Source organism: Streptomyces sp. NPDC051907, assembly GCF_040681075.1.
Taxonomy (GTDB): Bacteria; Actinomycetota; Actinomycetes; order Streptomycetales; family Streptomycetaceae; genus Streptomyces.
The window spans coordinates 115,344-285,433 of sequence record NZ_JBFAYB010000001.1; the positions used below are offsets into that span (position 1 = coordinate 115,344).

Here is a 170,090-nt window from a genome sequence, read left to right on the forward strand (position 1 = left end):
ACGTCGAGGCGTTCGAGGGGCCGGGCAGGTGGCTTCGGCCGCCGTTGTAGTACGAGCGCGTCCACGACCGGTAGCGGTACAGCGTCCCCTCAGTGAGCTTCTGCGAGTCCGCGACGGTCTTGGTGAGCTTGGTGTTGTCCGCGACATAGCCGGTGGTCGGCGACTCCATGTCGGCGACGGCGCTCGACCAGGTTCCGTTGGACGCCTTCTTGTCCAAAGCCATCGCGACCCGCAGCTGCGCGTCCTTCTCGCCGCCCGCGGCGGTCTGGGCGGTAGCCGTCAGCGCCGGAGTGGTGTCGGACACGACAGCGGGATCCGATTCGCTCGTGTCGCACACCACGCCGGAGCCCGTCAGCAGACCGATGGCGGTGGGCTTGGCCGGCAGGCCGACGAAGTCCACGGCGAGGACCGCGTCGTTCTTGAACCGCTTCCACGCCGAGGGGTCGGACTCGTCGTTCGCCCGGATCTCCAGGGTGAGGCGGGAGAACTTGCCCGCCGCGAAGTCCCGCACCGTCGGAGTGAGGTTCTCGTTCGGCTCGTCCGGAAGGTTGTCGTGGAACTCGATCGGGGCATCCGGCGAGTCCGGGTCGCACAGCGAGCCGCGGCCCGCCGACACGTGCCGGTCGCCCATCCAGTCCAGTTCCTTGGGGCGGGACGACCAGGTGGTGGCGGAGGAGATGTTGTTCGTGCGGACGAGATCCACCCAGCGCGGGTCGCACTGGAACGCCCAGGGTTCCGTCACACGGAACGTGGCGTCGAGGACCTTCTTGCCCTTCAGGCTGGCCGGCGAGAACTCGAAGTACAGCCGCTGGACGTAGCCCGCACCGCAGTAGTAGCCGTTCCAGCTACCGCACTTGCCGGCGCCCATGCCCCGGCCGTCGTCGCCGTTGCCCCAGCCATAGGACTCGTACCCGTCCGAGCGCAGCAGTGTGCGCTCGGACTCTCCCCAGGTGACGGTCGGGTCGATGAACACAGGGAACGCGGCGGTGTCCGTGGCGGTCAGCATGTCGGCGTCCGGCACCACCGACAGAGTGCTCTCCGTCAGCTTGACGTCCATGCGGGTCACTTTGTCGCCCTGGCCCGGCTCGAGCCCCGAGCCGGACGCGGCCTTCTCGGATTCGTCCCCCGCGACCGGCGGCGCGTCGGCAGCCGCCGCCGCGGGGCGGGCCTTCTGGGTCTTGGGCGCCTGCAGGTCTGCCTTGCCCGCCGAGTTCCACATCTGCGCGGGCGGCGCGCGGAAGACGGTGTGTCCGTCGCCGTCCACCGCCGCGAGACTGCCGGCCGCGCCTTCGCGGACCGACAGACCCTTGGCCTTCAGACCGAAGTCGAGCTTCTTCAGCTCCGGCAGGGCCGCCGCGGCGCGGGACTTGACCACGAGGACGTGCTGGAAGCTCTCGGCCGTCGCGGTCACCTTCAAGTCGACGTCCGCGAGCACATCCCGGTACAGGGCGCTAGGGCCGTCGAGCTCCGGCGCCGGCAGCTTCCCCAGCCAGCTCAGCTCCAGCGAGCGTCCTCGCTCGGCGATCCGCACCAGCGGGTCCTTCTCGCCTCCGCCGGAGAACGTCATCTCCACGGCCGCGGCCTTCGGGCCGACGGAGCCGTCGGCCCGGCGTACCAGTTCCGGGTCGGGAGCCTGCCAGCCGCCGTCCGGCTTGGACACCCGGACCGGGACGGCCGACTCCTCCAGCGTGAAGGTGTAGCCGTCGGGGTTGGCGAACACCGTCGTCTGCTCCGACCGCTCCCCCGTGACCTCCACCCGCTGTCCCGATGCGACAGCCCGCGCCAGCGCCTCCTGCCCCTCTGACAACGGTGCGGAGTCCGCCGCCGGAGCAGCCGGCTGCACGGCCGCCGCCGGCAGCGTCAGCGCCGACAGCACGGCCACGAACGCAGTCGTGACCGCAGCTCCACGACGCATGCGGGCATGCGTCCGCAGACGCCCCCACGAAAACTCCACAGTCCCCACCCCAGAGTCATCAGATCTTCACAAGCGCGGGGTGAGTCAACGGTGCCTCGACTACGGGGTCAAGGAAGATTTCTGCGAATGACTGAAAAGTAGACGTCGTTCTGAGCAGCCGACATACAGGAACGCCCCAGCACGCGCACGCCCCCGCCCCAGCTCCCACCCCGCCGTACCGCGCGGGGCGGGCGCACACAAAGGCCGGTTCACGCCACCCAGTTCGGGTTCCCCCATCCGTCAGCGTCTCCCCGCCCACGAACAGGTTGTTCGAGTCCGCCGGGCGCTGTTGGGCGAGTCAGGCGCTGGGTGTTCGATATCGGGATGCCCAACGGTATGCATATGGGGGCGCCCCTCGTTCCACGTACACAATCGGCGCGAGCACGAACGCGCCATCGAGCGTGGCACTGAGAGGCACCCCCAGAGCTCGTCAGGACTCTCGTCCTGACCGACTCATCGGCCGTCTACCGCATCAGCACACCCGCCCCCTCCCCCGTCGCCTCCGTCGGGAGCGCGACCAGGCCCAGGTCCGCGCTCGCCGCGAGGAGGCGGTGGGCGGGGAGCATGCGCACCGTGTAGCCGAACGGGCCCGTGCGGTCCAGCGCGAGCGGGCCCTCGTAGACCCAGCGGCCCTCCAGGTCCGGGCCGCCCGCCGGCTTCAGGGGGAAGGTCTGGGCGTCGCGGATCGCGTCGCCGGCGTCGACCCGGCCCGCGACCGCCTGCACCTCCACGTCCTCCGGCTGGAGTCCGCCGAGGCCGACGCGGACCCGCAGGTCCAGGGTCGTGCCCAGTTCGGCCGTGCCGCCCGACGCCGGGGAGTGGTCCAGGGCCTCCACATGGTCGACGGCGACATGCGGCCAGGCCGAGCGCACCCGGGACTTCCAGTCGGCCAGCTCCCGCGCCGTCGCCGCGTCCAGCGAGCGATGCGCCTGGGCGGCGGGGGCGTACAGCCGCTCCACGTACTCCCGCACCATGCGTCCCGCGAGCACCTTCGGGCCCAGCGTGGCCAGCGTCCGGCGGACCATCTCGATCCAGCGGCCGGGCAGTCCGTCGCCGCCCCGGTCGTAGAAGCGCGGCGCCACCCGCTCCTCGATCAGCTCGTACAGCGCCGCCGCCTCCAGCTCGTCGCGACGGTCCTCGTCGGTGGCCGAGCCGTCGGCCGTCGGGATGGCCCAGCCGAAGTCGGGCTCGAACCACTCGTCCCACCAGCCGTCCAGGACGGACAGGTTGAGACAGCCGTTCAGCGCCGCCTTCATCCCGCTCGTCCCGCACGCCTCCAGCGGGCGCAGCGGATTGTTCAGCCAGACGTCGCAGCCCGGATAGAGCTTCTGCGCCATCGCCATGCCGTAGTCGGGCAGGAACACGATCCGGTGCCGCACCCGGGGGTCGTCGGCGAACCGCACCAGCTCCTGCACCAGGCGCTTGCCGCCGTCGTCCGCCGGATGCGCCTTGCCCGCCACGACGATCTGGACGGGCCTGGTCGGATGCAGCAGCATCTCCATCAGCCGGTCGCGGTCGCGCAGCATCAGCGTGAGCCGTTTGTACGAGGGGACCCTGCGGGCGAACCCGATGGTGAGCACGTCCGGGTCGAGCACCCCGTCGATCCAGCCCAGCTCGGCCGCGCCGGCGCCGCGCTGGCGCCAGGAGGCGTGCAGCCGGCCCCGGACCTCGTGGACCAGCTGCTCGCGCAGGGTGCGCCGCAGCTCCCAGACGTCGGCGTCGGGGATGTCGGCGACGGCGTCCCAGCGTTCGGAGCCGCCGACGGACAGGGCGTCCTCGGCGCGGGCCGCGCCGATCTGGCGGACGCCGAGCCGGTACACCTCGGGGGCCACCCAGGTCGGGGCGTGCACGCCGTTGGTGACGGAGGTGATCGGCACCTCCTCGGGGTCGAAGCCCGGCCACAGCCCGGCGAACATGCCGCGGCTGACCGCGCCGTGCAGCAGGGAGACGCCGTTGGCGCGCTGGGCGAGCCGCAGGCCCATCACCGCCATGTTGAAGAGGTTGGGCTCGCCGCCCGGGTAGGTCTCCATGCCGAGCCGGAGCACCCGGTCGACCGGGACGCCGGGCAGCTCGCCGCTCTCGCCGAAGTGGCGGGCGACCAGCTCGCGGTCGAAGCGGTCGATGCCGGCGGGCACCGGGGTGTGGGTGGTGAACACGGTCCCGGCCCGCACGGCCTCCAGGGCCGCGTCGAACTCCAGGCCGTGCTCGCCCAGTTCCCGGATGCGCTCCAGCCCCAGGAAGCCGGCGTGGCCCTCGTTGGTGTGGAACACCTCCGGCTCGGCGTGGCCGGTCACCCGGCAGTACGCGCGCACGGCGCGCACGCCTCCGATGCCCAGCAGCATCTCCTGGAGCAGCCGGTGCTCGCTGCCGCCGCCGTACAGCCGGTCGGTGACGTCGCGCTCGCCGGGGCCGTTCTCCTCGACGTCCGAGTCGAGCATCAAGAGCGGCACCCGGCCGACCTGCGCGACCCAGATGTGCGCGTGCAGACTGCGCCCGCCGGGCAGGGCGAGGCTGACCCGGCTGGGCGTTCCGTCGGGCTCCCGCAGCAGGCTGAGGGGCAGTTCGTTGGGGTCCAGCAGGGGATAGTGCTCCTGCTGCCAGCCCTCGCGGGAGAGGGACTGGCGGAAGTAGCCGTGGCGGTAGAGCAGCCCGACGCCGATCAGGGGCACGCCGAGGTCGCTCGCGGATTTGAGGTGGTCGCCGGCGAGGATGCCGAGACCGCCGGAGTACTGGGGAAGCGCGGCGGTGACGCCGAACTCCGGGGAGAAGTAGGCGACCGCGGCCGGGAAGCGGGGCTCGGCGGGGACGGCGTCCCCGTGGAGCCCGCTCTGCGCCTGGTACCACCTGCGTCCGTGCAGATAGTCGTCCAGGTCGTCGGCCACGGCGGTGAGTCTGCGCAGAAAGCGCCGGTCGCCCGCGAGCTCCTTCAGCCGGCCGGCGGACACGGCTCCGAGGAGCCGCACGGGATCGCGGCCCGCGGCCTGCCATCCCTCGGGGTCGACGGCCTGAAAGAGGTCACGGGTCTCGGTATGCCAGGACCAGCGCAGATTGCGCGCCAGATCGCTGAGCGGGCGGAGCGGTTCGGGGAGGACGGGGCGGACGGTGAATCGACGAATGGCCTTCACAGGTCCCACCTTCGCAGGGGATGTACGCATCCGAGGGGACGCACGACGGTGTGCGTCTCTCCGTCACCCACGACGGTAGTAGCAGCCCTGCCCTCCCAACCACGGCGCGCGGCCGTTCGGCGGGCGCTCGCCGGGGCACTCAGCGGGGCGAACGCACCGGCACGTCGTACGGCGACCCCAGGTTGACGGTCTTCGGGTCGAACGCCCCCTTCTCGGCGTACCATGCCGCGATCTCGGCGCGCTCCGCCGCCGGGATCACCTTCTCGACGTCGGCGAATCCGCCGGGGGCCCGCCGGTGGGCGATGTCGATGACGACCTCGGGGCCCAGGCGCCGGTTGGCCTGCTGGAGTTCGGTCATGGCGGGCCTGCGGTCGGCCTCGTAGACGGCGAGCGCCTCGGCCGGGTCGGGGTGCAGCGCCATCGCGTGGGCCAGCGCGCGGCCGTCGACGATGGACTGGGTCGCGCCGTTGGAGCCGATCGGGTACATGGCGTGGGCCGCGTCGCCGATCAGGGTCGTACGGCCGCAGGTCCAGCGCTCCAGCGGCTCGCGGTCGACCATGGGGTACTCGAACGCCGTGTCGGCGGCGGCGAGCACCTCCGGGACGCTGACGCCGTCGAACTCCCAGCCCTCGTAGTGGTGCAGGAACTTCGCCAGCGGGACCTCGCGGTTCCAGTCACCGCGCGTAGCGTCGGCGAGGGAGGCGGCGGGCATCGCGAGCGCCCAGTTCACCAGCACCTCGCCCGAGGCGTCCGGCTCCGTCATCGGGTAGACGACGGCCTTGCGCCGGTCGTCGCCCGCGACGAGCATGAACGTCCCGGCGCGGTCGGCGGCCATCCGGGAGACGCCGCGCCATACGAGCATGCCGTTCCACGGCGGCTCGCCCTCGCCGGGGTTGAGGGCCGCGCGGACCGCCGAGCGGATGCCGTCCGCGCCGATCAGGACGTCCGGCTCCAGCGACGCGTGACTGCGGCGCTCGCCGTCGCGGTGCTCCAGCTGCACCCGCGGGCGGCCGCCGGGCAGCGCCTCGACGCAGGTGACGCGTACGCCGCCGACCAGCGCGCCCGGGCCGAGCCGCCGGCGGACGGCGTCGGCGAGGGTCAGCTGGAGGTGGGCGCGGGGCACGGAGAGCTGCGGCCAGTGGTATCCGGCCCCCAGGCCCCGCGGCTCCCGGGAGATCAGGCCTCCGCCGCGGTGGTAGTAGCGCAGCTCGCGGGTGCACACGGCGCCCGCCTCGAGTCGGTCGAGCAGTCCGAGCGCGTCGAGTTCGCGCACCGCGTTGGGCATGATGTTCAGCCCGGCGCCGACGGGGTCGATCTCGCGGGCGGTCTCGACGACCGTGATCTTCTCGAAGCCGGCGCGGTGCAGGGCGAGCGCCGCGGTGAGGCCGGCGATTCCGCCGCCGGCGATCATGATGTGGCTCATGGGGACGGACTCCTCGGAGAGTCAGGCGGCGGGGGTGCTCCGCCGTTCGACGGACTGGCGCACGAGCGTCTCGTTGTCGCGGGTCAGGTCGAGCACCGAGCGCAGCAGTTCGACCGGGGCGCCGCCGCTGCCGACGTCGTACAGCCGCACCTCCTCGCTGTACGCCTTGCGGGCGATGGTCATATGGCGGGCGCGGAAGGTCTTGAGGACGCGCAGCACCCGGGCGAGCGCGTGCGCGGAGGCGGCCAGCGCGGCGGGCAGCCGGTCTACGGCCTCCCAGCTGACGGCCGCGGAGAGCTTGGAGACGGCGGAGACCGAGCCGCGGTGCGCGGCGTGGTAGGCGCGCCAGGACGGGAGGCTGTACTCGACGGACTCGTCGAGGAAGGCGTCGTAGCGCTCGTTGCCGCGGTCGCACTGCCACAGCGTCAGATCGACCAGCCAGAGCGGGACCTGGGCGGCGGCCGGGCCGAGGTAGTCGCGGCCGGCTATGGCGATCTCCTCGAAGTAGAAGCGCATCTCCTGCGCGAAGAAGACCGGGGAGACGTTGGCGACGGTGAAGTCGATGGAGTCGACCATGGACTGGACGTGCTGGGCGGTGCGGTCGAGCGCGAGGGCGAAGCCGGGGTCGTACGGCTCGAGGCGGGCGACCTCCGCGCAGGTGTCGAGGGAGGCGACCAGGCTGGGGAAGACCATGCGGACCGCGTCCTGGAGGCTGGCCTCCATCGCGTCGCCGGTGTACATGCGCTGGCGGGCGCCGACGGGGTTCCAGGTGGTGTAGTGGTGCACGGTGTCCCGCGGGACCATGTCGGTGCGGCGGCCCAGCTCCTGAAGGACCGGCAGGGCCTCGGGGGCGACGGCCAGGGGCTGGACGCCGTGGCGTTTGAGGGAGCCGAGGAGCATCCCGAGGTCGCGCATCGCCGCCAGCGCGTCGACCACTCCAAGCCCGGCGACCCGGTCGGGGCCGGGGACCAGGGCGCGCAGCGCGACGGTGAGCGCGGCCGTGTCGGCGGCGTCGTTCATCGCGGGGAGTGCGGCCAGCAGGACGTCGGCGCCGAGCGGATCCGCCGCGCGTATCTCGGCGATCCGGTAGCGCGGCTCGCTGTGCACATCGAGACCGGGCGCGACAAGGTCGTACAAGGTCAACGGAATGCCCCCCTCGGGCAACATGGGTTCACTGGTGGGATGCGGAGCGGCGGGCGTCGCGGATCCGCGGGACGCCTCGGCCGCCCCCGGTCACTCCACGGCGTCGGGCGTCCGGTCCTGGCGTGGCGGCGCCATGGCGGGCGCGGGCAGCCGCAGGGAGAGGAGTGCGGCCAGGGCGGCGAAGGCGGACCCGGCCAGCAGTGCGTTGCGGAAGCCGGCGGTCTGGGCGGCGGCGGTGGCGGTCGGCCCCGAGGCGGCTGCGGCGACGGCCACGAGGACGGCGAGGCCGAGCACCGAGCCGAACTGCTGGCTGGTGTTGATCAGTCCGGAGGCGAGGCCGGTCTCCTCGGGGGCGGCCTCGGCGGTCGCGGCCACGTTGGTGGTGATCATGACAATTGGGAGGGCGACGCCGAGGACCAGGCTGGGAGCGAGGACGGTGGAGAAGAAGGTTCCCTCGGCGGAGAGCGCGAGCGCCAGCCAGACCATGCCGGCGAACAGCAGCCCGAAGCCGAGCGTCATGGCGCTGCCCAGCCCGAGCCGGAAGATGAGGCGGCCGGTCTGCGGCGCGACGGCGACCACGACCAGCGACAGAGGCAGCAGGCCGAGGCCCCCGGTCAGCGGAGACTGGTCGAGGACCCTCTGGAGGTAGAGGCTGACCAGGAAGAACATCGGGAACAGCGCCATCTGGGCGAGTGCGCTGAGGATGTTGGCGTCGCGCAGGGCGGGCCGGCGCAGCACGGCGGGCGGCACCAGCGGGCGGGCGATCTTCGACTCCAGCAGCGCGAAGGCGGCGAGCAGCACGAGTCCGGCGCCGCCCGCGGCGAGGGTGCGCCCGGAGGTCCAGCCGGCCTCGCCGGCGCCGACGAGGGCGTACGCGACGAGGCCGAGGCCGCCGGTCGCGGTGAGCGCGCCGAAGAGGTCGAAGCCGCGTACGCCGTTGCCGCCGCCGCCCTTCAGCAGGCGCAGCGCTCCCCCGGCGAGCAGCAGCGCGCCGGCGACGTTGAGCCAGAACGTGGAGCGCCATCCGAGCAGATCGGTCAGCACACCGCCGAGGACGGTGCCGAGCACCCCGCCGAGCCCGCCCATGGCGGCGAACACGCCGAGCGCCTTGTGCCGTCCGGGGCCGTCCGGGAACAGGCCCAGCAGCAGGGCGAACGCCGCCGCCGCGGCGAGGGCCGCGCCCACGCCCTGCACCGCGCGGGCGGCGACCAGCAGTCCGGCGCCGTCGGCGACCGCGCCGGCCGCGGAGGCGGCGGCGAGCAGGCCGAGTCCGGTGAGGAACACCCGCCGGTGCCCGAAGAGATCGGCGGTACGGCCGCCGAGGAGGAGCAGCCCGCCGAAGGCGATGAGGTACGCGTTGGCGACCCAGGACAGCCCCGCGGAGCCGGAGCCGAGGTCCTCGCCGATGGACGGCAGGGCGACGTTGACGATGGCGGTGTCGAGGATCAGCAGCAGCTGAGTGGCGGCGAGCAGCGCGAGGGCGCGGGGCGGGGGTTCGGCTGGCGGCGGGGGCGAGGTGGTCGGTTGCTTGTCGGCGCGCGGCTGCTCGTCGACGCGCGGCCGGGGTACGGCCGCCGGCCGGGGCGCGGCGCCCGGCTGCTCGTCGGTGCCCGGCCGGTGCTTCGCCCCCGCCAGGGGCTCGGCATCTGCCCGGGGCTCAGCACCCGGCTGCCCCACCGCCCCCGCCCGGGGTTCGGCCGGCGGCCGGTGCTCCGTGCCCGGCTGGCGCTCGGCGCCCGGCTGCTTCTTGGCACCCGGCCGCCGTCGCTCAGCGCCCAGTTGCTTGTCGCCGCATGGCTGGGCTTCGGCCAGCGGCCGGTGCTCAGCCGACGGCCGCTTCTCCGCCCCCGCCCGGGGCTCGGTGCCCGGCTGGCCCTCCGCGCCCCGCCGTCGCTCGGCGCCCGGCGGCCGGTGCTCGGTGCCCAACTGCTTGTCGGTGCCCGGCCGGCACTCCGCCATGCCCGGCTGCCCATCCGCCCCCGCCCCCGCCCCCGCCCCGGGCACCACCCCCCGCTGCCCCTCCGCACCATCCCCGGACGACCTCCGCGGCCGGACCGTCGGCCGGACCCGCGTCGACGGCCGGTCGGGGGCGAAGGCGTCCCCCCGGTCCTCGGGCGAAGTCACTTGCCGGTCTCCAGGCCGTATCCGTCGAGACACGCCTGGGCCAGGCTCTCGCAGTTCTCCGCGCCGCCCGCCCAGGTCTGCATGGTCAGATACACGTGCGGGGCGCCGTGGTAGAAGCGCTCGTACTGCTCGTGGCGCGCGGCGAACTCCGAGCCGAGCGCGTCCCAGGCCAGTTTGAGGAGCTTGATCCGGTCCTCGGCCGACGCGCCCGGCGAGCGCAGGTACTTGCCGACGACCGGCCCGAGGTCGGGGTGGAGCAGGTCCTCGGCCGACGCGGGCAGCTGGATGATCGAGCCGCCCGCCAGCTGCTTGATCTCCTGGACGGCGCGCGGGTAGAGCTCGCCGGCCATGATGCGCTGGGCGAAGGAGATCTCCGTGCCGGGCGCGACGCCGCCGCGCCCGCCGTCGACCTGTTCGTACGACGCCTCGGCGCCCAGCACGAACGCCTTGGCCTGCGCGACCATGCCGAGCAGCCGCCCCACCGCCTGGGTGACGGGCGGCAGCTCGTAGGCGCCGGAGGTGCGGGTCATCAGGATGGCGAGGCCCGCGAGGAACTCCAGCTTCGTCCAGAAGCGGGTGGCCGCCTGGTGCACGAAGTGGAGGTAGGCCGGGGTCTGCCACCACATCGCGGCGGTCGCCTCGACGTTGCGGTAGGTCAGCACCCGCTCCCAGGGCACGAAGACGTCCTCGCAGACGAGCAGCGCGTCGTTCTCGTCGAAGCGGGAGGAGAGCGGGTTGTCGAAGACCCCGCGCGCCTGGGCCTCGTAGGAGGTGCGCGAGACGAACTTCAGCCCCGGCGTGTCCGTCGGGATCGAGAAGCACAGGGCGTGGTCGACGTCGTCGGCGGCGAGCGGCTCGATCGTGCCGACGATCACCTCGTCGGAGAAGACCGCGCCGGTGCCGATCATCTTGGCCCCGCGGACCACGATCCCGCCGTCCTTCTCCGTCACGACCCGTACGACGAGGTCGTCGTCGCCCGTGCCGGAGGCCGGGTTGGTGATGGTGAAGGAGCAGTAGAGATCGGATTCGGCCAGCCGGCGGTGGTACGCGACGGCGTTGGCCGCGCCGTCGAAGGAGTCGGTCGTGAAGATCTGCGGCACGGCGGCGAAGGCGGCCGCGCCGCCGGCCATGTAGTCGGGCGTACGGCCCAGGAACCCGAAGCTCGACTCCGCCCACACCTTGTAGGCCGCTCGCCGGGCCACCAGGTCCTCGTACGACCTGGGCACGGCGAACGCCCGGTGGACGCCCCCCGAGACGAGCACGTCGCGGTGCTCGGAATCGTGCGCGAGATCGTAGAGCCGGGCTATGGAAGCCGCGGTGTTGCGGAAGGCGGTATGGCTGGTCACGTCCTTGACGCGCTCGCCGTCGAGCCACACCTCGCGCCCGTCACGAAGGGCTTCGAGGTAATCCCGGCCAGACCTGGTCAACGTCTCTCCTCATACGGAATGTCCCCCGACACAGCGAGCCTCGCTCCAGCTGCGGACACAGGGCAATGAACGACCGTCCAGCGGTCATTAAGAACCGGCCAGTTCTATGCGGCCGACGGCCCTTTGGTGCGGTACTCGCCCGGCGTCATGCCGAACCACTTCCGAAAGGCCAGATGGAAGCCGACCGCGCTCTGGTACCCGACGCGCTCGGGCACGGCCGACTGCGGCAGCGAGGTCTCGGCCAGCAGCCGGGCCGCCTCCTGCATCCGCCGGCCCGTCAGATGCCGGGCGGGCGCCTCGCCGACCAGCTCCCGGAAGGCGGCGGTGAAGGCCGAGCGGGACATGCCGACCTCGCGGGCGAGCGACTCGATGGTCCACGGGTCGGCGAACCGGGTCGCGATGATCACCATCGCCTTGCTGATGCCGGGGTGGCGCAGCACCGGCAGCGAGGCGGGGTTGTCGGCGAGCTCCCGCAGCAGCGGGCGGAGCGCCAGCACCAGCGCCATCTCGAAGGCGCGCAGGGTGATGAGCCGGTCGCCGGGTCCCACGGGCCGGTCGGTGGTGGCGAGCAGCCGCAGCATGTCGCGGAGCAGCGGCTCCTTGTCGACCTGGGAGGCGTCCAGCACCAGGGCCCAGGGCAGCGCCTTGTACAGGTGGGTGGCTGCGCTCGCGTCGTAGTGCAGTCCCGCGCACAGCAGCCGGCTCACCGGGCCCCCGCCGTCGATCCGGATCTCGCCGGAGGTGCCGGGCACGCGTTCGGGCAGCACGGCGGCGAGCGCCACGCCGCGCCGGTCGGGACGGTCGGCGAGCCGGTGCGCGGTGCCGGTGGGGAAGAGCGCGAGATCCCCCTCGCACAGCTCCAGCGGCGTCTGTCCCTCTCCGGTGATCCAGCAGCCGCCCTGGGTGATGAAGTGCAGGACGGCGCAGCTCTGTTCCGCGTCGCCCTCGATGGCCCAGGGCGCGCTGACATGCCAGCGGCTGTCGAAGACACCGGTGAGGCGCAGGGGTTTGAGGAGTTCGCTGAGGAGATCGTCGCCTTCGACATCGTTGGGTCCCATTGGACGATCCTTCAACCTCCGCCCCGGTTTGTTAATTGATCGGCCGAAGCCGCCGCCGCGAGCCTGGAGGAGCCGTTCACGGCAGCAGCCTCACCCTATCGAAGGGCTCTTCAGACACATGTCCGATCACATTCCGATGCGCGTGGCGGTCGTGGGGGCGACCGGGTTCCAGGGCGGGGCTACGGCCCGGCTGCTGGCCGAGCGGAATCACCGCGTCCGCACACTGAGCCGCAAGACTCAGGCGGACCGTCCGGAGCTGCTGCCGGGCGTCTCCGTGGCCGGGGGCGACCTCGGCCGGCTGGAGGACGTGCAGCAGCTCTTCGAGGGGGCCACCCACGCCGCGGTGGTGCTGCCGCTGGTGTACGAGGCCGAGAAGGTCATGACGTACGCCCAGCACATCGCGAAGGCGGCCCGCGAGAGCAGGGTGCGCCGGCTGGTCTACAACGCCAACACCCGGGTGCCCTCGCGCACCACGAACGTGGCGGCCTTCGAGACCCGCAGGCTCGCCGAGACGGTGCTGCGCGAGGGGCTGGCGCAGAGCGACGTGGAGCTGGTGGTGGTGCGCCCGCCGGTGTACCTGGACAACCTGTTCAGCCCGTGGAACGGCCCGGCGCTGGTGAACGAGGGCGTGCTCGCCTATCCGCTGCCCGCCGACGCGCCGACCGCGTGGCTCTCCCACCACGATCTGGCGGAGGCGGTCTACGCGGCTCTGACGGTGGACGGGGTGGCCGGCCGCACGTTCGACATCGGCGGCGAGCAGTCCCTGACGGGCCGTGAGCTGGCGGCGGCTTTCAGCCAGGGCCTCGGCCGGGAGATCCGCTATGCGCCGCTGGAGCCGCTCGCCTTCGAGCGGGGGCTGGCCCAGATCCTCGGCGCGCCGACGGCCGCCGGGGTGGCGGGGATCTACCACTACATGGCGAGCGGCTATGAGCCCGCTCTGATGGCGGGCGACGGCGGCGAGTCGGCGGAGGCGCTGTCGCTGAAGCCGGCGCCCGTGGAGGAGTGGGCCGCCAGTCAGCCGTGGCAGATCTGGGCGGGTGAGCAGGCATGAGAAGGCGTACGCACCAGGGCGAGCGCCCGCGCGGCGCCGAGCCCAGCTGGGGCGGCTGAGCCCCCGGAGGCATAAGAGGCCACAGAGGCCCGCACAGCCCCGCACAGCCCCGCCGAGCAGCACCGAGCAGCACCGAGCAGCACCGAGACCCGCCGAACACCGCACTGAACTGCCGAGACCGGCCCCGTCACGACGACGGGGCCGGTCTCTCGTCGTCCCGGCAAGCACTTCTCCCCGTCCCGCGACTCTTGCGCGAGCTCCTACGTCCGAGTAGTTAACAAACCGCCGGATTGCCCACCCGAGGACCGGGGGAAGGCTCCCCCGGTACGCATGCGATCGCACGCTTCTCAAACAGAGTCTCCGCACATTCTTTCCGCCCACCCGAGTGAACGCGGACAGGAGCGGCCATGCCCACAGCACGCCAGTCGCAGACTGAGCAGCTACAAAGAACACCAAAACCACGTAAAAAGGCTCAACGGCCTCAATCCGTCCTGCCCGCACAGCCCTCAGGTGATCTCGTGAATCCGCTGATCGGTCGCATCCCCGTCCTGGACGTCCACCCTCAAGTCGACTGCGGCAGACGTCCCGCCAAGGCGGTGGTCGGCGAGACCTTCCAGGTCACCGCCACCGTCTTCCGCGAAGGCCATGACGCCGTGGCCGCCGAGGTCGTGCTGCGCGACCCCAGCGGCCGCCCCGGCCCGTACACCCCGATGCGCGAGCTCTCCCCGGGCAGCGACCGCTGGGGCGCTCGTGTCGCCCCGACCTCCGAGGGCCGCTGGACGTACGCCGTCGAGGCCTGGAGCGACCCGGTCGCCACCTGGCGGCACAGCGCGCAGATCAAGATCCCGGCCGGGATCGACACGGCGCTCGTCCTCGCCGAGGGCGCGGAGCTGTACGAGCGCGCCGCGGCCGGCGTCCCCAAGAACGACGGGCGCGAGGCCGTGCTCGCCGCGGTGGACGCGCTGCGCGACGCGAAGCGCCCGGCCGCCGCCCGGCTCGCCGCCGCGCTCGCGCCCGACGCCGCCGCCGCGCTCGCCCGCTGTCCGCTGCGCGAACTGGTCAGCTCCTCGGAGCCGTTGCCGCTGCTGGTGGAGCGCAAGCGCGCGCTGTTCGGCTCCTGGTACGAGCTCTTCCCGCGCTCCGAGGGCGCGGTCGTCGCCGAGGGCGAGCCGCCCGTGTCCGGCACCCTGCGCACCGCCGCCGAGCGGCTGCCCGCCATCGCCGCGATGGGCTTCGACGTCGTCTATCTGCCGCCCGTCCACCCGATCGGGACCACCCATCGCAAGGGCCCCGACAACAGCCTCTCCGCGGGCCCCGACGACGTCGGCGTCCCCTGGGCCATCGGCTCGCCCGACGGCGGCCACGACGCACTCCACCCCGGCCTCGGCACGCTCGACGACTTCGACCACTTCGTCACCGCGGCCCGCTCCCTGCGGATGGAGGTCGCGCTCGACTTCGCGCTCCAGTGCTCCCCCGACCACCCCTGGGTGAGCGAGCACCCCGAGTGGTTCCACCACCGCGTCGACGGCTCGATCGCCTACGCCGAGAACCCGCCGAAGAAGTACCAGGACATCTATCCGATCGCCTTCGACCGCGACATGCCGGGCCTGGTGGCCGAGACCGTACGCGTCCTGCGCTTCTGGATGGACCACGGTGTGCGCGTCTTCCGCGTCGACAACCCGCACACCAAGCCGGTCGTCTTCTGGGAGAAGGTGATCGCCGAGGTGAACGGCGCCGACCCGGACGTGATCTTCCTGGCCGAGGCGTTCACCCGGCCGGCCATGATGCACACCCTCGCGGCGGTCGGCTTCCAGCAGTCGTACACGTACTTCACCTGGCGCAACACCAAGCAGGAGCTCACGGAGTACCTCACCGAGCTCGCGGGCGCGTCCGCCGCCTGCATGCGGCCGAACTTCTTCGTGAACACGCCCGACATCCTGCACGCCTACCTCCAGAAGGGCGGCCGTCCCGCGTTCGAGGCGCGGGCGGTGCTCGCGGCGACCATGTCCCCGTCCTGGGGCGTCTACGCCGGGTACGAACTATGCGAGAACACCCCCCTGCGCGAGGGCAGCGAGGAGTACCTTCACTCGGAGAAGTACCAACTGCGCCCGCGTGACTGGGAGTCGGCCGAGCGTGAGGGGCGCACCATCGCGCCCCTGATCACCGCCCTCAACCGGATCAGGCGCCGCCATCCTGCCCTCCAGCAGCTGCGCGACGTCCGCTTCCACGACACGGACAACGACGCGGTGATCGCGTACTCCAAGACAGCGCAGGGCGCCGCGGGCTCGAACACCGTGATCGTGATCGTCAACCTCGACCCCCACCACACCCAGGAGGCGACGGTCTCGTTGGACATGCCGTACCTCGGCCTCGAATGGCACGAGAGCGCACCGGTGCGCGACGAGCTCACCGGCGAGACCTATCACTGGGGCAGGGCCAACTATGTGCGCCTCGAGCCGGGCGTCACGCCCGCGCACATCCTCGTTCTGCGACCGTCCCCGCCGATCGGAGGGTCACCCACATCATGATCGTCAATGAGCCCGTCCACGACACGTTCGAGGACACTCCCGCCAAGGACCGAGATCCCGACTGGTTCAAGCGGGCGGTCTTCTACGAAGTCCTGGTGCGGTCCTTCCAGGACAGCAACGGCGACGGCATCGGCGACCTCAAGGGCATCACCGCCAAACTCGACTATCTGCAGTGGCTGGGCGTCGACTGCCTGTGGCTGCCGCCGTTCTTCAAGTCCCCTCTGCGGGACGGCGGTTACGACGTGGCCGACTACACGGCCGTGCTGCCGGAGTTCGGCGATCTCGCCGACTTCGTCGAGTTCGTCGACGCCGCGCACCAGCGCGGCATGCGCGTGATCATCGACTTCGTGATGAACCACACGAGCGACCAGCATCCGTGGTTCCTCCAGTCCCGCAGCGATCCCGACGGACCGTACGGCGACTACTACGTCTGGGCCGACGACGACAAGCAGTTCCAGGACGCCCGGATCATCTTCGTCGACACCGAGACGTCCAACTGGACCTTCGACCCGGTGCGCAAGCAGTACTTCTTCCACCGGTTCTTCTCCCACCAGCCGGATCTCAACTACGAGAACCCGACGGTGCAGGAGGAGATCGTCTCGGCGCTGCGGTTCTGGCTGGACCTCGGCATCGACGGGTTCCGGCTGGACGCGGTGCCCTATCTGTACAAGGAGGAGGGCAGCAACTGCGAGAACCTCCCCGCCACCCACAGCTTCCTCAAGCGGGTGCGCAAGGAGATCGACGCGCACTACCCCGACACGGTGCTCCTCGCCGAGGCCAACCAGTGGCCGGAGGACGTCGTCGACTACTTCGGCGACTACGCGGCCGGCGGCGACGAGTGCCACATGGCGTTCCACTTCCCGGTGATGCCGCGCATCTTCATGGCGGTGCGGCGGGAGTCCCGCTACCCGGTCTCGGAAATCCTGGCCAAGACCCCGGCGATCCCGAAGAACTGCCAGTGGGGCATCTTCCTGCGCAACCACGACGAGCTGACGCTCGAGATGGTCACCGACGAAGAGCGCGACTACATGTACGCGGAGTACGCCAAGGACCCGCGGATGCGGGCCAACATCGGCATCCGCCGCCGTCTCGCCCCGCTGCTGGACAACGACCGCAACCAGATCGAGCTGTTCACCGCGCTGCTGCTGTCGCTGCCCGGCTCGCCGATTCTGTACTACGGCGACGAGATCGGGATGGGCGACAACATCTGGCTCGGCGACCGGGACGCCGTGCGCACCCCGATGCAGTGGACGCCCGACCGGAACGCCGGATTCTCCTCCAGCGACCCCGGCCGGCTCTATCTGCCCACCATCATGGATCCGGTCTACGGCTACCAGGTCACCAACGTCGAGGCGTCGATGTCCTCGCCGTCCTCGCTGCTGCACTGGACCCGGCGGATGATCGAGATCCGGAAGCAGAATCCCGCCTTCGGCCTCGGCTCGTACACGGAGCTGCCGTCGTCGAACCCCGCGGTGATCGCGTTCCTGCGCGAGTACAAGGACGATCTGGTGCTCTGTGTGAACAACTTCTCGCGGTTCGCACAGCCCACCGAACTCGATCTGCGGACCTTCAGCGGACGCCACCCGGTGGAGCTGATCGGCGGGGTGAAGTTCCCGGCCATCGGCCAGTGGCCGTACTTGCTGACGCTGGCGGGTCACGGCTTCTACTGGTTCCGGCTCAGGAGGGACGCCTCCGCGAGCTGACGCCGACGGCGCCGTGTCGATGGCGAGGCGCCTCCCGCGGGGCGGTTTCCACCGCCCCGCACAGGGCACTCTCCCCGTCATCCCCGCGCGCCGCCGGACAGCCACTGCTGTAATCCGGGACACTCTGCGCATTCAGCGTCATTGGAGTGCATCTCGGGGAAAGGACGCGATGCCATGTCGGAGGCTGCATCCACCCGGACCCCCCTCGCTCTTCTCCCGTCCCTCGCTCCGCTCCTGCACGAATGGCTCCCCAGACAACGCTGGTTCGCCGGCAAGGGCCGGCCGCTCACCGGCTTCTCCCTCGTCTCGGCGACCGAACTGCTGCCCCTCGACGGCCCCGGACCGGGCCTGCTCCACCTGCTCGTACGCGTGGCACAGCCCGGACTCGCCCCGCGCTCCGGACACGACTGCTACCAACTGCTCCTCGGCGTACGCCGGACGCTGCCGCCGCGGCTCGCGCCCGCGCTGATCGGCCATCTGACCCACGGCCCGCTCGCCGGCCGCACGCTCTACGAGGGGCTGCACGATCCGCGCCTGGCCGAGCTGATCCTGGAGCGGCTGCGCACGCCCGGCGCGCTCGGGCCGCTCCGCTTCGACCGGCTCGCCAAGGAGCCGGCCATCCCCGGCGGGCTCGTCGCCCGCCCGCTGGAGGCCGAGCAGTCCAACTCCTCCCTGGTGTACGGGGACCGGTACATCCTGAAGTTCTTCCGGCGCGTCCACGCGGGCCCCAACCCCGATCTGGAGCTGCCGCTGGCGCTGGCCAGGGCGGGCTGCGGGCGGGTGCCCGCGCCGGTCGCCTGGTACGAGGCGACCGTGCCCGAGCCGTTCACGCTGGGCGTGCTCCAGCCGTTCCTGAGCGGCTCCACGGACGGCTGGCTGCTGGCGCTGGACTCGCTGGCCGGCGGGCGCGGCTTCGCCGACGAGGCCCGCGCGCTGGGCCGGGTCACCGCCGAGGTCCACACGGCGCTGGCCGAGACGCTGCCCACGGTGACGCTCGGCCGGGCGCAGAGCGAGCAGCTGGCCGCCGCGATGGCCGAGCGGCTGGACGCGGCGGCGCAGGCGGTGCCCGCGCTGGTCCCGCACGCGAGCGCGCTGCGGGCCGCCTTCGACGCGATCGCCGCGCTCGGCAGGCGCGGCCGGGCCTGGCGGGCGCAGCGGGTGCACGGCGACCTGCATCTCGGACAGACGCTGCGCGGCTCCCGCGGGGACGGCCACTGGTCGGTGATCGACTTCGAGGGCGAGCCCGCGCGTCCCCTCGCCGAGCGCCGCCGACCGCAGCCGCCGGTGCGGGACGTCGCCGGAATGCTCCGCTCCTTCGACTACGCGGCCCGCACCCACCGCCCCTGGAACCCGGCGTGGGCGGACCGCTGCCGTACCGCGTACTGCGAGGGCTACACCGAGGTCTGCGGCGACGATCCGCGCGCGGAGCCCGAGCTGCTGCGCGCGTACGAGACGGACAAGGCCGTCTACGAGGTCGTGTACGAGGCCCGGCACCGGCCCGACTGGCTGCCGGTCCCGATGGCGGCGATCGAACGTCTGGCCGCTCTCAGCTGATCCCCCCACCGCCCAAGGAGGCCGCCCCGTGACCGCCCGCCCTACCCCCCGTGACTCCATCGATCCCGCGGCCAAGACCGGCGCCCGCACCAAGAAGCCGGCGGCCGCGCCCAAGCCGCGCGCCGGCGGCAGCCACGGCGTGCGGGCCGCGCTGCCGCTCGCGGACGGGGACCGGGAGCGGCTGCTCGCCGGCGCCCATCACGACCCGCACGCCGTGCTCGGCGCCCATCTGGTGCGCGGCGGCCTGGAGCTGCGCGTGCTGCGCCCCTTCGCGCGGGCGGTGACCGTGCTGGCCAAGGGGCTGCGGGCCGAGCTGCACGAGGACGGCGGCGGCTTCTTCTCCGGTGTGCTGCCGCTGCGCACGGTCCCGGAGTACCAGCTGCTCGTCGCGTACGACGGCGAGGAGGGCGAGGGGACGCACGAGATCGAGGTCCACGATCCGTACCGCTTCCTGCCCGCCCTCGGCGACCTCGATCTCCATCTGATCGGCGAGGGCCGCCACGAGGAGCTGTGGAAGGCGCTCGGCGCGCACCCGATGGTCCACCAGGGCGTCACGGGGACCCGGTTCACGCTCTGGGCGCCCAACGCGCGCGGGGTGCGCGTCGCCGGCGACTTCAACTACTGGGACGGCGTCGGCCACCCCATGCGCTCGCTCGGCTCGACGGGCGTGTGGGAGCTGTTCCTGCCGGGCGTCGGCGAGGGCGCGCTCTACAAGTTCGACGTCACCCGCCCCGACGGCAGCCACACCCTGCGCGCCGACCCGATGGCCCGGCGCACCGAGGTGCCGCCGGCCAACGCGTCGATCGTGACGGAGTCCCACCATGTGTGGCACGACGCGGACTGGATGGCCCGCCGGGGCGAGCTCCCGGTGCACGAGGCGCCGTTCTCCGTCTACGAGGTGCATCTGCCGTCCTGGCGCCCCGGCCTCAGCTACCGCCAGCTGGCGGCCCAACTGCCCACGTACGTGAAGGACTTGGGCTTCACCCATGTGGAGCTGATGCCGGTCGCCGAGCACCCCTTCGGCGGCTCCTGGGGCTACCAGGTCACCGGCTTCTACGCCCCGACCTCCCGGATGGGCACGCCCGACGACTTCCGCTTCCTGGTCGACGCCCTGCACCGGGCGGGCATCGGGGTGCTGGTGGACTGGGTGCCCGCGCACTTCCCGAAGGACGACTGGGCGCTCGCGGAGTTCGACGGCCGCCCGCTGTACGAGCACGAGGACCCGGCCCGGGCGGCGCACCCCGACTGGGGCACCCTCGAGTTCGACTACGGCCGCAAGGAGGTGCGCAACTTCCTCGTCGCCAACGCGGTGTACTGGTGCGAGGAGTTCCACATCGACGGGCTGCGGGTCGACGCGGTCGCCTCGATGCTCTACCTCGACTACTCCCGCGAGCAGGGCGAGTGGTCGCCGAACGAGAACGGCGGCCGGGAGAACCTGGACGCCGTCGCCTTCCTCCAGGAGATGAACGCCACCGTCTACCGGCGCTGCCCGGGCGTGGTCACCGTCGCCGAGGAGTCCACCGCCTGGGACGGCGTCACCCGCGCCACCCACCATGTGGGCCCGGGCGGCTTCGGCGGCCTCGGCTTCGGCCTGAAGTGGAACATGGGCTGGATGCACGACTCGCTGGAGTACGCGTCGCACGAGCCGGTGCACCGCAAGTTCCACCACAACGAGATGACCTTCTCGATGGTGTACGCCTACAGCGAGAACTATGTGCTGCCGATCTCGCACGACGAGGTGGTGCACGGCAAGCGGTCCCTGGTGAGCAAGATGCCCGGCGACTGGTGGCAGCAGCGGGCCAACCACCGCGCGTATCTGGGCTTCATGTGGGCCCACCCCGGCAAGCAGCTGCTGTTCATGGGGCAGGAGTTCGCGCAGGGCGCGGAGTGGTCGGAGGGCCACGGGCCGGACTGGTGGCTGCTCGACCCGTCGTACGCGGCGGAGCCGGACCACCGGGGCGTACGGGACCTGGTCCGCGAGCTGAACACGGTCTACGCGGCCACCCCGGCGCTGTGGCAGCGGGACACCGACCCGGGCGGCTTCGCCTGGGTGGACGGCGAGGCGGCGGAGGACAACGTCTTCGCGTTCCTGCGGTTCGACGCGCTGGGCGCGCCGCTGCTGGCGGTGAGCAACTTCTCGCCGGTGGTGCGCCATGAGTACCGGCTGGGCGTCCCGGAGTCGTCCACCGCGTGGGCGGAGGTGCTCAACACGGACGCGGCGCGCTTCGGCGGGGGCGACGTGCTGAACGAGGAGCCGCTGAAGCCGGAGTCGACTCCGGCGCACGGGCGGGCGACGAGCGTGCAGCTGACCCTGCCGCCGCTGGCGACGCTGTGGCTGCGGCCCGCGTGAGCGCGGGCCGCTGAGAACCCCTCCCCGAGGCGCCGCGGGCGCCGCGGACGCCGGCCGGTTCGAGCATGCCCGTCCGGCGTCTGGGGTTCCGCGTCCGCTCGCTCAGTCGCCTGGGGCCGTACGCACCACGCCCAGACGCTGGGTGGCGCGGGTGAGGGCGACGTAGAGGTCGTTCGGCGCCATCCGGTCGGGCTCGACGACCAGCACGGTGTCGAACTCGAGCCCCTTGGCCTCGCGCGGGTCGAGCAGGACGACCGGACGGGACAGGTCCACCGGGCCGCCGTCCCCGCGCAGGCTCCGCAGCCGGGGGTGCAGCTCGCGCGGGGCGATCACGGCGAGCCGCCCCTCGTCCGGCGTCTCGGCGGCGGCCAGCGCGGGGACCTCGCCCAGCGGCAGCGTGCGCTCCCACGGCGGCACGCCCGTCGAGCGGATGGAGCGCGGCGGCTCGAACCCCGGGTCCGTCGTCCGCCGCAGACCGGCCGCGTACTCCATGACCTCGGCGGGCGTGCGGTAGTTGACGCCGAGCCGGGCAAGCTCCCAGCGGTCGCCGACGTACGGCGCGAGGATCTCCTCCCACGACCCGCAGCCGGCCACGTCTCCCGTCTGCGCCGGATCGCCCACCAGGGTCATCGAACGGGTCGGGCAGCGCCGCATCAGCAGCCGCCACGCCATGGCGGACAGCTCCTGCGCCTCGTCGACGATGATGTGCCCGAACGCCCACGTCCGGTCGGCCGCGGCGCGGGCGGCGGCGCTGCGGTGGTCGGCCTCCTCGTGGCGATCGGCCATCCGCTCGGCGTCGATGATGTCGTGCGCGGCGAGGACTTCGGACTCCTCGTCCTCGAACTCGTACGTCTTGGAGCCCTCGGAGAGCTCCAGCACGCCCTGTGCGTAGGCGATCCGCTGCTGGCGGTCGGCCTCCTCGGCGGCGCGCTGCGCGCTGTCGTCGACGCCGAGGAGCTCGGCGGCCTCGTCGAGCAGGGGCACGTCGGCGGGGGTCCATGCCGCGGCTCGGTCTGCTCGTCTGATCGTCTGGGCGTCGGCGTCGTCGAGGTACCCGTCGGGCGCGGCGAGGAAGTCGCGGACGAGCTGCTGCGGGGTGAGCGCGGGCCAGAGCTCGTCGATGGCCGCGTGCACCTCGGCGCTGGCGGCGATCTCCTTGCCGAGCATGGCGGCGTCGTCGGGCCCGAGCAGGTTGGGCCCGCCGTAGGGGTCCGCGCCGAGCCGGTCGGTGAGCTGCGCGGTCAGCGCGTCCAGGATCCGGAAGGCGAAGAACGGGCGGGCGAGGTTGTGCGGCAGTCCGGTGGCGCGGGCCCGGTCGCGGGCGTCGTAGGCCATCTCGCGGTCGAGGAGCAGCACTCCGTGGTCGGGGTGGTCGATCTCCAGGGCGGGCCCCGGCAGGGCGCCGCACGCCTCGGGGTCGGTCCGCGGCGCGTGCTCGGGCAGCCGCTGCCGGTCGGTCACGACGCGGGCGAGCACCTCGGCCATGCCGGCTCGGCCCTTGACGGCCGCGGCGGCGGGGGTGTCGGTCCCGGTCGCGTGCACGCCCGGGAAGAGCTCGGACATCGTGGAGAGCAGCACGCCGGTCTCGCCGAGGGAGGGCAGCACCTCGCCGATGTACCCGAGGAAGGCGGGGTTCGGCCCGACGATCAGCACCGCGCGGCGGGCGAGCTGCTCGCGGTGGGCGTACAGCAGATACGCGGCCCGGTGCAGGGCGACCGCGGTCTTCCCGGTGCCGGGCCCGCCCTCGACGACGAGGACCCCGCGCCGCGGGGCGCGGATGACGCGGTCCTGCTCGGCCTGGATGGTCCGCACGATGTCGCCCATCCGCCCGGTGCGCGCGGCCCCGAGCGCGGCGAGCAGCACGGCGTCGGCGTCGTGGTCCTCGTATCCGGTGCGGGTGGCGTCGCCGAGGTCGAGGATCTCGTCGTGGAGCGCGGTGACGGCGCGTGCCTCGGTGGTGATGTGGCGACGGCGGCGCAGACCCATCGGCTCATAGCCGGTGGCGAGGTAAAAGGGGCGCGCGACGGGCGCACGCCAGTCGATGAGAAGGGGCGTGCGCTCCGCGTCGTCCTTGCGCATTCCGATACGCCCGATGTGATGCGTGGCGCCGTCTTCGAGGTCGATGCGACCGAAACAGAGACCGGAGTCGACGGCATTCAACGCGGCGACGTGCCCGGAGTGTTCCGCGACGCTCACATCACGCTCCACACGGGCCTGCAGACCAGTGCTGACCTGCCCGATCGTCGTCTGGACCGCGGCTTCGGCCTGCTCGCGGAGTGCGTCGAGGCGCTCGTAGAGCAGAGAGACGAATTGCTGTTCGTTCCGCAATTCCTCGGTTGACAATTCAGCTCCTGACGCGATATGGTGTCACCAGTGAACTTCTCTATGCCTTTAGTGCATGGGGGCATGGAAACATCCAATATAGCGTGTCGAATACCCCGGCCGTCAAATTCGACGCCGGGGTATTTCTCTGCGCGATCACCCGAGACGGCCCCGTCGGCAGGGGGTGGGGGTGGGTAGGGTGCTGGACCGTGACTGAGCCGGACTTCCTCCAGACGACCCGGGCCTCGTACGACACGGTGGCCGACGACTACGCCGAGCACGCACGCGACATGCTGGCGACCAGGCCGCTGGACCGGGGGATGCTCGACGCGTTCGCCGAGTCGGTGCTGGCCGACGGAGGAGGCCCGGTCGTCGACATCGGGTGCGGGCCGGGGCAGGTGGCGGCGCATCTGGCCGGTCGAGGTCTCTCCGTGTCCGGGATCGACCTCTCGCCGCAGATGATCGCGGCGGCTCGGCGGGACTACCCGGGGCTGCGGTTCGAGGTCGGGTCGATGACGGACCTGGACCTGCCCGACGGCGGCCTCGCCGGCGCCCTGGCCTGGTACTCGACCATCCACCTGCCGACGGAGCTGCTGCCCGGGGTCTTCGCCGAGTTCCACCGCGTGCTGGCGCCGGGCGGGCGTCTGCTCCTCGGCTTCCAGGTCGGCGACGAGCCGAGGCATCGTACGGAGGCGTACGGGAAGGCGCTGTCGCTCGTCTTCCACCGCCGCCGACCGGAGCGGGTCGCCGAGCTGCTGGCCGAGGCGGGGCTCGCCCTCCAGGCCCAGCTGGTGCGCGAGGCGCACGACGACGGCGTGGAGAAGACGCCCCAGGCCTTCCTGCTGGCGGTCAAGGGCGGCAAGCCCTGACGACCGGCGGGTTCAGACGACCGGCAACCCGCCCTGGCGGCCCCCTGCGCTCCGAATCCGCGCGCCGGCCCTCAGATCACGTCCTCCAGCTCCTGGAGGAGCCTGCGCTTGGGGCGGGCGCCGACCATCGACTTCACGGGCTCGCCGTCGCGGAACACCATCAGCGTCGGCATCGACAGGACGCCGTAGCGCACCGTCGTCGCGGGGTTGGCGTCCACATCGATCTGGACGACCCGTATCCGCTCCGACTCCTCGGTCGCGATCTGGGAGAGCACCGGGGCCAGTTGGCGGCAGGGGCCGCACCAGTCCGCCGTGAACTCCACCAGGACCGGGCGGTCCGCTCCCAGGACCGTCGTCTCGAAGTCCGCGTCCGTCGCCGACGGGACTCCCTGTGCCTTGGCCATCTCTCATCCTCCGAGTTCGCAACGTGGTTCCGGGCCGCCCGGCAGCTCCGCCTCGGCTCGGGCGAGCTCCGCCCCGACCTGGGCGCGGACCGACTGCAACTGCGCGATCAGCGAGTCCAGTTCGGTGAGCTTGGTGCGGTAGACGGCGAGCGAGGCGGGGCACGAGTCGCCCGCGGGATGGCCCGCGCGCAGACACTCGACGAAGGGGCGGGTGTCCTCCAGGTCGAACCCGAAGTCCTGAAGGGTCCGGATCTGGAGGAGCAGCCGGAGGTCGTCCTCGTCGTAGGCGCGGTAGCCGTTCACCGCGCGGCGGGCGGGCAGGAGCCCGCGGGACTCGTAGTAGCGCAGAGTCCGCGTCGTCACCCCGGCCCGCTCGGCCAGCTCCCCGATTCGCATGCCGCCGACGGTAGTCCTTGACGCCGACGTCAAGGCAACCGCACGAGGCGACGCCGGAGCCCGAGGCGCCAGGAGGCGCTCAGCCGTGCGTCGCCGGCAGCAGCGGCTTCCGCTCCAGCGGCGAGGTGAGCACGATAGACGTCGTCGTGCGCCCCAACGCCGACACCTGCTCCAGCACGTCCTCGAGATGGACCGTGTCCGTCACCGCGACCTTGAGGATCCAGCAGTCCTCGCCCACCACATGGTGCGCCTCGATCACCTCGGGCCGCGCCAGCAGCTCCAGCGTCCGCGGATGCCTGAGGTTGTAGCCGCCGTGCGGATTGACCCGGATGAACGCCTGGATGCCGTAGCCGAGCCGGGCGGCGCAGACATGGGCGCCGTAGCCGGTGATCGCGCCGCACGACTCGAGGCGGCGGACCCGCTCGGTCACCGCCGCCGGGCTCAGCCGGACCCGGCGGCCCAGCTCGCTCAACTTGATGCGGCCGTCGCTCTGGACGAGCTCCAGAATCTGCCGGTCCACGGCGTCGAAAGCACTCGCCGTCGTTTCGTTGGCAGCGGCGCGCAGATGCCGTGGTTCTTTCGGCGCGGCGGCTTGATCTCCCATGACTCCCCCTTCAGGACTGAGCCCGTCAACGTAACACTTGTCGTACGACACAAGGGAGTTCAGCGATGCACAGGGTGCGCGAGACAGCCGTCATCGGCGGGAACAGGTATTTCGGGAAGCGGCTGATAGACCGGCTGCTGCATTCCGGAGACCGCGTCACCGTCGTCAATCGCGGCTCCGCCGCGCCGCCCGCCGGGGCTGTGCATCTCATCGCCGACCGCGACGACGAGGACTCCCTCAGATCCGCCCTCGGATCGCGCACATTCGACGTCGTCTTCGACCAGGTCTGCTATACCCCGCGTCAGGCGGACATCGCCCGCCGGGTCTTCGCGGGGCGCACCGGGCGCTATGTGATGACGTCCACCGTCGAGGTGTACGAGTACGAGCACTCCGCCACCCCCGTACGCGAGGACGCCGTCGACCCGCGGACGGTCGTCGTCTCGCTGACCGCCCCCTGGGACGATCCGGACTTCCTGGAGCAGCACTACGGCGAGGGAAAGCGACAGGCCGAGGCGGTGTTCGCGCGGGATCCCGACTTTCCGTACGTCTCCGTGCGGGTCGCCCATGTGCTGGGCGGCGCCGACGACTTCACCGGGCGGGTCGACCACTACGCCGCCCGGATCCGGGCGGGCGAGCCCATCGCCGTGCCCGTGCTCAATCATCCCGCCGCCTATGTGCACGTCGAGGAGATCGCCGACTTCCTGGCATGGACGGGAGGTCAGGAGTTCACCGGCGCGGTGAACGCGAATTCCCACGGTCCGCTCACGACCGCGGACCTCTGCGACGAGATCGTCCGCCAGATCGGCGGAAAGGCCGAATACCAGCCCGTCGAGGTCGGCGAGACCTCGCCGTTCTCCTTCGTCCGGTCGTACGTCATGGACAACTCCCGTGCGACGGAGCTGGGTTTCCGTTTCCGGGATTCCTCGCAGTGGGTCTCCCAGGCGATCGCCGAAACACTCGGCGCAACCGCAGCCACAACCACGAACAAGGACGGACGGTAATGCGCTACCGCACTCTCGGCGACTTCCAGGTCAGCGCGATCGGGCTCGGCGCGATGCCGCTCTCCATCGAAGGGCGCCCCAGCGAGCAGCAGGCCCACGCGACCGTCCACGCCGCGCTCGACGCGGGCGTCACGCTGATCGACACGGCCGACTCGTACTACGCGCCCGACGGCGAGCCCGGCGCCGGCGAGCTTCTGGTCGCCCGCGCGCTGGCCGCGTACGGAGGGGCCGCGGACTCGGTGCTGGTCGCCACCAAGGGCGGGCGCGGGCGCACGCCCGACGGCGGCTGGACGGTCGACGGCGACCCGGGCCGGCTGAAGCAGGCCGCGAAGAACTCCCTCGCCCGTCTCGGCGTCCCGGCGATCGGGCTGTACCAGCTGCACAAGCCGGACCCGGCGGTCCCGTTCGCCGACTCGCTGGGGGCGCTGCGCGAACTCCTCGACGAGGGCGTGATCCAGTTCGCCGGGATCTCCAACGTCGACGCGGAGCAGATCCGGCTGGCGCGGCGGATGCTGGGCGAGAAGCTGGCCTCCGTGCAGAACCGCTACTCGCCCGAGGTCAGGGACAGCGAGGCGGAGCTGCGGCTCTGCGCGGAGCTGGGGGTGGCGTTCCTGCCGTGGAGTCCGCTGGGCGGGATCTCGCGCAGCTCGCTGGACGGCCCTTCCGCGCTCGGCGGAGACGACGGTGCGGACCGTCCGTACGCGGCCTTCCACCGGGTGGCCCGCGCTCACGGCGCCAGCCCGCAGCAGACCGCGCTGGCCTGGCTGCTGGCCAAGTCCCCGACGGTGATCCCGATCCCCGGGGCGAGCCGCCCGCAGAGCGCCGCGGGCTCGGCGGCGGCGGCCGACCTGGTGCTGAGCGAGACGGAGCTGGCGGAACTCGACGCGACGGGCTGAGCCGGAGACCGCCGGCTGGCGTTGAGGGTGGGTGACCTCGGGGCCGCTGGCCGACGTCGAGGCAGGCTGACCTCGGGGCTGCTGGCTCACCTCGAGACCGCTGGCTGGCCTCGAGACCGCCGGCTGGCCTCGAAGCCACTTGTCGTCCTCGGGGCCGCCGGCTGAGCTCGCCCCGGCCGGCGCCCGCCTCGACGGCGCCCGGCTGGCAGCCGGCCCCTCGCCTCGGCGACGATGCGTGCATGACGAACTCCGCGGCCTCCGACGGCGACCGGCGCTTCCTCGATCCCGGGGCGCCGCTGGCGGCGTACGCGGATCTCGTCCACGCCGTGTGCCCGCAGTGCGGCGGCCGGGCCGCGATCGTTCCCCGGCCCGGCCTGCCCGAGCTGCGCTACACGATCGAACTGCACTACCGGCCCCGGCGGCTGACGTGCGCGCTGTGCGGCGCGGTGCGCGAGTGGACGGCCGGGCGCAGGGACGGCGCTCTTGTCCCGGCGACGCTGGGCGGGCCCCACGACCCGTTCTTCGGACGGCCGCTATGGCTGCAGACGCCGTGCTGCGGCGAGGTGCTGTGGGCGTACAACGAGCGGCACCTCGACGCGCTCGGCGCGTACATCGCGGCGGGCCTCCGCGAGCGGACGGGCTGTTTGACGATGTGCATGCTCGACCGGCTGCCGGCCTGGATGAAGGCGGCCGGCCACCGGGCCGAGGTGCTCCGCGCGGTGGACAGGCTGCGCGCGCAGGCGGCGCGGACGGACCCGCGCCACCGGCCGGCCGTCGCGTCGGAGGGGCCGGCGGCCGTCCCCGCCCGTCCTGTGCGCGCCCTGTACTTCCGGGAGCCGTACTGACGCCTCCGGAGGCGCGCGTCGCAGGACCGAACTCATCTGCGGACAGGGGGTGTTCGCGGCGCCCTGGTCAGGACGTCGGCCGTGCACCGTTCAAGAAGTCAAGGGTGTAGAGCCATTGACGGCCGAGCTGTGTACATCTACAAAAATTGATTGAGAGCGCTCTCAAGACCCCCACGGCACCATCGCCCCCGGAGGTGTTCCTTGAGCACGAGCCGCACGAGCCGCACAAGCCGCATGAGCGGCGCCCAACCCGTACGTCCCATCAGACGCACTCCGCTAGTCGCCGCCGCCGTCGCCCTCGCCACCGCCCTCGCCGGGCTCCTCGCCGTCGGCGGCGCGGGCTCCGCGCGCGGCGACGTGCCGCCGACGCCCGGCTGGAGCCTCCAGTGGAGCGACGACTTCAGCGGGCCCGCCCGCTCCCTGCCCTCGTCCGCGAACTGGCAGATCGACACCGGCCACGGCTACCCCGGCGGCCCGGGCAACTGGGGCACCGGCGAGATACAGAACTACACCGCCGACCCCGACAACCTCAGCCACGACGGCAACGGCAACCTCCGCATCACCCCCCTCCGCGACGGCGCGGGCAACTGGACCTCCGGTCGCATCGAGACCCGCCGCGCCGACTTCAAGGCCCCCTCCGGCGGCGTCCTGCGCATCGAGGGCCGTATCCAGATGCCGAACGTCACCGGCCAGGAGGCCCTCGGCTACTGGCCCGCGTTCTGGGCCCTGGGCGCTCCCTACCGCGGCAACTACTGGAACTGGCCCGGCATCGGCGAGTTCGACGTGATGGAGAACGTCAACGGCATCAACTCCGTCTGGGGCGTGCTGCACTGCGGCGTCAACCCCGGCGGCCCGTGCAACGAGACCTCCGGCATCGGCGCCAGCCGCGCCTGCCCCGGGGCCAGCTGCCAGTCCGCGTTCCATACGTACCGCTTCGAGTGGGACCGCTCGACCGCGCCCAACGAACTGCGCTGGTACGTCGACGGCCAGCTGTTCCACAGCGTCAGCCAGAGCCGTTTCGACGCGGCGACCTGGGCGAATATGACCGACCACGCCGGCTACTTCATTCTGCTCAACGTCGCGATGGGCGGCGCGTTCCCCGACGCGCTGGCCGGGAAGACCCCGACTCCGGCGACCGTGCCCGGCAAGCCGATGCTGGTCGACTACGTCGCCGTCTGGACCAAGGGCGGCAGCGGTCCCACGGACCCGACCGACCCGCCCGGCCCCACCGACCCGCCGCCGTCCGGCTCCGCGCAGCTGTACCTCCGTACGGGAGGGGGCGCCGGCGACGCACAGTCCTCCGGCTCGTCGGCCACGCTCGCCTCGGCGGGCGGCGCGAACTACGACGGCGCGCCGCACAGTCCGCAGGTGTTCGTCTCGGGCCCGATCACCCGCAGGTGCAACGGCGGCTCGACGCAGTTCGACCTGCTCGTCGACGCCGGCTCGACGGTCGCCAACGGGCAGCAGGTCAGGGTGAGCTACGACCGGACGGGCGACGGGAGCTGGGACCGCACGGAGACGTACCAGTACTTCGCCACCGACCCCGTCCCCGGCTACGAGCACTACACCCAGGCCAGGGGCCTCAAGTCCGCCACCGGCTCGCTCGGCGACCTGAGCGGCGGCAAGGTGCGGATCGAGGTCTGGAACGCCATCGGCAACGGCGCCAGCACGGTCGGCGTCGGCAACCAGTCCCTCGTGCGCATCCCCTTCGGCTGAGCGGGGAGGACGCCATGCTCCGCAGACTCCTCGCGGGCGCGGCCGCCGTGCTCGTCCTGGCCGCCGCCGGGTGCACCGCCGACCGGCCGAGCCGCTCCACCGGCCATCAGGCCCACGCGTACACCTACACCGCGGCGCAGCAGGCCGCGATCGTCGCCCAGGCGGCGGCCCCGCTGCGCGGCAGCGAGTTCCGCGCCGACTGCTTCTCCAGCCACCGCAGGGGCGACGACCCGATCGTCTTCCCTGGCCAGGCCGGGCGCTCGCACATCCACGAGTTCTACGGGAACAGGACCGCGAACGCGTCGTCGACGCTGCAGTCGCTGGCCGCCGGAACCACCAACTGCACGCCCAAGACCGACCTCTCCTCCTACTGGACCCCCACCCTCTACCAGAACGGAGTCGCCGTGGCCCCCGAGCGGGTCACCGTCTACTACCAGGGCATCACCGACCACACCCGGGCCGTGGCCCATCCGCGCGGCCTGCGCTACGTCGTCGGCAACGCCCTGGCCGCCTCCCCCGACCAGAACCCCGCGGCACGCTGGTCGTGCGTCGGGCAGACCGCGTCCTCGCGGGACTTCCTGGCCTGCCCGCCGGGGACCAAGCTGGAGAACTACCTGGACTTCCCGACCTGCTGGGACGGGAAGAACCTGGACAGCGCCAACCATCGGGACCACATGGCGTACGCGACCGGCCAGAGCTGTCCCGCCACCCACCCCGTCGTGGTGCCGCGCCTCGAACTGCTCATCACCTGGCCGGTGCACGGCGGCGGGCTCACGCTCGCCGGCACCCGCGGCGGCGTCAACGTCACCGACGCGCCCGGCTACACCTTCCACGGCGACTTCTTCAACGCCTGGGACGACGGCGAGCTGAGGCGCCGGGTGAGGGACTGCGTCAACGCGGGCTACATCTGCGGGACGGACGGCCGTCCGATCCAGCAGTGAGGTCGTAGCGCGCCCGGTGGCCGGGGCGCCCGTCGCCCTTCGGGGCAGGGCGCCCCGGGCCACTGGGCGCGGTCGCGCCGCCTCACGCGGAGTTGGCCTTCACCAGCACCTCTCCGACAGCGGTACGGAAGTAGAGCACCGAGCGCCCCGAGCGCCGCCGCCCGGCCAGTCCCGCGTCCAGCAGGACCTTGAGGTGGCGGCCCACCGAGCCGAGGCCCTGGCCGGTGAGCGCCACCAGCTGCGTGGTGCTCTTGGGGGCGTCGAGCAGGGTGAGGACGACCGCCCGCGCCGGCCCCAGGAGCGCGCCCAGGGCCTCGGGCGCCGCCGCCTTGTCCGCCTCGGCGAGCGCGCCCTCGCAGGGGTAGACGACGGCGTAGCGGTGCGGGGCGTCCCAGGAGACCCAGCCCTGGTGGTGGGTGACGGGGACGAACATCAGCTGGGCGCCGGAGACTTCGCGCGGCGGGTTGTCGTACACGTTGATCTGGAGCCGGCTCTCGCCGAGCCAGCGCATCCCGGGGCGCAGGCCGTCCAGCGCCGCCGCCCAGCCGCCCTGGCCGAGCTGTCCCGTGCGCGCGACGACGTCGGCCTCCATGATCCGGCGGCGGCGCTCCCAGTCGGGCTGGACCGTGTGCGTCCACACCCATGCGAGCAGCTCCGCGGTCCGCTGCGGCAGGTCGCGGCGGTCCAGGGCGCGTGGGAGCGGGCCGCCCAGCGCGGTCTCCAGATCGGCGCGGGCGACGGACGGCGGGGTGCGCCGGACGCGTTCCAGCTCCTCGCCCCAGGCTGCCTCGCCCGCCGGGGTGGGGGTGAGGTAGTCGGCGATCCAGGTGGGGCCGAGTGCGGCGCCGACGAGCAGGTCGGTGACGGGGTCGTCCGCGAGCCGCTGCCGGTAGGCGGGTCGGTGGGCATCGAGCCAGGCGCGCTCGCCGGGGTGGTACGCCTCGCCCTTGTGCAGGGCCATCAGGGCCGCGGTGGCCTCCGCGAGAGGAGAGACGACGAATCGGCCGGCCGCGAGGGTGTCCGCGTTGACCTGCCACAAGCCCATGGTTTCGCCTCCCCGCGAAAGATTAACGGGCCTGCCGGACGGCCCCTGAGACTCCCCGCATGCGCACCTACCGGGAACTCGTCCGCGTGCCGGAGTTCGCTCCGCTCTTCGCCGCCTGCTCGACGCAGGTCGCCGCCACCACGGTGAGCGGCCTCGCTCTGGCCGTCCTCGTCTACTCCGCCACCGGCTCGCCGCTGCTCTCGGCGCTCAGCATGTTCGGCCCCTCGCTCGCCCAGGTGATCGGCGCGACGACGCTGCTCTCGGCGGCCGACCGGCTGCCGCCGCGGGCCGCGACGGCGGGCGTCGCGCTGACGTTCGCCGCCGGGACCGCCGCGCTGGCGGCGCCGGGGATGCCGCTGTGGGCGATGTTCGCGGTCCTGCTGACGATGGGTCTGGCGGGGTCGGTCGGCGGCGGAGTGCGGTACGGGCTGCTCACCGACGTCCTGCCCAAGGACGGCTATCTGCTGGGCCGTTCCGTGCTCAACATGGCGGTGGGCGTCACGCAGATCACCGGGTACGCGGTGGGCGGCGTGCTGGTCGGCGCCCTCTCGCCGCGCGGGGCGCTGCTCGCCGGCGCGGCCCTGCATCTGGCGGCCGCGGCCCTCGCCCGGTTCGGCCTGCGCCGGCGGCCGCCGCGCGCCGCGGGCCGGCCGTCGGTCGCCGAGACCTGGCGGAACAACGCGCTGCTGTTCTCCTCGAAGCCGCGCCGGCATGTGTACCTCGCCCTGTGGATCCCCAACGGCCTGATCGTCGGCTGCGAGTCGCTGTTCGTGCCGTACGCCCCCGAGCACGCGGGGCTGCTCTTCGCCTGCGCGGCGATGGGGATGCTCGCCGGAGACACCGTGATCGGCCGCTTCGTGCCGAAGGGGCGGCGGGCCCGGCTGGGGCCCGCGCTGCTTCTGCTGCTCGCCGTGCCCTATCTTCCCTTCGCCCTGGGTCCGGCGCTGCCGGTCGCGGCGGCGGCCGCGGCGCTGGCGTCCGTCGGCTTCGCGGCGAGCCTCGTCTTCCAGGAGCGCCTGCTCGCCCTGGCGCCGGGCGAGCTGAGCGGCCAGGCATTGGGGCTGCACTGTCGGGGATGCTCGCCTTGCAGGGGGTGTGCGCGGCGACGGCGGGCGGGATCGCCCAGTTCCTCTCGCCGGCGGCCGCGATGACGGTGATGGCGGCGCTGTCGGTGACCGTCACGCTGGCGCTGCTCCCGGGCCTGCGCGCCGAGCCCGCCTCCGCCGGGCGGTCACGCTCCGTACAGCCCGAACACTCCGTACAGCCCGTACAGCCCGAGCGGTCTCGGGTCGACGACGACGGCGCCCGGGCCTGAACGCAGCTCGCCCTCCTGCCCCGCCGAGCGGGGAGGAGGGCGAGCCGTCTCATGGACGAGCGATCGGACGATGGGTCGTCGGACGATGGGTCAGGCAGGCCGGCTGCGCGTCAGACCTTCACGCGGGCGTCGGCGTCGTTGTCGTCCCGCTGCTCGGGCACCGGCTGCCCCGCGAGGACCTTCGCGTCCGCGACGTCCCCGTCGTCGAAGGACGACCCGTGGCCGTCGTCGAGCAGGGTCTGCTCGTCGAAGGGGAACTTGCCCGCGAGGACCTGGTCGACCCGGGTCTTGTCGATCTCCTTCGTCCAGGTGCCGACGAGGACCGTGGCGACGGCGTTGCCCGCGAAGTTGGTCAGCGCGCGCGCCTCGCTCATGAAGCGGTCGATGCCGACGATCAGGCCCACGCCGTCGACCATCTCGGGCCGGTGCGACTGCAGTCCGCCGGCCAGCGTGGCCAGGCCCGCGCCGGTGACGCCGGCCGCGCCCTTGGAGGCGACGAAGAGGAAGAGCAGCAGCGGGATCTGCTCCCCGAGCGACATCGGGTTGCCCATCGCGTCGGCGATGAACAGCGAGGCCATGGTCATGTAGATCATGGTGCCGTCGAGGTTGAAGGAGTAGCCGGTCGGGACGGTGATGCCGACCACCGGCTTGCTCACGCCCAGGTGCTCCATCTTCGCGATGAGGCGCGGCAGCGCGGACTCGGAGGAGGAGGTGGACAGGATCAGCAGGAACTCACGGCTCAGGTACCTGAAGAGCGTGAAGATGTTGAGGCCCGCGACCAGGCGCAGCAGTGTGCCGAGCACGATGAAGATGAAGAGGAAGCACGTGACGTAGAAGCCCAGCATCAGCACCGCGAGGCTCTTGAGCGCGTCCAGTCCGGCCGATCCGGTGACCGCCGCGATGGCGCCGAACGCGCCGATGGGGGCGGCCCACATCACCATCGCCAGGATGCGGAAGACGAGCCGCTGGATGTGCTCGACGCCGCGCAGCACCGGCTGGCCCGCCTTGCCCATGGCCTGCAGCGCGAAGCCGGCGAGCAGGGCGATGAGCAGGGTCTGCAGGACCTCGCCCGCGGTGAAGGCGGAGACGATCGTCGTGGGGATGACCCCGAGCAGGAACTCGACCGTGTCCTTGGCCTCTTCCCCGACCTGTCCCTGACCGGCTTCCTTGACCGAGTCGGTCAGCTGGAGGCCGTCGCCCGGCTGCAGGACGTTGCCCACGACCAGGCCGATGGAGAGGGCGACCAGCGACATCACCAGGAAGTAGGCCAGTGCCACGCCGCCGACGGCGCCGACCTTCGCGGCTTTGCGCACGGAGCCGATGCCCAGCACGATCGTGCAGAAGATGATCGGCGAGATCATCATCTTGATCAGGTTCACGAAGCCGGTGCCCAGCGGCTTGAGCTCGGTGGCGAACTCGGGGGCGATCAGGCCCACCGCGATGCCGAGGGCCACCGCGACTATCACGGCGATGTAGAGGTAGTGCGTCCGGTCCCGCCTGCCTGTTTTCGTAGCCACGGGGTCCTCCTGTCTCAGTCACTCGTCCATGTCCCGATGGATGTGACGTGACTATTCAGGAGGCTGTGACGCCGGTCACCGTTGCGTGCGTTTCGTTCACATAAAGTCGGCCAGGCAGACTTGTTTCATGCGTATCCCCCGCCCTCGGAGCCTCGCCGGCCAGCTCTTCGCCATGCAGGTCGTGCTGGTGGCGGCGATCGTGGCGGGCTGGGGCCTGTTCACCTTCCTCACCGACCGCGCCCAGGCGGAGGACACCGCCCGCGCCCAGTCCAGGGCCACGGCGGCGTCCGCGGCGCGCTCACCCTCCGTGCTGGAGGCGATACGCTCCAGCGATCCCTCACCCCGGCTCCAGCCCTACGCCGAGGCGCTGCGCGAGGACGCGGGGGTGGACTTCGTGGTGATCATGGACCCCCGGGGGACCCGCTGGACGCACCCGGAGCCCGCCCAGATAGGCAAGACGTATCTGGGGCACATCGGCCCGGCGCTGAAGGGCCGGATCTACAGCGAGACGTACGAGGGCGTGCTCGGGCCCTCGGTGCGGACGGTGGTGCCGGTGTACGACGGCGAGCGGATCGTCGGCCTGGTCAGCTCGGGCATCACCATCGAGGAGATCACCGAGAAGGCGCGCAAGCAGCTCGCCGCCCTGCTGGGCGTGGCCGGGGCCGCGCTCGCGCTGGGCGGCGCGGGCACCTATGTCATCAACGCGCGGCTGCGCCGCCATACGCACGGGATGAACGCGACCGACCTCAGCCGGATGCACGACTACCACCAGGCCGCGCTGCACTCGGTGCGCGAGGGGCTGCTCATGCTCGACGGTCAGCGGCGGATCGCCCTGTTCAACGACGGCGCCCGCGAGCTCCTCGGCCTGCACGACGACGCGGTCGGCCGGTCGGTGGCCGAACTGGACCTGCCCGCCCCGCTGACGGGCGCGCTGCTGGCGTCGGAGCCCCGGGTCGACGAGGTGCATCTGACCGCGGACCGGGTCGTCGTCGTGAACACCCAGCCGGTCGTCGGCGGCGACAAGCGCGGCACCGTCGTCACCCTGCGCGACCACACCGAACTCCAGTCGCTCTCGGGCGAGTTGGACTCGGAGCGGGGCTTCACCCAGGCCCTGCGCTCGCAGGCCCACGAGGCGGCCAACCGGCTGCACACCGTCGTCTCGCTGATCGAGCTCGGCCGCGAGGACGAGGCGGTCGCCTTCGCCACGGCGGAGCTGGAGCTGGCGCAGGTGCTGACGGACCGGGTGGTGGCCGCGGTCGGCGAGCCGGTGCTGGCCGCTCTGCTGCTGGGCAAGGCGGCGCAGGCCAACGAGCGCGGCGTGGAGCTGGTGCTCACCGAGGACAGCCGTATCGACGACGGCGTGCTGCCGCCCTCGCTGCCGCCGCGCGACCTGGTGACGATCCTCGGCAACCTCGTCGACAACGCCGTCGACGCGGCGTCCGCCGTGCGGGCGGGCCCGGCGCGGCGCGCCCAGGTCACCGTCACCGCGCGCGCCGACGAGGACGAGCTGCTGCTGCGGGTCGCGGACACCGGCGCGGGCGTCGACCCGGCCGACGTCGAGGCGGTCTTCCGACGCGGCTGGTCCACGCAGGGCGCGGGCCGCGGGCTGGGACTCGCCCTGGTGCAGCAGGCGGTGCACCGCGGCCGCGGCGCCGTCGTACTCTCCCAGGGCCCGGACGGCGGCGCACAGTTCACGGTACGGCTGCCGCTGCACAGCGTGGAGGTACACGATGAGACCTGACCAGGACAGACGCAGGGCGGTGCGCCCATGAGCGATCCCATCAGAGTGCTCGTCGTCGAGGACGACCCGGTCGCCGCCGACGCGCACGCCCTCTACGTAGGGCGGGTCTCCGGGTTCACCGTGTCCGGGGTGGCCCACTCCCGCTCCGAGGCCGTGCGGCTGCTGGAGCGCACGGAGGTCGATCTGCTGCTGCTCGACCTGTATCTGCCGGACGGGCACGGCCTGCACCTCGTACGGTCGCTGCGCGCAGCCGGGCACCACGCCGACGTCATCGCCGTCACCTCGGCCCGCGATCTGGCGATCGTCCGCGAGGGCGTGTCCCTCGGGGTCGTGCAGTACGTCCTCAAGCCGTTCACGTTCGCCACGCTGCGGGACCGGCTCAACCGGTACGCCGAGTTCCGCGCCGCCGTCGGCGAGGCGAGCGGCCAGGACGAGGTGGACCGGGCCATCGCGGCGCTGCGCGCGCCGCAGCCCGCAGGCCTGCCCAAGGGGCTCAGCGGCCCGACGCTGGAGGCGGTCACGCGCTCGCTGCGCGAGTCGCCCGCGGGGCTGACGGCGACGGAGGCCGGGGCGGCCGTGGGCATCTCCCGGATCACCGCCCGCCGCTATCTGGAGCACCTGGTCACCGCCGGCCGGGCGGCGCGCAGCCCCCAGTACGGCCAGATCGGGCGGCCCGAGCTCCAGTACCGGTGGATTCCCGCCGTCCGCTAGCCGCGACCCCTGCAACAGCCTCCAACAGCCGCGCGAGCCCTTCAGCAACCTGCGATCCCTTCAACAGCCTTGCCCTGCACGGGCATTGGCCTGGAACCCGGTGCTGCCGCACATCCTGATCGCGCGCCGGCTCGGCGGCTGCCTCGGCCTGCGCGGCGCGGTCACGGGCTGACGGGCGGGGAGCACTCGTGCGCCTGTGCCGAGCGCTCGGCGAAGGCCTTGAGGGCGGCGCGCCCGGGCGCGACCTTGCCGTACTTCTCGCGCTCCTTCTCCGACTCGAACACGGAGCCCTGCAGCACGAACAGCGCGGGCTCCTCCCCCGGAGCGCACTCCGCGCTGAAGGTGAGCGCCTTTTCCTCTCCGCCGCCCTCGACGGAGTCGTGGTGCAGCCGGAAGCGCATGTCCTCGGCGTAGGGGCCGTAGTAGGCGTCCAGGACGAACTCCCCGCGCCAGCGGTCGCCCAGTTCGCACCGCTCACGCGGGGAGTCGCCGCGGGCGCTCTCCCAGGCGCGGGCGATCGACGGCTGGAGCCCGGGCACTCCGGCGCAGGTGCCCTTGGCGCGGGCGACGGGGACGGACTCGTCCTCCCCGGTCGGCAGCGGCACGGTCCGCAGCGGCTCGCCCAGGGACGCGTGGCAGCCCGAGCGTTCGGCGGCCTTCTCGGCGGTGGCGGTGGCGAGGCGGGCGACACGGAGCCGGTGCTCCGGGTTGTCGAGGGCGCCCGCCCGCACATCGGCGTCCAGCGCGACCAGGAGGTCGCTGCGGCTGTCCGGGCAGTCGAGCAGTACGGCGGCGGTGGCGGCGGACTGGTCTGCCTCGCCCGAGAGGAACCCGGTCCAGCCGCCGCCGAGCGGCACGGGCCGGGCGGACTGGGTGCCCCAGTACAGACTCCCCGCGCGCTGGCCGCGGGCGGTCTCCATCGTCGGCACGCCGTAGACGGCCACGTCGACGGAGCCCGCGAGCCGGGAGCCGTCGACGGGCGGCTCGCCGGTCCGCTGGATCACACACCGCACATACAGGGAGCTGTCCGCGTCCTCGCCCAGGCCGCCCTCGCTGTGGGCCCGGTCCCGTTTCTCGGAGATCGGCCCGTCGCCGAGCAGCGAGCGGGCCTCGTCGCCCGCGAGCATCCCGTCGCAGGCGTCGTCGAGCATCTGCTGCTCGGTCCAGCGGTCGAGCGTGCCGCCGAGCACGAGATACCCGGCCGCGATCAGGAGCAGTGCGCCCGCCGCAGCGGCGACCGTGCGCGCGTGCCCCTTCAACTGCGCTGTCACCGCGCGTCCTCCAGCATCTTGGCGCCGCGGCAGTGCGACGTGGCGGGCCAGCCGTCCGCCGCCGCGAGGTAGCGCTCCATAACGGTACGCGCGCCGGCGGACAGCGTGTCCACGTCGGCCTTGGAGAGCACGGCGCTCTTCTGTTCGTCGTAGACGAGTTCGGGGGTGAGGGCGACATGGTGGTAGACACGGCCGCCGTCACAGGTCGACTGGGCCCACAGGTCGAAGGTGTAGGGGTCCCCCGCTCCTATGACCGTTCTGCTGCCGTCGGCCGCGGTGTCGGGCCCGCCTTCGAGCGCGCGGCGGGCCCGGGACTGCTCGCGGCCCAGCACACCGGCCAGGCTCTTTGCACGCACCGCCGTGATCGCCAGCCGCCTCGGCGTGGCCTCGTCGTCCCGGCGGGCGGAGCAGCGGCCGCTCCAGTCGCTGTACGGCCGCGCGGCGGAGCGCGTCCAGCGTCCGGCGGCGAGCCCGAGCTCCTTGGGGTCGAGCCAGGCGCAGAGCGCCTTGGCCGGCTGGGGGGCGGGGGCGTCGACGGGCAGCCGAGGCGTGCCGCAGCGCTGACGTGAGGTGATCCAGTTCGCGTACGAGACCGCCGTACGGGCCGCCAGCATCCGGTCCTCCTCCGAGAGCCGCCCCTCGACGGGCAGACCCACGGCGACCTGGAGGTCCCTGGTCGCTCCCGTACGTCCCTTGAGCCCCTTGGGGCAGGAGACGAGCAGGGAGGCGACCGCCGACGTCCCGCCGCGGACCTCGCCGCGCTGCACGGTCCCCGTGGCGCTCGCCGGCAGCCGGAAGGGGAAGCGGCCCTCGCTCCCGCCGCCCCTCTCGTCTTCTACGGCGTAGCCGGCGATCTCGCTCGCGTCGTCGGCCGGCGTCTGGAACCGCCGCTCCCCCAGCGCCTCCGCCCGGACCCACACCCGCGCCGCGCCGCCCCAGCTCAGCCGGCAGTCCAGCAGCGCCCGGCTCTCCTGGTCGGGGTCGAGCAGGGTGCCGTACTCCTCCGCCGTGCCCGCCGCGTCCTCCGGCAGATGGCGCCGCAGCCGCTCCTGGGGCAGCAGCCCCTGGCAGGCTTCCTTCAACTGGGCCCGGTTCTGCGACAGTTGGTCACCGCGTGCGACGGAGCGGGCGACGGCGGCGCCGGCCGCCAGCACGACGAGGGCGAGGGACAGCACCGCCCAGCGCGTTCGTCCGCGCCGCCATATACCCTGCAGTAACCCACGCATACGTTCCCCTCCGCAGCCGAGACGGCCCGAACGTTACCAAAGGGTACGATCAGCTCGGATGTTCCTACGACACGTGGCGTTGGGTGAACGCACCGTAGTCGCCGGGGCTCTTGGACCCCTACGGTGTGCCCGTGCACCAAGCCCCTCCCCCGCCCTTCGACGCCCCCGCGGCCCGCCGCCTGCGCGAAGCCCTCGGCATGGCCACCGGCCATGTCGCCTACGGCCTGCGCGCGCAGTACGGACTCCAGATACCGCCGGAGACCGTCGCCGCCTGGGAGCGCGGGATCGTCGTCCCCAGCCAGCGCGAACTGACCGCGCTCGCGGGCGTCCTGTGGTGCGCGCCGAGCGAGCTCCTCACCCAGGCGACCACCCTGCGCGAGCACCGCGTCGCCCGCGGCCTCTCCGCCGAGGACCTGGCGCGGCGGGTGGGCCTGGACTCCTCCTCGTACCGGCGGATGGAGGACTCGGGCCGCTGGCGCGGCAACGAGCGGCAGACCGCCGCGCTCGCCGGCGCCCTGGAGCTCGGCCCGCGCGAGCTGCTCACCGCCACCGGGCGGGACGGCGACCTGGCGGGGCTGCTGCGGGACGCCGTGGGCGCGCGCTGGCAGGCCTATGTGCGCCCGGTGTCGAAGATGCTGCCGATGGACCGCGGGCATCTGGAGGACGTGCTCCAGCAGTTGCACACGGACTACCAGTCCCGGATGGTGGCCACGCTGAGCTGGGGCCCGTCGTCGGAGGACACCGGGGAGGCGGGCCGCGACTTCCTGGACCGGATCGTGGACCACTTCTGGGCGCTGGCGCGCGCGTAACGCCCCTGGCTGGTTCGCCGACGGCTGTCCGCCTACGGTCCCCCGCCGGCGCTGCTCTCGCTCGTGTCGCCCCCAGGGGCGTCGAACGAGAAGAGCTGTCCCTCGCCGTCCGGAGTGCAGGCCGTCTGGCGGACCTCCGTCCACGGCCTGCCGACCCCCGGCGGCACGCCGAGGCAGAGCCTCTTCTCCTGAAGCCGTATCCGGTAGCCCTTCACCGGCTTGCCCACGGGCTCGAGCCAGAAGGTCTCGGCCGGACCGCGTTTGCCGCACAGACCGTCCTCCAGCGATGCGTCGCCGCTCGCCGACGCCATCCGCGCGCCCATGCAGCCGGGGCCGAAGTCGGGGTGGTCCGACAGGATCCGCCAGGAGTCGCCCTCCCGTCGTTCCGGGCGTTCCAGACGCTCCAGCGAGTAGCGCGGGACGGCGGTGACCGAGCACGGGGCTTCGTAGACCTGCCCGCCGTCCTGGGCGGACCGCTCGGCCAGGCAGAGCCCGGTGCCCACGTCCCTGATCCGCACCTGCCCCGGCGCGGGCGCGACCACGGCGCCACGGCGGGCCTCGCCCCGGTCGTCGTCGTCCGCCAGCAGGACGACGGCCGTCACGGCGGCCGCGGTCGCGCCGAGCACGGCGGCCGCGGGCAGCACCAGACGAGCCGGCCAGCTCCTGCGGGGCGGGGCGGCCACGGGGTCCGCGGGCTCCGGGCCGGGGGCCCTGCCCCCCGGCGCCTGACTCTCCCGTGCCTGGCTATCCCGTGCCTGGCTCTCCGGCGCCGGGCGCTCTGGCGTCCGGTCGTCGTCCTCCGGGTCCGCCGCCTCCAGCGGGGCGCCGGGGCCCTCGTCGGACTGCCTCTCGCGCCGGGTGAGCTCCTTGCGGACCCGCAGCCAGGCGTCGACCGCGCCCGGATCACAGCCGCAGGCCCGTACGAAGGCCGCGACCAGCTCCTCGCGGGGCAGCGTGGCGCGGCTGAGCATATTGGCCACGGTCGAGCGCGGCAGGACGTCGCCGACGGCCTCGGCGCGGGACGACAGCTCGCGGTACGGCAGGCCCGACCAGTCCTTCAGCGCCTGGAGCCCGGCGACGAACTCGGCTGGAGTGTGCGCCTGTTCCGGATCCGGAGCGCCGTTCCCGGCGGGGCCCATCCGCTCTCCCTTCCGCTGATGTCACGCGCGCGGCACGCGCGGAGGACAGGGTCGGGACATGTCCCGGAGAGGAACAGCCTTGCGATTCAAGCCATCGAACTCAAGAGCGATCTGCGCCAACCGAGGCGGAAAGCGACACGGCCCAGAAGCACGGCCGGGAAGCACGGTCTAGAAGCACGGCCGGGAAGGACGGCCTAGAAGCACGGCCTAGAAGACCGACTCCGCCTCGTACATCCGGCTCTCGGCCACGGTCTTCAGCCGGACGACGGCCTCCGCCAGCGGGACCATCTTCACCTCCGTGCCGCGCAGCGCCGTCAGCATGCCGAACTCGCCGCGGTGCACCGCCTCCACCGCGTGCCAGCCGAAGCGCGTCGCGAGCACCCGGTCGTACGCCGTGGGCGTGCCGCCGCGCTGCACATGGCCCAGGATGACCGGCTTGGCCTCCTTGCCGAGCCGGTGCTCCAGCTCGGCGGCGAGGCGGTTGCCGATGCCCTGGAAGCGCTCGTGGCCGTACTGGTCGATCTCGCCCTTGCCGTAGTCCATGGAGCCCTCGGCCGGGTGCGCGCCCTCGGCGACGCAGATCACCGCGAACTTCTTGCCGCGCGAGAAGCGCTCCTCGACCATCTTGACCAGATCGCCGACCTCGAAGGGCCGCTCGGGCAGGCAGATGCCGTGCGCGCCGCCCGCCATGCCGGACTCCAGGGCGATCCAGCCCGCGTGCCGGCCCATCACCTCGACGACCATCACGCGCTGGTGCGACTCGGCGGTGGTCTTGAGCCGGTCGATGGCCTCGGTGGCGACGGTGACGGCGGTGTCGAAGCCGAAGGTGCGGTCGGTGGAGGAGATGTCGTTGTCGATGGTCTTCGGCACGCCGACCACGGGCATCCCGGCGTCCGCCAGCATGCGGGACGCGGTGAGCGTGCCCTCGCCGCCGATCGGGATCAGCGCGTCGAGGCCGTACTGCTTCGCCAACTCCGAGGCGTTCTCGGCGGCTTCGCGCAGCCGGCCGCGCTCCAGCCGGGCGGAGCCCAGGATGGTGCCGCCGCGGGCGAGGATGCCGCTGACCGCGTTGAGGTCGAGCGGGCGGTAGTGGCCGTCGAGGAGACCCTTGAAACCGTCCTCGAAGCCGATGACTTCGTCGCCGTGGCCCGTCAGGGCGCGGTGCACGACGGACCGGATCACTGCGTTCAGGCCCGGACAGTCGCCGCCTGCGGTGAGCACTCCGATGCGCATCGTGCCGTGTCTCCTGCTCGTCAGTGGTGCGTATGAGCCCAAGTTCGATTGTTCCACGGGCGCCGGGACCCGCGCGCCTCCGGCAGCCTCGCCGTACGGCGCCGGGACCCGGCTCGCAGCCCCCGACCAGACCCACAGCCCGACCCCCTGCCCGACCGCAGTCCAGCCGCAGACCGCCCCCGGTCCGGCGGGCGCTCTATCTAGCCGCAGAGGTATTGTCAAGAGGGCGATGCCGCGGCCAGCGGTTTTTTTGTCGTCACTACCTTTTGTACCTCTTGTACGAAACCTGAACGAATCCGCACGGCCCCGCGGACCCCCACGGGACCCACGGGACGCCGGGGGGATTCGTACGCGACAGCACGGAGACGGGAGAGCACGCGTGACGCGCAGCGTGTACGTGACCGGGATCGACCGCGGGGACGGCCGCCAGGTCGTCGAGCTGGGAGTCATGGAGCTCCTGACCCGCCAGGTGGACCGGGTGGGCGTCTTCCGCCCGCTGGTGCACGACGGGCCCGACCGGCTGTTCGACCTCCTGCGCGCCCGGTACCGGCTCTCCCAGGATCCCGCGTCGGCGTACGGCATGGACTACCACGAGGCCTCGGCCCTCCAGGCCGAGAAGGGCACCGACGAGCTGGTCTCGCGGATCGTCGACCGCTTCTTGCAGGTCGCGAGGGAGTACGAGGTCGTGCTGGTGCTCGGCACGGACTTCGCCGCCACCCAGCTCCCCGACGAGCTGGCGCTCAACGCGCGCCTCGCCAACGAGTTCGGCGCCTCGGTGATCCCGGTCGTCGGCGGCAAGGGCCAGTCCGCCGAGTCGGTGCGGGCCGAGGCGCGCAACGCCTACCGCGCGTACGAGGCGCTGGGCTGCAACATCCTCGCCCTGGTCGTCAACCGCGTCGCCCCCGAGGAGCGCGAGGAGATAGCCGAGCGCCTGGCGGCCCGCCTCCCGGCGCCCTGCTACGCGCTCCCCGACGAGCCGGCCCTCGCCGCGCCCACGGTCGCCCAGATCACCCACGCCCTGGGCGCCACGGTGCTGCTCGGCGACGACGCCGGCCTGGCCCGCGACGCGCTCGACTTCGTCTTCGGCGGCGCGATGCTGCCGAGCTTCCTGCCCGCGCTGACCCCCGGCTGCATGGTCGTCACCCCCGGCGACCGGGCCGACCTGGTCGTCGGCGCGCTCGCCGCGCACTCCGCGGGCACCCCGCCGATCGCCGGCGTGCTGCTGACCCTCAACGAGCGGCCGAGCGAGGGGATCCTCACCCTCGCCTCCCGCCTCGCGCCCGGCACGCCGGTGGTGTCCGTGGCCGGCAACAGCTTCCCCACCGCGGCCGAGCTCTTCGCGCTGGAAGGCAAGTTGAACGCCTCCACGCCCCGCAAGGCGGAGACCGCGCTCGGCCTCTTCGAGCGCCATGTGGACACCGGCGAGCTGCTGGCGCGGCTCGCGGTGGCCCGCAGCGGCCGGGTCACCCCGATGATGTTCGAGCACGAGCTGCTGGAGCAGGCGCGGACCGACCGCCGCCGGGTGGTGCTGCCGGAGGGGACCGAGGAGCGGGTGCTGCGCGCGGCCGATGTGCTGGTGCGCCGAGACGTCTGCGACCTGACCCTGCTCGGCGACACCGAGGTGATCCGCAAGAAGGCCGCCGACCTGGGCATCGACCTCAGCGGCGCCCAGCTGATCGACCCGGCGACCTCCGAGCTGCGCCAGCCGCTGGCCGAGCGGTACGCCGAGCTGCGCGCCCACAAGGGCGTGACGGTGGAGCTGGCGTACGACGTCGTCTCGGACGTGAACTACTTCGGCACGCTGATGGTCCAGGAGGGCCTGGCCGACGGCATGGTCTCGGGCTCGGTGCACTCCACGGCCGCGACCATCCGCCCCGCCTTCGAGATCATCAAGACGAAGCCGGAGGCGTCGATCGTCTCGTCCGTCTTCTTCATGTGCCTGGCCGACAAGGTGCTGGTGTACGGAGACTGCGCGGTCAACCCGGACCCGAACGCCGAGCAGCTCGCGGACATCGCGATCCAGTCGGCGGCTACGGCGGCCCGCTTCGGCGTGGAGCCGCGGATCGCGATGCTGTCGTACTCCACCGGAACCTCCGGCTCCGGCACGGACGTCGACAAGGTCCGCGAGGCGACGAAGCTGGTCCGTCAGGCCCGCCCGGACCTGAAGATCGAGGGCCCGATCCAGTACGACGCGGCGGTCGAGCCGTCCGTGGCGGCGACGAAGCTGCCGGGCTCCGAGGTGGCCGGCCAGGCGACGGTGCTGATCTTCCCGGACCTGAACACGGGCAACAACACCTACAAGGCCGTGCAGCGCTCGGCGGGCGCGGTGGCCGTGGGACCGGTGCTGCAGGGTCTGCGCAAGCCGGTGAACGACCTCTCGCGCGGCGCGCTGGTGAGCGACATCGTGAACACGGTCGCCATCACGGCGATCCAGTCGCAGCCGCAGCCGCAGAAGACGTCGCAGCAGTCGCAGCAGTCCCCGCAGTCGGAGTCGGAGTCGGAGTCCGCATGAACGCCCCCACCACCCCTCACACCCCTGACGCCTCTATGGAGAGCACCGCCGCAGTGAGCACGAACGCCACCCGAGTCCTCGTCCTCAACTCCGGCTCCTCGTCGGTGAAGTACCAGCTCCTGGACATGCGCGACAGCTCGCGGCTGGCCGTCGGCCTGGTCGAGCGGATCGGCGAGGAGACCTCGCGCATCGTGCACACCCCGCTGACCGGCGACGGCGCGCACAAGCGCGAGCGCACCGGCGCGATGGCCGACCACGAAGCGGCCCTGAAGGCGGTCGCCGAGGAGCTGGCCCACGACGGGCTCGGCCTCGACTCCCCCGAGCTCGCGGCGATCGGCCACCGGGTGGTCCACGGGGGCCTGCGCTTCTCCGCGCCGACCGTGATCACCGACGAGGTGCTCGCCGAGGTGGAGCGGCTGGTGCCGGTGGCGCCGCTGCACAACCCGGCGAACATCACCGGCATCCGCACGGCCCAGGCGCTCCGCCCCGACCTGCCGCAGGTCGCGGTCTTCGACACCGCCTTCCACACGACGATGCCGGAGGCGGCGGCGCGCTACGCGATCGACGTGGAGACGGCGGACGCCCACCGGATCCGCCGCTACGGCTTCCACGGCACCTCGCACGCGTACGTCTCCCGCAAGACGGCCGCGCTGCTGGGCAAGGACCCGTCCGAGGCGAACGTGATCGTGCTGCACCTGGGCAACGGCGCATCCGCCTCGGCGGTCGCGGGCGGCCGGTGCGTGGACACCTCGATGGGCCTGACCCCGCTGGAGGGCCTGGTCATGGGCACCCGCTCCGGGGACGTCGACCCGGCCGTCACGTTCCATCTCAAGCGGGTCGCGGGCATGTCGGTGGACGAGATCGACACGCTGCTCAACAAGAAGAGCGGCCTGGTGGGCCTGTGCGGCGACAACGACATGCGGGAGATCAACCGCCGGATCGAGGAGGGCGACGAGCGTGCGCGACTGGCGTTCGACGTCTACATTCACCGGCTGAAGAAATACATCGGGGCGTACTACGCCGTGCTCGGCCGGGTGGACGCGGTGGCGTTCACGGCCGGGGTGGGCGAGAACGCGGCGCCGGTGCGGGAGGCTGCCATCGCCGGCCTGGAGGAACTGGGGCTGGCGGTGGACGCCGACCTCAACGCCGTCCGGGGCGACGAGGCGCGGCTGATCTCGCCGGCGTACGCCCGGGTCGCGGTGGCCGTGGTCCCTACGGACGAGGAATTGGAGATCGCACAGCAGACTTTCGCTCTCGTCGCCGCCACGGCGCCCCGATTGCCCGGATCTGAGGCCCTCTCCTGAGCGGGAGGCCGCCCATTTGCACTTTCCACCAGACGGAATATTCCCCGGAGAAACAAACCGATAGGATCGCCTCATGCGCCGTTCCAAAATCGTCTGCACACTGGGCCCAGCCGTCGACTCCTACGAGCAGCTCAAAGCGCTCATCGAGGCCGGCATGAATGTGGCCCGATTCAACATGAGCCACGGGACCCACGCTGAGCACGAGGAGCGGTATCACCGACTGCGTAAAGCGGCCGAGGACACCGGCCGCGCCATCGGCGTGCTCGCGGACCTCCAGGGCCCCAAGATCCGTCTGGAGACTTTCGCCGAGGGACCGGTCGAACTGGTCCGCGGCGACGAGTTCACCATCACCACCGAGGACGTCCCCGGCGACAAGTCGATCTGCGGCACCACCTACAAGGGCCTGCCCGGCGACGTCTCCAAGGGCGACCAGATCCTGATCAACGACGGCAACGTCGAGCTGCGCGTCGTCGAGGTGGTGGGCCCGCAGGTCAAGACCATCGTCGTCGAGGGCGGCGTGATCTCCGACCACAAGGGCATCAACCTCCCCGGCGCGGCCGTCAACGTCCCGGCCCTGTCCGAGAAGGACGTCGACGACCTCCGCTTCGCGCTCCACATGGGCTGCGACCTGGTGGCGCTGTCCTTCGTACGGGACGCGAGCGACGTCAAGGACGTCCACAAGGTCATGGACCAGGAGGGCCGCCGGGTCCCGGTCATCGCCAAGGTGGAGAAGCCGCAGGCGGTCGCCAACATGCAGGACGTCGTGATGGCGTTCGACGGCGTGATGGTGGCCCGCGGCGACCTGGCCGTCGAGTACCCGCTCGAGCAGGTCCCGATGGTGCAGAAGCGGCTCATCGAGCTGTGCCGCCGCAACGCCAAGCCGGTGATCGTGGCGACCCAGATGATGGAGTCGATGATCACCAACTCCCGCCCGACGCGCGCCGAGGCGTCCGACGTCGCCAACGCGATCCTGGACGGCGCGGACGCGGTCATGCTCTCCGCGGAGTCCTCGGTCGGCGCGTACCCGATCGAGACGGTCAAGACGATGTCGAAGATCGTCGCGGCGGCCGAGGAGGAGCTGCTCTCCAAGGGCCTCCAGCCCCTGGTCCCGGGCAAGAAGCCGCGCACCCAGGGCGGCTCGGTGGCCCGCGCGGCCTGCGAGATCGCGGACTTCCTGGACGGCAAGGCGCTGGTGGCGTTCACCAAGTCCGGCGACACGGCCCGCCGCCTCTCGCGCTACCGCGTCTCCCAGCCGATCCTGGCCTTCACGACGGAGGCCTCGACCCGCAACCAGCTCTCGCTGAGCTGGGGCGTGGAGTCCTTCGTGGTCCCGCACGTGAACAACACGGACGCGATGGTGGACCTGGTGGACGCGGAGCTGCTGAAGCTCCAGCGCCACAGCGAGGGCGACACCATGATCATCACCGCGGGCTCGCCTCCCGGCATCCCGGGCACGACGAACATGGTGCGGGTACACCACCTGGGCGGTCAGTCGCCGGCCTGACGTCCGCGCATCCGTAGACGGCTGTGGGCCGTACCTCCCGAAGCGAGGGGTACGGCCCACAGGCCTTTGTCGGGCCTATCCGTCGGGCCGATCCGTCGGGCAGGAATCCGTATCCGTCGCCGGTCGCCTGGGAGGCGGCTGTCACGACGCCGAAGTCCACGGCGACCTTCGCGCCGTCGGCGGCCTGGGGCTCGTAGTCGTAGAGACGGCCGTGGGACGTGCGGCCGAACAGGGGAGCATCGGCGCATCCGACACCACTGCTGCCTGAGCTACGGCCTGGCCAGCCGACCGCCTGCCGCCCGGCGGCAACGGGCCGACGCAGGCGAGGAGTCGCGTCGACGACCGACCACAGCTCGACCACAGTAGACGCCGTCCCCTCAACTGGGAAGGTTCTATGGGGCTGTTGTGCAACCAGGTGCACATGTTCTCCATCGAGAGCGGTCGAACTCCCCCTTGTTGGGCTATATCCGGCTTGCAGGAGATGCCCCTTACCCGCGGTCACTTCTCCCTACAGAAGGATCTTCCGCAATCCATGACCCCCGTGTAATGATCGTGCTGCCTTCGGGGGGAAGGCGGGGGACGCGGCACGCAGAGCAGCCGCATCAGGGGGATTTCTCTTTCACGCACATCGACTTTGACGACCCGTCATGCGTATTCGGCGACTCCGATTCCGCATTTCCTTCCTGAGGCATGACCATTTGCCGCACAGAACAGGCTGAGAAGTGCGTAGAACATTTCTGCCGAAAAACAGACGCGCGAGACGCGCGGCTCTGACACGGGGGATGGCCGGCACCGCGCTGGTGACCGCGTCCACCGTTCTGATGGGCCTTGTGTACGCGGTCCCCGCTCAGGCGGACGAGCCCGGAGACCATCCAACTGACCCGTGGCTGCGAACCGTTCGCATCAGCCTGGGCCAGGAGGCCCGGCAGGACCGCTGCCAGACGGCGCGTGCCGTGCACTACGGCGGTCCGGAGATGAAGACCGTCGCGAACAAGGCCCTGTCGGGGAGCGACGCCGACGTCGACGCGGCGCTGAAGGACTGGAACTGGGGCCCGATCGGCCAGGCCCTGGACCGGGACAAGGAAGCCGGCGACAAGTACGGCGAAGCCTTCGGGATCCGCCACGACAAGCTCAACAAGGCGAATGAGCCCTACTCCGGCGCGAACTTCTTCGGCGGACGCGAGCACCAGGCCCCGGAGTTCGGCGAGGACATCCTCGCCTTCACCTTCGGCAAGCAGCGCCAGATCTACTACAAGTGGATCGACAACCCCAAGCCGCTGCCCGGCAAGGCCGCGCTGGACAAGGCCAAGGAAGTCTTCGACGCCTTCGACACCAAGGACGACTACTGGGCCAGCCAGTACAAGCCCTTCGCGGGCCATGAGCTGTTCGGCATCGGCGGCTCCACGCCGGGATCCGCCAACGACATCGCGACCTTCCTGCGCTTCGGAGGCTTCCCGACGAAGGCCCCGGAGCCCGACTCGCCGGAGTTCCGCGCCGAGGTCGAGCAGCTCAAGGTCGCCTGGGCGGTCTGCGACAGCGCCAACCCGATCGACCACTACCGCGCTCTGTCCGGTGTGGTGGTCGACGCTCACACCGAGTGGGAGGCGGAGTACGCCTCCCAGGCCAAGCAGCGCACCGAGATCGTCGCGGCGGAGATGGAGGCCTCCAAGCAGGCCCGCGCCGCCACCGAGGCGATGCTCGAGACGATCCGTCAGGCGTGGCTGGCCGACCAGATCCTGTACTTCCAGAAGTTCTGGGCCGCCAAGCCGAAGGACGACACCGCGCGCCCCAAGCCCGCCGTGTTCACCAAGGCCGCGGCTGACCTGACCGCGGCCCGAAACGCCGCCGCCGCCCAGGTCCCGATCGCCGACAAGGCGGTGGCCGCGGCGAAGGCGGCGGCCGACAAGGCCAACGCCTCGCAGAACGCCGCGTGGACCATCTCCGACGCGGCCAAGACCCCCCGTGGCCGCGGGCTGATGTACGCCCAGCAGTCGGTGCAGGTCGCCAAGGCGTCGTACGCGGCCTCGCAGGCGGCCGCGAAGACCGCGCTGACCGCGTCCAACGCGGCCAAGGCGACCGCCGCCGACAGCCAGGCCCTGCTCGCCCTCGCCAAGACCCAGTCGCATGCGCTGAACACAGAGTTCCGCAAGGCTGCGGCGCTGGAGGCGGCGGCTCAGGCCAAGTCGGCGGCTGCCGCGGCGGACGCACAGGCCAAGGAGGCCGCGGCCAACGCGACGAAGGCGAAGAACGCGCAGGCCACCGCGGAGAAGGCCGAGGAGACGGCGCGGGTCGCCGCCGCCACGGCCAAGACGGAGCGCGCCAAGGCCGAGAAGGAGAAGGCCACCGCGGCCGCCGAGGCCGCCATCGCGGCCAGCGAGCGCGCGAAGGCGCAGGAGGCCGAGGCACGGGCGCAGTCCGAGCGGACCGCGGCCGGGAACGCGCGCAGCGCGGCGGAGTCCGCGGGCTCCACGGCGAGCAGCAAGCGCCAGGAGGCCGAGGCCGCCGAGCACCGCGCCTATGTGGCACGGGACGCGGCCGTTGCGGCCGAGAAGAGGAAGAACGCCACCGACGCCAGGGCCAGGGCGCTCGAGGCCGCTGCCGCGGCTGCCGACGGATCGGACGCCGCCAAGGAGACCCGCCAGGCCGCGACCGAGGCCCGTGCGGCGGCCAACGACGCGACGGGGGCGGCCACTCGGGCCCGATCCGCGGCCAACGACGCCTCCACGGCGGCGGTGAACGCGCGTGCCGCGGCGACCCGTGCGCAGGGCGCGGCCTCGCGTTCGCGCTCCGCGGCGGACAACGCCTGGTCCGCGTACATGACCACCTACTCCGCCGCGCAGACCGCGCACGCGGCGGCTGCCGAGGCCATCGACGCCGCGGACGCCGCCCAGACCAACGCCAAGAACGCCGAGGCCGAGGCGAAGAAGGCCAAGGCAGCCTCGATCAAGGCCCGCGAGGAGTCGATCGCGGCGAAGGCCGAGGCCGCCAAGACCGCCGTCTGGGCTGCCAAGACCGCCGGATACGCCTTCGCCGCCGGTCAGGCCGCGGCGGGCGCCCGTGACGCGGCCAAGGCCGTCACCAAGGCCGCCAACGAGGCCATCTCCATCGGCACGCCGTACATGGAGTCCGACTCCTCGGCCGCTTTCGCGGTGCTGGTGGGGCAGACCTCCAAGACGATGGCCGAGCAGCAGGCGGCCGCCGCCACGGCCAAGGCGAAGGAGGCCGCGAAGGCGGCAGCCGACGCGAAGGCGCTGGCGGACAAGGCGGCCGGCGACGCCAAGATCGCGGCACAGGCCGCGGCCAACGCCGCGGCGGACGCCGCGAAGGCGCTTGCCTCAGCGGCGGCGGCCCGCACCTCCGCGGCCGAGGCCGAGAAGGCAGCCGAGGCGGCCAAGAAGGCGGACGCCAAGACCACGGCGTACAACGCGCAGGCCGGCGAGGACGCCTTCTACGCGGACTCCGCGGCGAGGGACGCCGAGGGCTCGGCCGCGGCGGCGAACCGCGACGCGACCGACGCCGAGAAGGACGCCGCCAGCGCCCGCTCCGCGGCCAGCGCCGCGGAGACCGACGCGAGCAGCGCCCGCAGCACCGCGACGCAGGCCGAGAAGGACGCCACGGCCGCGGAGACGGCGGCGAAGAACGCCGACAACGCCTCCAAGGACGCGGACGCCGCGGTCGCCCGCGCCGAGGAGGAGGCGCGCAAGCGCGCCGAGGCCGAGTACGCGCAGTGGGCCAAGTCCGGCGGCCAGAACGCCGGTCCGGACCTGACGGCCGACGAGGAGACGCTGCTGCGCGAACTCTGCGGCCAGCAGTGCGTGGACGAGTTCCGCGCCGCGAAGAAGATCGCGGCCGGGGACGTCATCGACTGGATCCAGGAGAACGGCGGCGCGATCCTCATCGAGCTGTTCGGCGTCGACAACATCATCAACTGTGTGTCGACCGGCGACCTCGAGAGCTGCCTGTGGGCCCTGGTGGACGTCGGCAGCGTCTTCGTCGGCTTCCTGAAGGCCCCGGCGGTCGCGAAGGCGATCTACCGCATCGTCAACGGCATCGACGCCTTCTACGACGCCGTCAAGAAGGCGGAGCGCACGCTCGAGCGCTACCGCAAGCTGGTCGAGAAGGCCAAGAAGGACAAGAAGACACCGAAGCCTCCGTGCAAGGGCAAGGGCGCCAAGGCTTCGGCGGCCAAGTCGGCGGCGTTCAAGCCGGCGGCCGGCGTCTCCGGCGTCTCCGGCGTCTCCGGCACGAGCCAGGCCGCGTTCTCCGCTGCCGCGTCCAGCGGCTGGATCGACCCGGTTCCGTGCGAAGGCGTCACCTTCGACGACCCGAAGCGTCCCAAGCTCGGCTCCGACGGGAAGTACTACGTCAAGAACGGGGACACGAATGTCGACATCTACCCGCCGGACGACCTCGGCCGGCGTATCACCGACATCGACCTCTTCGAGGACGGCGTACTTTGGGAGGACAAGACCGCTGTAGGAATCTACCTCCCGGACATCGACATCTGGATGGACAAGCACATCGGGCCGAAGTTCCGTAAGTACGTCCAGGCCCGGCAGCACATCGCGGGATACGAGAACGCCCCGATCGGCATGAAGTTCACCGACGCGAGCATCAACCCCGCGTTCCGCGGCCCGATCGAGAAGCGGGTCAACGAACTGAGAAAGGAATTCCCCAACGTGGACCTTCTGCTGGAGTGGCCCACGTGAGCCATGTGTTCGAGTGCGACGACGAGACCGTGTGGGACCCGTCCAACCAAGTGGGCGAGCTGTACCTGAGGATGCTCCGTGCCGCGGCCGAGGTCTTCGACACGCCGACCGGGCTGACCTCCCTCTCGGGAGACCACCACGTGATCGACCGCGCGGAGTACGGCCGGATGGTCCACGCGCTCTTGGCGGTTCGGGGAGAGTCGGGACACGTCTACCTCCGCCGGATGCTGGACGGAGTACTGCCGATCTGCATCGCTGTCTATGAGTGCATCGGCGGCGTCGTCACCCCCTCGACCGAGGACGAGCAGAAATACATGACCGAGGTCCGCACGATGGACCTCCCCATGGGCTTCTGATCGAGCGCAGCGACGACGGCACGACCTGAGGACGTGGCGGGCGCCTGAGGCGCCCGCCACATCTGTCGAATGCGACGGTCGTCGGGACGATCCAAGTGCGAGGGTATGGAACATGGAGGATATGAAAGAACTAGAGGCCCTGTTCGCCTCGCTGGCGGAAGCACCGGTCTGCGATCTCCAGGTTCCTGGCTTCATCGACCGGGACGGCGCCTATCCTTGCTTCCTCCCCATGGCCAACACGCTGTACTTCGTGCGGGAGATCGACTCCGTACGGATCGAGGTTATCGATTACGACGACCAGCTGACCATCCGTCTGGTCGCCGCGCCGGAGGCCCCCAAAGCGCTGGAGGGGGAGGACGAGGAGTTCGCCATGAGTTCCTACGGAGAGCTCTTCCTCGGCGACGAATACCGTTTATTCCGCATCACGAAGATCCGCTACGCGCTCAGCGGCAGGTCCGATCCATCCGAGGGAAAGGTCCGGTGCGTCGAGTTCGAGTTCGAGAATTCACGGCGGCTCTTCCTGGACCCCATGTATTTCTTCGGGATCCGCCTCCAGGGCGCCGGCGCCTACGACAGCTGGCTCGAGTTCAGCCGCAGTGACGAAGGGGCGATGGGGCCGATCCGGGATTTCGTCTGGTCACCATGACCTGAAGCGCTTCCTCGACGCGCTGAACATCGTCACGGGAGTCAGCGTCCGCGCGGCCGGCCCCTCCGTTCTAGGCGTCCGCGGGGCAGATGTGTCCGAGGTCCGCCGAGATCGCGTTGTGCAGCGTGGCGAGGTCGGGGGTGTCGGGGTCCGGGACGTGGAAAGTGAACTGGACGTCCACTGGGTACTCGCCGACGATCACGGTGAACTGACTTCTCAGCATGGGAAACTCCCTCAGCGTCCAGTCGGTCCCGGCCGAGGCGAGTATCTCTTTCAGGTCCGCGAACGTGGTGGTCGGCACGACGGTCCGCGTCTCTCCCGGCTGTCCGGTCGGCACGTCCACGGTCTCGGTCCAGGTGCTGAGGGCGACGTAACGGACCCTCCGACACCGGCAGACCTCCAGACGGACGTCCCCGTAGGCGAAGGTCCGGGGCCAGGACTTCTTTGGGTTGGGGAAGTAGTCGGCGTCCGCGGGCGGGCCGAGTACGTCGGCGATGGCGTCCAGCGAGGCTCCCGGCCTGAGGATGCCCACCCCGCGAGCCTTCGCGTAGTCCGTCAGCACATCCTTGATGTCCATGCCGGAAATGATCTCAGCCAACGCCGGCAGACACTCCGGCCCGTTGAGTGTGAACGACTGTGGGCCGCACCCCCGAAAGGGTGCGGCCCACAGCCTTGTGCGGCTCCCGGAAAAGTCAGCTCTTCCCGCCGGTGAAGTAGTTGTGCAGACCGGGCACCGTCAGCGTCCCGCCGAACTGGCCCGCCTGCGTCACCTTCACGTTCGTGAAGAACGCGAACGGAACGTTCAGCGGCGGAGGCGTCTCCGGGCTGAAGGTGATCGGGATGAGGCCGAAGAGGTTGCCCTTCAGCTCCTCCGTGTACATCGTCACCGTGCCGTTGCGGATCGTCGACGTCGAGCCCTTGTCCGCCTCGACGTGCGCCGTCGTGCCGTTCGGGCCGACCACCAGTTGGTGGAGGTCCTTGATGTCCACGCCCGTCGCAGTGAACTTCAGGGCCTTCTTGGTCTTCCCGCCGCCCGTCTTCACCTCGACGATGCCGTGGTAGTCCAGACCCGTCAGGGTGAGCTTCGAGCTCTCCAGCACCCACGGGTCGTCCGGGAGGTGCGGGATACCGGGCTCCAGGTCCGCTTCGGCCAGGGCCTTCGGGTCCGCGGTGGGGCACGGGAAGCGCGGCTTCGCGCCGTCCGGTACGGCCTCGTCCTTCGTGGGGTCGAGTCCCTTGGCAGCCTCGTCCAGCTCTTCCACCTCGGCGCCGGCCTTGTCGGCCGCTTCCTTGATGGCTTCCTTGGTCTTGTCCGCGGTCGCGTCCGCGGCCTTGTCCACCGTCTCCTCGACCTTGTCGGCCGGCTTGTCGGCGGAGTCCGCGGGCTTCGCCGAAGGCGTCTCGGCCTCGGCGGGCTTCGTCGGCTCCGAGGGAGTCGGCTCGGCCGTCTCGGTCTCGGTCGGCGTCGGGCTGGCCGACGGCGACTTGTCGGGGCCGTCGAACAGGTCCTTCAGCGCATCGCCCACACCCAGCGGGTCGAGCGGGTTCTTGGTCTCGCTCGGCGTCGGCGTCGGGTCCGGCTCCGGCTCCGCCGGCTTCTTCTCCTCCGCCGCCTGTCCGGCCGCCGAGGCGGGCGGGGTCGGGTCCGGCTTCGGCTCGTCCGCGCTGTCGCCCGTCGAGTCCGCCGAACCGCTCGGCGCCGGGTCGGGCTTCTCGGACGGCTTCTCCGACGGCGACTCGGAGGGCTTCGCCGACTCGGAGGGAGACGGCGACTCGGACTCCGCCGGCTCGTCCGAGCGGGTCACGCACGGGCCGGGCGCGAAGGGTATGTCCTTCTCGTCGGCGAGCGCGAGCTTGGGAGTGAGGCCCATGCCCACGAAGACGGCGGTGGGCATTGCGGCCAGGGCTATCGCCTTGCTGGCGGGCATCTGAAGCTTGGTCAGCAGCGACTTCCTGGGGGCCGCGTGGCGTGGCCCTCTTCTGACCTGTGCCCCGTCACCCCCCGCTGAGTTCAGCGGTGTGACATCACCCGGCACTGTTCCTCCCGCCGTTGGCTTCGATGGTTGTGTCGCGCGCGTCCGCGCCGACGCCGTCCCACTGCTCCGGTACGGGGCTGCCTTCCGGCTCCGACTCCGGCTCGGCCGTCTTGGCGGGCTGCGCCACGGGCTTGCCCGGCGCCCACGACAGGGCGAGCGCGCCGCCCAGGAGCGAGAACAGGAAGCCGATGATGAAGCCGCCGAGGTTCGCGACCGGGATGGAGATCAGCGCCAGCAGAATCGTGGCGACGCCGGCGAACACCCGCACGATGTGGTGGAACCACATCGTCAGCCCCAGCGTGACGAGCAGGACGCCGATGATGAGCGAGCCGGCGCCCGCCGTCGTCGACAAGGAGAGCGTCATGTGCCCGAGCTGGAACGTCGCGTACGGGAAGTAGGCGATCGGGATGCCGCCGAACACGGTGAACAGGCCCGCCCAGAACGGCCGGCTGCCCCGCCAGGCGCGGAAGCGCCGCCAGACGACGTGGAGGGTGTGCTCGTTCTGCCCCAAAGACTCGGCGCTCATGGAAAACAGCTCCCTGGAACTGGCGTTACTGTGTGGAGAGTTGGGCGGGCGGGCAGAGCTGTGTCAGCTGTCCCCACCCGCCCGGACGGAGCTACCGTCAGTAGCACTCGGCCTTGGGGCCGTCACCCTTGAGCAGCTTCATCTTCAGGCCGCCGAGAGAGAACGTGCCGGCCGTGGTCGCCCACGCCTTCTGCTTGACGCCGGTCAGCTCGGCCCTGTCAGCCTGCTGAGCGAAGCCGTTGGGAAGGATGGACGTGTCCTTGACCGCAGGACCCTTGCCGGCAGGCCCGGGGCCGCCCGCAGGGTTGTCCGTGTCCTTGGCAGCGACGCCGATGTCGATGTTCGTGAACTTGGCGTCGCCCTCGAGCTCGGACACATCGAGGTACAGGTTGGACGCCTGCACCTCCTTCTTGCCCTCGCCGGCCTTCAGCTGAAGGGTGATCTTCCCGACGAACGGCACGTCGGTGACGACCGACTGGCACATGTCCTTGATCGTGGCGTTCTTGAAGGTCGAGACCGCGACCGGGTGCGCGACCTTCTCGTCACCCTTGAGGTCCTTGTACCCCATGTCGACGCCGCCGTACTGGGCGAACCCATGGCCGTCGAGGTATCCCGCGGTGACCTTAAACTCCTGGCCGGACACAGCGAACGACGCGGCGAGCGCGCCCTGTGCCAGACCGATGCCTATCGCGGCCGTTGCGGCCACACTCGGCACCATGACAAGGGCGAACCGCTTCCATCTGGTTCCGCCACGAGCCACAGACTCCATGACTTTCCTCCTTCTCGGACGTACATCTCCGGTCCGGACGCGTGGGCCCGGCCTGGGATGGGAGAAGTGCTACGTCCTCGGGAAGGAGAGCGCCCGTACTTTCAGGCGCTTACCGCGTCCGAAACACCGGCGATCACCCCCGAGCGACAACCACTGGTCGCGCCTGACGCATATCACGCACAACCTGCCGGACAGGCCCTGCCGTTCAGCAGGAACCCCCCTGTCCGCGACCGGCGCACCTGACCGCCGGCCCACTCGGTGGGGACCCAAGCTCCCGCGGCACGACTGGTGGCCGGACTGGTGCGGTATTGGACCGAGCGTCGCCGATCGTGGTCCATTCCAGGCCGCTACACAAGGGGGTTCGTTACTCGCTAGTAACGGCCTGATAACCGCACCACTGCGAGGCGATGTCGGGTGGGCACGCAGGGTGGGGTCAGGGCGTGCGCTAGAAGGGGAGATTGCCGCTAATAAGCGGACAGAACACACGCGTTGATTTACTACGAGTAACAGCGCATCCGTTTGCCAAGTTTTGGTAAAGCGGTGCCGCACTTTGTCACTGTGTCGCCAAAACGGCGGCGACGTCACAGGACGTCGCCGCCGCAAATCGGCCAGAACGGCGCGTTCGTTACCGAAGAGTCAGAACAGCACGCGCGCCAGCGCCGAACGCGCCGCCGTCACCCTGGGATCGTCGGGTCCGACGACCTCGAAGAGCTCCAGCAGACGCACCCGCGCCGCGTCGCGGTCCTCGCCCGCCGTGCGCCGGACCGTCTCCACGAGCCGGCCGAACGCGTCCTCCACATGTCCGCCGACCAGGTCCAGGTCCGCGGCGGAGATCTGCGCCGGTACGTCGGCCGGCTTGTCGGCGGCCTCCTGGCGCACCTTCGCCGGGTCCATGCCCTGCACGCGGCTCAGCAGTTCGGCCTGGGCCAGGCCCAGCTTCGCCTCGGTGTTGCCCGGGTCGTCCGACAGGACGTTCTTGTACGCCTGGACCGCGCCGCCGAAGTCGCCCGCGTCCAGCGCCTGCACCGCCGCCTCCAGCAGCGCGTCGTACGGGCCCTCGGGCGCCGCCGGGGCCTGCTCCGCGCCGCCGGCCGCGTCCTGGTCGATCTTCAGGCCGGTCAGGCCGAAGCGCTCCTCGCCCACCCGGATCAGCTCGTCCAGGGTCTGGCGGATCTGCGCCTCCGGGGCCGCGCCCTGGAAGAGCGGCAGCGCCTGGCCGGCCACCACCGCGAAGACGGCCGGGATCCCCTGGATCCCGAACTGCTGCATCAACATCTGGTTGGCGTCGACGTCGATCTTGGCCAGCACGAAGCGGCCGTTGTACTCCTGCGCGAGTCGCTCCAGCAGCGGGCCCAGCTGCTTGCAGGGCTCACACCACTCGGCCCAGAAGTCGATGACGACCGGGACCTCGGCGGACTGCTGCAGGACACTGCTCTCGAAGGCCGCCTCATCGACGTCGATCACCAGGCTGGAGGGCGATACGGCTCCGCCGCCGCCCTGGCGCGCGGACTCGGCACGGGCCTGCTCCGCCTTCGCCTTGGCCTCGCCGGCCGCCTTCACCGCGGCGAGGTCGACGACGCCGCTCATGGACATGTTCCTAGGCTGCATGAGTACATCCTCCCCCTTCCGCGCGCGCATGTGAAAAGCGATGCTGAACTTCGGCGCAGGGTCCCCACCGTGCGCCTGTCTGCTCTGTGGTCGTCGCTCAGCCGTCATGGCTTTCGCTACAGGTCGTAGCGTAACTGTCCGCGCCGATCCGCGTACGGGCTTCTGCCGTGAACTGCCTCACAGCGGATGACCGCGGCAGATCGCCTACCGGCCGGTATGGTCGCCGTCATGCCCAGCGAGACCCAGTCCAAAGCAGCACGTACCGGTCGTACCGGACGACCGCGCAGCGTCGAGGCCGACGCCGCGATCCTCACGGCGACCCGTGACGCGCTCGTCGAGCTGGGCTGGTCGAAGCTGTCGATGGGGGACGTGGCCACCCGCGCCGGGGTCGCCAAGACGACCCTCTACCGCCGCTGGGCGAACAAGAACGAGCTCGTCGTGGACGCCGTCGCCGTCCTCTTCGACGAGCTCGAGCTGCCCGACCGCGGCAGCCTGCTCGCCGATGTGGAGGGCGTGGTGCTCCAGTTCGCCTCGCTCCTCGACCGGCCGGAGGCCAAGACCGCGCTGATGGCTGTGGTCGCCGAGTCGACGCGGGACGACGCGCTGCGCGGACGGATCCGCTCGGCGATCGTCGACCGGCAGAAGCGGCTGGTGCTGGAGGGACGCGAACGCGCCCAGGCCCGTGGCGAGCTGCCCTACGAGGCGGACCCCGGCGAGGCAGCCCGCAACACGGACCTGATCTTCGATGTGGTGGCGGGCGCGGTCGTGCACCGGGCGCTGGTGAGCGCGGAGCCGGTGGACGCGGAGTGGGCGCGCCGCTTCACGCTGCTGCTGGTGTCGGGGCTCGCGTCCCTTCAGGGCTGAAGCCGGTTCGGGGCGGGGGGCGATGCAGACTCGGCTGTCGGCAGTCGGCTGTCGGCTGTCGGCTGCGGGATCAGACCCGGTTGCCGGGTCGGTCCAGCTCCCGGCTGCCGGTTCAACCCGGTCGTCGGCTCAGACCGCTCAGACCCCGCTCAGACCTGGTAGCGGTCCGCCGCGAACAGGTGCAGATGGCGCTCGATCCAGTCCGACGTACGCTTCAGCCCCTCCTCCAGCGAGACCTCCGGCTTCCACGAGGCCCACGCGCGGGCCCGGGAGTTGTCCGAGAGCAGGCGCTCCACCTCGCTGCCCGCCGGGCGCAGCCGCGTCGGGTCGACGACCACCTCGGCGTCCCGCCCCGACGCCGTGATCAGCGCCTGCGCCAGGTCCCCGATCGCGATCTCGCGTCCCGTCCCGAGGTTGACGCTCTCGCCGATCGCCCGGTCGCACCCGGCGAGGGCCAGGAAGCCGCGCGCGGTGTCCGTGACATAGGTGAAGTCGCGGGTCGGGGTGAGCGAGCCGAGCTTGATCTGCCGTGCTCCGGAGTGGAGTTGGGCGAGGATCGTCGGGATGACCGCGCGTGCGGACTGCCGGGGGCCGTAGGTGTTGAAGGGGCGTACGACCGTCACGGGCAGCTCGAAGGCGTGCCAGTGCGACAGCGCCATCATGTCCGCGCCGATCTTCGACGCGGAGTACGGCGACTGGGGCTGGAGCGGGTGGTCCTCGCCGATGGGGACGGTCAGGGCGGTGCCGTAGACCTCGCTGGTGGAGGTGTGGACGAGCCGGCGCACCGAGTGGCGGCGGCAGGCCTCGGCGATGTTCTCGGTGCCGACGACGTTGGTCTGGACGTAGGCGCCGGGCGAGTCGTAGCTGTAGGGGATGCCGATCAGCGCGGCGAGATGGAAGACGGTGTCGCAGCCCTCGACGGCGTCCATGACGCGGCCCGGGTCGCGTACGTCGCCCGCGAGCATCTCGATCTCGCCCATGCGGTGGGCGAGATGGCCCTTCTCGGCGTACGGCTTGTAGTGCACCAGCGCGCGGACGCGCGCGCCGCGTTCGACGAGGAGGTCGACGAGGGTCGAGCCGATGAAGCCCTCGGCGCCGGTGACCAGGACGGTGCGGCCGCGCCAGTCCAGCCCTTCGGCGACGGTGTTGTCGTGGGCCGTGGTCGTGGTGCTGTGCGTGGTGGTCATGCTGCGTACTCCTTGGTGTGCGAGGCGAGTTCGAGGACACGGGCCGCCAGCAGGTCGGCGGCGTGGGCGTGCGGGCCCGGGTCGGCCGCGCCGCTCATCGCGGCGAGCCGCGCCGGGTCAGCGAGCAGCGGCTCGACGAGCGCGGCGAGGCGGTCGGCGGTGGTCTCCGCGTCGGGCAGGAGCAGGCCCGCGCCCGCGTCGGAGAGGACCCGGGCGTTATGGGTCTGGTGGTCGCCGGGGGCGTGCGGGTACGGCACGAGGACGGCGGGCACGCCGACGACGGCGAGTTCGGCGACAGTCGCGGCGCCCGCCCGGCAGACGACCAGGTCGGCGGCCGCGTACGCGAGGTCCATCCGGTCGAGGTAGGGCACCGCCCGGGCGACGGGCGAGCGGGCGAGCCGTCGCCGGGTCTCCTCCAGGGCCGCGGGCCCGGTCTTGACGAGCAGATGCACGTCCGTGCGCTCGCGCCAGCGCTCGGCGAGCCCGACGGCGGCCTCGGTGAGGCGGGCCGCGCCCAGGCTGCCGCCGTTGAACAGGACGAGCCGGGCGCCCTCGGGCACGGACAGGGCGCGCCGGGCCTCGGCGCGCAGGCCGGGGCGGTCGAGGCGGGCGAGGGCGGAGGCGATCGGCATGCCCGTGGTGAGGGCGTCCTCGCCGCCGGCGAGGTGGGCGCGGCTGCGGTCGAAGGCGACGGCTATGTGCGGGGTGAGGCGGGCGGCGAACTGGTTGGCCCGCCCCGGCACGGCGTTGGACTCGTGGATCACGCTGGGCAGCCCGGCCAGCCGCGCGCCGACGATGACGGGCGCGCTGGGGTAGCCGCCCATGCCGACGGCGATCTGGGCCCGCTGTCCGCGCAGGATCGCGCGGCACTGCGCGCCGGACCTGAGCAGCGCGGCGGGCAGCAGATAGCGCTTGGGGCCGAGTGCGGGGTCGAAGGGGATCATGTCGACGGTGTGGAGGCGGTAGCCGGCGGCGGGGATCAGCTCGCCCTCCAGGCCGCGGGTGGTTCCGACGAAGGAGACGACGGCGCCCGGGGCGGCGCGGCGCAGGGCGTCGGCGAGGGCGAGTCCGGGGTAGATGTGGCCGCCGGTGCCGCCGGCGCCGATCACGACAGAGAGTGGGGTGCGCATGGCGGCCACGCTCGCGAAACGCCCTAAGAGGGTTCTAAGACCTCTCTTTGGCAGGCTTGGCGCCATGAAGCCCTCGAAGAAGATCCTGGTCGTCGACGACGAGCCGGAGGTGCGGGCGGCCGTCGAGGACGGTCTGGCGGTGGAGGGCTACGAGGTCCGGGGCGCGGGCGACGGGCTGGCCGCGCTGTCCGAGGTCGCCTCCTGGCAGCCGGACGCGATCGTCGTCGACGTGATGATGCCGGTGCTGGACGGGCTGGGCTTCTGCCGCCGGCTGCGGGGGATGGACGACCGTACGCCGGTGCTCGTCCTGACCGCGCTGGACTCGGTGAGCGAGCGGGTCGACGGGCTGGACGCGGGGGCCGACGACTATCTGGTCAAGCCGTTCGCGCTGGACGAGCTGACGGCCCGGGTGCGGGCGCTGCTGCGCCGGGCGGCGCCCGCGCAGGAGGAGTCGGGCGAGCTGTCCTTCGCCGATCTGAGCGTCGATCCGCTGACCCGTACGGGCCGACGGGCGGGCCGCCCCCTGGAGTTCAGCCGCACGGAGTTCGCGCTGCTGGAGCTGCTGCTGCGGCATCCGGGCCAGGTGCTGCCCCGGGAGCTGATCCTGGAGCTGGTGTGGGGCCGGGACTTCGGGCCGGACTCCAACTCGCTGGCGGTGTACGTCGGCTATCTGCGCCGCAAGCTGGAGGCGGCGGGCGAGCCGCGGCTGGTCCACACGGTGCACGGCGTCGGCTACCGCCTGGACCTGCCGTGAGCGCCCGTCGGCGGCTCGGCGGCCCGTGGCGCCGCCACCGGCCGCTGCGGACCCGGCTGGCCCTGGCCGCGTCGGCGGCCGTCGCCCTCGTGGCCGTCGGCATCAGCGCCGGCGCCTTCCTCGTCATCCGGTACGAGCTCTACCACCAGCTCGATCTGAATCTGACGCAGTCGGCGACGCTGGTGACCCAGCAGAACCGGGACGAGGGGCCCGGGATCGTCGCCGGCGAGTGCCGGTTCCTGTCGGCCCCCGCGTGTGCGCAGATCGTTCCCGCCGATCCGGCCGACGACCCGGCGCGGCCCTATCTCCTGCCGGTGTCCGCCCCCGTGCGCGAGGTCGCCGCGGACGAGCGGGCGCCGTACTTCACCAACGTCGAGCTGTTCGGGCGTCCCGCCCGGATGCTGACCACCGATTTCGGCGAGGGCAGGGCGCTCCAGGTCGCCCTGCGCGCGGACACCGTGGAGAAGGGCGTGCGCCAGGCGGCCTGGCTGCTCGCCGGGGCGAGCGGCGCGGGCGTGCTGCTGGCGGCCGGGCTCGGCTACTGGGTCTCCCGTACCGGCCTGGCCCCCGTCGCCCGTCTGACGGCCACGGCGGAGCGCATCGCCGCGACCCGGGACCCCCGCCACCGCATCGAGCTCCCGGCGGGCCCGCCCGGCCGGGAGGACGAGGTGACCCGGCTGGGGGCCGCGTTCAACACGATGCTCGGCGAGCTGGAGCAGTCCGTCGCCGCCCAGCGGCGGCTGGTCGCGGACGCCTCCCATGAGCTGCGTACGCCCCTGACGGCGCTGCGCACCAACGCCGAGCTGCTCGCCCGCGCCGACCGCCTCACCGAGGCGCAGCGCGAGCGGGCGTCGGGGGCCCTGGCCCGGCAGCTGCGCGAGGTGACCGGCATGGTCAACGACCTGATCGAGCTGGCCCGGGACGAGGAGCCGCATCCGCTGCTCGAGGAGGTGCGCCTGGCGCCGCTGGTCGAGCACTGCGTCGAGGCGGCGCGCGCCCACTGGCCGGGGACCGAGTTCACGCTGTACGTCGAGGACGCCGCGGCGCGCCTGGCCTTCCCCGGGGTGCCCTCGCGGCTGTCGCGGCTGCTGACCAATCTGCTGGATAACGCCGCGAAGTTCAGCCCGGCGGGCACGGCCGTCGAGGTCGCGCTGACGACGGGCGAGCTGACGGTACGGGACCACGGCGCGGGCATCGCCGAGGAGGACCTGCCGTATGTCTTCGACCGCTTCTACCGGGCCGAGTCGGCGCGCGCCCTGCCCGGCTCGGGGCTGGGTCTGGCCATGGCGCGGCAGATCGCCCGCGCCCACGGCGCGGAGCTCGCCGCGGAGGGGGCGCAGGGCGGCGGCGCGCTCTTCCGTCTGACCCTGCCCCCGGAGACGGACACGAGCGCGGCCGGCTAGCCGCCGACCGCGCTCGCTCTCAGATACTGCTCGCTCGATCAGAAGCCGGGCGGCTCGGTGTAGGTGCCCCACTCGTCCCTGAGCACGTTGCAGATCTCGCCCAGCGTCGCCTCGGCGCGGACCGCGTCCAGCATCGGCCCGATCATGTTCGAGCCGTCGCGGGCCGCGGTCAGCATCGCCTCCAGCGACGCCTTGACGCGCGCGTCGTCGCGCTTGCCCTTGCGCTCGCCGAGCACCCGGACCTGCTCCCACTCGACCTCGTGGCTGACCCGGAGGATCTCCAGGTCGCCGGTGACCGAGCCGTGGTGGACGTTGACGCCGACGACCCGCTTGTCGCCCTTCTCCAGGGACTGCTGGTAGCGGAAGGCGGACTCGGCGATCTCGCCGGTGAACCAGCCGTCCTCGATCCCGCGCAGAATGCCCGAGGTGATGGGGCCGATCGGGTGCTTTCCGTCCGGGTGGGCGCGCAGACCGCGCTCCTTGATCTGGTCGAAGATCTTCTCGGCGTCGGCCTCGATGCGGTCGGTGAGCTGCTCGACGTACCACGAGCCGCCCAGCGGGTCGGCGACGTTGGCGACGCCGGTCTCCTCCATCAGCACCTGCTGGGTGCGCAGCGCGATCTCGGCGGCCTGCTCGCTGGGCAGGGCGAGGGTCTCGTCGAGGGCGTTGGTGTGCAGGGAGTTGGTGCCGCCGAGGACCGCGGAGAGGGCTTCGACGGCGGTGCGCACGACGTTGTTGTACGGCTGCTGCGCGGTGAGGGAGACGCCTGCGGTCTGGGTGTGGAAGCGGAGCCACTGGGCCTTGTCCGTCTGCGCGCCGTACACCTCCTTCATCCAGCGGGCCCAGATCCGGCGCGCGGCGCGGAACTTGGCGATCTCCTCGAAGAAGTCGAGGTGGGCGTCGAAGAAGAAGGACAGTCCGGGCGCGAAGGTGTCGACGTCCAGACCGCGGGAGAGGCCGAGCTCCACGTATCCGAAGCCGTCGGCGAGGGTGTACGCGAGCTCCTGCGCGGCCGTCGCGCCCGCCTCGCGGATGTGGTAGCCGGAGACCGACAGGGGCTTGTACGCGGGGATGCCCTGCGCGCAGTGCTCCATCAGGTCGCCGATGAGGCGCAGGTGCGGCTCGGGCTGGAAGAGCCACTCCTTCTGCGCGATGTACTCCTTGAAGATGTCGGTCTGCAGCGTGCCGTTGAGGACGCCCGGGTCGATGCCCTGGCGCTCGGCGGCGACCAGGTACATGCAGAAGACCGGGACGGCCGGGCCGCTGATCGTCATCGACGTCGTGACGTCGCCGAGCGGGATGTCCTTGAAGAGGACCTCCATGTCGGCGGCGGAGTCGATGGCCACACCGCAGTGCCCGACCTCGCCGAGCGAGCGCGGGTCGTCGGAGTCGCGGCCCATGAGGGTGGGCATGTCGAAGGCCACGCTCAGACCGCCGCCGCCGTTGGCGAGGATCATCTTGTAGCGCTCGTTCGTCTGCTCGGCGTTGCCGAAGCCGGCGAACTGGCGGATGGTCCAGGTGCGGCCGCGGTAGCCGGTGGGGTAGAGCCCGCGGGTGAAGGGGTACTCCCCCGGCCACCCGATCCGCTCGAAGCCCTCGTACGCGTCGCCGGGCCGGGGCCCGTAGACCGGCTCGACCGGGTCTCCGGAGAGCGTGGTGAAGTCCGCGTCTCGCGTGCGGGCCTTGTCATAGCGGGCCTGCCAGCGTCGGCGGCCTTCCTCGATCGCGTCAGCGTCCATGCTTCAAATTTACTAGGACGTCCTAGTAAATGTCGATGGCAAACCGCCGCGAGCATGACTCGCGGCGGTTTTGGCCGTGCTAGACCTCGGCCGTGGCCGTCGCTCCGTCGCCCGCGATCAGCGCGCGCGTCTCGCGGGTGATCTTGGGTTCGACGAAGAAGGAGGCGAAGGGGATGCAGCCCGCGGCCAGCACCCACAGCAGCTTGCCGAACGGCCATTTCGCCTTGGATCCCAGATCGAAGGCGAAGATCACGTAGACGATGAACAGCACACCGTGGATCTGCGAGATCAGCATGGTGTCGCCGACGTGGAAGACGTACTTCGCGACGATCGCCGCGGTGAAGACGAGCAGCCATGCGGCGGTGACGTACGCCATCGCCCGGTAGCGGGTCAGCACGGATTGGTTCATGCCGACGAGCGTAGCCGCCCGGAAAATCGCCCCGGAGGCGGGGAGGACGCCTACGCGATCACCCGAAAACGGGAGAGTCCGGCGCACTCCGGGCAAATGAGGGGTGAGCGGCCTCTCCGCGCGTCCGGCCGGTGTGGGCTATTTCTCGTCGAAGTCCTGCGCGGAGACCCGCAGCGGGCGCAGCATCGCGAAGATCTCCGCGCACTCCTCCTCGTCGTACGCGCCGAGCCCGAAGTCCATCTCCATCAGCTCGCGGGTGGCCGCCTCGACGACCTCCCGGCCCTTGTCGGTGATGGAGGCGAGGGTGCCCCGCCCGTCGTTCGGGTTGGGCCGCTTGGCGACCAGGCCGGAGCGCACGAGGCGGTCCACCGTGTTGGTCACCGAGGTCGGGTGGACCATGAGCCGCTCGCCGATCTTGGACATCGGCAGCTCGCCGGCCTTGGAGAAGGTCAGCAGCACCAGCGCCTCGTACCGCGCGAAGGTCAGGCCGTACGGCTTGACGACCGCGTCCACCTCGGCGAGGAGGATCTGGTGCGCGCGCATGATCGAGGTGATCGCGGCCATCGAGGGCACGGGTCCCCATCGCTGCTGCCAGAGCTCGTCGGCTCGGGCGATGGGGTCGAAGGGAAGGCTGAGCGGCTTCGGCACGGCACGACCCTACCCACTGGTCATATGGCGGTCAGCCCCGTCTCGCACTTCGGTCCTCCTGGCCTCGGCGACCAGCGCCAGGCAGGCCAGGGTCCCGATCGCGCCGGCCCCGGCGACGACCGTGCTCACGGCGTAGAACTCCGCGGCAAGACCGGCCAGGGCCATGCCCACTCCCTGGATCGTCATCAGCCCGGCGGTCAGGACGGTCATGGCGCTGCCCCGGACCTCCTCGGGGATCTCCTCGATGAGCCAGGCGTCCAGACCGAGGGTGTACGCGGACCCGGCGCCGGCGAGGACGAGCGCGATCAGCGCGGGGAGCAGGCCGGGCGTGCAGGCGTAGACGGTGAGCGGGAGGAGGGTGAGCGCCGCGAGCGGGAGGACGATGCGGGAGCGGGCGGCGGGGCTGAGGGCGGAGCCCGCGTACAGCTCTCCGGCGATGGCGCCGAGGGCCGGCGCGCACATCAGGAGGCCGAGGCCGACGGAGCCGATGCCCGCCTGGGCGGCGTAGGGGGCGGCGAGGGCCTCGGGGGCGACGATGAACAGCGGCGGCGCCCAGAACAAGAGCATCAGCACGCGCAGCCGGCGGTCGCCCAGGACGCGGCGGGTCGCCGCCAGGGAGGCCGGCAGCAGGGATCCGCTCCCTCCGCCGCGGGCGGGGCGGCGCCGGGTGCCGAGGCGCAGGAGCAGGGCCGAGCCCAGGAACGTGGCCACCGTGACGGAGAGGGCGCCGCGGGGAGGGACGACGGCGAGCAGCAGGCCGCCGAGCGCGAATCCACAGAGCACGGCGGTCTGCGACACGATGCGCAGAAGGGAGCGGCCGAGGACGAAGAGGTCGCCGTCGCCGAGGACGTCGGCGAGGGTCGCGGTGCGGGTGCCGTTGAAGACGGGCGCGACGGCGGCGATGCAGCACCGCATCGCCAGCAGGACGGCGACGGGCGTCCCGGGCGCCGCCATCACCGCCGCGCACGCGCCGCACACCAGGTCGCACCCGACGAGCACCCGCCGGGCCGGGTACCGGTCGGCGACGCCGGCGAGCAGGACGCCGCCGAGGACGTACGGCAGGAAGCCCACGGCGAAGGCGAGCGCGCTGAGCAGCGGCGAGCCGGTCAGCCGGTAGACGAGGACGGTGAGCGCGATCTCGCTGACGACCACCCCGAGGAGCGACATGAGGTGGGCGGCGAAGACGGCGCGGAACTCCCGTACGCGGAACACCGCGCGGTAGCCGCGCCCGCCTCGGTCGTCGAGGGGAAGGGGCGGGGCGGAGGAAGCGGGCGGGACGGGTGTAGCGGGCGGGGCAGCGAGCGGGTCGGGGGAAGGGGGCGCGGAGGGGGAAAGGGGCGGGTCGGGGGAAGGGGTCGGGGCAGGGAAAAAGGGCGCGGTGGGGCGGGGCCCCGGGCCGGACGTCGTCTCCTCGGGCATGCGCAACACCCTGCCCACCGCGCTCCCCCGCCCCTAGACTTTCGGCTCCAGCCGAATCTCCCGAGGCCCCCATGCCGTCCCATATGCACTTCGGCGAAGCCGACCTCCTGCGCATCCGGTTCGCCGTGTCCCCGCTGTGGGAGACCCAGGAGGCCGTCCGGACGCTCAAGCGGCCCGACCGGCACGGGTACCACCTGCCGTGGCTGCGGCGGATCAGGGAGGCGGCCCGCGGGCTCGACCTCACCGGGCTGTGGCTGCTGATGCCCGCTCGCGGCCACGCGCCGGACTTCCTCGGGCCGCCGCCCATCGGGCCCGCAGCCTCCTTCGAGGACGAGATCGCGGCCGTACGCGGCGTGGATCCGGAGGTCGCCCGCCAGGACATGGCCTGGTCGCTCTCGGACACTCCGGGGGCGGCCGACTCGCCGCAGGGGAGGGCGTTCGTCGCCGATCCCGCCCGGGCGGTGCGGGAGCTCGCCGACACCGTGGAGTTGGCCTGGCACACCCTCGTCGAGCCGGAGTGGCCGCGGCTGCGGGCGCTTCTCGAAGCCGACGTGGCCTTCCACACCCGGCGGCTGGCGCGCTCTGGCCTGGAGGGCCTGTTCGCCGATCTCCATCCCCGGCTGCGCTGGTCCGACCGCACACTCACCCTGGCCACCCGCGGCGACCATGTACGCCGGCTGGACGGCCAGGGCCTGATGCTGCTGCCCAGCGTCTTCTGCTGGCCCGACATCGTCACCGGCTTCGAGCCGCCGTGGCAGCCCACGGTGGCGTACCCCGCGCGGGGCATCGGCGCGCTGTGGGCCGAGCCGGCCGGCAGCCCGCCCGAGGCGCTGGCCCGGCTGCTCGGGGACAGACGGGCGGCCGTGCTCCTCGCGCTCGACGAGCCGGCGGGCACCACCGCCCTCGCGCATCAGCTCGGCCTGGCGCCGTCGTCGGTTTCCGCGCATCTGGCCGTGCTGCGCGACGCGGGTCTGCTCACCGCGCGCCGCCACGGCCACCAGGTGCTGTACGAGCGCACGCCGCTGGGGATCGCGCTGGCGGTGTCGCAGCCGGGTCCCGCGTAGGCGCCGACCGACGACCGGCGACCGGCCCGACGCCCGACGACCCTCGGCAGAGTCAGCGAGGCGCGGCTCGGCGGGTCCTCAGTCGGCGGGGCGACCCCCGACTCGGGCCCTCACTCGGCGAGGTGGCGCTCGCTTCGGTCCTCAGCCGGCGAGGTGGCGCTCAGTCCTCAGCCGGCGAGGTGGCGCTCGACCGTCTCGACCTTCGACGTCAGACCGTCGCTGACGCCCGGGCGGATGTCCGCCTTGAGCACGACGGAGACGCGCGGGGCCCGGGCCTCGACCGCGGCGACGGCCCGCTTGACGACGTCCATGCACTCGTCCCACCCGCCCTCGATGGACGTGAACATCGCGTCCGTGCGGTTGGGCAGACCCGACTCGCGCACGACGCGCACGGCGTCGGCGATGTACTCCCCGACGTCCTCGCCCACGCCGAGCGGGGTGACGGAGAAGGCGACGATCACGCGTCGACGACCTTGTCCTCGATCTTGCCCTCGCGGCGGGCGCGGGAGGCGATCACCGCGTCCTCGGCCTCGCGCTTGAGCTTGCGCTCGGCGACGAAGCCGCCGAACGGCAGGACGGAGAGGGCGAAGTAGAGCGCGGCGGTCTTCAGGTCCCACTTGGTCTTGTTCCAGGCGTCCAGCCAGAACAGGACGTACAGGATGAACAGCACGCCGTGGACGGCGCCCATCACCGGGACCGCGTTGAACTCCGTGGTGCGCTTGAGCACCGAGCAGACCAGCAGCAGGAGGAACGAGACGGCCTCCGGCGCGGAGACCAGACGGAGGCGGTGGAGGGACGAGGCGGTCTTGATGTCCACGGAAGCACCTTCGGTGGGAGGGGGTTCGATCTTGTGAATGCATGCACAAGCTGTCGGCCCATTGTGGCAGTCCGACTTTGCCTCCCTTTTATCAGGGTCCTGATCCTTGCCGAGGCCTCTGTTCCGGCGCGGAGCCACCGGCTAACGTCGCCCCGTGGCAACGTTCCGACTCCAAGGCAGCAAGGTGCTCGCCGTCGACATGACCGGCGACGCCGTCAAAGCGAAGAACGGCTCGATGGTCGCCTACGACGGCCAGATGGCCTTCAAGAAGATGTCCGGCGGCGGTGAGGGCATCCGCGGGATGGTCACCCGCCGTCTGACCGGCGAGCAGATGACCATGATGGAGGTGAAGGGGCAGGGCACCTGCTACTTCGCCGACCGCGCGTCCGAGATCAATCTGGTGACCCTGCACGGCGACAAGCTCTACGTCGAGGCGAGCAACCTGCTCTGCACCGACGGGGGTCTGCGCACCGGCACGACCTTCACCGGGCTGCGCGGCGGGGCGACGGGCAACGGCCTGTTCACCACCACTGTCGAGGGCTCCGGCCAGGCGGCGATCATGTCCGACGGACAGGCCGTCGTGCTGCGCGTCACCCCGCAGTACCCGCTCTCGGTCGACCCGGGCGCGTACATCGCCCACCAGGGCAGCCTCCAGCAGCACTTCCAGTCCGGCGTGAACTTCCGCACGCTCATCGGCGAGGGCTCGGGCGAGGCGTTCCAGATCCGCTTCGAGGGCGACGGTCTGGTGTACGTCCAGCCGAGCGAGCGGAACACCGTCGGGGGCGAGGTCTGATGCCGTTCCGTGAGATCAACACCCGGATGGTCGAGGCGACGATCGTCCCCGGCCAGAAGATGTTCAGCCAGCGCGGCGCGATGCTCGCGTACAAGGGCGCCGTCTCCTTCACCCCGAACATGGCGGGCGGCCAGGGCGGCCTGATGTCGATGATCGGGCGGCGGGTGGCCGACGAGGCGACCCCGCTGATGACGGTGGAGGGGACCGGCACCGTGATGTTCGGCCACGGCGGCCATCACATCCAGGTGGTCGACCTCGCCGGCGACACGCTGTACGTCGAGGCCGACCGGCTGCTGGCCTTCGACGGCACGCTGGAGCAGGGCACGATGTTCATGGGCTCGCAGGGCGGGGTCATGGGCATGGTGCGCGGCCAGGTGACGGGCCAGGGCCTGTTCACGACCACGTTGAAGGGCCATGGCGCGGTCGCGGTCATGGCGCACGGCGGAGTGATCGAGCTGCCGATCGCCCCGGGGCGGGCGGTCCACGTCGACCCGCAGGCGTACGTCGCGCACCGCGGAGACGTACGGAACAAGCTCTCCACCGCGCTCGGCTGGCGCGACATGGTGGGGCGCGGCTCGGGCGAGGCGTTCCAGCTGGAGCTCAGCGGCAGCGGTGTGGTGTACGTCCAGGCGTCGGAGGAGAAGCTGTGACCGGTCCTGTGGTCTTCGACCCTCATACGCTCCCGTCCGACGACAACGTCAATCCGTACACCTTCTGCGTGGAGCTCAAGTCGAGCCAGTGGTTCCTGCAGAAGGGGAAGATGATCGCCTACTACGGGCAGATCGACTTCCAGGGCATCGGCCACGGCCGCCTCGACCGTCTGATGCGCAGCTCGTTCCACTCTCCGCTGCACGCGAGCGACTGGGTGGTCGCGGAGGGCAGCGGCAAGATGCTCCTCGCGGACCGGGCGTTCGACGTCAACTCCTACGACCTGGAAGACGGGAACCTGTCGATCCGGTCCGGGAACCTCCTGGCGTACGAGCCCACGCTGGCGCTCAAGCAGTCGATCGTGCCGGGGTTCCTGACGCTGATCGGCACGGGCAAGTTCGTGGCCGCGTCCAACGGCCCGGTGGTCTTCATGGAGCCGCCGATCCGGGTGGACCCGCAGGCCCTGGTGGGCTGGGCGGACTGCCCCTCGCCCTGCCACCACTACGACCACGGCTATATGACGGGCGTGATGGGCGGTCTGCGCCAGCTGACGGGGATCGGCGGGGCGTCCGGCGAGGAGCACCAGTTCGAGTTCGTGGGGGCGGGGACGGTGCTGCTCCAGTCGACCGAGGCGCTGATGGCCGAGCAGGCGACGGGCGCGACGCCCCATCAGCCGGGCGTTCCCGGTGGCCACGGCGGCCACGGAAGCCCAGGTCAGCAGGGTTCCTCGACGCGTCTTCCCGGGCAGCTGGGGGACCTCCAGCGTCGCTTCGGCCTGTGAGCGGTAGTCTGCGGAGTGTGACGTCGAACGCCTGCACCCTTGTTCGGGGCGTCACACCCCCGACTTCGTCCGTCTTTCAACTTCTTAGGTAGAATCCATATATGGAGACCGAGACGGCCACCCGCTGGCTGACCGATGACGAGCAGTGCGCCTGGCGCACGTATCTGGACGTCAACAGGCTGCTGACCTATCAGATGGAGAAGGACCTCCAGCCGTTCGGCCTGACCAACAACGACTACGAGATCCTGGTCAATCTCTCCGAGTCGCAGGACCGGCGCATGCGGATGAGCGACCTCGCCGCGGCGACGCTGCAGTCCAAGAGCCGGCTCTCCCATCAGATCACCCGCATGGAGAACGCGGGCCTGGTCCGCCGGGAGAACTGCGAGTCGGACCGACGGGGGCTGTACGCGGTCCTGACCGAGCACGGCACGGAGACGATGGAGAAGGTCGCGCCGCACCATGTCGCCTCGGTGCGCAAGCACTTCATCGACATGCTCTCCCCCGAGGCGCTGGCCGACCTGCGCGAGTCGCTGTCCCCGGTGGCGGAGCACCTGAGGGGCCGGCGGGGCAAGGTCTGACCGGGGCGGCTCCGGGCCGCACCACTGGCCGCCGGCTGCGTGCTTCCGGCTGCCCGACTACGACGCGGCGGCCGGCAGGGCGAGTTCGAAGAGCGCCCCGCCGGCCGGGGAACGGCCGACCGTGAGCGTGCCGCCGTGCCGCCGAGCCACGTCCCGGGCGATGGCGAGCCCCAGCCCCGCGCCGCCGTCGTCCCGAGCACGCGCGTCGTCGAGGCGCACGAACCGCTCGAAGATCCTCTCGCGCTCGTCCTCCGGAACGCCGTCGCCGTCGTCCGCGACCGCCAGCACCACACGGTCGCCGTCCCGGCGTACGGACACCGCCACCGCCTCGCGCGCGTGGCGCTGCGCGTTGTCCAGGAGATTGCCCAGCACCCGCGTCAGCTGCCCGCGCGAGCCCTCCGCCTCGAGTCCCTCAACGGCGTCGACGCTCGCCGGGACGCGGTCCCCGGTCCGCTGGGAGACCTCCTCGCGGACGAGGGCGGCGAGGTCGAGCCGCGACCGCCCCGGCCGCTCCCCCGCGTCCAGCCGCGCCAGCAGCAGCAGATCCGCGGCGAGCTGCTGGAGCCGTACGGTGTCGGCCACCGCGCCCGGCACGTCCAGCAGCTCCGGGTGGGCGGCGCCCACTTCGAGCTGGGTGCGCAGCGAGGCGATGGGGCTGCGCAGCTCGTGGGAGGCGTCCGCGACGAAGCGCCGCTGGCGCTCGACGGAGGCCTCGAGCGCGGAGAGCGTCTCGTTGGTCGTACGGGCGAGCCTGGCCACCTCGTCGCGCGAGTCCGGCTCGGGGACGCGGCGCGTGAGGTCCTCGGAGGCGGTGATGGCCGCCATCTCGCTGCGGATGCCCTCGACGGGCTTGAGGGCGCGCCGGGTGACCAGCCAGGTGACGGAGCCGACCACGACGATCAGCAGCGGGAATCCGACGAGCATCGCGTCGCGGACCGTCCCTACGGCGTCCTGCTCGGTGGTCAGGGGCGCGCCGGCGTAGACGGTGACGGTCTGCTGGGCCCGGTTCGTCGCCTTGACCGCGGCGAACCGGTAGTCGGCGCGCTCGCCGTCGACGGTGGCCGCGCCGGAGGTGAAACGGGGGTCGTCGGAGGAGACCTCGCCGCGGCCGGGGTCGGGGGTGTCGTCGTCGGGGTCGTCCTCAGCGGCGTCGGCGGCGTCGTCGTCGGTGGAGGCGCCGTCGGCGGGCGCGTCGTCCTGGCCGGCGACCGGGCCGGCGCCGCCCGCCGAGGGACTCGGCCGCTGCGGCGCCACGCTCCGGCTGCCGGTCCCGGAGATCGCCTCCAGCTGGTCGCTGACGGCGAGCACCCGCCCGTCCTCGTCGACGATCTGAACGGGACGCTCGTCGTCGGAGTCCGGCAGCTCCAGCTTGTCCGCCGGCACGTCGAGGGCGAACTGGGAGGCCAGGTCCTGGGCGGTGACCTCGGCCTGGAGGTCGGCCTGGTCGATGAGGTTGGAGCGCAGGACGAGGAGAACGGCGAGGCCGGCGGCGACGAGCGCGACGGCGACGACGAGGGTGGCGCCGAGGGCGGCACGGGCCCGTACGGATCTCATGACGCGGCCACCAGCCGGTAGCCCGCGCCGCGCACGGTCTGGATGCGGGCGGGGCCGAGCTTGCGGCGCAGGGCGCTGACGTAGACCTCGATGATGTTCGGGTCGCCGTCGTAGGCGAAGTCCCAGACGTGCTCGAGGATCTCGGACTTGCTGACGACCTCGCCGGCGCGGACGGCGAGCTGCTCCAGGACCGCGAACTCCTTGGCGGTGAGGGCGACCTCGTCCTCGTCGCGGTGGACGCGACGGGCGGCGGTGTCGACGCGCAGCGTCCCGACGACGAGCACGGGCGAGGCGCCGGCACGGCCGCGGCGGCGCAGCAGCGCCTTGATCCTGGCGACCAGGACGACGTACGAGAAGGGCTTGGTGAGGTAGTCGTCGGCGCCGGTGTCGAGGCCCTCGGCCTCGTCGTACTCCCCGTCCTTGGCGGTCAGCATCAGGATCGGCACGTCGTGCCCGGCGGCCCGCAGGGCGCCGCAGACGCGGTAGCCGTTCATGCCGGGAAGCATGATGTCGAGGACGACCAGGTCGTACGAGCCCTCGCCGGCCCGGTGCAGCCCCTCCAGGCCGTCGTGGACGACGTCCACGGCGTACCCCTCGGCCTCCAGCCCCCTGGCGAGGGACAGGGCGAGCCGCTTCTCGTCCTCCACGATCAACAAACGCATGTGCTCAGGGTCGCAAACCGAAGCTGAAGAACCCTTCAGGCGGCTTCAGGCTGGCTTCAGCATGCCCCGGCCAGATTGGTCCACGTCGCTCCGAACGACACGAGCGACGGACTGACCGACTGATCGACACGGGAGGAACCCCTCATGAAGCGCAACCTCGTCATCGCCACGCTGGCGGCGGCCGTTCTCGTCGGAGGCGGTACGTACACGGCGGCGGCGGTCACGGCGGACGACAGCCCCCAGCCGCCCCGCCAGACGGCGTCCGAGGCGGCGGCCGCGGCGCTGAAGCAGACCCCGGGCACGGTGGACTCCGTCGAGGTCGACGACGACGACGCGCCGAGCCGGTGGGAGGTCAAGGTCCTCGGCGAGGACGACGACCGCGAGCACGACCTGAAGGTCGACCCGAAGACGGGCACGGCCCGCGACACGGGCACGGACGCCGACGACGACGCCGACGACCGCCGGGACCACGCGGCCCTGCGCGCGGCCAAGATCGACGCCACCCAGGCGATCGAGAAGGCCCTGCGCACCCACCCGGGAACGGCGACCTCGATCGAATTCGACGACGCCCACTGGGAGGTGGAGATCCACACGAAGTCGGGCGCGGAGGACGAGGTCCGAGTGAACGCCCAGACGGGCAAGACGACGACGTCCCCTGACACCGACACCGACACCGACGACGCCTCGGACGACTGACACGCGTCCACGGTGTCCGGGGCGGGAGACGGCCCTCAGGGGGCGGTGAGGGCGGAGCCCCCGGCAGCACCCTGCGGCCCCGGGTGGGGGCAGAGCCCCCGAAACGGCCCCACCCCACCGCCCCGGGCGGGGGCCCGGGGCGCGCTCAGGCCCAACGGGCCCGGGCGGAACCCGGCAGCACGCAGAGGCAGCGGGCGAAGCCCGCACGGCCTCCGGCCTCGGGCCCGCCCCGGGGGCCGAGCAGAGCCCCGGCAAGGACCCCCCAGGCCGCCCTGAGGCCCACGGGGCCGGAAGCGGAGCCCGCAGCAGACGCGCGGGCACCCGGTGGCACCCCGGTTGGGGTCGCTCGGCGAGCCCCGCAGGGTCTGGAGCGGAGGCCCCGCCAGAGCCGCCGGGCCCTCCGCCGGGATCCCGCCGCTCCGGCGGACGCAAGGGCATCGGGCGAGCCCGCACGGGTCTGGGGCAGAGCCCCCCGACACAGAACCGCCCCGAGCCCCCACAGGGCTCGGGGCGGTTCCCGCACGGCATCGGCCTCAGGCCGCGGGGGCCGGGGCCTCCGCGCGGCGGTTTCGGGAAGGGGCGGGGTGGGGGAAGAGCAACCGTCGGCCCGCACGCCGACACGCCCCCACCCCCCTACCCCTCGACGATCCCCGCCACCAGCTCGTCCGCCGCCCGGTACGGGTCCAGCTCGCCCGACACGATCCGCTCCGCCAGCGCGCCCAGGCGGCGGTCGCCGTGGAGGTCGCCGATGCGTTCGCGCAGTGCCGTGACCGCGATCGTCTCCACCTCGCCCGCGGCCCGGCGTGCCCGCCGCTCCGTCAGGACGCCGTGCTCCTCCATCCACGCCCGATGCTTCTCGAGCGCCTCGACCACCTCGTCGATGCCCTCGCCCCGCGCCGCCACCGTCTTCACGATCGGCGGCCGCCAGTCGCCCGGGCCGCGGGACTCGCCGAGTCCCAGCATGTGGTTGAGCTCCCGGGCCGTCGCGTCCGCGCCGTCCCGGTCCGCCTTGTTGACGACGTACACATCGCCGATCTCGAGGATGCCCGCCTTCGCCGCCTGGATGCCGTCGCCCATGCCGGGCGCGAGCAGCACCACCGAGGTGTCCGCCTGGGAGGCGATCTCCACCTCCGACTGCCCGACGCCCACCGTCTCGACGAGGATCACATCGCACCCCGCCGCGTCCAGGACGCGGATCGCCTGCGGCGCCGCCCACGCCAGACCGCCCAGGTGGCCGCGCGTGGCCATGGAGCGGATGTAGACGCCGGGGTCGGACGCGTGCTCCGACATCCGGACCCGGTCGCCGAGCAGCGCCCCGCCCGAGAAGGGCGAGGACGGGTCGACGGCCAGGACGCCGACCCGCTTCCCCGTCTTGCGGTACGCCGACACCAGTGCCGACGTGGAGGTGGACTTGCCGACGCCCGGCGAGCCGGTCAGCCCCACGACGTACGCCCCGCCGGTCAGCGGCGCGAGCGCCGCCATGACCTCCCGGAGCTGCGGGGACGCCCCCTCCACCAGGGAGATCAGCCGGGCCACGGCCCGCGGCCGGCCCTCCCTCGCGTGGGCGACGAGCTGGGGGACGTCCACCATGTGCGTGCTCCTTCTACTTGCCGTTGCCCGGAACGCGCACGATCAGCGCGTCGCCCTGACCGCCGCCGCCGCACAGGGCCGCCGCGCCCACGCCGCCGCCGCGGCGCTTGAGCTCCAGGGCCAGGTGGAGGACCACCCGCGCGCCGGACATTCCGATGGGGTGTCCCAGGGCGATCGCGCCACCGTTGACGTTCACCTTTTCCGGGGATACCCCAAGGTCCTTCATTGACTGCACGGCGACCGCCGCAAACGCCTCGTTGATCTCGACGAGGTCGAGGTCGGAGACGGCGAGGCCGTCCTTCCGCAGCGCCTGGTGGATCGCGTTGGACGGCTGCGACTGGAGCGAGTTGTCGGGGCCGGCCACGTTTCCGTGCGCTCCGATCTCGGCGATCCAGTCCAGGCCCAGCTCCTCGGCCTTGGCCTTGCTCATCACCACGACGGCCGCCGCGCCGTCGGAGATCTGCGAGGAGGTGCCCGCCGTGATCGTGCCGTCCTTGGCGAACGCGGGGCGCAGCTTGCCGAGCGACTCGGCGGTCGTCTCGGCGCGGATGCCCTCGTCCTTGGCGAAGATCACCGGCTCGCCCTTGCGCTGCGGGATCTCGACGGGCGTGATCTCCGCCTCGAAGAGGCCGTTCTTCTGCGCGGCCGCGGCCCGCTGGTGGGACAGGGCGGCGATCTCGTCCTGCTCCGCGCGGCCGATGCCGAGGCGGGTGTTGTGCTTCTCGGTGGACTCGCCCATGGCGATGCCCTCGAAGGAGTCGGTCAGACCGTCGTACGCCATCGAGTCGAGCATCTCGATCGCGCCGTACTTGTAGCCCTCGCGGGACTTCGGCAGCAGGTGCGGCGCGTTCGTCATGGACTCCTGGCCGCCGGCGACGACGACGTCGAACTCGCCGGCGCGGATCAGCTGGTCGGCCAGCGCGATGGCGTCGAGGCCGGAGAGACAGACCTTGTTGATCGTCAGCGCCGGGACGCTCATGGGGATGCCGGCCTTGACCGCGGCCTGGCGCGCCGGGATCTGCCCCGCCCCGGCCTGCAGGACCTGGCCCATGATCACGTACTGCACCTGGTCCCCGCCGATGCCGGCCCGGTCCAGTGCGGCCTTGATGGCGAAGGCGCCGAGCTCCGCGCCGGAGAAGGACTTGAGCGAGCCGAGCAGACGGCCCATAGGCGTCCGAGCGCCCGCGACGATCACTGAGGTGTTACCGGTCGTTCGAGACATAAGGCAGGATCCCCTTTCAGCCGCAGCTGAGGAGTGAACGAGGGTTTACTCAAATGTACTGAGCGGTACTGCTCCCGGTCACCGGCCAGCCGGTGTGATCGCGCGCACGTTGCGTAACCGCCTCGGTTGGCGCTCCACTGAGGGAATGCTGACGCGAATCGACCACATCGGGATCGCCTGTTTCGACCTCGACAAGACCGTGGAGTTCTACCGGGCCACGTACGGCTTCGAAGTCTTCCACTCCGAGGTAAACGAAGAGCAGGGCGTGCGCGAGGCCATGCTCAAGATCAATGAGACGTCCGACGGCGGCGCCTCCTACCTCCAGCTCCTGGAGCCCACGCGGGAGGACTCCGCCGTGGGCAAGTGGCTGGCCAAGAACGGCGAGGGAGTGCACCACATCGCCTTCGGGACCGCGGACGTGGACGGGGATGCGCAGTCCATCCGCGACAAGGGCGTACGCGTGCTGTACGACGAACCGCGTATCGGCTCCATGGGCTCGCGGATCACCTTCCTGCACCCCAAGGACTGCCACGGCGTTCTCACCGAACTCGTCACCTCTGCAACGGAGCACTGACCACCGGATTCCCGGCCCGGTAGAGTGGGCGGTTCCGGGCCGGGGCCGGGTCGGGGCCGCGACGCGTCCTCGCCGTTGATCTGTCACCATTCCCCGGGGGGCCGTTCGCCGTTGAACGGTGCTCGTTTGGAGACAGTTGCGACCAGGGGACGGATGGGACCGCGCAGTGCGGGGCTACGAACGCCAGGAGAGCCACCGAGCTGACGACGACCACCTCTCGCGGTTCGAAGCCGAGATGGACCGGCTGAAGACCGACCGGGAGAAGGCCGTCCAGCATGCCGAGGATCTCGGCTATCAGGTCGAGGTATTGCGCGCCAAGCTCCATGAGGCGCGGCGAAACCTCGCCTCCCGTCCTGCCTACGACAGCGCCGACATCGGCTACCAGGCCGAGCAGCTGCTCCGTAACGCCCAGATCCAGGCGGACCAGCTCCGCTCGGACGCCGAGCGCGAGATGCGCGAGGTCCGGGCCCAGACGCAGCGCATCCTCCAGGAGCACGCGGAGCACCAGGCGCGGCTCCAGGCCGAGCTGCACTCCGAGGCGGTCCAGCGCCGCCAGCGTCTGGACCAGGAGCTCTCCGAGCGCCGCCAGACCGTCGAGGCACACGTCAACGAGAACGTCGCCTGGGCCGAGCAGCTGCGCGCCCGCACCGAGGCGCAGGCCCGCCGCCTGCTGGACGAGTCCCGCGCCGAGGCCGAGCAGTCGCTCGCCGCGGCCCGCGCCGAGGCCACCCGGGTCGCCGAGGAGGCCCGGGCGCGGCTCGGCTCCGAGACGGAGTCCGCCCGCGGCGAGGCCGAGGCGATCCTGCTGCGCGCCCGCAAGGACGCCGAGCGCCTGCTGAACGCCGCCTCCAACCAGGCGCAGGAGGCCACCGCGCACGCCGAGCAGCTGCGCACCTCCACCACCGCCGAGTCCGACCAGGCCCGCCAGCAGGCGACCGAGCTGAGCCGCGCCGCCGAGCAGCGGATCCAGGCGGCGGAGGAGAAGCTCCGCGAGGCCCGCTCGGAGTCCGAGAAGGTCCTCGCCGAGGCGAAGGACTCGGCCGCCAAGCAGCTGGCCTCCGCCGAGTCGGTCAACGAGCAGCGCACCCGTACCGCCAAGGCGGAGATCGCCCGGCTGGTCGGCGAGGCCACCAAGGAGTCCGAGGCGCTGAAGGCGGAGGCCGAGCAGGCCCTCGCCGACGCCCGCGCCGAGGCGGAGAAGCTGGTCGCCGAGGCCGGCGAGAAGGCGCGCACGGTCGCGGCGGAGGACTCCGCCGCCCAGCTCGCCAAGGCGGCCCGCACCGCCGAGGAAGTCCTGACCAAGGCGTCCGACGACGCCCAGGCCACCACCCGCAAGGCCGGCGAGGAGGCCGAGCGGATCCGCCGCGAGGCCGAGGCCGAGGCGGACCGGCTGCGCGGCGAGGCGGCCGAGCAGGCCGATCAGCTCAAGGGCGCGGCCAAGGACGACACCAAGGAGTACCGCGCCAAGACCGTCGAGCTCCAGGAGGAGGCGCGCCGGCTGCGCGGCGAGGCCGAGCAGCTGCGCGCCGAGGCCGTCGCCGAGGGCGAGCGGATCCGCGCCGAAGCCCGGCGCGAGGCCGTCCAGCAGATCGAGGAGGCGGCTCGCACCGCCGAGGAGCTGCTGACCAAGGCCCGCACGGACTCCGACGAGCTGCGCGCCGGCGCCAGCGCCGAGAGCGAGCGCGTCCGCACGGAGGCGATCGAGCGGGCCACCACGCTGCGCAAGCAGGCCGAGGAGACCCTGGAGCGCACCCGCACGGAGGCCGAGCGGCTGCGCGCGGAGGCCGAGGAGCTGGCGGAGGGCGTCCAGGCCGCCGCCGAGCAGGCCGCGGCCGAGCTGCGCGCCGAGACCGAGCGGGGCGTCGCGGCCCGCCAGGCCGAGGCGGCCGACGAGCTGACCCGCCTGCACACCGAGGCCGAGGCGCGCCTCGCCTCCGCCGAGCAGAACCTGATGGAGTCCCGCGGCGAGGGCGAGCGGATCCGCCGCGAGGCCGCCGAGGAGGCCGAGCGGCTGCGCGCCGAGGCCGCCGAGCGGATGCGCACGCTCCAGGCGCAGGCCGAGCAGGAGGCGGAGCGGCTGCGCACCGAGGCCGCGTCGGACGCATCGAGCGCCCGCGCGGAGGCGGAGAACGTCGCGGTGCGGCTGCGCGGCGACGCCGCCGCCGAGGCCGAGCGGCTCAAGAGCGAGGCGCAGGAGACCGCCGACCGGGTCCGGACGGAGGCCATGGCGGCCGCCGAGCGGGTCGGGGCCGAGGCCGCCGAGGCGCTGACCGCCGCCCAGGAGGAGGCGAGCCGCCGTCGCCGGGAGGCCGAGGAGATCCTCGCCTCCGCGCGCACGGAGGCGGACCAGGAGCGCGAGCACGCCCGCGAGCAGAGCGAGGAGCTCCTCGCCTCCGCCCGCAAGCGGGTCGGCGAGGCGCAGGCCGAGGCGCAGCGCCTGGTGGAGGAGGCGGACCGCCGCGCCACCGAGATGGTCGCCGCCGCCGAGCAGACCGCCCAGCAGGTACGGGACTCGGTGTCGGGTCTGCAGGACCAGGCCGAGCAGGAGATCGCCGGGCTGCGCTCGGCCGCCGAGCACTCCGCGGACCGCACCAGGACCGAGGCGCAGGAAGAGGCCGACCGGGTCCGCGCGGACGCGTACGCCGAGCGGGAGCGGGCCGCCGAGGACGCGGGCCGGCTGCGCGCCAGGGCCCAGGAGGAGACCGAGGCGGCGAACGCGCTCGCCGAGCGGACCGTCTCCGAGGCGATCGCCGAGTCGGAGCGGCTGCGGGCCGAGACCGCGGAGTACGCGCAGCGGATGCGCACGGAGGCCGCCGACTCCCTCGCCGCGGCCGAGCAGGACGCCTCGCGCGCCCGTGCGGAGGCCCGCGAGGACGCCAACCGGATGCGTTCCGACGCCGCCTCCCAGGCGGATCTGCTCATCGGCGAGGCGTCGAGCGAGAGCGAGCGGATCACGACGGAGGCCACCGAGCTGCTGGCCATGGCGGAGCAGGACTCCGTCCGGCTGCGCAGCGAGGCCGAACAGGTCAAGGCGGACGGGGAGGTACAGGCCGAGGAGCTGCGGGCCGCCGCCAGGGCGGACGGCGAGCAGGTCCTGGACGAGGCGCGCAAGGCCGCCGACAAGCGGCGTGCCGACGCGGCGGGCCAGGCGGACGAGCTGATCTCCGAGGCGAGCGCCGAGGCGGAGCGGCTGCGTGCCGAGGCCGCCGACACGGTGGGCTCGGCGCAGCAGGCCGCCGAGCGCATCAAGTCCGAGGCGCGCAAGGTCAAGGCGGACGCCGAGGCGGCTGCCGAGCGGATGCGCGCGGAGGCCAGGGAAGAGGCCGACCGGGCGATCGACGAGGCGCGCGAGGCCGCGTCCAAGCGCCGTGCGGACGCCGCCGAGCAGGCCGACCAGCTGATCAACAAGGCTCAGGAGGAGGCGCTGCGCGCCGCCACCGAGGCCGAGGAGCAGGCCGACACGATGGTGGGCGCGGCGCGCAAGGAGGCCGACCGGCTGGTCTCCGAGGCGACCGTGGAGGGCAACTCGCGGGTGGAGAAGGCCCGTACGGACGCGGACGAGCTGCTGGTCGGCGCGCGCCGGGACGCCGCCGCCATAAGGGAGCGCGGCGAGGAGCTGCGGGCCCGGGTCGAGGCCGAGATCGAGGAGCTGCACGAGCGCGCCCGCCGGGAGACCGCCGAGCAGATGAAGTCGGCGGGCGAGCGGGTGGACCAGCTGGTGAAGGCGGCGACCGAGCAGAAGGCCGAGGCGGAGTCGAAGGCCAAGGCGCTCATGTCCGACGCGAATTCGGAGGCCGGCAAGGTCAGGATCGCCGCTGTGAAGAAGGCGGAGGCGCTCCTGAAGGAGGCCGGGCAGAAGAAGGCCGAGCTGGTCCGGGAGGCCGAGCGGGTCAAGGCGGAGGCCGACGCGGACGCCGAGCGCATGGTGGACGAGGGGAAGCGGGAGCTCGATGTGCTGGTCCGCCGCCGCGAGGACATCCAGGCCGAGATCTCCCGTGTCCAGGACGTGCTCGAGGCGTTGGAGTCGTTCGAGGCGCCGGGCGGGGGCGGCAAGGACGGGGGCGTGAAAGCAGGCGCGGCCGCCGGGATTACCCGTTCGAGTGGCAAGTCGACAGAGGGCTAATCGAGCATCAGCCACTCAAAAGGCTGGACATTCTCCAGATCAAACGGGCATCCGCTCGATGACACGCCGCTTGGGCCCCTAGGATTCCATCTATCACCTCACCGGTCTCATTCGACAGGAACCCCATGAGCGACACATCCTCCCCCTTCGGCTTCGAGCTCGTGCGGCGTGGTTACGACCGCGGTCAGGTGGACGACCGCATTACCAAGCTCGTCGCCGACCGTGACAGTGCTCTGGCCCGAATCACCTCTCTGGAAAAGCGCATCGAGGAACTCCACCTCGAGACGCAGAACGCCCAGGCCCAGGTCAGCGACGCGGAGCCGTCGTACGCCGGACTCGGTGCGCGCGTCGAGAAGATCCTCCGGCTCGCCGAGGAGGAGGCGAAGGACCTGCGCGAGGAGGCCCGTCGCGCGGCCGAGCAGCACCGCGAGCTCGCCGAGTCCGCCGCCCAGCAGGTGCGCAACGACGCCGAGTCGTTCTCCGCCGAGCGCAAGGCGAAGGCGGAGGAGGAAGGCGTCCGCATCGTCGAGAAGGCGAAGAGCGACGCCTCTACGCTGCGCTCCGAGGCCCAGAAGGACGCGCAGTCCAAGCGCGAGGAGGCGGACGCGCTCTTCGAGGAGACCCGCGCCAAGGCCGCCCAGGCCGCCGCGGACTTCGAGACGAACCTCGCCAAGCGCCGCGAGCAGTCCGAGCGCGACCTGGCCTCGCGTCAGGCGAAGGCGGAGAAGCGCCTGGCGGAGATCGAGCACCGCGCCGAGCAGCTGCGCCTGGAGGCCGAGAAGCTGCGCACGGACGCGGAGCGCCGGGCCCGTCAGACGGTGGAGACCGCGCAGCGCCAGGCCGAGGACATCGTGGCCGACGCGAACGCCAAGGCCGACCGGATCCGCAGCGAATCGGAGCGCGAGCTGGCGGCGCTCACCAACCGCCGCGACTCGATCAACGCTCAGCTGACCAACGTCCGCGAGATGCTGGCCACCCTGACCGGCGCGGCGGTCGCCGCGGCGGGCACGCCGGCGGACGACGAGCCGATCTCCCGCGGCGTCCCGGCTCAGCAGTCCCGCTAGTCGCCGCGTCCCGCTCGGTCCGCGCGGTCCGTCCGCGAGATCCGCGGTAGGTCTTCGAGTGCCCGGCGCCCCCAGGGGCGCCGGGCACTCGTGCGTCCGCGGCCGGGCCCGCGCAGGGGCGCGCGCTCGCCTCCTCGGCGCCGTGAGGCTCCGGTGGCGAGGCCCTACGGCCGCACTTAGCGTTGCCGCATGATCGAGCTCGAGGGTCTCACCAAGCGCTTCGGCGCCCTGACCGCCGTCGACCAGCTCTCTTTCACGGTCCGGCCGGGCGTGGTGACGGGTTTCCTCGGCCCGAACGGCGCGGGCAAGTCGACGACGATGCGGATGATGCTCGGTCTGGACAACCCGAGCAGCGGCGCCGTCAGGATCGACGGCCGGCACTACCGCGAGCTCGAAGAGCCCCTCAAGTACATCGGCGCGCTGCTGGACGCGAAGGCCATGCACGGCGGCCGGAGCGCGTACAACAATCTGCTCTGCCTCGCCCAGTCCAATCGCATCCCCTCCGCGCGCGTCGCGGAAGTCCTCGACGTGGTGGGTCTGACGGCGGTGGCGAGGAAGAAGTCGAAGGGGTTCTCCCTCGGCATGGGCCAGCGGCTGGGAATCGCGTCCGCGCTGCTCGGCGACCCTCGGGTGCTGCTCTTCGACGAGCCCGTCAATGGTCTGGACCCCGAGGGAATTCACTGGATCCGCAACCTTATGAAGACTCTTGCATCAGAAGGTCGCACGATCTTCGTCTCCTCGCATCTGATGAGCGAAATGGCGCTCACCGCGGATCACTTGATCGTCATTGGCCAGGGGCGATTGTTGGCCGATACCTCTATGGCTGATTTCATCCAGGAGAACTCGAGGAGTTACGTGCGGATGCGCTCTCCGCAGCAGGAACAGCTGAAAGACGTGCTGCACAGCGCAGGATTCATCCCCGTCGAGTCCGGCAACGGAATGCTGGAGATCGACGGGGCGACCGCCGAGCAGCTCGGCGAGCTGGCCGCGGAGCATCAGCTGGTCCTGCATGAGCTCAGCTCCCAGCGCGCCTCGCTGGAGGAGGCGTTCATGCAGATGACGGCGGGTGCGGTGGAGTACCACGCGCATTCGACGCACGAGTCCGCGCCGCCGCCGGTCCAGGCCCCCGGGCCCCAGTGGGGCGAGAGCTACCGCGCCAGGAAGGGGGGCTGACCGATGGCCTCGACGTCCGCGGTCCTCCAGTCCGAGTGGACCAAGATCCGTACGGTCTCGTCGACGACGTGGACGCTGGTGAGCGCGTTCGTCGTGACCGTGGCGATGAGCGCGGCGCTGTGCGCGCTCATGAAGGCGACGTTCGACGATCTGTCGCGGGTGGAGCAGCTCACCTTCGACCCCACGCTTCTGAGCTTCTCCGGGATGATCCTCGGTCAGCTGGCCATGGTGGTCTTCGGCGTGCTGGTGGTGGGCACGGAGTACAGCTCCGGCATGATCCGCACCTCGCTGGCCGCGGTGCCGCAGCGCGCCACGTTCATCTTCAGCAAGATGGCGGTGGCGACGGTGCTGGCGCTGGTCGTGGGGATGGCGACCAGCTTCCTGTCCTTCTTCCTCGGGCAGGCGCTGCTGGGCGAGCACCGGACGACGCTGGGCGCGGACAACGTCCTGCGCGCCGTCGTCGGCGGCGGGCTCTACATGGGGCTGATCGCGCTGTTCTCGATGGGCGTGGCGACGATGCTGCGCAGCTCGATGCTCTCGCTCGGCATCCTGATGCCGTTCTTCTTCCTGGTCTCGCAGATCCTGGCGTCGGTGCCGAAGGCGAAGACGGCCGCCCAGTACTTCCCCGACCAGGCCGGTTCCAAGATCATGCAGGTGGTCCCGGACGCGATGGGCAGCGACGAGGCGCCGTACGGGCCCTGGGGCGGGCTCGGGATCATGCTTCTGTGGGTGGTGGCGGCGCTGATCGGCGGGTATCTGGTGCTCAAGAGGCGGGACGCGTAGGGCGCCGCCGACCCGAGGGACGTCTGACATGAAGGACCGAAGTCTCAAGGCGCTGGGGCTGGACGGCGTGCCGGCCATGCAGCCGCTGACCTATCCGGGCCTCCCGGCCACCGAGCCCTGTCTGCTCGCCGGCGACCGGCTGCTGCCGCTGGAGGTCCGGCCGCTGCGGCTCGGCGACTGGCGGCTGACGGGCGAGTCGCCGCGCCAGAGCCTGGACGAGGCGCTGGCGGGCCTGGGCCAGACCCTGACCGGCCGCCGGTTCCCGGTCGTCGCGGTGGGCTCCAACGCCTCGCCGGGCCAGCTCGGCCACAAGCTCGCCCGGCTCGGCGTCCCGGCGGCCGTCCCGATGGTGCCGGTACGGGTGCGGGGCGTGGGGGTCGGGTGCTCCGGGCACATCGGCGCGGCCGGCTATGTGGCGAGCGCTCCGTATCTGGAGCGGGCGGCCAGCGAGGTCCTGGTGGTCAGCTGGTTCGACGCCGCCCAGGTCAGGGCGGTGGACGACACGGAGTTCCACTACCGGCGGGTGCTGCTGCCCGGCGACGCGTTCGAGATGACCATGCCGTCCGGGGAGCGGCTCGGCGGCGCCTACCTCTACGTCAGCTCCCACGGCGTCCTCGCCGGCCCCGACGGCGGGCCCCGCCGGAGCCGGGGCGACCAGTCGGAGCTGCTCGCCTCCCTGCTGGCGGCCTCGCCCCGGCTGCGCGAGCTGCTGGGGCCCGATCCGGCGAGCTGGGTGGACAGGGCCCGCGCGGAGCGCGAGGTGCGCGAGGCGGGCGGCCGGGTCTTCGCCGAGGAGGGCTGGGCGCTGGAGCAGCCGGGCTTCCTTCCGTACCTCGATGCAGCGGTCGAACAGCCGCTCTACGACGATCTGCCGCCGCTCGGAGGGTCCCTCGGATCGAGGCCATAGCGTTACGGCTTGGGCGGAACCGTCAAGGCATGGATATCCTCCTAACTCTTACGGGGGCGTACGGCCAGACAGCGGCCTGTGCCCCGACGACCCGAAAGTCGATGGGGCTGGAGAATGATCGAGGCAGTCGGCCTGACGAAGCGCTATGGCGCCAAGACAGCCGTGTACAACCTTTCCTTCCAGGTGCGGCCCGGCGCCGTCACCGGATTCCTCGGCCCCAACGGCGCGGGCAAGTCGACGACGATGCGGATGATCCTCGGCCTCGACCAGCCCACCGAGGGCCATGTGACGGTGGGCGGCCAGCCGTTCAGGCAGCTGCCGAACGCGCCGCGCCAGGTGGGCGCCCTGCTCGACGCGAAGGCCGTGCACGGCGGCCGCAGCGCGCGCAACCACCTGCTCTCGCTGGCGCAGCTCTCCGGCATCCCGGCCCGCAGGGTCGACGAGGTCCTGGGCGTCGTCGGGCTGCAGGAGGTCGCCAAGAAGCGCTCCAACGGCTTCTCGCTCGGCATGGGCCAGCGGCTCGGCATCGCCGCGGCGCTGCTCGGCGACCCTCAGGTGCTGCTCTTCGACGAGCCCGTCAACGGCCTCGACCCCGAGGGCATCCTCTGGGTCCGCAATCTGATGAAGCGGCTCGCCGCCGAGGGCCGCACGGTCTTCGTCTCCTCGCACCTGATGAGCGAGATGGCGCTGACCGCCGACCAGCTGATCGTGATCGGCCGCGGGCAGCTGCTCGCGGACATGAGCGTCAAGGACTTCATCTCCGCGAACTCGGCGGACTTCGCCCGGGTCCGCACGCCGGAGACCGAGCCGCAGCAGCGCGAGAAGCTCTCCTCCGCGCTCACCGAGGCCGGCGGGCAGGTCATGTCCGAGCCGGACGGCGCGCTGCGGGTGACCGGGCTGCCGCTGCCGAGGATCAGCGATCTGGCGCACGGCGCGGACGTACGGCTGTGGGAGCTCTCGCCGCACCAGGCCTCGCTGGAGGAGGCGTACATGCGGATGACGCAGGGCGCCGTGGACTACCGCTCGACCGCGGACCAGAAGTCGGGGCTGATGCAGCAGCCGCCGATGGGCTACATGCCGCCGCAGCAGCAGATCCCCGAGGTGCCGCAGCAGGGCTGGTACGCCCCGCCGCCGCCCCAGCCCGGCCAGGGCCCCAACCCGTACGCGGGCGCTCCCGGCGCCCCGGTCGGCCCGTACGCCGCTCCGGCCGCCCCGCCCGCCGCGCCGCCGCACGCCGCGCCGCCGGCCGCCGCCCCCGCCGACCTGACCAAGCCCGAGGACGCCCGATGACCACCCCCTACCAGCAGCAGGGCGCACCCGCCCCGACCTACGCCTCGCCGATCCCGGTGCGCGGCGCCCACCTCGGCGACGCCCTCGCCTCCGAGTGGACCAAGATCCGTTCCGTGCGCTCCACGATGTGGACGCTCGGCGTCATGATCGTGCTGATGATCGGCATCGGAGTGCTCTCCGCGGTCGCCGTCTCCGCGGCGGACGCCGATCTCCAGGGCCAGTCGGTGCTCTCCCTCGGCTTCTTCGGCGTGCTGCTCGGCTCCATCTGCGTGATCACGCTGGGCGTGCTCACCATCGGCTCCGAGTACGGCACCGGCATGATCAGGACCACGCTGACCGCGTGCCCCAGCCGCGCCCGTGTGCTGACCGCCAAGGCGATCGTCTTCTTCCTGCTCGTCTTCGTCCTCAGCACGGTGGTCACCGCGCTGGTGGGCGTGCTGCAGACCGCGATCGTGGACCAGGGCGAGTCCACCGGCGAGGACTGGTTCCGCGCGACGGTCGGCGTCTCGCTCTACGTCGCGACCCTCGGCCTGCTCGCGCTCGCCGTGGGCACGCTGATCCGCCACTCCGCGGGCTCGATCACGATCATGATCGGCCTGGTGCTGCTCCCGCTGGTGCTGGCCATGTTCATGTTCTCGGAGTCGCTGCGCGACCTTCAGCAGGCGCTCTTCGAGTACTCGATCCCCAACCAGATCGGCGTGCTGTACGACACCGCGGTGACCGAGTCCGGCCCGGCCGGCTGGGACCCGCTGTGGATCGCCCTCGGCGTGACGGGCGCCGCGCTGGCGGGCGCGTACGCCGTGCTGGCCAGGCGCGACGTGTAGCGAGCCTCAGTACCTCGGCGCGTTCCGGGACCGCTGCACCCTCGAGGTGCGGCGGTCCTTCGCGTTCCAGCACGCCTTGTGCCAGTGCCGCCGGTCCTCGACGCCGCCGTGCTGGGGCCACGCCACGACGTGCGGCATCCCGGAGGGGATCTCCTGGTCGCAGCCGGGGCAGCGGTACGTCTTGCCCGCGGCACTTGCGCCGGCGACGTGCCGGACCGACCACTCCTCGTCCTGCCAGGACTCGCTCCGGCCGAAACCGCCGTACCGGTCGCCGGAGTCGGCTGCTTGACCGGTCGTTCTGTCGCCGCCTCTGGGGCGGTTGCGACGCGGGGACACGTGACACCTCACGGGGCAAGTCCGGACAGTTCCACTCCAGCCTACGGTCCGAAGTCCTGGGTACACGCCCTGCACGGCGTGAGACGGTGGCACCCACAGGGGCCAGTTACCGGAAAATCGCAACAACTTCACGGATGGCCGTGCCTTTGGCACGTGTCAGACGTTGTTGCCAGTGGGGGGAGTGACGCGTCGGCCGCAAGGAGGCATCAGGCGATGCGCGTGGGAACTTTTGTACTGGCCGCCCAATTCCCGGGCCAGGGGCAGGGGGAGGCACTGCACCGCGCGGTGCGGTCCGCCGAGGTGGCGGAGGAGTCCGGACTGGACTCGGTCTGGCTGGCCGAGCACCACTTCGTGCCGTACGGCGTGTGCCCGTCCGCGGTGACGCTCGCCGCCCTGCTGCTCGGCCGCACCCGCAGGATCCGCGTCGGCACCGCCGTGAGCGTCCTGCCCAACGCGCATCCGGTCGCGCTGGGCGAGCAGGCCGCGCTGCTGCACCTCGTCTCGGGAGGCAGGTTCTCCCTGGGCGTGGGCCGCGGCGGACCCTGGGTGGACCTGGAGGTCTTCGGCGGCGGCCTTCAGGCGTACGAGTCGGGCTTCCCGGAGTCCCTGGAGCTGTTGCTGCGCTGGCTGCGCGAGCCCCGTGTGGCCGCCCAGGGGGAACGATTCACCTTCCGTGAAGTCCCCGTCGTGCCGCGGCCCGACGAGCTGCTGGAGGGCCCGGGGGACGCCCCTGCGGGCGGTCCCGAGGTCGTCGTCGCCTGCACGTCTCCCCAGAGCGTGAAGCTCGCCGCGGAGCACGGGCTGCCGATGCTCCTCGGCATGCACTGCGGGGACGGCGAGAAGGCGGAGATGGTCGCCCTGTGGCGTACGCACGCGCTGGCGGCCGGACACGACCCGGACGAGGTCAGGGCCGCCGGCCATGTGTCGGCCGGCGTGGCCCAGATCGGCGACCGGCGGGCCGAGGCCGCCGAGACCCTGGTGAAGGCGATGCCCGGCTGGCTCAAGCTGGGCCTGGACGCCCATGTGACGGTCGACGGCCGGCACCGCGCCATGCGCGACCCCGTGGCGTACGCGGAACTGCTGTGCGGGCTGCATCCGGTGGGCCCGCCCCAGCTCGCCGCGGACCGGATCGCGGCGACCGCCGAGCGGACCGGCATCACGCGCTTCGCGCTCCTGGCCGAGGGCTCGGGCGATCTGGCCGCCACCGAGGAGAACGTCCGGCGCCTCGGCGCCGAGGTGCTGCCGCTGCTCGGCTGAGTCCCACGGGGCGTACGGAATCGCGCGGGGGGCGCACATGGAGTTCACGGTGGCTCAGCCGTCCGAGTGCGCTGCCGCTCCGACACCAGTCGCACCTCCCGCGATGCGGAGCGGCAGCAGAAGACTTCAGCAGTCGCGCAGTTCGGGCGACTGGTTGAGCAGCTGGGCGCGTACGGAGGTGAAGCGGGCGAGCCGCTCGTCGACCGAGGAGTCCAGCGGGAACACCGCGACGCGGTGGCAGTTCTGGAATGCCAGACGCACACCGAAGTGCCGCTGCAGTGCGCCTCGAATGGCGTCACTCGCGAGCGCGCGCAGCAGCTGACCACGTGCCTGCTCGTCCGGCGGGGGCGTCTGGTTGTCGGCGAAGTCCCCGCCGTCCACCTTCAGCTGTGCCACCAGAGAACTGATCATCTCCCATGCGAAGGGCAGGGAGGTCCGGACGCAGTCGACGAAGGCAGCTTCGTCGACCTCGCCTCGCTCGGCCTGTTCCAACAGCGCCGGTGAGACGTCGAGCGACATGGGTTCTCCTCTCGCGACCCCGAAGAAAACGGGGTCTTACGGGCAGGGAGGGAGGACGGCGACGTACGACGCCATACCAACGGCGTACGACGACGCAGAGTGCACGCGCGACGACCTCCCGCTTCCACGGTAAGTGCGCAGGCCGGAGGGCACCAGGAGATTGGGAGCACAACCGGCCAAATAACGAAGGGGGCTTCCGGGGCGAATCGCGCGCAACTGCTGGAGTCGAGTAGCGTTGCCGACCATGCGTCTCGTCATCGCCCGCTGCTCCGTGGACTACGCCGGCCGGCTCACCGCCCATCTGCCCTCAGCGCCCCGCCTGATCCTGGTCAAGGCAGACGGCAGCGTCTCCATCCACGCGGATGACAGGGCGTACAAACCGCTGAACTGGATGTCGCCTCCCTGCACTTTGAAGGAGGGCGGCGAGGACGGCGCGGCCGTGTGGACCGTCGTGAACAAAGCGGGCGAGAAACTGATCATCACGATGGAGGAGATCCTCCATGACTCCTCGCACGAGCTCGGCGTGGACCCCGGCCTGATCAAGGACGGCGTGGAGGCCCACCTCCAGGAACTGCTGGCCGACCGCATCGAGACGCTGGGCGAGGGCTACAGCCTGATCCGCCGCGAATACCCCACGGCCATCGGCCCGGTGGACATCCTGTGCCGGGACTCCGACGGCGTGACCGTGGCCGTGGAGATCAAGCGGCGCGGCGAGATCGACGGCGTGGAGCAGCTGACGCGCTATCTGGAGCTGCTCAACCGGGACCCGCATCTCGCGCCGGTGAAGGGCCTCTTCGCGGCGCAGGAGATCAAGCCGCAGGCGCGGGTGCTGGCGACGGACCGCGGGATCGGCTGCGTGGTGCTGGACTACGACGCGCTGCGAGGCATCGAGGACGACAAGCTCAGGCTGTTCTGAGGTCTCTGCTGAAGTCCGGTCGCGAGTATGCGCACGGCCCCGGGCGGCACCGCTGTCTCCAGGGGTCCTCGCACCACATGGTCGGTTTGATCAGACCGCGAGCAGTTTGTGCAGGCGCTCGGCTGGGGTCTCCCAGCCGAGCGTTTCGCGTAGGCGGCCGTTGAGTCCGGCGGCGACGGCGTCGAGGTGTTCGCACGTATGGAGCGGACAGATCGGCGCCCTTGCGGAAGCTCGCCGCCCGGGGCCGTACTGCGTCGTACGCGTCAGATGACCGGCGAGGAGGGCCCGCCGGGGTCCGAGGGGCTGGTCCCCGGCGCGCTGCTGCTCGACATGGGGGCGCTGGACGAGCTGGCGGGGCCGCTGGCGGAGGTCTCGCTCCCCGGCGAGCTCGGAGTCGTCGACGGACTGGGCGTCGTCGTCGGCGGCGTGGTCGGCGGGGTCGTGGGCGGCGTGGTCGGCGGCCTGCTCGTCGTCGGCGGCTTCGTCGTCGGGGGCTTGGTCGTCGTCGGAGGCTTCGTCTTCGTCGGCTTCCCGCCCGGCGTCGACGCGCTCGGCGAGGTCGTGGCGCCCGGCGTCGAGGCAGCGCCCGGGGACGTGCTCGCGCCCGGCGTCGGCGAGCCCGGGTCCTTCGGGTCCTTGGGCTCGGCGCCCGGGCCGCGGTCGGGGGTGTCGCTGGAGTCGGCGGCCGGCTCGTCGGCGTTCAGGCCGTCCTGGGAGCCGTCCTCGTTGGCCGACTGGCCGTTTCTGACCTTGCCGCCCGGCGGGTTCTCCTGGTCCGAGGTCGCGCCCAGCGTGACCACCGTGCCGAGCACGGCGGCGAGCAGCGCTCCGGCGCCGGCGGCGACCAGGTTGCGGCGGGCCCCGCCGAGCAGGGCGCGGCGCCCCGAGGGCTTCGAGGAGTCCGTCGAGGGCTCCTGGCGGCTGATGACCGTCGGGGCCTCCTCCGCGTGCCTGGAGGGCAGCACGGACTGGCCGAGGCCGGCCAGCGGCACGGCCGCCGCGTTGCCCCGGCCCGGCGAGGCCGACTCCTCGTACCGCGCGGCGGGCACTTCCTCGCCCGCCGGGGTGCGTCCGCCGAGCAGCGGGCCGCCGGCGCGGTCCGCGACGAGCGCGAGCGCCCGGCGTCCGGCGACGGTGCCGCTCTTGTCGGCGAGCGCGCCGCGCATGCCGATGGAGGCTTCCAGCTCGGCGCGCGCCCGGTCGAGGTTGCCGTTGCAGAGCGCGAGGACGCCCAGCTCGTGGTGGAAGTACGCCTCCTCGGCGACCTCTCCCGCTATTCGGGCGGCCTCCGAGCCGGCCCGCAGGACTCGCTCCCAGGCGCCCCAGTGCAGGCCCGCCGCGAGGGCGGGCGCGGCGCTGCGGGCCAGCAGCACGGCCGCGCTGTGGTGCCCGGCCTCACGGCCGGGGACGAGCGCGCTGAGCGCCGCGAGGATCGCGTCCGACTCGGCGACCGCGCGCTCGGGGGTGACCGAGGGGTGGGAGGCCCACCAGGCGTAGTGCTGGGCGGCGGTGTGGGCGTGCGCGGTCGCGTCCTGGGCGTAGCCCTTCTCCGTCAGCTGCGCGATCACTCCGGCCGCCAGCCGGTAGCGTCCGCCGACCGGGGAGAGCAGTCCGCAGCCCATCAGCTCGCCGAGCGCGGCGTCCGCGTGGGTGTCGCCGACGAGCGCCGGCAGGTGCGCCTGGTGCGGGACCTCGCCGCCGAGGGCCACGGCGAAGCGCAGGGTGTCGCGCGCGGACTCGCTCAGCCGGGAGGCGAGGAGCGCGGCGGGCGCGGCCCCCTCCCCCAGCGTCGGGAGCGGCACTTCGCCGCCCTCGGCCGCGTCGAAGGGGGCGTACGCGGCGAACGCCTCGGGGTCCTCGCGCAGCGCGTCGCACTGCCGCAGCAGCGCGCCCGCCTGGACGAAGCGCAGCGGCAGTCCCTCGGACTCGAACCAGAGGTCGCCCGCCCAGTTCGTCTCGTCCTCGCTCAGCGGGCGGTCGACGGTGCGCTGGAGCAGCTCCAGGGAGGCGCCGCGGCCCAGCCCCGCGAGGAGGACCTCTTCGAGGTGGGACTCGGCCGCGGGCGCGGCGACGTCGGGGGTGGCGGCGACCAGGAACGCGCACTCGGGCGCGGCGTCCAGCAGCTCGCTCAGGGCGGCGCCGCCGAACTCCAGGTCGTCGAGGAGGACGATGGCGCCGATGTCGCGGACGAAGCCCAGCAGGGCGAGCCGGTCGGGCCGGTGGTTCGGGGCGCTGTGGACGGCCGCGAAGAGCTCGTAGAGCAGCTCGGTGGGCGTGCGGCCGCCGCCGCTGAGCCGTACGACGCCGTCGGGCGCGAGCTCCGCGCACTCCTCGGCGACCACGTCGAGCAGGGCGCTGCGCCCGGAGCCGGCGGGTCCGGTCAGGCGCACCGAGCGGCCGCGGCCCAACAGCCGCACCAGGCGCTCGCGCTCCTCGTCGCGCTCCAGCAGCGCGGGCCGCGGCGAGGCGGGGCCCGCCGGGACGGGCGGCTGGGCGGCCCGGGCGCGCTCGACGCGTTCGGCGGCGCTGTGCCTGGCCGGCCGCGCGGGCTGGTCGCCCGGCGGGCAGGGCTCGATCTCGCTGCCGTCGACGGGGTTGACGGTCAGCAGGAAGTCGCCCGACACGAGCTGCACGGTGCGGGCGAGCGCGGGCGCGGACTGTCCGAAGTCCGGCGTGACGGCGTCACGCGGCGGCCGCGCCTGTCCCGCGGCGTCGCCGAAGCTGTCGTTGTCCATGGTCAAAGCCCCCCAGATGCGCGGCACGTGCCGCTGGGTCTTTCAATTCGGCAGGCGACCGAACCCTAGACCTTCGCTCAGTATCTCGGAACGGGCGGGGCGCCGCCCCGCCCGTGACGTCACAGTCCGGTGAGGATTGTGAGCGTCGTACGGTTCACACCCGGGGGAGCGATTCGGCCGCGATACCGCCTTCGATGGCGAGGATGCGGTGGAGCCTGGTCGCCACCAGCAGTCGCTGCATCTGCGGCGGCACACCGCGCAGCACCAGCCGCCGGCCGCACCGGCCGGCTCTGCGGTGCGCGCCCATGATGACCCCGAGCCCGGTGGCGTCCCAGGAGTCGAGGTGAGTGAGGTCGAGCACCAGGTCGCCGACTCCGTCGTCGACGGCGGTGTGCAGGACCGTACGGGCGTCCGCCGCGCTGCGGACGTCGAGGCGGCCCCCGACGACCAGCTCGGCGTGGTCGCCCCTGATGTGCATATGCGCTCCCCAAGAGTGCTTTGATGCCGTATGTGTCAGTGCCTGTGCCTGTGCGTCTGGTTCTGTCCGTCCGGCTGTCGGCTGTCCGACTTCTGTCTTGCAACAACTGACTGCCTCGTGGGCGGCACAGTTGCTGTTTGTAAGCGAACCGATACCGAATTCACTCCTGCGAGTGAGGTCATATCGGTCGTTGCCGGTCAGGTCGCCGGTCAGTACGTGTAGAAGCCTTGCCCGCTCTTGCGGCCGATGTCACCGGCGTCCACCATCCGGCGCATCAGCTCCGGCGGCGCGAACTTCTCGTCCTGGCACTCGGTGTAGATGTTGCCGGTGGCGTGCAGCAGGATGTCCACGCCGGTCAGGTCCGCGGTCGCGAGCGGGCCCATGGCGTGGCCGAAGCCGAGCTTGCAGGCGACGTCGATGTCCTCGGCGGAGGCGACGCCCGATTCGTACAGTTTGGCGGCCTCGACGACGAGCGCCGAGATCAGCCGGGTGGTGACGAAGCCGGCGACGTCGCGGTTGACGACGATGCAGGTCTTGCCGACGGACTCGGCGAACTCCCGGGTCCTGGCGAGCGTTTCGTCGCTGGTCTTGTAGCCGCGCACCAGCTCGCACAGCTGCATCATCGGGACCGGCGAGAAGAAGTGCGCGCCGACAACCCGCTCCGGACGCTCCGTCACAGCCGCGATCTTGGTGATCGGGATGGCGGAGGTGTTGGAGGCGAGGACGGCGTCGTCCCGTACGAGCTTGTCGAGCGCGCGGAAGATCTCGTGCTTGACCTCGAGCTTCTCGAAGACCGCCTCGACGACGATGTCCGCGTCCGCGACGGCGTCCAGGTCGGTGGTGGTCGTGATGCGCGCCAACGCCGCTTCGGCGTCGGAGGCTTCGAGCCTGCCCTTGGAGACGAACTTGTCAAAGGACGCCTTGATGCCGTCCTTGCCGCGCGTCAGGGCCTCGTCGGTGACGTCGCGCAGGACGACGTCCCAGCCCGCCTGGGCCGAGACCTGCGCGATGCCGGACCCCATGAGTCCGGCTCCGATGACGGCGAGCTTCCTGGCCACTGCGGCACCCCTTAACACGCGTTTACATATTCGCTCTCTGGCGGAGGTTAGCGGCAGTGAGGCGCGCTGTGGCGGCGAAGAGATGCGCGTCACGTCTCAGATGACGGACATCACACTGGTACGGCCCATCAAGCGTCGCGGACCGCGTACTTGAGCACCTTCTCCCCCAGCAGCTCCTCCATGTCGTCGAGGAGGACCAGGGTCTCGCGGGAGACCTCCGAAGGGCTGCGACCAGCCACCATCTGGCGTCCGATCCAGGCCATGACCGTGTCCTGGACCCAGGAGAGCTGCCCGGCGACGAGGACGGGGAGGGTGTCGTCGGGCCCCGCGCCGGTCTCCTGGCGGAGCGTCTCCTCGAGGTTCTCCAGGGCCTCGTGCTGGATGTGCCAGAGGCGGGAGCGCAGGGTGTGCGCGCCATGGACGACCGTCAGGAAGCGGTCGTAACCCGACATCAGACCCACCGAGGGCGATACCGCCTCGACTTGCTCGCGCAGTTCGCGCAGCACGGCCTCGGCGGCCGACTCCCCGGGTGCGCGTCCGCGCACGAAGCGGGAGAGCCGGTGGACGATGCCGGAGCTGCGGTCGAAGAAGAGGTCCTCCTTGGCGGGGAAGTAGTTGTAGACGGTGTTGACGGAGACGTCGGCGGCCTGGGCGATCTCCGCGATGGTCACCGCGTCGAATCCGCGCTCCAGGAACAGGCCCGTGGCCGTGTCCGAGATGTGCTGCCTGGTCTGCCGCTTCTTCCGCTCTCTCAGTCCCTCAGCCATGGCTTCATCCTAGCTTTCATGGTCTCGATGAAAACTTGGAGTCGTTGCAAAATTTAAGAGACTCTGTTTTTCTGGGGCCATGGCAATCATCAGCACCGCCGGCCTCGCCCGGACGTTCCAGACCAGGAACGGACCGGTCGAGGCCGTGCGCGGCATAGACCTGACCGTCCGCCCCGGCGAGATCCTCGGCTTCCTCGGCCCCAACGGCGCGGGCAAGACCACCACCCTCCGGATGCTCACCACCCTTCTGCCGCCCACCGGCGGCGCCGCCACGGTCGCGGGCCACGACCTCGTGAAGGACCCGGCGGCTGTACGGGCCAAGATCGGGTACGTCGCCCAGTCCGGCGGAGTCGACCCGAGCGAGACCGTGCGCGACGAGCTGGTCGTGCAGGGGCGGCTCTACCGGCTGTCCCGGTCCGAAGCGGTCGCCCGCGCCGAGGAGTTGGCGCGCGACCTCGGCCTGGTCGACGTCCTCGACCGCAAGACCGCCGCGCTCTCCGGCGGGCAGCGGCGCAGGCTCGACATCGCGATGGGCCTCGCCCACCGGCCCGAGGTGCTGTTCCTCGACGAGCCGACGACCGGTCTCGACCCGGGCAGCCGGGCGGATCTCTGGGAGCTCGTGCGCCGGCTGCGGGACGCCCACGGCACCACGGTCTTCCTGACCACCCACTACCTCGACGAGGCCGACGCGCTCTCCGACCGGCTGGTGATCGTCGACCGCGGCGCGGTCGTCGCGGAGGGCGCCCCGGCCGCGCTCAAGGCCGAGCACGGCTGCACGACCCTCCAGGACGCCTTCCTCGCGATCACCGGTCGCGGCCCCGCGCCCGTCGACACCGCTCCCGTAGCTGTTTAGGACCGAGCCGCTTAGGACCCCGCCATGCTGTTGCACGACACCGCGATCGTCTTCGGGCGGTACGCCCGCCAGACCCTGCGCTCCCCGTTCCAGATCCTCTTCGGCGTCCTGATGCCGCTGCTCTATCTGCTGTTCTTCGGTCCCCTGCTCACCGATGTGCCGCTGGGCGCGCGGGGCGACTCCTGGCAGGTCCTCGTACCGGGCCTGCTCCTCCAGCTCGGCCTCTTCGGCGCCTCGTTCGCCGGCTTCACGATCATCATGGAGAAGAACTGGGGCGTGGTGGAGCGGATGCGGGTGACCCCCGCGAGCCGGCTGGCGCTCATGCTCGGCCGGGTCCTGCGCGACGCCGCGCTCTTCGTCTTCCAGGCGGTGCTGCTGGTGCTGGCCGCGCTGGCGATGGGGCTGCGGGCGCCGGTGGGCGGCATCCTGATCGGCTTCGCCTTCGTGGCGCTGCTGACGTTCGCGCTGGCCGCGCTCTCCTACGCGCTGGCGCTGCGGCTCCGCACCCCGCAGGAGTTCGGCCCGGCGGTCAACGCGCTCGCCATGCCGTCGATGCTGCTGTCCGGGCTGATGCTGCCGATGACGCTGGCGCCGGGCTGGCTGGACGTCCTCTCGCACTTCATGCCGTTCCGCTATCTGGTGGACGCGATGCGGGACGCGTATGTGGGCGCGTACACGACGACGGCCATGCTGTACGGGGTGCTGGTCGCCGTGGGCCTGGCGGCGCTGGCCGTGACGGTGGGCACACGGACCTACCGGCGGGCCGGAGCGTAACTACGCTGGTCGCATGGTCAATCTGACGCGCATCTACACCCGCACCGGCGACCAGGGCACGACGGCCCTGGGCGACATGAGCCGCACCGCCAAGACCGATCTGCGTATCGCCGCGTACGCCGACGCCAACGAGGCCAACGCGGTGCTCGGCACGGCCGTCGCACTGGGGCAGCTGCCCGAGGAGGTCGTGAAGGTCCTCGTCCGCGTGCAGAACGACCTGTTCGACGTGGGCGCGGACCTGGCGACGCCGGTGGTCGAGAACCCCGAGTACCCGCCGCTGCGGGTCGAGCAGTTCTACATCGACAAGCTGGAGGCGGACTGCGACCGCTTCAACGAGGAGCTGGAGAAGCTGCGGAGCTTCATCCTGCCGGGCGGCACGCCGGGCGCGGCGCTGCTCCACCAGGCGTGCACGGTCGTACGGCGGGCCGAGCGCTCGACCTGGGCGGCGCTGGAGGTACACGCGGAGGTCATGAACCCGCTCACCGCGACGTACCTCAACCGCCTCTCCGACCTGCTCTTCATTCTGGCGAGGACGGCGAACAAGGAGGTCGGGGACGTGCTCTGGGTCCCCGGCGGAGACCGCTAGACCCCGACCCCGGCCACGCCCCTGCCGGGGGTCCGGGGGTCGCCCCCCGGGGGATGCAGCATTCTGGCGAGGACGGCGAACAAGGAGCTCGGGGACGTGCTCTGGGTACCGGGCGGAGAACGCTAGACCCGACTCCGGGGCGGTGACCGCCCGGCCGGGTCCTCACCGCTTGGTGAGGGACCGGTCGGCGCACGACTCCTCGTCGGGGAGGGACTGGGCCCGCTCCACCCGGACGGGCTCGGTCTCGGTCGGCGCCTGCTTCGGGAACAGCGTGTACCAGCCGCCGATCACCACGTTGAGGCCGATCACGAAGTACATCTTCTGCTGCCACATGCGCAGCGTCGCGGTGTCGCCGTCGCCGCCCACGTACCAGATCGCCGCCTGGAGCAGGAACGTCGCGACCACCGCGGCGACGATCCACCGCCCCGCCGTCCTCCACTCGTGGATCATGCGGCCCTTGCCGTACTTCGGCGGCTTGACCGGCGCGGGGGCGCCCCCGAAGCGGTGCGCGACCCGGGCGTCGACCCACTTGATGGTGGAGTGACCCAGGCCCACGGTGAAGCCGATGTAGACGGCGGCGAGGCCGTGCTTCCAGTCCGGCTCGGCGCCGTTCTTGAGGTCGATCGCCGTCACGACGAGGAGCACGATCTCCAGCAGCGGCTCCATCAGCAGCACGGCCGCGCCGAGCTTCGGCTTCTTGGCGATGTAGCGCAGCGCCAGTCCCCCGGCCAGCAGCACCCAGAAGCCGACTTCGCAGGCGACGATGAGCGTGACGATCACGGCTGTCTCCCTTCCTTCTCCTCAAGGCTCCCGTCCGCTCGGCCGTCTTTCGTCGTCGTCGGTGACGAAGTGGCACTGCATCCTTCGATGTAGCCGCTCCTCACCCGGGGCGTGGACGCTCACGCGGCGCCCGCCGTGTTTGATGGTTCCGTGACCGCTATCCCCCGCCCGCACCGCGACGACGTGCTGCTCGCCGTGGCCGGCGTCCTCGGCGGCCTGTTCCTCTACCTCATCGGTCTGGACAGCCACGGCAGCTCCGACTTCGGCTGGCGCACGCGCTGGCTGGCCCTGCTGCCGTTGGCCGTGCTCAGCGCGGCGGCGCTGCTGCGCCGATCCATGCCCCGCACGGCTCTGGGGATCGGCATCCTGATGGTGGCCGCCGACCAGTTCACGGTCGGCAGCATCGCCTCCATCGTCCTGTTCACCGACCTGGTGTACGCGGCCGTGCTCTACGGCACCCCGGCCGCCTCCCGTCGCATCCCGGCCGTGTGCGTGGCGCTCTCGGTCGCCGCGACCGCCACTGGTCTGGTCCTCCTGGACACCCCGGAGGCCGTGCTCTTCGGTCTGCTCGTGGCGATGGTGACGGTGGCCCCGGCCGGGACCGGGGTGAGCGTGCGCATCCACCGCGACGCCGCCGAGGCGGCGCGGCTGCGCGCCCGCCAGACCCAGCTGCTCGCGGAGATCGACCGCACGCAGGCGGTGACGGCCGAGCGCGCCCGGATGGCCCGCGAGCTGCACGACATGGTCGCCAACCATCTCTCGGCCATCGCCATCCACTCCACCGCCGCGCTCTCCATCGGCGACCCGAAGACGGCGACGGACGCGCTCTCGGTCATCCGCGAGAACAGCGTCGACGGCCTCGCGGAGATGCGCCGGCTCATCGGGCTGCTGCGGGACAGCGGCGGCCAGGCGCCCGCGGCCGCGCCGACGCTGGCGGGCGTGGACGCGCTGCTGGCACAGGCGCGGACCAACGGGGCGGGCAGCGGTCTGGAGTTCACGCTGGAAGACGCCCGCGAGGAGGGGCTCCAGCTGCCCGCGCCGGTGGAGATGGCCGCGTACCGCATCGTCCAGGAGTCGCTGACCAACGCCCTCAAGCACGCCGCGCCCGGGGTGGTCGCCGTCGCCCTGGAGCAGGACGAGCGCACGCTGCGGGTGCGGATCGCCAGTGCCTACGGGGACGGGCACGGCGAGCGGCCGGGGCCGCGCGCCCCCGGCTCCGGGGCAGGTCTGATCGGCATGCGCGAGCGCGTGGCGCTGCTGGAGGGGACGTTCGAGGCGGGGCCGGTCGGCGCGGCGGACGGCACGAAGATCTGGCAGGTACGGGCGGAGCTGCCCGTCGAGGAAGGGAACGGCACTGCATGACGATCCGGGTACTGGTCGCCGAGGACCAGAGCGCCGTGCGCGCCGGTCTGGTCCTCATCCTGCGCAGCGCGCCGGAGATCGAGGTCGTGGGCGAGGCGGCGGACGGCGAGGAGGCGGTGCGCCTGGCCCGCGAACTACGGCCGGATCTGGTGCTGATGGACGTGCAGATGCCTCGTCTCGACGGGGTGTCGGCGACCCGGCAGGTGGTCGGCGAGGGCCTCGCCGACGTCCTGGTGCTGACCACGTTCGATCTGGACGAGTACGTCTTCGGGGCGCTGCGGGCGGGGGCGGCCGGCTTTCTGCTGAAGAACACGGACGCGAAGGACCTGCTGGACGCGGTGCGGACGGTGGCGCGCGGCGAGGGGCTGATCGCCCCGGCCGTCACCCGCCGGCTGATCGCCGAGTTCGCTGCGCCCGGGCCCGTACGGTCCGAGAACGCGCCGGACCCCGCGGTCCTCGACGTGCTGACCCGCCGTGAGCGCGAGGTGCTCTCCTGCCTCGGCCAGGGTCTTTCGAACGCCGAGATCGCGGTGGCGCTCGCGATGGCGGAGGCCACGGTGAAGACCCATGTGAGCCGGCTGCTGGGCAAGCTGGAGCTGCGCAGCCGGGTCCAGGCGGCGGTCCTGGCGCAGGAGTTGGGGGTCTGAGCGAGAGCCGGGCGGCTTTGGTCTGGACCTATTGACGATTGGTCCAGACCTTCCTACTCTCACGGCACACGCTGCGGTGAGCTGTCGCAGGGTGCGCACTGCACGGACCACCCCGATCGTCCGTCCGCAACTCGAGGAGCACCCTTGAGAACCCGAATCCCCCTGCATCGAAGAGAGTTCAGCTCCAGAGCCGTCGCGGGACTGACCGCGCTGCTGCTCCCCCTGGCCGCCATGGTCGGCCTCGCCACCCCCGCCGAGGCGGCCGCCTCGGCCACCGCCACCTATGCCAAGGTCTCCGACTGGGGCAGCGGCTTCGAGGGCAAGTGGACGGTGAAGAACACCGGAACGACCGCCCTCAGCTCCTGGACCGTCGAGTGGGACTTCCCCTCCGGCACCGCCGTCGCCTCCGCGTGGGACGCGGACGTGACGAGCTCCGGCGCCCACTGGACCGCCAAGAACAAGAGCTGGAACGGATCCCTCTCCCCCGGCGCGAGCGTCACGTTCGGCTTCAACGGCACCGGCTCCGGTGCGCCCTCCGGCTGCAAGCTCAACGGCGGCTCCTGCGACGGCGGAAGCCTCCCCGGCGACAACCCGCCCTCCGCCCCCGGCGCCCCCACCGCCTCCGGCGTCACCGACACCTCGGTGAAGCTGACCTGGACCGCGGCTGCCGACGACAAGGGCGTCAAGAACTACGACGTCCTGCGCGACGGCACGACCGTCGCCACCGTCGCCGGCACGACGCACACCGACACCGGGCTGAGCGCCGGCGCCGACTACACGTACACCGTCAAGGCGCGCGACACCGCCGACCAGACCGGCCCGCAGAGCGCCGCGGTCTCCGTGCGCACCACCGGCGGCGGCCCGGGCCCCGACCCCGGCAGCAGGGTCAAGCTCGGCTACTTCACCGAGTGGGGCGTCTACGGCCGCAACTACCATGTGAAGAACCTGGTCACCAGCGGGTCCGCGGCGAAGATCACCCACATCAACTACGCCTTCGGCAACGTCCAGAACGGCCGCTGCACGGTCGGCGAGACCTTCCCTGCATACGAGAAGGCCTACACCGCCGACCAGAGCGTCGACGGCGTCGCCGACACCTGGGACCAGCCGCTGCGCGGCAACTTCAACCAGCTGAAGAAGCTCAAGGCGAAGTACCCGCATATCAAGGTGCTCTGGTCGTTCGGCGGCTGGACCTGGTCCGGCGGCTTCGGCCAGGCCGTGCAGAACCCGACGGCCTTCGCCCAGTCCTGCTACGACCTGCTCAACGACTCCCGCTGGGCCGGTCTGTTCGACGGCATCGACCTGGACTGGGAGTACCCCAACGCCTGCGGTCTGTCCTGCGACACGAGCGGCCCCGCCGCGTTCAAGAACATGATGCAGGCGATGCGCGCCAAGTTCGGCGGCAAGCTGGTCACCGCGGCCATCACCGCCGACGCCTCGAACGGCGGCAAGATCGACGCGGCCGACTACGCGGGGGCGGCGCAGTACGTCGACTTCTACAACGTGATGACGTACGACTTCTTCGGCGCCTGGGCCGCACAGGGCCCGACCGCCCCGCACTCCCCGCTCACCTCCTACTCCGGCATCCCGCAGCAGGGCTTCAACTCGGACGCGGCCATCGTGAAGCTCAAGGCCAAGGGCGTCCCGGGCAGCAAGCTGAACCTGGGCATCGGCTTCTACGGCCGCGGCTGGACCGGTGTGACCCAGTCCGCGCCCGGCGGCACGGCCACCGGACCAGCGCCCGGAAAGTACGAGCAGGGCATCGACGACTACAAGGAGCTGAAGGGAAAGTGCCCCGCCACCGGCACGGTCGCGGGCACGGCGTACGCGCACTGCGGCAGCCAGTGGTGGAGCTATGACACCCCGGCGACCATCAGCGGCAAGATGAACTATGTGAAGAACCAGGGCCTCAAGGGCGCGTTCTTCTGGGAGTTCAGCGGGGACACGGCGAGCGGCGAACTGGCGAACGCCGTCAGCGCGGGTCTGCAGTAGCAGAGCGGAGCCCGGGAGAGCGACTCTCCCGGGCTCCGTCATGTCCTCTGCGGGCCGACCCTGTAGGCACAGGGAACTCAGGCCACATTCACCCTCTGCCCGGGAGGCGCCGCCTCCAGCCAGGCCAGGAAACCGGTCAGCGCGTCCTCGCTCATCGCCAGCTCCAGCCGCGTGCCGCGGTGCACACAGCCGAGCACCACCGCGTCCGAGAGCAGCGCCAGCTCCTCCTCGCCCTCGGGAGTGCGGCGCGCGACCACCTCGATCGCGGAGCGCTCCAGCACGCGGCGCGGGCGAAGGGCGTACGAGAAGACCCGGAACCACTCGATCCGGTCACCGCTGTAGCGGGCCACGCCATAGACCCAGCCCTTGCCGGAGAGATCGGTCTCCTCCGGAACGTTCCAGCGCAGACTGCAGTCGAAGGTGCCGCCCGAGCGCTGGATCAGCCGCCGGCGCAGCCCGAAGACGAACAGCCCGATCACTACCAGTGCGACGACCAGGCCGCCCACAAGAAGAGCGAGGAACATCTCCACCGACCTCCTCGCATCGTCCAGTAAACGGGATACCGCTCGTACCTTCACCTGCATTGCCTCAGCCGCGGCACGGTCTGGAGAAGTCCAGCTCGGGCCGCGGCTGAGTCGAAAACTGTCGGCGGGGCGGCTAGCGCACCGCCACCGCGCGCAGACGGACGTCGGCGCGCCGCTCGGCGGCGGCGTCGGAATCCGACTGCGCACGCTCCAGCGCACGCTCGGCGCGCTGGGCGTCGATCTCGTCCGCCAGCTCGGCGATCTCCGCCAGCAGCGAGAGCTTGTTGTCCGCGAACGAGATGAAACCGCCGTGGACAGCAGCGACGACGGTCCCGCCCTCACTCGTACGGATGGTCACCGGGCCCGATTCCAGCACACCGAGAAGCGGCTGGTGACCGGGCATGACGCCGATGTCGCCGGACGTGGTGCGCGCGACGACCAGGGTGGCCTCGCCGGACCAGACACTGCGGTCCGCGGCGACCAGCTCGACGTGCAGCTCAGCAGCCAAGGTTGGCTCCTCGGGTCACCACCCGGCGGTTCTGCCGGGTGTTGGGTCATAAGTCTAATAGCGAGCTCGGCGCCGAGGCGCCGGGGCCCTGTCCCCGGCTGAATACCGGGGGTCCCGGGGGTGTCCCCCCAGGGGTGAAGCGGGGCGCGGAGAAGGGGGCGGGACGGCGCCCGCCCCCTTCCCTGAGTCACGGGACTCAGGAGACGCCGAGCTCCTTGGCGTTGGCCTTGAGGTCCTCGAGGCCACCGCACATGAAGAACGCCTGCTCGGGGAAGTGGTCGTACTCACCGTCGCAGATCGCGTTGAACGCGGCGATCGACTCGTCGAGCGGAACGTCCGAACCGTCCACGCCGGTGAACTGCTTCGCCGCGTGGGTGTTCTGGGACAGGAAGCGCTCGACACGACGGGCACGGTGGACAACGAGCTTGTCCTCCTCGCCCAGCTCGTCGATACCGAGAATCGCGATGATGTCCTGGAGGTCCTTGTACTTCTGCAGGATTCCCTTGACGCGCGTGGCGGCGTCGTAGTGCTCCTGCGTGATGTAGCGCGGGTCCAGGATGCGGGACGTGGAGTCCAGCGGGTCCACGGCCGGGTAGATGCCCTTCTCGGAGATCGGACGGGAGAGAACCGTCGTCGCGTCGAGGTGGGCGAACGTGGTGGCCGGGGCCGGGTCGGTCAGGTCGTCCGCGGGGACGTAGATCGCCTGCATCGAGGTGATCGAGTGACCGCGGGTCGAGGTGATGCGCTCCTGGAGGAGACCCATCTCGTCGGCCAGGTTCGGCTGGTAGCCCACCGCGGAGGGCATACGGCCGAGCAGGGTCGACACCTCGGAACCGGCCTGGGTGAACCGGAAGATGTTGTCGATGAAGAAGAGCACGTCCTGCTTCTGCACATCGCGGAAGTACTCCGCCATGGTCAGACCGGCCAGGGCGACGCGCAGACGGGTGCCCGGGGGCTCGTCCATCTGGCCGAAGACCAGCGCGGTCTTGTCCAGAACGCCGGCTTCCTCCATCTCGACCATGAGGTCGTTGCCCTCACGGGTGCGCTCGCCGACGCCCGCGAAGACCGAGACACCGTCGTGCAGCTTGGCCACACGAACGATCATTTCCTGGATCAGAACGGTCTTGCCGACACCGGCTCCACCGAACAGACCGATCTTTCCACCCTTGACGTACGGGGTGAGAAGGTCGACGACCTTCAGGCCGGTCTCGAACATCTCGGTCTTCGACTCGAGGTCCGCGAAGGCCGGGGCCTTGCGGTGGATCGCCCAGCGCTCGGCGTCGGCGACCGTGGAGGCGTCGTCGTTGAGCACGTGACCCAGCGTGTTGAACACGCGGCCCTTGGTGACGTCGCCGACGGGCACGGTGATGCCGTTGCCGGTGTTCGTCACGGGGGCCTGGCGGACCAGGCCGTCGGTGGGCTGCATCGAGATGGTGCGGACGAGGCCCTCGCCGAGGTGCTGTGCGACCTCGAGCGTCAGGGTCTTCTTGGCGCCGTCCTCAGCCGGGTCTGCGACCTCGACGTGAAGGGCGTTGTAGATCTCCGGCATCGCGTCGACGGGGAACTCCACGTCGACGACCGGGCCGATGACCCGGGCGACGCGGCCCGTGGCTGCGGCCGTCTCAACAGTGGTCGTCATTACTTGTCACTCCCCGCGGTCGCGTCGGCCAGGGCGCTCGCGCCACCGACGATCTCGCTGATTTCCTGGGTGATTTCGGCCTGGCGGGCCGCGTTGGCAAGTCGGGAGAGCGTGTTGATCAGCTCGCCCGCGTTGTCGGTCGCCGACTTCATCGCGCGGCGGGTGGCGGCGTGCTTGGAAGCAGCCGACTGCAGCAGCGCGTTGTAGATGCGGCTCTCGACGTACCGGGGCAGCAGGACGTCCAGGACGTCCTCCGCCGACGGCTCGAAGTCGTACAGCGGGCGCAGCTCGTCCTTGTCGCCCGCCTCCTTCGCGACCTCGTCGAGGCTCAGCGGGAGCAGCCGGGAATCGACTGCCTCCTGCGTCATCATCGAGACGAATTCGGTGTAGACGATGTGGAGCTCGTCCACGCCGCCCTCCGAGGTCGCCAGGTCGATGGCCGCGATCAGCGGACCGGCGATCTTCTTGGCGTCCGCGTACGACGGCTCGTCCGTGAATCCGGTCCACGAGTCGGCCAGCTTGCGCTCGCGGAAGTTGTAGTGCGCGATACCGCGGCGGCCGACGACGAACGTGTCGACCTCCTTGCCCTCGCGCTCCAACTTCGCGGTCAGCTTCTCCGCGGCCTTGATGGCGTTGGAGTTGAAGGCGCCGGCCAGGCCGCGGTCGCTGGTAAGCAGCAGGACCGCAGCACGGGTCGGGTTCTCCGCCTCGGTGGTCAGCGGGTGCTTGTCGTTCGCACCCGTGGCCACCGCGGTGACCGCGCGCGTCAGCTCGGTCGCGTACGGCGTCGACGCCTGCACCTTGCGCTGGGCCTTGACCACGCGCGAGGCGGCGATCATCTCCATCGCTTTGGTGATCTTCTTCGTCGCCGTGACGGATCGGATGCGACGCTTGTAGACCCGGAGCTGGGCTCCCATGAGTCAGGTCCCTTCCGTCGTCACTTGGAGACGTTGACGGCGGCCGGGGCGTCCTCGCCGAGCAGCTTGCCGTCGGAGGTCTCGAACTGCTTCTTGAACGCCGCGATCGCGTCGCCCACGGCCTGGAGCGTGTCGTCGGAGAGCTTGCCGCCCTCGCGGATGGAGCGCATCAGGCCCTGCTCGTTCTGGTGCAGGTAGCCGAGGAGCTCACGCTCGAAGCGGCGGATGTCGCCGACCGGGACGTCGTCCATCTTGCCGGTGGTGCCGGCCCAGACGGAGACGACCTGGTTCTCGGTGGGCATCGGCTCGTACTGAGCCTGCTTCAGCAGCTCGACCATGCGCTGACCGCGCTCCAGCTGCGACTTCGACGCGGCGTCCAGGTCGGAGCCGAAAGCGGCGAACGCCTCGAGCTCGCGGAACTGGGCCAGGTCGACGCGGAGCCGGCCGGAGATCTGCTTCATGGCCTTGTGCTGGGCCGAGCCGCCGACGCGGGAGACCGAGATACCGACGTTCAGGGCCGGACGCTGGCCGGCGTTGAACAGGTCGGACTCCAGGAAGCACTGGCCGTCGGTGATGGAGATGACGTTGGTCGGGATGAACGCCGACACGTCGTTGGCCTTGGTCTCGACGATCGGCAGACCCGTCATCGAGCCCTTGCCCATCTCGTCGGAGAGCTTGGCGCAGCGCTCCAGCAGACGCGAGTGCAGGTAGAAGACGTCGCCCGGGTAGGCCTCGCGGCCCGGCGGACGGCGCAGCAGCAGCGACACGGCGCGGTAGGCGTCGGCCTGCTTGGACAGGTCGTCGAAGACGATCAGGACGTGCTTGCCCTGGTACATCCAGTGCTGGCCGATGGCGGAGCCGGTGTACGGCGCCAGGTACTTGAAGCCGGCCGGGTCGGACGCCGGGGCGGCGACGATCGTCGTGTACTCGAGCGCGCCGGCCTCTTCCAGGGCGCCGCGCACGGACGCGATGGTGGAGCCCTTCTGGCCGATGGCGACGTAGATGCAGCGCACCTGCTTGTTCACGTCGCCCGAGCGCCAGTTGTCGCGCTGGTTGATGATCGTGTCGACGGCCAGAGCGGTCTTGCCGGTCTGCCGGTCGCCGATGATCAGCTGACGCTGGCCACGGCCGATCGGGGTCATGGCGTCGACGGCCTTGTAGCCGGTCTCCATCGGCTCGTGGACCGACTTGCGCTGCATGACGCCGGGCGCCTGCAGCTCGAGGGCGCGGCGGCCCTCGGTCTCGATCTCGCCGAGGCCGTCGATCGGGTTGCCGAGCGGGTCGACGACGCGACCCAGGTATCCCTCGCCTACGGCGACGGACAGGACCTCGCCGGTACGGGTGACCGACTGACCCTCCTCGATACCGCTGAACTCGCCGAGGACGATCGCACCGATCTCGCGCTCCTCGAGGTTCAGGGCGAGACCAAGGGTGCCGTCCTCGAACTTCAGCAGCTCGTTCGCCATGGCCGAGGGCAGACCCTCGACCTTCGCGACGCCGTCGCCGGCCATGCTGACCGTGCCGACCTCCTCGCGCGAGGCCGCGTCCGGCTTGTACGACTGGACAAAGTTCTCCAGCGCGTCCCGGATCTCCTCCGGCCGGATCGTGAGCTCCGCCATCTGGGTTCCCTGCTCTCCTTGTTGGGCCCGAAGTTTCTTAAGGGGTCTGGGGGCCGACCCCCAGGAATCTTCTGCAATCTCTGCACGGCCCAACCGGGCCGCTCGTACTGGTCCTGCTTGTTCTGTTGTGCGCGGCCTGTCAGCCGGCGATACGACGGGTCGCCTCTGCGAGACGGTCCGCGATCGTGCCGGTGATGACCTCGTCGCCGACGCGCACCGAGATCCCGCCGAGGACCTCGGGGTCCACGTCCAGGTTCAGATGCATCTGGCGGCCGTAGAGCCTCGCCAGTACGCCGCCGAGGCGCTGCTTCTGCTGGTCGGTGAGCGGTACCGCCGACACGACGACCGCCACCGTCCGGTCCCTGCGCGCCGCAGCGAGCTTGGACAGGGAGTCGAGTCCCTGTTCCAGGCTACGTCCCCGCGGCACGGTGACCAGACGGACGACCAGTCGCACGGTGACCGGGTTGGCCTTGCCGCCGAGCAGGCTGGTGACCAGCTCGCCCTTGGCGGCGCGGGTGGCCGTCTTGTCGGTCAGCGCGGCCCGCAGGTCCGCGTTGGACGCGACGATCCGGCCGAACCGGAACAGCTCGTCCTCGACGTCGTCGAGCGCGCCGGCCTTCTGGGCCGCGCTGAGGTCGGCGGTGGCCGCCAGCTCCTCGAGCGCGTCCACCAGGTCGCGCGACTGCGACCAGCGGGCACGGACCATGCCGGAGACCAGGTCGGCACTCTCGCCGCTGACCTGACCGCCGAGGAGCCGCGCGGCCAGCTCGGCCTTCGCCTCGCCTGCCTGCGCCGGGTCGGTCAGGACCCGACGCAGCGACACCTCGCGGTTGAGCAGCTCGGTGACGGCGGCCAGCTCCTCAGCGAGCTTCGCGGCGTCGACCGAGGTGTTGTCGGTCAGCGCGTCGAGGGACTCACGTGCGGCAGCCAGCGCCTCGCGGCTCGCTCCGTTCATCGCGCGGCCTCGGCCTTCTCCTCGAGCTCGTCGAGGAAGCGGTCGATCACACGGCTCTGTCGGGCCTGGTCCTCGAGGGACTCGCCGACGAGCTTGCCGGCCAGGTCGGTGGCGAGCTTGCCCACGTCCTGGCGGAGCGCCGAGGACGCGGCCTTGCGGTCCGCCTCGATCTGGGCGTGGCCGGCAGCGATGATCTCCTCGCGCTGCCGCTGGCCTTCCGCCTTCATCTCCTGGATGATCGCGGCGCCCTGCTCGGTCGCCTCCTGGCGCATCCGGGCGGCCTCGTGGCGGGCCTCGGCGAGCTGAGCCTTGTACTGCTCGAGCACGCTCTCGGCCTCGATCTTGGCCGCGTCGGCCTTCTCGATGCCACCCTCGATGGCCTCACGGCGCTCTTCCAGAACCTTGTTGATGTTCGGGAGGAGCTTCTTGGCGAGGAAACCGAAGACGATGACGAAGGCGATCAGGCCGATGACGAGCTCGTCGGGATGCGGGATGAGCGGAGGCTGCTCCTCCGCCGCTGCCGCAAGGAACAGAGCGTTCACATCAGTGCCTTCCGTGAAAAGAGTTGGGCTGTCCAGTCGGCTTACTTGTAGACGAAGCCCATGACGATGCCGATGAGGGCGAGCGCCTCACAGAAGGCGAAACCCATGATCTGGTTGGTGCGGATCAGGCCGGCCGCCTCAGGCTGACGGGCCAGGGCCTGGGTGCCGTTACCGAAGATGATGCCGACGCCGACGCCGGGGCCGATGGCGGCGAGGCCGTAGCCGATCGCGGAGACGTTGCCGGAGACAGTGTTCTCGGCGGCGAGGGTCTGGAGAACGGACATGCCGGATCTTCCTTCTCTTTCAAGGACCCGGTGGGGGTTGGCCACCGGACGTCTGGTTGGGGTTGAGCGAATGGGGCTTGGCTCAGTGGTGCTCGGCGAGCGCGCCCTGGATGTAGCTGGAGGCCAGGAGGACGAAGACGTACGCCTGGACGGCCTGGATGAAGAGCTCGAACGCGGTCATCACCAGGACCATGACGAAGGAGGCGCCGGCGTAGACGAAGCCGAGTCCGTTCATCAAGTACCAAGTGGCGATGGTGAACATCACGATCAGCAGGTGGCCCGCGAACATGTTCGCGAAGAGCCGGACCGCGTGTGTGAACGGCCGGATGATCAGGTTCGAGAAGAACTCCAGGACGACGACCAGCGGAAGAATGGCGCCGAGTTCCTTGTTGTACCCGGTGATGTTCTTCCAGCCGCCGACGAAGCCGTGCTTCTTGAAGGTCAGGCTGACCCAGAGCACGTACACGATCAGGGCGAGCGCCGCCGGGAACGCGATGAGCGAAGTCACCGGGAACTGGGCGAGCGGAATGATCGACCAGAGGTTGAGAATCCAGACGAAGAAGAAGAGCGACACCATCAGCGGGACGTACTTCTCACCGTCCTTCTTGCCAATGATCTCGTAGACGATTCCACGGCGGACGAAGTCGTAGCCGGCTTCGCCGACCATCTGCATCTTGCCCGGCACCAGCTTCGGCTTGTTGAAAGCCGCCCAGAAGAAACCGACGACCACGACGGTGCCGAGCAGAGCGAGCAGCATCGGCTTGCTGAACTCGAAGCCGCCCACCGTGAAGAGGGGCTCATACATGAAGGTGTGGAGGCCGGGAGCTTCGAAGCCACACCCTGGAATGAGGAGGTGACACTTCGCGTCGAAGGCGAGCATCTGGGGGTCAGCACTCACCGCGGGCTCCTTCAGCGTGGCGCATAGGTACGGCAACCTCGTTGTGTCGGCGCGGCGCGCAGCCGCGGTTCGGCACTGGACTGGTGTTACGGATGTGGGGGCGGCTGTCAGGCATTGAGCCTCGCGATCGGACAGGCGTCAGCTCAGATGCCCGCGCCCGCAGTGCCGCAGTTGGCACCGGACGATAGCAGGATCCCGATCGGGCATTTATCCCGGCCCTACCCCTCACGTCGGCGACCCGGCCTTCTCGGACTTCTCAGCCTTGACCGAGTCGGGGTCGACGTAGAGGATCTTGGCCTTCATATACGCACGCGCCTGCGCGGCGACCCAGACGATGGTCGCCGCGAGCAGCGTGAAGGCGAAGGCCTTGGGGTTGAACAGGGTGGTGTCCTTGAACGCTGCCATGAAGACGAAGAGCAGCAGCAGCTGAGCCGTGTAGAGCATCAGCCCCATGGCCTGGAACAGCTGCGGAAGCGATTTGGCCGTCCGCTGGAGCACGACCATGCCGATCCCCATGAAGAGCATGACCACCAAGGTGCCGACCACGGCTCCGAGCGCCCCCTTGCCACCGGCGACGACCCCGCTGACCACCGCGGCGACGACGCCTGCGGCAGCGGTGGGTACGGCGGTCTGAAGGAGAGTGCGGGCGTCGTTGGACGGCATGGCGGCAGCTCCGCTTGCTGGTGGGGGCAGTGGTGTCGTCATGGACGAGCGTAATCCCGGTCCGAGTTGTGCCTCGGGGCCAAGGAACCGTCGCACTACGGTCCTTCGGCTCTGTCTCCGGGTCTCGTGAACGGTATCACAAACTATTTGATGAGGTCTTTACCCAGGGAGTGTGCCAACCATCACACATGAGAGTGACCCCGCGCGTGTGTGCAGCCCGGGAAGCCGCTTTGTCTGGTAATGGGGCTCATGTCCGGGCGGATCAACCGCGGGTGCCGGCCTTGCGTCGGTCCGGGAAGCGCGAACGGGGGCCGATCGCTGTCGCCCCGTTGACGCCCGCGGGCACCGGGGTGCGCTCGGGGATCCCCTCCGCGCGCGGCTCCTGGCCCTCGTACGACAGCGCGGGCGCGGGCTCCGCCCGGCGGACCCTGCGGCGGCGGTAGCGGGGCGGCACGAACGCCTCGGCCCAGTGCGGGGCGCGCGGGGTGAAGCGCGGCAGCAGCAGGAGCACCAGGCCCACCGCGCTCAGCACGACGATGACGAGCACGATCCACATCGACGCCGAGTGCACCGAGTACGCGACGACGCCGAAGGCGATCAGCGCCGACCAGAAGTACATGATCAGGACAGCGCGGCTGTGCGAATGCCCGATCTCCAGCAGCCGGTGGTGCAGATGCCCGCGGTCGGCGGCGAACGGCGACTGCCCCTTCCAGGTGCGCCGGACGATCGCGAGCACCAGGTCGGCGACCGGGATCGCGATGATCGTCAGCGGCAGCAGCAGCGGGATGAAGACCGGCAGCGCCGCGTGCGTGGCCTCGCGGGTGCTGCCCTCGAAGATCTTCAGGGCGTCCGGGTCCACCTGCCCGGTCACCGAGATCGCGGCCGCGGCGAGCACCAGGCCGATCAGCATCGAGCCGGAGTCGCCCATGAAGATCCGCGCGGGATGCATGTTGTGCGGCAGGAAGCCCAGGCACATGCCCATCAGGATCGCGGTGAACAGGGTCGCCGGCGCGGCCGCCTCGATCATGTACCCGAACCAGATGCGGTACGAGTAGAGGAAGAACGCGGCGGCGGCGATGCAGACCATGCCGGCGGCCAGGCCGTCGAGGCCGTCGACGAAGTTCACGGCGTTGATGGTGATGACGACCAGGGCGACGGTCAGCAGGGTGCCCTGCCAGGAGGTCAGCGAGACGGTGCCGACGCCGGGCACGGGGATCCACAGGATCGTCAGACCCTGCATGACCATCACGCCCGCGGCGATCATCTGGCCGCCCAGCTTGATCAGGGCGTCGATCTCGAACTTGTCGTCCAGGACGCCGATGATCCAGATCAGGGCCGCGCCGGAGAGCAGCGCACGCGGTTCGTTGGACAGCTCGAAGACGCTGTTGAGGTTCTGCAGATGGTCGGCGACGAGCAGTCCGGCGCACAGTCCGAAGAACATGGCGATGCCGCCGAGTCTCGGCGTCGGCTCGCGGTGCACATCGCGGGCGCGGATCTCGGGCATCGCACCGGTCGCGATGGCGAACTTGCGCACCGGCCCGGTGAGCAGATAGGTCACCGCGGCCGTGACGCAGAGCGTCAGCAGGTAATCACGCACGGGCTGCCCCACAGGAATCGCTGGCCATCTCAGCCCCACACCCTAGCTCTGGTAGCCACATGCTTGAGGACATACGAGGGGCCGCGATGGTTGCACCTGGCGCGGCTACCCCCGATAAGGCGGAAATCTACCGGCCAGCTCCCGCACCTCGGCACGGACCGTCCGCGCCTGCTCGCCCTCGGCCCGCAGCCCCGCCGTGAACAGCCCCGCGATACGGGCCATTTGGGCCTCCCCCATGCCCTGGGTGGTGACGGCGGCGGTGCCCAGCCGAAGGCCCCGGCCGTCGCCGTACGGCAGCGCGCAGGTGTCCAGGACCACACCGGCGGCGGCGAGCCGGCCGCGGGCGGACCGGCCGTCCACGCCGAGCGGGGTGGGATCGGCGCTGATCAGATGGGTGTCCGTGCCCCCTGTGAGAACCGCCATGCCCTCCCCCGCCAGCCCGTCGGCCAGCACCCGGGCGTTGGCGACGACCTGATGGGCGTACGCCGTGAACGCCGGGGTCGCCGCCTCGCCGAAGGCGACGGCCTTGGCGGCGATCGTGTGCATCTGGGCGCCGCCCTGGGTGAAGGGGAACACCGCCCGGTCGATGCGCTCGGCGAGCTCCGACCCGCACAGGATCATCCCGCCGCGCGGGCCGCGCAGCACCTTGTGCGTAGTGGCGCAGACCACATCGGCGTACGGGACCGGGCTGGGGGCCGCGCCGCCGGCGATCAGGCCCATGGGGTGGGCGGCGTCGACGATCAGATACGCGCCCGCCTCGTCGGCGATGTCGCGGAAGGTCTCGTAGTCGGGGTGGCGGGGGTAGGAGATCGAGCCGCAGACGATCGCCTTGGGGCGGCGCCGCCGGGCGAGGTCGCGGACCTGCTCGTAGTCGATCAGGCCGGTCTCGGCGTCGACGCCGTAGCCGACGAAGTCGAACCAGCGGCCGGAGAAGTTCGCGGGCGAGCCATGGGTGAGATGGCCGCCGTACGGGAGTCCCATGGCGAGCACGGTGTCGCCGGGCTTGAGCAGGGCCGCGTACGCCGCCAGGACGGCGGAGGAGCCGGAGTGGGGCTGCACGTTGGCGTGCTCGGCGCCGAAGAGCGCGGTGGCCCGCTGGACGGCGAGCCGCTCGGCCACGTCGACCAGCTCGCAGCCGCCGTGGTGGCGGGCGCCGGGATAGCCCTCGGCGTACTTGTTGGCCAGCGGCGACGCGAGGGCGGCCAGCACCGCCGGCGAGGTGAAGTTCTCGGCCGCGATGAGCTGGAGGGTCTCGCTCTGGCGGGTCTGCTCGCCGAGGATCACCTCGGCGATCTCGGGGTCCTGGCGGCGCAGCGCGCCGAAGTCGGCGTGGGCGACGGGCAGGGCGGCGGCGGCTGTGTCTGCGGTGGCGGTGACCGGCATGGGTGGCTCCAGGCCTCGCGCGGAGGGGCGGCGCTTCCAATGTAGGCCGGGGTTGCGCGGCTTGCCTGGTTATCGGCGGATTCCGGTGACGGCGTCGGCTCGCGACGCGTCTGCCCCGCGGGCACCTCGTGGTCCGGGAGGCGGGGGCGGGGGGGCAGAGGCGGGGCGGGAGGCCCTGGGCGGCTCAGCCTCGGGGCGGGACGCCCGTGAGCGCTGTCAGGACCGGGTCCAGGGCTTGGTTGATCTCGTCGCCGATCGAGCGGAAGAAGGTGATCGGCGCCCCGTACGGGTCGTACACCTCGTCCGCGTCCGGGCTCGGCGCCAGCAGCCAGCCGCGCAGCGCCGCCGCCGCCCGCACCAGCGCACGGGCGCGTTCCACGACCCCCTCGGACCGCGCGTCCGGCAGCGTCGCGGGGTCTATGGCCCGCACCAGCCGGGTGAACTCCTTCAGGGTGAAGGTCCTGAGACCGGCCGAGTGGCCCATCGAGATCACCTGGGCCCGGTGGTCCCGGGTCGCGGTGAGGACCAGGTCCGCGCGGATGACGTGCTCGTCCAGCAGCTCCCGGCCCACGAAGCCCGTCGCGTCCGCGCCGAAGTCCGCGAGGACGACCTCCGCGTTGGCCTCCATCGGGGCGCCCTCGTGCCCCCAGGTGCCCGCGCTCTCCACGATCACGCCGCCCGTGAGCGGATCGCCGAGGCGGTCGCTCAGGGCATGCCGCGTCAGCCGCTCGGTGATCGGCGAGCGGCAGACGTTGCCGGTGCTGACGTGGAGGATGCGGAAGGCGGACGCACTGAACTCGGACCCCGCTATGCCACGCCCCTCAGGGGCGGTCAATTGGCCACCTCGAGGTCGGGTACGACCTTGCGCAGCTCGTCCGCAACGAGCGCTCCCTCGCGCAGCAGGACCGGGACCTTGCCCGTGACGTCGACGATGGAGGAGGGGACGATGCCCGGGGTCGGGCCGCCGTCCAGGTAGACCGAGACGGAGTCGCCGAGCATCTCCTGGGCCGCGTCGCAGTCCTCCGGCGAGGGGTGCCCGGTCAGGTTCGCGGAGGAGACCGCCATCGGGCCCACCTCGGTGAGCAGCTCGATCGCGACCGGGTGCAGCGGCATCCGGACGGCGACGGTGCCCCGGGTGTCGCCGAGGTCCCACTGGAGGGACGGCTGGTGCTTGGCGACCAGCGTGAGCGCGCCCGGCCAGAAGGCGTCGACGAGCTCCCACGCCTGCTCGGAGAAGTCGGTGACCAGGCCGTGCAGGGTGTTCGGGGAGCCGATCAGGACGGGGGTGGGCATATTGCGGCCGCGCCCCTTGGCCTCCAGCAGGTCGGCGACCGCCTCCGAGCTGAAGGCGTCCGCGCCGATGCCGTACACGGTGTCGGTGGGCAGCACGACCAGCTCGCCGCGACGGACGGCCGATGCGGCTTCGCGCAGACCGGTCGTACGGTCGCTCGCGTCGTTGCAGTCGTATCGCCGAGCCATCAGAGGGCCTCCTCGTACACGTACTGGATCGGGGTCGTCACGGCATGGCCTTGCGTGCCGTCGCGAAGCGCGGTCGCTTGTTCAGGTCCGGGTGGTCGGCCGCGTCCGCCCAGCCGGCCTCCTCGTTGAAGATCCACGGGACCTGGCCGCCCTGGGTGTCGGCGTGCTCGATCACGACGAGGCCGCCGGGCCGCAGCAGCCGGTGGGCGGTGCGCTCGATGCCGCGGATGGTGTCGAGCCCGTCCTCGCCGGAGAACAGCGCCATGTCCGGGTCGTGGTCGCGCGCCTCGGGGGCGACGTACTCCCACTCGGTGAGCGGGATGTACGGCGGGTTGGAGATGACCAGGTCGACCTGGCCGTCCAGCTCCGGCAGCGCGCTCAGGGCGTCGCCCTGGTGGATGGCGACGCGGGAGCCCTCGGCGTTCTTGCGGGTCCACCTCAGCGCGTCCTCGGACAGCTCCACGCCGTGCACCCGCGAGCGCGGCACCTCCTGCGCCATGGCGAGCGCGATGGCGCCGGAGCCCGTGCACAGGTCGACGATCAGCGGCTCGACGACGTCCATGGCCCGCACGGCGTCTATGGCCCACCCGACGACCGACTCGGTCTCGGGGCGCGGCACGAAGACGCCGGGGCCGACCTGGAGCTCCAGATAGCGGAAGAAGGCGCGGCCGGTGATGTGCTGGAGCGGCTCGCGGGCCTCGCGGCGGGCGACGGCCTCCCAGTACCGGGCGTCGAAGTCCCCGTCCGGGACGTTGTGCAGCTCTCCCCGCTTCACGCCGTGCACGAAGGCGGCGAGCTCCTCCGCGTCGAAGCGCGGTGAGGGCACGCCGGCGTCGGCCAGCCGCTGGGTGGCCTGGGCCACCTCGGCAAGCAGCAGGTTCACGCGGTCCTCCGGGCTGAGCGGTGTGCGGGTGGTACGGGGGTACTGCGGGTGCGGCGGGGGTACTGCGGGTGCTACTGGGCGGCGGCGAGCTTGGCCGCGGAGTCGGCGTCGACGCAGGCCTGGATCATCGCGTCCAGATCGCCGTCGAGCACCTGGTCCAAGTTGTACGCCTTGAAGCCGACGCGGTGGTCCGAGATCCGGTTTTCCGGGTAGTTGTACGTCCGGATCTTCTCGGAGCGGTCCACGGTGCGGACCTGGCTGCGGCGCGCGTCCGCGGCCTCCTTCTCGGCCTCCTCCTGGGCCGCGGCGAGCAGCCTGGAGCGCAGGATACGCATCGCCTGCTCCTTGTTCTGGAGCTGGCTCTTCTCGTTCTGGCAGGAGGCGACGATTCCGGTCGGCAGGTGGGTGATGCGCACCGCGGAGTCGGTGGTGTTGACGGACTGGCCGCCGGGCCCGGAGGAGCGGTAGACGTCGATCCGCAGGTCGTTCGCGACGATCTCGACGTCGATCTCCTCGGCCTCGGGCGTGACCAGCACACCGGCGGCGGAGGTGTGGATTCGGCCCTGGGACTCGGTGGCGGGCACGCGCTGGACGCGGTGCACCCCGCCCTCGTACTTCAGTCGCGCCCAGACGCCCTGGCCGGGCTCGGTGGCGCCCTGGCCGCCCTTGGTCTTCACGGCGACCTGGACGTCCTTGTAGCCGCCCAGCGGGGACTCGGTGGCGTCGATGATCTCGGTCTTCCAGCCGACGCGCTCGGCGTAGCGCAGATACATCCGCAGCAGGTCGCCGGCGAACAGGGCGGACTCGTCGCCGCCCGCTCCGGCCTTGACCTCGAGGATGACGTCCTTGTCGTCGCTGGGGTCGCGCGGGACCAGCAGCAGGCGCAGCTTCTCGGTGAGCTCCTCGCGCTGCTTCTCCAGCACCTTCACCTCGGCGGCGAAGTCCGGGTCGTCGTGCGCGAGTTCACGCGCCGTGTCGATGTCCTCGCCGGTCTGCTTCCAGGAGCGGTACGTGCCGACGATCGGGGTCAGCTCGGCGTAGCGCTTGTTGAGCGTGCGCGCGTTCGCCTGGTCCGTGTGGACCGAAGGGTCGGCGAGCTTCTTCTCGAGATCGGCGTGCTCGCCGATCAGTTCCTCGACCGCCTCGAACATCGGGGGCTCCTGGTTTTCGTACGCGAAGGGGGCTGCTCAGAACGGACAAAGCGCCGGCCTCGGCCACCCCCGTGCAGGGGCGGCCGAGGGCCGGCGCAATGGCTCGCTACTTCTTGGCAGCCTTGCCGAAGCGGGCCTCGAAGCGGGCCACGCGGCCACCGGTGTCGAGGATCTTCTGCTTGCCCGTGTAGAACGGGTGGCACTCGGAGCAGACCTCGGCACGGATGGTGCCCTCGGCGAGGGTGCTACGGGTGGTGAACGACGCGCCACAGGTGCAGCTCACCTGGGTCTCGACGTACTCGGGGTGGATGTCGCGCTTCAAGGTGTCTCCTAGTTTCGGGAGGGCGCCGGGTCGTGCGGACGGATTGCTCGCACGTGAACCGGGGCCGACGTACCAGTCTGCCAGGACTGGCCGTATCTCCCAAAACCGGGGTGGGCCCGGATCTATTCCGGGGGCGGCCTACGGGCTCTTCGCACCCGGCGAGGAGCCCTTCTGGGCGGGCTGGCGGCTCTGCACGACGGATCCCGCGGAGCCCTTGTCGCCCGCGGAGTCCTTGATCGCGGAGGCGGGAATGGCCTTGTCCTGCGCCAGCGCGGCCCAGACCTGCCGGGACGCCTTCTCCAGCGGGACGACCCGGTTGGGGTCGCGCGGGTCGTACTGCACCGGCATCGTGACCATCTGCACGTCCTCGGCGCCGAGGGCGCTCAGCCCCTTGGCGAAGCTCATCAGCTCCTTGACCGAGTCCAGCTCGGAGTCGGGCGTGATGGCCTTGGTGCCGGCGTCGGCGAGGTCGAGCAGCTTCTTCGGGCTCGAGAACACCCCGACGTCCTTCACCTGGTCGATGAAGGCCTTCATGAACGCCTGCTGGAGCTGAATTCGGCCGAGGTCGCTGCCGTCGCCGACGCTCTTGCGGGTCCGTACGAGGCCGAGCGACTGCTCGCCGTTGAGCTGGTGCGTGCCCGGCGGCAGGTCGAGGTGGCTCTTGGAGTCGTCGATCCGCTTGGTGGTGGTGATCTCCACCCCGCCCAGCTCGTCGATCAGCTTCTTGAAGCCGGTGAAGTCGACCTCGATGTAGTGGTCCATGCGGATGCCGGACATCTTCTCGACGGTCTTCACCGCGCAGGCCGGACCGCCGGACTCGTACGCCGTGTTGAACATGGCCCGCCGCTGGCCGGGGACGGAGGTCCCCTTGGAGTCCTTGCACTGGGGGCGCTCGACGAGGGTGTCGCGGGGGACGGAGACGACGCTGGCCTTCTTGTGGCCCTCGTAGACGTGCACGATCATCGCGGTGTCGGAGCGGGCGCCGCCCTCGTCCTCGCCGTACTCGGAGTTGGCGCCGGAGCGGGAGTCCGAGCCCAGGACCAGAATGTCCATGGAGCCGTTGTCGACGTCGTCGGGGCGGTCTGTGCCGAGTGCGGCGTTGATGTCGACGCCCTCGATGTTGCCGTTGAGCTTGAAGTAGACGTATCCCAGGCCCGATCCGCCGATCAGCGCGATTCCGGCCGTCGACCACGCGGCAATCGTCATCGCCCGGCGGCCTCTGCTGGGCCGCTTACGACGCTTGCCGCGGCTGCGTATTCGACCGCTGCCGCTGCTCTGCTCAGCCATGGTCTCCTCGGCTCTCGCTTACTTCCCGCGTCCCCCTGCGATGACCGTCAGGGGCGGATTGTCGGCACTTGTCAGACGTTGAAGAAGCAAGAAGGGTTGCACAGGGGTCTGAGAACTCCTTAAGAAAGCACAGTGCCCACCGCGCCAGGCACGGTGGGCACAACGGGCTGCTGTGCGGCCCGGACTCTCCGCTCTCACCTGCCAGTTCGGCGGGCGGGGGCGAGGAGCCCGGGAGATCTGCGCGGCCTTGCGGCTGTGGCGAAGATCTCCCGGAGCGGGGCCGAGAGGACCGTCAGTCGTTGCCGTTGCCGGCGGACGGGGTCGTCTTCTGGATCTGAAGCAGGAACTCCGCGTTCGACTTCGTCTGCTTCATCTTGTCGAGCAGCAGCTCGATCGCCTGCTGCTGGTCGAGCGCGTGCAGCACCCGGCGCAGCTTCCAGACGATGGCGAGCTCGTCGCTGCCGAGCAGGATCTCCTCCTTGCGGGTGCTGGACGCGTCGACGTCCACCGCCGGGAAGATGCGCTTGTCGGAGAGCTTCCGGTCGAGCTTGAGCTCCATGTTGCCGGTGCCCTTGAACTCCTCGAAGATCACCTCGTCCATGCGCGAGCCGGTGTCGACCAGCGCGGTGGCCAGGATGGTCAGCGAGCCGCCGTCCTCGATGTTGCGCGCGGCGCCGAAGAAGCGCTTCGGCGGGTAGAGCGCGGTCGAGTCGACGCCACCGGACAGGATGCGCCCGGAGGCCGGGGCCGCGAGGTTGTACGCACGGCCCAGACGGGTGATCGAGTCCAGCAGGACGACCACGTCGTGACCCAGCTCGACGAGGCGCTTGGCGCGCTCGATGGCCAGCTCGGCGACGGTGGTGTGGTCCTCGGCCGGGCGGTCGAAGGTCGAGGAGATGACCTCGCCCTTGACCGACCGCTGCATGTCGGTGACCTCTTCCGGACGCTCGTCGACCAGGACGACCATCAGGTGGCACTCGGGGCTGTTGACCGTGATCGCGTTGGCGATGGCCTGGAGGATCATGGTCTTGCCGGTCTTCGGCGGGGCCACGATCAGGCCTCGCTGGCCCTTGCCGATCGGCGACACGAGGTCGATGATCCGGGTCGTGAGCACGCCCGGGTCGGTCTCGAGGCGGAGCCGGTCCTGCGGGTACAGCGGGGTCAGCTTGTTGAACTCCGGGCGCCCGCGGCCCGATTCGGCCGCCATGCCGTTCGCCGAGTCGAGGCGGACCAGCGCGTTGAACTTCTCGCGGCGCTCGCCCTCCTTCGGCTGGCGCACGGCGCCGGTGACGTGGTCGCCCTTGCGCAGGCCGTTCTTGCGGACCTGGGCGAGGGAGACGTACACGTCGTTCGGGCCGGGCAGGTAGCCGGAGGTCCGGATGAACGCGTAGTTGTCGAGGATGTCCAGGATGCCCGCGACGGGGATCAGGACGTCGTCCTCGGAGACCTGCGGCTCGCCGGTGGCGAAGTCCTCGCGGCCGCGACGGCCACGGCGGTCGCGGTAGCGGCCACGACGGCCGCGGCGGCCGCCCGCCTCGTCGTCGAAGTCGTCCTGCGGGCCGGTGTTCTGCGGGCCCTGCTGCTGGCCGCCCTGGCGCTGCTGGCGCTGGCCGCCCTGCTGCTGGTCCTCGCCCTTGCCGCGGCCGCGGTCGCGCTGACGCTCACGGCGGTCGCCGCGCTCGCCTCCGCGCTCGCCGCGGTCGGCGCGCTGGCCTCGGTCCTGGCGGTCGCGACGGCCGTCCGCGCCCTCCTGGGCGGACACGGCGACGGCGGCCTCGGCCTTGGCCTCGGGCTGCGCCTCCGTCTTGACGTCGACGGCGGCGTCGGCCTTGACCTCGGCGCGCTCCGGGCTGCCGGCCTGCGCGGTGGCCCGACGACGGCGGCGCTCCCCGGCCGGCTGGTCGTCGCTGGCGGGCTGCCCAGGAATGTCGATCTGCTGCTGGGCCACGGCCTTCTCGGCGGCGGCGGACTTCGCCGCGGCCGGTGCGGCCTCGTCGCCCGTGCGCGCCTTGGAGGTGGCACGGCGCTTCGGCTTGGTCGCGGCGTCGCCGGCGGTCGCCTCGGCGCTCTTGGACGCGGAAGCGGAGGCTCCGCTGCCGGCCTGCGCCTCCTTGATGACCTCGATCAGCTGGCTCTTGCGCATACGCGCGGTGCCCCTGATGCCGAGGCCGGACGCGACCTGCTGCAGCTCGGCCAGGACCATGCCCTCGAGGCCGGTGCCGGAGCGGCGGCGCCGTGAGGTGGTGCCGGAGGCAGCACCTGCGGCGGGCGCGGAGGTGTCGACGCTGTTGTCGGCAGTCACGCCCATCAGATCGGTGGTGTCGCTCACGAAGGGTCCTTCCCTGGAGCGGACGTCGGCCTTCTGGCTCGGCGACCGGTTGTGCTGTCCGACTGCGGTCCTGGATTGCGAACCGATGTCGGGGCGGTGGTCCCGCCGATTAATGAACGGCGGAAAGAATTAATGTGCAAAGTCCGGCCCGAGATCCCCCTGCTCGGCCCACTCCTGGCAAAGCGAGGGGTGTCGTGCCGGTTCCGGAGCGTGCTCGAAACTGCTCAGGCAGGCTGCTCAGGCAGTTTGGGAGGCTCCCGGAAGAATGGCGGTCCCGAATCGGGACACAGAGCACCGCGCCACAAAGACGTCGGTTGCAGACTTGAGGTTAACACTACCGGCTCCAACAAACATTCCCCCTCTCCATCACCGGCAATCTCGTGTCGCTACGAGCCGAGCGGCAGAACGCTCGCGCCCGCGGCGTCGAAGGTGAGCCGGTTGGCCGCCCACTCCTCGCCCGCCAGCCGTGCGACCTTGTCGGCCACACCGTCCTCGGCCAGCGCGAGGACCGTGGGGCCCGCGCCGGAGATGACCGCGGGGACGCCGTCCGCGCGCAGTCGGTTCACCAGGGCGACGCTCTCCGGCATCGCCGGGCCGCGGTACTCCTGGTGGAGACGGTCCTCGGTGGCGGGCAGCAGCAGCTCGGGACGCCTGGTCAGCGCCTCGACGAGCAGGCCCGCACGGCCCGCGTTGGCGGCGGCGTCCACATGGGGGACGGTGCGCGGCAGCAGGCCGCGGGCCGTCTCGGTGAGCACCGGCTTCTGGGGCACGAAAACCACCGGAACGACGGAATCCGACGGCTCCATCCTGATGGCGCGCGCCGCTCCCCCGTCGGTCCAGGCGAGCGTGAAGCCGCCGAGCAGACACGCGGCCACGTTGTCGGGATGCCCCTCGATCTCGGTGGCGAGCTCCAGCAGCGCCGCGTCGTCGAGCTTGGCGTCGCCCCCTATGGTCACCGCGCGGGCGGCGACGATGCCGGCGCAGATGGCCGCCGACGAGGAGCCCAGGCCCCGCCCGTGCGGGATGCGGTTGGCGCAGACGACCTCGAGGCCGCGCGGCTGCCCGCCGAGCAGGTCGAAGGCCGTGCGCAGGGAGCGCACCAGCAGATGGCTCTCGTCGCGGGGAAGCGTCGCGGCGCCCTCACCCGCGATGTCGACGTGCAGCCCGGAGTCCGCGACCCGGACGACCACGTCGTCGTACAGCCCCAGCGACAGCCCGAAGGCGTCGAAGCCGGGACCGAGATTGGCGCTGGTGGCGGGGACGCGCACCCGGACGGCGGCGGCGCGGAACGCTGGACCGGCCATCGAACGATGACTCTCCTTGGTTCTGAACTGCGAGTTCTACGAAACGTGCTTGGATTTTTCGAGAGGTACGAAGACCCGGGGCCGTAACGGCGACTACACCGCGGCATATGCGGCGGGGCGGGTTCCTACAGCCTATCGAAGGAAGGTTCAGTGACGACATAGGGCGCACAGGAGGCGCACGATGCGTGTCGCGAGCCTCCTGTGCCCCTACGTACCGCGTCGTCCTGGTTGCGGGGCTTTACGGCGGGGAAACCCGGGCTTCCGAGGGGAGGCCCGGGGTCCGCGAGCCCCTCGGCGGGGCCTGTGCGTCCGTCCGAGGGTCCTGCGCGGCCGTCTGGCGGACGCGGGGGCCGTACGGGCGGTGGCGGGGCCCCGCGGCCGGGCGGCTACGCCAGGCCGAGGAGGTTCGCCGCGGCTGCCGCGTCGACCGGGACCGTGACCGGCTGAGGCGCTCCGGCGACGGCCCAGTCCGGGTCCTTCAGACCGTTGCCCGTCACCGTGCAGACGATCCGCTGCCCGGGGTCGACCTTGCCCTGCTCGGCGGCCTTGAGCAGACCGGCGACGGACGCGGCCGAGGCGGGCTCGACGAAGACGCCCTCCTGCGCGGCCAACAGCCGGTACGCCCGCAGGATCTCACGGTCCGTCACCTCGTCGATGAAGCCGCCCGACTCGTCCCGGGCCGCCAGCGCGAGGTCCCAGGAGGCCGGGTTGCCGATCCGGATGGCGGTGGCGATGGTCGAGGGGTCCTTGACGATCTCGCCGCGCACGATCGGCGCGGAGCCGGACGCCTGGAAGCCCCACATCCGGGGGGTGCGGGTGGACATCCGGTCCGCGGCGTACTCCTTGTACCCCTTCCAGTACGCCGTGATGTTGCCGGCGTTGCCGACGGGCAGCACATGGATGTCGGGGGCGTCGCCGAGCGCGTCGACGATCTCGAAGGAGGCGGTCTTCTGGCCCTCGATGCGGTACGGGTTGACCGAGTTGACCAGCGCGACCGGGTAGTTCTCGGACAGGCTGCGGGCCAGGTTGAGGCAGTCGTCGAAGTTCCCGGCGACCTGCAGGATCTTCGATCCGTAGACCAGCGCCTGGCCCATCTTGCCGAGCGCGATCTTGCCCTGGGGCACCAGGACGGCGCAGACCATCCCGGCGCGTACGGCGTAGGCGGCCGCGGAGGCGGAGGTGTTGCCGGTGGAGGCGCAGATGACCGCCTGCGCGCCCTCCTCCTTGGCCCGGGTGATGGCCATCGTCATGCCGCGGTCCTTGAAGGACCCGGTGGGGTTGGCGCCCTCGACCTTCAGGTGCACCTCGCAGCCGGTTCGCTCGGAGAGGACCTGCGCCGGCACGAGCGGCGTGCCACCCTCACGCAGCGTGACGACGGGCGTCGTGTCCGTGACCGGAAGGCGGTCCCGGTACTCCTCGATGATGCCGCGCCACTGGTGGGTGTGGTTGGTCGTCATGGGTCCTTACTCCCCTTCAACACGCATGATGCTGGCGACACCGCGCACGGTGTCGAGCTTGCGCAGCGCCTCGACCGTCCCCGAGAGGGCGGCGTCGGGCGCGCGGTGGGTGACGACGACGAGCGACGCCTCGCCGCCTCCGTCGAGTCGGCTCTGCTGGCGCACCGTGTCGATCGACACGCCGTGCTCGGCGAAGACCGTCGCGACCTGGGCGAGCACGCCCGGCTTGTCGGCCACGTCGAGACTGATGTGGTACCGCGTCACCACGTCGCCCATGGGGCTGACGGGCAGCTGCGTGTACGCGGACTCGCCGGGCCCCGTTGCCTCGGCGAGCTTGTTGCGGCACACGGCGACCAGGTCGCCGAGGACCGCGGACGCGGTGGGCGAGCCGCCCGCGCCGGGACCGTAGAACATCAGCTGCCCGGCCGCCTCGGCTTCGACGAAGACGGCGTTGTACGCCTCGCGGACGGAGGCGAGCGGGTGGCTGAGCGGAATCATCGCGGGGTGGACGCGGGCGGTGACCGACTTCCCGTCCGCGGCGCGCTCGCAGATGGCGAGCAGCTTGACGGTGCAGCCCATGCGCTTGGCGGAGGCGATGTCGGCGGCGGTGACCTCGGTGAGGCCCTCGCGGTAGACGTCGTCGAGGCGTACGCGGGTGTGGAAGGCGATCCCCGAGAGGATGGCGGCCTTGGCGGCGGCGTCGAAGCCCTCGACGTCGGCGGTCGGGTCGGCCTCGGCGTATCCGAGGGCGGTGGCCTCGTCGAGCGCCTCGGAGTACCCGGCGCCGGAGGAGTCCATCTTGTCGAGGATGAAGTTGGTCGTCCCGTTGACGATGCCGAGCACGCGGTTGACCTTGTCGCCGGCCAGAGACTCGCGCAGCGGCCTGATCAGCGGGATGGCGCCGGCGACCGCGGCCTCGAAGTAGAGGTCCCGGCCGTGCTGCTCGGCGGCGGCGTAGAGGGTCGCGCCGTCCTCGGCGAGCAGCGCCTTGTTGGCCGAGACCACCGAGGCGCCGTGCTCGAAGGCGGCGGTGATGAGGCCGCGGGCGGGCTCGATGCCGCCGATGACCTCGATCACGACGTCGATGTCGCCGCGTTTGACCAGCGCCGTCGCGTCGGTGGTGATCAGCGCGGGGTCGATGCCCTCGCGCACCTTGGAGGGGCGGCGCACGGCCACCCCCGCCAGCTCCACCGGGGCGCCGATCCGAGCCGCCAGGTCGTCGGCGTGCGTCGTCATGATGCGCGCCACCTCTGAGCCGACCACTCCACAGCCCAGCAGCGCCACCTTCAGCGGACGCGTACGCATCATCCGACTCTCGCCTTTCAATAGAGACGGCCCATTACAAGCCAGGGTTCGACCAGTCTCACTCACTGGACTGAATTTTCTGTCTTCCGTCCAGAATTCGAGACATCAATTTCATCAACCGACATCGAGACGCAGGAGATCTTCCTCTGTCTCACGCCGGACGACCACCCGCGCCTCGCCGTCGGAGACCGCGACGACGGGCGGACGGAGTGCGTGGTTGTAGTTGCTCGCCATGGAACGGCAGTACGCGCCGGTGGCGGGCACGGCGATCAGGTCGCCGGGCGCGAGGTCGGCGGGCAGGAAGGCGTCCTTCACCACGATGTCGCCGCTCTCGCAGTGCTTTCCGACGACGCGGCTGAGCATCGGCGGCGCGTCGGAGGTCCGGGAGACGAGCGCGACGCTGTACTCGGCGTCGTACAGCGCGGTGCGGATGTTGTCCGACATTCCGCCGTCGACGCTGACGTAGGTGCGCAGCCCCTCGAGGTGCTTGACGGTGCCGACTTCGTACAGCGTGAAGGCGGTCGGACCGACGATGGCGCGGCCCGGCTCGACCGAGATCCGCGGGGTGCGGAGATCGGCGGCCTCACACTCACGGGTGACGATCTCATGGAGCGCCTTGGCGATGTGGTGGGGCTCGCGCGGGTCGTCGTCGGAGGTGTACGCGATGCCGAGGCCGCCGCCGAGGTCGATCTCGGGCAGCTCGACGCCGTGCTCGTCCCGCACCGCGGCCAGGAGCTGCACCACGCGCCGGGCGGAGACCTCGAAGCCGGCCATGTCGAAGATCTGCGAGCCGATGTGGGAGTGGATCCCGATGAGCTCGATCCCGTCGAGCTTGAGGGCCCTGCGGACGGCCTCTGCGGCCTGGCCGCCGGCCAGCGCGATGCCGAACTTCTGGTCCTCGTGCGCGGTCGCGATGAACTCGTGGGTGTGCGCCTCGACGCCGACGGTCACCCGGATCTGGACGCGCTGGCGCCTGCCCTGGCTCTGGGCGATGTGGGCGACGCGGACGATCTCCTCGAAGGAGTCCAGGACGATGCGCCCCACGCCCACGGACACGGCCCGCTCGATCTCCTGGACGCTCTTGTTGTTCCCGTGGAAGGCGATGCGCTCGGCGGGCATGCCGGCGTCGAGGGCGGTGGTGAGCTCGCCGCCGGAGCAGACGTCGAGGTTGAGCCCCTCCTCCTTGAGCCAGCGCACGATGGCGCGCGACAGGAAGGCCTTGCCGGCGTAGAAGACGTCCGCGTCCTTGCCGAAGGCCTCGGCCCAGGCGCGGCAGCGGGCGCGGAAGTCGGCCTCGTCCAGGAAGTAGGCGGGGGTGCCGAACTCCTCGGCCAGCCGGGTCACTTCGATCCCGCCGACGGTGACGACGCCGTCGCCGTTGCGGCCGACCGTCCGGGCCCAGACCTTCTCGTCGAGGGCGTTGAGGTCGGTGGGCGGGGCGGTGTAGTGCCCCTCGGGGACTACGTCCGCGTGGCGGGGCCCGGCGGGGTGTGCGGAACGGCTCATGGTGTCTCTCTCACATCTCACAAGTATTCGGGTGCGCTGACGCCGAGCAGGGACAGACCGCCGGCCAGCACCGTCCCTGCCGCTTCGGCGAGCGCGAGCAGGGAGCGGTGGGCGGCCGAGGGTTTCTCGTCGCCGACGGGCAGTACGCGGTGCTGGAAGGCGAGGACGGCGTCGGCGGCGCCTTCCAGATGCCGGGCGACCCGGTCGGGGGCGCGCAGGCGGGCGGCGGAGGCGAGGACGCCGGGGTGGTCCCCGATCAGGGCGGTGAGGCCGGGCTCGTCGACGTGCTGCTCGGGCGCTGCGCGCAGGCCGAGCTCCGCGCCCGCGCGGGTGAGCGCGCGCGTACGGGAGTAGGCGTAGCGCACCTTGAAGAGCGGGTTGCTCTCGCTCTGCACGAGAAGCCGCGGCCCGGTCTGGGCCCGGTCGTGCGAGGCGGCGGAGAGCAGGGCCCAGCGGGCGGCGTCGGCCCCGAGGCGGGCGAACAGGTCCGTGTCCGGGGCGGGCACGGGACGCAGGGTCTCGGCGGCGCCGGGCACGATGTCGGCCTGGGCGCCCTGGCTGCGGAGCAGAGCGCGGACGGCTTCGGTCCAGATCCGGCCGCGCAGCTCGTCGACGGCGCCGAGGGCGACGCGGGTCCCGGCGAGCGCGTCGCCGTGCCCATAGGCGGCGCCGCGCGCCAGCACCTCGCGCACCAGCTGCTGCTGGGCGCCGGAGTCGAGCGTGATGTTGAGGAACCCGGGCCCGGTGATCTCGATACGTGCGATGCCGGGGCTCTGGGCGATCCGGCTGCGCAGCACCTCGGCGACGTCCCGGGGCGCACGCCCGGCGGGCCCGGCGAGGCGCAGGGCGACATTGGTGGCGTAGTCCCCGCGCCCTCCGGCGCGCGGCCGCTCGACCGTGACGCTCTCGGGCACGGGCGCCCGCAACGCACCCTCCTCCACCGCACGGCACACGGCGTGCAGCACGGTATGGGAGAGCTCTGCGGGAGTCACGGGACCAGCGTATGGGAGGGAGGGGGGCCCTTCGCGAACCGGTTTCGCGATGCGGTCAGCCCCGTGTGCTTCCCGCCCGCCCGGCGCCATGCCTGCCGTCGACGGACGGCGGACCCTCCCGGTGCGTCAACTGCCGTACGAGACGGACGAGCTCGGCGGGCTCGAAGGGCTTGGCGAGAAAGGCGTCGACGCCGGCGACGAGGCCGCTCTCGACCTCGTACTGCGTACAGGCGCTGATGATGGCGACGGGCAGATGCCGGGTCCGCGGATCGTCCCGCAGCCGGGCGGCGGTGCGGAGCCCGTCGAGACGGGGCATGACGACGTCGAGGGTGACGACATCGGGGCAGACGCGATGGACGACGTCCAGGCACTCGGCACCATCGGCCGCGGTCACGACCTCGAAGCCCTCCAGCTCGAGGTTGACCCTGATCAGCTGCCGAATGACCCTGTTGTCGTCGACAACGAGCACCCGGCCGGACGCGCCTGACACAACTCGAGAGTAGGTCGGCGGGCAGGGCTGCGTCCGGGTTTTGCCCACTTCCACCCCGTGCGGGCGACGTGAGCTGCTGCGGGACCCGTAAATACCCGTTCACGACGACCCTGTGTGAGCTGGTAGTGTTCTACCCGTCGCCGCCGAGACCGGCGGACGCCCCCGTAGCTCAGGGGATAGAGCAACGGCCTCCGGAGCCGTGTGCGCAGGTTCGAATCCTGCCGGGGGCACTTCTTCCGGACCAGCGTGGTCGACTCGCTGACCTGCGGAAGTGCCAGACATCGAGAGCCGGACCCAGTCTCACTGGGTCCGGCTCTTTGTCGTTGCTGGGTGCTGTTCGCGATAGACCTGCGCTAGACGTTCGAGCGTAGTCAGCAGCGCCGCTCTCGGCGCCGCCCATTGGACCAGAAACGATCGCGAGCGGACGGAACGATCTTCGTAAAATCATGAGATCCATCAACGACGCCGTCGCGTAGTTCGTCAATGTCTAGATCTAGGTCCTGCAACGCGGTACTCGCTGCGAAATAGTTCAAACGCACCCTGAAGCTGCCCGTGGTCGTCCCTCCTCAGGTCGGCATTCCCCGCTCGGCGAGGCCGCTCTCGTAGGCGATGATGACGAGTTGGGCGCGATCGCGGGCGTGGAGTTTGGCGAGGAGGCTGCTCACGTGGCTCTTCACCGTCGGCAGGCTGATAACGAGCCGCTCGGCGATCTCGGCGTTCGACAGGCCGTTCGCGATCAGCACGAGAACCTCCTGTTCCCGCTTGGTGAGGCCGACCAGCCGCGGAGCCTTCCGGGGGGTCTCGGTCCGGCGGGAGTAGTTCGCGATCAGGCGACGGGTGACCGTGGGGGCTAGGACGCCCTCGCCTGTGGCGATGACGCGGATGCCAGCGACCAGGTCGGTCGGCGAGGCGTCCTTGAGCATGAATCCGCTGGCGCCGGCCTGGAGGGCCGGGAAGACGAACTCGTCCATGTCGAACATCGTGAGGGCCAAGACCCTCACACCCGCCATGGTCTCGTCGGAACAGATCTCCCACGTGGCCGCGATCCCGTCCATGACGGGCATCCGCAGGTCCATCAGGACGACGTCCGGCTTGAGTTCACGGGCGAGTCGCACCGCGGCAGCGCCGTCGCCCGCCTCGCCGACCGTCTCCATTCCGGGGCTCGCGTCGATCAGGACCCGGAAACTCCCGCGCAGCAACGCCTGATCGTCAGCGATCAGCACCCTGACCGACTGGGGCATGACGCATACCTCGCATGCTGCTCAACTGGCCATGGAAGCAAGGAAGCGAACGACTTTAGCAGTCGATCAACAGCTCCCCGGGGTGCGAGCTGTGTTTGGCACATCCTCTCAGTCGTGTCCCGTCACGCGTCCCAACGGCGGTGCCGCAGGTAGCCGCCGGCCAGCGCCGCCGTGGTCCACGCGAGCATCACCGCGAAGCCGGTGAGGGCGTCGGGCGAGTCGACGGTGAGCATCTGCGCGCCGGCGCGGTCGGGGAAGTAGCGCACGAGTTCCTTCGTCGCTCCGACGAGTGACAGGATGTGGGTTCCCGCGAGCACCATCGGCAGCAGGACGGCCAGCGGGATGATGGCGTTGCGGGCCATCATGGCGATCCCCGCCGCGAACAGGGACATGAGCGTCAGGTAGACCATGGCGCCCAGCAGGGCGCGGGGGACGCCGGCGGCGGCGATCGAGACGCCGTGGGATCCGAGGGCGGACTGGGTGGCCAGGTAGCTCACGAGGACCACCGGGACGGCGACGCCCGCGGCGCCGACGGCGACGACGGCCGTCTTGGCGAGGTAGAGCCGGCCGCGCCGGGGGACGGCGAGCAGCGAGACCCGCATCATGCCGGACGCGAACTCGCTGGTGACGACGAGCACGCCGAACACGATCAGCGCGAGCTGGCCGTACAGGACGCCGTCCAGTCCAGCCTGCTGGGGCGTGAAGTCGTCCCGGATCATGGGGCTGTCCGAGTCGAGCGCCCCTCGCGCGGACCAGCCGCCCAGGGCGGAGATCAGGATGCTGACGGGGACGAACAGCAGCTGCGCGACGAGCGTTCCGCGTACGCCGCGCAGCTTGGTGAACTCGGCGTGAACGGCCGCGAGGGTCTCAGACACGGGTGCTCCTGCCTCCCCTGCCGACGAGTTCGAGGAAGGTGTCCTCGAGCGATCCTGTGTGGGTGCTCAGCTCGTCCAGCGCGAGCCCGCGGGCCGCGGCCACCCGGCTGATCTCGGCCGCCGGCAGGCCGTCGACCTCGATGCTGCCGTCGGGCGCAGGCGTGAGCCGGGCCCCGCTGAGCTCGAGTTCCCTGCCGAGCGGCCCGGGTTCCGGGGTGCGCACACGGACGTACGTACGCCCGTGCCGCCGGATGAACTCCGACATGCCGATGTCGGCGAGCAGCCGCCCGTCGCTGATGACGACCAACTGGTCGGCGACCAAGGACATCTCGGTCATCAGGTGGCTGGAGACGAGGACGGTGCGGCCCTGCGCGGCCATCGTGCGCAGCAGTTCGCGCAGCCACCGGATCCCCTCCGGGTCGAGGCCGTTGACCGGCTCGTCGAGTACCAGGACGGGCGGATCGCCGAGCAGGGCCGCGGCCAGGCCGAGTCGCTGGCCCATGCCGAGCGAGAACGTGCCGATCCGCCGGCGGGCCGCCCCCGCCAGATCGACCATCTCGAGAACTTCGCCGACCCGGCGCCGGGCGATCCGGTTGCTCTGGGCGAGCCACCGCAGGTAGTCGCTCGCGGTCAGGCTGCGGTGCGGGGCCGAGGTCTCCAGCAGGGCGCCGATGTGCCGGGCCGGGTAGCGAAGTTCGTGATAGGCGTGCCCGTCGATGCGGGCGGACCCGGCGTCCGGCCGGGTCAGGCCCAGCATCATTCGCATCGTGGTCGACTTCCCGGCTCCGTTGGGGCCCAGGAAGCCGGTGATGGACCCGGGCCGTACCGTGAAGGTGAGGCGGTCCACAACGGTGTTCTCACCGTACCGCTTGGTCAGTTCCAGGACGTTGATCACCGGACCAGTCTGGCGGGGGCGCCGGGGCCGGCACATCGGTCCCGGGACGGGACTGCCGGGCGTCCGGCGCCGGCGGAGCCCCTACCTGAGGATGGCTTCCGTTCCCTGCGCAGGCCCGGTGCGGCGGCGGTTCAGTACGGCAGCGTGGCCGAGACCCGGAAGCCGCCCCTCTCCCGCGGTCCGACGGTCAGGGCGCCGCCATGGGCGGTGGCCCGCTCCCGCATGCCGACGAGGCCCAGCCCGCCGCCGGGGACGGTTGGCCGGTGTCCAGGGCCGGGGCCGTCGTCCTCGACCTCGATCGTCAACGCGCCCTCTTCCGCGACGAGGTGGACCCGGCACCGGGTCGGGGCGGCGTGCTTGACGACGTTGGTCAGCGCTTCCTGGACGATCCGGAACGCGGACAGCGCCACACCGTCCGGGGGATCCTGCGGGCAGTGGGACCGCAGCTCGACGTGGACGCCCGCCGCCTCGGCCGTCCGGAGCAGCTCGGGCAGGTCCGACAGCCCCAGGACCGGCCGGAGCTCCTGGGCGTCCTGCGGGTTGTGGCGCAGCACCTTGAGGGTGGCCCGCATGTCGCGCAGCGCCCTCTTGCTGACGTCCTCTATCACGGTCAGGGCTGCCCGTGCCTCCTCCGGACGGTCGGCGATCACGTGGTTGGCGATGCCGGCCTTGACGGCGATCAGGCCCACGCTGTGCGTGACGACGTCGTGGATCTCGCGGGCGATGCGCAGGCGTTCCTCGACCTTCGCCCGCTCGGCCGCCTGCTCGACCACGCGCCGCACGCTCTCCCGCCGTTCCCGGACCGCCGTGCCGGTGGCCCAGGTGGCGCCCAGCACCAGCAGGCCGAACACGAGCTGCACGCCCAGGGTTCCGCCCTCGTAGCGCTGCCCGCCCGTCAACGTCAGCGCGGCCGCACCCGCCACGCTCACCCCGCCGACGGCGACCGGGGACAGCCGGGTCCGCTGGGGCCTGGTCACGGCCACCGGGTACAGGGCGTAGGCGGCGGCGAGGAACGGGACGGGGCCGAGGCCAGCCGCCAGTGCGACGCATGCGGCGGTCAGGACGAACACGAAGACGGGCGTCGGCCTGAGCCGGCGGACGGCGAGCGGCAGTGCGGTGGCCGCCGACAACAGCCACACCGTGGCGTGGTCCACCTCACCGCCGAGGGCCGGCCGCAGGACCGACACCTGAGGGAGCAGTACGTACCCGAGTGCGGCGAGCGAGTCGAGCAGGAGCAGGCGTCGGCGAGCGATTTCCCCCATACCCAGAACGTACGCGTTCGCTTCGCGGCGGGTCCGCAACCGGTATACATCCACTGCGTATTCGCGCGGCCCCACAACGCCCGCGCGAATACCTTCCGATGGCCTTCCGATGGCCGAGGTCGCAATGGTGCGGTCCAACCACCATCGTGTTTCGGCCAGCCTGCCCGGGTCCAGCCGGCTCCACGATTACCCGGGAGGTAATGGTCGGCAGACCACCCCCGCGGCCATCCTCGGGACATGTCCGCCACAGTTATCGGGGCCGTCGCCCTCTTCTTTCTCGGCATGGGCGTGCTCGGTCTCGTCGCGCCCGCCACGCTGATCCGGCCCTTCGGTATCGAGCTGACCGTCCCGGAGGCCCGTGCGGAAGTACGGGCGGTGTACGGAGGCTTCGGCGTCGCCACCGGTGTGCTGCTCTGCTGGGCGGCCACCCTCGCCGGCGACGGCGACCTGCGGCGTGGGATCGCAGTCGCGGTCGCGGTGGCGCTGGGCGGGATGGCGTTGGGAAGGCTGGCCGCCCGTCTGGTGGAGCGGCCCTCGCGGTTCTATCCGTCGTGGTTCTACTTCTGGGTCGAGGTGGTGGGAGCCGGGCTGCTGATGCTGGCAGGGTGAGAGTTTCCTCGCGGCGCCGACCGCGGCCCATTCGCGGGCGGGACACTCCGGCTCGTGCGGCTCCCGGGCACTGGCCTGCAGAGACCCCTCTTGCGCACGGGGCCTCCCGAGCCGTGTGCGCAGGTTCGAATCCTGTCGGGGTACTCGAAGCATGGGAACGCGAGCCTCGCTTGGTCCAGCCCGCGAAGCAGGAAGACGCTGGTGACTGCTGAGGCCCTCGGCTGGTCCGGGATGAGCCGGTGCAACCGCGACGCTCCTTGCCGCCAGGCGACCTCCCGCTCGGTGACCGGCTTGCCCGTCGCGGTCTCGTCCCGGAACGTCACGGTGGCTATCGAGCAGGTACGCCTTGCCGAGGATCAGTGAGAGCCGCTTGTCCTCGAACGGCAGAAAAACCATCGCGCTTGCCGCGTACCGAGACTATGCGCAGGTAGGCGTCGCCCGGCTCCTTGGCGCACCGGCGAACCAAGGCTGGTGGCGAAGGGTGCCCACTCACGGACTCTGCTTTATCCCAGCCGGAAGCAGATTAACCAGCATGGCGCGAGTCTCGGGATCGGTTGAGTAAAGTACGGTACCGACCAGACCTCGCGTGAGAAGCACTTTATACGTGTTCCGTATAAGGCGGCCGAAATATTCTGGCTCCGCCTTTCTCACCGCGTGGTCCTTACTCTTCCCAGGAACAGCACGCCACCCATTTTCGCGCCACACCAGGTCGGGACCGAAGATCACTCCGTTCCAGGCATACTCGAATCCTTGAGCCGTGTAAATGCACCCGATTTGCCCGAAGCCTGACGGATCAGTGGCCCACAGCGAGGATACGGGCGCCCCGCCCACAGGCTGCTCACCTCTAAGGTTCCAGGGCCTACGCCATGCCCCAATAACCACGTCTTCGACCAGGCTTCCGTCAATCCGCGGATCACTCCACTGCCAGCAGAATCCCGCCGTCATGCGAGAAGTGTAGCCGGATTCTTGTCGGCTGCGGAGGCAGCTCTCCATCTCTTCGGGCGATTCGGCGGCGAGCAACTCGAAATTTTCCTCAGCCCGCCACTGAATCGGACCACCGGGCTCAAGGCCAAGGAGACGGAGTACCCAGTATTCGTAGGCACGGCTCCCGCCGCACCGAAACTGGCTGTTGAGATCGACATGGCGAACAATGCACCCGCGCGCGTGAGCAGCCTCGTCGATAGTCTCGACACTTCCCGTCTCCCCGGGCCTCACGACCTGATGTTCATCGAGCAGGAAGACGGGCACCCTGGCTGCGTCGATGAGTTCCTCCACTTGACTTCGACCGCTCCTATGCCCGGCGTACGTGCCCTGCCTCGAGGACCGTTGGCGAATTCGATGAGCTTCGTCACAGATCAAAACGTCCAGCCCGTTTCGTTCAATTCCTGTGAAGTCGAAGAAATAGCGGAAGAGCTTTGGAATGCGCCCGTTTTTAGTGCCGACGACATGCCGGAGGGTGGTGGTGAAGGATTTGGATCCGGTTGCGTGGACAACGCTTCGCCCGGCCCTCCCGAGGTGTCCCATGAGGTGAAGCGCGATGATGCTCTTACCCGAACCAGGACCCCCGGATATCACTACGACTTCCTTTTGGTCCGACTGTCGCGACAGGTCCGCCGCCCGCTTCACCAAACGAGCCGCCACTTCTTGTTCATCCATCAAGAGGAACTCACCGCCGTCGATTAATTCGGCAGCGGCGGCGCGCATCAGTTGACGACCGGGAGCATGGGGGCTGGACAGGAGAGAATCACCCTCTAGTGAACCATCCAGGGCAGAAAGACGGGCCTGCAGATACTTAATGAGTTCACCGCGGGACGTGTCCGTGAAGAGTTGAGCCCTCGCATCGGGAAATCTTAATAGTTCACTGACATCCCGATCGACCGCATTATGTAGATAGGCCACGCCCGCGACGACGTCCTCCTGATCGCTCAGTACATTGGTGAAGTCCTGTAGGTAGTCGCAGTAGCGGCGCACCTGGGCCACCGGATGTAGAGCCGGTCGATTACCCATTCCCGCTACTAAACAGAGATTGTCAGTGCCAGGAACGAGGTGCGCTTCGCTCCACTGCTTGAGCTCAACGACGACGTAGGACGGTCTGCCCGTCGTGGGGTGGGAGCCGGCAAGGACAATGTCCGCGCGCAGGCTGGTGAGGGGGAGTCTGTACTCGATCAACACCTCGATGTCACCAAGCCCAGCGTCGCACAGGACCTCTGCCAGGGCCGGGAGGCTGTTCTCCCACGAGCGGCGTTCACTGGACGACGGGTTCTGGAAGATTACTGATCGGTACTTATGGGCGAGCCGCTCGAAGAGGGCTCCGTCGCTGCATCGATCAAACAGGACACGTGCGGACATGCGAAGAAGAGGCACGGACGCTCTCCGTAAGGGCGTTGGACTCGATGGCATGAGACTGGTAGAGGCTCCAGGACCCCCTCAGGGTGCATCTGGGCAGTCAGGCGAGCGGTAGGCGGTACTCAAAGCTCCGCGGCCTCAGGTCCTCCTCAGCCGGCGCCCAGTCATGGAGGTGCAACACCCTGCCGCCATCCACCGTGTAGTCGCCGGTCCGCATGTCCACATTGATGTCGCTGACCACAAACAGGTCCACGGTGTTGTGCGGGTCCCGGGCATGCTCGACCTCATTGATCGTCAGATCGACGCTTGTGGCAGCTCCCGTCGTCCCCTTGACCTCTACGCGGCGCTCTTCCCCGTCACGGGTGCAGTGGAGGTCGTACGGCTTGCCAAGGCGTTCGACTGTCCAGCCCTCTCCCGCGTAGTGAGCGACTGCCATGTCCTCCGCGTGCAGTTCGATGGCCTTGCGCTTCTTGGGGTCGGATACGAAGCCGGCTCCGCTGGAGGGCCGCTTCGGCGGTTTGGGCGGCTTCACCTGCTCCGCTGTGAAGCCGGGTGTGTGGTTCAGGGCCACCGTCTGCTGCTCGGACCAGTTCGCCGGGATCCCGGCCGCATCGAGCAACGGCTGCGGATCGATGTCGACGAGCATGCCTATGCCTCGTTGAGTTCCTGAAACCCGTATCGCGTCACTGGCGGCCATTCCCAGCGGCCCGTCCTCATCGAGACAGACGTCGCGGAGTGCAGCCAACGGCTCGATGCCGAAGCGCACCGGGTACTTGATGGCGTTCTCGGCTTCCTCATCCGGCCAGTGAGGAGCCTTTGCCTCGTAGAAGCTCTCACGTACTTCGAACAGGTACAGAGTGATCTTCTTGGTACTCCACACGTCGAGTGGTACGCGTGGACCCACTCCCGTGGCCAGCACGGCGAAGCGTGGCCGCGCGGACCGGTACTCGGACCTCCATAGAGGGAACCCCCACGAGCGGGTTTCGATCCCGTACTGCAGGTTGCGCTGGGTTTCGGGCGATTGGCCGACGTGGACCATCACGAAGGAGGCTGTCCGCGACGGCCGGTAGAGGGGGGCAGAAAAATCGTCCTTGCGGATGTCCTCGTGCGTCGGCAAGTGCCTTCCTCCGTGACCGCTGTTTCTGCGCCGATCCCAACGATCGGCTGAGCGGCATGAGCATGCCCCATGATGGTCAGATTCTCATACAAATAAAGCCAGCAGTTGGCGACTCGGCGACGCAGACCAGCCACAGGACGGGAGAGCCGGTCACCGACGCCGTCGCTCTCCTGGCCGACACTTGCCTGCACAGACACAGATACGCACGCCGACACGGTGCCGGTCATCCATGTCATCACGGTCTGACGTCAGCAAGCCGCGCGAGACCACAGTGCGAGTGGGCCGGGTGGGCTCCAGAGCAGCAGATGCACCAATCCGTACATTTCGCCTGATATCGTCCGTCGCCACCGGATGAGCAGGACGAAGGAGCGCTGCGCTGTGCGAGTCCTCATGGTTGGAGCGGGAGGCGTCGGGACCGCCGTCACCAGGATCGCGGCCCGTCGTTCGTTCTTCGAGCACATGGTCGTCGCCGACTACGACCAGGCGCGGGCCGAGGCGGCCGTCGCGTACTTCGGGGAGGGGGAGCGCAGGTTCTCCGCGGCGCGGCTCGATGCCTCGGATGCGGGCGGTGTGCGGGCCGCTCTCGAGGAGCATCGGTGCGATGTGCTGCTCAATGCCACCGATCCCCGTTTCGTCATGCCGCTGTTCGAGGCCGCGCTCGCCCATGGCGCCCACTACCTGGACATGGCGATGTCGCTGTCCCGGCCGCATCCCTCCCGTCCCTACGAGGAGTGCGGCGTCAAGCTGGGCGACGCGCAGTTCGAGCGGGCCGCCGAGTGGGAGGCCGCGGGGCGGCTCGCGCTGGTCGGGATGGGGGTGGAGCCGGGGCTGTCGGACGTCTTCGCCCGTTACGCCGCCGACGCGCTCTTCGACGAGATCGAGGAGCTCGGCGTCCGCGACGGCGCCAACCTGGTCGTGGACGGATACGACTTCGCCCCGTCCTTCAGCATCTGGACGACCATCGAGGAGTGCCTGAACCCGCCGGTCGTCTACGAGGAGGGCCGGGGCTGGTTCACCACGCCGCCCTTCAGCGAGCCGGAGGTCTTCGACTTCCCGGCGGGCATCGGGCCGGTGGAGTGCGTCAACGTCGAGCACGAGGAAGTGCTGCTGATGCCCCGGTGGCTGAAAGCCCGGCGCGTCACCTTCAAGTACGGCCTCGGCGACGAGTTCATCGGCGTCCTGCAGACCCTCCACAAGCTGGGCCTCGACCGCACGGACCCGGTCACCGTGGCCGGCGGGGACGGCAAGGTCGCGGTCTCGCCGCGCGACGTCGTCGCCGCCTGTCTGCCCGACCCGGCCGGGCTCGGGGAGCGTATGCACGGCAAGACCTGCGCGGGCACCTGGGTCAAGGGCGTCAAGGACGGCCGGCCCCGTGAGGTCTACCTCTACCACGTGGTCGACAACCAGTGGTCGATGCGGGAGTACGGCTCCCAGGCCGTCGTCTGGCAGACCGCGATCAACCCCGTCGTCGCCCTCGAGCTCATCGCGTCCGGCGCCTGGAGCGACAGCGGGGTGCTCGGCCCCGAGGCACTGCCTCCCCAGCCGTTCCTCGATCTGCTGACGGAGTACGGCTCGCCGTGGGGCCTGCGCGAGGACGTCCCCGCGCCCAGGTGACATGCATGTCCGAGACGGTGCCAATAGCGCGGAAAGTCCCCTAGCTACCTGTTGTATGGATTCACGCACGACCGGAGCGAGGGATCATGGCCAAGGACATTGCGGACGCACCCCCACCTGACAGGTTGAAGGCCAACGCCATCGGCTTCGTCGACGCGCTCGTCATCGGGCTCAACTCCACCTCCCCCGCGTACTCGCTGGCGGCGGTCATCGGCCCCATCGTGGCACTCGTCGGCATCTACGCCCCCGGCGTGATGATCGCCTCGTTCGTGCCGATGCTGCTGATCGCGTCGGCGTTCTACTACCTCAACAAGGTCGACCAGGACTGCGGCACGACGTTCTCCTGGGTCACCCGGGCCATGGGGCCGTGGGCCGGCTGGCTCGGCGGCTGGGCGATCGCGATGACCGGAGTCCTGGTGGTCGGGTCGCTGGCCGACGTCGCCGTGAGCTTCGCCCTGCTCGCCTTCGGCTTCGACAGCGCCGTCGAGAACGAGTTCGTACGCCAGTCGCTCGCCGTGCTGGTCATCCTCGTGATGACGGCGGTGTGCGTCATCGGCACCGAGATGTCGGCCAAGGTGCAGAACGTCCTGATCCTCCTCCAGGTCGCCTTCCTGCTCACCTTCGTCGTCGTGGCGCTCTACCGCGTCTACGCCGACACGAGCTCCTTCGACTCCGTCGAACCCTCGATCAGCTGGCTGAATCCTTTCGGGGCCGGAGGCGCGACGCTGACGGCGGCGCTGCTGCTGGGCGTGTTCATGTACTGGGGCTGGGAGTCGGCGGTCAATCTGACCGAGGAGGTCGAGGACTCCGCCACCGCTCCCGGCAAGGCGGGCCTCTGGTCGACGGTCGTGCTGGTGGTGACCTATGTGTCGGTCGGCTTCGCCGTCGTGGCCTACGCCGGACCCGTCTTCCTCGCCGAGAACGCCGGGGAGGAGGAGTTCGTCTTCGCCCTGCTCGCCGACGAGGTGATGGGCGGCTGGGACTGGGTCGTGCTGCTGGCCGTCTCCACGTCCGCGCTGGCGTCGACGCAGACGACGATCATCCCGGCGTCCCGTACGGCGCTGTCCATGGCCCGTCGCCAGGCGCTGCCCGCGCACTTCGCCCATATCCACCCGCGGTTCCGCACGCCCGACGTGAGCACCTGGTGGGTCGCCGGCATCGCGATCGGCTGGTACGTCGTCGTCAACCGGATCAGCGCCAACGCCCTCTTCGACTCGCTCACCGCGCTGTCGCTGCTGATCGCGTTCTACTACGCGCTCACGGGCCTCGCCTGTGCGGTCTACTACCGCCGCCACCTGACCGAGAGCGTCCACTACTTCGTGCTCATCGGGCTCGGCCCCCTGGTCGGCGCCGGACTGCTGGCGTGGCTGCTCGTGGAGTCGGTCACCGACATGGCCGACCCGGAGAACTCGTACAGCGGCGTCTCGTGGTTCGGGCTCGGGCCCCCGCTCGTCATCGGCATCGGCATCGCCCTCGTGGGCGTGGTGATCATGGTCGCGCGGCGGCTGGTGGCGCCCGCCTTCTGGTCGGAGCGCCCAGGCGTGGCCGACCCCGACCTCGTCCATGGCAAGGAGGCGTGAGATGACGGTCGTCCTCGGATACGACGAGTCGCCTGGCGCGGCACGCGCGTTGCGCGTCGCGATCGAGGTGTCGGCCGCCTTCGGCGAGCCCCTCGTGCTGGTCTACGGCGCGGCGGCCCCCGGTGGCGTCGGCGAGGAGTACGGGGCTCACCGCGAGGCCCTGCGCCAGGCCGGGCAGCTCGCCCTCGACCACGCTGCCGCGGCGGCCGAGGAGGCGGGCGTGGAGACGACGGTCGAACTCCTCGGCCAGAAGCCGGCGCAGGCGCTGATGGACGCCGCGGAGCGCCATGGGGCGAGGTTCATCGTGGTGGGCGCCTGGGGCGAGAGTCCGATGCGCGGGGCGCTGCTGGGCGCGACTCCCCACAAGCTCCTGCAGCTGTCGCGCGTCCCCATCCTCTGCGTGCCGACCGAGGTGTGAGCCGCCCGAACCTCTCCGAGACCTATAGGTTCTCCGGGATCTCGATCATCAGGGAGAGGTCGGGCTCCGCCTGTTCGATGCGGGCGTTGTAGAGCTCCAGCAGCCTTCTCAGCTCTTTTCGGACGTTCTCCTTACGGAATCCCGCCACCTCTTCGATGTTCGTGCCGACGAAGTCCTCGATGGACTGGATCGCCACCTGCCTGTCGATGCCGGCGTCCTCCGCGTGCACCACCGCGCGGAGGATCTGGTCGGACGGGACCAGCACGCGGGGGCGGAAGCCCTGGGCGATGTTGTGCTGGCAGCGGTCCTTGAAGAGGCTCTCGCTCGGGGCCATCGTCACGTGGATGGCGGTGTCCCCCACCTGGTAGTCGCCCGCCCGGCCGGTCTGCGCGTCGGCCGTCGTGTAGTTCTCGACGTTGATGTCCTCGTCGGGGAAGCGGATGGCGAGCTTGGCGCCGACGAGGTGCTGGGCTATCGCTCCGGCGACGTTGCCGCCGCGTTCGCGGCCGGCGGTCAGGATGGACTCCACCGTGTTCCGCACCGACCAGGCAGGGTCGATCTCGGCGCTGATCTTCTTCCGGGCGAAGTAGTCCACACGCACCCTGGCGACGAACCAGGCCTGGATCTCCCGCGCCAGCGCCTTGCGCTCGGGTGGGGTAAGAGCCTGCACACCGTGGGCGGCGCCCTCGGTGTTCACGATCTCGGCGAGCTTCTCCGCGTGGCGGATGGTCGCACGGGACGTGCGGCCGCCCTCGCGTGTGAAACGCCGGAGCTCTCCGTGCTCCGCGAGGATCGCCTTCGCCTTGGCGCCGCTGGCGCCCTTCACCTGGGAGTCCGCCGCATAGTCGGCGGCGGTCAGCGGGAATGCCGTGGCCATGAACTCCGCGATATAGAGGCCGGCGCACATCACATTCGACTCGACCTTCCCCTTTTTACGATGGCCCTCGTACCACGGAGTGAGGACTTCGATCATCGCCTTGGCGATCTCGTCGATCGACTCCGTGGATTGCTCGACGCCTATGGACACCATCGCGACACCTTCTAGGAACAGCCTCGTATTCGCGGCGGCGAGACCAGGCCAGTGGGCAATTCCGGTGGGCAATTCAGGACGCGGTCCGCCGCCGGAGCGGGCGGACCGCGCTGGAGGAACTGCGATCAGGCTGAGCTGTCGACCGGCGACGGGAGCAGCTTCCCGTTGAGCAGCGGGCCGAGGTAGTTCTCCGCCAGCCAGCGCACCGCGTCCACGCACACCGCGTCGCCGAAGCCCATCAGCGACTGGTTCTGGCGCGCCGGGAGCGTGTACGCGCCCGCGCCCATGAGCTTCGCGTACTCGCGAGGCGTCATCCAGCGCACCTGGAGGGGCTCGCCCTTCTTGATGCGGACGACCGCCTGCTTCGACGAGCCGCCGCGGGCCGTGCGGAGGCAGCCGGCCACGTCGTCGGCGCGGATCTCCCATGCCGGCTTTCCGCCGCGGGTACGGCGGTAGGCCGTGCGGTAGACCGTCTGGCCGTCCTCGGAGAGGTCGTCGACCCGCTTCTGCTGGATCGGGGAGAGCTCGCTGCGGAACTTCGCGTTGCGCTCCGCGTCCCACCACCGGGGGTCGTCGAGCGCGATGTCGTCGACCAGGTCCGTCCAGCCCTCGGAGAGCAGCGGCGGCGGCGCGGGCAGCATGGCCCGGTGGGTGACGAGCTCCGGGTCGTCGAGGACCGCGGAGAGCCAGTTCGGCCGCAACTCGGCGTCCCGCTCCAGCTCTTCCAGCGGCTTGTGCAGGCTCGCCACGAGGAAGAGCCTCGGCCGCGACTGAGGAACCCAGCGACGGGCGTCCAGGGTGAGGACGTCCACGGAGTAGCCCAGCTCGTTGAGCCTGCGGACCGCCGCCTTCAGGTCCTCGCCGCCGTGGCTGGTCGCGAATCCGTTGACGTTCTCCAGCGCCACGACCGGCGGCTTGTCGTCGCCGAGCTTGTCCAGTACGTCGACGAAATTCCAGAACGTTCCCGAGTGCTTGCCCGCCAGGCCTTCGCGGCCGCCCGCCAGCGAGAGGTCCGTGCAGGGGAAGGACGCCCAGGCGAGGCCCAGATCGGTGGGGACTCCGGCGGACGCGATGTCCTCGGCGACGACCTTGACGTCTTCCAGCGCGTAGTGACTGTGATCGCCGTCACCGAAGTGACCCGCGTACATATCGCGTTTGTCGCCGTCGAGGTCGTTGGCCCAGGTCACCTTGAGCCCGACGCCGGCGCCCTCCAGTCCCAGGCGCGCCAGACCGATCCCGGCGAAGAACTCGGCTACGGCGAAGTCGGAGTCCGGGACGGCAGGGTCCTGGCGTTCGCCGATGGAGGCACGCGGGATGGATGCGGTGAGGTCGGGCGCAAGAGTCACAGGCTAGATCGTAGGCCACAGAAATCGAACACGGGGCGTGGTGCGGGCGGGCCGCACGCGGCGGCGTGGGGAGCGTCAACCGGGGGCCAGTCGGGGTCCGCCGCTTCCTACTGCTTGGCGGGAGGCGGCCGTTCGCAGCCGGGTCTCGGGGGCATAGGGGGTGGGGGTCGCGTCGGGGCTGGCGCGGCATCCGCGGGTCGGCCCCGCCTCCGGCGCCGGACTACGAGCGGCGGCTGCGCACAGCCGCCAGCACCCGGAGCGCCGCCTCTTGCGGGTCCTCGTGCTCCCACACCCGGATGGGCATCCACCCCGCCGCCTCGAGGCGGGCGTCCGTGTCGAGGTCCCGTGCCTTGTTCCGGGCGACCTTGTCGGCCCAGTACTGGCCGTTCCGCCGGGCCACGGTGTGGTGCTCCGGGCAGCCGTGCCAGAAGCACCCGTCCATGAAGACCGCGATCTTGGCCTTGCTGAAGACCAGGTCAGCCGTCCGCCGCACGCTGGGGAGCGGTCGGGCGGCCACGCGGTAGCGCATTCCCAGGGCGTGGACGGCGCGGCGCAGCGCCAACTCGGGCACGGTGTCCCGGCTGCGGTTGCCCTGCATGCTCGCCCGGACGGCCTCTGTGGAGGCCCACGATTCGCTGTCTTGACCCACGCAGCCACGATAGGCCAGGAGGACCCGACCGCCCCCGGGATCAGCGAGCCTCCTCCTGCACGGGCGCGAGGCGCTGCCCGGCGGTGCTCCGCCCAACGCTGCCCTGTCCGGCGAGGCGGCCCTCCCCGGCGAGGCGCTCCGGCGCGGACGGCGCCGCGAAGGCCAGCCGGCGGTGGGTGCGGCGGAGCATCAGGCGGGCCATCGCCGGGTGGAGCAGGCGGACCGCTCCGAAGTAGAGCCTGCCGCGCCAGTTGTGCGTCTTCACCACCGTCGTCAGCGTCACCTTGTCGTCGGCCACCAGCACCGAGGCGCGGAAGTCCAGGTGGCTCGCGTCCTTGCCGAGCAGGAGCTCGGTCGGGGTCGAGGCGACGACCGGGAAGGGGAGGACTCCGCTCCACGCCTCGGGGGTGCGGGGCATGCCGGGGTCCAGGGGGAGCTGGTAGGCGTCGGCGTAGTCCGGGGCGGGCCAGGCGCGGTGGGCCAGCTCGGCGCCGACGGGGGGCGCGACGGCGGTGGGGCGGTCCCAGACGAGGCCGTGCATCAGGCGGGGCCAGCGCGACCAGCGGAAGGGGGTCAGCGGAGCCGCGGGGGTCGCCGCGCGCACGACGTTGTCCAGGAGCTCTTCGATCATCGCGTCGTGCATCGGGCGGATCGCCAGGGACCAGACCAGCGCCTCCTTGAGGTTCTGCCGCTGCTCCAGCACATGGCGGACCCGGCAGCTGCCGTCGGCAAGGGGTTCGACGTCCAGGGCGTGGAAGCCGTTCTCCGGCGGGGGGAAGTCGAAGCGGATGCGGCGGCCGGGCTCGTATGCCGCCACGGAGTAGCGGACGAAGCCATGGCCGCCGACCGCGCCGACCGCGAGGGGGCCGTCGAAGCGGATCGGGGGCCAGACGGGGCTGGGGCTCAGGGGGTCGTCGGGGGACGACAGGCGGTCGAGAAGGGCGCCCACTGCCTCGGCCGGGGCCTGTATGACGCGTTCGTGGACGTTCCGTACCGTGCGCATATCGGACCTCCATACGGTGGCGTATGTTCAACCGTACGGTAGCGTACGGACATGGGGCAACCGCAGAAACCTCAGACACCGCAGGCGCCACAGGCACCGCAGGCACGGCAGACACCGCAGGGCGGGAAGAGGCGGCTCAGCGCGCACGACTGGGCCGACGCCGCGCTCGCCGCGATCGGGGAGCGCGGGCTCGCCGGAGTCGCCGTCGAGCCGCTCGCCGTGCGGCTGGGGGCCACCAAGGGCAGCTTCTACTGGCATTTCGCCAACCGCGACGCGCTCATCGAGGCGGCCCTGGCCCGGTGGGAGGAGATCGGGACCGAGGAGATCATCACCGGGCTGGAGGCCGAGCCGGACCCGGAGAAGCGGCTGCGCGAGCTCTTCGCTCGGGCCACCGCCTCCGCCGCCGAGGACGCGCTGGAGGTCTCCCTCCTCGCCACGGCCGGCGATCCCCAGGTGGCCGCCGTGCTCACGCGCGTGACAGAGCGCCGGGTCGGCTATCTGGCGCAGCTCTTCGAGGAGCTCGGCTTCCCGCCCGAACAGGCCCGCGAGCGCGGCCTCTTCGCGTACACCGGCTATCTCGGGCACACCCAGCTCAGCCACGCCGTGCCGCAGACCCTGCCGACGGGCGAGGCGCGGGCGGCCTATCTGAAGTCCGTGGTGGACGTCCTGCTGCGGCCCCTCGGCGACTGACGCGACGCCTCTCCGGACGGGCGTACGGCGGCCGTACGGCGTCCCAGGCCCGCCCCCAGCCGCACACCGCCACGGGGAGACCGTCAGGCCGACGCGCGCTTCTTCGGGGCCGGCTTCTTGGCAGCCGTCTTCGCCGTGGACTTGACGGTCGTCTTCTTCGCGGCGGTCTTCTTCGCCGTGGACTTCGCGGCGGTCTTCGTGGCGGTCCTCGTCGCCGTCTTCTTGGCCGTCTTCGCGGTGGACTTGGCGGCCGTCTTCTTCGCGGCGGTCTTCTTCGCCGTGGTCGCGGTGGACTTCTTCGCTCCCCCGCCCCCGGCGGCCTTCGGCGAGGACGCGGCCCGCTTGCGCGTCTTGATCGGGGTGACCCCCGCGACCTCGGCGCCCTCCTCCCCGCGCGCCTCCTTCGCCTCGCGCACGCTCTTCTCCAGCGCCGCCATCAGGTCGATGACCTTGCCGCCCGCGGGCTCTGCCGCGGTCTCGGGGGCGACCTCGCCGCCCTCCACCTTGGCGGCGATCAGCGCCTCGACGGCGGCCCGGTAGTCGTCGTGGAGCGACTCGATGTCGACCTCGCCGAGGGTGTCCATCAGGGCGTCGGCCAGATCGAGTTCGGCGTCCCGGATGGTCACCTCGGACTCCGGGGCCACGTCCTTCGCGGGGCGGATCTCGTCCGGCCAGAGCAGTCCGTGCATGGCGATCACGTCGTCGACGACGCGCAGCATGCCGAGCCGCTCCCGCCCCCGCAGGGCGAACTTGGCGATGGCGACCTTCTGGCTCCGCTTGAGCGCCTCGCGCAGCAGCGAGTACGGCTTGGCGGCGGGCACGCCGTTGGCGGCGAGGTAGTACGCGGCGTCCATCTGGAGCGGGTCGATCTTCGACGCGGGGACGAAGGAGACGATCTCGATGGTCTTCGCCGTCGGGAGCGGGAGCAGGGCGAGGTCCTCGTCGGTGATCGGGACGATCGTGCCGTCCGCGTCCTCGTACCCCTTGCCGATCTCGTCCTGGGTCAGCTCCTTCTCCTCCAGCTCGCAGACCTTGCGGTAGCGGATGCGGCCGCCGTCGGCGGTGTGGATCTGGCGGAAGGAGATGGAGTGGTTCTCGGTGGCGTTGAAGAGCTTGATCGGGATGCTCACCAGCCCGAAGGAGATCGCGCCGTTCCAAATGGATCGCACGTTTCATCCCTTTCGTCCGACTCATCCGAACTTTCACATTTCATGGGATTCTCATCGTATGACGCCGATCACAGAGGTGGAGGGGCGGCGGCTGACGCTCAGCAACCTGGAGAAGGTCATCCACCCCGCCACGGGGACCACCAAGGGCGAGATCCTGCACTACTACGCCACCGCGGCGGACGCGATCCTCCCCCATGTCCGCGACCGGGCGGTGTCCTTCCTGCGCTATCCCGACGGGCCGGACGGCCAGCTGTTCTTCACCAAGAACCCGCCGCCCGGCGCCCCCTCCTGGGTGCGCACGGCCTCCGTCCCCCGTTCGGAGGACAAGAACGCCCGCCAGGTGGTCGTCGACGACCTGCCGTCGCTGGTGTGGGCGGCGAACCTGGTGGTGGAGTTCCATGTGCCGCAGTGGCGGGCGGACGCCCCGGCCGTCGCCGACCGCATGGTCTTCGACCTCGACCCTGGCTCTCCCGCGACGATCGCCGAGTGCTGCACCGTGGCGCTATGGCTGCGCGAGAGGCTGGCCGCGGACGGGCTGCACGCGTACGCCAAGACGTCGGGCGCCAAGGGCATGCACATCCTCGTGCCGCTGGAGCCGACGCCGTCGAGCAAGGTCTCGGAGTACGCCAAGCGGCTGGCCGTCGAGGGCGAGGCGGCGCTGCCCCGGCTGATCCTGCACCGGATGGCGCGCTCCCTGCGGCCCGGGAAGGTCTTCGTCGACCACAGCCAGAACGCGGCCGCGAAGACGACCGCGGCCCCCTATACCTTGCGCGCCCGCACCGAGCCGACCGTCTCGACGCCGCTGACCTGGGACGAGGTCGAGGAGGGCGCGCGGGCCGGAACCGCCGCGGACCTCGTCTTCCGGCTCGGCGACATCCCGCCGCGGCTGGAGCGGCACGGGGACCTGCTGAGTCCGCTGACCGACCCCGACCAGGCCGGGCCGCTGCCGTGACCGCGCCCAGGCCGCCCGTCAGGGTCGCGCTCGCGGAGTCCGTGAACACGCTGCCGCGGGGCGCCGGCCTGGCGTACGAGCCGAAGTTCGACGGCCACCGGGTGGTGATCTTCCGGCTCGGCGGCGAGGTGCTGCTCCAGGCCCGCTCGGGGCGCGTCATCACGGCCGCGTTCCCCGATCTCGCGGACGCGGCGCGCCAGTTGCCGGACGGGACGGTGCTGGACGGCGAGGTGGTGGTGTGGCGGGAGGGCCGTACGGACTTCGCCGCCGTGCAGAAGCGGGCGGCGGCCACCCCGGGACGGGCCCCGGCCCTCGCGCGCCGGCTGCCCGCTTCGTACGCCGCCTTCGATCTGCTCGCCGAGGCCGACGAGGACCTGCGCCCCCATTCGTACGAGAGGCGGCGCGGCCGGCTGGTGGCGCTGCTGGCGCCTCTCGGGCCGCCGCTGCAGCCCGTGCCGATGACTATGGACGTCACGGAGGCGGAGACCTGGTTCGAGTCGCTGCCCGCCATCGGCGTCGAGGGGCTGGTGATCAAGCGGCTGGACCAGACGTACAAGAGCGGCACGCGCGCGTGGCGGAAGCTGCGGCACACCTCCACGCGCGACGCCGCGGTCGTCGGCTACGCCGGTCCGCGGGCCCGGCCGACGGCGCTGGTGCTGGTGCTGCCGGACGACGACGCCCCGACCGTGTCGAGTCCGCTCTCGCCCGCCCTGCGGGCGCAGGCCGCGGACGCGCTGGCCGCCATGGCCGACGCGGGATCGGGGACCGCTATGGCGGTCGGGCTGGGCGAGGTGGAGTACGCGGCCGTGGAGAGCGGGCTGACGGCCGAGGTCGGGCAGGGCACGACACGGCACACGGTCACCACGGTGCTGCGGCTGAGGCTCCCCGAGGACCAGGACGGGTGACGGCGGTTCGCGAACGACCCGACCGGACCCGGGTTCTCCGCGTCGCCGACCGCGTCGGCAACCGCGTCGTCGACGTCGAGGACGACATCAAGGACGACATCAAGGACGCGGCGAGAACCTCCGCCATGGGGGACGGGCAGCCCCAGTCCAGACCATGCCCCGCAGCGCGGCCGCGGCCGCCACGGCCTCCGCCCACCGGCGGGGGGCAGCACCGCTCCCGGCAGCGGCGGTGCTGCTGGCGCTCACGCCCGCAGCCACGTGCGGCGGTCGCGCGCCGTCGCGTACAGCGCCTCGACCTCCGCAGGCTTGAGCACCCCGCCGAGTCGGGCCAGTGCGGGCGCCTCGTCGTGGCGCAGGAGCAGCACGCCCGGCGGCGACGGCACGGCGTCGAGGCGCGTGGAGCCGACGACCGCCAGCACCGGGCGGACCGCGGCCGCCAGGGCCAGCGCGGCGCGCTCGGCCCGGCGGCGGGTCAGCCGCAGCAGCGGGGCGGACTCGCGGCCGACCCGGACCAGCGGGTCGGCGATCCGTACCCGCAGCCGGCGCGCCTGGAGGGTGTGCACGGCCAGCACGCCGCCCGGGCCGACGGCCAGATGGTCGATGGGACCGGCGCCCGGCAGCGGCACCGCGTGCAGGATTCGCCAGCCGGCGCCGTCCAGCCGGTCGAGCGCGTCGCCCAGCAGCTGCTGTGCGGCGAGCTCGGCGCGCAGCGGGTCGTGGCGCGGGCGGCGCGCGTCCGGACGGAGTCTGCGGGCGCGGGCGGGGGCGGGCGCGAGGTCGGCCTGTCGGGCCAGTTCGGCGTGGAGCGCCTCGCCGGGGCGGTTGGGCGCGAGGTCGTCGTCGGGGTGCAGACACAGCCGCGCGACCTCGTCGGGGGTGGGCACGGGCGGCGGTCCGACGGTGAACTCGCCGGCGAGTCCGGCGGGTCCGGTGAGATACGGCGCGAGGGCCTCCAGCACGTCCTCGCGCCAGCGCTCGTAGACCAGGGTGATCCGGCCGCTGTCGCGGTCGTACCAGGCGGCGGCGCGGCCGTCCGGAAGGCTGACCCAGAGCCGGCCCCCGCCGTGCCCGCGTGCCGGTGTGACGCGCAGTCCGGTCATGCCTCCACCCCCCGGACCATGGGAACAGCACGGCGGCCTTCTGAGCAATAACCACGCGATGTCTGAGCGGTGGTGCACACTCTCCCCAAGCGCAAGGTTCTCGGGAGGGGGGCGAGCGTGTTCGAAGGCATCGACGAAGTCGACTGGGCGTCTCTGGGGCATGCCTATGGCCCGGCGGACGACGTGCCCGATCTGCTGCGCGGGCTCGCCTCCACGGACCCCGCGGAGCGGGAGACGGCGCTCGACGGGATGTACGGCGCGGTGCACCACCAGGGTGATGTGTACGACGCGACCCTCGCCTGCATCCCCTTCCTGCTGGAGCTGGTCGCCAGCTCCGAGGTCCAGGACCGGGGCGGCATAGTCGAGTTGCTGACCAGCATCGGCGGCATCGATCTGGACGGCGACGACGAACTGGACCCGGAGGACGAGGAGTTCGAGTACGCCGCGAACTACGCGATGGCGGCCTCGGCCGTGACCGCGGGCGCCGACGCCTTCCTCGGCCTGGTCGGCTCCGAGGACCGGGGCGTGCGGCTCGCGGTCCCGCTCGCGCTCGCCACGCTGCACGAGGATCCCGAGCTGGTCCTCGGTCTGCTGCGGGAGCGGCTGGCGCCCGGCCCCGGCGGGGAGCCGGACGCGGAGGTGCGGTTCGCGTGCGTCGAGGCGGCGGGCCGGATAGCGCTGCGGCACCAGAGCCTCGCGCCGGAGGTGGTGAAGTGGCTGTCCGGGCTGACCCGGGTGTCGTACGGCCCCGGGCTGCGCCTCGCCGCGCTGGCGCAGCTCGCCCGCTGCGCCCCGGACGCGCTGCCCGCCGACGTGGTGCCGGGCGTGACGGGGCTGCTGCGCGAGCTGCGCGCCGAGCCCGTGGCGCCGGCCCCGCCCGCCGAGCGGCCTTCCACGCCGACGCTGCTGGGACAGCTGCGCGAGCTGCACGAGGCGGAGACGGCGGGCCGCGGCGCGCCCTGGACGGCGGATCTGCTGCGCACGCTCCACTCCGGTCTCGGCGACCGTGTGGAGGACCGGACGGCCCTGCTGACCGACCAGCTGTGCAGCCCGGACTGGGGGCAGCGGATCGACGCCGTGCGGATGAGCAGCAGGCTGCTGGACACCTGGCGCGGTGCGTACGAGGAGTTGGTCGGCCTCGTCGGGGAGCAGCTGGCCGATCCCGAGCCGCGGCTGGCCGAGGCGGCGGCGGACGCCCTGAAGGAGCTGTTCGGTCTGGCCGCTCCGGCCGCCGACGCGCTGGCCGACCGGGTGGCCGCCGATCCCGGGGCGTGGGTGCGGGAGTGGCCCGGTGGGCCGCCGACGCTCGGCAGCGCCATAACGGCCCTGGCGCGGGCGGGCGACCGCCGTGCGGCACCCGTTCTGGCGCGGGTGCTGGAGCGGGCCGAGCCCCCGAGCGACCTGGGGTACGCCCTCGGCCATCTCGGCGCGGCCGGGGCGTCGCTCGCGCCCGCGCTGCGGCAGCGGCTCGCCGAGACCGCGCTGGACGAGCGGCTCTACGACCGGGCGGGTCCCCTGCTGTACGGGCTGACGGCGCTGCGGGCCGCCGAGGCGGCGCCGGAGGTGCTGCGCGTGCTGCGGGGCGCGCCGGCGTACCGGAGCGAGTGGGCGGTCGAGTCGGCGCTGAAGGCCCTCACCGCGTTCGGGCCCGCCGCGAGCGAGGCGATACCGGACCTGCGGGCGCTGATCCGCCACGCTGACCACGGCCACGACCACGGCTACGCGTACGACCTCCCGGAGTCGCTCACCGCGCGGGCGGCCGCCGCGCTGTGGGCGGTCGAGGGGGACGCGGAGGCCGTGCTGCCCGTGCTGTGCGCCACGCTGGAGTCGGCCGACTCCGCGGCCCAGCGCTCCGCGGCGACGGCGCTGGGCGCTCTGGGAGCGGCGGGCGCGGAGGCCGCTCCCGCGCTGCGCGTGCTGCTGCGGGCCCCCGAGCCGTGGACGCGGGTGGACGCGGCGACAGCCCTGTGGCGGGTGGCGGGCGACGCCGACAGGGCGTGGCCGGTGCTCCGTTCGGCGTGGGAGGAGCTGCCGTACACCCGGGTGCCGACCGCCGAGTGCCTGGCGCAGGTGCGGGCGGAGGCCGCCGATCCGCTGCTGCGGGGCGAGCTCGGATCCGTACGACGCCATAACGCCATAGACGGCGGGTACGGGAGCGGTGGCATCTTCACGGACGAGAGACTGCTGGCACTGTGTAGGCAGGCACTGACCACGGAGGGAACAGCATGATCATCTTTGGCACCAAGGGGTACGTCTACCAGCTGGCGATACTGACGCTGGTGTGCGGCCAGTGCGGGAACCCGTCGGCCCACACGCTCAGAAAATGGGTCACGAAGTTCACGCTGTTCTTCGTACCGCTGTTCCCGTTCTCGACGAAGTACGGGACGCAGTGCACGTTCTGCGGGGCCGAGCAGAAGATCACCAAGGAGCAGGCGGAGCAGCTCCAGGCCCAGGGCGCGGGCGGGCCGGCCGGCGGGGCCTACGCGCAGCCGCAGCCGCAGCACGGTCAGCAGCCGTACCAGCACTGACGCGGGTCGGGTGCGGGGGCGGGCACTGCGCGCGGTGCACGCTCTGCGGTGACGGGCTTGTTCGGCGACGGGCTTGTCAGGCGACGGGGTGATTCGGCGACGGTGCTTCACAGCACTGCGGGCGCATCTATGGACAGCTGTTACACGGCCGACGAAGTGCCGCAATAGCGGACACATAGCTTCATTGCCGTCAGACGCACAGGACAGTCGAGCCGCACAGAGCAGCTGAGCAGCGCAGAGCAGTTGAGCAGCAAGGACCCAGTAAGGACCCGCCGTGAGCACCTCTCGTCGCCGCAGCCTCGTTCGGGCCGCTGCCGCCGCCGCGGCGACCGCCGCCGTGAGCGGGGCCCTGTTACTTCCCGCCGCCACCGCGTTCGCCGACGAGCCGGACATCGCGACGGTCGCCCACCAGGGCGCCCAGACGGCCCCGGCGGACGTCGGCGCCGCGCGCGATCGGACCTCCACGCTCACCGCGGGCGGCGCCGCGGCCGCCGCCGGAGCGGCGGGACTCGGCTTCGCCATGCTGCGCCGGGGCCGCACCGACTCCGGCTCCTGACCGCCGCACTCCCCCGCTCCGCACCCGCGCCGACCGGCCAGGCCGCCCCGCCTCTTCAGACAGGGGCGAGGGCGTGAGTCCCCTCACACTCCCCCGTCTGTCCTGCCGGGCGATGTCGCCAGGACGGAGGCCCGGCGCCACGATCAAGGCGGACCGGGCGGAAGCGACTCCCAGGCCGTTCCCGCGGTCCACGAGACCCCCCGATGGACAAAAGGGACTTCCCTCCGAATAAGGTTGACGGAATGGCCGATCGCCCCGAGCTCCGCCCGACCACCCGCGGCGGACCCGACGGGGACGGTCGCCGCAAGGACGACATCACCCTCTTCGCCGACTGGGCGGAGCAGCGCAGTGCACCGGGCGCCCCGCCCGCGAGGAGAACTTTGAGCCCGAGCTCCACCCGGCTGACACGCCCGATGTACGCGGTGCTGCTGACAGCGGCTGCCGCGCTGCTGGCGTCCGGCTGCGACGACGCGGGCGGGCTCGCGAGCGCGGGGAAGACTCCCATGGCCGAGGGCCCGGTCCGGCTCTGGCCCGAGCTGCCTCCCGTCACCGCCCCGCCGAACGACTACGGAGAGACGGACACCCAGCGCGTGCCCGGCATCAAGGCGCCGGGCGACGATGTGCACCAGCTCGACCCGGTCGCCGTGGTCCAGGCGGAGGCCAACGCCCACCCGGACACGTACACCGGCGCCGACGGGCTCTACGAGGAGACGGTCGCGCAGCTCGCCGCGTGCAAGGAGAAGCCGCGGTCCTGCCCGGTGATGCGGCCGTACTACCGCGATCTGACCGGCGACGGGCGGGACGAGCTGATCATCGGCATACGGCTGCCCGAGCAGCAGACGGCGGTGCGCTGCTATACGCCGGAAGAGGGCGGGCTGACCCGGATCATGTCCACCTCCGACCAGCTCGTCAGCGTCGACCTGGCGGGCAAGGACGTGATCCTGCGGTCGGTCTCGGCCGGCATCCCCGGCTACGAGTACCGCACGGCCTGGTCCTGGGACGAGCAGCAGAGGGCGATGCTCCCCGCGCGCGACGAGATCGTACGGGTCAAGCCGTCCCGCTCGGCCGATCCGGCCCCGGCCGCCGAGCCCGCGCCCGCCCCCGAGCCGGACGCCTCATGAGACGCCCGCGCCGGCCGAGACTGCCCCGCTGGACCGCGACCCTCACCTGGAAGGCCGCGGTCTTCATCACGGTGATGTGCTGCGCGCTCGCCGCGATGCTGGGCGCGCTCGTGCATGTGGAGGTCACCCGGCAGACCGTGGAGCAGGCACGGGAGAAGGCGTTGGACCGGCTGGAGGAGGTCACCCGAGAGTACGAGGCGGGCGAGCCGACCCCCCGGTTCGCGGGCGTGGACCCGCCGGGCCTGCCTGCGACGCTGCGGGCGTCGGCGGTGAGCGGGCACCGGGCGACGATGGTCGACGAGTTCCGGGGCCGCCCGACCATGTGGGCGGCCGGCCCCGCCGACGGCCGCGCCATAGCCGTACGCGTCGACTACACCCTGAGCGCGAACACCATCTCCGGGCTCGACCGGGCGATCGTCGGCTCCTCGGGGCTGGCGATCGGCGCGACGCTGCTGCTCGGGGCGTTCGCCGTCACCCGGATCACGCGCCGGCTGCATCTGACCGCGCAGGTGGCGCGCAAGATCAGCGCCGGGGATCTGGACGCCCGGGTCAACGACCCCCGCTCCAAGGACCGTTGGCGCCCGGAGGACGAGGTGGCCGCGGTCTCCGGCGCCCTGGACACCATGGCCTCCTCGCTCCAGGGCAAGCTGCTGAGCGAGCAGCGGTTCACCGCGGACGTGGCGCACGAGCTGCGCACCCCGCTGACCGGGCTGACCGCGGCGGCCGAGCTGCTGCCGGAGGGACGCCCGGCGGAGCTCGTACGGGACCGGGTACGGGCGATGCGCTCGCTGACCGAGGACCTGCTGGAGATCTCCCGGCTGGACGCGGGCAGCGAGACGGTGGACTCGGCCGTGCACGAGCTGGGAGAGCTGGTCGAGCGGGTGGTGCGGGCCTCGGGCACGCAGACGGAGGTACGCGTACTGCGGGACGCGACCGTGGAGACCGACCGGCGACGGCTGGAGCGGGTGCTCGGCAACCTCGTCGCCAACGCGCACAAGCACGGGCGGCAGCCGGTGACGCTGACGGTGGACGGCGCCGAGGTGACGGTGTGCGACCTGGGGCCGGGGTATCCGGAGTATCTGCTGCGCCATGGCCCGCAGCGCTTCCGCACGGAGGCCGGCGGCAAGGGGCACGGCCTCGGGCTGACCATAGCGGTCGGCCAGTCGGCGGTGATCGGAGCGGACCTGCGCTTCTCGAACGCGCCCGGGGGCGGCGCGGTCGCCCGACTGAGCCTGCCGGAGTACGTGCACTTCTCGACGGACGACGAGACCGAGGGGGCCGACGGGGCCGACGCGCGCGGACCGGGCGAGCACGCCGAGCCGCGCGGCTAGAGCGCCATGAGCATCCGGTGCCCGGGCGGCCTGCCGCCGCCTGGTGCGACCGGCCGTCGGCCGGGACCGGCAGCCGGTCCAGCGCCTGGGGGGGGAAGCCGCGCGCAGGAGGAGCCCCGTCAGCACTACCGGCGCGTTCTGGCGCACGGCGTCGACGGCCGGCAGGCCGATGCGGGCGGCGGCCACCGCCCCCTCGGCCCGCCCCGCGCCCGACGCGGAGCCACCACGCCTCGCCCCATACGGTCGCCGCTCCCCCACAACGACATAAAGAGACATAAACGGAAATACCCCTTACCTCTTGCTACGTTGCGTGGCATGACCGCAACGACGGCGGACGACCCGCCGCCCGCGCTACGCCTCCCCAAGCGGCGAGGCGTCGAGCTCTCGCTCCTCGTCTGCGCCGTCCTCATCTCCGTGTACGGCTACGTCGAGGTGGGCCTCGCCCGAAGCGGCGCCGTCCCCCAGGACGCCGTCCGCTATGGAGCGGGCCTCGGAGTGCTGGCTCTCCTCGCGCATCTCGCGGTCCGGCTCCGCGCCCCCTACGCGGACCCGCTGCTGCTGCCCATCGCGGTCCTCCTCAACGGCCTGGGCCTGGTGCTCATCTACCGGCTCGACCTGGAGACCCCCGCCGACCGCGCCGCTCCCGCGCAGCTCGTCTGGTCCACGCTCGGCGTCGCCCTGTTCATCGCGGCGGTCGTCCTCCTCCGCGACCACCGGATCCTTCAGCGCTACGCGTACCTCTCGGTCGCCACGGGCCTCGTCCTGATGCTCGCGCCGATCCTCTTCCCCGCGGTGAACGGCGCGAAGATCTGGATCCGGATCGGCGGACTCTCCTTCCAGCCGGGCGAGTTCGCCAAGATCCTGCTCGCCGTCTTCTTCGCCGCGTACCTCGCCGCCAACCGCAACGCCCTGGCGTACACCGGCCGCAGGATCTGGCGGCTCCAGCTCCCCACCGGCCGGGTGCTCGGCCCGATCGTCGCGATCTGGCTGCTCAGCGTCGGCGTGCTGGTCCTGGAGCGGGATCTCGGGACCTCGCTGCTCTTCTTCGGACTCTTCGTGATCATGCTGTACGTGGCGACGGGCCGGACCGGCTGGATCGCGGTCGGCCTGGTGCTGGCGGCGGCCGGCGCGTTCGCGGTCGGCTCCCTCGAACCGCACGTCAACGGCCGGGTGGAGGACTGGCTCAACCCCTTCGCCACCATCGAGGCGGGCCAGGGCCCCAGCCAGCTCGCCCAGTCGCTGTTCTCCTTCGCCGCGGGCGGGATGCTCGGGGCGGGGCTGGGCCTCGGCCACTCCGTCCTCATCGGCTTCGCCGCCAAGTCCGACTTCATCCTGGCCACCGCGGGCGAGGAGCTGGGTCTGGTCGGCCTGACGGCGATCTTCCTGCTGTACGCGCTGATGGCAGCCCGCGGCTACCGCGCCGGGCTCGCCCTGCGCGACCCCTTCGGGCGGCTGCTCGCCGTCGGCCTCGCCTCCATCCTCTCCCTCCAGGTCTTCGTGATCGCGGGCGGCGTGATGGGCCTGATCCCGCTGACCGGCATGGCGATGCCCTTCCTGGCGCAGGGCGGCTCGTCCGTCGTCACCAACTGGATCATCGTGGCGCTGCTGATCAGGGTCAGCGACTCGGCCCGCGCACCGCATCCCGAGCAGGTCGAGGCGGGCGTCGTCGCCCCGGCCGTGGGGGTCGAGCGGTGACCCGCTGCATCCGGCACGCGGCCGCGTTCTGTCTGCTGCTGCTCCTCGCGCTGCTGGTCAACGCCGCCCGCGTACAGCTGGTGTCGTCGCCCTCGCTGGACAAGAATCCGGCCAACCGCCGGGTGGCGGTCGCCCGTTACGACCAGCCGCGCGGCGACATCCTGGTCGGCGGCGCCCCGGTCACCGGCTCCAAGGACACCGGCGAGCAGCTGCGCTACGAACGCACCTACCGCCAGGGCCCGATGTACGCCCCGGTGACCGGGTACGCCTCCCAGACGTACGGCGGAACGTTCCTGGAGCACGCCGAGGACCGCGTCCTCGCGGGCACGGACCCGATGCTCTCGCCGCTCCCCTTCTGGCGGGACCTCAGCCGCAGCCGGCCGCCCGGCGGCGACGTCGTCACCACCATCGAGCCGACCGTCCAGCGCACGGGGTACGCCCTGCTCGGCGGCCGGCGGGGCGCGGTCGCGGCGGTCGAGCCCTCGACCGGGCGCATCCTCGCGCTGGTCAGCAGCCCTTCGTACGACCCGGGGGTGCTCTCGGGCACCGGCGGACAGGTGGCGGACGCGTGGGCGCGGCTGAACGCGGCCCGCAGCCAGCCGATGCTCAACCGGGCGATCCGGCAGACCTATCCGCCGGGCTCCACGTTCAAGATCGTGACCGCGGCGGCGGCGCTGGACGGGGGGCTGGTCGCCGGGGTGGACGAGCCGACGGACACGCCTGACCCGTACGTCCTGCCCGGCACCTCGACCCGGCTGCCGAACGAGGCCGTGGGCTGCGGCAACGCCTCGCTCGCCTACGCCATCCAGTGGTCGTGCAACACGGTGATGGCGAACCTCGGGGTGAAGGTCGGGCTGGCGGGGATGCTGGACGCGGCGGCGGGGTTCGGCTTCAACGACCGGACGCTGCGCATCCCTTCGGCCGTCTCCCCCTCCCACTTCGACACCGCCATGACCGACGACCAGCTGGCGCTCTCCTCGATCGGGCAGTTCGACACGACGGCGACGCCTCTGCAGATGGCCATGGTCTCGGCGGCGGTGGCCAACGGCGGGGAGCTGAGGACCCCGTATCTGGTGGACCGGGTCACCACCGCGGACGGCGACACCGTCGCGCAGAACAGCCCGCGCCCCTACCGCCGGGCGATGGGTCCGGCGACCGCCCAGCAGCTCCAGCGGCTGATGGTGAAGGTCGTCTCGGAGGGCTCGGGCCACAAGGCGGCGATCAAGGGCGTGACGGTCGGCGGCAAGACGGGCACGGCGCAGCACGGCGTCGGCAACATCGGCATGCCGTACGCCTGGTTCATCTCCTGGGCGCAGGCGCCGGACGCCCCGCGGCCGGCGGTCGCCGTCGCGGTGGTCGTCGAGGACGCGGCCACCGACCGCGACGACATCAGCGGCGGCGGCAGCGCGGCGCCGATCGCGCGGGCGGTCATGGAAGCGGCGCTGGCGGCCGAGCGGGGAGAATGATCATATGACCCACACGGTGAGGCAGGCGCTGGAGCGGATCGAGCGGCTGGATCCCGAGCTGTCGGCGTTCGTCGAGGTGTGGGGCGACCGGGCGCTGGCGCAGCGGCCGGACCCTGGGCTGCCGCTGGCGGGGCTGCCGTTCGCGGTGAAGGGGCCGACGGGGATCCGCTCGTTCTCGGCCCGCCGGCTGATCGCGGCGGGCGCGGTGCCGGTCGGCTCGACGTCTGTGCCGGGACCGGGGACGTACTGGCAGACCTGGGGCCTGGGCGCGCACGGCCCCACGGTCAACCCGTGGCGCGCGGACCGTACGCCCGGGGGCTCCTCGGCGGGCTCGGCTGCGGCGGTCGCGGCCGGGATGGCAGCCCTGGCCACGGGCAGCGACGGGGCGGGCTCGGTGCGGATCCCGGCGGCGTGGTGCGGGGTGTTCGGGCTGAAGACGACGAACGGGCTGCTGCCGTCCCCGGACCGGACGGGGCTGGCGTCCGCGGGCGTGCTGACGCCCACGGCGGCGCAGGCGCGGGCGTATCTGCGGTGTGTGCTGGGCGCGTACGGCGCCGAGGGCGAGAGCGAATACGGGGGTGAGCGCGGGGGCGCGTACGAGGGCGCGGCCGGGGGCGTCGGGGTGGAGCTTCCGTTGCGGGCGCGCTGGTCGGGCGATCTGGGGTTCGCGGAGACGGACCCGGAGGTGGAGTCGGTCGCGCGGGCGGCGGCAGAGCGGCTGGCGTCGGCCGGGGTCGTACGACTGCGACCGGAGGAGAGCCCGTTCACCCTGCTCGACCCGTGCGAGGCGTGGCAGGCGGTGCGGGGCGGCCGGGCGGCCGAGGGGGCGCGGACGCGGGCGGAGAACGACCGGCGGCTCGACGGCTTCTTCGCCGACGCCCAGGTGCTCCTCACACCCGCGACGCCGAACCGCCCGCATGGCCACGACGGCCCGGGCGAGCGCTACTCCACCGCGCTGACGTGGGCGTTCAATCTGAGCGGCCATCCGGCGGCGAGCATTCCGGCGGGCTTCACCAGCGACGGCTGCCCGGTGGGCCTCCAGCTGGTGGCGGCGAGGGGAGCGGACGTCTCGCTCCTCGAAATGTCAGTGGCGGCCGAGCGGGCGCTGGCTACTGTGCGCCCATGACCCCCGACATGGCCTTCGAGCTCGCCCAGGTGAACATCGCCCGTCTCAAATTCCCGCTCGACTCGCCGGAGTTGAAGGACTTCGTCGACGGGCTCGACCCGGTGAACGCGGTCGCGGAGGCGGCGGACGGCTTCGTCTGGCGGCTCCAGAGCGCGACGGGCAACGCGACGGACGTGCCGGTCTTCGGGGACGAGTGGCTGATCGTGAACATGTCCGTGTGGCGGGACGCCGACGCGCTGACGGCGTTCATGTACCAGGGCCGGCACCGGGAGCTGCTGAAGCGGCGCCACGAGTGGTTCGAGCGCGTCCAGGAGGTGATGACGACCCTGTGGTGGGTACGGGCGGGCCACCGCCCGACGGTCGCGGAGGCGGAGGAGCGTCTGCGCCATGTGCGCGCGCACGGGCCGACGGACCACGCGTTCACGCTGCGGACGTCGTTCCCGCCTCCGGCGGCCCCATGACCGGAGCAGAGCAAATGGACCGGCGGAGCGAAAGGACCGGCGGAGCGAAAGGACCGGCGGAGCGAAAGGACCGGCGGACAGGTCGGCCGACAGCGCTCAGCCCCTGCCGGTCCCTTCGGCGGCCTCCCCTGCGGGCGCGTCCGCTGACTGGCCTGCCTCCCCGGGAGCCTCCGCCGTCTCGGCCGCCCCCTGGGCGATGGCCTCCGCCACCTCGGTCACCCTCGCCTGCTCCTCCACGTCGAACCGCTCGCGGTCCAGCCTCTCCGCGATCTCCTCGTCCTGGGACATCAGCAGGTCCAGACTGGCGTCGCCCATCTCGAAGACGCCCATGTCCAGATAGGCCCTCTGCAGGCGCTCGCCCCACAGCCCGATGTCCTTCACACAGGGCACGATCCGGCTGAAGAGCAGCTTGCGGAAGAGCGCCAGGAACTCCGACTGCTCGGAGATCTCCTCGGCCTCCTTCAGCGGAATGCCGAAGTTCTCCAGGACCTCCACCCCGCGCAGCCGGTCCCGCATCAGATAGCAGCCCTCGATCACGAACTCCTCGCGTTCGCGCAGTTCCGCGTCCGTCAGCTGCTTGTAGTAGTCGCGCAGCGCCATCCGCCCGAAGGCGACATGACGGGCCTCGTCCTGCATCACGTACGCGAGGATCTGCTTGGGCAGCGGCTTGTCCGTCGTGTCGCGGATCATGCCGAAGGCGGCCAGCGCGAGCCCCTCGATGAGGACCTGCATCCCGAGATACGGCATGTCCCAGCGCGAGTCGCGCAGTGTGTCGCCCAGCAGACCGGCCAGGTTGTCGTTGATCGGGTAGAGCATCCCGACCTTGTCGTGCAGAAAGCGGCTGTAGACCTCGGCGTGCCGGGCCTCGTCCATCGTCTGGGTCGCGGAGTAGAACTTCGCGTCCAGGTCGGGGACCGACTCCACGATCCGGGCGGCGCACACCATCGCGCCCTGCTCCCCGTGCAGGAACTGGCTGAACTGCCAGGAGGTGTAGTGCCGGCGCAGCTCGCCCTTGTCCTTCTCGGTCATCTTCGCCCAGTGGCGGGTGCCGTAGAGGTTGAGCGCCTCGTCGGGGGTGCCCAGGGGGTCGTACGGATCGACCTCCAGGTCCCAGTCGATGCGCTTGGAGCCGTCCCACTGCTTGTCCTTGCCCTTCTGGTACAGGGCGAGGAGCCGTTCGCGGCCGTCTTCGTACTCCCAGCTGAAGCGGGCGGCGCCCGAGGCCGGTATCTGCCAGAGGGGGGTCTCGGGGGCGTTCACATAGCGATCGTGCGTCGACACTGACGACTCCTTCGCCTCATATCCCAAGGAATGCAGGACAGTTGGCAGGCTCACACGTTGGTAGACGAGTAGTCAACAAGTCGAGCGCGAGGGATTGACTCGCTTGCTGACAGGCAGTCTCATAAGATGCGACGCCACCTACCCCCGGTAATCCAGCAGTGAGGTGCCCTCAGCCATGACCACTGTGACCGACCGCGACGTGCAGCTGCTCCGCGACGCTCTCGGGCCGCTCCGGGACCGCGAACAGGTCGCGGCGCGCCTGCTCGAGTCCTCGGCCAAGCACTCCTTCGACCCCGACAAGGAGCTCGACTGGGACTCCCCCGTCGAGGACGGGAAGTGGTTCTGGCCGCCCGAGCTCGTCTCCCTCTACGACACCCCCATCTGGCGCCGGATGTCCGAGGAGCAGCGGTTCGACCTGGCCCGGCACGAGGCCGCCTCGCTCGCCTCCCTCGGCATCTGGTTCGAGATCATCCTGATGCAGCTGCTGGTCCGCCACATCTACGACAAGTCCGTGACCAGCAACCATGTGCGGTACGCGCTCACCGAGATAGCGGACGAGTGCCGGCACTCGATGATGTTCGCGCGGATGATCGAGAAGGGCGGGGCGCCCGCCTACCCCGTGCCGCGGCTGTACCACAACCTGGCGCGCATCATGAAGACCGTCTCGACCACCCCCGGCTCGTTCGCGGCGACGCTGCTGGGCGAGGAGATCCTCGACTGGATGCAGCGGCTGACCTTCCCGGACGAGCGGGTGCAGACCCTGGTGCGCGGCGTCACCCGCATCCACGTGGTCGAGGAGGCGCGCCATGTGCGGTACGCCCGCGAGGAGTTGCGCCGCCAGATGGTGACCGCGCCGCGCTGGGAGCAGGAGTTCACCCGGATCGGCTGCGGCGAGGCGGCCCGTGTCTTCTCCGTCTGCTTCGTCAACCCGCAGGTGTACACGAACATCGGCCTCGACCGGCGCGAGGCGGTGGCCCAGGTGAAGGCGAGCGGCCACCGCCGCGAGGTGATGCAGAGCGGCGCGAAGCGGCTGACGGACTTCCTGGACGACATCGGGGTGCTGCGGGGGCCCGGGCGCAGGCTGTGGAAGCGCTCGGGACTGCTGGCCTGAGCGGGGAGCGGGGTCGGCGGGTTCCGGGGGCGGGATGCGGGGCGGCGGGACGCGGGGAGGCGGGTTTGGCCGGAACAGGCACAGGGGCTGCCCGAGCTCACCCGTCCTCGCCTCCTCCCGCAGCGGTGCGGTTACGCTGCGGAGCATGACCAGTCCCGCTCCCGCGACCCGTGCGTACCGACGGCTCAGCGTCGAGGAGCGCCGTACGCAGCTCCTCGAAGCCGCGCTCACGCTCTTCGCGCACCGGCCGCCGGACGAGGTCTCCCTCGACGACGTGGCCGAGTCGGCCGGCGTCTCCCGGCCGCTCGTCTACCGCTACTTCCCCGGCGGCAAGCAGCAGTTGTACGAGACCGCTCTGCGCTCCGCCGCCGACGAGCTGGAGGCCTGCTTCGCCGAGCCGACCGCCGGACCGCCCACCGCGCGGCTCTCCCGGGTCCTGGACCGCTACCTCCTCTTCGTCGACGAGCACGACGCCGGCTTCAGCGCGCTGCTGCGCGGCGGCAGCGTCGCCGAGACGTCCCGTACGACCGCGATCGTCGACGAGGTACGGCGGGCCGCGGCCGAGCAGATCCTCGTCCACCTCGGCGCCGACCGGCCGGGACCGCGGCTGCGGATGATGGTGCGCACCTGGATCGCGGCCGTCGAGGCGGCCTCGCTGATCTGGCTGGACGAGGCGAAGCAGCCGCCCGCGGACGAGCTGCGCGACTGGCTCGTCGACCATCTGATCGCCCTGCTGGCGGCGACCTCGGCGACGGACGAGCAGACCGGGGCGGCCGTGCGCTCCCTGCTGAGCCTGGAGAACGCGGCCGGTCCGGTCGGCACGCTGGCACGCCGGGTGCTCCCCGTCGTGAGCGAGGGCGCCCACCTGCTGTGACACTGGTGCGGTGAGAAGCGAGAACACCCCCTTCGAGGGCGGGCCGCTGGACGGGCGCGTCCTGCCGATCCTGGTCGGGCCGACCGGGCACCCCCCGAAGTGGTACGAGATCCCCGTGCCCAACGACGACGGCACGCCGCCGACGGTCCACGTCTACCAGCGGACGCCGTCGGGCTACAGCAAGCGGCTGGGGCTGCGGCGCGGCTGGAAGTTCGTGTACGCCCCCGAGGGCAAGGAGCGCCGCGAGCTGAAGTGGCCCTGGTCGAAGCCGAAGAGCGCGCCATAAGATCGCGGGATGCGCGGCCGCGTGGCGCATGACCGCCAGCCGCGTGGCAGCGGGTCGATCGCGTGACAGCGGGTCGCGCGACAGCCGTTCGCCAGGGGGATGCCGATGGTCGCGATGGAGCCGCTCCAGCAGGACGATCCGCGCCGGGTCGGCCCGTACACCCTGCTGGCCCGCCACCGCGCGTCGGCGGTCTGCCTCCGCTATCTCGCCCAGGGACCCGACGGCGCGCCCTCGGTCGTCTCGGTGGTGCGGCCCGAGCTGGCGGCGGTGGGGGCGTTCCGGCGGCGCTTCAGACTGGAGACGCAGCGTACGGAGCAGCTGGCAGGGGGCTGGGTGCCCCCGATCGAGTCCAGCGTGGACGGCGCGGCGGGCCCGGACGGCGCCGACGGGACGGCCGGGGCGCCGCTGTGGACGGCGAGTCCGTACGTCCCCTCCCTGACCCTGCGCGAGGCCATCGCGCTCGCCGGTCCGCTGCCCGAGCGGGCGGTGCGGATACTGGGCGCGGCGCTCGCGGAGACCCTGTCCCGGGTGCACGCCACCGGGACCGTGCTGCAGGGGCTGGCCCCTGACACCGTGCTGCTGGCGGCGGACGGACCGCGTCTGACCGCCTTGGGCGCGCTGGGCGCGGCGGCCGTCGCCGAGGCGCGTCCGGACGGCCAGCTCACCTTGAAGCTCGGCTATCTGACGCCGGAGCAGGCGACGGGCGCGCCGCCCGGACCGGCGTCGGACGTCTTCGTGCTGGGCCTGCTGCTGGCGTACGCGGCGACGGGCACGACCCCGCTGGCGGATGCGGACCGGATCGCGCACGGGGACCCCGAACTCGGCGGCGTGCCGGGCGCGTTGCGCCCGCTGGTGGCGCGCTGTCTGGCGAAGCTGCCGCAGGACCGCCCGACGGCGGGGGCGGTCGCGACGGAACTGGCCCTGGAGGGCGCGGCGGCGCTGGCCCGGGAGGGGTGGCTGCCGCCGGCGCTGACGGAGGCGATCGGGGCGCTGAGCGTGCCGGCGGCGTCTGCCGGGCCGGCGGCCCTCGCCCCGCTTCCCGTGCCTGTGCCTGTGCCTGTACCCGTGTCCGTGTCCGTACCCGCGTCCGCGTCCGTGTCCGGCCGGGCGACGGCCCCCGCTCCGGTCCCGGCCCCCGTGTCCGGCCAGGCGTTGGCCCCCGTCCCGCTCCCCGCGTCCCGGCAGCCCGTGCTCCCGCCGCCGCGACCTCCGCTGGCCCTCCCGGGACCGGGCGCCGGGCCCGCCGCGGCGCCCGCAGCCGCCCGGCCGGACCGGCGGACGCTGCTGATCGGGATCGCGGGCGGCGCGGCGGGCCTGCTGGTCGGGGGCGGCGGGGTGTACGCCGCCGTCGGCGGCGACGAGGACCGGGCGCCCGCGAAACCCGGCACGCCCCGCCCCACTAACATGGCCGGGCTCGCCCCCGACCCGCTGTGGAGATACGAGCACCCCGGCCCCGCCGACGACCCGATCAGAGCCGTCGTCTTCCACGACCGCGTCCTGGTGCTGACCGGCGGACTCCAGAGCGCCGGAGTCGACCTGCGCACCGGCCGCCGGCTCTGGGATAGCAAGGAGGCCGCCTCGCTCTCGCGGGCCGTCCCCGTCGACGACGCGCTCTGCTTCGTCGACGCCGCCGAGGAACTGCTCTGGCTCTCGCCTCAGGACGGCCGCGTCAAGCACCGCGCCCCCAAGTCCACCCTGGCGGGCGCCGGCGAGAGTGTGGTCATCGAGTCGGTCGCCGGCTGGGACGGCGCCTCGGCCTGGCTGACCGGCACGGTCAAGAAGGGCGACGAGCTCCAGACGTACCTCTTCGCGTACGACACGGTGGCCCGCAAGTCCCCCTGGCGCACCCGCATCTCCAACGGAAAGCCCCCGCACACCCCGCGCTACGCGGTGGTGGCGGCGCGCGCCGCGGACATCGTCGTACGCCAGGACACCCGCTCGCTCACCCCGGCGCAGGAGAAGTCCGCCAAGGGCCGCGCGGTGATGCACACCTTCGAACGCGCCTCGGGCAAGCTGCTCTCCTCGCTCCCGCTGCCGGGCGTGGAGCCGGACGCCGGAGTGATCGGCGACGCGTCGGGGAAGCTGTACGCGGCGGCCGGCGCCGAGCTCCACGCCCTCAAGCCGCCCCGCGCGGACCGTGCGTGGCGGCTCCCCGCGCCCGCGGCCGAGGGCGACGACGCCGTCTACCCGTACGGCACGCCCGTCGTGCGCGGTCCCGTGCTGTACGTGGCCAACCGCTACCAGCGCGTGCAGGCCGTCGACACGGAGACCGGCCGCTCGCTGTGGCAGCGCTCGACAGAGGCGCCGCCCTGGGCCGAGATCCCGTCGACCACGCTGAGCACGAGCGGCCGCACGCTGCTCGCGGGCGACGGCGCCCAGCTCACCGCCTTCGCGGCGCGCGACGGAAAGCGGCTGTGGAAGTTCCAGGAGGCGGGCGCGGTGGACGTGCCGGAAGGCGAGTCGCCGCCGCGCTACGAGGTGGCGCAGGGCGGCGGCGGGAAGCTGGTCGTCCGCCGCGGGCGGACGTTCTACGCGCTGCCGGTGGACTGAGGCGGCCCGGCGCGAGGAGGCGCGCGGGCGGACAGGCGCGGTACGCCTTGACGAGTGACCGGGTTGCGCCGACCCGACCACTCGTCGGGCCGTTCGGCTCGCGCGGCCCGATGATCGGCTCTGGGGTGGACGGGCGGACGGGCCGTCCCACAGCCGGAGGTGATGAGGTGTCAGGCAGCTTGCTGCGGAGTGTCTGCGTCTGCGCGGCGGCGCTGACCGTCGCGGTGGCGGCGCCGATGACGGTGGCTCTCGCCGAGCCGTTGGATCCGTCGGATTCATCGGATTCGTCAGAGCTGTCGGAGCTGTCGGAGCCGTCTGCGTCGGCCCAGCCGTCCGGGACCGCCGCGGAGCTGCTGGCGCGCCTCCAGGACCTCTACCGGCAGGCAGAGGAGGCCGGGGAGGCCTATAACGCCACCGAGGAGCAGCTCAAGGTCCAGCGCGCCGACACCGCCAGGCTCTCCCGTCAACTCGCCAGTGCCCGCAACGCTCTCCACGACAGCCGGGGAGCCGCGGGACGGCTCGCGCGACAGCAGTACCAGGGGCAGAGCGAGCTGTCCGCGTACGTCCGGCTGCTGCTCGCCCCCGATCCCCAGCGAGCCCTCGACCAGGACCATCTGATCGAGCGCGCCGCCAGCGACCGGCTGGCGACGATGGCGCGCCTGGAGGCGGGCGCGAAGCGGGCGGAGCAGCTGGCGGCGGCGTCCCGCAAGGCGCTGGACAAGGAACAGGTCCTCGCCGAGGAGCAGCGCACGGCGCGCGACACGGCGGACGCGCGGCTGCGGGAGGTCGAGGCGATGCTCGCCACGCTCTCGCCCGAGGAGCTCGCCGAGCTGACCGCGCTGGAACGGTCCGGCACGGCCGAGGCCCAGGACAAGCTCCTGTCCACAGGAGTCCTCGACGGCCCCCGCACGCCGTCGCCGCAGGGCATGCGCGCGCTGGAGTACGCCGTCGACCAGATCGGCAAGCCGTACGTCTGGGGCGCGGAGGGCCCGGAGTCGTACGACTGCTCCGGCCTGACCTCCCAGGCATGGGGATCGGCGGGCCGTTCGATCCCCCGGACGAGCCAGGAGCAGTGGGCAGAGCTGCGGAGGGTGCCGCTGAGGTCGCTGCGGCCGGGGGATCTGGTGCTCTACTTCCCCAAGGCGACGCATGTGGCGATCTACCTGGGAGACGGCCTCGTCGTCCAGGCCCCCCGCCCCGGCGCCCGCGTCAAGGTCTCCCCCATCGCAGCGAACCCCCTCCTGGGAGCGGTCCGCCCGGACCCGACCTCGCCCCCACTCCGGGAGTACACCGCGCCACCCCTCCCACACAACGCGACGACCGGCGAGGACACGGGCTACGGCGAGGCCTCGGCCCCATCCAGCCCCACCGACGCTTGAGGCGATCCCAGCCTCGCCGGCGTTTGAGGCGCGGGGTCCGGGGCAGCCCCCCGCGGGCAGCCCGCACAGGGCACGTCACCGTTACCCCAGGGGGCTACGCCCCCGTACGGCCTTCGGCCGTGTCCTCAAACGCCGGACGGGCTGAGTTTCCCCGGACGTGAGCCGCACACAATCAGCCCCGCCGGCGTTTGAGGCGCGGGGTCCGGGGCGGAGCCCCGCGGGCCGCCCGCACAGGGCACGTCACCCCCGCTCCAGGGGGCTACGCCCCCGTACGCCCTACGGGCGTGGGGGGGGGGGGGGGGGGGGGGGGGGGGGTGGGGGGGGGC

Annotated in this window: 146 protein-coding genes, 1 tRNA gene and 1 pseudogene (1 of these 148 only partly in view); 69 read left to right on the plus strand and 79 right to left on the minus strand. The window is 71.5% G+C overall.

All coding sequences use genetic code 11. The features are described from left to right. From AB0M39_RS00465 to AB0M39_RS00495, 7 genes are all read right to left on the minus strand, one after another. Nucleotides 1-1,915 carry the 5' portion of a LamG domain-containing protein gene (locus AB0M39_RS00465; protein ID WP_365358512.1) on the minus strand. The gene continues 1,769 nt to the left of window position 1, outside the view, so only the first 1,915 of its 3,684 coding nucleotides appear in the window; the start codon lies at nucleotides 1,913-1,915; its stop codon lies off the left edge, out of view. 503 nt (nucleotides 1,916-2,418) lie between these two features. Beyond that, nucleotides 2,419-5,079: a glycosyltransferase family 1 protein gene (locus tag AB0M39_RS00470; RefSeq protein WP_365358514.1), complete on the minus strand. Its 2,661-nt coding sequence runs from the start codon at nucleotides 5,077-5,079 to the stop codon at nucleotides 2,419-2,421. A 139-nt stretch (nucleotides 5,080-5,218) separates the two neighbouring features. Next, on the minus strand, nucleotides 5,219-6,502 hold the full coding sequence (locus AB0M39_RS00475; protein WP_365358516.1) for an FAD-dependent monooxygenase: 1,284 nt from the start codon (nucleotides 6,500-6,502) through the stop codon (nucleotides 5,219-5,221). Nucleotides 6,503-6,523: 21 nt separating this feature from the next. Further along, a complete protein-coding gene (locus tag AB0M39_RS00480; RefSeq protein ID WP_365358518.1) occupies nucleotides 6,524-7,645 on the minus strand; it encodes a monodechloroaminopyrrolnitrin synthase PrnB family protein in 1,122 nt (373 codons plus the stop codon). Between the two features lie 90 nt (nucleotides 7,646-7,735). Further along, entirely contained in the window at nucleotides 7,736-9,604 is a 1,869-nt protein-coding gene (locus AB0M39_RS00485) for an MFS transporter (RefSeq protein WP_365358520.1), read from the minus strand. A gap of 161 nt (nucleotides 9,605-9,765) precedes the next feature. Continuing rightward, nucleotides 9,766-11,196 carry a 4-hydroxyphenylacetate 3-hydroxylase N-terminal domain-containing protein gene (locus tag AB0M39_RS00490; RefSeq protein ID WP_365358522.1) on the minus strand — a complete coding sequence of 477 codons (1,431 nt, stop codon included), beginning with the start codon at nucleotides 11,194-11,196 and terminating at the stop codon, nucleotides 9,766-9,768. Between the two features lie 104 nt (nucleotides 11,197-11,300). Continuing rightward, nucleotides 11,301-12,254 carry an AraC family transcriptional regulator gene (locus tag AB0M39_RS00495; RefSeq protein WP_365358524.1) on the minus strand — a complete coding sequence of 318 codons (954 nt, stop codon included), beginning with the start codon at nucleotides 12,252-12,254 and terminating at the stop codon, nucleotides 11,301-11,303. Between the two features lie 118 nt (nucleotides 12,255-12,372). On the opposite strand from AB0M39_RS00495, the gene AB0M39_RS00500 reads away from it, so the two are divergent. The 5 genes from AB0M39_RS00500 to glgB all read left to right on the plus strand — a co-directional run bounded on the left by AB0M39_RS00500 (nucleotide 12,373) and on the right by glgB (nucleotide 21,440). Next, nucleotides 12,373-13,305 (plus strand): NmrA family NAD(P)-binding protein, encoded by a 933-nt coding sequence (locus AB0M39_RS00500; protein ID WP_365358526.1) that lies wholly within the window; start codon nucleotides 12,373-12,375, stop codon nucleotides 13,303-13,305. A 527-nt stretch (nucleotides 13,306-13,832) separates the two neighbouring features. After that, nucleotides 13,833-15,833: an alpha-1,4-glucan--maltose-1-phosphate maltosyltransferase gene (locus AB0M39_RS00505; protein ID WP_365358809.1), complete on the plus strand. Its 2,001-nt coding sequence runs from the start codon at nucleotides 13,833-13,835 to the stop codon at nucleotides 15,831-15,833. After that, nucleotides 15,830-17,536: a maltose alpha-D-glucosyltransferase gene (treS, locus tag AB0M39_RS00510; RefSeq protein ID WP_365358528.1), complete on the plus strand. Its 1,707-nt coding sequence runs from the start codon at nucleotides 15,830-15,832 to the stop codon at nucleotides 17,534-17,536. The genes AB0M39_RS00505 and treS overlap by 4 nt, the downstream gene beginning before the upstream one ends. Before the next feature lie 174 nt (nucleotides 17,537-17,710). Continuing rightward, nucleotides 17,711-19,090, plus strand: a complete 1,380-nt coding sequence (locus tag AB0M39_RS00515) for a maltokinase (RefSeq protein ID WP_365358530.1) — start codon at nucleotides 17,711-17,713, stop codon at nucleotides 19,088-19,090. Nucleotides 19,091-19,229: 139 nt separating this feature from the next. Then, nucleotides 19,230-21,440: a 1,4-alpha-glucan branching enzyme gene (gene glgB, locus AB0M39_RS00520; RefSeq protein WP_365358811.1), complete on the plus strand. Its 2,211-nt coding sequence runs from the start codon at nucleotides 19,230-19,232 to the stop codon at nucleotides 21,438-21,440. A 102-nt stretch (nucleotides 21,441-21,542) separates the two neighbouring features. Here the strand turns inward: glgB and AB0M39_RS00525 are convergent, their stop codons facing one another. Further along, nucleotides 21,543-23,519: a UvrD-helicase domain-containing protein gene (locus tag AB0M39_RS00525; RefSeq protein ID WP_365358532.1), complete on the minus strand. Its 1,977-nt coding sequence runs from the start codon at nucleotides 23,517-23,519 to the stop codon at nucleotides 21,543-21,545. 18 nt (nucleotides 23,520-23,537) lie between these two features. Between AB0M39_RS00525 and AB0M39_RS00530 the strand changes: the two genes are divergently transcribed. Together AB0M39_RS00530 and AB0M39_RS00535 are read left to right on the plus strand one after the other, a co-directional pair. Continuing rightward, nucleotides 23,538-23,780 (plus strand): hypothetical protein, encoded by a 243-nt coding sequence (locus tag AB0M39_RS00530; RefSeq protein WP_365358534.1) that lies wholly within the window; start codon nucleotides 23,538-23,540, stop codon nucleotides 23,778-23,780. Nucleotides 23,781-23,971: 191 nt separating this feature from the next. Then, on the plus strand, nucleotides 23,972-24,631 hold the full coding sequence (locus tag AB0M39_RS00535) for a class I SAM-dependent methyltransferase (protein WP_365358536.1): 660 nt from the start codon (nucleotides 23,972-23,974) through the stop codon (nucleotides 24,629-24,631). A gap of 71 nt (nucleotides 24,632-24,702) precedes the next feature. Here the strand turns inward: AB0M39_RS00535 and trxA are convergent, their stop codons facing one another. The 3 genes from trxA to AB0M39_RS00550 form a co-directional block, all read right to left on the minus strand. Beyond that, nucleotides 24,703-25,035, minus strand: a complete 333-nt coding sequence (trxA, locus tag AB0M39_RS00540; RefSeq protein WP_365358538.1) for a thioredoxin — start codon at nucleotides 25,033-25,035, stop codon at nucleotides 24,703-24,705. A 3-nt stretch (nucleotides 25,036-25,038) separates the two neighbouring features. Further along, nucleotides 25,039-25,431, minus strand: coding sequence for a MerR family transcriptional regulator (locus AB0M39_RS00545; protein ID WP_365358540.1), 393 nt, complete (start codon nucleotides 25,429-25,431; stop codon nucleotides 25,039-25,041). Between the two features lie 79 nt (nucleotides 25,432-25,510). Continuing rightward, entirely contained in the window at nucleotides 25,511-26,035 is a 525-nt protein-coding gene (locus tag AB0M39_RS00550; RefSeq protein WP_365358542.1) for an Lrp/AsnC family transcriptional regulator, read from the minus strand. Between the two features lie 65 nt (nucleotides 26,036-26,100). On the opposite strand from AB0M39_RS00550, the gene AB0M39_RS00555 reads away from it, so the two are divergent. From AB0M39_RS00555 to AB0M39_RS00575, 5 genes are all read left to right on the plus strand, one after another. Then, the gene (locus tag AB0M39_RS00555) at nucleotides 26,101-27,036 is read left to right on the plus strand and encodes an NAD-dependent epimerase/dehydratase family protein (protein ID WP_365358544.1); all 936 of its coding nucleotides are present in this window, start codon (nucleotides 26,101-26,103) and stop codon (nucleotides 27,034-27,036) included. Further along, on the plus strand, nucleotides 27,036-27,932 hold the full coding sequence (locus tag AB0M39_RS00560) for an aldo/keto reductase (protein ID WP_365358546.1): 897 nt from the start codon (nucleotides 27,036-27,038) through the stop codon (nucleotides 27,930-27,932). Before AB0M39_RS00555 ends, AB0M39_RS00560 begins: the two co-directional genes overlap by 1 nt. Nucleotides 27,933-28,171: 239 nt before the next feature. After that, nucleotides 28,172-28,777: a hypothetical protein gene (locus tag AB0M39_RS00565; RefSeq protein WP_365358547.1), complete on the plus strand. Its 606-nt coding sequence runs from the start codon at nucleotides 28,172-28,174 to the stop codon at nucleotides 28,775-28,777. Between the two features lie 234 nt (nucleotides 28,778-29,011). Next, a complete protein-coding gene (locus AB0M39_RS00570) occupies nucleotides 29,012-30,493 on the plus strand; it encodes a glycoside hydrolase family 16 protein (RefSeq protein ID WP_365358549.1) in 1,482 nt (493 codons plus the stop codon). A 14-nt stretch (nucleotides 30,494-30,507) separates the two neighbouring features. Further along, a complete protein-coding gene (locus AB0M39_RS00575; RefSeq protein WP_365358551.1) occupies nucleotides 30,508-31,434 on the plus strand; it encodes a DUF1996 domain-containing protein in 927 nt (308 codons plus the stop codon). Between the two features lie 82 nt (nucleotides 31,435-31,516). Here the strand turns inward: AB0M39_RS00575 and AB0M39_RS00580 are convergent, their stop codons facing one another. Continuing rightward, on the minus strand, nucleotides 31,517-32,479 hold the full coding sequence (locus AB0M39_RS00580; RefSeq protein ID WP_365358553.1) for a transcriptional regulator: 963 nt from the start codon (nucleotides 32,477-32,479) through the stop codon (nucleotides 31,517-31,519). Between the two features lie 59 nt (nucleotides 32,480-32,538). Here AB0M39_RS00580 and AB0M39_RS00585 point away from each other — a divergent pair. After that, nucleotides 32,539-33,794 (plus strand): annotated as a pseudogene (locus tag AB0M39_RS00585) (MFS transporter). A gap of 110 nt (nucleotides 33,795-33,904) precedes the next feature. Here the strand turns inward: AB0M39_RS00585 and AB0M39_RS00590 are convergent. Then, nucleotides 33,905-35,311, minus strand: coding sequence for a cation:dicarboxylase symporter family transporter (locus AB0M39_RS00590; protein WP_365358555.1), 1,407 nt, complete (start codon nucleotides 35,309-35,311; stop codon nucleotides 33,905-33,907). 127 nt (nucleotides 35,312-35,438) lie between these two features. On the opposite strand from AB0M39_RS00590, the gene AB0M39_RS00595 reads away from it, so the two are divergent. Both AB0M39_RS00595 and AB0M39_RS00600 read left to right on the plus strand, forming a co-directional pair. After that, a complete protein-coding gene (locus AB0M39_RS00595; RefSeq protein WP_365358557.1) occupies nucleotides 35,439-37,052 on the plus strand; it encodes an ATP-binding protein in 1,614 nt (537 codons plus the stop codon). A 27-nt stretch (nucleotides 37,053-37,079) separates the two neighbouring features. Continuing rightward, nucleotides 37,080-37,763, plus strand: coding sequence for a response regulator (locus AB0M39_RS00600; RefSeq protein ID WP_365358559.1), 684 nt, complete (start codon nucleotides 37,080-37,082; stop codon nucleotides 37,761-37,763). Between the two features lie 161 nt (nucleotides 37,764-37,924). Here the strand turns inward: AB0M39_RS00600 and AB0M39_RS00605 are convergent, their stop codons facing one another. Both AB0M39_RS00605 and AB0M39_RS00610 read right to left on the minus strand, forming a co-directional pair. Continuing rightward, entirely contained in the window at nucleotides 37,925-39,034 is a 1,110-nt protein-coding gene (locus tag AB0M39_RS00605; RefSeq protein ID WP_365358561.1) for a hypothetical protein, read from the minus strand. Then, complete coding sequence (locus tag AB0M39_RS00610; RefSeq protein WP_365358563.1) at nucleotides 39,031-40,260, minus strand: hypothetical protein; 1,230 nt, start codon at nucleotides 40,258-40,260, stop codon at nucleotides 39,031-39,033. Before AB0M39_RS00610 ends, AB0M39_RS00605 begins: the two co-directional genes overlap by 4 nt. Before the next feature lie 110 nt (nucleotides 40,261-40,370). Between AB0M39_RS00610 and AB0M39_RS00615 the strand changes: the two genes are divergently transcribed. After that, entirely contained in the window at nucleotides 40,371-41,069 is a 699-nt protein-coding gene (locus AB0M39_RS00615; RefSeq protein ID WP_365358565.1) for a helix-turn-helix transcriptional regulator, read from the plus strand. 32 nt (nucleotides 41,070-41,101) lie between these two features. Here the strand turns inward: AB0M39_RS00615 and AB0M39_RS00620 are convergent, their stop codons facing one another. After that, complete coding sequence (locus AB0M39_RS00620; RefSeq protein WP_365358567.1) at nucleotides 41,102-42,208, minus strand: hypothetical protein; 1,107 nt, start codon at nucleotides 42,206-42,208, stop codon at nucleotides 41,102-41,104. Nucleotides 42,209-42,415: 207 nt separating this feature from the next. After that, nucleotides 42,416-43,441, minus strand: coding sequence for an ATP-dependent 6-phosphofructokinase (locus AB0M39_RS00625; protein ID WP_365358569.1), 1,026 nt, complete (start codon nucleotides 43,439-43,441; stop codon nucleotides 42,416-42,418). 379 nt (nucleotides 43,442-43,820) lie between these two features. On the opposite strand from AB0M39_RS00625, the gene pta reads away from it, so the two are divergent. From pta to AB0M39_RS00655, 6 genes are all read left to right on the plus strand, one after another. Next, nucleotides 43,821-45,953 carry a phosphate acetyltransferase gene (gene pta, locus AB0M39_RS00630; protein ID WP_365358571.1) on the plus strand — a complete coding sequence of 711 codons (2,133 nt, stop codon included), beginning with the start codon at nucleotides 43,821-43,823 and terminating at the stop codon, nucleotides 45,951-45,953. Between the two features lie 35 nt (nucleotides 45,954-45,988). Further along, nucleotides 45,989-47,257 (plus strand): acetate kinase, encoded by a 1,269-nt coding sequence (locus tag AB0M39_RS00635; RefSeq protein ID WP_365358813.1) that lies wholly within the window; start codon nucleotides 45,989-45,991, stop codon nucleotides 47,255-47,257. Between the two features lie 73 nt (nucleotides 47,258-47,330). Beyond that, a complete protein-coding gene (gene pyk, locus AB0M39_RS00640) occupies nucleotides 47,331-48,761 on the plus strand; it encodes a pyruvate kinase (RefSeq protein ID WP_365358573.1) in 1,431 nt (476 codons plus the stop codon). Nucleotides 48,762-49,543: 782 nt separating this feature from the next. Beyond that, nucleotides 49,544-53,470, plus strand: coding sequence for a hypothetical protein (locus AB0M39_RS00645; protein WP_365358575.1), 3,927 nt, complete (start codon nucleotides 49,544-49,546; stop codon nucleotides 53,468-53,470). Beyond that, nucleotides 53,467-53,826 (plus strand): DUF6086 family protein, encoded by a 360-nt coding sequence (locus AB0M39_RS00650; protein ID WP_365358576.1) that lies wholly within the window; start codon nucleotides 53,467-53,469, stop codon nucleotides 53,824-53,826. The genes AB0M39_RS00645 and AB0M39_RS00650 overlap by 4 nt, the downstream gene beginning before the upstream one ends. A 112-nt stretch (nucleotides 53,827-53,938) precedes the next feature. Then, complete coding sequence (locus AB0M39_RS00655; RefSeq protein ID WP_365358578.1) at nucleotides 53,939-54,472, plus strand: hypothetical protein; 534 nt, start codon at nucleotides 53,939-53,941, stop codon at nucleotides 54,470-54,472. 70 nt (nucleotides 54,473-54,542) lie between these two features. Here the strand turns inward: AB0M39_RS00655 and AB0M39_RS00660 are convergent, their stop codons facing one another. The 5 genes from AB0M39_RS00660 to AB0M39_RS00680 all read right to left on the minus strand — a co-directional run bounded on the left by AB0M39_RS00660 (nucleotide 54,543) and on the right by AB0M39_RS00680 (nucleotide 59,411). After that, nucleotides 54,543-55,049: a hypothetical protein gene (locus tag AB0M39_RS00660; protein WP_365358580.1), complete on the minus strand. Its 507-nt coding sequence runs from the start codon at nucleotides 55,047-55,049 to the stop codon at nucleotides 54,543-54,545. Between the two features lie 115 nt (nucleotides 55,050-55,164). After that, the gene (locus tag AB0M39_RS00665) at nucleotides 55,165-56,400 is read right to left on the minus strand and encodes a hypothetical protein (protein WP_365358582.1); all 1,236 of its coding nucleotides are present in this window, start codon (nucleotides 56,398-56,400) and stop codon (nucleotides 55,165-55,167) included. A gap of 97 nt (nucleotides 56,401-56,497) precedes the next feature. Continuing rightward, nucleotides 56,498-57,034: a DUF6114 domain-containing protein gene (locus tag AB0M39_RS00670; protein WP_365358584.1), complete on the minus strand. Its 537-nt coding sequence runs from the start codon at nucleotides 57,032-57,034 to the stop codon at nucleotides 56,498-56,500. 97 nt (nucleotides 57,035-57,131) lie between these two features. Beyond that, nucleotides 57,132-57,803, minus strand: coding sequence for a DUF6230 family protein (locus tag AB0M39_RS00675; RefSeq protein WP_365358586.1), 672 nt, complete (start codon nucleotides 57,801-57,803; stop codon nucleotides 57,132-57,134). Between the two features lie 636 nt (nucleotides 57,804-58,439). Then, nucleotides 58,440-59,411 (minus strand): tetratricopeptide repeat protein, encoded by a 972-nt coding sequence (locus tag AB0M39_RS00680; protein ID WP_365358588.1) that lies wholly within the window; start codon nucleotides 59,409-59,411, stop codon nucleotides 58,440-58,442. A gap of 228 nt (nucleotides 59,412-59,639) precedes the next feature. Here AB0M39_RS00680 and AB0M39_RS00685 point away from each other — a divergent pair, with 228 nt between their 5' ends. Next, nucleotides 59,640-60,275, plus strand: a complete 636-nt coding sequence (locus AB0M39_RS00685; protein WP_365358590.1) for a TetR/AcrR family transcriptional regulator — start codon at nucleotides 59,640-59,642, stop codon at nucleotides 60,273-60,275. A 149-nt stretch (nucleotides 60,276-60,424) separates the two neighbouring features. Here AB0M39_RS00685 and AB0M39_RS00690 read toward each other — a convergent pair whose 3' ends face one another. Together AB0M39_RS00690 and AB0M39_RS00695 are read right to left on the minus strand one after the other, a co-directional pair. Next, nucleotides 60,425-61,462, minus strand: a complete 1,038-nt coding sequence (locus AB0M39_RS00690) for a GDP-mannose 4,6-dehydratase (RefSeq protein WP_365358592.1) — start codon at nucleotides 61,460-61,462, stop codon at nucleotides 60,425-60,427. Then, nucleotides 61,459-62,592: a UDP-N-acetylglucosamine--N-acetylmuramyl-(pentapeptide) pyrophosphoryl-undecaprenol N-acetylglucosamine transferase gene (locus AB0M39_RS00695; protein WP_365358594.1), complete on the minus strand. Its 1,134-nt coding sequence runs from the start codon at nucleotides 62,590-62,592 to the stop codon at nucleotides 61,459-61,461. Before AB0M39_RS00695 ends, AB0M39_RS00690 begins: the two co-directional genes overlap by 4 nt. Nucleotides 62,593-62,656: 64 nt before the next feature. On the opposite strand from AB0M39_RS00695, the gene AB0M39_RS00700 reads away from it, so the two are divergent. Together AB0M39_RS00700 and AB0M39_RS00705 are read left to right on the plus strand one after the other, a co-directional pair. Beyond that, on the plus strand, nucleotides 62,657-63,346 hold the full coding sequence (locus AB0M39_RS00700) for a response regulator transcription factor (protein ID WP_365358596.1): 690 nt from the start codon (nucleotides 62,657-62,659) through the stop codon (nucleotides 63,344-63,346). Beyond that, nucleotides 63,343-64,749, plus strand: a complete 1,407-nt coding sequence (locus AB0M39_RS00705) for a HAMP domain-containing sensor histidine kinase (protein WP_365358598.1) — start codon at nucleotides 63,343-63,345, stop codon at nucleotides 64,747-64,749. Before AB0M39_RS00700 ends, AB0M39_RS00705 begins: the two co-directional genes overlap by 4 nt. 38 nt (nucleotides 64,750-64,787) lie before the next feature. Here AB0M39_RS00705 and AB0M39_RS00710 read toward each other — a convergent pair whose 3' ends face one another. The 4 genes from AB0M39_RS00710 to AB0M39_RS00725 all read right to left on the minus strand — a co-directional run bounded on the left by AB0M39_RS00710 (nucleotide 64,788) and on the right by AB0M39_RS00725 (nucleotide 68,964). Further along, the gene (locus AB0M39_RS00710; protein WP_365358600.1) at nucleotides 64,788-66,488 is read right to left on the minus strand and encodes a methylmalonyl-CoA mutase family protein; all 1,701 of its coding nucleotides are present in this window, start codon (nucleotides 66,486-66,488) and stop codon (nucleotides 64,788-64,790) included. Nucleotides 66,489-66,567: 79 nt separating this feature from the next. Further along, complete coding sequence (locus AB0M39_RS00715; protein ID WP_365358602.1) at nucleotides 66,568-66,897, minus strand: DUF3817 domain-containing protein; 330 nt, start codon at nucleotides 66,895-66,897, stop codon at nucleotides 66,568-66,570. Between the two features lie 138 nt (nucleotides 66,898-67,035). After that, nucleotides 67,036-67,545, minus strand: a complete 510-nt coding sequence (locus AB0M39_RS00720; protein ID WP_365358604.1) for a MarR family transcriptional regulator — start codon at nucleotides 67,543-67,545, stop codon at nucleotides 67,036-67,038. Between the two features lie 9 nt (nucleotides 67,546-67,554). Further along, a complete protein-coding gene (locus tag AB0M39_RS00725) occupies nucleotides 67,555-68,964 on the minus strand; it encodes an MFS transporter (RefSeq protein ID WP_365358606.1) in 1,410 nt (469 codons plus the stop codon). A 71-nt stretch (nucleotides 68,965-69,035) separates the two neighbouring features. On the opposite strand from AB0M39_RS00725, the gene AB0M39_RS00730 reads away from it, so the two are divergent. Beyond that, entirely contained in the window at nucleotides 69,036-70,028 is a 993-nt protein-coding gene (locus tag AB0M39_RS00730) for a DUF5937 family protein (RefSeq protein ID WP_365358608.1), read from the plus strand. 167 nt (nucleotides 70,029-70,195) lie between these two features. On the opposite strand, the gene AB0M39_RS00735 is transcribed toward AB0M39_RS00730, so the two are convergent. After that, the gene (locus tag AB0M39_RS00735; RefSeq protein ID WP_365358610.1) at nucleotides 70,196-70,489 is read right to left on the minus strand and encodes an MTH1187 family thiamine-binding protein; all 294 of its coding nucleotides are present in this window, start codon (nucleotides 70,487-70,489) and stop codon (nucleotides 70,196-70,198) included. After that, entirely contained in the window at nucleotides 70,486-70,845 is a 360-nt protein-coding gene (locus AB0M39_RS00740; RefSeq protein ID WP_365358612.1) for a DUF3817 domain-containing protein, read from the minus strand. Before AB0M39_RS00740 ends, AB0M39_RS00735 begins: the two co-directional genes overlap by 4 nt. Before the next feature lie 154 nt (nucleotides 70,846-70,999). On the opposite strand from AB0M39_RS00740, the gene AB0M39_RS00745 reads away from it, so the two are divergent. From AB0M39_RS00745 to AB0M39_RS00760, 4 genes are all read left to right on the plus strand, one after another. After that, on the plus strand, nucleotides 71,000-71,638 hold the full coding sequence (locus tag AB0M39_RS00745) for an AIM24 family protein (RefSeq protein WP_365358614.1): 639 nt from the start codon (nucleotides 71,000-71,002) through the stop codon (nucleotides 71,636-71,638). After that, nucleotides 71,638-72,288 (plus strand): AIM24 family protein, encoded by a 651-nt coding sequence (locus AB0M39_RS00750; RefSeq protein WP_365358616.1) that lies wholly within the window; start codon nucleotides 71,638-71,640, stop codon nucleotides 72,286-72,288. The genes AB0M39_RS00745 and AB0M39_RS00750 overlap by 1 nt, the downstream gene beginning before the upstream one ends. Beyond that, nucleotides 72,285-73,067: an AIM24 family protein gene (locus AB0M39_RS00755; protein ID WP_365358618.1), complete on the plus strand. Its 783-nt coding sequence runs from the start codon at nucleotides 72,285-72,287 to the stop codon at nucleotides 73,065-73,067. The genes AB0M39_RS00750 and AB0M39_RS00755 overlap by 4 nt, the downstream gene beginning before the upstream one ends. 101 nt (nucleotides 73,068-73,168) lie before the next feature. Further along, nucleotides 73,169-73,645 (plus strand): MarR family transcriptional regulator, encoded by a 477-nt coding sequence (locus AB0M39_RS00760; protein ID WP_365358620.1) that lies wholly within the window; start codon nucleotides 73,169-73,171, stop codon nucleotides 73,643-73,645. Between the two features lie 57 nt (nucleotides 73,646-73,702). On the opposite strand, the gene AB0M39_RS00765 is transcribed toward AB0M39_RS00760, so the two are convergent. Together AB0M39_RS00765 and AB0M39_RS00770 are read right to left on the minus strand one after the other, a co-directional pair. Then, nucleotides 73,703-75,199, minus strand: a complete 1,497-nt coding sequence (locus AB0M39_RS00765) for a HAMP domain-containing sensor histidine kinase (RefSeq protein ID WP_365358622.1) — start codon at nucleotides 75,197-75,199, stop codon at nucleotides 73,703-73,705. Beyond that, complete coding sequence (locus tag AB0M39_RS00770; protein ID WP_365358624.1) at nucleotides 75,196-75,861, minus strand: response regulator transcription factor; 666 nt, start codon at nucleotides 75,859-75,861, stop codon at nucleotides 75,196-75,198. The genes AB0M39_RS00765 and AB0M39_RS00770 overlap by 4 nt, the downstream gene beginning before the upstream one ends. A 144-nt stretch (nucleotides 75,862-76,005) precedes the next feature. Here AB0M39_RS00770 and AB0M39_RS00775 point away from each other — a divergent pair, with 144 nt between their 5' ends. After that, on the plus strand, nucleotides 76,006-76,557 hold the full coding sequence (locus tag AB0M39_RS00775) for a PepSY domain-containing protein (protein ID WP_365358626.1): 552 nt from the start codon (nucleotides 76,006-76,008) through the stop codon (nucleotides 76,555-76,557). A gap of 633 nt (nucleotides 76,558-77,190) precedes the next feature. Here AB0M39_RS00775 and meaB read toward each other — a convergent pair. After that, nucleotides 77,191-78,147 (minus strand): methylmalonyl Co-A mutase-associated GTPase MeaB, encoded by a 957-nt coding sequence (meaB, locus tag AB0M39_RS00780; protein WP_365358628.1) that lies wholly within the window; start codon nucleotides 78,145-78,147, stop codon nucleotides 77,191-77,193. A gap of 13 nt (nucleotides 78,148-78,160) precedes the next feature. Further along, the gene (locus tag AB0M39_RS00785) at nucleotides 78,161-79,369 is read right to left on the minus strand and encodes an acetyl-CoA C-acetyltransferase (protein WP_365358630.1); all 1,209 of its coding nucleotides are present in this window, start codon (nucleotides 79,367-79,369) and stop codon (nucleotides 78,161-78,163) included. A 145-nt stretch (nucleotides 79,370-79,514) separates the two neighbouring features. Here AB0M39_RS00785 and mce point away from each other — a divergent pair, with 145 nt between their 5' ends. From mce to AB0M39_RS00825, 8 genes are all read left to right on the plus strand, one after another. After that, nucleotides 79,515-79,943, plus strand: a complete 429-nt coding sequence (gene mce / locus AB0M39_RS00790) for a methylmalonyl-CoA epimerase (RefSeq protein ID WP_328396307.1) — start codon at nucleotides 79,515-79,517, stop codon at nucleotides 79,941-79,943. 166 nt (nucleotides 79,944-80,109) lie between these two features. Further along, complete coding sequence (gene scy / locus AB0M39_RS00795) at nucleotides 80,110-84,066, plus strand: polarized growth protein Scy (RefSeq protein ID WP_365358633.1); 3,957 nt, start codon at nucleotides 80,110-80,112, stop codon at nucleotides 84,064-84,066. Between the two features lie 125 nt (nucleotides 84,067-84,191). Then, nucleotides 84,192-85,130, plus strand: a complete 939-nt coding sequence (locus AB0M39_RS00800; protein ID WP_365358635.1) for a cellulose-binding protein — start codon at nucleotides 84,192-84,194, stop codon at nucleotides 85,128-85,130. Between the two features lie 189 nt (nucleotides 85,131-85,319). Next, nucleotides 85,320-86,303 carry an ATP-binding cassette domain-containing protein gene (locus AB0M39_RS00805; protein ID WP_365358637.1) on the plus strand — a complete coding sequence of 328 codons (984 nt, stop codon included), beginning with the start codon at nucleotides 85,320-85,322 and terminating at the stop codon, nucleotides 86,301-86,303. A gap of 3 nt (nucleotides 86,304-86,306) precedes the next feature. Beyond that, nucleotides 86,307-87,086 (plus strand): ABC transporter permease, encoded by a 780-nt coding sequence (locus AB0M39_RS00810; RefSeq protein ID WP_365358639.1) that lies wholly within the window; start codon nucleotides 86,307-86,309, stop codon nucleotides 87,084-87,086. A gap of 28 nt (nucleotides 87,087-87,114) precedes the next feature. Beyond that, nucleotides 87,115-87,993: a hypothetical protein gene (locus AB0M39_RS00815; RefSeq protein ID WP_365358641.1), complete on the plus strand. Its 879-nt coding sequence runs from the start codon at nucleotides 87,115-87,117 to the stop codon at nucleotides 87,991-87,993. Between the two features lie 114 nt (nucleotides 87,994-88,107). Next, a complete protein-coding gene (locus AB0M39_RS00820) occupies nucleotides 88,108-89,283 on the plus strand; it encodes an ABC transporter ATP-binding protein (RefSeq protein WP_365358642.1) in 1,176 nt (391 codons plus the stop codon). Next, nucleotides 89,280-90,107 carry an ABC transporter permease gene (locus tag AB0M39_RS00825; RefSeq protein ID WP_365358644.1) on the plus strand — a complete coding sequence of 276 codons (828 nt, stop codon included), beginning with the start codon at nucleotides 89,280-89,282 and terminating at the stop codon, nucleotides 90,105-90,107. Before AB0M39_RS00820 ends, AB0M39_RS00825 begins: the two co-directional genes overlap by 4 nt. A gap of 6 nt (nucleotides 90,108-90,113) precedes the next feature. Here AB0M39_RS00825 and AB0M39_RS00830 read toward each other — a convergent pair whose 3' ends face one another. Beyond that, nucleotides 90,114-90,443, minus strand: coding sequence for an ATP/GTP-binding protein (locus AB0M39_RS00830; RefSeq protein WP_365358646.1), 330 nt, complete (start codon nucleotides 90,441-90,443; stop codon nucleotides 90,114-90,116). Between the two features lie 213 nt (nucleotides 90,444-90,656). On the opposite strand from AB0M39_RS00830, the gene AB0M39_RS00835 reads away from it, so the two are divergent. Further along, nucleotides 90,657-91,700 (plus strand): LLM class flavin-dependent oxidoreductase, encoded by a 1,044-nt coding sequence (locus AB0M39_RS00835; protein ID WP_365358648.1) that lies wholly within the window; start codon nucleotides 90,657-90,659, stop codon nucleotides 91,698-91,700. Between the two features lie 126 nt (nucleotides 91,701-91,826). Here the strand turns inward: AB0M39_RS00835 and AB0M39_RS00840 are convergent, their stop codons facing one another. Further along, complete coding sequence (locus AB0M39_RS00840; RefSeq protein ID WP_142213642.1) at nucleotides 91,827-92,219, minus strand: SCO5389 family protein; 393 nt, start codon at nucleotides 92,217-92,219, stop codon at nucleotides 91,827-91,829. Between the two features lie 244 nt (nucleotides 92,220-92,463). Here AB0M39_RS00840 and nucS point away from each other — a divergent pair, with 244 nt between their 5' ends. Then, nucleotides 92,464-93,135, plus strand: a complete 672-nt coding sequence (nucS, locus tag AB0M39_RS00845; protein WP_365358650.1) for an endonuclease NucS — start codon at nucleotides 92,464-92,466, stop codon at nucleotides 93,133-93,135. A gap of 263 nt (nucleotides 93,136-93,398) precedes the next feature. Here the strand turns inward: nucS and AB0M39_RS00850 are convergent, their stop codons facing one another. The 4 genes from AB0M39_RS00850 to AB0M39_RS00865 all read right to left on the minus strand — a co-directional run bounded on the left by AB0M39_RS00850 (nucleotide 93,399) and on the right by AB0M39_RS00865 (nucleotide 98,173). Next, complete coding sequence (locus AB0M39_RS00850) at nucleotides 93,399-95,870, minus strand: ATP-binding protein (protein WP_365358652.1); 2,472 nt, start codon at nucleotides 95,868-95,870, stop codon at nucleotides 93,399-93,401. A gap of 154 nt (nucleotides 95,871-96,024) precedes the next feature. Continuing rightward, entirely contained in the window at nucleotides 96,025-96,348 is a 324-nt protein-coding gene (locus tag AB0M39_RS00855; RefSeq protein WP_365358654.1) for an STAS domain-containing protein, read from the minus strand. A gap of 209 nt (nucleotides 96,349-96,557) precedes the next feature. Further along, complete coding sequence (locus AB0M39_RS00860; RefSeq protein ID WP_365358656.1) at nucleotides 96,558-97,406, minus strand: 3-hydroxyacyl-CoA dehydrogenase family protein; 849 nt, start codon at nucleotides 97,404-97,406, stop codon at nucleotides 96,558-96,560. 128 nt (nucleotides 97,407-97,534) lie between these two features. Continuing rightward, entirely contained in the window at nucleotides 97,535-98,173 is a 639-nt protein-coding gene (locus AB0M39_RS00865; protein ID WP_365358658.1) for a TetR/AcrR family transcriptional regulator, read from the minus strand. Nucleotides 98,174-98,252: 79 nt separating this feature from the next. On the opposite strand from AB0M39_RS00865, the gene AB0M39_RS00870 reads away from it, so the two are divergent. From AB0M39_RS00870 to AB0M39_RS00880, 3 genes are read left to right on the plus strand one after another with little or no spacing between them, the layout of a single operon-like run. Then, a complete protein-coding gene (locus tag AB0M39_RS00870; RefSeq protein ID WP_365358660.1) occupies nucleotides 98,253-99,026 on the plus strand; it encodes an ATP-binding cassette domain-containing protein in 774 nt (257 codons plus the stop codon). 24 nt (nucleotides 99,027-99,050) lie between these two features. Beyond that, nucleotides 99,051-99,800 (plus strand): ABC transporter permease, encoded by a 750-nt coding sequence (locus AB0M39_RS00875; protein ID WP_365358662.1) that lies wholly within the window; start codon nucleotides 99,051-99,053, stop codon nucleotides 99,798-99,800. 13 nt (nucleotides 99,801-99,813) lie between these two features. Next, the gene (locus AB0M39_RS00880) at nucleotides 99,814-100,386 is read left to right on the plus strand and encodes a cob(I)yrinic acid a,c-diamide adenosyltransferase (protein ID WP_365358664.1); all 573 of its coding nucleotides are present in this window, start codon (nucleotides 99,814-99,816) and stop codon (nucleotides 100,384-100,386) included. A gap of 162 nt (nucleotides 100,387-100,548) precedes the next feature. Here AB0M39_RS00880 and AB0M39_RS00885 read toward each other — a convergent pair whose 3' ends face one another. Then, complete coding sequence (locus AB0M39_RS00885) at nucleotides 100,549-101,166, minus strand: hypothetical protein (protein ID WP_365358666.1); 618 nt, start codon at nucleotides 101,164-101,166, stop codon at nucleotides 100,549-100,551. Between the two features lie 150 nt (nucleotides 101,167-101,316). On the opposite strand from AB0M39_RS00885, the gene AB0M39_RS00890 reads away from it, so the two are divergent. From AB0M39_RS00890 to AB0M39_RS00900, 3 genes are all read left to right on the plus strand, one after another. Further along, complete coding sequence (locus AB0M39_RS00890) at nucleotides 101,317-102,528, plus strand: histidine kinase (RefSeq protein ID WP_365358668.1); 1,212 nt, start codon at nucleotides 101,317-101,319, stop codon at nucleotides 102,526-102,528. Continuing rightward, complete coding sequence (locus AB0M39_RS00895; RefSeq protein WP_365358670.1) at nucleotides 102,525-103,175, plus strand: response regulator transcription factor; 651 nt, start codon at nucleotides 102,525-102,527, stop codon at nucleotides 103,173-103,175. The genes AB0M39_RS00890 and AB0M39_RS00895 overlap by 4 nt, the downstream gene beginning before the upstream one ends. 144 nt (nucleotides 103,176-103,319) lie before the next feature. Further along, nucleotides 103,320-105,164 carry a glycoside hydrolase family 18 chitinase gene (locus tag AB0M39_RS00900; RefSeq protein ID WP_365358672.1) on the plus strand — a complete coding sequence of 615 codons (1,845 nt, stop codon included), beginning with the start codon at nucleotides 103,320-103,322 and terminating at the stop codon, nucleotides 105,162-105,164. 77 nt (nucleotides 105,165-105,241) lie between these two features. Here AB0M39_RS00900 and AB0M39_RS00905 read toward each other — a convergent pair whose 3' ends face one another. From AB0M39_RS00905 to AB0M39_RS01025, 25 genes are all read right to left on the minus strand, one after another. Beyond that, entirely contained in the window at nucleotides 105,242-105,688 is a 447-nt protein-coding gene (locus tag AB0M39_RS00905) for a DUF2550 domain-containing protein (protein WP_365358674.1), read from the minus strand. A gap of 133 nt (nucleotides 105,689-105,821) precedes the next feature. Next, on the minus strand, nucleotides 105,822-106,196 hold the full coding sequence (locus tag AB0M39_RS00910; protein WP_365358676.1) for a F0F1 ATP synthase subunit epsilon: 375 nt from the start codon (nucleotides 106,194-106,196) through the stop codon (nucleotides 105,822-105,824). Between the two features lie 196 nt (nucleotides 106,197-106,392). Then, nucleotides 106,393-107,835, minus strand: a complete 1,443-nt coding sequence (gene atpD / locus AB0M39_RS00915; protein WP_365358678.1) for a F0F1 ATP synthase subunit beta — start codon at nucleotides 107,833-107,835, stop codon at nucleotides 106,393-106,395. Next, a complete protein-coding gene (locus AB0M39_RS00920) occupies nucleotides 107,835-108,752 on the minus strand; it encodes a F0F1 ATP synthase subunit gamma (protein ID WP_365358680.1) in 918 nt (305 codons plus the stop codon). Before AB0M39_RS00920 ends, atpD begins: the two co-directional genes overlap by 1 nt. Before the next feature lie 20 nt (nucleotides 108,753-108,772). After that, on the minus strand, nucleotides 108,773-110,371 hold the full coding sequence (gene atpA / locus AB0M39_RS00925; protein ID WP_365358682.1) for a F0F1 ATP synthase subunit alpha: 1,599 nt from the start codon (nucleotides 110,369-110,371) through the stop codon (nucleotides 108,773-108,775). 139 nt (nucleotides 110,372-110,510) lie between these two features. Then, a complete protein-coding gene (locus tag AB0M39_RS00930; RefSeq protein WP_365358684.1) occupies nucleotides 110,511-111,326 on the minus strand; it encodes a F0F1 ATP synthase subunit delta in 816 nt (271 codons plus the stop codon). Then, nucleotides 111,323-111,868: a F0F1 ATP synthase subunit B gene (locus AB0M39_RS00935; protein ID WP_365358686.1), complete on the minus strand. Its 546-nt coding sequence runs from the start codon at nucleotides 111,866-111,868 to the stop codon at nucleotides 111,323-111,325. Before AB0M39_RS00935 ends, AB0M39_RS00930 begins: the two co-directional genes overlap by 4 nt. A 41-nt stretch (nucleotides 111,869-111,909) precedes the next feature. Further along, a complete protein-coding gene (gene atpE / locus AB0M39_RS00940; protein ID WP_365358688.1) occupies nucleotides 111,910-112,152 on the minus strand; it encodes an ATP synthase F0 subunit C in 243 nt (80 codons plus the stop codon). An 82-nt stretch (nucleotides 112,153-112,234) separates the two neighbouring features. Next, entirely contained in the window at nucleotides 112,235-113,050 is an 816-nt protein-coding gene (gene atpB / locus AB0M39_RS00945; protein ID WP_365358690.1) for a F0F1 ATP synthase subunit A, read from the minus strand. A gap of 225 nt (nucleotides 113,051-113,275) precedes the next feature. Continuing rightward, entirely contained in the window at nucleotides 113,276-113,713 is a 438-nt protein-coding gene (locus AB0M39_RS00950) for a hypothetical protein (protein WP_365358692.1), read from the minus strand. A gap of 262 nt (nucleotides 113,714-113,975) precedes the next feature. Beyond that, nucleotides 113,976-115,310, minus strand: a complete 1,335-nt coding sequence (locus tag AB0M39_RS00955; protein ID WP_365358694.1) for an MraY family glycosyltransferase — start codon at nucleotides 115,308-115,310, stop codon at nucleotides 113,976-113,978. A 105-nt stretch (nucleotides 115,311-115,415) separates the two neighbouring features. Next, nucleotides 115,416-116,693, minus strand: a complete 1,278-nt coding sequence (gene glyA, locus AB0M39_RS00960) for a serine hydroxymethyltransferase (protein WP_365358696.1) — start codon at nucleotides 116,691-116,693, stop codon at nucleotides 115,416-115,418. 184 nt (nucleotides 116,694-116,877) lie between these two features. Next, nucleotides 116,878-117,528 carry a protein-tyrosine-phosphatase gene (locus tag AB0M39_RS00965; RefSeq protein ID WP_365358698.1) on the minus strand — a complete coding sequence of 217 codons (651 nt, stop codon included), beginning with the start codon at nucleotides 117,526-117,528 and terminating at the stop codon, nucleotides 116,878-116,880. Then, nucleotides 117,525-118,172 carry an L-threonylcarbamoyladenylate synthase gene (locus AB0M39_RS00970; RefSeq protein ID WP_365358700.1) on the minus strand — a complete coding sequence of 216 codons (648 nt, stop codon included), beginning with the start codon at nucleotides 118,170-118,172 and terminating at the stop codon, nucleotides 117,525-117,527. The genes AB0M39_RS00965 and AB0M39_RS00970 overlap by 4 nt, the downstream gene beginning before the upstream one ends. A gap of 37 nt (nucleotides 118,173-118,209) precedes the next feature. Next, complete coding sequence (gene prmC, locus AB0M39_RS00975; RefSeq protein WP_365358702.1) at nucleotides 118,210-119,055, minus strand: peptide chain release factor N(5)-glutamine methyltransferase; 846 nt, start codon at nucleotides 119,053-119,055, stop codon at nucleotides 118,210-118,212. Between the two features lie 71 nt (nucleotides 119,056-119,126). Beyond that, nucleotides 119,127-120,206 carry a peptide chain release factor 1 gene (gene prfA / locus AB0M39_RS00980; RefSeq protein ID WP_365358704.1) on the minus strand — a complete coding sequence of 360 codons (1,080 nt, stop codon included), beginning with the start codon at nucleotides 120,204-120,206 and terminating at the stop codon, nucleotides 119,127-119,129. Nucleotides 120,207-120,312: 106 nt separating this feature from the next. Further along, the gene (gene rpmE, locus AB0M39_RS00985; RefSeq protein ID WP_365358706.1) at nucleotides 120,313-120,528 is read right to left on the minus strand and encodes a 50S ribosomal protein L31; all 216 of its coding nucleotides are present in this window, start codon (nucleotides 120,526-120,528) and stop codon (nucleotides 120,313-120,315) included. A gap of 138 nt (nucleotides 120,529-120,666) precedes the next feature. Continuing rightward, nucleotides 120,667-121,815: an LCP family protein gene (locus AB0M39_RS00990; RefSeq protein WP_365358708.1), complete on the minus strand. Its 1,149-nt coding sequence runs from the start codon at nucleotides 121,813-121,815 to the stop codon at nucleotides 120,667-120,669. Nucleotides 121,816-122,107: 292 nt separating this feature from the next. Next, entirely contained in the window at nucleotides 122,108-124,144 is a 2,037-nt protein-coding gene (gene rho, locus AB0M39_RS00995) for a transcription termination factor Rho (protein WP_365358710.1), read from the minus strand. A 386-nt stretch (nucleotides 124,145-124,530) separates the two neighbouring features. Then, nucleotides 124,531-125,448 carry a homoserine kinase gene (gene thrB / locus AB0M39_RS01000; protein ID WP_365358712.1) on the minus strand — a complete coding sequence of 306 codons (918 nt, stop codon included), beginning with the start codon at nucleotides 125,446-125,448 and terminating at the stop codon, nucleotides 124,531-124,533. Nucleotides 125,449-125,834: 386 nt separating this feature from the next. Then, a complete protein-coding gene (gene thrC, locus AB0M39_RS01005) occupies nucleotides 125,835-126,905 on the minus strand; it encodes a threonine synthase (protein WP_365358714.1) in 1,071 nt (356 codons plus the stop codon). A 6-nt stretch (nucleotides 126,906-126,911) separates the two neighbouring features. Next, a complete protein-coding gene (locus tag AB0M39_RS01010; RefSeq protein ID WP_365358716.1) occupies nucleotides 126,912-128,213 on the minus strand; it encodes a homoserine dehydrogenase in 1,302 nt (433 codons plus the stop codon). A 111-nt stretch (nucleotides 128,214-128,324) separates the two neighbouring features. Further along, the gene (gene lysA, locus AB0M39_RS01015; protein WP_365358718.1) at nucleotides 128,325-129,716 is read right to left on the minus strand and encodes a diaminopimelate decarboxylase; all 1,392 of its coding nucleotides are present in this window, start codon (nucleotides 129,714-129,716) and stop codon (nucleotides 128,325-128,327) included. Between the two features lie 17 nt (nucleotides 129,717-129,733). Then, on the minus strand, nucleotides 129,734-130,708 hold the full coding sequence (nrtL, locus tag AB0M39_RS01020) for an ArgS-related anticodon-binding protein NrtL (RefSeq protein ID WP_365358720.1): 975 nt from the start codon (nucleotides 130,706-130,708) through the stop codon (nucleotides 129,734-129,736). Between the two features lie 55 nt (nucleotides 130,709-130,763). Further along, nucleotides 130,764-131,246: a response regulator gene (locus AB0M39_RS01025; protein WP_365358722.1), complete on the minus strand. Its 483-nt coding sequence runs from the start codon at nucleotides 131,244-131,246 to the stop codon at nucleotides 130,764-130,766. Between the two features lie 110 nt (nucleotides 131,247-131,356). On the opposite strand from AB0M39_RS01025, the gene AB0M39_RS01030 reads away from it, so the two are divergent. After that, nucleotides 131,357-131,428: transfer RNA gene (locus AB0M39_RS01030), tRNA-Arg, on the plus strand. A 336-nt stretch (nucleotides 131,429-131,764) separates the two neighbouring features. Here the strand turns inward: AB0M39_RS01030 and AB0M39_RS01035 are convergent. The 4 genes from AB0M39_RS01035 to AB0M39_RS01050 form a co-directional block, all read right to left on the minus strand. Continuing rightward, the gene (locus tag AB0M39_RS01035; protein ID WP_365358724.1) at nucleotides 131,765-132,439 is read right to left on the minus strand and encodes a response regulator transcription factor; all 675 of its coding nucleotides are present in this window, start codon (nucleotides 132,437-132,439) and stop codon (nucleotides 131,765-131,767) included. Between the two features lie 122 nt (nucleotides 132,440-132,561). Further along, a complete protein-coding gene (locus AB0M39_RS01040) occupies nucleotides 132,562-133,314 on the minus strand; it encodes an ABC transporter permease (RefSeq protein WP_365358726.1) in 753 nt (250 codons plus the stop codon). Further along, on the minus strand, nucleotides 133,307-134,209 hold the full coding sequence (locus AB0M39_RS01045) for an ATP-binding cassette domain-containing protein (RefSeq protein ID WP_365358728.1): 903 nt from the start codon (nucleotides 134,207-134,209) through the stop codon (nucleotides 133,307-133,309). The genes AB0M39_RS01040 and AB0M39_RS01045 overlap by 8 nt, the downstream gene beginning before the upstream one ends. Before the next feature lie 131 nt (nucleotides 134,210-134,340). Further along, entirely contained in the window at nucleotides 134,341-135,471 is a 1,131-nt protein-coding gene (locus AB0M39_RS01050; RefSeq protein ID WP_365358730.1) for a sensor histidine kinase, read from the minus strand. A 237-nt stretch (nucleotides 135,472-135,708) separates the two neighbouring features. Between AB0M39_RS01050 and AB0M39_RS01055 the strand changes: the two genes are divergently transcribed. Beyond that, nucleotides 135,709-136,080: a DUF4345 domain-containing protein gene (locus AB0M39_RS01055; RefSeq protein ID WP_365358732.1), complete on the plus strand. Its 372-nt coding sequence runs from the start codon at nucleotides 135,709-135,711 to the stop codon at nucleotides 136,078-136,080. Between the two features lie 489 nt (nucleotides 136,081-136,569). Here AB0M39_RS01055 and AB0M39_RS01060 read toward each other — a convergent pair whose 3' ends face one another. Next, nucleotides 136,570-138,429, minus strand: a complete 1,860-nt coding sequence (locus AB0M39_RS01060; protein ID WP_365358734.1) for a DUF2075 domain-containing protein — start codon at nucleotides 138,427-138,429, stop codon at nucleotides 136,570-136,572. A 97-nt stretch (nucleotides 138,430-138,526) separates the two neighbouring features. Further along, a complete protein-coding gene (locus tag AB0M39_RS01065; RefSeq protein WP_365358736.1) occupies nucleotides 138,527-139,543 on the minus strand; it encodes a DUF3883 domain-containing protein in 1,017 nt (338 codons plus the stop codon). Between the two features lie 378 nt (nucleotides 139,544-139,921). On the opposite strand from AB0M39_RS01065, the gene AB0M39_RS01070 reads away from it, so the two are divergent. The 3 genes from AB0M39_RS01070 (at nucleotide 139,922) to AB0M39_RS01080 (ending at nucleotide 143,155) form a co-directional block, all read left to right on the plus strand. After that, entirely contained in the window at nucleotides 139,922-141,157 is a 1,236-nt protein-coding gene (locus AB0M39_RS01070) for a saccharopine dehydrogenase C-terminal domain-containing protein (RefSeq protein ID WP_365358738.1), read from the plus strand. Nucleotides 141,158-141,243: 86 nt separating this feature from the next. Continuing rightward, complete coding sequence (locus AB0M39_RS01075) at nucleotides 141,244-142,737, plus strand: APC family permease (RefSeq protein ID WP_365358740.1); 1,494 nt, start codon at nucleotides 141,244-141,246, stop codon at nucleotides 142,735-142,737. Nucleotide 142,738: 1 nt separating this feature from the next. Next, complete coding sequence (locus AB0M39_RS01080; RefSeq protein WP_365358742.1) at nucleotides 142,739-143,155, plus strand: universal stress protein; 417 nt, start codon at nucleotides 142,739-142,741, stop codon at nucleotides 143,153-143,155. 22 nt (nucleotides 143,156-143,177) lie between these two features. On the opposite strand, the gene AB0M39_RS01085 is transcribed toward AB0M39_RS01080, so the two are convergent. The 4 genes from AB0M39_RS01085 to AB0M39_RS01100 form a co-directional block, all read right to left on the minus strand. Further along, on the minus strand, nucleotides 143,178-144,185 hold the full coding sequence (locus AB0M39_RS01085; RefSeq protein ID WP_365358744.1) for a DUF4928 family protein: 1,008 nt from the start codon (nucleotides 144,183-144,185) through the stop codon (nucleotides 143,178-143,180). 125 nt (nucleotides 144,186-144,310) lie between these two features. Further along, the gene (gene dcm / locus AB0M39_RS01090; RefSeq protein ID WP_365358746.1) at nucleotides 144,311-145,531 is read right to left on the minus strand and encodes a DNA (cytosine-5-)-methyltransferase; all 1,221 of its coding nucleotides are present in this window, start codon (nucleotides 145,529-145,531) and stop codon (nucleotides 144,311-144,313) included. A gap of 220 nt (nucleotides 145,532-145,751) precedes the next feature. After that, nucleotides 145,752-146,180: a very short patch repair endonuclease gene (locus AB0M39_RS01095; protein WP_365358748.1), complete on the minus strand. Its 429-nt coding sequence runs from the start codon at nucleotides 146,178-146,180 to the stop codon at nucleotides 145,752-145,754. 40 nt (nucleotides 146,181-146,220) lie between these two features. Further along, the gene (locus tag AB0M39_RS01100) at nucleotides 146,221-147,183 is read right to left on the minus strand and encodes a DUF2867 domain-containing protein (protein ID WP_365358750.1); all 963 of its coding nucleotides are present in this window, start codon (nucleotides 147,181-147,183) and stop codon (nucleotides 146,221-146,223) included. A 51-nt stretch (nucleotides 147,184-147,234) separates the two neighbouring features. Here AB0M39_RS01100 and AB0M39_RS01105 point away from each other — a divergent pair, with 51 nt between their 5' ends. Continuing rightward, nucleotides 147,235-147,873: a TetR/AcrR family transcriptional regulator gene (locus tag AB0M39_RS01105; protein ID WP_365358752.1), complete on the plus strand. Its 639-nt coding sequence runs from the start codon at nucleotides 147,235-147,237 to the stop codon at nucleotides 147,871-147,873. An 83-nt stretch (nucleotides 147,874-147,956) separates the two neighbouring features. Here AB0M39_RS01105 and AB0M39_RS01110 read toward each other — a convergent pair whose 3' ends face one another. Beyond that, nucleotides 147,957-149,042 carry a Ku protein gene (locus tag AB0M39_RS01110; protein ID WP_365358754.1) on the minus strand — a complete coding sequence of 362 codons (1,086 nt, stop codon included), beginning with the start codon at nucleotides 149,040-149,042 and terminating at the stop codon, nucleotides 147,957-147,959. 58 nt (nucleotides 149,043-149,100) lie between these two features. Here AB0M39_RS01110 and ligD point away from each other — a divergent pair, with 58 nt between their 5' ends. Both ligD and AB0M39_RS01120 read left to right on the plus strand, forming a co-directional pair. Next, a complete protein-coding gene (gene ligD, locus AB0M39_RS01115; protein ID WP_365358757.1) occupies nucleotides 149,101-149,994 on the plus strand; it encodes a non-homologous end-joining DNA ligase in 894 nt (297 codons plus the stop codon). Then, entirely contained in the window at nucleotides 149,991-150,899 is a 909-nt protein-coding gene (locus AB0M39_RS01120) for an ATP-dependent DNA ligase (RefSeq protein ID WP_365358759.1), read from the plus strand. The genes ligD and AB0M39_RS01120 overlap by 4 nt, the downstream gene beginning before the upstream one ends. Nucleotides 150,900-151,141: 242 nt before the next feature. On the opposite strand, the gene AB0M39_RS01125 is transcribed toward AB0M39_RS01120, so the two are convergent. Continuing rightward, complete coding sequence (locus tag AB0M39_RS01125; RefSeq protein ID WP_365358761.1) at nucleotides 151,142-151,999, minus strand: nuclease-related domain-containing protein; 858 nt, start codon at nucleotides 151,997-151,999, stop codon at nucleotides 151,142-151,144. 117 nt (nucleotides 152,000-152,116) lie between these two features. On the opposite strand from AB0M39_RS01125, the gene AB0M39_RS01130 reads away from it, so the two are divergent. The 9 genes from AB0M39_RS01130 to AB0M39_RS01170 all read left to right on the plus strand — a co-directional run bounded on the left by AB0M39_RS01130 (nucleotide 152,117) and on the right by AB0M39_RS01170 (nucleotide 162,283). Beyond that, nucleotides 152,117-154,228: a PBS lyase gene (locus AB0M39_RS01130; RefSeq protein ID WP_365358763.1), complete on the plus strand. Its 2,112-nt coding sequence runs from the start codon at nucleotides 152,117-152,119 to the stop codon at nucleotides 154,226-154,228. Continuing rightward, the gene (locus AB0M39_RS01135; RefSeq protein WP_365358766.1) at nucleotides 154,225-154,527 is read left to right on the plus strand and encodes a zinc-ribbon domain-containing protein; all 303 of its coding nucleotides are present in this window, start codon (nucleotides 154,225-154,227) and stop codon (nucleotides 154,525-154,527) included. The genes AB0M39_RS01130 and AB0M39_RS01135 overlap by 4 nt, the downstream gene beginning before the upstream one ends. Nucleotides 154,528-154,801: 274 nt before the next feature. Beyond that, entirely contained in the window at nucleotides 154,802-155,083 is a 282-nt protein-coding gene (locus tag AB0M39_RS01140) for a hypothetical protein (protein ID WP_365358768.1), read from the plus strand. Between the two features lie 413 nt (nucleotides 155,084-155,496). After that, the gene (locus AB0M39_RS01145) at nucleotides 155,497-156,204 is read left to right on the plus strand and encodes a hypothetical protein (RefSeq protein WP_365358815.1); all 708 of its coding nucleotides are present in this window, start codon (nucleotides 155,497-155,499) and stop codon (nucleotides 156,202-156,204) included. Further along, entirely contained in the window at nucleotides 156,201-157,535 is a 1,335-nt protein-coding gene (locus AB0M39_RS01150) for a HAMP domain-containing sensor histidine kinase (RefSeq protein ID WP_365358770.1), read from the plus strand. The genes AB0M39_RS01145 and AB0M39_RS01150 overlap by 4 nt, the downstream gene beginning before the upstream one ends. Nucleotides 157,536-157,850: 315 nt before the next feature. Continuing rightward, a complete protein-coding gene (locus tag AB0M39_RS01155) occupies nucleotides 157,851-159,230 on the plus strand; it encodes an FtsW/RodA/SpoVE family cell cycle protein (RefSeq protein WP_365358772.1) in 1,380 nt (459 codons plus the stop codon). Then, complete coding sequence (locus tag AB0M39_RS01160; protein WP_365358774.1) at nucleotides 159,227-160,696, plus strand: penicillin-binding transpeptidase domain-containing protein; 1,470 nt, start codon at nucleotides 159,227-159,229, stop codon at nucleotides 160,694-160,696. The genes AB0M39_RS01155 and AB0M39_RS01160 overlap by 4 nt, the downstream gene beginning before the upstream one ends. A 4-nt stretch (nucleotides 160,697-160,700) precedes the next feature. After that, entirely contained in the window at nucleotides 160,701-161,822 is a 1,122-nt protein-coding gene (locus AB0M39_RS01165) for an amidase family protein (protein ID WP_365358775.1), read from the plus strand. Beyond that, on the plus strand, nucleotides 161,819-162,283 hold the full coding sequence (locus tag AB0M39_RS01170) for a DUF3291 domain-containing protein (RefSeq protein WP_365358777.1): 465 nt from the start codon (nucleotides 161,819-161,821) through the stop codon (nucleotides 162,281-162,283). The genes AB0M39_RS01165 and AB0M39_RS01170 overlap by 4 nt, the downstream gene beginning before the upstream one ends. A gap of 96 nt (nucleotides 162,284-162,379) precedes the next feature. Here AB0M39_RS01170 and AB0M39_RS01175 read toward each other — a convergent pair whose 3' ends face one another. Next, nucleotides 162,380-163,564, minus strand: coding sequence for a ferritin-like domain-containing protein (locus AB0M39_RS01175; protein ID WP_365358779.1), 1,185 nt, complete (start codon nucleotides 163,562-163,564; stop codon nucleotides 162,380-162,382). A gap of 175 nt (nucleotides 163,565-163,739) precedes the next feature. Here AB0M39_RS01175 and AB0M39_RS01180 point away from each other — a divergent pair, with 175 nt between their 5' ends. The 5 genes from AB0M39_RS01180 to AB0M39_RS01200 all read left to right on the plus strand — a co-directional run bounded on the left by AB0M39_RS01180 (nucleotide 163,740) and on the right by AB0M39_RS01200 (nucleotide 169,764). Then, nucleotides 163,740-164,675 carry a diiron oxygenase gene (locus tag AB0M39_RS01180; RefSeq protein ID WP_365358781.1) on the plus strand — a complete coding sequence of 312 codons (936 nt, stop codon included), beginning with the start codon at nucleotides 163,740-163,742 and terminating at the stop codon, nucleotides 164,673-164,675. Nucleotides 164,676-164,820: 145 nt separating this feature from the next. Further along, nucleotides 164,821-165,549, plus strand: coding sequence for a TetR/AcrR family transcriptional regulator (locus AB0M39_RS01185; protein ID WP_365358783.1), 729 nt, complete (start codon nucleotides 164,821-164,823; stop codon nucleotides 165,547-165,549). A 10-nt stretch (nucleotides 165,550-165,559) separates the two neighbouring features. Then, nucleotides 165,560-165,835, plus strand: coding sequence for a hypothetical protein (locus tag AB0M39_RS01190; RefSeq protein WP_365358785.1), 276 nt, complete (start codon nucleotides 165,560-165,562; stop codon nucleotides 165,833-165,835). Between the two features lie 105 nt (nucleotides 165,836-165,940). Then, on the plus strand, nucleotides 165,941-168,385 hold the full coding sequence (locus AB0M39_RS01195) for a PQQ-binding-like beta-propeller repeat protein (RefSeq protein ID WP_365358787.1): 2,445 nt from the start codon (nucleotides 165,941-165,943) through the stop codon (nucleotides 168,383-168,385). 167 nt (nucleotides 168,386-168,552) lie between these two features. Continuing rightward, the gene (locus AB0M39_RS01200) at nucleotides 168,553-169,764 is read left to right on the plus strand and encodes an NlpC/P60 family protein (protein WP_365358789.1); all 1,212 of its coding nucleotides are present in this window, start codon (nucleotides 168,553-168,555) and stop codon (nucleotides 169,762-169,764) included. Nucleotides 169,765-170,090 lie beyond the last annotated feature (326 nt).

Coding starts and splice junctions, on each gene's coding strand:
- AB0M39_RS00475 (WP_365358516.1), bottom strand. CDS start 6,502: ATGAGCCACATCATGATCGCCGGCGGCGGAATCGCCGGCCTCACCGCG.
- AB0M39_RS00485 (WP_365358520.1), bottom strand. CDS start 9,604: ATGGCGGAGTGCCGGCCGGGCACCGACAAGCAGTTGGGCACCGAGCAC.
- AB0M39_RS00495 (WP_365358524.1), bottom strand. CDS start 12,254: ATGGGACCCAACGATGTCGAAGGCGACGATCTCCTCAGCGAACTCCTC.
- AB0M39_RS00500 (WP_365358526.1), top strand. CDS start 12,373: ATGTCCGATCACATTCCGATGCGCGTGGCGGTCGTGGGGGCGACCGGG.
- treS (WP_365358528.1), top strand. CDS start 15,830: ATGATCGTCAATGAGCCCGTCCACGACACGTTCGAGGACACTCCCGCC.
- AB0M39_RS00515 (WP_365358530.1), top strand. CDS start 17,711: ATGTCGGAGGCTGCATCCACCCGGACCCCCCTCGCTCTTCTCCCGTCC.
- AB0M39_RS00525 (WP_365358532.1), bottom strand. CDS start 23,519: ATGCGCAAGGACGACGCGGAGCGCACGCCCCTTCTCATCGACTGGCGT.
- AB0M39_RS00530 (WP_365358534.1), top strand. CDS start 23,538: ATGCGTGGCGCCGTCTTCGAGGTCGATGCGACCGAAACAGAGACCGGA.
- trxA (WP_365358538.1), bottom strand. CDS start 25,035: ATGGCCAAGGCACAGGGAGTCCCGTCGGCGACGGACGCGGACTTCGAG.
- AB0M39_RS00545 (WP_365358540.1), bottom strand. CDS start 25,431: ATGCGAATCGGGGAGCTGGCCGAGCGGGCCGGGGTGACGACGCGGACT.
- AB0M39_RS00550 (WP_365358542.1), bottom strand. CDS start 26,035: ATGGGAGATCAAGCCGCCGCGCCGAAAGAACCACGGCATCTGCGCGCC.
- AB0M39_RS00555 (WP_365358544.1), top strand. CDS start 26,101: ATGCACAGGGTGCGCGAGACAGCCGTCATCGGCGGGAACAGGTATTTC.
- AB0M39_RS00560 (WP_365358546.1), top strand. CDS start 27,036: ATGCGCTACCGCACTCTCGGCGACTTCCAGGTCAGCGCGATCGGGCTC.
- AB0M39_RS00565 (WP_365358547.1), top strand. CDS start 28,172: ATGACGAACTCCGCGGCCTCCGACGGCGACCGGCGCTTCCTCGATCCC.
- AB0M39_RS00570 (WP_365358549.1), top strand. CDS start 29,012: ATGAGCGGCGCCCAACCCGTACGTCCCATCAGACGCACTCCGCTAGTC.
- AB0M39_RS00575 (WP_365358551.1), top strand. CDS start 30,508: ATGCTCCGCAGACTCCTCGCGGGCGCGGCCGCCGTGCTCGTCCTGGCC.
- AB0M39_RS00580 (WP_365358553.1), bottom strand. CDS start 32,479: ATGGGCTTGTGGCAGGTCAACGCGGACACCCTCGCGGCCGGCCGATTC.
- AB0M39_RS00595 (WP_365358557.1), top strand. CDS start 35,439: ATGCGTATCCCCCGCCCTCGGAGCCTCGCCGGCCAGCTCTTCGCCATG.
- AB0M39_RS00600 (WP_365358559.1), top strand. CDS start 37,080: ATGAGCGATCCCATCAGAGTGCTCGTCGTCGAGGACGACCCGGTCGCC.
- AB0M39_RS00610 (WP_365358563.1), bottom strand. CDS start 40,260: ATGCGTGGGTTACTGCAGGGTATATGGCGGCGCGGACGAACGCGCTGG.
- AB0M39_RS00620 (WP_365358567.1), bottom strand. CDS start 42,208: ATGGGCCCCGCCGGGAACGGCGCTCCGGATCCGGAACAGGCGCACACT.
- AB0M39_RS00625 (WP_365358569.1), bottom strand. CDS start 43,441: ATGCGCATCGGAGTGCTCACCGCAGGCGGCGACTGTCCGGGCCTGAAC.
- AB0M39_RS00635 (WP_365358813.1), top strand. CDS start 45,989: ATGGAGAGCACCGCCGCAGTGAGCACGAACGCCACCCGAGTCCTCGTC.
- pyk (WP_365358573.1), top strand. CDS start 47,331: ATGCGCCGTTCCAAAATCGTCTGCACACTGGGCCCAGCCGTCGACTCC.
- AB0M39_RS00645 (WP_365358575.1), top strand. CDS start 49,544: ATGGCCGGCACCGCGCTGGTGACCGCGTCCACCGTTCTGATGGGCCTT.
- AB0M39_RS00655 (WP_365358578.1), top strand. CDS start 53,939: ATGGAGGATATGAAAGAACTAGAGGCCCTGTTCGCCTCGCTGGCGGAA.
- AB0M39_RS00660 (WP_365358580.1), bottom strand. CDS start 55,049: ATGGACATCAAGGATGTGCTGACGGACTACGCGAAGGCTCGCGGGGTG.
- AB0M39_RS00665 (WP_365358582.1), bottom strand. CDS start 56,400: ATGCCCGCCAGCAAGGCGATAGCCCTGGCCGCAATGCCCACCGCCGTC.
- AB0M39_RS00670 (WP_365358584.1), bottom strand. CDS start 57,034: ATGAGCGCCGAGTCTTTGGGGCAGAACGAGCACACCCTCCACGTCGTC.
- AB0M39_RS00675 (WP_365358586.1), bottom strand. CDS start 57,803: ATGGAGTCTGTGGCTCGTGGCGGAACCAGATGGAAGCGGTTCGCCCTT.
- AB0M39_RS00680 (WP_365358588.1), bottom strand. CDS start 59,411: ATGCAGCCTAGGAACATGTCCATGAGCGGCGTCGTCGACCTCGCCGCG.
- AB0M39_RS00685 (WP_365358590.1), top strand. CDS start 59,640: ATGCCCAGCGAGACCCAGTCCAAAGCAGCACGTACCGGTCGTACCGGA.
- AB0M39_RS00690 (WP_365358592.1), bottom strand. CDS start 61,462: ATGACCACCACGCACAGCACCACGACCACGGCCCACGACAACACCGTC.
- AB0M39_RS00695 (WP_365358594.1), bottom strand. CDS start 62,592: ATGCGCACCCCACTCTCTGTCGTGATCGGCGCCGGCGGCACCGGCGGC.
- AB0M39_RS00700 (WP_365358596.1), top strand. CDS start 62,657: ATGAAGCCCTCGAAGAAGATCCTGGTCGTCGACGACGAGCCGGAGGTG.
- AB0M39_RS00710 (WP_365358600.1), bottom strand. CDS start 66,488: ATGGACGCTGACGCGATCGAGGAAGGCCGCCGACGCTGGCAGGCCCGC.
- AB0M39_RS00715 (WP_365358602.1), bottom strand. CDS start 66,897: ATGAACCAATCCGTGCTGACCCGCTACCGGGCGATGGCGTACGTCACC.
- AB0M39_RS00725 (WP_365358606.1), bottom strand. CDS start 68,964: ATGCCCGAGGAGACGACGTCCGGCCCGGGGCCCCGCCCCACCGCGCCC.
- AB0M39_RS00730 (WP_365358608.1), top strand. CDS start 69,036: ATGCCGTCCCATATGCACTTCGGCGAAGCCGACCTCCTGCGCATCCGG.
- AB0M39_RS00750 (WP_365358616.1), top strand. CDS start 71,638: ATGCCGTTCCGTGAGATCAACACCCGGATGGTCGAGGCGACGATCGTC.
- AB0M39_RS00760 (WP_365358620.1), top strand. CDS start 73,169: ATGGAGACCGAGACGGCCACCCGCTGGCTGACCGATGACGAGCAGTGC.
- AB0M39_RS00765 (WP_365358622.1), bottom strand. CDS start 75,199: ATGAGATCCGTACGGGCCCGTGCCGCCCTCGGCGCCACCCTCGTCGTC.
- AB0M39_RS00770 (WP_365358624.1), bottom strand. CDS start 75,861: ATGCGTTTGTTGATCGTGGAGGACGAGAAGCGGCTCGCCCTGTCCCTC.
- AB0M39_RS00775 (WP_365358626.1), top strand. CDS start 76,006: ATGAAGCGCAACCTCGTCATCGCCACGCTGGCGGCGGCCGTTCTCGTC.
- meaB (WP_365358628.1), bottom strand. CDS start 78,147: ATGGTGGACGTCCCCCAGCTCGTCGCCCACGCGAGGGAGGGCCGGCCG.
- AB0M39_RS00785 (WP_365358630.1), bottom strand. CDS start 79,369: ATGTCTCGAACGACCGGTAACACCTCAGTGATCGTCGCGGGCGCTCGG.
- mce (WP_328396307.1), top strand. CDS start 79,515: ATGCTGACGCGAATCGACCACATCGGGATCGCCTGTTTCGACCTCGAC.
- AB0M39_RS00800 (WP_365358635.1), top strand. CDS start 84,192: ATGAGCGACACATCCTCCCCCTTCGGCTTCGAGCTCGTGCGGCGTGGT.
- AB0M39_RS00805 (WP_365358637.1), top strand. CDS start 85,320: ATGATCGAGCTCGAGGGTCTCACCAAGCGCTTCGGCGCCCTGACCGCC.
- AB0M39_RS00810 (WP_365358639.1), top strand. CDS start 86,307: ATGGCCTCGACGTCCGCGGTCCTCCAGTCCGAGTGGACCAAGATCCGT.
- AB0M39_RS00815 (WP_365358641.1), top strand. CDS start 87,115: ATGAAGGACCGAAGTCTCAAGGCGCTGGGGCTGGACGGCGTGCCGGCC.
- AB0M39_RS00820 (WP_365358642.1), top strand. CDS start 88,108: ATGATCGAGGCAGTCGGCCTGACGAAGCGCTATGGCGCCAAGACAGCC.
- AB0M39_RS00825 (WP_365358644.1), top strand. CDS start 89,280: ATGACCACCCCCTACCAGCAGCAGGGCGCACCCGCCCCGACCTACGCC.
- AB0M39_RS00835 (WP_365358648.1), top strand. CDS start 90,657: ATGCGCGTGGGAACTTTTGTACTGGCCGCCCAATTCCCGGGCCAGGGG.
- AB0M39_RS00840 (WP_142213642.1), bottom strand. CDS start 92,219: ATGTCGCTCGACGTCTCACCGGCGCTGTTGGAACAGGCCGAGCGAGGC.
- nucS (WP_365358650.1), top strand. CDS start 92,464: ATGCGTCTCGTCATCGCCCGCTGCTCCGTGGACTACGCCGGCCGGCTC.
- AB0M39_RS00850 (WP_365358652.1), bottom strand. CDS start 95,870: ATGGACAACGACAGCTTCGGCGACGCCGCGGGACAGGCGCGGCCGCCG.
- AB0M39_RS00855 (WP_365358654.1), bottom strand. CDS start 96,348: ATGCACATCAGGGGCGACCACGCCGAGCTGGTCGTCGGGGGCCGCCTC.
- AB0M39_RS00865 (WP_365358658.1), bottom strand. CDS start 98,173: ATGGCTGAGGGACTGAGAGAGCGGAAGAAGCGGCAGACCAGGCAGCAC.
- AB0M39_RS00870 (WP_365358660.1), top strand. CDS start 98,253: ATGGCAATCATCAGCACCGCCGGCCTCGCCCGGACGTTCCAGACCAGG.
- AB0M39_RS00875 (WP_365358662.1), top strand. CDS start 99,051: ATGCTGTTGCACGACACCGCGATCGTCTTCGGGCGGTACGCCCGCCAG.
- AB0M39_RS00880 (WP_365358664.1), top strand. CDS start 99,814: ATGGTCAATCTGACGCGCATCTACACCCGCACCGGCGACCAGGGCACG.
- AB0M39_RS00895 (WP_365358670.1), top strand. CDS start 102,525: ATGACGATCCGGGTACTGGTCGCCGAGGACCAGAGCGCCGTGCGCGCC.
- AB0M39_RS00905 (WP_365358674.1), bottom strand. CDS start 105,688: ATGTTCCTCGCTCTTCTTGTGGGCGGCCTGGTCGTCGCACTGGTAGTG.
- atpD (WP_365358678.1), bottom strand. CDS start 107,835: ATGACGACCACTGTTGAGACGGCCGCAGCCACGGGCCGCGTCGCCCGG.
- AB0M39_RS00920 (WP_365358680.1), bottom strand. CDS start 108,752: ATGGGAGCCCAGCTCCGGGTCTACAAGCGTCGCATCCGATCCGTCACG.
- atpA (WP_365358682.1), bottom strand. CDS start 110,371: ATGGCGGAGCTCACGATCCGGCCGGAGGAGATCCGGGACGCGCTGGAG.
- AB0M39_RS00930 (WP_365358684.1), bottom strand. CDS start 111,326: ATGAACGGAGCGAGCCGCGAGGCGCTGGCTGCCGCACGTGAGTCCCTC.
- atpE (WP_365358688.1), bottom strand. CDS start 112,152: ATGTCCGTTCTCCAGACCCTCGCCGCCGAGAACACTGTCTCCGGCAAC.
- AB0M39_RS00950 (WP_365358692.1), bottom strand. CDS start 113,713: ATGCCGTCCAACGACGCCCGCACTCTCCTTCAGACCGCCGTACCCACC.
- glyA (WP_365358696.1), bottom strand. CDS start 116,693: ATGCCGGTCACCGCCACCGCAGACACAGCCGCCGCCGCCCTGCCCGTC.
- AB0M39_RS00970 (WP_365358700.1), bottom strand. CDS start 118,172: ATGGCTCGGCGATACGACTGCAACGACGCGAGCGACCGTACGACCGGT.
- prfA (WP_365358704.1), bottom strand. CDS start 120,206: ATGTTCGAGGCGGTCGAGGAACTGATCGGCGAGCACGCCGATCTCGAG.
- AB0M39_RS00990 (WP_365358708.1), bottom strand. CDS start 121,815: ATGGCTGAGCAGAGCAGCGGCAGCGGTCGAATACGCAGCCGCGGCAAG.
- thrB (WP_365358712.1), bottom strand. CDS start 125,448: ATGGCCGGTCCAGCGTTCCGCGCCGCCGCCGTCCGGGTGCGCGTCCCC.
- thrC (WP_365358714.1), bottom strand. CDS start 126,905: ATGACGACCAACCACACCCACCAGTGGCGCGGCATCATCGAGGAGTAC.
- AB0M39_RS01010 (WP_365358716.1), bottom strand. CDS start 128,213: ATGATGCGTACGCGTCCGCTGAAGGTGGCGCTGCTGGGCTGTGGAGTG.
- lysA (WP_365358718.1), bottom strand. CDS start 129,716: ATGAGCCGTTCCGCACACCCCGCCGGGCCCCGCCACGCGGACGTAGTC.
- AB0M39_RS01035 (WP_365358724.1), bottom strand. CDS start 132,439: ATGCCCCAGTCGGTCAGGGTGCTGATCGCTGACGATCAGGCGTTGCTG.
- AB0M39_RS01050 (WP_365358730.1), bottom strand. CDS start 135,471: ATGGGGGAAATCGCTCGCCGACGCCTGCTCCTGCTCGACTCGCTCGCC.
- AB0M39_RS01055 (WP_365358732.1), top strand. CDS start 135,709: ATGTCCGCCACAGTTATCGGGGCCGTCGCCCTCTTCTTTCTCGGCATG.
- AB0M39_RS01060 (WP_365358734.1), bottom strand. CDS start 138,429: ATGTCCGCACGTGTCCTGTTTGATCGATGCAGCGACGGAGCCCTCTTC.
- AB0M39_RS01075 (WP_365358740.1), top strand. CDS start 141,244: ATGGCCAAGGACATTGCGGACGCACCCCCACCTGACAGGTTGAAGGCC.
- AB0M39_RS01080 (WP_365358742.1), top strand. CDS start 142,739: ATGACGGTCGTCCTCGGATACGACGAGTCGCCTGGCGCGGCACGCGCG.
- AB0M39_RS01085 (WP_365358744.1), bottom strand. CDS start 144,185: ATGGTGTCCATAGGCGTCGAGCAATCCACGGAGTCGATCGACGAGATC.
- AB0M39_RS01100 (WP_365358750.1), bottom strand. CDS start 147,183: ATGCGCACGGTACGGAACGTCCACGAACGCGTCATACAGGCCCCGGCC.
- AB0M39_RS01105 (WP_365358752.1), top strand. CDS start 147,235: ATGGGGCAACCGCAGAAACCTCAGACACCGCAGGCGCCACAGGCACCG.
- ligD (WP_365358757.1), top strand. CDS start 149,101: ATGACGCCGATCACAGAGGTGGAGGGGCGGCGGCTGACGCTCAGCAAC.
- AB0M39_RS01125 (WP_365358761.1), bottom strand. CDS start 151,999: ATGACCGGACTGCGCGTCACACCGGCACGCGGGCACGGCGGGGGCCGG.
- AB0M39_RS01135 (WP_365358766.1), top strand. CDS start 154,225: ATGATCATCTTTGGCACCAAGGGGTACGTCTACCAGCTGGCGATACTG.
- AB0M39_RS01145 (WP_365358815.1), top strand. CDS start 155,497: ATGTACGCGGTGCTGCTGACAGCGGCTGCCGCGCTGCTGGCGTCCGGC.
- AB0M39_RS01150 (WP_365358770.1), top strand. CDS start 156,201: ATGAGACGCCCGCGCCGGCCGAGACTGCCCCGCTGGACCGCGACCCTC.
- AB0M39_RS01155 (WP_365358772.1), top strand. CDS start 157,851: ATGACCGCAACGACGGCGGACGACCCGCCGCCCGCGCTACGCCTCCCC.
- AB0M39_RS01165 (WP_365358775.1), top strand. CDS start 160,701: ATGACCCACACGGTGAGGCAGGCGCTGGAGCGGATCGAGCGGCTGGAT.
- AB0M39_RS01170 (WP_365358777.1), top strand. CDS start 161,819: ATGACCCCCGACATGGCCTTCGAGCTCGCCCAGGTGAACATCGCCCGT.
- AB0M39_RS01180 (WP_365358781.1), top strand. CDS start 163,740: ATGACCACTGTGACCGACCGCGACGTGCAGCTGCTCCGCGACGCTCTC.
- AB0M39_RS01185 (WP_365358783.1), top strand. CDS start 164,821: ATGACCAGTCCCGCTCCCGCGACCCGTGCGTACCGACGGCTCAGCGTC.
- AB0M39_RS01195 (WP_365358787.1), top strand. CDS start 165,941: ATGGTCGCGATGGAGCCGCTCCAGCAGGACGATCCGCGCCGGGTCGGC.